At 54.0% G+C, this 230,686-nt stretch carries 181 protein-coding genes, 4 tRNA genes and 2 pseudogenes (2 of these 187 only partly in view); 102 read left to right on the forward strand and 85 right to left on the reverse strand.

All coding sequences use genetic code 11. The features are described 5' to 3' along the window. Both HWX74_RS02275 and HWX74_RS02280 read left to right on the forward strand, forming a co-directional pair. A protein-coding gene (locus HWX74_RS02275; protein WP_176011996.1) for a hypothetical protein crosses the window boundary here: on the forward strand, positions 1–506 show its 3' portion. The gene continues 409 nt to the left of window position 1, outside the view; the window shows 506 of its 915 coding nt (coding positions 410–915); its start codon lies off the left edge, out of view; the stop codon is at positions 504–506. A 233-nt stretch (positions 507–739) separates the two neighbouring features. Beyond that, positions 740–1,801, forward strand: a complete 1,062-nt coding sequence (locus HWX74_RS02280; RefSeq protein WP_176011997.1) for a hypothetical protein — start codon at positions 740–742, stop codon at positions 1,799–1,801. Between the two features lie 1,039 nt (positions 1,802–2,840). Here HWX74_RS02280 and HWX74_RS02285 read toward each other — a convergent pair. The 3 genes from HWX74_RS02285 to nadB all read right to left on the reverse strand — a co-directional run bounded on the left by HWX74_RS02285 (position 2,841) and on the right by nadB (position 7,524). Continuing rightward, complete coding sequence (locus HWX74_RS02285) at positions 2,841–4,532, reverse strand: AarF/ABC1/UbiB kinase family protein (protein ID WP_176011998.1); 1,692 nt, start codon at positions 4,530–4,532, stop codon at positions 2,841–2,843. A 66-nt stretch (positions 4,533–4,598) separates the two neighbouring features. Then, positions 4,599–5,873, reverse strand: a complete 1,275-nt coding sequence (locus HWX74_RS02290; RefSeq protein ID WP_176011999.1) for a CCA tRNA nucleotidyltransferase — start codon at positions 5,871–5,873, stop codon at positions 4,599–4,601. Next, on the reverse strand, positions 5,866–7,524 hold the full coding sequence (gene nadB, locus HWX74_RS02295; RefSeq protein WP_176012000.1) for an L-aspartate oxidase: 1,659 nt from the start codon (positions 7,522–7,524) through the stop codon (positions 5,866–5,868). Before nadB ends, HWX74_RS02290 begins: the two co-directional genes overlap by 8 nt. A 140-nt stretch (positions 7,525–7,664) precedes the next feature. Here nadB and lnt point away from each other — a divergent pair, with 140 nt between their 5' ends. The 4 genes from lnt to HWX74_RS02315 are packed head-to-tail and all read left to right on the forward strand — an operon-like array spanning position 7,665 to position 11,425. Further along, complete coding sequence (gene lnt / locus HWX74_RS02300) at positions 7,665–9,425, forward strand: apolipoprotein N-acyltransferase (protein ID WP_176012001.1); 1,761 nt, start codon at positions 7,665–7,667, stop codon at positions 9,423–9,425. Next, complete coding sequence (locus tag HWX74_RS02305; protein ID WP_176012002.1) at positions 9,418–9,918, forward strand: HIT domain-containing protein; 501 nt, start codon at positions 9,418–9,420, stop codon at positions 9,916–9,918. Before lnt ends, HWX74_RS02305 begins: the two co-directional genes overlap by 8 nt. Beyond that, positions 9,915–10,796, forward strand: a complete 882-nt coding sequence (locus tag HWX74_RS02310; protein WP_176012003.1) for a DUF89 domain-containing protein — start codon at positions 9,915–9,917, stop codon at positions 10,794–10,796. The genes HWX74_RS02305 and HWX74_RS02310 overlap by 4 nt, the downstream gene beginning before the upstream one ends. Beyond that, positions 10,793–11,425 carry an HAD family hydrolase gene (locus HWX74_RS02315; RefSeq protein ID WP_176012004.1) on the forward strand — a complete coding sequence of 211 codons (633 nt, stop codon included), beginning with the start codon at positions 10,793–10,795 and terminating at the stop codon, positions 11,423–11,425. The genes HWX74_RS02310 and HWX74_RS02315 overlap by 4 nt, the downstream gene beginning before the upstream one ends. Positions 11,426–11,439: 14 nt before the next feature. Here HWX74_RS02315 and HWX74_RS02320 read toward each other — a convergent pair whose 3' ends face one another. Continuing rightward, positions 11,440–13,383, reverse strand: a complete 1,944-nt coding sequence (locus HWX74_RS02320; RefSeq protein WP_176012005.1) for a DUF2961 domain-containing protein — start codon at positions 13,381–13,383, stop codon at positions 11,440–11,442. Between the two features lie 141 nt (positions 13,384–13,524). On the opposite strand from HWX74_RS02320, the gene HWX74_RS02325 reads away from it, so the two are divergent. Further along, positions 13,525–14,418 carry a helix-turn-helix domain-containing protein gene (locus tag HWX74_RS02325; protein WP_176012006.1) on the forward strand — a complete coding sequence of 298 codons (894 nt, stop codon included), beginning with the start codon at positions 13,525–13,527 and terminating at the stop codon, positions 14,416–14,418. A 179-nt stretch (positions 14,419–14,597) separates the two neighbouring features. Here HWX74_RS02325 and HWX74_RS02330 read toward each other — a convergent pair whose 3' ends face one another. After that, positions 14,598–15,602 carry a phosphodiester glycosidase family protein gene (locus HWX74_RS02330; RefSeq protein WP_176012007.1) on the reverse strand — a complete coding sequence of 335 codons (1,005 nt, stop codon included), beginning with the start codon at positions 15,600–15,602 and terminating at the stop codon, positions 14,598–14,600. A 351-nt stretch (positions 15,603–15,953) separates the two neighbouring features. Between HWX74_RS02330 and HWX74_RS02335 the strand changes: the two genes are divergently transcribed. Beyond that, complete coding sequence (locus tag HWX74_RS02335; protein WP_176012008.1) at positions 15,954–16,823, forward strand: glycoside hydrolase family 43 protein; 870 nt, start codon at positions 15,954–15,956, stop codon at positions 16,821–16,823. A 3-nt stretch (positions 16,824–16,826) separates the two neighbouring features. Here HWX74_RS02335 and HWX74_RS02340 read toward each other — a convergent pair whose 3' ends face one another. Next, on the reverse strand, positions 16,827–17,747 hold the full coding sequence (locus HWX74_RS02340) for an AraC family transcriptional regulator (protein ID WP_176012009.1): 921 nt from the start codon (positions 17,745–17,747) through the stop codon (positions 16,827–16,829). A gap of 138 nt (positions 17,748–17,885) precedes the next feature. Beyond that, entirely contained in the window at positions 17,886–18,209 is a 324-nt protein-coding gene (locus HWX74_RS02345) for a hypothetical protein (RefSeq protein ID WP_176012010.1), read from the reverse strand. A 357-nt stretch (positions 18,210–18,566) separates the two neighbouring features. Here HWX74_RS02345 and HWX74_RS20410 point away from each other — a divergent pair, with 357 nt between their 5' ends. After that, positions 18,567–19,235, forward strand: coding sequence for a type II secretion system protein (locus HWX74_RS20410; RefSeq protein ID WP_176012011.1), 669 nt, complete (start codon positions 18,567–18,569; stop codon positions 19,233–19,235). A 43-nt stretch (positions 19,236–19,278) separates the two neighbouring features. Beyond that, positions 19,279–20,832 carry a glycosyl hydrolase family 28-related protein gene (locus HWX74_RS02355; RefSeq protein ID WP_176012012.1) on the forward strand — a complete coding sequence of 518 codons (1,554 nt, stop codon included), beginning with the start codon at positions 19,279–19,281 and terminating at the stop codon, positions 20,830–20,832. 129 nt (positions 20,833–20,961) lie between these two features. Here the strand turns inward: HWX74_RS02355 and HWX74_RS02360 are convergent, their stop codons facing one another. From HWX74_RS02360 to HWX74_RS02370, 3 genes are read right to left on the reverse strand one after another with little or no spacing between them, the layout of a single operon-like run. Further along, positions 20,962–21,420, reverse strand: coding sequence for a hypothetical protein (locus HWX74_RS02360; protein ID WP_176012013.1), 459 nt, complete (start codon positions 21,418–21,420; stop codon positions 20,962–20,964). Further along, positions 21,417–22,247, reverse strand: coding sequence for a 16S rRNA (adenine(1518)-N(6)/adenine(1519)-N(6))-dimethyltransferase RsmA (gene rsmA / locus HWX74_RS02365; protein WP_176012014.1), 831 nt, complete (start codon positions 22,245–22,247; stop codon positions 21,417–21,419). The genes HWX74_RS02360 and rsmA overlap by 4 nt, the downstream gene beginning before the upstream one ends. A 4-nt stretch (positions 22,248–22,251) precedes the next feature. Beyond that, positions 22,252–23,283 (reverse strand): bifunctional heptose 7-phosphate kinase/heptose 1-phosphate adenyltransferase, encoded by a 1,032-nt coding sequence (locus HWX74_RS02370; protein ID WP_176012015.1) that lies wholly within the window; start codon positions 23,281–23,283, stop codon positions 22,252–22,254. 113 nt (positions 23,284–23,396) lie between these two features. Here HWX74_RS02370 and HWX74_RS02375 point away from each other — a divergent pair, with 113 nt between their 5' ends. Next, positions 23,397–24,308 carry an aromatic acid exporter family protein gene (locus tag HWX74_RS02375; RefSeq protein WP_176012016.1) on the forward strand — a complete coding sequence of 304 codons (912 nt, stop codon included), beginning with the start codon at positions 23,397–23,399 and terminating at the stop codon, positions 24,306–24,308. Positions 24,309–24,317: 9 nt separating this feature from the next. Here the strand turns inward: HWX74_RS02375 and HWX74_RS02380 are convergent, their stop codons facing one another. Beyond that, a complete protein-coding gene (locus tag HWX74_RS02380; RefSeq protein WP_176012017.1) occupies positions 24,318–24,785 on the reverse strand; it encodes a DUF177 domain-containing protein in 468 nt (155 codons plus the stop codon). After that, entirely contained in the window at positions 24,782–25,270 is a 489-nt protein-coding gene (coaD, locus tag HWX74_RS02385; RefSeq protein ID WP_176012018.1) for a pantetheine-phosphate adenylyltransferase, read from the reverse strand. Before coaD ends, HWX74_RS02380 begins: the two co-directional genes overlap by 4 nt. Positions 25,271–25,497: 227 nt before the next feature. Between coaD and ribF the strand changes: the two genes are divergently transcribed. The 6 genes from ribF to HWX74_RS19945 all read left to right on the forward strand — a co-directional run bounded on the left by ribF (position 25,498) and on the right by HWX74_RS19945 (position 34,371). Then, the gene (ribF, locus tag HWX74_RS02390) at positions 25,498–26,484 is read left to right on the forward strand and encodes a riboflavin biosynthesis protein RibF (RefSeq protein WP_176012019.1); all 987 of its coding nucleotides are present in this window, start codon (positions 25,498–25,500) and stop codon (positions 26,482–26,484) included. A 210-nt stretch (positions 26,485–26,694) separates the two neighbouring features. Continuing rightward, on the forward strand, positions 26,695–27,693 hold the full coding sequence (locus tag HWX74_RS02395) for a MerR family transcriptional regulator (RefSeq protein ID WP_176012020.1): 999 nt from the start codon (positions 26,695–26,697) through the stop codon (positions 27,691–27,693). 218 nt (positions 27,694–27,911) lie between these two features. Beyond that, complete coding sequence (locus HWX74_RS02400; RefSeq protein ID WP_176012021.1) at positions 27,912–29,555, forward strand: type IV pilus twitching motility protein PilT; 1,644 nt, start codon at positions 27,912–27,914, stop codon at positions 29,553–29,555. 4 nt (positions 29,556–29,559) lie between these two features. Then, positions 29,560–30,618: a type IV pilus twitching motility protein PilT gene (locus tag HWX74_RS02405; protein WP_176012022.1), complete on the forward strand. Its 1,059-nt coding sequence runs from the start codon at positions 29,560–29,562 to the stop codon at positions 30,616–30,618. Positions 30,619–30,779: 161 nt separating this feature from the next. Continuing rightward, the gene (locus HWX74_RS02410) at positions 30,780–31,967 is read left to right on the forward strand and encodes a pyridoxal-dependent decarboxylase (RefSeq protein WP_176012023.1); all 1,188 of its coding nucleotides are present in this window, start codon (positions 30,780–30,782) and stop codon (positions 31,965–31,967) included. A 103-nt stretch (positions 31,968–32,070) separates the two neighbouring features. Continuing rightward, entirely contained in the window at positions 32,071–34,371 is a 2,301-nt protein-coding gene (locus HWX74_RS19945) for a DUF4091 domain-containing protein (RefSeq protein ID WP_217704824.1), read from the forward strand. A 27-nt stretch (positions 34,372–34,398) separates the two neighbouring features. Here the strand turns inward: HWX74_RS19945 and HWX74_RS02420 are convergent, their stop codons facing one another. Further along, positions 34,399–35,238, reverse strand: a complete 840-nt coding sequence (locus tag HWX74_RS02420; protein WP_176012024.1) for a helix-turn-helix transcriptional regulator — start codon at positions 35,236–35,238, stop codon at positions 34,399–34,401. 183 nt (positions 35,239–35,421) lie between these two features. On the opposite strand from HWX74_RS02420, the gene HWX74_RS02425 reads away from it, so the two are divergent. The 4 genes from HWX74_RS02425 to HWX74_RS02440 are packed head-to-tail and all read left to right on the forward strand — an operon-like array spanning position 35,422 to position 42,929. Then, positions 35,422–37,710, forward strand: a complete 2,289-nt coding sequence (locus HWX74_RS02425; protein WP_176012025.1) for a hypothetical protein — start codon at positions 35,422–35,424, stop codon at positions 37,708–37,710. After that, the gene (locus HWX74_RS02430; RefSeq protein WP_176012026.1) at positions 37,707–39,953 is read left to right on the forward strand and encodes an alpha-L-rhamnosidase C-terminal domain-containing protein; all 2,247 of its coding nucleotides are present in this window, start codon (positions 37,707–37,709) and stop codon (positions 39,951–39,953) included. Before HWX74_RS02425 ends, HWX74_RS02430 begins: the two co-directional genes overlap by 4 nt. A 2-nt stretch (positions 39,954–39,955) precedes the next feature. Next, complete coding sequence (locus HWX74_RS02435) at positions 39,956–42,145, forward strand: glycoside hydrolase N-terminal domain-containing protein (protein WP_176012027.1); 2,190 nt, start codon at positions 39,956–39,958, stop codon at positions 42,143–42,145. A 58-nt stretch (positions 42,146–42,203) separates the two neighbouring features. After that, positions 42,204–42,929, forward strand: coding sequence for a type II secretion system protein (locus HWX74_RS02440; RefSeq protein ID WP_176012028.1), 726 nt, complete (start codon positions 42,204–42,206; stop codon positions 42,927–42,929). A gap of 235 nt (positions 42,930–43,164) precedes the next feature. On the opposite strand, the gene HWX74_RS02445 is transcribed toward HWX74_RS02440, so the two are convergent. From HWX74_RS02445 to HWX74_RS02475, 7 genes are all read right to left on the reverse strand, one after another. Beyond that, the gene (locus tag HWX74_RS02445; protein WP_176012029.1) at positions 43,165–44,319 is read right to left on the reverse strand and encodes a C45 family peptidase; all 1,155 of its coding nucleotides are present in this window, start codon (positions 44,317–44,319) and stop codon (positions 43,165–43,167) included. Positions 44,320–44,323: 4 nt separating this feature from the next. Beyond that, complete coding sequence (locus HWX74_RS02450; RefSeq protein ID WP_176012030.1) at positions 44,324–46,027, reverse strand: S9 family peptidase; 1,704 nt, start codon at positions 46,025–46,027, stop codon at positions 44,324–44,326. A 160-nt stretch (positions 46,028–46,187) separates the two neighbouring features. Further along, positions 46,188–46,469, reverse strand: a complete 282-nt coding sequence (locus tag HWX74_RS02455) for a hypothetical protein (RefSeq protein ID WP_176012031.1) — start codon at positions 46,467–46,469, stop codon at positions 46,188–46,190. Positions 46,470–46,697: 228 nt separating this feature from the next. Beyond that, entirely contained in the window at positions 46,698–48,044 is a 1,347-nt protein-coding gene (gene ltrA, locus HWX74_RS02460; protein ID WP_217704802.1) for a group II intron reverse transcriptase/maturase, read from the reverse strand. A gap of 540 nt (positions 48,045–48,584) precedes the next feature. Then, positions 48,585–51,194: a bifunctional acetaldehyde-CoA/alcohol dehydrogenase gene (gene adhE / locus HWX74_RS02465; protein WP_176012032.1), complete on the reverse strand. Its 2,610-nt coding sequence runs from the start codon at positions 51,192–51,194 to the stop codon at positions 48,585–48,587. A gap of 280 nt (positions 51,195–51,474) precedes the next feature. Next, on the reverse strand, positions 51,475–54,573 hold the full coding sequence (locus HWX74_RS02470) for a hypothetical protein (RefSeq protein ID WP_176012033.1): 3,099 nt from the start codon (positions 54,571–54,573) through the stop codon (positions 51,475–51,477). 4 nt (positions 54,574–54,577) lie between these two features. Beyond that, positions 54,578–55,240 (reverse strand): type II secretion system protein, encoded by a 663-nt coding sequence (locus HWX74_RS02475; protein WP_176012034.1) that lies wholly within the window; start codon positions 55,238–55,240, stop codon positions 54,578–54,580. A 168-nt stretch (positions 55,241–55,408) separates the two neighbouring features. Between HWX74_RS02475 and HWX74_RS02480 the strand changes: the two genes are divergently transcribed. Next, positions 55,409–56,689, forward strand: a complete 1,281-nt coding sequence (locus tag HWX74_RS02480; RefSeq protein ID WP_176012035.1) for a transposase — start codon at positions 55,409–55,411, stop codon at positions 56,687–56,689. Positions 56,690–56,971: 282 nt separating this feature from the next. On the opposite strand, the gene HWX74_RS02485 is transcribed toward HWX74_RS02480, so the two are convergent. After that, positions 56,972–58,045: a LacI family DNA-binding transcriptional regulator gene (locus HWX74_RS02485; RefSeq protein ID WP_217704825.1), complete on the reverse strand. Its 1,074-nt coding sequence runs from the start codon at positions 58,043–58,045 to the stop codon at positions 56,972–56,974. 332 nt (positions 58,046–58,377) lie between these two features. Then, positions 58,378–59,193 carry an AraC family transcriptional regulator gene (locus HWX74_RS02490; protein ID WP_176012037.1) on the reverse strand — a complete coding sequence of 272 codons (816 nt, stop codon included), beginning with the start codon at positions 59,191–59,193 and terminating at the stop codon, positions 58,378–58,380. Between the two features lie 211 nt (positions 59,194–59,404). Between HWX74_RS02490 and HWX74_RS02495 the strand changes: the two genes are divergently transcribed. Both HWX74_RS02495 and HWX74_RS02500 read left to right on the forward strand, forming a co-directional pair. Next, entirely contained in the window at positions 59,405–61,453 is a 2,049-nt protein-coding gene (locus HWX74_RS02495; RefSeq protein ID WP_176012038.1) for a pyruvate formate lyase family protein, read from the forward strand. 164 nt (positions 61,454–61,617) lie between these two features. Then, positions 61,618–62,511, forward strand: a complete 894-nt coding sequence (locus HWX74_RS02500; protein ID WP_176012039.1) for an AraC family transcriptional regulator — start codon at positions 61,618–61,620, stop codon at positions 62,509–62,511. A 302-nt stretch (positions 62,512–62,813) separates the two neighbouring features. Here HWX74_RS02500 and rny read toward each other — a convergent pair whose 3' ends face one another. Genes rny through HWX74_RS02515 form a run of 3 tightly spaced genes read right to left on the reverse strand, consistent with a single transcriptional unit; the run spans position 62,814 to position 66,317 of the window. Continuing rightward, the gene (rny, locus tag HWX74_RS02505) at positions 62,814–64,373 is read right to left on the reverse strand and encodes a ribonuclease Y (protein WP_176012040.1); all 1,560 of its coding nucleotides are present in this window, start codon (positions 64,371–64,373) and stop codon (positions 62,814–62,816) included. Next, positions 64,373–64,975 carry a 5-formyltetrahydrofolate cyclo-ligase gene (locus tag HWX74_RS02510; protein WP_176012041.1) on the reverse strand — a complete coding sequence of 201 codons (603 nt, stop codon included), beginning with the start codon at positions 64,973–64,975 and terminating at the stop codon, positions 64,373–64,375. The genes rny and HWX74_RS02510 overlap by 1 nt, the downstream gene beginning before the upstream one ends. Then, positions 64,965–66,317 carry a replication-associated recombination protein A gene (locus HWX74_RS02515; RefSeq protein WP_217704826.1) on the reverse strand — a complete coding sequence of 451 codons (1,353 nt, stop codon included), beginning with the start codon at positions 66,315–66,317 and terminating at the stop codon, positions 64,965–64,967. Before HWX74_RS02515 ends, HWX74_RS02510 begins: the two co-directional genes overlap by 11 nt. Positions 66,318–66,831: 514 nt before the next feature. Here HWX74_RS02515 and HWX74_RS02520 point away from each other — a divergent pair. After that, positions 66,832–67,278 carry a hypothetical protein gene (locus HWX74_RS02520; protein ID WP_176012042.1) on the forward strand — a complete coding sequence of 149 codons (447 nt, stop codon included), beginning with the start codon at positions 66,832–66,834 and terminating at the stop codon, positions 67,276–67,278. A 1-nt stretch (position 67,279) separates the two neighbouring features. After that, positions 67,280–67,498: a hypothetical protein gene (locus tag HWX74_RS02525; RefSeq protein WP_176012043.1), complete on the forward strand. Its 219-nt coding sequence runs from the start codon at positions 67,280–67,282 to the stop codon at positions 67,496–67,498. A 584-nt stretch (positions 67,499–68,082) separates the two neighbouring features. On the opposite strand, the gene HWX74_RS02530 is transcribed toward HWX74_RS02525, so the two are convergent. Continuing rightward, positions 68,083–69,204: a radical SAM protein gene (locus HWX74_RS02530; RefSeq protein WP_176012044.1), complete on the reverse strand. Its 1,122-nt coding sequence runs from the start codon at positions 69,202–69,204 to the stop codon at positions 68,083–68,085. A 149-nt stretch (positions 69,205–69,353) separates the two neighbouring features. On the opposite strand from HWX74_RS02530, the gene aqpZ reads away from it, so the two are divergent. Continuing rightward, positions 69,354–70,046: an aquaporin Z gene (aqpZ, locus tag HWX74_RS02535; RefSeq protein WP_176012045.1), complete on the forward strand. Its 693-nt coding sequence runs from the start codon at positions 69,354–69,356 to the stop codon at positions 70,044–70,046. Positions 70,047–70,183: 137 nt separating this feature from the next. Here aqpZ and ltrA (HWX74_RS02540) read toward each other — a convergent pair whose 3' ends face one another. Continuing rightward, entirely contained in the window at positions 70,184–71,530 is a 1,347-nt protein-coding gene (gene ltrA / locus HWX74_RS02540; RefSeq protein ID WP_217704802.1) for a group II intron reverse transcriptase/maturase, read from the reverse strand. A 755-nt stretch (positions 71,531–72,285) separates the two neighbouring features. Further along, positions 72,286–72,711: a nucleoside 2-deoxyribosyltransferase gene (locus HWX74_RS02545; protein ID WP_176012046.1), complete on the reverse strand. Its 426-nt coding sequence runs from the start codon at positions 72,709–72,711 to the stop codon at positions 72,286–72,288. 184 nt (positions 72,712–72,895) lie between these two features. Between HWX74_RS02545 and arnA the strand changes: the two genes are divergently transcribed. The 7 genes from arnA to HWX74_RS02580 all read left to right on the forward strand — a co-directional run bounded on the left by arnA (position 72,896) and on the right by HWX74_RS02580 (position 83,299). Continuing rightward, on the forward strand, positions 72,896–74,893 hold the full coding sequence (gene arnA, locus HWX74_RS02550; RefSeq protein WP_176012047.1) for a bifunctional UDP-4-amino-4-deoxy-L-arabinose formyltransferase/UDP-glucuronic acid oxidase ArnA: 1,998 nt from the start codon (positions 72,896–72,898) through the stop codon (positions 74,891–74,893). A gap of 23 nt (positions 74,894–74,916) precedes the next feature. Continuing rightward, positions 74,917–76,581, forward strand: a complete 1,665-nt coding sequence (locus tag HWX74_RS02555) for a glycosyltransferase family 39 protein (RefSeq protein WP_176012048.1) — start codon at positions 74,917–74,919, stop codon at positions 76,579–76,581. Continuing rightward, entirely contained in the window at positions 76,578–77,462 is an 885-nt protein-coding gene (locus HWX74_RS02560; protein WP_176012049.1) for a 4-deoxy-4-formamido-L-arabinose-phosphoundecaprenol deformylase, read from the forward strand. The genes HWX74_RS02555 and HWX74_RS02560 overlap by 4 nt, the downstream gene beginning before the upstream one ends. A gap of 117 nt (positions 77,463–77,579) precedes the next feature. Next, positions 77,580–78,710: a LacI family DNA-binding transcriptional regulator gene (locus HWX74_RS02565; protein ID WP_176012050.1), complete on the forward strand. Its 1,131-nt coding sequence runs from the start codon at positions 77,580–77,582 to the stop codon at positions 78,708–78,710. 218 nt (positions 78,711–78,928) lie between these two features. Then, a complete protein-coding gene (locus HWX74_RS02570; RefSeq protein ID WP_217704827.1) occupies positions 78,929–79,669 on the forward strand; it encodes a type II secretion system protein in 741 nt (246 codons plus the stop codon). 73 nt (positions 79,670–79,742) lie between these two features. Continuing rightward, positions 79,743–82,037, forward strand: coding sequence for a family 20 glycosylhydrolase (locus tag HWX74_RS02575; protein WP_176012052.1), 2,295 nt, complete (start codon positions 79,743–79,745; stop codon positions 82,035–82,037). A 158-nt stretch (positions 82,038–82,195) separates the two neighbouring features. Further along, complete coding sequence (locus tag HWX74_RS02580; RefSeq protein WP_176012053.1) at positions 82,196–83,299, forward strand: metallophosphoesterase; 1,104 nt, start codon at positions 82,196–82,198, stop codon at positions 83,297–83,299. Positions 83,300–83,301: 2 nt separating this feature from the next. Here the strand turns inward: HWX74_RS02580 and HWX74_RS02585 are convergent, their stop codons facing one another. Then, positions 83,302–84,132, reverse strand: coding sequence for a metallophosphoesterase (locus HWX74_RS02585; protein ID WP_176012054.1), 831 nt, complete (start codon positions 84,130–84,132; stop codon positions 83,302–83,304). A gap of 247 nt (positions 84,133–84,379) precedes the next feature. On the opposite strand from HWX74_RS02585, the gene HWX74_RS02590 reads away from it, so the two are divergent. Next, positions 84,380–85,321, forward strand: coding sequence for a DUF4434 domain-containing protein (locus HWX74_RS02590; RefSeq protein ID WP_176012055.1), 942 nt, complete (start codon positions 84,380–84,382; stop codon positions 85,319–85,321). Positions 85,322–85,572: 251 nt separating this feature from the next. Here the strand turns inward: HWX74_RS02590 and HWX74_RS02595 are convergent, their stop codons facing one another. Beyond that, positions 85,573–85,884 (reverse strand): hypothetical protein, encoded by a 312-nt coding sequence (locus HWX74_RS02595; protein WP_176012056.1) that lies wholly within the window; start codon positions 85,882–85,884, stop codon positions 85,573–85,575. A 138-nt stretch (positions 85,885–86,022) separates the two neighbouring features. On the opposite strand from HWX74_RS02595, the gene HWX74_RS02600 reads away from it, so the two are divergent. Then, positions 86,023–86,277, forward strand: a complete 255-nt coding sequence (locus HWX74_RS02600) for a DUF4160 domain-containing protein (protein WP_176012057.1) — start codon at positions 86,023–86,025, stop codon at positions 86,275–86,277. 17 nt (positions 86,278–86,294) lie between these two features. After that, positions 86,295–86,681, forward strand: a complete 387-nt coding sequence (locus HWX74_RS02605) for a DUF2442 domain-containing protein (RefSeq protein ID WP_176012058.1) — start codon at positions 86,295–86,297, stop codon at positions 86,679–86,681. 258 nt (positions 86,682–86,939) lie between these two features. Here the strand turns inward: HWX74_RS02605 and HWX74_RS02610 are convergent, their stop codons facing one another. After that, a complete protein-coding gene (locus HWX74_RS02610; protein ID WP_176012059.1) occupies positions 86,940–87,224 on the reverse strand; it encodes a hypothetical protein in 285 nt (94 codons plus the stop codon). 114 nt (positions 87,225–87,338) lie between these two features. Here HWX74_RS02610 and HWX74_RS02615 point away from each other — a divergent pair, with 114 nt between their 5' ends. Further along, on the forward strand, positions 87,339–88,523 hold the full coding sequence (locus HWX74_RS02615) for a helix-turn-helix domain-containing protein (protein ID WP_176012060.1): 1,185 nt from the start codon (positions 87,339–87,341) through the stop codon (positions 88,521–88,523). Positions 88,524–88,532: 9 nt separating this feature from the next. Here the strand turns inward: HWX74_RS02615 and HWX74_RS02620 are convergent, their stop codons facing one another. After that, on the reverse strand, positions 88,533–90,896 hold the full coding sequence (locus tag HWX74_RS02620) for a DUF4091 domain-containing protein (protein WP_176012061.1): 2,364 nt from the start codon (positions 90,894–90,896) through the stop codon (positions 88,533–88,535). 69 nt (positions 90,897–90,965) lie between these two features. Continuing rightward, positions 90,966–91,655, reverse strand: coding sequence for a type II secretion system protein (locus HWX74_RS02625; RefSeq protein ID WP_176012062.1), 690 nt, complete (start codon positions 91,653–91,655; stop codon positions 90,966–90,968). Positions 91,656–92,012: 357 nt separating this feature from the next. Here HWX74_RS02625 and HWX74_RS02630 point away from each other — a divergent pair, with 357 nt between their 5' ends. Then, positions 92,013–92,423, forward strand: coding sequence for a protease inhibitor I42 family protein (locus tag HWX74_RS02630; RefSeq protein WP_176012063.1), 411 nt, complete (start codon positions 92,013–92,015; stop codon positions 92,421–92,423). Positions 92,424–92,496: 73 nt separating this feature from the next. Here HWX74_RS02630 and HWX74_RS02635 read toward each other — a convergent pair whose 3' ends face one another. From HWX74_RS02635 to HWX74_RS02650, 4 genes are all read right to left on the reverse strand, one after another. Further along, on the reverse strand, positions 92,497–93,066 hold the full coding sequence (locus tag HWX74_RS02635; protein ID WP_176012064.1) for a GNAT family N-acetyltransferase: 570 nt from the start codon (positions 93,064–93,066) through the stop codon (positions 92,497–92,499). 37 nt (positions 93,067–93,103) lie between these two features. Continuing rightward, positions 93,104–93,934, reverse strand: coding sequence for a zinc transporter ZupT (zupT, locus tag HWX74_RS02640; RefSeq protein ID WP_176012065.1), 831 nt, complete (start codon positions 93,932–93,934; stop codon positions 93,104–93,106). Positions 93,935–94,105: 171 nt separating this feature from the next. After that, a complete protein-coding gene (gene feoB / locus HWX74_RS02645) occupies positions 94,106–96,256 on the reverse strand; it encodes a ferrous iron transport protein B (protein WP_176012066.1) in 2,151 nt (716 codons plus the stop codon). A gap of 79 nt (positions 96,257–96,335) precedes the next feature. Further along, positions 96,336–97,025 carry a metal-dependent transcriptional regulator gene (locus tag HWX74_RS02650; protein ID WP_176012067.1) on the reverse strand — a complete coding sequence of 230 codons (690 nt, stop codon included), beginning with the start codon at positions 97,023–97,025 and terminating at the stop codon, positions 96,336–96,338. Between the two features lie 624 nt (positions 97,026–97,649). On the opposite strand from HWX74_RS02650, the gene HWX74_RS02655 reads away from it, so the two are divergent. The 20 genes from HWX74_RS02655 to HWX74_RS02750 all read left to right on the forward strand — a co-directional run bounded on the left by HWX74_RS02655 (position 97,650) and on the right by HWX74_RS02750 (position 122,294). Then, a complete protein-coding gene (locus tag HWX74_RS02655) occupies positions 97,650–98,348 on the forward strand; it encodes a FadR/GntR family transcriptional regulator (RefSeq protein WP_176012068.1) in 699 nt (232 codons plus the stop codon). Between the two features lie 157 nt (positions 98,349–98,505). Beyond that, a complete protein-coding gene (locus HWX74_RS02660) occupies positions 98,506–99,972 on the forward strand; it encodes an MATE family efflux transporter (RefSeq protein WP_176012069.1) in 1,467 nt (488 codons plus the stop codon). Positions 99,973–100,997: 1,025 nt separating this feature from the next. Further along, positions 100,998–101,369: a hypothetical protein gene (locus tag HWX74_RS02665; RefSeq protein WP_176011557.1), complete on the forward strand. Its 372-nt coding sequence runs from the start codon at positions 100,998–101,000 to the stop codon at positions 101,367–101,369. Between the two features lie 104 nt (positions 101,370–101,473). Then, on the forward strand, positions 101,474–102,031 hold the full coding sequence (locus HWX74_RS02670; protein ID WP_176012070.1) for a transcription termination/antitermination NusG family protein: 558 nt from the start codon (positions 101,474–101,476) through the stop codon (positions 102,029–102,031). 60 nt (positions 102,032–102,091) lie between these two features. Further along, complete coding sequence (locus HWX74_RS02675) at positions 102,092–103,045, forward strand: NAD(P)-dependent oxidoreductase (protein ID WP_176012071.1); 954 nt, start codon at positions 102,092–102,094, stop codon at positions 103,043–103,045. 612 nt (positions 103,046–103,657) lie between these two features. Beyond that, positions 103,658–104,866 carry a UDP-N-acetyl-D-mannosamine dehydrogenase gene (wecC, locus tag HWX74_RS02680; RefSeq protein ID WP_176012072.1) on the forward strand — a complete coding sequence of 403 codons (1,209 nt, stop codon included), beginning with the start codon at positions 103,658–103,660 and terminating at the stop codon, positions 104,864–104,866. Between the two features lies 1 nt (position 104,867). Continuing rightward, entirely contained in the window at positions 104,868–106,025 is a 1,158-nt protein-coding gene (gene wecB / locus HWX74_RS02685) for a non-hydrolyzing UDP-N-acetylglucosamine 2-epimerase (protein WP_176012073.1), read from the forward strand. A 9-nt stretch (positions 106,026–106,034) separates the two neighbouring features. Next, complete coding sequence (locus tag HWX74_RS02690; protein WP_176012074.1) at positions 106,035–107,408, forward strand: oligosaccharide flippase family protein; 1,374 nt, start codon at positions 106,035–106,037, stop codon at positions 107,406–107,408. Continuing rightward, entirely contained in the window at positions 107,401–108,603 is a 1,203-nt protein-coding gene (locus HWX74_RS02695; protein ID WP_176012075.1) for an O-antigen ligase, read from the forward strand. Before HWX74_RS02690 ends, HWX74_RS02695 begins: the two co-directional genes overlap by 8 nt. Before the next feature lie 17 nt (positions 108,604–108,620). Continuing rightward, positions 108,621–109,739: a hypothetical protein gene (locus HWX74_RS02700; protein ID WP_176012076.1), complete on the forward strand. Its 1,119-nt coding sequence runs from the start codon at positions 108,621–108,623 to the stop codon at positions 109,737–109,739. Between the two features lie 170 nt (positions 109,740–109,909). Continuing rightward, complete coding sequence (locus tag HWX74_RS02705; RefSeq protein WP_176012077.1) at positions 109,910–110,971, forward strand: Coenzyme F420 hydrogenase/dehydrogenase, beta subunit C-terminal domain; 1,062 nt, start codon at positions 109,910–109,912, stop codon at positions 110,969–110,971. A gap of 6 nt (positions 110,972–110,977) precedes the next feature. Next, positions 110,978–112,366 (forward strand): polysaccharide pyruvyl transferase family protein, encoded by a 1,389-nt coding sequence (locus HWX74_RS02710; protein ID WP_176012078.1) that lies wholly within the window; start codon positions 110,978–110,980, stop codon positions 112,364–112,366. Continuing rightward, positions 112,347–113,522 (forward strand): glycosyltransferase, encoded by a 1,176-nt coding sequence (locus HWX74_RS02715; protein WP_176012079.1) that lies wholly within the window; start codon positions 112,347–112,349, stop codon positions 113,520–113,522. Before HWX74_RS02710 ends, HWX74_RS02715 begins: the two co-directional genes overlap by 20 nt. Continuing rightward, positions 113,519–114,037 carry an acyltransferase gene (locus HWX74_RS20600; protein ID WP_176012080.1) on the forward strand — a complete coding sequence of 173 codons (519 nt, stop codon included), beginning with the start codon at positions 113,519–113,521 and terminating at the stop codon, positions 114,035–114,037. The genes HWX74_RS02715 and HWX74_RS20600 overlap by 4 nt, the downstream gene beginning before the upstream one ends. Positions 114,038–114,063: 26 nt before the next feature. Next, entirely contained in the window at positions 114,064–116,214 is a 2,151-nt protein-coding gene (locus HWX74_RS02725) for a bi-domain-containing oxidoreductase (RefSeq protein ID WP_176012081.1), read from the forward strand. A 458-nt stretch (positions 116,215–116,672) separates the two neighbouring features. Next, positions 116,673–117,968 (forward strand): heparinase II/III family protein, encoded by a 1,296-nt coding sequence (locus tag HWX74_RS02730; protein ID WP_217704828.1) that lies wholly within the window; start codon positions 116,673–116,675, stop codon positions 117,966–117,968. Next, positions 117,965–119,191 (forward strand): glycosyltransferase family 4 protein, encoded by a 1,227-nt coding sequence (locus HWX74_RS02735; RefSeq protein ID WP_176012083.1) that lies wholly within the window; start codon positions 117,965–117,967, stop codon positions 119,189–119,191. Before HWX74_RS02730 ends, HWX74_RS02735 begins: the two co-directional genes overlap by 4 nt. A gap of 19 nt (positions 119,192–119,210) precedes the next feature. After that, the gene (locus tag HWX74_RS02740) at positions 119,211–120,026 is read left to right on the forward strand and encodes a glycosyltransferase family 39 protein (RefSeq protein ID WP_176012084.1); all 816 of its coding nucleotides are present in this window, start codon (positions 119,211–119,213) and stop codon (positions 120,024–120,026) included. Between the two features lie 2 nt (positions 120,027–120,028). Next, entirely contained in the window at positions 120,029–121,330 is a 1,302-nt protein-coding gene (locus HWX74_RS02745; RefSeq protein ID WP_176012085.1) for a hypothetical protein, read from the forward strand. A 64-nt stretch (positions 121,331–121,394) separates the two neighbouring features. Next, a complete protein-coding gene (locus tag HWX74_RS02750) occupies positions 121,395–122,294 on the forward strand; it encodes a hypothetical protein (protein ID WP_176012086.1) in 900 nt (299 codons plus the stop codon). 881 nt (positions 122,295–123,175) lie between these two features. Here the strand turns inward: HWX74_RS02750 and HWX74_RS02755 are convergent. After that, positions 123,176–124,513 (reverse strand): hypothetical protein, encoded by a 1,338-nt coding sequence (locus HWX74_RS02755; protein WP_176012087.1) that lies wholly within the window; start codon positions 124,511–124,513, stop codon positions 123,176–123,178. A gap of 460 nt (positions 124,514–124,973) precedes the next feature. Between HWX74_RS02755 and HWX74_RS20605 the strand changes: the two are divergent. Next, a pseudogene (locus tag HWX74_RS20605) lies at positions 124,974–125,207 on the forward strand (DUF4372 domain-containing protein); the annotation flags it as partial. A 66-nt stretch (positions 125,208–125,273) separates the two neighbouring features. Here the strand turns inward: HWX74_RS20605 and HWX74_RS02765 are convergent. From HWX74_RS02765 to aroB, 5 genes are all read right to left on the reverse strand, one after another. Beyond that, the gene (locus HWX74_RS02765; protein WP_176012089.1) at positions 125,274–126,209 is read right to left on the reverse strand and encodes a DUF6528 family protein; all 936 of its coding nucleotides are present in this window, start codon (positions 126,207–126,209) and stop codon (positions 125,274–125,276) included. A 75-nt stretch (positions 126,210–126,284) separates the two neighbouring features. Then, a complete protein-coding gene (locus HWX74_RS02770) occupies positions 126,285–128,459 on the reverse strand; it encodes a sodium:solute symporter (RefSeq protein WP_176012090.1) in 2,175 nt (724 codons plus the stop codon). A 224-nt stretch (positions 128,460–128,683) separates the two neighbouring features. After that, positions 128,684–130,858 carry a sodium:solute symporter gene (locus tag HWX74_RS02775; RefSeq protein ID WP_176012091.1) on the reverse strand — a complete coding sequence of 725 codons (2,175 nt, stop codon included), beginning with the start codon at positions 130,856–130,858 and terminating at the stop codon, positions 128,684–128,686. Positions 130,859–130,901: 43 nt separating this feature from the next. Further along, entirely contained in the window at positions 130,902–132,020 is a 1,119-nt protein-coding gene (gene dprA / locus HWX74_RS02780) for a DNA-processing protein DprA (RefSeq protein ID WP_176012092.1), read from the reverse strand. Positions 132,021–132,033: 13 nt separating this feature from the next. After that, positions 132,034–133,122, reverse strand: a complete 1,089-nt coding sequence (gene aroB, locus HWX74_RS02785; RefSeq protein WP_176012093.1) for a 3-dehydroquinate synthase — start codon at positions 133,120–133,122, stop codon at positions 132,034–132,036. A gap of 232 nt (positions 133,123–133,354) precedes the next feature. Here aroB and HWX74_RS02790 point away from each other — a divergent pair, with 232 nt between their 5' ends. Then, positions 133,355–134,689, forward strand: a complete 1,335-nt coding sequence (locus HWX74_RS02790) for a glycine--tRNA ligase (protein WP_176012094.1) — start codon at positions 133,355–133,357, stop codon at positions 134,687–134,689. A gap of 218 nt (positions 134,690–134,907) precedes the next feature. On the opposite strand, the gene HWX74_RS02795 is transcribed toward HWX74_RS02790, so the two are convergent. Continuing rightward, positions 134,908–135,087, reverse strand: a complete 180-nt coding sequence (locus tag HWX74_RS02795) for a hypothetical protein (protein ID WP_176012095.1) — start codon at positions 135,085–135,087, stop codon at positions 134,908–134,910. 393 nt (positions 135,088–135,480) lie between these two features. On the opposite strand from HWX74_RS02795, the gene HWX74_RS02800 reads away from it, so the two are divergent. From HWX74_RS02800 to HWX74_RS02835, 8 genes are all read left to right on the forward strand, one after another. Then, positions 135,481–135,780: a hypothetical protein gene (locus tag HWX74_RS02800; RefSeq protein WP_176012096.1), complete on the forward strand. Its 300-nt coding sequence runs from the start codon at positions 135,481–135,483 to the stop codon at positions 135,778–135,780. A gap of 349 nt (positions 135,781–136,129) precedes the next feature. Further along, positions 136,130–137,146 (forward strand): IS110 family transposase, encoded by a 1,017-nt coding sequence (locus tag HWX74_RS02805; protein WP_176014518.1) that lies wholly within the window; start codon positions 136,130–136,132, stop codon positions 137,144–137,146. 553 nt (positions 137,147–137,699) lie between these two features. Continuing rightward, complete coding sequence (locus HWX74_RS02810) at positions 137,700–138,068, forward strand: hypothetical protein (RefSeq protein ID WP_176012097.1); 369 nt, start codon at positions 137,700–137,702, stop codon at positions 138,066–138,068. A gap of 15 nt (positions 138,069–138,083) precedes the next feature. Beyond that, entirely contained in the window at positions 138,084–138,956 is an 873-nt protein-coding gene (locus tag HWX74_RS02815) for a HEAT repeat domain-containing protein (RefSeq protein WP_176012098.1), read from the forward strand. Between the two features lie 115 nt (positions 138,957–139,071). Continuing rightward, positions 139,072–139,239, forward strand: coding sequence for a hypothetical protein (locus HWX74_RS02820; protein ID WP_176012099.1), 168 nt, complete (start codon positions 139,072–139,074; stop codon positions 139,237–139,239). A gap of 640 nt (positions 139,240–139,879) precedes the next feature. Beyond that, complete coding sequence (locus HWX74_RS02825) at positions 139,880–141,202, forward strand: IS1380 family transposase (RefSeq protein WP_176012100.1); 1,323 nt, start codon at positions 139,880–139,882, stop codon at positions 141,200–141,202. A 1,311-nt stretch (positions 141,203–142,513) separates the two neighbouring features. Beyond that, positions 142,514–143,158 (forward strand): helix-turn-helix domain-containing protein, encoded by a 645-nt coding sequence (locus HWX74_RS02830; RefSeq protein ID WP_176012101.1) that lies wholly within the window; start codon positions 142,514–142,516, stop codon positions 143,156–143,158. 38 nt (positions 143,159–143,196) lie between these two features. Continuing rightward, complete coding sequence (locus HWX74_RS02835; RefSeq protein WP_176012102.1) at positions 143,197–143,526, forward strand: hypothetical protein; 330 nt, start codon at positions 143,197–143,199, stop codon at positions 143,524–143,526. Between the two features lie 142 nt (positions 143,527–143,668). On the opposite strand, the gene HWX74_RS02840 is transcribed toward HWX74_RS02835, so the two are convergent. Both HWX74_RS02840 and HWX74_RS02845 read right to left on the reverse strand, forming a co-directional pair. Next, the gene (locus HWX74_RS02840; RefSeq protein ID WP_176012103.1) at positions 143,669–144,991 is read right to left on the reverse strand and encodes an IS1380 family transposase; all 1,323 of its coding nucleotides are present in this window, start codon (positions 144,989–144,991) and stop codon (positions 143,669–143,671) included. Positions 144,992–145,477: 486 nt separating this feature from the next. Beyond that, positions 145,478–146,050 (reverse strand): hypothetical protein, encoded by a 573-nt coding sequence (locus HWX74_RS02845; protein WP_176012104.1) that lies wholly within the window; start codon positions 146,048–146,050, stop codon positions 145,478–145,480. Between HWX74_RS02845 and HWX74_RS02850 the strand changes: the two genes are divergently transcribed. Next, positions 146,024–146,365, forward strand: coding sequence for a hypothetical protein (locus tag HWX74_RS02850; RefSeq protein ID WP_176012105.1), 342 nt, complete (start codon positions 146,024–146,026; stop codon positions 146,363–146,365). The two genes, HWX74_RS02845 and HWX74_RS02850, sit on opposite strands and share 27 nt — an antisense overlap. A 43-nt stretch (positions 146,366–146,408) precedes the next feature. On the opposite strand, the gene HWX74_RS02855 is transcribed toward HWX74_RS02850, so the two are convergent. Together HWX74_RS02855 and ilvB are read right to left on the reverse strand one after the other, a co-directional pair. Continuing rightward, the gene (locus tag HWX74_RS02855) at positions 146,409–147,068 is read right to left on the reverse strand and encodes a type II secretion system protein (RefSeq protein WP_176012106.1); all 660 of its coding nucleotides are present in this window, start codon (positions 147,066–147,068) and stop codon (positions 146,409–146,411) included. 546 nt (positions 147,069–147,614) lie between these two features. Then, entirely contained in the window at positions 147,615–149,327 is a 1,713-nt protein-coding gene (ilvB, locus tag HWX74_RS02860) for a biosynthetic-type acetolactate synthase large subunit (RefSeq protein WP_176012107.1), read from the reverse strand. 490 nt (positions 149,328–149,817) lie between these two features. Between ilvB and HWX74_RS20610 the strand changes: the two genes are divergently transcribed. Genes HWX74_RS20610 through HWX74_RS02880 form a run of 4 tightly spaced genes read left to right on the forward strand, consistent with a single transcriptional unit; the run spans position 149,818 to position 152,840 of the window. Further along, positions 149,818–150,420 carry a sugar O-acetyltransferase gene (locus tag HWX74_RS20610; protein WP_176014523.1) on the forward strand — a complete coding sequence of 201 codons (603 nt, stop codon included), beginning with the start codon at positions 149,818–149,820 and terminating at the stop codon, positions 150,418–150,420. Between the two features lie 32 nt (positions 150,421–150,452). Then, the gene (gene thpR, locus HWX74_RS02870; RefSeq protein ID WP_176012108.1) at positions 150,453–151,025 is read left to right on the forward strand and encodes an RNA 2',3'-cyclic phosphodiesterase; all 573 of its coding nucleotides are present in this window, start codon (positions 150,453–150,455) and stop codon (positions 151,023–151,025) included. A gap of 37 nt (positions 151,026–151,062) precedes the next feature. Further along, a complete protein-coding gene (locus tag HWX74_RS02875) occupies positions 151,063–151,641 on the forward strand; it encodes a flavodoxin family protein (protein ID WP_176012109.1) in 579 nt (192 codons plus the stop codon). After that, entirely contained in the window at positions 151,638–152,840 is a 1,203-nt protein-coding gene (locus HWX74_RS02880) for a GNAT family N-acetyltransferase (protein WP_176012110.1), read from the forward strand. Before HWX74_RS02875 ends, HWX74_RS02880 begins: the two co-directional genes overlap by 4 nt. Before the next feature lie 52 nt (positions 152,841–152,892). Here HWX74_RS02880 and HWX74_RS02885 read toward each other — a convergent pair whose 3' ends face one another. Together HWX74_RS02885 and HWX74_RS02890 are read right to left on the reverse strand one after the other, a co-directional pair. Beyond that, positions 152,893–153,246 carry a hypothetical protein gene (locus tag HWX74_RS02885; RefSeq protein WP_176012111.1) on the reverse strand — a complete coding sequence of 118 codons (354 nt, stop codon included), beginning with the start codon at positions 153,244–153,246 and terminating at the stop codon, positions 152,893–152,895. A 378-nt stretch (positions 153,247–153,624) separates the two neighbouring features. Then, positions 153,625–154,635: a LacI family DNA-binding transcriptional regulator gene (locus HWX74_RS02890; protein ID WP_176012112.1), complete on the reverse strand. Its 1,011-nt coding sequence runs from the start codon at positions 154,633–154,635 to the stop codon at positions 153,625–153,627. A 357-nt stretch (positions 154,636–154,992) separates the two neighbouring features. Here HWX74_RS02890 and HWX74_RS02895 point away from each other — a divergent pair, with 357 nt between their 5' ends. Then, positions 154,993–155,754, forward strand: a complete 762-nt coding sequence (locus HWX74_RS02895) for a type II secretion system protein (protein WP_176012113.1) — start codon at positions 154,993–154,995, stop codon at positions 155,752–155,754. A 61-nt stretch (positions 155,755–155,815) separates the two neighbouring features. Here HWX74_RS02895 and HWX74_RS02900 read toward each other — a convergent pair whose 3' ends face one another. The 8 genes from HWX74_RS02900 to HWX74_RS02935 form a co-directional block, all read right to left on the reverse strand. Next, positions 155,816–157,897: a hypothetical protein gene (locus HWX74_RS02900; RefSeq protein ID WP_176012114.1), complete on the reverse strand. Its 2,082-nt coding sequence runs from the start codon at positions 157,895–157,897 to the stop codon at positions 155,816–155,818. Positions 157,898–157,919: 22 nt separating this feature from the next. Then, positions 157,920–160,130 carry a hypothetical protein gene (locus HWX74_RS02905; protein WP_176012115.1) on the reverse strand — a complete coding sequence of 737 codons (2,211 nt, stop codon included), beginning with the start codon at positions 160,128–160,130 and terminating at the stop codon, positions 157,920–157,922. Between the two features lie 7 nt (positions 160,131–160,137). After that, positions 160,138–162,231, reverse strand: a complete 2,094-nt coding sequence (locus tag HWX74_RS02910) for a hypothetical protein (protein ID WP_176012116.1) — start codon at positions 162,229–162,231, stop codon at positions 160,138–160,140. A 42-nt stretch (positions 162,232–162,273) separates the two neighbouring features. Continuing rightward, entirely contained in the window at positions 162,274–165,471 is a 3,198-nt protein-coding gene (locus HWX74_RS02915) for a hypothetical protein (protein ID WP_176012117.1), read from the reverse strand. A gap of 50 nt (positions 165,472–165,521) precedes the next feature. Beyond that, positions 165,522–169,346 (reverse strand): hypothetical protein, encoded by a 3,825-nt coding sequence (locus tag HWX74_RS02920; RefSeq protein WP_176012118.1) that lies wholly within the window; start codon positions 169,344–169,346, stop codon positions 165,522–165,524. A gap of 60 nt (positions 169,347–169,406) precedes the next feature. After that, the gene (locus tag HWX74_RS02925; protein WP_176012119.1) at positions 169,407–170,132 is read right to left on the reverse strand and encodes a type II secretion system protein; all 726 of its coding nucleotides are present in this window, start codon (positions 170,130–170,132) and stop codon (positions 169,407–169,409) included. Between the two features lie 566 nt (positions 170,133–170,698). Next, entirely contained in the window at positions 170,699–170,974 is a 276-nt protein-coding gene (locus tag HWX74_RS20140; protein ID WP_254872295.1) for a hypothetical protein, read from the reverse strand. 209 nt (positions 170,975–171,183) lie between these two features. Beyond that, positions 171,184–172,092, reverse strand: a complete 909-nt coding sequence (locus HWX74_RS02935; protein WP_176012121.1) for a helix-turn-helix domain-containing protein — start codon at positions 172,090–172,092, stop codon at positions 171,184–171,186. Between the two features lie 153 nt (positions 172,093–172,245). Between HWX74_RS02935 and HWX74_RS02940 the strand changes: the two genes are divergently transcribed. The 5 genes from HWX74_RS02940 to HWX74_RS02960 all read left to right on the forward strand — a co-directional run bounded on the left by HWX74_RS02940 (position 172,246) and on the right by HWX74_RS02960 (position 178,952). Beyond that, entirely contained in the window at positions 172,246–173,367 is a 1,122-nt protein-coding gene (locus HWX74_RS02940; RefSeq protein WP_176012122.1) for a TIM barrel protein, read from the forward strand. Continuing rightward, on the forward strand, positions 173,364–174,878 hold the full coding sequence (locus HWX74_RS02945) for a xylulokinase (RefSeq protein WP_176012123.1): 1,515 nt from the start codon (positions 173,364–173,366) through the stop codon (positions 174,876–174,878). The genes HWX74_RS02940 and HWX74_RS02945 overlap by 4 nt, the downstream gene beginning before the upstream one ends. Positions 174,879–175,157: 279 nt before the next feature. Continuing rightward, a complete protein-coding gene (locus HWX74_RS02950; protein WP_176012124.1) occupies positions 175,158–176,675 on the forward strand; it encodes a hypothetical protein in 1,518 nt (505 codons plus the stop codon). 416 nt (positions 176,676–177,091) lie between these two features. Next, positions 177,092–177,169 (forward strand) — tRNA-Pro (locus HWX74_RS02955). A gap of 361 nt (positions 177,170–177,530) precedes the next feature. Next, a complete protein-coding gene (locus HWX74_RS02960) occupies positions 177,531–178,952 on the forward strand; it encodes a DNA primase family protein (RefSeq protein ID WP_176012125.1) in 1,422 nt (473 codons plus the stop codon). Positions 178,953–179,394: 442 nt separating this feature from the next. Here HWX74_RS02960 and HWX74_RS20615 read toward each other — a convergent pair. The 4 genes and pseudogenes from HWX74_RS20615 to HWX74_RS02980 all read right to left on the reverse strand — a co-directional run bounded on the left by HWX74_RS20615 (position 179,395) and on the right by HWX74_RS02980 (position 182,685). After that, positions 179,395–180,398: pseudogene (locus HWX74_RS20615) on the reverse strand (Fic family protein). A 42-nt stretch (positions 180,399–180,440) separates the two neighbouring features. Continuing rightward, positions 180,441–181,616, reverse strand: coding sequence for a type II toxin-antitoxin system HipA family toxin (locus tag HWX74_RS02970; RefSeq protein WP_176012126.1), 1,176 nt, complete (start codon positions 181,614–181,616; stop codon positions 180,441–180,443). After that, entirely contained in the window at positions 181,613–181,942 is a 330-nt protein-coding gene (locus tag HWX74_RS02975; RefSeq protein WP_176012127.1) for a helix-turn-helix domain-containing protein, read from the reverse strand. The genes HWX74_RS02970 and HWX74_RS02975 overlap by 4 nt, the downstream gene beginning before the upstream one ends. Before the next feature lie 92 nt (positions 181,943–182,034). Continuing rightward, positions 182,035–182,685, reverse strand: coding sequence for an inovirus-type Gp2 protein (locus HWX74_RS02980; protein ID WP_176012128.1), 651 nt, complete (start codon positions 182,683–182,685; stop codon positions 182,035–182,037). 260 nt (positions 182,686–182,945) lie between these two features. On the opposite strand from HWX74_RS02980, the gene HWX74_RS02985 reads away from it, so the two are divergent. Beyond that, the gene (locus HWX74_RS02985; RefSeq protein ID WP_176012129.1) at positions 182,946–184,124 is read left to right on the forward strand and encodes a hypothetical protein; all 1,179 of its coding nucleotides are present in this window, start codon (positions 182,946–182,948) and stop codon (positions 184,122–184,124) included. A 47-nt stretch (positions 184,125–184,171) separates the two neighbouring features. On the opposite strand, the gene HWX74_RS02990 is transcribed toward HWX74_RS02985, so the two are convergent. The 12 genes from HWX74_RS02990 to HWX74_RS03045 form a co-directional block, all read right to left on the reverse strand. Continuing rightward, complete coding sequence (locus HWX74_RS02990; protein WP_176012130.1) at positions 184,172–184,324, reverse strand: hypothetical protein; 153 nt, start codon at positions 184,322–184,324, stop codon at positions 184,172–184,174. Between the two features lie 110 nt (positions 184,325–184,434). Further along, positions 184,435–185,160: a DUF932 domain-containing protein gene (locus HWX74_RS02995; RefSeq protein ID WP_176012131.1), complete on the reverse strand. Its 726-nt coding sequence runs from the start codon at positions 185,158–185,160 to the stop codon at positions 184,435–184,437. 3 nt (positions 185,161–185,163) lie between these two features. After that, positions 185,164–185,967: a PD-(D/E)XK nuclease family protein gene (locus HWX74_RS03000; protein WP_176012132.1), complete on the reverse strand. Its 804-nt coding sequence runs from the start codon at positions 185,965–185,967 to the stop codon at positions 185,164–185,166. Beyond that, complete coding sequence (locus HWX74_RS03005; RefSeq protein ID WP_176012133.1) at positions 185,967–186,398, reverse strand: hypothetical protein; 432 nt, start codon at positions 186,396–186,398, stop codon at positions 185,967–185,969. Before HWX74_RS03005 ends, HWX74_RS03000 begins: the two co-directional genes overlap by 1 nt. A gap of 80 nt (positions 186,399–186,478) precedes the next feature. Further along, positions 186,479–187,753 carry a hypothetical protein gene (locus HWX74_RS03010; protein ID WP_176012134.1) on the reverse strand — a complete coding sequence of 425 codons (1,275 nt, stop codon included), beginning with the start codon at positions 187,751–187,753 and terminating at the stop codon, positions 186,479–186,481. 99 nt (positions 187,754–187,852) lie between these two features. Further along, positions 187,853–189,199: a group II intron reverse transcriptase/maturase gene (ltrA, locus tag HWX74_RS03015; protein WP_217704832.1), complete on the reverse strand. Its 1,347-nt coding sequence runs from the start codon at positions 189,197–189,199 to the stop codon at positions 187,853–187,855. Positions 189,200–189,786: 587 nt separating this feature from the next. Then, the gene (locus HWX74_RS03020; protein WP_176012136.1) at positions 189,787–190,695 is read right to left on the reverse strand and encodes a hypothetical protein; all 909 of its coding nucleotides are present in this window, start codon (positions 190,693–190,695) and stop codon (positions 189,787–189,789) included. A 42-nt stretch (positions 190,696–190,737) separates the two neighbouring features. Then, entirely contained in the window at positions 190,738–193,338 is a 2,601-nt protein-coding gene (locus HWX74_RS03025) for a DEAD/DEAH box helicase (protein WP_176012137.1), read from the reverse strand. A gap of 12 nt (positions 193,339–193,350) precedes the next feature. Then, positions 193,351–195,285 (reverse strand): site-specific DNA-methyltransferase, encoded by a 1,935-nt coding sequence (locus tag HWX74_RS03030; protein ID WP_176012138.1) that lies wholly within the window; start codon positions 195,283–195,285, stop codon positions 193,351–193,353. Further along, positions 195,286–196,182 carry a GIY-YIG nuclease family protein gene (locus HWX74_RS03035; RefSeq protein WP_176012139.1) on the reverse strand — a complete coding sequence of 299 codons (897 nt, stop codon included), beginning with the start codon at positions 196,180–196,182 and terminating at the stop codon, positions 195,286–195,288. A gap of 35 nt (positions 196,183–196,217) precedes the next feature. Beyond that, on the reverse strand, positions 196,218–197,267 hold the full coding sequence (locus HWX74_RS03040) for a virulence RhuM family protein (protein WP_176012140.1): 1,050 nt from the start codon (positions 197,265–197,267) through the stop codon (positions 196,218–196,220). Next, positions 197,264–197,485, reverse strand: coding sequence for a DNA-binding transcriptional regulator (locus HWX74_RS03045; RefSeq protein WP_217704833.1), 222 nt, complete (start codon positions 197,483–197,485; stop codon positions 197,264–197,266). Before HWX74_RS03045 ends, HWX74_RS03040 begins: the two co-directional genes overlap by 4 nt. A 208-nt stretch (positions 197,486–197,693) precedes the next feature. Here HWX74_RS03045 and HWX74_RS03050 point away from each other — a divergent pair, with 208 nt between their 5' ends. The 14 genes from HWX74_RS03050 (at position 197,694) to HWX74_RS03115 (ending at position 211,704) form a co-directional block, all read left to right on the forward strand. Continuing rightward, positions 197,694–198,311, forward strand: a complete 618-nt coding sequence (locus HWX74_RS03050; RefSeq protein ID WP_176012141.1) for an RNA polymerase sigma factor — start codon at positions 197,694–197,696, stop codon at positions 198,309–198,311. After that, on the forward strand, positions 198,301–199,896 hold the full coding sequence (locus HWX74_RS03055; RefSeq protein WP_176012142.1) for a serine/threonine-protein kinase: 1,596 nt from the start codon (positions 198,301–198,303) through the stop codon (positions 199,894–199,896). Before HWX74_RS03050 ends, HWX74_RS03055 begins: the two co-directional genes overlap by 11 nt. Before the next feature lie 511 nt (positions 199,897–200,407). Then, complete coding sequence (locus HWX74_RS03060) at positions 200,408–200,599, forward strand: hypothetical protein (protein WP_176012143.1); 192 nt, start codon at positions 200,408–200,410, stop codon at positions 200,597–200,599. A gap of 84 nt (positions 200,600–200,683) precedes the next feature. Continuing rightward, positions 200,684–202,006, forward strand: a complete 1,323-nt coding sequence (locus HWX74_RS03065; protein WP_176012144.1) for an IS1380 family transposase — start codon at positions 200,684–200,686, stop codon at positions 202,004–202,006. A 338-nt stretch (positions 202,007–202,344) separates the two neighbouring features. Beyond that, the gene (locus tag HWX74_RS03070) at positions 202,345–202,536 is read left to right on the forward strand and encodes a hypothetical protein (protein WP_176012145.1); all 192 of its coding nucleotides are present in this window, start codon (positions 202,345–202,347) and stop codon (positions 202,534–202,536) included. A gap of 435 nt (positions 202,537–202,971) precedes the next feature. After that, a complete protein-coding gene (locus tag HWX74_RS03075; RefSeq protein ID WP_176012146.1) occupies positions 202,972–203,493 on the forward strand; it encodes a hypothetical protein in 522 nt (173 codons plus the stop codon). A gap of 13 nt (positions 203,494–203,506) precedes the next feature. Continuing rightward, entirely contained in the window at positions 203,507–204,643 is a 1,137-nt protein-coding gene (gene htpX, locus HWX74_RS03080; RefSeq protein WP_176012147.1) for a protease HtpX, read from the forward strand. A gap of 33 nt (positions 204,644–204,676) precedes the next feature. Further along, positions 204,677–205,120 carry a hypothetical protein gene (locus tag HWX74_RS03085; protein WP_176012148.1) on the forward strand — a complete coding sequence of 148 codons (444 nt, stop codon included), beginning with the start codon at positions 204,677–204,679 and terminating at the stop codon, positions 205,118–205,120. A 474-nt stretch (positions 205,121–205,594) separates the two neighbouring features. Continuing rightward, on the forward strand, positions 205,595–206,020 hold the full coding sequence (locus tag HWX74_RS03090) for a hypothetical protein (protein WP_176012149.1): 426 nt from the start codon (positions 205,595–205,597) through the stop codon (positions 206,018–206,020). Between the two features lie 327 nt (positions 206,021–206,347). Beyond that, positions 206,348–207,154: a hypothetical protein gene (locus tag HWX74_RS03095; protein ID WP_176012150.1), complete on the forward strand. Its 807-nt coding sequence runs from the start codon at positions 206,348–206,350 to the stop codon at positions 207,152–207,154. 177 nt (positions 207,155–207,331) lie between these two features. Further along, on the forward strand, positions 207,332–207,712 hold the full coding sequence (locus HWX74_RS03100) for a helix-turn-helix domain-containing protein (RefSeq protein ID WP_176012151.1): 381 nt from the start codon (positions 207,332–207,334) through the stop codon (positions 207,710–207,712). Continuing rightward, positions 207,693–208,304, forward strand: coding sequence for a hypothetical protein (locus HWX74_RS03105; RefSeq protein WP_176012152.1), 612 nt, complete (start codon positions 207,693–207,695; stop codon positions 208,302–208,304). Before HWX74_RS03100 ends, HWX74_RS03105 begins: the two co-directional genes overlap by 20 nt. Then, entirely contained in the window at positions 208,298–210,091 is a 1,794-nt protein-coding gene (locus HWX74_RS03110; RefSeq protein WP_176012153.1) for a hypothetical protein, read from the forward strand. Before HWX74_RS03105 ends, HWX74_RS03110 begins: the two co-directional genes overlap by 7 nt. 455 nt (positions 210,092–210,546) lie before the next feature. Next, a complete protein-coding gene (locus tag HWX74_RS03115) occupies positions 210,547–211,704 on the forward strand; it encodes an ATP-binding protein (RefSeq protein ID WP_176012154.1) in 1,158 nt (385 codons plus the stop codon). Here HWX74_RS03115 and HWX74_RS03120 read toward each other — a convergent pair whose 3' ends face one another. Further along, on the reverse strand, positions 211,705–213,036 hold the full coding sequence (locus HWX74_RS03120) for a tyrosine-type recombinase/integrase (RefSeq protein ID WP_176012155.1): 1,332 nt from the start codon (positions 213,034–213,036) through the stop codon (positions 211,705–211,707). It lies immediately after the preceding gene. A gap of 293 nt (positions 213,037–213,329) precedes the next feature. Further along, a protein-coding gene (locus HWX74_RS03125; protein ID WP_176012156.1) for an IS630 family transposase occupies positions 213,330–214,459 on the reverse strand; the annotation gives its coding sequence in 2 pieces (ribosomal slippage) (positions 213,330–214,021 and positions 214,021–214,459; 1,131 coding nt in all). Between the two features lie 90 nt (positions 214,460–214,549). Between HWX74_RS03125 and HWX74_RS03130 the strand changes: the two genes are divergently transcribed. Beyond that, on the forward strand, positions 214,550–214,876 hold the full coding sequence (locus HWX74_RS03130; protein WP_303048118.1) for a transposase: 327 nt from the start codon (positions 214,550–214,552) through the stop codon (positions 214,874–214,876). A gap of 575 nt (positions 214,877–215,451) precedes the next feature. Here the strand turns inward: HWX74_RS03130 and HWX74_RS03135 are convergent. Together HWX74_RS03135 and HWX74_RS03140 are read right to left on the reverse strand one after the other, a co-directional pair. Continuing rightward, positions 215,452–215,964 carry an STAS domain-containing protein gene (locus HWX74_RS03135; RefSeq protein WP_176012158.1) on the reverse strand — a complete coding sequence of 171 codons (513 nt, stop codon included), beginning with the start codon at positions 215,962–215,964 and terminating at the stop codon, positions 215,452–215,454. Positions 215,965–215,992: 28 nt separating this feature from the next. After that, the gene (locus HWX74_RS03140) at positions 215,993–217,768 is read right to left on the reverse strand and encodes an alanine--tRNA ligase (protein ID WP_176012159.1); all 1,776 of its coding nucleotides are present in this window, start codon (positions 217,766–217,768) and stop codon (positions 215,993–215,995) included. 223 nt (positions 217,769–217,991) lie between these two features. On the opposite strand from HWX74_RS03140, the gene HWX74_RS03145 reads away from it, so the two are divergent. From HWX74_RS03145 to HWX74_RS03170, 6 genes are all read left to right on the forward strand, one after another. Continuing rightward, positions 217,992–218,264 carry a hypothetical protein gene (locus HWX74_RS03145; RefSeq protein WP_176012160.1) on the forward strand — a complete coding sequence of 91 codons (273 nt, stop codon included), beginning with the start codon at positions 217,992–217,994 and terminating at the stop codon, positions 218,262–218,264. Between the two features lie 70 nt (positions 218,265–218,334). Then, complete coding sequence (locus tag HWX74_RS03150) at positions 218,335–219,792, forward strand: metallophosphoesterase (protein ID WP_176012161.1); 1,458 nt, start codon at positions 218,335–218,337, stop codon at positions 219,790–219,792. Between the two features lie 464 nt (positions 219,793–220,256). After that, the gene (locus HWX74_RS03155) at positions 220,257–221,252 is read left to right on the forward strand and encodes a LacI family DNA-binding transcriptional regulator (protein WP_176012162.1); all 996 of its coding nucleotides are present in this window, start codon (positions 220,257–220,259) and stop codon (positions 221,250–221,252) included. Positions 221,253–221,347: 95 nt separating this feature from the next. Beyond that, the gene (locus HWX74_RS03160) at positions 221,348–222,079 is read left to right on the forward strand and encodes a prepilin-type N-terminal cleavage/methylation domain-containing protein (protein WP_176012163.1); all 732 of its coding nucleotides are present in this window, start codon (positions 221,348–221,350) and stop codon (positions 222,077–222,079) included. Positions 222,080–222,171: 92 nt separating this feature from the next. After that, complete coding sequence (locus HWX74_RS03165) at positions 222,172–225,108, forward strand: LamG-like jellyroll fold domain-containing protein (protein WP_176012164.1); 2,937 nt, start codon at positions 222,172–222,174, stop codon at positions 225,106–225,108. A gap of 262 nt (positions 225,109–225,370) precedes the next feature. Beyond that, the gene (locus HWX74_RS03170; RefSeq protein WP_176012165.1) at positions 225,371–226,357 is read left to right on the forward strand and encodes a Gfo/Idh/MocA family protein; all 987 of its coding nucleotides are present in this window, start codon (positions 225,371–225,373) and stop codon (positions 226,355–226,357) included. A 298-nt stretch (positions 226,358–226,655) separates the two neighbouring features. On the opposite strand, the gene HWX74_RS03175 is transcribed toward HWX74_RS03170, so the two are convergent. From HWX74_RS03175 to HWX74_RS03205, 7 genes are all read right to left on the reverse strand, one after another. Then, the gene (locus HWX74_RS03175) at positions 226,656–227,564 is read right to left on the reverse strand and encodes a 5'-3' exonuclease H3TH domain-containing protein (RefSeq protein WP_176012166.1); all 909 of its coding nucleotides are present in this window, start codon (positions 227,562–227,564) and stop codon (positions 226,656–226,658) included. A 220-nt stretch (positions 227,565–227,784) separates the two neighbouring features. Then, on the reverse strand, positions 227,785–228,300 hold the full coding sequence (gene lptE / locus HWX74_RS03180) for an LPS assembly lipoprotein LptE (RefSeq protein WP_176012167.1): 516 nt from the start codon (positions 228,298–228,300) through the stop codon (positions 227,785–227,787). After that, entirely contained in the window at positions 228,297–229,409 is a 1,113-nt protein-coding gene (gene bamD / locus HWX74_RS03185; protein ID WP_176012168.1) for an outer membrane protein assembly factor BamD, read from the reverse strand. Before bamD ends, lptE begins: the two co-directional genes overlap by 4 nt. 140 nt (positions 229,410–229,549) lie before the next feature. Continuing rightward, positions 229,550–229,625: transfer RNA gene (locus HWX74_RS03190), tRNA-Gly, on the reverse strand. A 20-nt stretch (positions 229,626–229,645) separates the two neighbouring features. Then, positions 229,646–229,721, reverse strand: a tRNA-Gly gene (locus HWX74_RS03195). A 19-nt stretch (positions 229,722–229,740) separates the two neighbouring features. Further along, a tRNA-Gly gene (locus HWX74_RS03200) sits at positions 229,741–229,816 on the reverse strand. A gap of 75 nt (positions 229,817–229,891) precedes the next feature. Continuing rightward, positions 229,892–230,686: the 3' portion of a sigma-54 dependent transcriptional regulator gene (locus tag HWX74_RS03205; protein ID WP_176012169.1), read on the reverse strand. It continues 717 nt past the right edge of the window; only the last 795 of its 1,512 coding nucleotides appear in the window; its start codon lies off the right edge, out of view — the gene reads right to left on this strand; its stop codon occupies positions 229,892–229,894.

The raw sequence follows: 230,686 nt of genomic DNA on the forward strand, positions 1-230,686 counted from the left end.
TAAGCAGCAGTAAATTTTACCAAAAAGCGTGTTGGGAAGTCACTGTTAAAATTCCCAGTGAGCCAAAATTATTTCAGGAAATATCCGGTTTGAGCGATGATTTATTCAGGCAGTATGGCAAAATGATGATGAAGGGTTGGGCGGTGACGCGGATTATAAAATTTGACAAGGAAACTTTGCTGATCCGCTCCAGGGAACACCGAAACTCCAGTAACAAAAAAATATTTTCATTCGAATTCACCAAACTTGATACTGCTACGCCGCTGAGCGAGAAAGATTTCGAGGTAACCGGGGTATCCACTGCGGATGAATTGAACAATCCCAGAGATTTTATTTCCTTGGTGGAAAAAGAACGTCTCGCAATGGCCAACCGCTTTTCCATCAAAAGATGGTTTTCCAACCTCGCTCATGGAATCCGGATAAATTATGTTTCACCAGCACTGGCAGTATTGGGAATCGGGCTTTTATTGCTGGCATACCGGCTGCGTTTGCGCGGCAAAGTGTAATCATGTTGTACCAGTACGCGGAAAATCCACGATTGCAACTTTGGTTCTCTTCTCCGAATGTGTGTGCCGTATTTCTGTCTGTAACAGCGGTATTGCTGACCGGTCTGTTCCTCCAACTGCATGAAAATAAAAAATACTTTTGGCGAGTGACGGCCTGGGGATTCGTTCCTCTGATTTTATTTCACTTCATTTGCCTGGCCGTAACCTATTCACGGGGCGGGTATGTCGCCGTCATGACCGCTTTGACTGTTGCGGCCGGGTTGGGAAAACGCCGGATCGCCTGGCTGTTTCCGGTATTATTTGTTACTGTGCTATTGCTTACCGACCACGGTCCGGCTCGCGCCGGATCGATAGGAAATCCGGCGGATCATTCGATTCGCAACCGTTTATGGCTCTGGGATGGCGGGTGCGGCGTCATCTTTGAGCATTGGCTTGGCGGAACGGGACCGGTTCCCAACCCGGGAATTCAGTATACAACTTTTTATCAACCGCTTTCGCTGGATGAAACCTACGGCTCTTTGATCGGAGACGGCTTGACCATCGCCGCATCGTATGGCATTGTGGTTTTCTTCGTTATCGTCGTTGTCATCACGGCGCTTTTCCGGCAGGGATATCGCATCTGGAAACAGCAGAGGCAAATCTGGCTGCCATATTTGCTTGCGGCGTTGTTCGCTTACATCGTCGGTTCGCTCTTTTCCACCTGTTACCGTTTTCCGGAGATATTCTGGCTGCCGATATCGCTGGCGGCGATCCTGCTCGGGAAGATTTCAGCGGCCAAACTGCCATGGCGAAAATATGATTTTATTGTTCCGCTGCTGTTTGCGATCTTTGTCGCCGGTGGAATTATGGTCCGGGGCGCGGTAAAATTTTATTCCAGGCCTTATATGATCACTCAGGTCGATTCCGGCTGGCGGACGGTACCGCGCGGAGAAGCAAAGGGCAATATATATTTTGTCATGCCGGCTGACCGGGAAGTCATCCGCAAATATTTGCGGCCATTTTCCGAAAACGGCTGGAACGCACAGGCGGTTTGTTATTCCCCGGAACCAGCAATGGCAGCGTGTCCGACATTGTCGCCGATTTCCGGAGAAAAATCATTGAATGTTCTGGCTGTTTCCGGAGAAAAAAGCAAACAGTGGGCTGAAGAGATTATCAGTCATTGGCATGAAAACGGCATGGAAACGGTTCTGACAATCGCGACGGAGAACGATGAATTTCCAACTGCGGAAGAACTTTTCACAATGATTCGGCATCGGAATTGTACGACGGCGGGCAATAAAGGATCTCTATTTTGAGGAGAACGTTTTTTCTGAACCGGAGCGTATTTACACGATTGCATCGATGGTCATAATGAACAGAAGTCCCCTGCGAATATGTTAAGTACCATAACGCGTGAATATTTTTTCGTTTCCATATAGTCCCTCCTCCTGTGAAATGCCGTTTTTTCGGAATTTTGCGGCTCCGGCCCGGATTATTCGTCCGAAACTCTTACGCGCAACGAGTGTCCGCACCTGAATGCAAACCAACAACAAATTAGCAACTGTTGCCGGCGGCTCCAGTCGGCTGAAAACGTGAAGCTGTAGAGTCGGATAATTTTAACCGCAACTGATAATTCCGATAAAAATTTCATTCCGCCATTGACTTATTAAAAAATCCATTCTATACTATGAATAGTAAATGAAATGATGAGGCGATATCCCAGACCAAGTAAATTTTATTTTCTAAAAATCGAATCGGTTTCGGAAGTCCATACGGTGGGCTTTCAGGAAGGTTATCGATAGAAAACTTCGCAATTTTTTTGGAAAAAAACCTGACTGAAAGACTCGCCCGCATGTCAAAAAGATTTATGGGCGTTTTTCTTTCATATTTTTCCGAGGCAAGCGAAGTGCCTTATTGATATATGATTGAGAAGCGCTCACTTTTTTTATCCCTGTTTCGCCTATCAGTCACCTTCTTTTACCTATTACGAGTGTCGCAGTAGGTGTTCCCTTCTCTCTTGCTTCCGCCTCGGTAGAAGCAAAGTTTCCTTGCGGCATTCCCGTATGAAGTGAAGTTTTCTCCTCTCTCTCGGGAAAAGGCAACGTTTCCCAACTTCATATAATTCCTCTTCCTCCTCCTGCGGGATGCCGCCCTTTTCCGTCATTACAAAACTCTCCCGCAATATTCCTCTTGCCGCTCTCCCGGACCGGAATGCCGCTTATCAGGTCCGCACCAGCGGTCAAACCACAAACCATGAAACAACGAGGCGCCTCTGAAGGTTTCCGGAATGAAAACAATTCGGATACGATCGAAATTCCCGGCTACCGCTTCGCGATTCCGGCAGCCGGCACCGGCTCACTTCGACGAACGATCCCGGTGCATCGATTTGAACACCAGGATGAAACCGAGAACCCCGGACAACAGAAAACCGGCCAGACCGATGATCGGCACGCCGTGCCAGCGCGGCGGCAGCCTCGACAGGACGATCAGCGAAGAACCGACGATCAACGAGGCCAGCACGATGGCGAAGGACAGCCGGTTGCTGAAGGAATTCATCGCGTCGATCAGCGGATTCAGCCCGCTGTGTTCCATGCGGACCTTCAATTTGCCTTCGGAAGTCTGTTTCAACACCTCCCCGACCGTGCCGGGCAGTTCAATCGCCGCCTGCGCCATGTCATCCCAGGAATCGAGAAATTTCATCAGATAACGCCGCGGATCGAATTGCCGCAGTTTCTGCCGCCGCATGAACGGCTTGAGCAGTTCGATGATCTGCAAGTCCGGATCGAAGCTCTTTGCCAGCGACTCGATGGTGATCACCGCTTTGATCATGATATAAAGATTGGGGCGCAACGCCAGGTGATGCGCATTCATCACGTGCATCAATTCCTCCAGCACCCGGGCCAGACTCAACTTCTCCATCGACAGATAGATATTGGCCTCGACCAGGTCGGCGACATCCCGTTCCAGTTTGATCATATCCGGCTGGCTGTTGCCGACCGTCAGGGTCAGAACCGCCCTGGCCAGCGATTCGTAATCCTGATTGAGGATGAAGCCGATCGCCCGGATGAAACAGTAGCGTTCATGCTCGGAGACCCGCCCCATCATACCGAAATCGATGAAGCCGATCACATTGCCCGGCAGGATGAAAATATTGCCGGGATGCGGGTCGGCATGAAAAAAGCCATAGGTGAAAATCTGCTCGAAAATGGCCATCGCCCCGTTGTGGGCCAGCAGTTTGAGGTCGAACTCCCGGCGGCGGGCCTGATCCTTCATCAGGTCGGTGGCCGGAACGCCGAGCAGCCGCTCCATCGTCAGCACCCGGTGCGTCGACAGATGGTCGTAAATGACCGGCACATAAACGCCGGGCTGCTTGCTCATCTCCTGCGCGAAACGCTTGGCGTGGGCGGATTCCACCAGATAATCCAATTCCAGGCGCAGGACATGGGAAAATTCCTCGATGATCTCCTGCGGCCGCATCAGGGCGATTTCCGGACTGATCCGTTCCAGGTGTTCCGCCAGGCTGCGCATGATCGTCAGATCGATGTCGATTTTGCGGGTGATGCCGGGGCGCTGAACTTTGACCACCACCAGTTTGCCGTCCGGCAATTTAGCCCGGTGCACCTGGCCGATCGACGCCGCCGCAAACGGTTCCGGCTCGAACTCCGCAAAGAGCTGCTCTATTTCGCAGTCGAACTCTTTTTCGATGATCAACCGGACCCGCTCGTAAGCGAAACCGGGCACATTCTCCTGCAGCTTGCTCAGTTCCCGGATGTATTCCTCCGGCACCAGATCCGGACGGGTGGACAGAATTTGTCCGAGCTTGATAAAAGTCGGCCCCAGCGCTTCCAGCAGCAACCGGACCCGGACCGGACGGGTCTCGCTGCGCTGGATTTGCGCCTGTTCGCGCGGATTGTTGCGGCGGCCGAATTTCAACTGCGCCTGAAGATCGCCGAAGCCGAATCGCACCAGCGCATCCAGAATCTCCAGATAACGCTTGAAACTGGCATAACGCCGGTCGATGCCGGCAAATTTTCTGAACAACGACATAACCATACTCTCCTCATTCCTTCATGCAATATAATCCGTCATGAGGTGAGATGCAACGCCGGAATCTCACTCTTCCGCCGATTCCGGCTGAACGGCCGGCGCCGGCTCCGCTCCGGCCGATGCGGGCTTTTTCTTCCGGCGGCGGCGCCGGGTTTTGCCGTTCCCGGCGGTCACGCCGCTGTCGGCCATCAAGGAACGTTCCAAATCCGGCAAATGCCAGGAAACCTCATTCTGGATCAGCATCATCTCCCTGGCATGGCCGTAACCGCGCTGCTGGGCGACCGTCTGCCATTTGCCGGACCGTAGCGCCGGCTGGGCAAGCAGAATCCGGCAGGTCGAAAAAGTCACCCGTTTGACCAGCGCATGCGGCACGAAGGCCTGATTCAGCAGGCTGCCGATGATCGCCGGCGCTCCCGGTTTCGATTCCCACAGTTTGCCGCAACCCGCTTCGCCCAACCGCGATTCGACAAAAGGAAGCACCAGGGTCGCCATCGCGATCGAAATACTGTTGCGATAACAGCCGCGTTCCACCCGCAGATTGCGCTCCTGCAGCAGCCGCATCGCATACTGCATCTCCACCGTATCCCACCGGGCGGCAAAAAACGGCAGAAAATATTTGAGAAAACCGTATCGGCGGAACACGGTCAGAATCCGGTCGCTGTAAGTGGAGCGCATGATCTTCTCCAGCTCCAGCGCCAAGCGCGACTGGGCGGCATGCTGAATCAGCGGCAGCGAGGCCACCAATGCCGCTTCGGTCTGTTTTTCCAGCGAAAAACCGTACTGCCCGACCAGTTTCAACGCCCGCAGCATCCGGACCGGATCTTCTTCGAACCGCAACTTCGGGTCGCCGATGGCGCGCACCACGCCATTTTCCATATCCTGAATTCCCAGGCCGGTATGATCGAGCAACTGCCGGCCGTTCGGGTCCAGAAACAGCGCGTTGACCGAAAAATCCCGGCGCCAGGCATCCTCTTCGGCCGTCCCGAACTGATTGTCGTCCAGAATCATATTTTCCGGCAGCTCTTCCCGGCGCCGCCGCAGCTTCGGCGGCAGATGGGTACCGTCCGGCGCCTGCCGGAACGTGCTGATCTCGATGATCTCCTTGCCGCAGGACAGGTGCACCAATTTGAACCGCTTGCCGATGATCCGGGCGGAACGGCGGCCGAACACGGCGCGCACCTCCTCCGGCGTCGCCGCGGTCGAAACATCGTAATCCTTCGGCGTCCGCCCCAGCAGCAAATCGCGGATGGCGCCGCCGACGACATAGGTTTCATAGCCGGCCGCCTGCAGCCTGGCGACGATTTCGCAAATGTGCGGAGCAACGACCAACCGATTAATCATAATAACGAAAACTCCGTTGCAGCACCGTATCCACCCCGTCCAAGTCCGGGTCGAGAAACGGATAATCGGCATTGTAATGCAGGCCGCGGCTCTCTTTGCGGCTCAGCGCCGAATCGATGATCAGCTCCGCCACCGTCGCGATGTTGCGCAGTTCCAGCAAGTCCGGCGTGACGTAGAAGTCCCAGTAATATTTCTCGATCTCCTTGCGGATCATCTTGATGCGCGCCTTGGCCCGTTCCAGCCGCTTGGTCGTCCGGAAAATGCCGACGTAGTCCCACATGAACCGGCGGATCTCCTCCCAGTTGTGGGCGATGACCACCTGCTCGTCCGAATCGGTCGCGTTGCCGCAACTCCAGACCGGCACCTGCAGCGCCTGCGGTTCCCGCTTCAACGACGGCAGCGCCCGCTGAATGTGGGCGGCAACGAATTTCGAAACCACCAATCCCTCCAGCAGGCTGTTGCTCGCCAGCCGGTTGGCGCCGTGCAAACCGGTACAGGCGCATTCACCGACGGCGTACAGACCGTGAATCCCGGTATAGCCGTTGACATCGGTCTCGACGCCGCCGCAAACGAAATGGGCGGCCGGCACCACCGGAATCAGATCTTTGGACATATTGATGCCGGATTCGAGGCATTTTTCAAAGATATTCGGAAAACGCAGCTTCAATTTCTCCTCCGGCACATGCCGGATATCGAGATAGACGCACTCTTCGCCGCGGCGCTTCATCTCGTTGTCGATCGCCCGGGCGACGACGTCGCGCGGCGCCAGGCTCTTCATCGGATGGTATTTCTGCATGAATTCGACATAACGGCCGTCGGTGTCCCGCACTTTGAGCACCGCGCCCTCGCCGCGCACCGCTTCACTGATCAGGAAAGAACGCATCTGCGGGTTGTAGAGGATAGTCGGATGGAACTGGATGAATTCCATATTGACGATCTTCGCGCCGGCCCGATAGCCCATCGCAATGCCGCTGCCGCAGGCGACATCCGGGTTGCAGGTGTACAGATAAACCTTGCCGGCGCCGCCGCAGGCCAGCGTCGTCGTGTTGGAACGGAAGGTTTTGACCGTATTGCCCCTGACATCCAGCACATAGGCGCCGAAACAGTGATTGTCGCCCGGAATGCCGATCCGCTGCGAAACGATCAAATCGATGGCGATATGATATTCGAAAAAGGTGATGTTGGCATGCTGGCGGCAAGTCCGAATCAACGTCTCTTCCAACTCCGCGCCGGTGATGTCGCCGGCATGCAGAATCCGCCGCTTGTGGTGGCCGCCCTCGCGGCCGAGGTGATATTCGCCGGGCTCTTCGGTCATGCCCAGTTCACCGCGGGTGGTGAAATGAATGCCGTCTTCAATCAGCTCCCGAATCGCCGCCGGCCCCGCCTCGACAATTTGGCGCACGACCGCTTCCTTGCACAGCCGCGCGCCGGCAATCAGCGTATCCTGGACATGCTCGTCGAACGTATCCTGGATATCGGTGACGCAAGCGATGCCGCCCTGCGCATATTTGGTGTTCCCCTCATCTACGGTGCGTTTGGACAAGACGGCCACCTGATACCCGGCGTTGGCCAAATGCAACGCCGCCGACAGTCCGGCCACGCCGCTGCCGATTACCAGATGGTCAAATTCCAGACATTCCGAATTATTCATTTTTAACCATTCATACTAAGTTGATTGCCATTTTTGATTTTACATTGCGTAAAACAGGGTTAAATTAACACAAAACAGTGCACAATGCAATGAATAAACTTGATTTTCCGGCCGATATTGCCGGTTTTTCCGGAGAAACAATGGAAACTGACCCCGTAGTGGCAACGCCGGGAAACGCCGGCGTTCCGAATGAAAAATACCTGTTGTCCAAGCGTCGATTTTTCGGTTATCTGCTGCTGATGTTCGGTTCCGGCTGGCTGATGAGCACCGCGCTGCCGCCGTTGAACTGGCATGCCGTCGCCTTCGTCGCGCTGATCCTGCCCGGCTATCTGCTGCTCGGACGCGCCAAGCTGCCGGCGCTGGCCGGCGGCTTCTGCTACGGGCTGGGCTGGGCGTTTCCCTCGTTCTACTGGCTGCGGGAAATCAATCCGGTGCTGCCGTACCTGATGGCGCCGGTTCTCGGGCTGTATCTGGCGGTGTGGGCGCTCGGCTTCGCCGTGCTCCACCGCTGGCTGCTGATCCCGCTCGACATCCAACTGGCCGGCGCGGAAGCGGTCAGGAAATTCGCCCGCAACCAGCCGTGGCGCGAACTCTTTTTCACCGTGGCGGTCAGCGCGCTGTACTGCATCATCGAGCATTTGCGCTCCGGGCCGCTGCCGTGGAACTATTTGTCCGCCACCCAATGGCAAAATCTGTCGCTGATCCAGATCTGTTCGGTCACCGGCACCTATGGCGTCACCTTTCTAATCGTCTTCCTGAACATCTCCATCGCGCTGGCTGTCCGCAACGGCCTGCGCCTGTACGGTTCCGGCCGCTATCCGCGCCCGTGGCCGTTCCTGACCGCGCTGGTGCTGCTGATGCTCGCGCTGCTTTTCGGCGTCGCGCTCGACCGCAGCCGGGCGGCCCGGGACGGCGCTACCGCCACGGTGCGGCTCGGCCTGCTCCAGGGCGACATCTCCCAGCGCCGTTCCGCCTCCGATGCCGAAGCGCAGGAAGCGCTCGACGTCTATATGGAGCTCTCCCGCAAAGTGGCGCCGTTGCGGCCGGATCTGCTGATCTGGCCGGAAACCGCCGTGCCGTTTCCGCTGATGGCCGCCCACCCGCTGTGTGAAAGCTACCGGGCGCGCGTGGCGCAACTGATTCTGGATTATCGGGTACCGATGCTGCTCGGCAGCGTCGACTATCGGCCACGGCCGGATAGCGGCGAAATCGAGGTGTACAACACGGCGCTGCTGCTGGACACCGCGCCCGAAATCGTCGACCGTTACGATAAAATCAATCCGGTGCCGTTCGGCGAATATGTCCCGTTCCGGCGCTGGCTGCCCGACTGGGCGATCCGGCTCATCGACATGAATCGCGACCTGACCGCCGGCACCGATTTTTCGCCGCTGGCTCTGCCGCAGCGGGAGGAGATCAAACTCGGCATGAGCATCTGTTACGAAGACGTTTTCCCCTATATCGCCCGCCGGGAAGCGGAACTCGGCGCCAATCTGCTGCTGGTCATCACCAATGACGCCTGGTATCCGACCAGTTCCGAACCGGAGCAGCACCTGGCCAACGCCGTGTTCCGGGCCGTCGAGACCGGGCTGCCGATGGCGCGCTGCGGCAACAATTCCGCCAGCTGCATCATTCTGCCGAACGGCAAAATCAGCGACGGCTTGTTCAGCGATGCGGCGGGCGAGGCCGATCCGGTGCGACGGGGCCGCGCCTGCGGGGTGCTCAGCGTCGAAGTGCCGCTGAATCCGCCGCCGACCTTTTACACCCGGTTCGGACCGTGGTTCATCGGCGGCTGCTATCTGCTGGCCGGTGCGGCGTTTGCGGTCTGTTTCGGCCTCTTTCTCGCCAGAAAAAAAGCTCTGCTCAAACCTTTTACCCCGGAGGAGTCCAGTTCCCATGACTGAAAACCGTCCATTGTGGGCGCCGTGGCGCATCGCGTTCATCCGCGGCCCGAAGGAAAACCGTTGTTTTCTCTGCGACAACCGTCACCCCAATCCGGCATCGCCGGAAGAGGAATTGATCGTCCACCGCGGTCAGACCGCCTTCGCCATCCTGAACCGTTATCCGTACAATTCCGGCCACCTGCTGGTCGCGCCTTACCGCCATGTCGGCGATATCGCCGAACTGGAAAAAGCGGAACGTTACGAACTGATGGACCTCTGCGTCGAGGCCAAGACTGTCCTGCAGGAGCTGTTGAAACCGGAAGCGTTCAACGTCGGCTTCAACCTCGGCAAAGCGGCCGGCGCCGGCGTCGCCGACCATCTGCATCTGCACATCGTGCCGCGCTGGAACGGCGACACCAATTTCATGCCGGTGCTGGCCGACACCCGCTGCATTCCCGAAGCGCTGACCGCGACGGCGGAGCTGGTCCGGCAGCATTGGAGCCAACGCCCATGAAGCTGAAAGTCGGCTGTTTGTCCTGCGTCCTCTGCCATGCGGTCCGGCTGACGGAACACCCGTCGTTTCAGCCCCGGGAGCGGGAGCGTTATGCGGAAGCGATCCTGAAGGAAGCGGCCAAGTTGGACTGGAACGCCACGCCGCCGGAATACGCCGGACGGCTGCACAAAGCCCTGCACCGGATTTCCGGCACCGCCGATCTGTTCCGCACCGAAAAGGATCATTCGACTCAACTGGCGTTGCGCCTGCTGCCGCATTGCCGGGAGTTGATCAACGCGCTGCCGCCGGCAGCGCAATTCGGCGCCATCGTCAAACTGGTCATCGGCGGCAACATCATCGACTACGGCGCCGACGCCAATTTTTCGCTGGACACCGTTCAGGCGGCGATGGCCGCGGTGCCGCATATGCCGCTGGAGCAAACGGCGATCGACGAACTGGAAGCGGCGATGAGCGCGGCGCATACCGTCTTCTACCTGCTGGACAACTGCGGCGAAGCGGTTTTCGACCAACTGCTGATCGAGCGGTTCGCCGATAAAATCACCCTCGGCGTGCGCGGCGGGCCGATCCTGAACGACATCACTCCGCGCGAGCTGGCCGATTCCGGGTTGGGCGCCTATCCGTTCGTCGATACCGGCGACGCCATTCCCGGCGTCTCGCTCACCGATTCCGCTCCGGCTTTTCTGGCGGCGATGTGCGCCGCCGATCTGGTTGTCGCCAAAGGACAGGGCAACTTCGAATCACTCGGCGAATACGACCGGCCGATCTTTTACCTGCTGCGGATCAAATGTCCGGTGATCGCCGCCGAGACGGGGGTGCCGTTCGGATCGCTCTGCCTGAAACACCGCAACCTTCCAACCGGCAGGGAAACCGCCTCATGATCAAAGGCATTTTATTCGACTTCGACGGGACCATCGCCGACACGCTCAGACTGTGCATCGCCGGGTTCCGGCAAGCGATCGAACCGCTGGCCGGACGGACGGTTTCCGATCAGGAAATCATTGCGACCTTCGGCCCCAGCGAAGAAGGAACGATCCGGCAGTTGGCGCCGCACGCCTGCGAGCGCGGCATCGCCGCTTATTTGAAAGCCTACCGGGAGCTGCACGGCCTGTGCCCGGCCCCGTTTCCCGGCATCGTCGAGCTGCTGCACGAGTTGCGGCTGCGGGGGATACTGACGGCGCTGGTCACCGGCAAAGGAGCGTCCAGCTGCCGGATTTCGCTGGAATACTACGGCATTGCCGATTGTTTCGACCGCATTCAGACCGGCAGTCCCGCCGGGCCGGTCAAGCCGCAGTGCATCCGGGCGGTTCTGGCCGAATTGGCCTTGACTCCGCAGGAAGCGCTTTACGTCGGCGACTCCGCCAGCGACATTCAGGCCGCCCGGGAAGTCGGCGTCGAAACCCTGGCCGCCGCCTGGGCAACCACCGCCGACATTCAGGAATTGCAGCGCCAGCAGCCGCTGGCCTTGTTTTCGACCGTCGCCGGGCTGCGGAATTATCTGCTGGCGTAAAATTGCGCCGATCGCTAAAGCAGTGAAAACACGCGGTATTCCAGCTCGTTCCAACTCCGGCCGGCACCGCGGTCGACCGGACGGACGGTAATTTTCAGTTGCGCCTTGCCGGCCGTATAAGCGGCCGGCACGACGAATTCATCCTCCAGCAACCGGCAGAACGGATTGCGGTCGGCAAAATACCAGAGGCGTTCCTTCACCTTCACCCCGTCCACATAAATTTCCGCCGCCTGCCGGCCGGTTCGCTGGTCGGACACCCGGCGCAGGATCACGCCGCGGTTGCCCGGCAGAACCCGGACGCAGAACTCGCTCCGCTCAAAATTTCCGAACCCCCGAAAAGTAAACGGCACATCCCAGGCATCCCCTTCGAAGGAAGAAGTGACCTCCAATGTTTCGGCGCTGTCGGCAACGCGATAGGCATGGCTGCCGTCGCCGGGCACAAAACCGTCGGTTTCGACCATATCCGGTTCGTGTTCCCCGTAATAGAGCAATGCGCCGGAATGGGTACTGACTGTTGTATTGGCGCCGTAGCGGTCCTCGATGCCGAACCGCAGTTTGGTATGAAAACAGTAAGCATCCGGAAAGGTCAGGCGAACCATGTTCCAGCGGTCATTGCCGGTGCCGTCGTAAGCGGTGACCGGATTCTGCTGCGGCGGCGCGACGAATCCCCAGCCGTAACAGACATAACTTTCGGAGCCGTCGCTTTCGATCTGCGGGGTCCGGAAATCGTCGAAATAGACCCGGACATCGCCTTCGCAGAATCCGTCGCCGGGACAGGTGACCACCGCCGCCGCCAGATGGCCGGAACCGCGGACGACGGCGATGACCGAATCGTCGCCCAGCACCTGAGTCTGCGCCGGATAATATGCCGATGCCCTGAAATGCATCGCCTGTTCGGCCGGATAGGAGAATACCGCCGGCGGCACGATCTTCACTTCAGCCTCAAAAGCAACCGCCATCTCGGCGGTATTGACCAGATCCAGCCGGGCATATTGCCAGAACGGCATCGGGAACCGGTTGTAGAATCTGCCGTCAACCGTCGAGCCCAGCAAAGGCAGTTCGATATCGTGATATCCCAGTTCGTTGCCGAAAAATGCCCCGAACGGCAAATCAACCGCCGGCTCCGGCTCGTTCTCCCAATAAAGCCGCACCCGCAGCGAATGACGCATTGCCGGAGTCAGGCCGGGAATGCGGAACGCGATGGCGGCAATCGCTCCCGGCCCGGCCTGTTCGAGAATGGTCTGCCGGGCATGGCCGGGTACTTCGCCGGCGGCCGTAACCGTTTCGCAATCTCCGTCGCGCCAGGGCCCGGCCGATCGCCGCCAGGCCTCCAGGACCGCCTCGCATTTCCCGCTACCGCGAAAGGTGGCCACCCCAGCGGCATCCGGATAGCTTTGATACATGACATGTCCCCAGCCACCGCCGCCGGCCGCTTTGTCATTGCCTTCCAGCTTGACTGAAGAAGTGATCCGGCAGGAGCGGGCAAACGCCATCGGGACAAAAGAACGGACCACCCAGATCGGTCCCCGGCCGCCGTCTTCCGGACCGACAAAAACATCGGCCAACGGCGGCACAAAAGGAAATTTTTTGCCGAATTCAGATTGCCTGATGACGAAAGCCGGTTCCTTTTCGCCGTCGAAATAAAAGCGGAACACCGGTTCCGGACTGGTCGGATAACGGTGCTGGACAAAATTATACAAACAGCCGGGACCGTCAACATCGAAAATCACCCACTCGCCGTTCTCATCCTGGTAAAGATGCCAGTCCCAGTCGGCGTTGCCGCCGCGTTTGTCGATGCTGCCCTCATAATGCGTCCGCACTCCCGGCGTCCGGCGGAACGGCAGATACCGGCAGTCGATCAGCGATTGTTCGCCCCGATAGTTTTCCGGCGCCGTTTCGGCGGCGACCGCCAGCGGCATCGCCGCCGCTGCGAATAAAAATTTACCGAACAGATTCATGGTTTCCTCCCGTCAACCGCTTTGCTTTTTGTAATTCCGTAGTAATAGTATAGCGTAAACAACGATTTTACGGTATGGGATATCGTACTGTATTTTTGTACTTTTATACTGTTCTTATAAAAAACAGAAAGAATTCCCCCGATGGAACCGATGCTGAACCTGCCGGATTTACTGCTGAAGTCACTGCACTGGGAATATGACGCCGGAGCCGCGTTCCAACCGGTCTGCCATCCGGAACTGCCCGAACGGCTTTTCCCCTTCCTGGTCATCGTCTGCCCGCTCAGCGGCAACTATTTCTGCCGCCTTTCCGACGGCCGGCGGCTGAAAATCGCCCCGGGCGAAGCGCTGCTGGTCCCCAGAGGCATTCCGCACACCGTGGCAATGCCGGAACCCGGCATCCTGCATTTCGCCCATATTCAATTCAATCTCTTCCACGGGTGCGATCTGCTGCAATTTTTTCAGGTGCCGTTTCACGTCGGCGGAGAAGCCGCCGGGCAACTGGGGCGGCTGATCGAAACGCTGCATCGCAATCTGGCCGTCCCGGCCGCCGCCGCCGGCTGGTTCAGCCGGGCCGCCCGCGGCTGGCAGCTGGCGGCCGAACTGCTGCTGCAATTGCTGGCAATTTCGCCGCCGCAGCCGCAACTTGAGAACCGGCTGCGGGAATTGTCGGAACTGGATGGGGTGCTGCGTTATATCCAGGCCAATCTATGCCGGGCGATCTCCCGCCGGGAACTGGCGCGCCTGGCCTCGCTGTCCGAAACCAGATTCCACTACGTATTCAAAAATGCCACCGGCCTGGCACCGATGGCATACGTCAGACAAATCAGGATGAAACGCGCCCAGGAACTGCTGATCCGCAGCGACCGGCCGATCGGCGAGATCGCCCCGCTGGCTGGATATCCGGATCTTTTCCACTTCTGCAAAAGCTTCAAAAAATCATTCGGAATCACGCCCAACGCCTATCGTCTCGCCTGCCGCCGGCAACTGAACGCGCTCGGCAGCCGGTCTGCTTCCGTTTTCACTTCCGAAGTATAAAACGCGGTCCGCGCCGCCCGCCGGGCCAATCCGCGCCGGAGGCGGAAAGGGCCGTTCGTTCCAAGTCATACCCGGACCTGATTCAACCGGAAGCGGCGGCATTCCGGTACTTTCAAGAGGATTGCTTCGCCCGTTGACACCGGCGGGCGATTGCTGAAAAACCTCGCATCTGGCGACCGTTACTTCGTCTCCTCCGCCACCACGGTCGCCTCCACCGTCATCGCCGGCTCTTCGGCATAATAAATGCCGACGTTGTTGCCGACCGGACGTTCCCAGCCGCCTTCCTGATGGTTCAGCACTTTGCTGGAATCGGTTTCGGCATCGTAGACCGCCAGCGTCGTCGAACCGCCGCCGTCCATATTGATCGCATCCTCGGCGCCGAAAAATTTCATCAGCAGCGCGCCCTCTCCGGTATTGATCCCCTCGCTGTAACCCTTCTGGCGTCCGTCGACCGTCATCAGATAAAGTTTGCTCTTATCCCCGGAAAGTCCGAAAATCGTCCGGGGATGGTAACTGTCGTCGCCATACACCTCGCCATCTTTCAGGATAATGCCGAAGCCGGAAACCGCCATCTGGATGTCCGACAAATCATCGCCGGGCGCCACCAGCCGGATATCGACCGAGCGGTCCTTGTTGACGATGAAGGACGGAAACGAACCGTTGGTTTCGCAGACCACCACGCCGTCGGAAACGGCCAGTCCCATCGTGTCGGCGTAACGGTGATTGAACGGCGACTCCCACGGTGTCCACGGCGCGGCGTTGATCGCCAGCACGACCGGAATCCCATAGCCGCCCTGCTCCGGCGCCTGCCGTGCCTGGGCGATGTATTTCCGCGTCGTCTGCCGCCGGGTCCGGATGGTCTTCGACGGAAAATCCGGCATCGGCTTGCCCCAGTCCTCGTCGCGCGGCGTGGTGTGGAACCGGAAATCCGGGTTGGTCAGATCAATCTCGACGGCATTGACTTTCAACGGCCGCGGTCCGGTGAACGTCAGTGCGGCGTGACGGATGCCGGGATAAATTTCTTCGGCGGTACTCCAATCGAAGGAGCCTTCGAACGGCGCAGCGGAAACCGCCGCCGTCAACGCCATGCAGCCGACCGCCAGCCATACGGCGACCGGCAACCTCAAACTACCCAACCATGCTTTCAACCATTTCATTTTCTGTCTGCTTCCCATTGTTTTCATTCCTGTTTCTCCGCCCCGTCCCCGGGGATCGCCGATAACAGATAACATGAATGCGCCGGGCGTTTTTTTCAAGCTGCCAATTTCCGTAACCGACGGAAAAAAGTGACAAAAAAATCATCATTGCAACCGGATTTCATCATTTCAAACGGGAAAAATTGTCTTGATGCTTCTATATTTACTCATCTGCCCCCGGCAGTGCAAAACCATTTTACCGTGAAAGGAACCGATCCGATGTTAAAACCCACCGGTCCGATTTCGGCAGGCGTGCTTGCCGTCCTCGTGGCACTGCTTGCCGGCTGCGCCTGCCCGCCCGAATCTCCACAACCGGAACCCAGAAGGAATTTATCAGCAATGTCGACTTCAACAACCGGGGAACTGCGTATCCGCGATCCCTTTCTCCTGTTCGTGCCGGATGAAAATTGTTATTATCTGTTCGGGACCAATGACGTCAAACAGCACGACCCGAAATGCAAAGTCGGCTTCGACTGCTACCGCAGCAGCGACCTGACTCACTGGAACGGTCCGGCGCCGGCCTTCCGGCCGGATGCGGATTTCTGGGCGACGCAGGACTACTGGGCGCCGGAAGTGTATCCTTATCGCGGAAAATATTATATGTTCGCCACCTTCAAGTCTCCCGAACGCCGCCGGGGAACGCAAGTGCTGATCGCCGATTGGCCGGAAGGACCGTACCGCCCCTGGAGCGACGGACCGGTGACGCCGGCGGACTGGGAATGTCTGGACGGCACGCTGTATCGGGCGAAAGACGGCACGCCCTGGATCGTCTTCTGCCACGAATGGCTGCAAATCACCGACGGCGCCATCTGCGCCATGCCGCTGACCGACGACCTGCGCAGCGCGGCGGGCGAACCAATTACGCTGTTCCACGCTTCGGAGGCTCCGTGGGCCCGGGCCCAGCAAAATCAGGTTTTCGTCACCGACGGCCCGTTTCTCATCGAAGCCGACGGCAGACTTTTCATGCTCTGGTCCAGTTTCGGCGACGAAGGCTATGCGATGGGCATCGCCGAATCCGCCGACGGTTCGATCACCGGGCCGTGGCGGCAGCATGCCGAACCGCTCTATGCCGGAAATGGCGGTCACGGCATGATTTTCCGGACGGCGGACGGCTCCCGGCAGGTGGCGATTCATTCGCCGAATACACCGCCGCAGGAACGGCTGCTGATCTTTCCGCTGCCGCTCGATAAATTGACCGGTCAACCGTGACGGTCATTTCCGCGGCGCCGAATCGGCAGAACTGCCGCCGGACGCCGGCGGCGTTCTTTCCCTGCAATACATGCTCGGCGCAAAGCCGAAATAATGCTTGAAGGCAAAACTGAACGCATAAATGGAACTGTATCCGCAGAGCGCCGCCGCTTCGGCGACCGAATGCCGGCGGTCACGGAGCAAACCGCAGGCGTAATTCAAACGCAGATAGCGCAGATATTCGGCCAACGGCATCCCGGCTTCCCGTTTGACCGCCCGGCGCAGCGTGCTGACCGAGGTGCCGATGGCGGCGGCCAGTTCCTCGTTGCTCAACAGATACTTCTGCTGTTGAAAGATACACTCGTGCACCCGGTCCAGCATAAACGCCTTATGGGATTCCGGCGCCGAACCGGCCGTGACGTTCCGATACAGCGACGGCGCCTGGCCGAGCCGGACCAGAAACAATCCCAGCCGCAACCGGAATTCATCCCGCTGCAGCCGCAAGTCGGCCGGAGCCGGGCCGGAGGCGCCTGCCAACTGCAGAAACAACCGGCTCAGTTCGGCACACTGCTCCTGCAACGGCTCCGCAAATTCCCGGCAATCGTTGCGCAATCCCTCCAGTCCACAATTGTCCGGCAGCGCAAAGGTGATGATGGTCCATTGGATTGCATCGGAATGAATCCGGAATTCATGGTTCTGGAACGGAAAAACCAGCAGGGCGCTCCCGCCGCCGAATTCACATTGCCGGCCGTCGATGACGACATCCGCTTCTCCGGCATGGCTCAGCAGCAGCAGAAAACGATGATGCCGCCACATGCGGCACTCTTCCGGCGCAAAATGCTCCCGGGTCCACAACAGGATATTGTCCGGCACCGGCAGCATCGGTTCATTCAATCCGATATAACAATTTTCCGGCCAGCGGACCGGTAAGAAATAACCGCCCATCATTTCCTCCCTTGCCGGTAAGGTCTTCGACCGCGACTGGCTGCGTCACACATTTCCGGCAAGCGCATTACTAAAAAACCGCGCCCCGGCATTCGTTACAACGACTGAAACAGCATATAAGTCAGGGCGCCCGGCGCATTATAAAGCAAGCGCAACGGCGCCGCGGGCAAAACACAAACTGACCGCCAGCCCTCCGGCGGCGCCCAGCAAACCGACCGCCAGACCGCCCAGACAAACCAGTCCGCATCCCAATCCACCCAACGACACGACGCCCAAAGCAAGACCGCCGATCGCAATCACGCCACGGCAGATTCCACCGATCGCAATCACGCCGACGGCCAGATCGCCGATCGCAATAACCCCTCTCGCTTCGCCGCGGCGTTGGTTCCGTTCCGGGCACGGAACCAACGCAATGTCATAAAAAGGCATTCCCCATACCCGCCGACTCGACGTTTTTCGCATGATCCACCTCTCATATACGATTGTTGGCGTACCGGCCAGAGACAGGCTGAATGCCTCTTCCGGTTGATCCGGCCAAACGCTTCCAGAGGAAGCGCCAGTTCATAACACTAATCTCGAAATACCGCTTTGTCCATCCGGCAGCAACTTTTTTCCCGGTAAAAAGCAGATATTAGCGAAAATCATCCGCCTTGAAGCCAGCGGCGACGGAATGATCAATTATATTAAACTATTTGCTATTTTTATTATTCTTGTACTGTTGACTTTTTTCCACTTTTGCCCTATACTTTATGATATGAGAACCTTGGTTCATTCTCAAAATTTTGATTGCACAAAACAACTTTATCAGGAGTCATCAAAATGCAGAAGCTATCCGGGAAATTCACATTGATCGAACTGCTGGTCGTGATCGCAATTATCGCCATTCTTGCCAGCATGCTGCTGCCGGCCTTATCCAAGGCGAAGCAGAAGGCCATCAACATCAAATGCCTGGGCAATCTCAAACAACTGGGGCTGGCCAGCATCATGTACGCCGGCGACAACAATGAATATTTTCCACAGGCCACCTGGAGTTACTACTCCAATCAATGGGATTTGTCGCGGAATACCGTGGATTACGCCGGCGGCAGCAAAGAAGTGTTCTATTGTCCGGTCTCGATGAACCATGCCTTGAACGACTGGGCCAAATCCGTCGTCGGCAGCGACCTGTCTCCGGCCAATGTATTCGATAAGACCGGTTTCATCGGCTACTACTATTTCGGCCTCAAATATGACGCCAGTCTGTTCGGTTCCCAGCGCAACCAGCCGGGTCTGCTCTCCACCGCCGACCAAACGCTCTGGGGGGAATTGAAGTGGTGGGGTCATGAACCCGACAATGTGCTGTTCACCGACTGCTTTCCGGGCAGCGGCGAAAGTACGGTTCAAATGCATAACGGCGGTCATCCGGCCCATTCCTCCGGCACCAACATCGTCTGCAGCGACGGCAGCGGCCGGATGATTCCGGTTCTGATCAACAATCCGGCCTATTGATCAGTTTCCAGATTAAAAAATCATATTCAGAAATTCATTCGACATGAAATACTTTTGCACTCTCTTCGGCATACTTGCCGGCCTTTGTCTGGCCGCCGGCGATTTTGCGGCATTCCTGGAATCTGCCAGCCCGGCAACGGTCATCGTCATCGACCAGCCGATGGAAGTGGCCGCCGCCGTCACCATTCCAGCCGGCGTAACCGTCAATTTTCAAAATAACGGCAAACTCATTCGCCAGGCGGAAGGGGCCCTGCTCGTCCGGGGAGCGATCCAGGCGCCGCCGGGCCGGATTTTCGAAAACTTCGACGACGGACAGGTCAATTTCAGCGAATCCTCCCAGCTGGAAGTCTATCCGCAATGGTGGGGAGCCCGCGGCGACGGCCGGCACGACGACTCCGCGGCGCTGCAGGCCGCCATCCGGTCGGGAACCAGACGCGTTGCCGTCCCGCCGGGACGCTACCTGGTCACCCGCACCCTGAACGGCACTGATTTGAACAGCCCGCCGCTGACCATTTCCGGCGCCGGCAACGGGCTGAACAGCAACTGCAAACTGCTGGCCCAGACCGGCGGCGTCCTGCTCGACGTCACCGGCTCACCGAATATCACCATCGAATCCCTGACCATCCAGGGCGACGGACCGACCGCGTCGACCACCGGCATCCTGTTCGCCCGCAGCGAGAACAATAAATTCGTCGAATTCAGCCAGCTCCGCGACCTGACCATTCAACTGCCTCCCCTTCCGGAAGCCAACCACGGCGTCGGCACCATCGGAATCTACCTCATCGCCACCGAATTATGGCGGGCAAACAATATCGTCGTCATCGCCGACAACGCCGTCGTCATGACCGCCACCGACCTCTACAACATTCAATCGGCCGCTACGAAATTCTTCACGGAATACACGTCGACTTCACAGATCGCCATCGACGGCGCCTCCTCGTTGATCGGCCGCCACGGTCCGGCGCTGACGGTGGCCAACCTGGCCGGCTTGAGCGTCAATGACGTCTATTTCAACCGCTGGGACGGCGATGAAAACTCCTATCCCTTTGCAGTCAAAGTGATCGGCATGGTTCACCGTTTCAATCTGACCGGGCACCTGGAAGGCTACCGCCGACTGCTCAACGTTCAGGGCATCGTTGAAGATATGAACCTGCACTTCACGGCCTGGCGGGTGAATGCCGCCGATTTGTCCTGGATCGAGCTGAACGGCACCACCGGGAACGTCGCCGCCATCCGCAACAGCCGGATCACCGCCAAAAGTTACAATTCGGCCGATGACCGGCCGCATCCGCTGATCAGCAGCCGCGGCGACCACATCGGCGGCCTGTCCGACTGCGAAATTCAGCTCTACCGCCACCAGTCTCTCGAAGTCGACGGCGGCCGGATCACCGGCAATGTCATCAAAGCCGATTTCGCAGCTCCGAACCTGAAGCTGACGCCGTCGGAAGGGCTCCTGTCCTATCAATTGTTCGATACCCGGGGCATCACTTTCGCCGGACCGGTATTCACCACCTCAACCGCCGCCGCCTCTCCGGCCGGCAGCCAGCCGGCCGCGGCCAAAACACCGGATCTGTTTGGCGGGACGCCAAGCCAATGAACGCCATACCTGCGGGCGGCTGTTTTGGAGGTTCTCCCCCGGTTTTCCGCGACCATGCAGCAAGCCGGAGACGGAAAAAATGCCCCAAAGCCTTATCCGGCTTCAGGGGCACTCCGACGCTTCTCCAACTCAACGCCCGGCGGCCGATTCATTGTCGATGACGATCCGGTCGCTCCAGACCAGCGAACCATCCGCCGTTTTGATCAGATTCATCACCCAGACCAGCGAGCCGTCGGCATTTTCGAAACTGGAGAATAACTCGTAATCCGCCGCCTTCTCCGCCCACGGCATCGCCAGCGCCGCCGTCCGGGCGACGCTCTCCAGCACTCTGAGCGCTTCCGCCTGGGCCGGATCGCTGTAAATGGTGACGCCGGCCGGCAGCGCGATTTTTTCGCCCCGCGCGGTGTTCATCAGACAATAGGTGCTCAACCCGGCGATCAACTGTTCGCGGGCGCCGCGCAGGTTTTTGGCGGCCGCCGGCGATATTTCAACAATCTGTCCGACCGGCGCCGGACCGTCCGGAATACAGGTGCAGCCGGTCAACACCAACAACGGGACGACCGGCAGTACGACTTTACACAACTTCATTTTCTCACCTCGCTCAACTGCGCCGCCAACGCGGCAAACGTTTCGACCGGCAACGCCTCCGGACGCACTTCCGGTTTCAAACCGAGCACCTGAAAAGCCGCCTTGACCTGTTCAGACGGAAAATTGCCGCACAATACTTTTTGCAATTGCTTGCGGCGCTGCGCAAAAGCGGTCCGGGCGACCGCGCCGAGCCGGCGGCGCAACGCCAGGTCCGGCAACGCCTTTTTCCGCTCGAAGCAGACCAGCGCCGAATCAACGCCCGGCGGCGGATAAAACACCCGGGGCGACACAATCCGCAACATCTTCACATCATACAGCAACTGGGTCCGGACACTCAACGCGCCGTAATTTTTCGTCCCGGCCGGCGCCGCCAGCCGCTGTCCCATCTCCTTCTGCAGCATGAATATCATCAGTTCCGGCGGCCGTTCCAAATCCAGCAGCCGGGTGATGAAAACACTGCTGATCGCATAAGGCAGATTGGCGATCGCCCGGAATTCCCGTTCCGGCGGCAATATCCGCCGCAAATCGACCCGGCAGGCATCCCCCTCAATCAGGTGGAAATTCGGTGCCGCCAAGCCGGTCCGCAGAAACTCACAGATGCGGTGGTCGAATTCAATCGAATAAAGTTCGACCCCGGCGGCCAGCAGTTTCGCCGTCAAGGCGCCGAATCCCGGCCCGACTTCCAGCACCACTTCGCCGGGCGGCGGCGCGGCGGTACGGACGATATAATCCAGCAGATTGCCATCCAGCAGAAAATTCTGTCCCAGCACTTTGCCCGGGTGCATGCCGCAGCGCGCCAGACAGTCCATCAACTCCTGTTTATTCATACACTCAACCGCCCAGCGCCGTTTCGATGCTGTCGATCACCTCCTGCGCCGTCACCGTCACCGTCCCCAGCTTGCCGACGACGATGCCGGCCGCATGGTTGGCAATCGCCGCCGCTTCGACCGCCGCGCCGCCGGCAGCCAGCGCCAGCGTACAGGCGGCGATCACCGTGTCGCCGGCGCCGGAAACATCGTAGACTTCCCGCGCCCGGGTCGGAATCAACGCATAATCATCCCCGTCCATGAAAAGCGCCATCCCCTGGGCCGCCAGCGAAATCAGCAGGTATTTCACCTGCCAGCAACCGCGCAGCCTGCGGGCGACGTCGCGCAATTCGACGTCTTCCGCCGGCGGCGGCAGCCGGGCCGGCAAATTCATCCCGGCCATCGCATATGCTTCATTGCGGTTCGGCTTCATGATCGTCAGGCCGTGCAGACACATCGGATTGCGCGGATTCGGGTCCAGCGTCACCATGACGCCGTAACAATTGGCCAGGTCGACGATCTCCTGGGCCATCGCTTCGGAAAACAGCCCCTTGGCGTAATCCTCGATGACGACCGCATCCAGCGCTTCGGTCTGCAACAACCGGCGCAGGCGTTCGACCAGCGCCCGGCGGATCGGCTCGCTCACCGGCGCCAACTCCTCGTAATCGATGCGCAACAGTTGCTGCGAGCCGGCCATCACCCGCTGCTTCTGGGTCGTCGGCCGCTCCGGGTCGACCATGACGCCGGAGGCATCGATGCCGTACTCCTGCAGCAGTTTGCCCAGTTCCCGGCCACTGTAATCGTCGCCGACCACCCCGAGCGCGAATACCGTGCCGCCCAGCGTCACCACGTTGCGCATCACGTTGGCGGCGCCGCCCAGGCACTGGCTGCGGCGGCCGACCTGGACGACCGGGACCGGCGCTTCCGGCGAAATCCGGTCCACCTTGCCCCAGACGTAGACATCCAGCATCAGATCGCCGATCACGGCGACTTTCCGACCGGAAAAACGTCGAATGATCTCGATCAACTCGTTTTTTTCTTCTATTTCGATCAGCATATTCAAGAAATCCGTTTCTTTGCTTCTTTCGTCCCATAATATACCTGACCCGGCGGAATCTACAAGTTGCATTTATTGTCAAAGCGCGCTATATTCCGGAAGAGGAGAATGTTATGAAGGAAATCACCTGGGCGGGTCTGCGGCGCCGGCTGCCGGGCCTGCGAATCATCAAAACCGGCATCGCGGTGACATTGTGTCTGCTGTTCTACCGGCTAATCGGTCTGGAAATGTCCTTTTACGCACTGGTGGCAATCGTCATCTCAATGGACAAGACCATTTTTCTCTCGTTCACCGCCGGCAAAAACCGGCTGATCGGCACGGCAATCGGCGCCGCGCTCGGCATGGGTTTCAGCCTGCTGCTGCCGGATAACGCCTGGAGCAGCGGACTCGGCATCATCCTGCTGATCTATCTGTTGAATCAATTCAAACTGAACGCGGCCATCGTCATCGCCAGCGTCGTCTTTCTGGCCATCATGATCGCCTTCGGCAGCGCCGACCACCCGATCAATTACAGTTTGCTGCGCCTGATGGACACCAGCGTCGGCGTCTTCATCGCCTGGCTGGTCAACATCCTGTGCGTCCCCTACAACAATCTGCCGGCAGTCAAGGAAAAATTGACCGGCATCCGCGAGCTGTTCAACGCCGCGCTGGACGATTTCACGTTACACACCCGCCAATTGAAATCGCACGAAATTTCCGACGCCATCGCCGCCTTGGAAGAAGAACTGGAAATCTATCAGCACCAGTTCACCTGGCGCCCCAAACCGCTCTCCGCAGAAACCGTCGGACAATTGAAAACGCTGCTGGTCGAAGCTCACGCCGAACTGGTCGTCCTCAATCACCTGGAAATCCGGCAGCCGCTGACCGCCGACCGGCAGCCGCAGCGCAGTCCGCTCGGGTTTCAACTGGAAATCCCCTCAAGCGAACCGGCGGAGCTCGCCTGGCTGAACACCCACCATCGACGCTATTTTGAAGCGCTTCACTGCGAGCTGGAGACCATTTACCGTCACATCATGAATCTATAAGGGAAGCAATTACAGCGACAATCCGTCCAACGCACTCCACGGCGACGCTTCAGCACCGCCCTCGGGCCGGCAGCCGCAGGCAACTTCATTCAAATTGACCCCGCATTTCGGACACAAACCGTGACAATCGTCCCGGCAGAGCAGATTGATCGGCAATTCGATCAGCATTTCATTGCGGACGTCCTCGGTGATATCCAGCTCCGCGGCGTCGCCCGGAGTCAGAAACAGACAGACATCATCATTGACGACTTCACACTCGACAGCCTCGAGGCAGCGGCCGCATTCCCCCCGCAGCCGGGTCGAAACGATGCCCGATACCAGCACGCCGCCGGTGATCAGTTTGGCCTGAAGCTCATAATGCAGCGGCGCGACCGCCTGATAGATCGATTCCGGCCCCAAATCCAGGATCGCCGCCGGTTCTTCGCCGACCAGTTCGACGTTCTGATGTTCCAGCAGTCCGATGGAAAGCTTGATCACAATTCACCTCCCGCCAATTTGGCCGCCAGCGCGTTCGCCACCACCGGCGGCAGATACTGGGTGTAATCCCCGTTCAAATACGCCACTTCCTTGACCAGCCGCGAACTGACGAAGGAGTTGTTGGCCGTCGGCATCATGAAAATCGTCTCACAACTCGGCTCCAGGCTGCGGTTCATCAACGCCATCTGCAGTTCATATTCGAAATCCGAAAAAGCGCGCAAACCGCGCAGGACCGCTTTGGCCTGATAACATTTCAGCGCTTCGACCATCAGTCCGTGCCAGGCAACCGCCTTGACATTGGGCAGATGCTGGCAGGTTTCCTCGATAATCCGAACCCGTTCCTCGATGGTGAACATCGCATTTTTCTCGTGATTGATCGCCACGACGACGATCAACTGGTCAAACAGCTTGCTCGCCCGCTCGATCAAATCCAGATGGCCGTTGGTCAATGGATCAAAAGTACCGGGATACAGAACCGTCCGCATTGTTCCTCCTGAGCGACAAGGCTCGTCGTTTTATCGTCATTTTGCCGTCATCCCCGCCGCCCGGCCAGCCGAATTTCAGCAAAAATCCGGTTCAAATCCCCGAATAACGGCCGATGACGGTTGAAAAAATCCGTTTTTAATATACTTTGTGATAATGGTGATTGCAAAGATGTTTTCCGGCAATCCCGCATAAAAAATACCATCGGAGCAAATCATCCGGAAACTTTATGACAGCAAAGCAAGTTGAAGAAATGACCGGTCAGCGCCGGGCGCTGCTGGTCGTCAATCATGTCTGTGATCTGCGGTCCGCCCATTACCGGCGGATCGCCCTGGCAATCGGCGTTTTCGACGGCGTTCACCGCGGTCATCAGAAACTGCTGCAAACCCTGGCGGAACTGGCGGCCGCCACCGGCGCCAAACCGGTGGCGCTGACCTTTCATCCCCATCCGCGCGCCCTGCTGAAACCGCAGGAAAAACCGCTGCTGCTGCTGCCGCTGGCCAATCGCGTCGAACTGCTGCACCAATACGGCGCGCAGGCGGTGGTGGTTAAAAAATTCGACCAGGAACTGGCGACGTTGTCGCCGCAGGCATTTCTCGACGCGTTGCTGAGCATTCCGGAATTGGAGATTGCCGGCATCTGCGTCGGCAGCGCCTGGCGGTTCGGACACGGCGGCGGCGGCGACTGCCGGTTGCTGGCCGGCTACGCCGCGGAACGCCGATTCCGCCTCGAACCAGTGCCGGAGCTGGCCATTGACGGCGAAATCGTCAGTTCCAGCAACATCCGGCGCGCCGTGGCGGCCGGGCGGTTCTCGGCCGCCGCCGCAATGCTCGGCCGGCCCTTTTCGCTTTACGGCAAAGTCGAGCACGGCCACCGTCTCGCCGGCACGGCACTCGACCATCCGACCGCCAACCTGGCCGTCACCGACACCATTTTGCCGCCGGACGGGGTTTACGCCGCCCGGGTCAACCTGGAAGAAGGCTGTTTTCCGGCTGCGGTCAACATCGGAGTGGCGCCGACCTTCCGTTATACCGCCAGCCCGCGCCGGGTGGAAGTTCATGTGCTGGATTTCCACGGCAACCTCTACGATGCGTCGCTGCAGGTGGAGCTGCTGCAATATCTGCGGGAGGAGCGCTGCTTCATCTCGCCGGAGGAGTTGAAGAAACAGATCGGATCGGATATCAAGGCAATTCGCCGGACAATCGAAATTCGTTGACTTCGGGTGGAAAATCATGAAAAACCCCGAAAATTTCACTGTAAAATCAAAGGAACAGGTCTTTCCGAAGCGCGGAAATGCAGCGTCAGCCGCACGCCGCGCCGGGAACGGAAACCGCGAAGAGTCCCCGCCGCTTGGGGCGGCACGTTCGAAATTCCGGGGCCGCAGGCCGGGGAAGACCGCGTTTCAAGGAAAACTGAGGAGACCAATATGACCGAAGAAAAACAAGTGTACAGCGTCGCCGAGCTGGTCGACGCCGTCGGAGTGCCGCGGACCACGATCAACGACTGGCTGGCGCGCTACGCCAAATACATCGATTTTGAAACCCGCGGCAAGCGCAAGGTCTATTTCCCGAGTTCGGTCGCCGTCCTGCGGGAAATCAGCGGGCTGCGCAACGCCGGCAAATCCAGCTTTGAGATCGAAGACGAACTGATGCGCAACCATCCGTTGCGTCCCGATCCGGTCGATCATCCTGACGTGCCGCCGCCGGAAGCCGGAGCCGAATCCCAGGCGCTGGTCCGCCAGGTGCCGGCCGAAGAAATCGCCAAAATTTTCAACCACGAAATTCAAAGCCTGAGCTCCCGGCTGGAAAATTACGACCAGTTGAACAATCACTTGCGGACCGGCCTGCGGCGGATTTATCTGCCGATGATCGTCGGTTTCCTGGTGCTGTTCGCGGTCGGTTTGCTGGCCATCGTCGTCAGCATCGCCGTCATCCAGAATTACAATGCCAAACAGACGGAGGCCGGCCGGGCGGCCGGCGCGGCACTGAACGCCCGACTGGAGGCCGCCGCCGAGTCGCTCTCCTCGGCCAACCGCGGCGACACCGACCGTATCCTGGCCGCCCAGGCGGAAAAATTCGACGCGCTGATGCAGCAGTTGAGTGCCGAGCGCCTCAACTCGGCGAACAATCTGGACAAGCTGCGCGGTGAATTTCTCGAAGAGCGCAGGCAGTTCGCTGCTGAAATGGAAAAAGTACGCCAAAGTCTGCTGGCCCAGAAACAATCGGAACTGCAGACATTGCGCGCCGATTTCGAACGCCAGCTTCAGGAGCGCGACCAGCGGTTGAAACAACTGCAGGAAAAGCTGGCCCAGACGGAGGACGCTCTTTCGCAACTGCGCAACCGGCCGCTCGAACCGGCCGGCGAACCGGACGGACCGGCCGCTGAGGCCGCGCCTCCGGCAACCCCTGCTCCGATCGACAATTGACCCGCTTCCAACCGGTGCCGGTCCGGAACAGTTGTTCGGACCGGCACCGGTGACATTTTTTCTAATTTTCCCGCCTTCCAACTGCCTTTTCGGCGAAATTTTGCTACAAATAAATATTTTCCTGAATTTTTTTAAGACAGGGGGTTGACAAGCCACCCCCGAATACGTTATACTTAATGGTAGCAGGGGAACTTTACCGAACAGGAAGGGATAACGCAATGAATCTGGAAGTTCAGTGGTTTATCGCCGTGTTGGTCCGGAATGAGGTGATCAGTCAAGAGGAGGCGCTGGAGCTCTGGGAGGAGCTGGGCGGGGAATCGGTGCAGATCGAGGATTATGCCCAGGCGATTCTGGGCATGGCAACCGATGAACCGATGTCCGAAACCGAAATCCAGGCCATCATCGATCAGATGCAGCAATATGTCGACGAGGCGTTGGACAACGCCGAACTCGGCACAGCGCCGGAGCTGTTCGCTCCGCCTGATACCGGCGTCCCGTTCCCGCCGCCGCGCAATCCGGCCGGACCGGCAGAGCCGGTGCCGAAGGCCGAAGAAATTCCGCCGCCGGAAGAATCCGCCTCCCTCGGCGCTTTCGGAGAACGCATCACCCCGGAGGAATTGTTCGGTTCGGTGTTGCCGTCGGAACCGGCGGAAAAAGAGGAAGCCTTTCCCGAACCGGACGGCCATTTGAACTTGGACACGTTGCCGAAGCTCGATAAAATCGCCAATTTGAGCGATGAGGCGCTGCAGCAGTTGATGATGCAACTGCTGCAGGAATTGCGCTCCCAGGGCGCCAGCGACTTGCACCTGGTCGCCGGGGCGGTTCCTTTCGTTCGCCATTGCCTGAAATTGTATACCATCGGCAACCGGCCGCTGGCACCCGAGGACGCCTACCGGCTGAATACCGTGCTGTTGAACGAAGAGCAACTGGCAAAATTCCAGCGGCAGCAGGATTTGCTGACCGCCACCGACATGGGACACAGCCGGTTCCGTACCAGTTTGTTGATGCACAAAGACGGCATCGCCGGCAGCTACCGCCTGCTGCCGGCGACCATTCATCCGCTGATCGAGCTCGGTTTCCTGCCGCCGGACATCAAAGTCATCGAAAAGCTGCTGGACTTCCCGAACGGCCTGATTCTGGTCACCGGACCCTCCGGCGGCGGCAAAACCACGACGCTGGCGTCGCTGGTCGACATCATCAACCACAAGCGTTTCGACCATATCGTCGCCATCAAGGACCCGATCGAAATCCTTCACGAATCGGTCAATTGCAACATCACCCAGCGGGAAATCGGCCGCCATACCGCCGATTACCATACCGCGCTGCGGGCGGCACTGCGGGAAGACCCGGACATCATCGCCTGCGGCGAGCTGCACGACCTGGAGACGATCGAAAACGCCGTCACCGCGGCGGAAACCGGCCACCTGGTCATCGGCACGCTGCACACCAGCGATGCGGCCAATACGCTGAACCGGATTCTCGATGTCTTTCCGCCGCTCCAGCAACCGCAGGTCCGGGCGATGGCGGCCGGCAGTTTGCGCGGCATCATCTGCCAGCGGCTGCTGCCGGCGCTGGACGGCACCCTGACGGTCTGCTATGAAATTCTGATCAACACGATGGCGATCAGCAATCTGATCGCCGAAGGCAAGACGCACCAGTTGAAGGCGGCGATGCAGACCGGCAGCAAAAGCGGCATGCGCTCCTTCGACCAATGCCTGATCGACAAATTCAAAGCCGGGCATATTTCATCGGAGGTGGCGTTCGACCACATGAGAGACCCGGAAGCGATCGAGATTCTCAAGCAGGAAGTCGCCATAAGGGAAGCGAAAAAACTGATGGCCAACCGCAAGAAAACGAGGTAACGTCATGCGCAATATCGATTCATATTTGCATACCCTGCTGGAACGCAAAGGTTCCGATTTGCACTTCGCCGCCGACCAGCCGATCCGAATCCGGCTCAACGGCCGGCTCGAAGCGATCGATGAAACCAGTTATTCGCCGGACGATGTTGAAGAAGCGATGCAGGCCATCTGTCCGCCGGATCGCTGGGAACATTTCAAACAGACCCATGACCTGGATTTCGCCTACGAAATTCCGGAGGTCGCCCGGTTCCGGACCAATTTCTTCGTCAACACCAACGGCCCCGGCGCGGTGCTGCGCCATATTCCAAGCCGGGTGACGACGCTGAAGGAGCTCGGCATGCCCAAAGTGATGACCGATCTGTGCCATATCAGAAGCGGACTGATCCTGATCACCGGGCCGACCGGCAGCGGCAAATCGACGACGCTGGCGGCGATGATCGATTATATCAACTCCAACTATTACAAGCATATCATCACCATCGAGGAGCCGATCGAGTTCGTCCATGCCAACAAGCGTTCTTTCATCGTCCACCGGGAAGTCGGCGTCCATTCGCCGTCCTTCTCGCAGGCGCTGTTGAGCGCCATGCGTTCCGACCCGGACATCGTGCTGATCGGCGAAATGCGCGACCTGGACACCATCCGGACCGGATTGAGCTGCGCCGGCATGGGCATGCTGGTCTTCGCCACTCTGCACACCAACAACGCGCCGAAAACCATCGACCGGATCATCGATGCCTTTCCCGCCGACGAGCAGGCCCAGATCCGGACGATGCTGGCGGAAAGCCTGCGCGGCATCGCTTCGCAGATCCTCTGCCGCCGCAAAGCCGGCGGCCGGGTGGCGGCGCATGAAATCCTGCTGTGGAACGAAGGGTTGCCCAATTGCATCCGGGAAGGACAGATTTCCAATATCCGGACCATCATCGAATCGCACAAATCGGAAGGGATGTGCTCGATGGACGGTTCGCTGCGGGAACTGATGCTCGCCGGAGTCATTTCCGCCGAGGAGGCGTACATGAAGGCGTCCGACAAGAAATTGTTCCAGCAGTACGTTTCTTTCATTTAGTACCGTCGGATAGCACAATAAAAAAAACTGAAACACCCCCGAAGTCGGACAAGCTAATGATTTGACAAAAGCGAAACTGTAAACTATAGTAGAACCATTGTTTTCCGCCGGAGCTTTCCCGGCGGTTTCTTTTTTGTCTGATTACTTTTTGAGGGCCGCCAATGAAAACCATCTCTCTGCCGTCCCGGCCGGACACGGCGACGCTGGCGCATCTGACCGACTGCGCCAGGGCGCTGGTCGACCGCCAGTTCCACCAAATGGGCTATCCGTTCGACCAGGAGGTCAATCTGCGGGATTATTACCGCTGGCTGGCGGAAACCGGGCTGGCCGATGTCACGCTGATCAACGTCGGCGATCCGTACAAAACCGAGTGGGATATGCTCAATACCGACGAATTCGAACGCCGGGTCATCGATTTTCTGGCCGATTCGTTCGGCTTCAACGGCAGCCACTGGGGATTCGTCACCAACGGCGGCACCGACGGCAATATGCACGGCATCTACTTCGGCCGCAAGGCGCTGGCCGCCCGTTCGCCGCTGCCGCCGATTCTCTATGTCTCGGAAGAGGCGCATTATTCGGTCAAAAAACTCGGAGATGTGCAGAATATCGAAACCAGGATTATCGCCGCGCAGCCGGCCGGACCGATGGATATCGCCGATTTCCGCCGGCAACTGGAACCGGGACGGCCGGCACTGGTCGCCATCGCCATCGGCGGCACGTTCAAGGGCGCCATCGACGATCAAGCCGGCATCGCCGCGGTACTGGCGGAAATCCGGCCGCCGGCGGTCTACCGCCACCTGGATGTCGCGTTGTTCGGCGGTTATCTGCCGTGGCTGGAGGACGCGGAAGCGCGGCGGATTCTGCAGGCCGAAGTTCAGCATTTTGATTCCCTGGCGGTTTCCGGTCACAAATTCCTGGCCATGAATGAACCGGCCGGCGCATTTCTCTGCCGGAAAGCTGTTCTCGACGACCTGAACGCCATCGAGGTGCCCTATCTCAACGGTGCCATTCCGACCATCAGTTGTTCGCGCAGCGGCTTCGACCCGCTGAAACTTTACTGGCGGGTGATGACCACCGGAGCCGAAGGATTCCGGGCGCAGGCCGCCCACATTCTGGCGATGACCCGGCTGCTGCAGCGGAAGCTGGCCGACCATCAGGTGCCGAACTGGGTCAATCCGTGGTCCAACACCGTCTGCTTCCGGCGGCCGGCGCCGGAAATCGTCCACCGTTACTGCATGGCCTGCAACGACTGCCGTCATTTCGGGCCGCTGGCGCATGTCGTCGTCATGCAGTATTTCACGCCGGAACTGGTCGAACAGCTGGCCGGAGATATTGCCGCGCATCAATGAACGAATCCATTCTCCGGCCGATTGAAATTTGCATGACGCCCCAAACGGGGGTATTTTATGACAAGGAAAACCAAATTATCAGCTTTATCGAGGGACGCCGATTATGAAATTTCTGTTCAACTTCCTCTTCGTCTGCTGCCTCTGTCAATTGGCAGCGGCAGCCCCGTTCCGCCTGATGTTGCCGCTGCCGGCGGAAAAAGCGGCCGGCCAGTTCTCCCTGCCGGCCGCCGAGCTGTCGCAAAACGACTGGCAGGATTATGATTTCCTGGTCGCTACCGTCGACAATCCGGCCGACCATCCGGTCGAACTGGCCATCCGGCTGACGCTGCAAAACGGGGAACGCACGTCACTGGACCAAGAAAATTTCCTGCTCCAGCCCGGAGAAAACCAATGCCGCCTGGCGTTCAATGACACGATACGCCTGCTGCCGGTCGCCGAAGTGACGTTTTCGGTGCTCCCGCCCTCGCAGGACGCGGTGAAATTGACGGCGTTGCAACTGGAAACACTGGATTTGGAAGAAAAACGCCAGCAATTGAACCGGGAACTGGAGGAGCTGCAAATCCCGCCGGGCGGCATGCGCCTGCCGGCCGAAACCAATGAGCAGCGCAGCGAATATGCCGCGCAACTCAACGACCTGCGCCGGATTGCCGCCAATGCCGTCAATGTCGATGAACTGCTGACGGCGTTGCGCAAAGCGCGTCATTTCAATGCCGACCGGGAAGTGGCCGAACTGGGTATTATCTGCGAGCAGTACACCGTTCAGGAAGCCATCGATCTCGGGCTGGCCGGCGAACTCACCAACCGCTGGTTCGATCCGATCGACCGGATTTACCGCGACCGGCCGCTGCCGCCCCAATCCGCCACCGGCCGTTGTATCGAAGCGGCCCGGAACGAAACGGAAGCCAAGCAAGTGGCCATCTATGCCGTCAAGGATTTGAACAATCTCACCTTCCGGCTGAGCGGCGATCTGAAAAGCATCAGCAATGACGTACTGCCGGCGACCGCAGTCAAAATTTATCCGGTCGGTTATCTCCGTTCCGACTGGACCGATTATTATGCGCCCGGTCACGGCTGGACGCCGGATCCGCTGCTCGAAGGCCTGGAAAGCTTCCAGCTGCCGCGCCAGACCTGGCAGCCGTTCTGGCTCGAAGTCACCATTCCCGCCGATCAGGCGCCGGGCATGTATTCCGGTTCGCTGCAAATCCGGGCCGATGAACTCGGTTCGGTGCAAACCGTCCCCTTCCAGGTGAAAGTCTGGAATTTCAAGCTGCCGCAGCAAAATTCGCTGCCGACCGCCGTCGGCCGCCGTTACGATACGCCGGCTTTTCTGGCGCTGGCCGGCAACGGCCAGCCGCCGACCGGGCAACTGGCCGAAGAGTGGCGGCAATACCTCACCGGCGAGCGCGATGACGGCGCGTTGAGCGACGACTGCCGGAAACTGGCGGAAATCATGAAGCGATGCGAAGCCGAGTTTCTCGCCTGCCGGCTGCCCGACAGCCGGATTTTCAATCCGGACGTCATCGCCGAAACCGTCCTGACAGCCGGCAGTGACGACCTCTGCCTGTTTACCGTCACGGCGGAAACCGATCTCGATGTCCGGATCGCCCAATTGCGCCAGTTGGTTCCCGCTCTCGACCAGGACGACCGTTATAACCGGACCTACGTGTTTCTCGACCGTTCGGCGCCGCCGGACAGCGCGGCCAAACTGAAAGCGGCTTTCCCCAAATTGCGGCTGATGAGCCAAACCGCCGTCAACCATCCGGCGCCGCCGGAAGTGGAGCTGAGCGTCACCCCGCTGCAGGATTTTCTCCGGCTGTCTTCGCCAATCCAGGCCGAAAACACCGACTCCACCTGGTACAGCGTCGCCCGCCGGCCGCTGCCGCCGGGTGCCAACTGGCTGCTGGAAACGCCGCCGGCCGGTACCCGGCTGTTGACCGGCCTGCTCGCCGTCAAACTCAAAGCCGGCGGCTTCTTCCACCGACCGCTGCTGCAGTGGGGAAATATGGTCAATGACCAGTTCGTCCCCTGGCGTCAGCCGATCTCCGGCGGCCCGGAAATTCCGCCGGAGCAATTCGGAACCACCGAATTCAGCGCCGACGGCTTTCTGCTCTATCCGGGCGTCAACGGTCCGTTGCCGTCGATCCGCCTGAAACTGGTCCGCGACGGGCTGGAGGATTATGAATACCTGCAACTGCTGTACGCGGTGCTGCGTCAGGCCCGGGAAGGCAAAATCCGGCTGACCAAAGCCCAGATCGCCCAGTTGGAAAGTCTGGGCGCCATCAACGATTCGCTGGTCAAAGACGCCACCGATTACGATCGGACCGGCAAACAACTGATGCAACTGCGCAGTGACATCGGCGACCTGCTCAACGAAATCGGTAGCAACCCCAAAATACAGTGGTAATTTCACTTCTGGGTCGCATCGTCTTATTCAGCACGCGTTTCCATGGGGACAACACGCTTTTTCATGCCGGAATTGGCTGGGCGATACCCCAACGTGTTGCCGGAACAACTTGGAAAAATGGAACTGGTCCGGATATCCGACCTTGCGCGCCACTTCACTCACCGGCAGATCGGTACGCTGCAAATACCGTTTGGCCAGCTCCAGGCGCCGTACAATCAGATATTGAATCGGCGACATGCCGAAATGAGCGCGAAAACATCGGCTGAAATAATTCGGCGCCTGATGAATCACGGCAGCAATACGCGGAAGCGACAGTTCCGGATTCATGAGATTCGCCTCAATGAAAGCACGGGCTTCCAGCAAAGGCGACGGCACCCGCACCCCGCCTCCGTCGCCTTTGTTCTGAATGCGCCGCAATTCGAGAAAAAGGCCGCGCAGCCATAATCGGATAATGTCATCGTCGCTCTCCCGGTATGCCGTACACTCCTCGTAAAGGTTCCAGAAATAGCGCAGCGCGGTATCTTCATACAAGAAACGATACGGGGTATTCACCTGGATACCGCCGGCGGCAATCTCCCGGGCTACCTCTTCCTCCTGTGCAAAGATCCAGGAACCGCGCCACATTGAACGAGTCAACCCATGATAATAGACCTCATGCGCATTATCCCACAAAATGCAGCAATATGCCGGAATCTCGCTGACATTCCCATCCACCCATAACCGAACCGGCTCCTGATTGAAAATCAGATAATATTTTACATCGGCGAAAAGATGCGGCACCACCCGTTCCCGGTTGCCGTGGCTCCCGTGAATGACAATACTGGTGATAACGCTCCGGCTGAAGTCCAATTTCATGGAATTCATCATTTACCGCCTTTCTTTCCTCATTCGTTTGCAACGATAACACGATATATTTCCCGTGTCAAGAAAATATGATCGCCAACGGGCCTGTTTTTTATAGAAAGTAAGAAAAGTACATGATAATTCCCAGAAAATCCATTGCCTTTTTGTTGGGTTTTCGCTATACTAAAATAAAAAGAAGGAAATCATATGAATAAAAAGATTCTCATTTGTCTATTATCTATCCTGTTGAGTGTGTGCTGTATCGCCACTCCTGCGCCGACTGCGGCCATTCTCCTCAACGACACGCCCGGCGCCATGGATACCGAGGCGGACTTGCTGAACGGCTTGGGACGGATTGACAAATACCGCATAAGCGAACTGGAACGCTTGAACCGTCAGTTGAACGAATATGACATCGTGATTTTCACCAGTTGTGCCAATTACTCGGCCGATCGCAGTTTCGACGAATGCGGCGATGTCTGGCGTGATTATGTCGCCAACGGCGGAACGATATTGGTGATGGATGCCAATTACGCGTCCACCACCGATCGGATTGCGGCGCCGTTTGAGGATTCGCCGCGCTCTTTTGTTTGGGCGCCATGTCAGATCTCCAGCGAAAGTTACAGCGACGGCCGCATTGCCGAAGGCAGTGAAATCCGGTTGGGAGAACCCATGTCATTGGAAAAATATTTTCTCAAGATGAGAGCGTGGCAACACTTTCCGGACGCTCCCGACGGCTGGGAGCCGCTGATCGTCTGCAAACATGGTCAGCCGTTGATGCTGGAACGCCGGTATGGGCAGGGCAGCCTGATCATCACCACTTATTACGGACTCTATTCCATCGTCGGCAAAGAATTTATCCGGGATCTGGTCGGGAATGTGCTCTTTCACCGCAGGTGGGAACGTGAAAAACTGGAAATGACCGCCAATCGGCTGTCTTTTGAGGCAGATGGCGTTCACTGGCAGGGAATGCTTCACGCCGGCGCGGCCGATACGCCGAAACTCACGGCGCGGCTGCTGGACGAGTCCGGAGCGGAACTTGGACGGAATGAACTGAAGTTCAATGCAGACGGCGAGGCGGAATACCGGATTGAAGTTCCTGATCCAGACCGGGCGGTAACCACCGTGATCGAATCGGAATCGGCCGGTTTTCCGGTTTACTCGCGGTTGTGGCCGGCGCCGGATCGCCGGGTGCACTGGCACCTGCCGGCCCGTTTGCAGCCCGGGCAACTGAGCCGGGTGCGTATCCAGTTGAATAATTTGCCGGACCGCGCCTGTGACGATGCCGCCGTCCTGATATCCGGTATTGCGTTTCCGGCCACCGTGGGAGAGGACGGGTTGCTGCGCTGTAATCTCAGCGGGCTTGAGCCCGGCGACCATCAGGCGGCGATTTGGCTGGACGGCAAAGAAACCGAGCCGCAAACCTTTACGGTCACTGCACCGGAAATGTATTTAAACATCGATGAAAACGGCTGGCTTTCCCGTAACGGTGAAGCGTTTTTCCCGATCGGCTTATATCATGTATCCCGCGCTTCCGGCGTGACGGCGGAAAACCGGATGAAATGCCTGGATTTTGCCGCCGAGAACGGCTACAATCTAATCTTGATGGCTACCATCGGCGACGAGGAGGATGACCGGTTCATGGCGGAAGCCGCCCGCCGCGGCATCGCCATTTACTGCGATGTAAGATCACTGGATATCATCAAGGCCAAGCGCGGCGACTGGTCCGCGGTCGTCAGTTGGGTACATGAACTGGATGAACCGGAACATTGGGGGTACAGCCGGGAAAATGTCCTTCAACGCGCCCGGAATATCTATCGGCTCGATCCCCAGGGCGTGCTCTTTTCCTCCATGGAAACGGCCTCAACCATTGTATCCTATTCCGGGGTGACGGATATGATGGCGACCCACGGCTACCCGATTCCGTTCAATCCGCTCCGGCTGGTTTATGACAAAATGGCTCTTCTGACTGCAATGGCGGAAAAATACATGTTCGTTCCGATCGGCACCATCCAATCTTTCGGCTATCCGCGGCCGGAAGACGCCGCCGGCGGCTATCCCGGGCTGCCCACACCGCAACAGATCCGCAATATGGTCTGGCAGGCGCTTTTGGCGAATGTGCACGGCATTCAATTTTATACCTATGCCGATGGCGCATTTCTGCTTGACGACTATCCGGAATTGTACGAATGCATGCGGCATATTCCGGAGGAAATACAACTTGCGGCGCCGTTTTTGCGCCACGGGGAATTCACCCGCCTGGAAACCGGCGATCGGGAAATCGAAGGCGGTATCTGGCAGTTGAACGACCGGAAATTGATTGCGGTTGTCAATCTCTCCGATATATCCCGCAGTTTGAACTTGAATTTCGAAACGGCAAACGCCGTTCCTCTTTTCGGCAGCCGGGCAGTTACAGCGGACGCCGCCATCACGCTGGCGCCTCACGAAGTGATCATCTGGAGCCGCAACCATCCGTCCGAACCGGAAAGACCATGACGACCATGACCCGCAACTCTTTCAAACGTGAAATTCCGGTATTCCCAGCCAAAGCCCGTTGGATCTGGCTGCCGGAGCAGGAGTTTCCCAACGCTCAGGCAACGCCGGTATCATATTATACCGATCATCACGGTTTCGCCTTCGGCAGCGCCGTATTCCGGCAGAAGGTCACGCTGCCGGAGCGGCTGGACGACTGTCGGCTGCTGGTCACCGGAGACAGCAAATACCGGCTCTTTGTCAATGGCGAAATCGTCTGCGACGGCCCGCCGGAAATCGGCGGCGACTGGAACAATCAGGAAGTGCCCGACTGGTTCTTTTATGAAAGTTACAAGGTCGCGGCTCCTTTCCGGAGCGGCGTCAACGAAGTGGTTGCGGAAGTGATGCTGCAGGGCGATTCCCAGTGTGATTACTCCACCGGACACGGCGGTTTCCGGCTGGCATTGCTTGAGGGCGACCGCCTTCTCCTGGGAACCGATGAAAATTGGGAATGCCGCTTTGATACCGGCCGCCGCCCGGAGCGGATTTACTTTCCCGAGCGTGAACCGGTGACGTGGACCCGGGCGCAATGCCTGGCGGCAGCCGTCTCGCAACGCTGGAAACTGCGGTACTATCCGTTGCCGCCGCTGGCGGTACAGGAAGTGTTCCCGGATCAACTGAACATCCGGTTCGGCGGCGAACGCATCAGCGGAACCGAAGATTTCCTCGGCCGGCGCGGACCTCTGGTGCTTCGACACGGCTCGCCGGTCACTTTCGCGTTGCATTTTCCGACCGAAGTGGCCGGATGTGCGGAATTTGAAATGGAAAGCGCCCCGGGGGCGCGGTTGACCGTCCGCTATCAGGAGGTCGAGGGATTTCCGCATGAATACGATGAATACTGTACCAACGGCGGACGCGTCAAATTCCGCTTTCACAGTGTGGAAGCCGTCCTCTGGCTGGAAGTCTCGGTGGTGTTTGCCAGCTTCGGTTACGAGGGGTACGACGACGTGCGGCTCTACAAGCTCAGCATGATGTCGCAGGGATTTCCGCTTGGAGAAGCCGCTCCATTCCACAGTGCCGATTCGAGCTTCTCCGCCATTCGGAAGTGTTGTGAAAATACCCTGCGCATGTGCATGCAGCGTCTGCACTGGGATTCGCCGGTTCACAAAGAAGGGCTCGGCTGTCTGGCCGATTACCGGATTAACGCCTTGCAGAGCTATTATCTCTTTGGCGAATCCCGGCTGATGCGGCTTGACCTGATCCGAATTGCGTTATTGTTGTGCCAGAAACAGCATCTGCTGTTCCATACCACCTACAATGCTTTGTTTCCGGTGATGATCTGCGAATATATTCTCTACTCGGGGGATCATACAATTCTGGAGGAACCGGAGATTCCGCAGGCGGTCGCTCTTGTATTTGCCGGGCTGCACCAGCTGGAGGACGGTGACGGGATGCTGACCCGGGCGGACAATTATATGTTTCTGGACTGGCGCGCCATCGGGGATTGCAATTATCACCATCCCGACCGGAGCAACGGCGCGGCGAGTCTGACGGCATTTTTTGCACTGGGGCTGCAGGCCGGCGTTCGATTGGCCGAATGGCAGGGCACTCAGGACCGTGCCGAACAACTTCGCCGGGCATACAACCGGATACAAGAGAATTTTCATCGGCATTATTTTGACGCCGGGCGCCGGCGTTACCGGAACGGTCCGGATACCGACAACGCGATTCCGCAGACCGGAATCCTTGCCATTCTGGCCGGGCTGGCACCGCAGGAGATTGCGGCGGAGATTATCGACGACCTGTGCGACAAGACGCTCCAGCGTCAGGTTCAGCCGTATTTCTGCCATTATCTGTTTGACGCGCTCGCCGCAGTTGACGCCTATGACCGGCGCGGTTCCGAGGTCTTGCATTTGTGGGATGAACTGGTCGCGGAACACCCGGAAAGTCTGAAAGAATGCTGGGATTGCGGCGACTACTCGCATAGTTGGAGCGGTACTCCGGCGATCCAATTCGGCAAGCGGATTCTAGGAGTGATTCCCGAAGCTCCCGGTTTTGCCGCGTGCCGGATTGCGCCGAAGCCGTGCGGCCTGCCGCACGCCGCCGGCAGCGTGCCGACGCCGCATGGCGAAATCGGGATCGAATGGACCCGGACGGCCGAATGTTTTCAGATTCGAATCCAGCACCCGAGGGCAGTTAAAATTCACTTTTGCCCGCCGGATGGTTATCCCCTTGAAAACTGTATCCTGAAAGAAAAAAGCGATTGAACATGAATGTGAAAAAGTGGAAAATAACCGCACCGATTACGCGCTGGGACGAAGCCGTCCCGGTGGGGAACGGCCTGATTGGCGGCCTGTTGTGGGGTGACGGACGGAAAATGAAACTGTCGTTGGACCGCTGCGACTTATGGGATGAGCGCACCAATGGCGTCTATGAGCATCCGGACTGGTCATATCGGGCGTTGCAGGAAATTGTTGCCACCGGGGATGAAGCGCGGCTGGCCTTGCAGGATGAATTGTATGAACGCATTACGGCCACCAAATTGCCGGTCGGGCGTATTGAAATCGATTTTTCGGTACCGGAAGCGCTGCAAACGTTCGAATTGGATATGGAGCATGCCATCGCCTGGGGCGCCGATGCGACGGGAGCCCGCCGCATCGAATGTTTCGCCGCCGCCGATCAGAGCGGCATTTATTTAAAGCTCGCCGCGCCGCAGGCGGCAACGCTGCGCATCGTGCCGCCGGATTATGATTCGACCAAGACGCTGGACGATCAGCAATTTGTAAAAAGTCCGGCTGGACTGGGCTATCCGGCCGGACAGTTGAAAACAACCGGGCGATTGATGTATTATGTGCAGCAATGTGGTGACGGCGGTTTGCATTATGTGATTCTGGTCAGGAAAATTGCCGGAGACGTCTGGTTTATTTCGGTGGAACGGGTTGATTCCGCCTCCGAGCCGGCGGCATTGATCACCCGTTTTAATGACGATGGTTTTACGGCAGCCGACTGGGAGAGCGCCTTGTCGCTTCATACGCAATGGTGGCGCAACTTCTGGAATCATTCGGGAATTTCTTTGGACGACGATCCGGAAATGGAGCGATTTTATCATTTGAATCGCTATCTCTTCGGTTCGGTTTCCCGGCAAAATACGCCGCCCGCTTCATTACAGGGGTTGTGGACCGCCGATGAAGGGACGCTGCCGCCGTGGAGGGGAGATTATCATCATGATTTGAATACGCAGTTGACTTATTGCGGTTATCTGACCTGCGGGGATTTTTCCTGCGGCGAAAGTTTCTTCAACCATTTGAGCAGTCAGTTGGAAATTCACCGTGAATTTACCCGGAGGTATTATGACTCCCCCGGCATCGGCCTGGCGGGAACCTGCACGCTGGGCGGCCAGGCGTTGGGCGGCTGGCCCCAGTACAGCATGTCGCCGACCAACAGCGCATGGCTGGCCATCATGTTTGTGCAGCATGTCCGGTATGCGGGTGACGAGGAATTTCTGCGTCACAAGGCGTGGCCGTTTGCGCATGGGGTCGGCGAGTTCATCGAGCACCTGCTGTACGAGGACGACAACGGCAGGTATCGCCTGCCGTTGTCAACCTCTCCGGAGATTCATGACAATCGCCTGGAGGCCTTTCTGGGCGGTTTCTCGAATTACGATCTGGCCTTGATCCGCAAATTGTTCCTGGAATTGATCTACCTGGCGGAACAACTGGACGATCAGGCGGAAAAAAATCGCTGGCAAGCCCATCTTGCCAAACTGCCGGATTTCGCTGTTGATCCGGAAAAAGGACTCATGCTTTGTCCCAATGAAAATTTGATGGAATCACATCGGCATCACTCGCACTTGCTGGCGATCTGGCCATTGCGATTGTTGAACATGACCGATGATGGGGAAGTAATCACGGCATCATTGCGGCATCTGGACCGTTTGGGCAGCGGTTATTGGGTGGGGTTCAGCTATCCCTGGGCCGCGGCAATGGCTGCGTACTGCGGCCGGGGAGAGCGGGCCCTGAAATTTCTGCAGCATTTCTGTGACGGCTTTCTCAGCCGCAACGGTTTCCATCTCAATGGCGACTTCAAGGATTTGGGCTACAGTTGGGTGAAATATCGTCCATTTACGTTGGAAACAAATTTTTTAGCGCAGCAGGTGATACAGGAAATGCTGTTGCAGACCCATGCTGGAACCATTCGGATCTTTCCGGCGGTTCCAAATAGCTGGCGAACCGTGTCGTTTGTCAACTGGCGCGGCGAGGGCGGAGTGAAAATAAGCGCTTCGCTGGCCGACCATCGGATTACGGCAGTGCGGATTGCGGCGACCAAGCCGGTTTCGCTGCAAATTGTCAATCCGTGCCGGAATATTGAACTGTTGTCTTGTTCGCATCCCCATTGTGATCCATCTCAAAATATCTGGTCGGTACACCTGAAGGAAGGAGAAGAATTTATGTGTGTATGATCAGGCTAATAATTTTCCTGTCAGTAAAAAATCAATTAACCCATCGGGAGTAAAAAAAATGAAAAAAAAGAATTTTACACTCATTGAACTTCTGGTCGTGATTGCGATCATCGCCATTCTTGCTTCAATGCTGTTGCCGGCATTAGGCAAAGCCAAAGCGGCGGCCCAGGGTGCCAAATGTACCGGCAATCACAAACAATTCGCTCTCGCTTTTGCGATGTACGCCAATGACAACGACGATTCTGTGTTGCATGCATTCTGGGATGTGGACAACAAAGATTGCTGGTACAGCCAGGTGTGGCCTTATATCCAAAGTATCGAAGTTTATGATTGCCCATCGTCTTCTCTGGATGTAAACACCTATAACAATAACAACATCCATGTGGTCGCAACCGATCCTCACAAGGAGTGGCATTTTCCACATGCAATCGGTTACAATGTAAAACTCGGCGGGAATTCAGAGGGCGGTCATTGGACCTCTCCGAAAGCGATTACGAAAACAACTGCCATGAATGCTCCCGCTCCGTTATTTGCCGATGTCTGGAACTTTCAGAACCTGTTGGCTCACACGATGACCCAGGACAATTTGGCCAAAGCCGTCCGCGACAACGACGCGCTGGGTCTGTTCGACTGGCGTCACCGCGGCCGCGGCAATATCGCGTTCTCCGATGGACACGTGGAAATGATGTCCGGCAAACAGGTCTGGAGTACGGTCGAAAGCATGGACGCTCCCAGCAGAGGCTATGCCTGGGATAACGCCAATTACTGGATGAGCGGACAGTAAGAACAACAATTCCCTGTCTGTCTATCGGCGCTTTTCCCCAGGAAAAAACATTTGGGAAACGGACGGGAGCCGGCAACGAACGGTCCCTGTTATCAACCGGACCGGGTTGACGATACCATGCGATCCCGGCGACCGATACAGTCGGCAACCCTCCGGCTCAACCTGAAAACCAGCACGGGGCGATATGAACGCCCTGTACTGGTTTTTTCGACCAAACGGCTTACGCCGCAAGCGATTATTCGGGATTCCCGGCAGGAAGCTGCCGGTACCATTCCACCAGTTCAGCCAGGTTGATCCGGCTGTAAGGTTCGTCACAGGCCAGCGACGACGGCCCGGCGTCCGCCCAACTCAAATCCAGCGTTTCCGGTTCGAAGATCGCATTCTGCAAATTCGATTTCATCGCCACCGGCCGTTTGATCATTTCGATCAATGCCGGCGTATCGATTTTGCCGTAATTCGCTTTGATCCGGTCACGCAAATGGCCGAACCGCTCGCCGCCGGACAGGTAAACGACGTCTTCGAACGCTTCCGGCAGCAGCGGGTGCGCTTCACCCGGCCTCAGGATCTGCGGTTCTTCTCCGGCTTTGGCCGCCACGCCGGCCAGATCGCCGGTACGGTCCGAAAGGACGTAGTAATATTCACAGGTATGCGGCACTTCCTTCATCAACTTCAATGCCTCCTCGACCGTGCCGCACTCCTCCATGATCCGGCGCATCAGGAAATTCATCGGCAGCCCGTCCCAGTCGCCCTCGCCGCGGCCGCCGAGTTCACCGATCGCCAGACCCGACGCGTTCATCGCCGTCACCGTGCCGATGAAACCGGCGTAACCGACATTGCACCAGGCCCGTCTGCCTTCCGGCAGGCAGACGGTCAACACCGCAAAATCCTGCAAACCGATGTCCCGCATATAATCCAGCACCCGCGCCTGCCGCACTCGGCCGCCGGCCGACGCTTTGCCGCGCACCGCGATGCCGCTGCAGTGAAACATCTCCGGAAAAAGATTGATCTGACGGCCCGCTTCCGGCCGTATCCCGGCCGCCCGGCTCATCGCATCACATTCCGTCATGAAACGTTCCGGCAGAAACGGCGCCGTCCGGCTTTCCACTTCAGCAATCCGGTCGAAAAACCAGTCGTCTTTGAAATAAAGATAACCGGCCGCCGTCAGCAGAATCCGTTGATACATGCCGTGAATTTCCGGCGCCAGCAAGCTGCCCTGCGCCTCGCCCATCTCCGCCGGCGAGCCGGCCACGAACAACACCCGTTTCCCACCCGGCAATTCCCCGAGCAGTCCGTGGTCCGCCCGCCGCAATATCTTCAAATCCGGCGCGCCGAACGCCGTCAACACCGCCGCCAGCAGCCAGCCGGCCAACCAATATTTTATCCGTTTCATTTTTTCACCTTCCCTGCCGGATGGCAAAATTCAACACTGCCGCCATCGCCCCGGCCAACTGCCGGGCATCCACCGCCCATACCGCCGCATCGGCCGGCGGTGCGAAATCGGCGGCAACCGCCGCCGCATCGGTCGCCCATTCCACGATGTCCGCCTCCAACTGCCATTTGCCGCCGTCGACCGTCAACCGCCGCGGCGTCCGGCCGTCGGCGGCCAATTGCAGCAACGCCTGCCCGTTCCGGACCGCGATGCGAAGGGTCGGCGAACCGGCCTCTTCTTCCAGCCAACTCAGTTGAACCTGTTTGTCCAGCAAACCGCTGGAACCGCTCAAGGCGGCCAGACCGAGCGCCCCGGCCGCCAACTGCCGATATTGCCGCCAGCGCGGGTCAAGCGCCGTGCTGAGCATCGGCTCCGCCGCCAAATTCAGCGTGCCGGCGTACACCTTGCCGGACGCCGAACATATCCACGGATAATCGCCGTAGCCGCACCGTAATTCATTCACTTTCAACGGCAAATCCTCGCCGCTTAAGGCCAGTTGAAATTGTTCCCCGCTGCCACGCGTCAATGACAGCCTCCCGGTCACCGGCGGCGCGTCGCCGGAACGGCAGACGAAGTCGGCCGTCAATTTCAGGCAGCGCCCGGCGTCCGGCTGCCAGCGGCACATCGCCGCCAGCTCCTCCAACACCCGGCCGATGGCGGTACCCTCCTGCCGTTCCGGACCGCCCTGACGGTGGCGGGGCACCGTTTCATCGCGAAAAAACGTCACCAGCGAATCCAGCATGTCCGGCAGCGCGGCGATCGCCGTATAATGGCCGAGTCCCGGCAGAAATTCGATATCTTCCTCCGTCAAGCCCATCGAGGCCGCCAGCGCCAGTGTGGATTCTTTCGGAATCACCTCATCGGCTTCGGCATTGAGCAGCCAAACCATTCCCTTTGCCGCCTTGCCGCGCAAATTCGCCCCGTAAGTCACCGGGTCGACCGCGCGGAACACCGCCTCCAACTGTTGGCGCGCCTCCGTTCCGGCCCGTTCCAGCGCCTCCCGCATCGGATTGATTTCCGGCGTGTCGTGCTGAATCAAATGGGGGAAATCGCCGCCGGCCAACAGAAAGGCGGCCTTGTAAAAACGGTCATCCTGGCCGGCCACCGTCGCCCCCATGATGCCGCCCAGACTGGTGCCCATGATATTGAGGCGTTCCGGATTGACCTCCGGACGCGTGAGCAATACATCGACCGTCCGCCGGATTTCCGGCGGAATCGCCTGAAAGGCTTCCGCCAGATAGCGCGCCCCATCCGGTCCGGCCAGCAAAGCGCGGTGGCCGCCGGCCGGCACCCGTTCGCCGAACATCGGCATGATCGGCATCACCGCCGGAATGCCGTGCGAAGCGAAATTGGCGGCGAAAATCCTGGTCAGTTCGCCACTGCCGCCAAGAATGTGCAGGCAGACCACACCGGGCCGCGGCGCCTCGCCTTCCCGCCAGTCATTCGGACAATAATAATAGGCGGCGACTTCCGCGGCCTCCGGCCATCCCGGCGGCCGCGGCGACGGAAAACGCCAGCGGTACACCCGGTAATCCGGCGCACTCTCCAGCAATTCACTCCGGAATTCGAACGACTGCCGGTCGAAGCCTTCCGCCACCCTGCCGCTCTCGTCCGCCCACAATATGCCGCCGGCCAAGATTCCCAGCAACCCAACAACAATCCACTTCATATTCGACTCCCGGTTTGCGGCTCTGCCGATTGATCGGCAACATCGCCCCGCCCGCGCTATCGCCAGGTGGGGGGAAGCATTGCCCTTTTATCAAAGTTACACTTGTAACTTTAAAAATGCAACCCCTCCTCCGGGATTTTTCTCACAAAAAAATTGCGGTTCAACTCCGCACGGCCAACTGTCCGTACAGACGGTTCAGATAGTTGATGTGATATTGCCAATGAACGCAAACGGTGGAAAAAAAGGCATCCAACTGACGTTTGAACTCTTCGGCATTGTCCGCCTGCAGCAGGCGCTCGTGAATTTCATTGAGCATCGACACTTCGGTGCCGATTTCCGTCAGGTGGAAGGCCAGATTGCCGGCTTCCCCGTCACAGCCGATCAATTGTTCCAATTGTTTCAAATAGGCATCGCGTTCGGCACACCAACTCATCATGTCCATTGCCGGACCTCCTCTGTTTTGCATTCCGGATCAGATTGGATATCGCCATTGTCCCTTTAAAAAAGTATAGGACATTTTTAACGATTTGACAAGTGCCTTAAAACTTTTTTTACAAGATTTTTCCATTTTTTCCACCGCCGGCCGATCCATCGATCGAGTAGGAGCCCGGTCATTAGTTGGCCGGGCGTCCTCTCACACCACCGTACGTGCCGTTCGGCATACGGCGGTTCAGCAGCTTGAGTGCAACGCTTTGTACCGAAGTAGGATATCGTCATACCCTATTTCGGCAATGCGTTGAGACGGCAATACACGATGTAAAATCCAACTACGGGCAATATGCCAGTAGCCTTTCCTCGTATTCGCCCATTCCCACGCTTTTCCCTCGGAAATACCCAACGATTGCAGTCGCGTAAATCGTGTCCGTACTCGTTTCCACTGTTTCCAAACATACGTCCGAATTTTCCGTTGAATCCATTCATTCATGTTTTGCATAAACATCTTCATGTCCGCAATCGCATAGTATCCGAGCCATCCGACGGTATATTGCCGAAGTTTGTACAGCATATATTCCACCGAATTTCCCTGATTCCTTCGGGTCAGCTCGCGAACCTTGGCTTTGAAGCGGTCTATAGACTTCTCGTGTATTCGAATTCCGGCCTGTCCTTTCGTCGTACTTCGCAGTGCGAAGCCGAGAAACTTCAGCTTCAGCGGACTTCCCGCTTTACTTTTGGATTCGTTTACTTTGAGTTTCAATTTCGCTTCAAGAAACCGTCTGCTGCTCGCAAGTACGCGTTCGGCGGCGCGTTGACTTCTGACGTAGATGTTGACATCGTCCGCATATCGTACGAACTTGTGTCCACGGCGTTCCAATTCCCGGTCGAAAGCGGTCAGGTAGATGTTGCTCAGCAATGGCGAAAGATTGCCGCCCTGTGGACTGCCTTCTTCCGTTCGCGTCACCACGCCATTGATCATGACTCCGCTCTTCAAGTAGCGTTTAATCAGGCACAAAACTCGTTGATCAGAGATTTTGGCCCGCAACATTTCCATCAACAGCTCATGGTTCATGGTGTCGAAATACTTGCTCAAGTCAAGATCGACAACCCGCCGATAGCCTTGATTGTAGTATTTCCGTGCTTGCCGGATGGCCTGATGAGCGCTACGCCCCGGTCGGAAACCGTAGCTGTTTTCTGAAAATTCCTCCTCGAATATCGGGCAGAGGACCTGCGATATTGCCTGTTGAATCATCCGATCCATGCCCGTTGGAACACCAAGCATCCGTATCCCCCCGTCCGGTTTCGGGATTTCAACCCGGCGCACCGGTTGCGGGCGATACGTTTCGGTTCGGAGATTTTCAAGGAAACTTTCCTTGTGTTCGCACAGATACGCCAACAGGTCGTCAACGGTCATTCCGTCCACGCCCGGCGCTCCGCCGTTTCTCTTGACTTGCTTGTACGCACGGTTGAGGTTGTTACGCTCAAGGATGCGTTCAAACAAATCAGCACCGTCTTTCGCTTCAGTTTCCCGCGTAAGCATGCTCCGCACTCCCGGATTCTCTTCGGCTTCCAGCCTATCCATCCCCGGGCAGTTCCGTTTCCGGATTTTCTGCTCTCTACACATGCTGCACCTTTCACTTGCGAAAGATCGACTACTGTTCGGCCCTTCCCGTAAAAAAAAACACGGTACTATGGCCTCTGCTGACTTCTCAACGTTCAGCCGCACATCACTGTACGGGTTGAAATTACCATGCATTCACGGCTTCATTCATACCGTTGAGATCTCCCCGGATAAGAGCGATAACTTTCATCCCAGGCGCCTGGTACATCTACACCACAAGGTTCGGGCAGTATTGGACTTCGCTTTGTTGTGCAAGCTCGTCCGCCTTGCAAATGCCTTATATGTACTTTCTGTTCGTCAGGCCGGGAATTTGCCGCCGACTTCCTTCAGATTCCACCTCGCGGTGGACACCCTTGCCTTAAGCTAACAGTTCCTACTGCCAAGTCTGTAACGGACTTTCACCGTCAAGTTATCACCCATGCCGGGCGTACACAAAAAGGCCGGGGAGAACACCTTGCGGTGTCCTCCCCGGCAACCAGAGAAGGGAGAAGAACAGGGAAATTATTTTCCGTAGTAACTCTTCAAATAGAGTTCCTTCAGTTCGCTGATCAACGGATAACGCGGATTCGCGCCGGTGCACTGGTCGTCGAAGGCCATTTCGGACATCGTATCGACCTGGGCGAGGAAATCGCGCTCGCTGATGCCGTATTCCTGAATGGAGCTCGGCACATTGAGGTGCTTCTTGAGTTTTTCGATCTCGGCGATGAGGTTCTCGACACTCTGCTCCTCCGTCTTGCCGCCGATGCCGAGGAAGGTGGCCAGATCGGCGTAACGCGACAGCGCTTCCGGGCATTTGTACTGCGAAAAAGTACCCTGCTTGGTCGGCTTGTTCGTCGCGTTGAAGCGGATGACGTTGGAAATCAGCAGCGCGTTGGCCATGCCGTGCGGAATGTGGAACGCCGCACCGAGCTTGTGCGCCATCGAGTGGCAGATGCCGAGGAAGGCGTTGGCGAACGCCATACCGGCAATCGTCGCGGCATGGTGGACTTTTTCCCGCGCCTTGGCATCGTTCGGGCCGTTGTCGTAAGCCTGCGGCAGATATTTGAAGATCAGCCGGACCGCTTCGCGGGACAACGCGTTGGTGTACTCGCTGGCCAGGATCGAGACGCGCGCTTCCAGCGCATGGACCAGCACGTCGATACCGCTGGCCGCCGTCAGTTTCTGCGGCATGTTCATCACCAGCTTGGTGTCGATGATCGCGATGGACGGCGTGAACTCGTAGTCGGCCAGCGCATATTTCGTACCGGTCTTTTCATCGGTGATGATCGCGAACGGCGTCACTTCCGAACCGGTGCCGGAGGTGGTCGGAATGGTCACCATGATCGCTTTGTTGCCCAGCTTCGGGAAGTCGTAGACGCGCTTGCGAATGTCCATGAAACGCATCGCGATATCGCTGAAGTTGACGTCCGGGTGCTCGTACAGCAGCCACATGATCTTGGCGGCGTCCATCGGCGAGCCGCCGCCGAAAGCGATGATGACGTCCGGACGGAACGCGTTCATGCTGGCGACGCCCTTGTAGGCGGAACTCAAGGTCGGGTCCGGCTCGACATCGGCGAACACGTCATATTTGATGCCGATCTCCTCGAGCTGGTCCAGGGTATCCTGCAGCAGCCCGTTGTTGTAAAGATAGCGGTCGGTGACGATGAAAGCGCGTTTTTTGCCCTGCAGATCGCGCAGACCTTCGTTCAGGCAGCCGTATTTGAAATAAATTTTCGGCGGAACGCGGAACCACAACATGTTTTCTCTCCTCTGCGCGATGGTTTTGATATTCAACAGATGCTTCGGCGCCACGTTCTGACTGACCGAGTTGCCGCCCCAACTGCCGCATCCCAGCGTCAGCGACGGGTCGATCTTGAAGTTGAAGATATCGCCGATCGCGCCCTGGCTGGCCGGCATGTTGACCAAAGTACGGCCGGTTTTCATCCGTTTGCCGAATTCGTCGATTCTGGCGTCGTTGCGCGAATCGGTGTAGAGCACGCTGGTGTGGCCCATGCCGCCGAATTCCAGCAGATGCTGCGCCCGTTCCAGCGCCGCTTCGAAATCTTTGGCGCGATAGAGCGCCAGCACCGGCGACAATTTTTCGCAGGAGAACGGATATTCCGGGCCGACGCCGTCGGTTTCACCGATCAGCACTTTGGCCTCGACCGGCACTTTGACGCCCGCCATTTCGGCGATTTTGAAAGCGGACTGGCCGACGATCTTGGCATTCAGCTTGCCGTCGACGACGATCGTCTTGCCGACCTTGGCCGCCTCGGTCTTGTTCAACAGATAGGCGCCGCGGCGGATGAACTCCGCTTTCACCGCATCGTAAATCGAATCGACGGCGATCACCGACTGCTCGGACGCGCAGATCATGCCGTTGTCGAACGTCTTGCTCTGCAGCACCGAACTGACCGCCATCAGGATATCGCAGGTTTCATCCATGATGACCGGCGTATTGCCGGCGCCGACGCCGAGCGCCGGGATACCCGAAGAGTAAGCCGCTTTCACCATCCCCGGACCGCCGGTCGCCAGAATCAGGCTGATGTCCTTGTGGCTCATCAGATGCTGCGACAGCGAAATGGTCGGATTTTCCACCCAGCCGATGATATTGGCCGGCGCGCCCGCCTTGACCGCCGCATCCAGAATGATGCGCGCCGCCTCGATCGTGCTCTTCTTGGCCCGCGGGTGCGGGGAAAAGATGATGCCGTTGCGGGTTTTCAACGCCAGCAGCGATTTGAAGATCGCCGTCGAAGTCGGGTTGGTGGTCGGCACGATACCGGCGATCAGGCCGAACGGTTCGGCTTCCTTGATGATGCCGAACGCTTCGTCGCGCTCGATAATGCCGCAAGTCTTGGTATGTTTGTATTTATTGTAGACCGATTCCGACGCGAAGTGGTTTTTGATCACTTTATCTTCGATAACGCCCATACCGGTTTCGGCCACCGCCATCTTCGCCAGCGGGATACGGGCACTGTTGGCCGCCAACGCCGCCGCCCGGAAAATTTCGTCCACCTGTTCCTGCGAATAAGTCGCATAAATCGCCTGAGCCGCCTTCACCGTCTCGATAATCTTGTCGAGTTCAGCCAACTGCTGCGCTTCTTCCGCAACTTTTTTTTCTTTTTCTTCCATGATGACGTTCTCCTTGTCTTATCTGGTTGAAGGAACATTGTGATCAGAATAAAAATATATAGATATTTTTTTATCGAATCAACTTGACTTAAAGATACTATAAAATCAAAAAAAAGCAAATCCAATTCGATAAAAAAATATCTATTTTATCCGGCACACTACAAAAAAAACAACCAATAACTTTAAAACAAACAACTTATCATTATATACAAGTTGCTTTTATAAAAAGCAATCCCGCCCCGGGTAATTCCGGGGCGGGCGATTCCGCCGGCGGCCTCCTTCAATAAGGTCCGGGAAGCACTGAAACTTCCGTCTCCGCCACGCCGGGAAATTCCCCCAGCCGCAGACGCAGCCGGTACGTTCCGGGCTCCAGGGCGTCCGTGGCGACCTCGATCCGGTTCCGGCCCGCAGTCGCGCCAACAAGTTCAAGGCGGTGCGACCGGCCGCCGGCACGGTTCGTCAGCTCCAGCGTCAGCGGCGTTTCCTCCAGCGACCGGTTGCCGGCGCGGCAGACCACTCCCAGCACCAGCGGCATACCGCGCATCACCTCGGGATGCGCCGTTTCCAGGGTCACGGCGGACGCACCGCCGAACCACAGCGGGATCGAGGCCCGTTCCCGGCCGTCCTCTTCCAGGCGCAGCCGCCAGCGGCCCGCCGCGGCGCCGGGTCCAACCGGCAGGGTAACCACCGTTCCTTCACCGGCCGGGACGGTCTCCTGCAGCACCGGTTGATTCGCCGCATCCCGGATTTCCAACTGCAAGACGCCGCTCCGCGGCCAGTTCAGTTCCATGCGGTTGAGCCCGACGCCCAGTTCGGCATTCACACCGGTGATTTTCAAGTCGCCGGACGCCGGCACACCACCGAAGAGCAACCGGCCGTCAGCCAGTTCAAAACTCGAATCGACCTGCGCCCAACTGGAAAGCTGATTCCAACTGTTGAAGTTGCGGCAGACGTTGAAACGCCATGCCGTATCGTTTGCCGGCTTTTCGGAACATTCCATCGTCGTCCAGGGAATGAAAATTTCACATCCTACGCCGCCGGAGCCGTTCAGCGGCGCCGAGACGGCGGTGCGCACCGCGTTGTCCGGCACCGCAGTCCCATTGCGGAACAGGGTCCGGGCTCCGCGCGAATTGACGATCAAATGCCATTCTGCCCCCTTCGGCGCCTGCCAGAAAAATTCAACGACGTCGTCCGACCAGATTTCCGGATCGTCATCTTCCTGCCGGGAGTTTTCCGGACCGGTATGGTTGACGCCGCAGTAAAAATACAGCCCGGCCGTATCGTAAAGCACCCGAAAAGCAGAGCCGCTGGGCGGATCCATCCGTTCAAACTCCTCCTGACTCGACGCCGCGGCCCGCATGCGCGCCTCCTGGTTCGCCGTCCAGCGGAAAGAACCGCTCCAAGCCGCCCCGTCCCAGGCGGCTTCATCGCACCGGCCGTCCAGGACCACCGGAGGCGAGGCAATTTCCAGAGCCACCATTTCCGAGCCGCTGCCTTCCCCGCCGCTTCGACCGACCCTGACCCGCCCGGTCCACTCGGGGGCCTCCGGCGGCGGCCTGTTTTCCCGCCACAACGGTGTTTCTCCGACAGCCTGTTGCACCCGGCTGACCGCCAGTACACACTTCCAGCGCATCCGATCCAGTTCGTCATCGGAGATTCCGGCAAAACTCTTCTGAAACTCCTCAGCGTTCACCGGCAGCCCCCCGAAAAGTTCCCGCCGCAACTGCGCCAGCGATTCCGCCTCCTCCGCCAATCCTGCCGCCAACGCTTTTTCCTGCCATTCATCCAGCAATTTGAAATAACCCAGGTCGTTCATGCCCTCCACGGTCCGCTCCAGTTGCAACGAACTCAAAGCGCCGTCGGCATTCACCGCCGTACCCAGCCAATACCCATACCCCGGATCCCACCAGCCGTCGGCCCATTGATGGAAAGCGCGTGCTCCCAGCCGCATCAGGTAGGCGGCGATCGGACGCGACCAGCCGCCGTTGTACAGCCAGACCTGTGCGCCGTCCCGCCGGGCCCGCGCCAGGGCCTCCTCGGTCCAATTATTGTAGGAGCGGAACGGCACTCCGTCACGCGCGCCGCGGTCGATCCCAGGATAACCATAACCCTGAGAGTTGTCGACCAGGCACACCCGATCCATGCCCACCACGTCGGCCAGCACCGGATTGAAGGTTTCATACCCCACAGTTTTGGTGTTGAAAAATCCGTTGATCTGGTGATAGCCGATCTCCTCCTCGCTCAAATAGAGCAAGGGAATCCCGCAATCGCCATACCGGGAGACAAACGCCTCCATGGTCCGACGGAAGATCTCCTTCGCCGCCGCGGGAAACTCCCGGGTTCCGGTGTCGGCCAGCGACAGGCCGTCGGGGCCCCGGACTCCGGGGGTGGCGTGATCCGGCGATTCGCCGGAAGCAGCTAATTTCAAGGCCACCGCATGACTCCACCAGCTCAGATGGCGCATATCCAGCAGCAGCGGCCCCGGCATTTCATACTGCCGCATCAGCTTGATCAGGTCGTTCAGGAATGGAATGTCCAACCGGATTTCACCGTCGACCATCTCGATGTCGGCATAAAGGTGAAAAAGGAAAGGACTGTTCAGTCCCCGGCTTTTCCAGAGCCGCACCCAGCGTTCCAGATTTTCCGGAGTCTGCCATTCCGGCGCATAATTTACGTAACAGCCCTCGCTTTCCCGATGATAATGTCCCGGCATGAAAGCGCCGAACGGCATCTCCGGCGCCGGAACCGGCCGCGCCAGCACCGCCAGTTCCACCGGGATCTCCACCGAGCGCTCTCCCGCCGCCAGCGAAAAGACGCCGGCATAATTCCCGGCCGGAGTGTTCTCCGGGACATGAATCGTGGTCAGGATCCAGAACGTCTCCCCCAGCCGGCACTGCCACGGGCCATCGGCAACTGGAAAACAATTCCGGTCATCCCAGATTTTCCGTTCCAAAGCATAATAGACCCGTTGAAACAGAATGTTCTCCGGCGCAATCCGATTGCCGGCGCCATCGGCCAGCGCCCCGGCTTTCACTTCAACAGTTCCGCCTTCGTCCAGGAGCCGGACGGCAAGCCAGAAGCGGCGGAATTCGCCGGGAGCCAGAAAAGCGCGCAGTGAACGGCGTCTTTCCATGCCGCTCCAGGCCCGGCCCGGCTGGGGATCAACACCAATGCCGTCCCAGGTCCAGACCAATCCGGCAGCCGCCTCCGCCCCGCCCGGCTCCGGATCCTCCGTGCCGACGGGCGGAGCACTCTCCGCCAAGGCCGGCGGCCGTACCGAAAGCACCCGGTAATACTCCGGAATATCCGCCGCAGCGCCCCGGCCCAACAGGATCAGCCCCAATGCCGCCCCGATTCCGATCAACCATTTTCCCGACATCGCTTCACCACACATTGTCGCCGATCAAAGGGTAGAGCCAGGTCGATCGCCAGCCGAACGGCATCCGCGGATCCAGGGATTTGGGATCGCTCTGCAGACTTTCCACATGGCCATCCACGCACAAGCCGTTCAGGCGGTTGTTATGGCGCAGATTGAACACATCCGGAGCCGTGCTCCCGGCGTGGATAATCGCAATGCCCGCGGTATCGGCGAGATAGATTTTCCCGCTGGGCACATTGATCCGTGAAAGGGCGATTCCGCCCAGGGCATCGTCGACATTCCGGTACCCGGAGATATCCTGATTGATCCCGTAACTCATCCCGGCCAGATTGGGATCGCCGGAAAAGGCCGGACAATGGGTGAGTCCGCGCTTGCCGGCATCCGAACTCCAACTGCTTGCCGGACCGTATTCTTCCAGAAAAGTCGGCCACCAGTAATCGCCGCCACCGCCCTTGATCCGATCATTGGCCGGCGGTCCGAAGTCCGCGTTGTCATCGGCATAGAGCAGCAGCACCACACCGAGCTGCTTCAGATTGCCGATGCATTTGACCGCCTGAGCCTTGGCTTTGGCTTTGCCGAGAGCCGGCAACAGCATGCTGGCAAGAATAGCTATAATAGCAATTACGACCAGCAATTCAATCAATGTAAACATTTTCATCCGTTTCATCTTTGACTCCTTACTTTGTTTTGTCATTTGTGCATTCTGCGAAATACATTAAATTATTTATTTTTAACTATTTACAATGCATTGAAATTTGAAAAATCCTCCAACTGAAATTATATTGTAATCTTCTAGCAATCAAAATCATAACTCCAGAAGGAGGAATAAAAACCAATGCAACTATCTTTATTCTGCGATTATCGCGGGTACGCCAACTCCAAATACGAGAGCCTGTTTCTTGCGCTGGAAGAATCTCATGCTAGTGTCGCTAAGAAGAAAGGTCCTGGTCGTATCGGCTATGGAGATTTGGCTTACCTCAAAGCATACGTTTACAAGCACGCGGAGGAAATCAAAAGCATTCCGGAGCTCTTGCGCAATCTGCAACGGAATCCGGTGATCTGCGAAATGATCGGTTTCCAGTATGATTCGCTGCCGGACTCGTCCCGTTTTTATACATTCCTGAGCAAGACAAAAAATTCCGAAATCCAGGCGATTCATCATGCGGCGGTTCAGTCGCTGATCGGCGGCGGCGTGGTTTCGCTTGACGTCCTGATCGTCGATTCCAAACCGGTCATGGCCAATACCAAGCACAACAATCCCAAAAATCCGAGTCGCTCATTGGATAAAGAGGATAAAATCCCCCGCAATCCCAAAGCGACTCTCGGCTATTATTCTTACTTGAAACAGCCATTCGGCACGGGCAAGCAATTCAGCTTTTTCTGGGGCTTCCGGACGCACGTATTGGTCTCCGAAGAAGGCGTTCCGCTGGTCGAAATCACCAAGCCGAACAACATCGCCGACGAACAGATTGCGCACTCGCTCTTACGCAAACTCAAACGGGTCTACGGACAGAAGAAAGGCCGAGTTTTTATCGCCGATTCCGCCTATGACCACCGCCAATTCTACGACTTTATCAAGGACGAAATCAAAGGCCAAGCATGCATCCCAATCAATCCGCGCAACCAGCAAGCGGCCAAACTTCTCGGCGAAAAAGGCTGTCCCATCTGTCCCGGCGGACTCGAAATGAAATATTCATGCATCACCAAGAGCGAAGGCCGCACCCGCAAGAAATTCCGCTGTCCGATCATCGCCGGAACGCGCCCGGAAAAAGCCGAATTACCTGGCCAATGCCCTTGCAATCATCAACGATTCTGTACCGGCAGCCGCTATGGCTGTACCGCTTACATCGACGTTACCGATGATGCACGCGCCCAGGTCCCGCGCCAAAGCGCATGGTACAAAGAGACTTATACCAAACGTACCGGCGTCGAACGCTATTTCTCGCGCCTCGGCTCGCGCGAGGTCGAACAGACCACGCATTTCAATTACCGAGCCATCCGCAACCAGATGAGCATTGCACATCTGACGCTCGCGCTCACCGCCGTCGCCGCCGCATTCATTCTCGAACAGCCGGACAAAATCCGCTGTTACAAATCGTTTGCTGACGCCGCATAGCTTCGCGATAATCTCAAATTTTTCAATCAACCCCGGCGAATTCACATCCGCCTTAATTCTTCACGCCTTTTTTCAGCGATTTTTTACCCAATTCTGCACCAACTCGTACTGTTTGCTTGTTTTCAAAGCTTTTGCCGGTGGCTCAAACTGCTTCCTGTTCACTTTTCCTCTATTTCGCAGAACTCATTGTTTTGTCATTTCGGTCCGGATCACCATCGTTCGATTCCACATACATTCGCCGGTAATAGGCGTCCACTCCCCTTCTCCTTTCTGGATTGTCATTCATCGCTTCCACCGTTCATCGCGCAGTTCCGCCGGCGGGTTCCCGCCGGCGGACTCCCGCCAGACCAGCCGGGGCCGCACTTCCGGAGCCGGCTCCTGCCACACCGCCGCCTCCTCTTCCGGATCGATCATCCGGCAGATCAGTTCGACCGCAGTCCGCCCCTGCGCCGCCTGGTCGTCATCGATCGAGGCCAGGGCCGGATTCAGGATTTCGCAGAAACGGTCATTGCCGTGACCGATCACCGCAACCTCGTCCGGAATACGGATTCCGCGCGCCTGGAATTCCCGGATTACGAAACCGGCATACTCGTCGCACATGGTAATCACCGCATCGCAGTTCCAATCCAGCAGCTCCCGTTCGAAACAGGCGCCAACCGCCTGTTGGATATCCACCATGGTGATGTCGGAGAGCGGCACCGCGAAGATCCGCCCGTTAACCTCCATGCGGCCGCCCAGCGCCTCCAGCGACCGCACGAAACCTTCACGTCGGCCGTCCAGCGACAGATACCCGGCCGGATCGATCAGCAGAGCAATGCGCCGCCGCCCCGAATTCCACAGAAAATCCAGCGCCAGCCGGGCCCTTTCGGCATAGGCGCCATCCACGTAAACCGCCTTCTCCAGCCGGGGCCGGCCGACGAAGACCAGCCGGGGCTGGCGGGCGAAGAAACTGTAGAGCGCGTCGCTGGCATCGAGATAATCGTGCGAAATGCAGATCACGCCATCCGCACCGTACTGGCGGAAACTCTGATAGCCCGCAATCACGTTCGACACCTTGTCGTGCTCCTCGGCCACCATGATGCGGTAGCCGCGCGCATCGGCGCAACGTTCAATCGCCGCCAGCATCCGCGCCAGCCCGCCCACCGACTCCGAATCGATCAGGACCCCGATCAGCTTGCTGGTGCCGACCCGGAGATTGCGGGCCGACAGATTGGGCCGGTAATGCAGCCGTTCCGCCACAGCAAGAATGTCTTTGGCCGTCGCGGCGCCGACCCGGGTATTGCTGCCGCCCGACTGGTTCAGCACCTTCGCCACCGTCACCACCGACACGCCGCACTCCGCTGCGATGTCGCTCAAACGCACTTCTCCGCTCCGTCTCGCCATAATTCAGTTTGATTTCTATTGATTTATCGTTAAGTTTAATTACATTATAGCATATCCGATAAAAAAAGTCAATACCCGATCCCCAAAAAAATTATTATTGTCCAGAATTTAGTGAAAGACACTTGCAGTTTCCGGCTGCCGATTACGACATTGCCGGTGATGTTCAGCCGCTTGCGGCACCAGCCCTGACCTGCCTCCCATAGTCAACCGAACCGGCGAAGCGGCAGCCGGGACGGCCTGACAGCGAACCCGGAAAGACTTGCACACGGCATCCCCGCTGAGACTCACGGCTGCTTTGGGATTTATCAGGCGGGAAAAATCCGCCGGTACTCCATCGGCGTACAGCCGAAATAGCGATGGAACACCCGGCTGAAATGAAACTGATTGGCAAAGCCGCAACGGTCAGCCACCTCGGCAATCCGGCAATCCGGTTCCCGCGCCAGCAACTGCGCCGCCGCCTGCATTCTGACTTTGGCGACATATTGCAGCGGCGACAATTTGAGCCGGGCGGTGAATTCCCGGTAAAACGCCGCCCGCGACTTGCCGGACAACGCATACAGCCGCTCAAGCTCCACTGCTTCGAAACGATGCCGATAAATGTACTGCAGCACCTGCAGCAGCCAGCCCGGCAATTGCGGCGCCGCCGGCTGCCGCCGCCCCAGCCGAAGAATCCGTCCGATCACCTCGTAACCGAGCGCCAGTTGCGCAACCGTCGTTTCCTCGGTCGCTTCCCGCTTCTGCAGCGCCTCCAGCCGGCTGCCCAGCGCGCCGATCTCGTCGGCCTCCGGACGCGGCACCCGCAGCGGCAGCCAGTAGCAGCTCAGTGGATCGAGCACATCGAAATTGGTCAATTTGAAATGGACATACCGCACCCGCATGATCCCGCCGGATGGATTGACGTGATGGATAATCCGCAACGGCCGGTCCGGCCCGGTGAGAAACGCTTCTCCTTCCGCCAGATCGGCGTATTCCTCCCCGGCCGACAATTCATAGCGCCCGACCGTCGCCTGGGCGAAAATATAGTAAGGGACGGTCTTGCAACTGACATCCCCCTCCTTCGGGGTCTGGAAGGAATCGCTCTGCAAAAAATCCATTTTCCATTGTACGTACGAAGACACCATCTGCTGCTCCCGGCTTTTCCGAAACATAGCAGTGAAAAACGGCTTTACAAATTTTTGAGACGCCCGGATATATTTTTTGGTATTGTGGATATGCCGAAAATGATATTTTAAGCTATTCTATATGGAAGAAAAAAATCAATCGGTTGACCGCTCCTTTCGACAGAACGGCAACCCGGCAACAACAATCACTGACTATTCGGAGGGTCCGATTATGCTGAAACAACTCAATCCGCTCGGCGATACCACGCCGATCCGTCTGTCCGAAGCGACCCGGACATTGGCCAAGCAATATCTCGGCGGCGACTTCAAAGCGACGGTCCGCACCATTCCGCTGCCGAAACCGCCGGACGATCTCGATGTCAACCTCGCTTATGCCAGACACCTGATGGATATCGTCGAGCAGGCGCCGCTGGAGTTGCTTCCGGCCGAACGGCTGGTCGGCGCCGCCCGTTACAGCGAAGCGCCGCAACACGGCACGCCGGGAGCCCCCTGGCCTTCGGTCAGCCATGTCACCATCGACTTTCAGCATGCCGTCCGGGTCGGGCTGCGCGGGCTGGAAGCGGACATCGACGCCGCCCGGCAGGCCCGGCCGGAACCGGTCAATTTCTATCGTTCGCTGCAGCTCTGCATCGCGGCCATGCGGCGCTGGGTCGCCCGCTATGTCGAAGCGCTCACCGCCAACCTGGCCGACAGTGAATTCTATCCGGCCATTCTCGAAGCCTTGAAGCATGTCCCGGAACATCCGCCGCGCAATTTTTTCGAGGCGGTTCAGTCCTTGTGGCTGTTCTGGGAATTTCAGCGCCTGGCCGGCAACTGGTCCGGACTCGGACGGGTCGATGAACTGCTCGGTCCTTACCTGGGCGACACGCCGCCGGAGGAAGCCCGGGAAATCCTGGCGCATTTCTGGATCAAAGGCACCGAATGGTGCGGCCTTTACGGCTTTTCCGGCGGCGATGCCCAGGTTTACCAGAACGTCATCCTCGGCGGCGTCGACGCCGACGGCAACGATCTCACCAACGAAGTCACTTATCTGATCCTCGACATTGTCGAAGAACTGCATATCAGCGATTTTCCGATCGCCGTCCGGGTCGGCAAACATTCGCCGGACCGGCTGATCCGCCGGATTGCCGAAGTACAGTCGCGCGGCGGCGGCATCGTCTCGATTTACAACGAAGACGTCATTCTGCCGGCGTTGCAGAAATTCGGCTATCCGCCGGAAGAGGCGCGCCGTTTCACCAACGACGGCTGCTGGGAAGTGTTGATTCCCGGCCAGACTGCTTTCAGCTACATTCCGTTCGATGCGCTGCAATGTCTGCAGCAGGCGCTGTTCGCTCCGGTCGAATACGGCAGTTTCGACGCCTTGTATCAGAATTACCTGCGGGAACTGGCGGCCAAAATCGAAGAAACCAATCGCGGCATGCCGGACGCCTATCTGCAGCCTGAATTTCCAACGCCCCTGCTGTCGCTGTTGATGCCGAGTTGTATCGCGTCGGGCCGGTCCTACAGCATGCGCGGCGCCCGCTACAACGTCATCGCCATCCATGCCGGCGGCCTGCCGGACGTCGCCAACAGTCTGCTGGCCATCCGCAAGCTGGTCTACGAGGATCGGAAGCTGTCGCTTGCCGAACTGCGGGAATTGCTGCGGAAGGACTTCGACGACGCCGAAGCCTTCCGGCAGCAACTGTTGCATGAACTGCCGTTTTACGGCAACGACGAGCCGGCCGGCGATGCCATGCTGGTCCAGGTCGTCGAGGACTACGTCAAAACCGCCGCTCCCAGCCGGGAAGTCAGCGGCATCCTCCGGCCGGTCGGCATCAGCACCTTCGGTCGGGAAGTGGCCTATGCGCCGGAGCGCCGGGCGACCGCATTCGGCAAACACGCCCACGAATACCTCGCGTCCAACCTGGCGCCGACGCCGGGCACCGACCGCAACGGTCCGGGCGCGGTCGTTCAATCCTTCTGCAAAGTGGATTTCACCGCGATTCCGAACGGCTGCCCGCTGGATCTGCGCTTCGACGCCAAGCTGCTGAACACACCGGACGGCATCGACATGCTCTGCGGACTGCTGAAAAGCTTCATCAGCCTCGGCGGTGACTATCTGCAAATCGATTCCGTCAGCCGGGAAATGCTGATCGAAGCGCGCGACAATCCGGAGCGTTATCCCAACCTGGCAGTGCGCATCTCCGGCTGGTCGGCCCGTTTCGCCACCCTGACCCGCGACTGGCAGGACATGATCATCAACCGGACCACCCAGCCATAAAGATTTCAGGGCGGGAACAGACCGGCAGTCCGGACGGCAACAGCCGTTCCGGGCTGCCGTTTTGCAACAATGTCGCAGCCAAGCCAATTTCACAGTGGCAAAACTTCCCCGGCGGTGTTATAGTTTGCCAGAACGAACGGCCCCGAACCCCGGACTGGATTACGATGGAGCAAAAACGCAACGCGATTGAAAAAAATCCGGAATTTCCCTGGGAAAATTTTTCCCGCAACACCCGTGCCGGCCTCGATACCGATCCCTTTTACGACTCCGGCATGAATATCCTCTATGCCAATTCCGGCCGCCGGACGATCAATCCCAAACATGAGCTGCGTTACTTTGAATTTTACTCTCTGACCCACCTGTACGAAGGCGAAGGCATCTTCGAAGTTCCCGGCCAGGCGCCGGCAAAAGTCAAGGCCGGCCAGGGAATCCTGATCTGTCCGGGTTTCGTCCATTACTACGGACAGGTCGATGCGCGCGGCTTTGTCGAGGACAACGTCTGTTTCGCCGGGCCGGTCGCCGACATCTTTCGCCAGAAAGGTTTTATTCACAACGGTCTCGTCGATATCGGCGAATACCGCACCCTGCTGCCGATTTGTCAGCTCATCGCCCGCGGCGGCAGCTTCGCCCGCATGAAGGCCGGCATCATGCTGCAGCAATTGCTGTTGGATTTTTATGAAAAAAGCGCCAATTTCGGCCACATCACCGCCAGCCGCACCGCGATCGAGGAATTGCTGCTGGCGATCTCCGTCAACCCGATGCGCTGGTGGACGGTCAACGAAATGGCCGAATACTGCAACCTCGATCTGCAGAAATTCCGCCGGACCTTCATCCGGACTACCGGCATTCACCCGAAAAAATACCTCGACAGCTTCAAAATGTCGCTGGCCAAAAGCTGGCTGCAGAAAACCGACTGGCCGCTCGACAAAATCAGCCATTGCCTCGGCTACCAGGACCGCTATCACTTCAGCCGCCGTTTCAAGCAACTGATCGGCATCGCGCCGGAATTTTTCCGGCGGCAGCAACTGTCGATGTCGGAAAAGCCGGATTTCAATTGAACGAGTCACGTCATGCCATCGATCGCGGTCAATCGGCCCGTCGTGATCATCCTGCGCTCCGGCGGCAGGCAGGGCAACGGATTCTTTACCATCTTCAGCCGCAAATTGCTGAATAACGTCCAGTTCCGGCGCCGGCAAACAATCCATTCACTTCCGCAACCGATAACCGGTTCTCCGGCGATTCTGCAAGTCAATTTGCCCGGTCAGTCGAAAATTTTTTCCCGAAAATCAATGTGAACGACAAAAAAATATCGGTGAAAACCTCACTCGAGGCTTTCACCGACCAGCCGGCCGCCGCCGGGTTATTTCGCGTATTCGACCGAACGGGTCTCGCGAATGATCGTCACTTTGATCTGACCGGGATAATTCATCTCTTTTTCGATGCGCTGGCAAATGTCCTTGGCCAGCATCTGCGCTTCGCCTTCGCTGATCTTCTCCGGCGTCACCACGACCCGGACTTCACGGCCGGCCTGCAGCGCGAAACAGGATTCGACGCCGGCGAAATCGTGAGCGATGCTCTCCAACTGTTCCAGCCGCTTCAAATACAGCTCGGTAGTTTCACTGCGGGCGCCGGGCCGCGACGCGCTCAACGTGTCGCAGGCGTTGATCAGGACGTCGTACAAGCTGACCGGCTCCACTTCGCCGTGATGCGCCGCCACCGCCTGGATGACATCCTTGGCTTCGTTGTGCTTGCGCAAAATATCCGCCCCGATCTGGGCATGCGAACCTTCCACTTCATGGTCGACCGCCTTGCCGATATCGTGGAAGAGGCCGATGCGTTTGGCCTTCTGCTCATCCAACCCCAGCTCCGCGGCGATAATTCCCATGAAATAGGCGGTTTCCAGCGAATGCTGCAGCACATTCTGCGAAAAGCTGTAACGGAATTTCAAACGTCCCAGCAGCTTGATCACCTGCGGCGAAACCCCCTGGATTCCGGTTTCCAGCACCGCCGATTCGCCGGCCGAATAAACATCGTCCTCGACTTCCTTGGCGATCTTCTTGGCCAGTTCCTCGATGCGGGTCGGATGAATCCGGCCGTCGCCGATCAACCGCTCCATCAACTGCCGCGCCACTTCCTTGCGAACCGGGTCGAAGCAGGAGATCACCACCGCCTCCGGCGTGTCGTCGATCAGAATATTGACGCCGGTAGCCGCTTCCAGGGCCCGGATATTGCGGCCTTCCCGGCCGATGATCCGCCCCTTCATCTCATCGTTCGGCAACGGGATCGTCGCCGTCGTCCGTTCGTAGGTGCAGTCCGACGCATAACGCTGGATCGCGTAGGTCAGGATCCGGCGCGACTCCTTCTCGGCCTTCTGCTTGGCTTCTTCCAGCAGGTCGCGCACCAGCAGCCCGGATTCGTTCTTCACTTCATTTTTCAGCTTTTCCAGCAGCATCTGCCGGGCGGTTTCCCGATCGAGCTGGGCGACCCGCTCCAACTCGTCGATCTGCTTGGAAATACTCTGCTGCAATTCGTTTTCGCGGTTGTTCAACCGTTCCCGCAGCAGTTCGATCTCCTTTTCCTGCCGTTCGAGATTCTTCAACTTGCCGTCGAGCGAATCGTTTTTGCGCTCCAGCGCCTCCTCGCGCTGCGACAGCCGTTTTTCAACGTTCTGCTGCTCGCGGCGACGCTCTTTGAGTTCGTGCTCGCACTCCTCGCGCAATTTCAAAATTTCGCTTTTGGCGGTCACCTTCGCTTCCCGCTGGATATGCTCGGCCTCTTTGCTGGCCTCTTCCCTCATCTTGTTGATCAGAACTTCTGCGGAACTCTTCCGCGCTTTCTGCACAGCGGCGTTGATCACCCATCCGACCACGCCGCCGCCGAGGACACCCAGTCCGATGTACCAATACCAATTCAAATCCATCACACCAACTCCTGTTCTTGTCTAACCCGCTCAGTCGCCGCTTCCGTGACGATGACATCCAATCGCCGGTCATGTTCCGCCGCCGGTACGGTCGCCACTTCGCGGTCACCGAAAAAAACTCCGATCACCGGCCCGCGGGCCCCGGCCAACAGCCGATCATAAAAACCTTTGCCGCGCCCCAGCCGTCTTCCGGCCCGGTCGAACGCCATTCCCGGCACCAGCCAGGTCAGATGTCCATCGCACCACGTCTGCGCCGCCGCCGGCAACTCCGGCCGCGGTTCCTGTAGCTTATATTTTCCAATACTCAAATCTTTTTCCAAATCTTCCACCGGCACCATTTCATAGCTCCCGTCGCCGGCCCGGTAACGGGGCAGCCAGACCAGCCGGCCGGCCGACAGCCACTGCCGGAACCACGGCCGCAAATCCGGTTCCGTCGCATCGGACAGAAAACCGGCAATCGCCACCGCTTGCCGCACTTCCGGCAAAGCCGACAGCCGCTCGGCAATTGCGGCACTGGCGGCCGCGCCATCCGCCGGCCCCGGCCAGGCACGGCACTGCCGGCGCAGCAACCGTTTTCTTTCGACAATCGAATCAATTGCCATGTTCATCCGCTCCGGCCGCCGCCCGGCAGGCCTTGAAATAAGCCAGCCGTTCCTTGATTTTCGCTTCATAACCATTGCCGGTCGGACAATAATACTCCCTGGGCACGCCGAGGTAATCCTGGACCACGTAGCCGCCGAAATCGTGCGGATAGCGGTATTCTTCGCCGCCCGCCTCCTCACGGCCGGCGGCGGAATGCGGATCGCGCAAATGCCGCGGAACCGGTTGAATCCGCTGCTGTTCAACATCTTTTCCGGCGGCATCCAGCGCCAGGCAGGAGGCATTGCTTTTCGGCGCGGTCGCGCAGAAGGTCACCGCCTGCGCCAGAATCAACCGCGCCTCCGGCAAACCGATCATGTCGACCGCCTGCATCGCGCTCACCGCCAGCGGCAGCGCCCGCGGATCGGCGTTGCCGATGTCCTCCGAGGCAAAAATGACAATCCGCCGGGCGATGAAACGGATATCTTCGCCGGCGTGGAGCATTTTGGCCAGATAATAGACCGCCGCATCCGGATCGCTGCCGCGCATGCTCTTGATGAACGCGCTGGCGGTGTCGTAATGCTCGTCGGTACTGTAATTGATGAACTTGCGTTGAATGGATTCTTCAACGGCCGCCAGTGAAACATGCTTGATCTGATCGGCCAGTCCCGGCGGGGTGGTCATCACCGCCAATTCCAACGCATTGAGCGCCCGGCGGCCGTCGCCTTCACAGACTTTCGCCAGCCAGTCGCGCGCTTCCGCCGCCAATTCCACCTTTTCCCCACCGTATCCCAGCGGACTGCGCAATGCCCGGTCGATCAGAGCCTTGATCTCCTCCTCGCTCAACGGCTTCAATTGAAAACACATCGAACGGGACAACAGCGCGCCGACCACATAGAATTGCGGATTGTGCGTCGTCGCGCCGACCAGCCGGATGTTGCCATTTTCAACGTCCGGCAGCAACGAATCCTGCTGCGCCTTGTTGAAGCGATGGATTTCGTCGATGAACAACACCGTTTTCCGGCCGGCAAGCTGCCGGCGCTGTACGGCGTGGCCAATCTCACGGCGGATATCCGCCACCGAGGAGGTGACGCCGGAAAGGCGGATGAATTCCGCATCGGTGGCCGCCGCGATGACTTCGGCCAGACTGGTCTTGCCGACGCCCGGCGGCCCGGAAAGAATGATGGAAGTGAATCGGTCTGCATCGATCGCCCGCCGCAACAGTTTGCCGGGCGAAAGCAGATGACGCTGACCGACGTAGTCTTCCAGCGTCAACGGCCGCAACCGCGCCGCCAGAGGCGGTGGTTCCGTCCGGGGCATGGCCTCGGCGGCGCCGGAATCCATTTGCAAATTCAACTGTTCCATCTTCTCTTTCAAGACTTTGAAGCGGAAAGCGTTGAATTTTCGTCTATCAAGGCAGGCTCTTTATGACATCGTCCGGCGTGCGGCCCATTTTTCGCCGGCGGCCGACAGAACAACCGCCCGGCAAGTGAATGGTTCATTCCCTCAAGACACCTCACTCCGGTTTATCGAGAATTCCCGACCCGGTTTCGCATAACCCGGACGGAATGGAATCACTAAGTCACATCGATCACATCTTGAAAAACGTCAAACTTTTCGTCAAAGCCGTCGTTTCACTCGAATATTATAAAAAACGCCTTCGGTCCTACCCAGACCCGGCGGTACTGTTGATAAATATAACCACTTTGAACAACAAATAAAGCGACAAACAACGAAAAAAACATATTTTTTTGCGCCACGTCCGGCAACAGAACAACCAAGTTGCTCGTCATCATTACATTAAATCAAAGCCTGTTGACATTTTTTCCACCCGTGAAAACCCTGTTATCCATCCTCACCGGAACAGAAAGGAACCGCCATGAATGCTTTTATCCCGTCAAGACAATCCCTGCAATTGTCCGGGCAGAACCATGCCGTCCGGCCGCTGTGTTTCGGCGCTTATCTCTTCTTCAGCCAACTGCTGGAAGAAGCGGCAGCCGTCTCCGCCGACTTGACCGAACCGAAGCGGCGTCCCGAACGGCTGGCCGCCGTTCAGCAGCGGCTGCTGGCGCTGTTGAACCGTCATCTGTCGCCGCCGGTTGAAACGCTCGACAGCGCCGCCTGCATCGAACTGCTGAACCGCCTGGCCGGCATTCCGGTTTCCGGCGCCGCGGCTGCGACACCGGCCGGCCGGTCTTTCGATCCGGAACGTTTCCTCATCGAACTGCTGCGCTGTTATCCGGGTTATACCGTCCGGACCCTGCTGGCCGAGCCGGCGGCGGCCGTCTTCGCCCTGTACCGCCATCGCCAATGCCGGGAGCGATGACATGAATACGGCCAATTACCATTCGATCGAAATCGCCGCCGGCCGCAACCGCCAATTTCAGCACCAACTGCTGCAGCAGGCCGGTCTCCGGCTCCCGGCGCCGGCAAACATCGAAGAAACCGAACTGGCGGACTTGCGGCAACAGTTGGCGGAGCTGCAGCAGACTGTCGAACTTTTGACGCGACAGCTCGAAACGCAGAATGAACCGGTCGGCCTGTAAAAGACCGACCAGACCGGATAACGCCGAAAGAAGACATTCCGCATGACGATTCGGCCAATACCGTTTGCCGGCGACCCAACCGTCATACGGAATGCGGGTCGGAACGATGGCGGCCGGACCTCCCGGCCGACACCATTCGAGAGAGATGGGAAATTCTTTTATTCAGAAACAGAAACGCCGATGAGGATGCCGTCAAAAAAAAAAGTGGACTGTTTTCCCTCATATTCCTCTCCATGGCAATCGCAAGCCAACATCGGAAATAAGAAAGAAAACGCCCACATCATCTTGTCATGGTGCAGGCGTAACTTTCAGTCGATACATCCGATGTAAAAAATTGCGATTTTTTGGGAGAGGATGCCTTTCTGAAAGTCCCGCTGAACTTCAGTAAAACAGATACAATTGTAAAAATTAGTTTACTTACCGGCTGTCATTTTCCCTCAATGCTGGTGGTGTAACAGTAAATTTTTCTTAAATTAAAGCAAATATGATCGAATGTCAATTCATTTTTTCCATATAATTGCATTTTTTTCAGTAACAAAATCATTACCGGAGTTTCAGCCGCATCTTTCCGGCCCCGGAAATCCTCAACTGCAGACGGCGAAACCAGCCGCATGTTTCAGCTGCGCCCCCCTGATGCCGGCGGCTTCCAGCGACGAAATCCGCCCCTGCCGGCGCAAGGCGACGATCCGGTCGACGGTCACCGGTCCAAAGCCGGGCACCCGCAGCAGCATCTCCCGGTCGGCCCGGTTGACATCCAACGGAAAAAGATGCCGGTGCCGCTCCGCCCAGGCCCGTTTCGGATCGACGCTCAAGTCGAAATTGCCGCGCTCGTCGAACTGCAACTCCGAGGCGTCGAAGCCGTAACGCCGCAGCAGAAAATCGGCCTGATACAGCCGATGCTCCCGGACGAACCGGTCATCCGCGCCCAGTTCGAAATGTTCGCCCGGCAAATTGCGCCGCCCCAGACCGGGCTGATAGGCGGAAAAATAGATGCGCTGCAATTTCAGCCGGTTGTACAGGCCGTCCATATAACGGACGATCTCCCGGTCGCATTCACCGGCGGCGCCGACGACGAACTGCGTCGTCACCGTCACCCGGGCCCCGGGCGTACCGCGGCTGGTCAGGCGGCTCATCAATTTCAATTTGTCGATGATATCGGTCTGGTAATCCTTGTATTGCGACAAGGCGGCAAAATGGTGGGCGCCCGGCGTCTCGATATTCAGCGACACCGCGCTGGCCACTTTGACCGCCCGCTCGACGGCCGCGTCACTGGCCCCCGGAATGACTTTCAGATGAATATAACCGTGGTAATGATATTTATAACGCAGAATTTCCGCCACCGCCAGCAACCGCGCCATCGTCGCGTCGGGCGAACCAACGATGCCGGAACTGATGAAAATACCGATCAGGAACCGTTTCCGCAGGATTTCGATGAAGGCGGCGGCGGTCTCCTCCGGCGTCAGCGAGCAGCGCCGCACGTTGCCCTCCAGGCGCAAGGGACAATAACCGCAATCGCTGGTGCAGCAATTCGACAGCAGCGTTTTCAGCATGATACCGTGCCCGCCGGAGGCCAGCGGCACCGGATACAGCCATTTGCCGTCGAGCCCGCGCCGGCGGCGGTCCTGCGAGCCGGTCCCGCAGGCGCAGGCCAGATCGTACTGCGAGTCGGCAGCCAGGATATCCAATTTTTCAAATGTCGACGGCATGAATTTCGGCGCTCCGGTTTTCTGTCTGCAAACAATACCCGGCAACGCTATTTTTTTCAATACCCGCAGTCTTGAAAAGAGCCTAAAAAACAGTAAGGTAATTATTCCCAGCAATTCTTAATCAACTCAATCTGACTCGGGAGGGACAAATGGTTTCGATCCAAAAGAAAATGGCCGCTGAATTTTTCGGCACGTTCTGGCTGGTGTTCGGCGGTTGCGGCAGCGCGGTGCTGGCCGGCAATTATATCAACAATACCGGCGTGGCGTTCGCCTTCGGCCTGACGGTGCTGACGATGGCCTTCGCGCTCGGCCATATTTCCGGCTGCCACCTGAATCCGGCAGTCAGCCTCGGCCTGCTGACCGCCGGGCGGTTCGACCGCCGGGAACTCGGTCCGTACATTCTATCCCAGGTTCTCGGCGCCGCCGCCGGCAGCCTGGCCATCTACCTGATCGCCAGCGGCATCGACAGCTTCAGCCTCGCCGCCAGCGGCTTTGCCTGCAACGGTTACGGCGAACATTCGCCGGGCCGCTACAATTTCCTGGCCTGTGCGGTCTCGGAAATTGTCCTGACCTTTTTCTTTCTGCTGGTCATCATCGGCGCGACCGACAAACGGGCGCCGAAAGGCCTGGCGCCGGTGGCAATCGGCCTGGCGCTGGCGCTGTGCCACCTGATCGGCATCCAGGTGACCAATTTATCGGTCAACCCGGCCCGCAGCACCGGCCCGGCGATTTTCCACGGCGGCTGGGCAATGGCGCAATTGTGGTTTTTCTGGGTCATGCCGGCCATCGGCGCCGTACTGGCCGGCCTGGTTTACCGCGGATTATTCGAAGAGAAACGCTGAAAACGCGGCCGTTTCCGTCGATGCCCCCGGCCGGAAGTCAGCGGCGCTGGCCGGAAACCCGATCGAGTAGGAGCCCGGTCATTAGTTGGCCGGGCGTCCTCTCACACCACCGTACGTGCCGTTCGGCATACGGCGGTTCAGCAGCTTGAGTGCAACGCTTTGTACCGAAGTAGGATATCGTCATACCCTATTTCGGCAATGCGTTGAGACGGCAATACACGATGTAAAATCCAACTACGGGCAATATGCCAGTAGCCTTTCCTCGTATTCGCCCATTCCCACGCTTTTCCCTCGGAAATACCCAACGATTGCAGTCGCGTAAATCGTGTCCGTACTCGTTTCCACTGTTTCCAAACATACGTCCGAATTTTCCGTTGAATCCATTCATTCATGTTTTGCATAAACATCTTCATGTCCGCAATCGCATAGTATCCGAGCCATCCGACGGTATATTGCCGAAGTTTGTACAGCATATATTCCACCGAATTTCCCTGATTCCTTCGGGTCAGCTCGCGAACCTTGGCTTTGAAGCGGTCTATAGACTTCTCGTGTATTCGAATTCCGGCCTGTCCTTTCGTCGTACTTCGCAGTGCGAAGCCGAGAAACTTCAGCTTCAGCGGACTTCCCGCTTTACTTTTGGATTCGTTTACTTTGAGTTTCAATTTCGCTTCAAGAAACCGTCTGCTGCTCGCAAGTACGCGTTCGGCGGCGCGTTGACTTCTGACGTAGATGTTGACATCGTCCGCATATCGTACGAACTTGTGTCCACGGCGTTCCAATTCCCGGTCGAAAGCGGTCAGGTAGATGTTGCTCAGCAATGGCGAAAGATTGCCGCCCTGTGGACTGCCTTCTTCCGTTCGCGTCACCACGCCATTGATCATGACTCCGCTCTTCAAGTAGCGTTTAATCAGGCACAAAACTCGTTGATCAGAGATTTTGGCCCGCAACATTTCCATCAACAGCTCATGGTTCATGGTGTCGAAATACTTGCTCAAGTCAAGATCGACAACCCGCCGATAGCCTTGATTGTAGTATTTCCGTGCTTGCCGGATGGCCTGATGAGCGCTACGCCCCGGTCGGAAACCGTAGCTGTTTTCTGAAAATTCCTCCTCGAATATCGGGCAGAGGACCTGCGATATTGCCTGTTGAATCATCCGATCCATGCCCGTTGGAACACCAAGCATCCGTATCCCCCCGTCCGGTTTCGGGATTTCAACCCGGCGCACCGGTTGCGGGCGATACGTTTCGGTTCGGAGATTTTCAAGGAAACTTTCCTTGTGTTCGCACAGATACGCCAACAGGTCGTCAACGGTCATTCCGTCCACGCCCGGCGCTCCGCCGTTTCTCTTGACTTGCTTGTACGCACGGTTGAGGTTGTTACGCTCAAGGATGCGTTCAAACAAATCAGCACCGTCTTTCGCTTCAGTTTCCCGCGTAAGCATGCTCCGCACTCCCGGATTCTCTTCGGCTTCCAGCCTATCCATCCCCGGGCAGTTCCGTTTCCGGATTTTCTGCTCTCTACACATGCTGCACCTTTCACTTGCGAAAGATCGACTACTGTTCGGCCCTTCCCGTAAAAAAAAACACGGTACTATGGCCTCTGCTGACTTCTCAACGTTCAGCCGCACATCACTGTACGGGTTGAAATTACCATGCATTCACGGCTTCATTCATACCGTTGAGATCTCCCCGGATAAGAGCGATAACTTTCATCCCAGGCGCCTGGTACATCTACACCACAAGGTTCGGGCAGTATTGGACTTCGCTTTGTTGTGCAAGCTCGTCCGCCTTGCAAATGCCTTATATGTACTTTCTGTTCGTCAGGCCGGGAATTTGCCGCCGACTTCCTTCAGATTCCACCTCGCGGTGGACACCCTTGCCTTAAGCTAACAGTTCCTACTGCCAAGTCTGTAACGGACTTTCACCGTCAAGTTATCACCCATGCCGGGCGTACATAAAAAAACCGCCGGAGTGCCTTGAACGGCGCTTCGGCGGTTTTCCGCGTCCGGAAATCGGGAGTTATTTCTTCCTGCCGAAGATTTTTTCCCAATTTTCACGATACTTCGCTTCATCACCCGGACGGCGTTTGCTTCCTTTGCCAGCCATGATCCAAACTCCTTGAGGTTGATGGTTGATCGATGCTTTTATTTTTCAAAGCTTATACTATAGCGAATTTTCCCCGAAAAGCAACCCGGCTCCGCTGAAAAATCCGGATTTTTTCACGGCGGCGCCTCCGGAATCATTCCCCAAGCTCTTCCGGCGGGAAATGGGTCCGGATATAGGCGACCGCCTGTTCCAGCGAACCGAGAATCTTCGTACAGTAACGGACCATCCACGGACTGCATTCCTGAAACGAAAACGGCGAAAAGGCGATGACAAACTTGCCGAGGTGATGCGAGGCGTAAAACACCTCCATGCTCGTCCCGATGCTCGGTTTGTTGTAATTGACCAGGATGATGTCGGCCGCCCGGACATCCTGCAAATCGAATTCGACGATTTCGTTGGCGCTGTCCACCTCGCGGTCGACGAACATGCGGCGCATCGGGTCCAACAATTTATAGGCTTCCCCCAACTGCGTTTTGGCAGCCGCCCGCCAGGCGCGGGCCTGTCCGGCATGTTCATCCATGATCGGACCGGACAAATAGACGACAAGACGTTGTTTCATTTCAACTCCGGATTGCAGATAACTCAAATTTGGCCAATACTAATACACCGCCAACCGCCGAATTTCCCGCCGGCATCAATCTTTTTATCGAAGAAACCGGAAAGCCGGTTCGCAAAAAACGGTTTGCCGGGTTATCTTATGGCGATGATTTTTCTAATTGCAACGCTGATCAGGAGGTCAAGCCATGAAATGTGTGGTGTTCGCTTATCATAATATCGGCCGGACTGGCATCGAACAGTTGCTGGCCAACGGATACGAAATTGCCGCGGTATTTACCCATAAGGACAATCCCGACGAAACCATCTGGTTCGGTTCGGTCGCCGAGCTGGCCAGCAGTCACAACATCCCGGTTTTCGCGCCGGAGGATGTCAACCATCCGGTCTGGGTCGAACGGATCAGGGCGATGAAGCCGGATATCATCTTTTCGTTCTATTACCGCAATATGCTGTCGACCGATATCCTGGATCTGCCGCCGAAAGGGGCGTTGAACCTGCACGGGTCATTGCTGCCGAAATACCGCGGCCGGGTGCCGCTGAACTGGGCAATCATTAACGGCGAAAGCACCAGCGGCGTCACGCTGCACTACATGACCGCCAAGCCGGACGCCGGCGACATCATCGGCCAGGAGGCGTTCGCCATCACCGAGGACGACACCGCCCGGACCGTATTCGACAAAGCGGTGGCCGCCGCCGGCCAGTTGCTCGGCCGGGTACTGCCGCAGGTCAAGTCCGGCAATATCCAGCGCAAAATCCAGCAGGAGAGCGAAGCCACCTATTTCGGCGGCCGCAAGCCGGAGGACGGCCAGATCGACTGGTTCAAATCGGCCCGGGAAGTGCGCAACCTGGTGCGCGCGGTGACCAGGCCGTATCCGGGCGCCTTCTCCTTCATGGGCGACCGCAAATGTTTCTTCTGGGCGGTCTCCGAAACGACCGCCGACGGCATTTTCGCCCCGGGCACCGTCATCTCCGCCAATCCGCTGGTCATCGCCTGCGGTTCCGGCGCCGTCCGGGTCGACGCCGCCCAGCTCGAAAACGGCATCTACACCACCGGTGAACAATTCGCCGCCGACGCCCGCATCGTCAAGAACATGACATTCGGCGCCAACGCCCGCCTGGCCCAGCAGGCCGCCCGCAAGAAAAGCGTGCTGATCCTCGGCGTCAACGGCTTCATCGGCAGCCACCTGAGCGAACGCCTGCTGGCCAGCGGCAAATACGAAGTTTACGGCATGGATTTGCGCTCCAACTACATCGAGCACCTGATGGGCCTGCCGAATTTCAACTTCCGCGAAGGGGACATCGCCATTCACCGCGAATGGATCGAATATCACATCCGCAAATGCGACATCATCCTGCCGCTGGTCGCGATCGCCACGCCGATCGAATACACCCGCAATCCGCTGCGGGTGTTCGAACTGGACTTCGAGGAAAATCTGCGGGTGGTGCGTTACTGCGTCAAATACAACAAGCGCATCCTCTTCCCGTCGACCTCAGAGGTCTACGGCATGTGCGAGGACGCCTATTTCGATGAAGACAATTCCAAGCTGGTCACCGGCCCGATCCGGATGCAGCGCTGGATCTACTCCTGCAGCAAGCAACTGCTCGACCGGGTCATCTGGGCTTACGGGGTCCGGAACAATCTGAAATTCACGCTGTTCCGGCCGTTCAACTGGATCGGACCGCGCCTGGACAGCCTGACCTCGGCGCGGATCGGCAGTTCGCGGGCGATCACTCAGATGATCTTGAACCTGGTGCAGGGCTCTCCGATTCAGTTGATCGACGGCGGCGAACAGAAACGCTGTTTCGTCGACATCTCCGAAAGCATCGAGGCGCTGTACCGGATCATCGAAAATGACAAAGGCTGCTGCGACGGCCAGATCATCAACATCGGCAATCCGGACAACGAAGCGAGCGTCAAGGTGATGGCGGAAATGCTGGTCGAAAAATTCGAAAAACATCCGCTGCGCGACAAATTCCCGCCGTTCGCCGGCTATCTCGTCGTCGAAAGCGGCGCCTTCTACGGCAAAGGCTACCAGGACGTTCAGCACCGCTGCCCGAGCATCAAAAACGCCAAGCGGCTGTTGCACTGGACACCGTCGGTTTCGCTGGAGCAATCCATCGAAACCACGTTGGACTTCTTCCTGCAGGAAGCGGTCAAATCCGGTGAATTCGGCATCCTGGATTGAGCCGGTCCATTCGGCCTGAATCAATGCCAACCAAACGAATTGCCGAACTTGCCGGCTCCTTGCGCGCCGGCCGGTGCTTCTGGCTGCTGTTCGGGTTGTCGCTGCTGATTTTTCTCGGCGGCCTGGGCAGCCGGGAGATCTGGTCGGGCGACGAAACCCGGGTCGCCGGCATTTCCGCCGAAATGGCGTTGGACAACAATTATGTGCTGCCGCGCCTGAACGGCCAGCCGTTCCTGGAATATCCGCCGCTCTACTACTGGTGCGTTTCAGGCTGTTTCCGCCTGTTCGGCTTCACCGATTTCGCCTCCCAGCTGCCGTCGGCGCTGGCGGCAGTCGGCGGCGTCCTGGTCGTCTTCGCCCTGACCCGCCGGCTGGGATACGGCAACCTGGCCGCGCTGTTGAGCGGCCTGATCCTGGCCACCAGCGCGCAATATTTCGGCAACGGTCGCATCTGCATGGTCGATATGCTGCTGGCATTTTTCGTCATCCTGGCCATCTGGGCCTTCCGGGAATGGATCGACAGCCGCGGCAACCGGAAACCGGCCTGGCTGCTGCTGACGGCAGCGGCGCTGGCCGGCGGCATCATGACCAAAGGACTGGTCGGGCTGGCGCTGCCGCTGGCGGCGATCGGCAGTTATATGGTGTTGGAAAATAGCTTGATCAGCCGCCGGTTGCGCTGGAAGTGGTATGCCGGCATGTTGCTGGCCTGCCTGCTCGCGCTGCTGCCGGCCGCGGCCTGGCTGGCCATGCTGCACGACACCGCCGGCGGCAGTGCGGTGCACACGGTATTCTGGACCAACAATTTCGGCCGTTTTTCCGGCAGCCAGGGCGACCATGTCGTTCCGTTCTATTATTATCTGGAAAAATTGCCGACCCTGTTTCTGCCGTGGCTGGTGCTGCTGCCGTTCGCCGGCTATGACGCCATCCGGCAATTGTGGCGCCGCCGCGATGAAAAATTACTCTATCTGTTCTGTTACCTGTTGATTCCCTATCTGCTGCTGACACTGTCTTCCAGCAAGCGCCAGGTCTACCTGCTGCCGCTGTATGCCGGGCTGGCAGTTCTGGTCGGACGCTGGCTGGCTCTGGCGCTGACCGGGGAATTCGCCTGGACCCGCCGGAAATGGTTCGAACGCACTCTTTTCTGGGCGTTTTGCGGCCTGGCCGCCGGCTTCATCGTCGCCGGCATCGGACTGGCGCTCTGGGGAAACTGTTTCAGCTTCCCGCTGCTTTCCGCGCTGGCAGGTTTTGGCGCGCTCCGGCTGATCAAGCGTCATTTGAAGCCGGCATTCGGTTGCTTCCTGGTCGCACTGGCGGCATTTTTTTCGTCGATCGACCCGGCCATCCAGAGTCCGCAGGATCAGCGCGAATCGCTGCGCCAACTGTTCCAATCCTGTTTGAAAGGCATGGCGCAAGGCGAACAAGTTTACCTTTACCAACCGGCGGAACGGATTTCCGGCGCGGCGATGTTTTACCTGAACCGTGAAATTCCGGTCATCCGCGAGGACCGAACACGCTGGCCGCAGAGCGGTACCATCCTGCTGATCGTCCGCTGCAAAGGGAAAACCCTGCCGGCGGGGTTGCTCGCCAGCGCTGCGGAACAGGTTTTTGCCGACCATTATTATGTCTTTCGGACTCCGGCGGGCGACTTGGAACATTTAATCACGCAACTCAAGGAGCTGGGCGTATGAAACTGATCGGGCTGCGCATCGATGTGGATACTTACCGCGGCACCAAACGCGGCACGCCGGAATTGTGCCGCATTCTGGCCAAACATGGCATCAAGGGGACCTTTTATTTCTCGGTCGGACCGGACAATATGGGACGGCACCTGTGGCGGCTGCTGAAGCCGGCCTTCCTTTGGAAAATGCTGCGCACCAATGCCGCCGGTCTGTACGGACCGGAAATCGTCCTGATGGGGACCGCCTGGCCGGGGCCGCAGATCGGCAAACGGCTCGGCGCCGTGATCAAGGCGACAGCCGACGCCGGCCATGAAATCGGACTGCATGCCTACGACCACCACAAAGCGCAGGCCAAAATCGACCGGATGACGCCGGAAGAGATGCACAATGAGTTGCAAAAAGGGGTCGACATCCTGACCGCCATTCTCGGCGAACCGCCGGTCACCAGCGCAGTGCCGGGCTGGCGCTGCAACGACGCGCTGCTGCTGGAAAAGGCCGCATTCCCCTTCCGGTTCAACAGCGACTGCCGCGGCAGTACGCTGTTCATGCCAATCGTCGACGGCCGGCGCCTCCCCCAGCCGCAGGTGCCGGTGACCTTGCCGACTTACGACGAAATTCTCGGCCGCAACGGCGTTACCGACGACAATTACAACACCCATATGCTCAGCCTGCTGCAGGAAGAGCACCCCAACGTGCTGACCATCCATGCCGAGGCGGAAGGCGGCAAATGCGCCGCGATGTTCGATCAGTTTCTGACCCGCGCCGGAGAACAGGGCTGGGAGTTCAAAACGCTCGGCGAACTGGTGGCCGGACAGCCGCAGTGGCCGGATGGCGCCATCGAACCGCGCCCCTTCCCCGGCCGGGAAGGCTGGCTGGCCTGCCAGAAATAGCCGGCGGGACAAAATTCCAAAATTCAAATGACCGGCTGTTGCTTTTCGCCGGACGGGTGATTATATTGCACGGTTGTAATTATACGTTTCATGAAAAGGCGCCAGAATTTGTCACTTATGTCACAAGCCAGTAAAAAACCGGCAACGCTCAAGGATATCGCGCTGTTGGCAAAATGCTCCACAGCGGCGGTTTCCACGGTTTTAAACAACTCCAAAAGCACCACCATCGTCAGCGATGCGGTAAAGCAGCGCGTCATGGAGATCGCCACCGAGCTGAATTACCGGCCCAACTACGCCAGCCGGAGTTTGAAAAGCCATCGTTCCAGGACGATCGGGCTGTATATTCAAAACGGGCCGTGGCACAATTTGAGTAATTTTTACGAGATGTCGATTTTCCGCGGCGTCGAAAAAGCGATCGGCGATTTCGGTTACGATCTGCTGCTCATCAATGTCAACTCCAACATCATGCCGGAAAAATGCGCCGCCAAGCTGCTGGAAAACCGTATCGACGGCGTCGTCATTCTGCATGCGGATCCGGACAGCGCCGCCTGGATTGACGAACTGCTGGCCATCAGCCACAACGTTGTCGCCATCGACTACAACCGCCGGAAGGCCAACCTGGACGCGATGATGTTCGACAATTACGCCGGCGTAGAAATCGCCCTGCGTTATCTGGCCGGGCTGGGGCACCGGCGGATCGGCTTCATCGGCCACGGCGTCGACACGCCGCATCTCGACGTAGTGGAGCGGGAAACGGCTTTCCGGCAACTGACCGGCCAACTCGGTTTGGACAATGACGACGCGCTGCTGTGCAGCGGCGACAAATTCGCGACGAAGCTGTCGCTCGAACAGCAATACTGCCAGGCGGAAGGCGAGTACGGCATCCGTTATTTTCATCGGCTGCCCCAGCCTCCGACCGCAATCCTGGCCTGGAACGGCCTGTCGGCGGTTTCCGCCGTGCTGACTTGCGCCAAACTCAACTGGCGCGTCCCGGACGAGATCAGCATCCTCGGCATCGACAACAGCGATTACTGCTATTTTTGTTCTCCGGCGCTGTCAGTCGTCGACCACCGGCTGGAGGATATGGGTTATCAGGGAGTGGTCACATTGATCAACCGGCTGGAAAATAACGTCACCGAAACCACCCACCGGATTTTCGCGCCAGTCATCATCGAGCGGGAGTCCACCGCTCCGCACCAATATCTAACCAGTTCTTCAAAAACGGATTATATATTTCAAATCCAATAATTTTCCACCTGAATCCAATTTTCCTAACATAATTCTATTCTTTCCATAACCGAAAAATCATCGAAATTTTCAAGGAAGGGTATTGCTTTTTTTTCATTTTTGTGATATAATTTGAATAGTTCAGAATTAAACGTTTAATTTTCATAAAGCGAAAGGTCTTTTTTCCATCTCTCTTATACTTCTCCCAAATAGAAAACCAAACCCAAGGAGCAATGAGAATGAAAACGAAGAAGATTTTTACACTGATAGAACTGCTGGTCGTGATCGCGATTATCGCCATCCTCGCCAGCATGCTGCTGCCGGCGCTCGGCAAGGCCAAAGCCGCCGCCTTGAGCGTGAAATGCAAGTCCAACTGCAAACAGCTCGGCCTGTCGTTCGCCATGTACACGCTCGACGAGGACGACTGGTTCCTGGCGGCCAGCGTTCAGGACCCGACCGACAATCAATGGGTCTACTGGCCGACGTTCCTGAATGAACACTATTCGGCTCCGGGAGAAATTTTCATCTGTCCGGCCGCCTCCGGCAGTTCGTGGAATGACGATGAAACCTCACTGCAGAACAACGTTTCGCTCGGAATGAACTTCAATACGATGGGCGCCTGGGTAGGCCATTGGCAGGCGACGCCGAAGAAAGTCAGCACAATCCAGCAGGTCGCGTCCAAAATCGGCGCCAATCCGGTCGTCGTCGCCGACAGCTTCCCGAAATCGGCCGGCGAAGCGCAGGAAGGCATTTACGTCAGTCACTATGCGCCGTACAACATGGTCGAAGGCTATGAGGTCTCCTATCAATACGCCTGGCGGGATAGCCACGGCAACAGGGTCAATGCGCTGCTGCTGGACGGCAGTGTCCGCGACTATACCCGGGCGCAGGCCTGTGAAGCGGCCAACAACAGCGATCTGGTCAATCCCTGGCAATGGGATTCCGGGACGACCTGGTGGGACACCAATACCCAGCTCTGAATATTTCAGTCTCCTCCCTGCCGGACAAGCCGGCAGGGAACAACCGCATTTGCCAGAAAGTTGAATTTTTTTTATGATACTGAAAACCTTTGCCGTTTTTTTCCTTCTGTGGACGCTGCTGCCGTTGCCGGGCAACGACGACGCGATCCGGTTCGGCATTCTGCCGCGTCCCAGGCAATTGACGGTGGAAGCCGCCGCGCCGGTCACGTTCGGTCCGGCATTCCGGCTGCAACTGCCGCCGGAAGCGCCATATGAATCATGGCTGCGGACCGAATTGATTTCTTCGCTCGGCTGGCACGAGAGTGACGCGCCGGAAGCCTGCCTCATTCAAATCCGGGAAGCGGACGATGCCGCGCCGGAACAATACACGCTGCAGCTCGATTCTTCCGGCATCACGCTGACGCTCGGTTCTCCCCGGGCCGGTTTTCCCGCCGTCGGGCGGTTGTTGAGCCTGCTCGACACCGGCTGCCTGCAAATCAACCCGGACCGTTCGCTGACCGGCCCCGCCCTGACGCTGGCCGACCGGCCCGATTTCGCCATCCGGGGCATGCACCTGCAACTGGCGTTCGAACACGCCGACGGTCTGGCGGCGGAACTCAAACACGTCAAACGTTATCTGGACGTCATGGCCCGGACCGGCTTCAATCTGGTGGTACTCGACCTCGGCGGCCGTTACCCGTTTACCAGCCTGCCGTCGGCAACCCAGTATACCCCCTGGAGCCGGGAGGCGATCCGGGAAATCGTCGCTTATGCGCGTTTGCGCGGCATCACACCGGTTCCGGGCATCAATACCATCAGCCACGTCGAACGCGCGCCGCAAGTCCTGATCTTCAAGGATCAAGCGGGCTATAACCTCGGCATGGATGTCACCGATCCGAATTTTCTGCCGCTCTACCGGCAACTGCTGGACGAACTCGGCGAACTCTTCGAACAACCGCCTTACCTGGTCATCGGAGCCGATGAATGCCGCGAGGCGCTGGATATGCTGGCTGAACGGAGCGGCAAAAGCCCGGACCGGCTGTTCGCCGACACGGTCAATGCCGTCGGCGATTATCTGCTGTCCAAGCAAATTACGCCAATCTTCTGGCACGATATGTTGTTCGTACTGCCCGGCGAACTGCAGCCGGACGGCACCCGGCTCCATGCCGCCGATTTGATCAACGAAAAATTCATCGTCGACTTCTGGAATTATGATTACCATCCCTTTTACGAAGGACTTGAACGGCTGAAAGACAAACCGAACCTCTGGGTTTCACCCTGGCTCGAAATCGGTGCCACCCAAAAACTGCTGCAGCAGGCATACCGGCAGGGCGTCAACGCCGTTCTGGGCACCACCTGGGCCTGGCCGACCGAAATCGGCGCCGCGCTGTTCCACACGGCGGCACTGTCCTGGAATCGCCACGCCCGGCTTGATTTCGACACGACCGGTGTTTTTCTGAATCTTCTGTTGCGGCGGCAGGATTTGACGCCGCCGGGCCATATGACACCGCTGACCGCCTCGGGCGGCGCACCGGCCGGGAGCGGCGTCGATTTGCCCGCCGGCAGTTTTCGCCACGGCGGCCGGCAATTCGATTGCACCGGCCCGTTGACGTTTTCCCGGCCGCTGCCGGCCTACCGGCCGCTCCGGCTCGACGAAGTTGTTTCGCAATTGGAACGGAACCGGAATCTGGAAATCCTGCTTCGCAACCCGCGGCGGGCCGGAGAAGGAATACCGGTCGACAAAGTCAATGCCCCGCGCGGCCACCTGGAAACCATTCTCTATACGCCGGAACACGGCAAGAGCACCGGCACCAATCTCTACGGGGATGACTGGATTGTCTCCGGCGGCAGGGTGGTCAAGCGAACCCACAACGAAGCGAATGCGGCAATTCCCGCGGACGGCTGCGTGGTTTCCGCCCATTACTGGCAAGGGGCGGACTGGCGTTTCTTCTACTTGAGCGATTGTTTCAATCCCGATTCCCCGTTCGAACTGGTCGGCGCGCTGCCGGCAACCGAACCGGCCGAACCGATCCGCGTCGCCATCCCTCCGGAAGCCGACGGCGTCAGTTTCCTGCTCGCGGCGGCCTTCATGCGGGCCACCGGCCCGGGTCCCCTGGCGACCGTGGAACTTCATTTTGCCGACGGCAGGCAGGAACAGCTTGCGCTGGACAGCCTTCTTTTCCGCCAAAGCACTCCCGCCCCGCCCGGCAATTTCGAATTGTACATGGCGACCGACTGTTTCGCGCCGACGGCCAAGCGGAGCCGGCTGGTCATCCTGGAATACGACCGGCAGGGCGGCCCGATGCCGCAGGAAATCATTTTCCGTCCGGAACCGGAGGCGCTGAAACAGGGACTGACCCTCGTCGGCAGCACCGCCTGGCAACGCTGAGTTTCGCCACCCGACTGGTCCGGCAGACATCATTGCCGGACCTTTTTTTGTTAGAAAACGATTGAGAATCCGGCCGGAACGGCAACGGCGGTTGCATGATTCGCCGCCGGAAGATACATTTTTCCGCAGATCGAAAAAAACAACTCGGGAGCAGAAAAATGATGTTCAAAAACCTGACGGCTTCGCTGCTGGTCTTCGCCGGCGCGGCAATCGCCTCCAACGCTTTCGGCGCGGCGGAAGCACCGGCCGCCGCCTATCGGCCGCCGCAATTGAGCGAACCGGACAACTGGACGATGGTGGTGATTCCAGACACCCAGAATTACGTCAAAAACAGCCGCAACCAGGGAATCCTCGACCTGATGCTGACCTGGACGGCGGAGAACGCCGAACCGCTTCGCATCCAGCAGGTTCTGGTCGTCGGCGACCTGGTCGACCAGAACCGCGATCCCAATCACTACCCTGGCCGGAACAATCAAAACGGCGACGAACAATGGCAGGCGTTTTCGACGTTGCTGCAGCGTTTGGACGGCAAGCTGCCTTACATTCTCTGCACCGGCAACCACGATTACGGCGACAAGGACGCCATCGACCGGCAGACCCAATTCCCCACTTACTTCACGCCCGACCGCAACCCGGCCTGGCGCGGCATTCTGCAGGCGTGCGGGCCGGACAGCATGGGAGACGAAACGCTGGCCAACGCCTGTTATGAATTCACGACGCCGGCCGGCCAAAAACTGCTGGTCGTCTCGGTCGCCTTTTCGCCGACCGACGCGGAACTCGCCTGGGCGAAAGCGCAGCTCGACCGGCCGGAATACCGCGACCATTTCGCCATCATTCTGACCCACGCCTATCTCGGCTCCGACGGCAAACGCCTCACCGGGCGCGGTTATCCGGTGGACAAGGACGGCAATGTCGGCGAAGACATCTGGAACAAACTGGTCAAAGTGACGCCGAATATCCGGCTGGTGATCTGCGGCCATATCTCCTCGCCGGACGACTGGGACGGCTGCACGGCTTATTCCACCGACCGCAACGACGCCGGCCGGACCGTCGGCCAGCTGCTCTTCGACCCCCAGGCGCTGGGCGGCGGCTGGCACGGCAACGGCGGCGACGGCTGGCTGCGGCTGCTCGAATTCTCTCCGGATCTGAAAACCATCAAGGTACGGACCTTTTCACCGCTGTTCGCCGCCAGCCCGGCCACCCGCCAACTGGCCTGGCAGCAGGAACCGTTCAACGAATTCGAAATCCGCTTCGAAGATTGAATTCAACGGTCCGCCTGGTCCGCCCGGCGGATCGTCAATTCGACGATCTCCGGCGGACAGCGGAACCGCAACTGGGCGATGCTCTGGCCGAGGCCGTTCGAAACCAGCAGCGTCCGGCCTTTTTCGACGATCAGGCCGCTGGCATAGCGCTGGCCGTACTCCGACGGCACCACCAGCCGCCCCAGCCACGGCAGATTCACCTGCCCTCCGTGCGTATGGCCGGCGATGACCAGTTTGGTTTCGGGCGGCAGCTCCGGAAAGACATCCGGATGGTGCGACAGGACGATGCCCGGTTCCGCCGGTCGGTACTCCTCCGGCAACCTGCCGGGATCGAACTGCCGGGTCTCCCGGTCCGGCAGGCCGACCAACTGGACTTTACCGGCCGGCAGCTGCAACCAACACCACTCATTTTCCAGCACCCGGATCCGGTTGTCTTCCAGCGCCCGGCGGATTCGCGGCCCGTCCTGCCACCAGTCATGGTTGCCCAGTACGGCAAAAATTCCACCCGGCGCCGTCAACTTGCCGAGCGCTTCGGCGATCGCTTCCGGCGTGGCGGTATCCTTCCAATGGCGTCCCCGGACATAATCGCCCAGCAGAAAAATGACATCCGGCTTCAGAGCATTGCTTTCAGCGACGATACGGCGCAAACGGTCCAAATCTTCCGGGCGGACATGCAAGTCGGCCAGCACAACCGCCCGTATTCCGTCGAGCGCCGCCGGCCACTGTTCCAACTGCACTTCATAACGGGTGACGACCAGCCGGTTCGGCTCCACCCGGCCAATCCAGACCAGAAAACCGGCGATCACCGCCGCCGCGGTCAAACCTCCGACCATGCGGCGATGAAAGCTTCCGGTTCGTTTATCGACGCTTGCGCCGTCCCGCGCTCCAGCGGCCATTTTCAAGCTCCGTCTCCCTCATTCTGCCGGTTCTTTGACATTTTTTTATCGTATTGAATATATTTCATCTTTGTCCGCTTTACAAATCCGACCGCTTCTCTATATTATCATTGTTTAAATGACAAAAACGTTTTAGGACATCACAACCGGACTTCACGCAATCACGACAGGAAAGGAAATCGCGATGAAAATCAACGGCAGCTGGTTTGAATTTCAACATGGCGGCGGCTGGGAAGCGAAATACTGGAATCCGCAGTTTATGCAATTTTCGGCGGAACAGTGGAAGACGTTGATCAAAGACATTGCCGGAATCGGCATGGAATATCTGGTATTGATGTCCAGTGCACTGGGCGGCAAGACCTTCTACGAAAGCGAATACGCCGAGGAGTATCCGATCGCCTGCCGCAATCTGCTGCCGCTTTTGCTGGAAACCGCCGAAAAGCTGGATTTGAAGGTTTTCGTCGCCAACGATTTCTTCGGCGACTGGAGCAATCCGGTCGCCATGATGACCGACTCGAACATCCGGGAAGCACGCGACCGGCGGAGTGCCGAAATCGTCGAACGGTTCGGGCATTACCGGAGCTTTTACGGCTGGTACTGGCCGAACGAAGCGGCGATTCATCCCTATTACGAGGAATTCTTCATCGATTATGTCAACCACAACTCGGCGCTGGCGCATCAATTGACGCCGGGCAAGAAGACGCTGATCGCCCCGTACGGCACCTTCCGGGCCAAAACCGATGACGCCTTTATCGACCAACTGGAACGCCTCGACATCGACTATATCGCCTACCAGGATGAAATCGGCGTCCGAAAATCCAACCTCGACTGGACGCCGTATTACTTCGAAGCACTCCGCCGGGCGCACGACAAAGCCGGACGGAGCAAACTCTGGGCCGATGTCGAAGTATTCCATTTCGAAGGCGAAGTTTACAAAACTGCTCTGCTGCCGGCGCCGTTCGAGCGCGTCAAAGCTCAAATCGACGGCATCAGCCAGTTCGTCGACCGTATTCTGATTTACCAGTCCCCCGGCCTGATGAGCCGCCCGGGTTCCATCGCATCGACCGGCACCGCCTCGGAGCAACTCTACACCGCCTATGCGGAACACTTGAAGCGGCAGGGCTGAACCGCGCCTCCGCCCGGCCAATCCCGGAACCGGCAATGCTTTCGGTTCCGGGGAATTTTTCTGCCGGCATTGCCCGGCCGGCAGGATCCCCAACGATTTCCGCAGCAGGCGGCTTGATTCCGGACGCCGGCCCTGCTATGATATGCGGTCGGGAGCATGACAGACTTTCGCCGGAGAACGACTATGAAAAGAAAGCAGATTCTATTTTTCCAGCGCCGCGTCCATCCCGAGCTGGAACGCGCCGTTTCGAATTACGCCAATGCCAAAATCTCTGTTGCTTCGGCACCCCGTTTGATTGCCCGGTTCCGCGCTTTCAAGGCTCCTTCCATTTGGAGCTCGGCATTATAGGCTTTCAGCGCCGCTTGTCTGGCCTGGTTATTGGCCAGTTCCAGTTTTGCCGCCGCCTGGTCAATCTGAAAATCTTTCAACGTCAGTTCACCGCGTTCTTTGAGTCGGCGGTTCATTTCCTCATATGCCTGTTTGCGAAATTTCAATTCATTTGCGGCGGCCTTCTCGGCAGGACTGGGTTCGAATGTTTTCCGTTTTGGCCAATCGCTTTCCATATAAAGTTACTTGCTAAGATAGAATATAATACGCGGAAACCATAGCCGCCAAATAACAAAAAAATAGCGACCGGCTCTTGAGATAACCTAAATTTGGTTTATATTATTACTGTAATAAAAAAACAGGAGTTGAAAGCAATGCCGGTAATTTGTCGGTTCTATGGCATTTTGATCAAGATGTACTTCCGGGCCGGAGAACATAACCCGCCACATTTTCATGCAATTTATGGAGACCGGTCCGGAATGTTTGACCTTGATACTTTGGATATGATCGAGGGTGACTTGCCGCAAAAGGCATTGGCGATGGTTCAGGAGTGGGGCAAAGATCACCGGGCCGAACTGCTGGAAATCTGGAATACGCAGAAATTCCGCGAGATTGCACCGCTGGAATAAACAAGAGGGCATGACAAATGGCATTTCACAAATTGACTGCCGTAAAGGCGTTGCCGGGCTGGTTGCTGCTGGCGGATTTTGCCGATGGCAGGCAGACGGCCTATAACGTCGGAGCATTGTTCGATGTGCAGCCGGAATTTCAGGACTTGCGCAATATTCCCGGCCTGTTTGAACAAGTGAAGGTCGATGTCGGCGGGCATGGCGTGAGTTGGAATGATGCAATCGACCTGGACGCCGAAGAATTGTATTGCAACGGTCTGGAGACCCGGCCGACGACGGAAACAAGCCGGGGGCAATGCTGTCCGGCGTGCGGCCAGATGATTCGGCGCAAAAGTTCCCGGCAGACCGCCGCCAGCCGGGTCAACGGCCGCAAAGGCGGCCGGCCGAAAAAAGTAACGGCATGATGGAGCGATGAAAAAGAATTCCGGGAAATTGACCGGTTATCTGGCGTTCGATCCGGATGAAACCGGATTGTGCCGATGATCAATTCGACTTTGGAATTCAGGCGTTCCAATGCCTAATTGCTCTGCTGCCTGGCGCAATTGCGCGCCATTTCGGCTATATACGATGGCAGGAACTTGATGCCGCCGCTGCCGGTAAAACGGACCGACAAGCGGGAAAGGTAAAAACAGGCGTCTTTGAAAACAAGGCGCCTGTCCTGTTCAATCTGGTCCCATTCCCAGCTGAATGTCTGTAAATACCTGTCCATCCTTTTCGAGCAGCAGTTCGATCTGCTGTTCGTTCATTCCCTCGACGCACCGGGAGAACAGGAGCCGCCGGATACGCAATTCGGCATCGTCCGGCCGGTTGTGGCTGATATCCGACATTTGCAACGCGATATCGTCGCCGAATGCCGAAATCGTCACGTTCTGTTTTTCGCCCAGGACCGAAATTGCCACTTCTTTTTTCGGGAGTTCCAGCGCGGCCAATTTGCTCAAATCAAGCATAATCTAATTTCCTAACAAACCTCAAAATTTTCATCGCAGGCGGCTTGATTCCGGACGTCGGCCCTGCTATGATATGCGGTCGGGAGCATGACAGACTTTCGCCGGAGAACGACTATGAAAAGAAAGCAGATCCTATTTTTCCAGCGCCGCGTCCATCCCGAGCTGGAACGCGCCGTTTCGAATTACGCCAATGCCAAAGAGTGGATATTGGACATCTACCACTATGACTTTCCCCGCGGCTGGTTCGGAGACGGGGTGATCGCCGATTATCCCGACCGCGAGGATTTGGACTCTCTGGGAAACGACAATACCCTGCCGGTCGTCACCCGTTCGGTACATCAAGGCCCCAATATTGTCAATGTCGGCGGCGCGAGCGACGTTCTGGCCCGGCAGGTTTTCGATTACTTCCGGGTGCGCGGCTACCGCCACTTCGCAATGGTGGAATATCAATGCTGGCCGGTGCTGCCGGGCCTCCGTTCCATCGAAGCGGAACTGGCAGACCTGCTGGCTCTCCGGGGCCAAGTGCTGCACCTATTGTACTGGAACGGCGAAAGCGGCAATTTGAGTCCCGGCAATTTCCGTTTCGGGGTACAGCGGATCCGGCAGTTTCTCCGCGGTTTGCCCAGACCCTGCGCACTGTTCGTCCCGAATATTTTCGAGCTGCCGATCGTCTCCCGGGCGCTGGCGGAGGAGAACTGCCGGATCCCGGCCGAAATCGCGCTGTTGAGCAACAACGACGAACCGGTGCTGACTTTGCAAACCCATCCGCCGACTTCAGCTTTGAGCGGCGAACTCTATGAGATCGGCAATCTGATGGCCAAAGCGCTCGATATCCGGCTCCACGGCCGGCAAGTGCGCACCCCGCTGCTCTATCCGCAGTCGAAAAGCATCGTCACCCGCGGCAGCACCGACATGCTGGCGATGCAGGACGAATCCCTGAAAAAGGCGATCCAGTACATTTTTTCCCATCGCGGCGTCATGGCCAACGTCGATGCGGTGGCGGCAGCGGCGGATATTTCGGTTTCCCAGTTGAAACTGCTGATGCGCCGGGAGCTGCAGACCTCCCCCGGCCGCCTGCTCCAGACGGTCCGGCTGGAATACGCCCATCGGCTACTGGCCAATCCGACGCTGACGCTGGAAGCGGTGGCCTCCCGCTGCGGTTACGCCGACGCGGCGGCGATGGGCAAAGCGTTTCGAAAACACTACGGCCACTCTCCCGGCTATTACCGCATTCGCGGCAATACGCCGGGAAAAGCCAGTTCATTGCGCTGGCAGGAGCTGGCGGCCACCGGCCAATAAGCCCGCCTTCTAAAATTCGGCCGCCTGCAGCGCTTCCGCCAGTCGTTGCCGCACTTCCCGCAACAACCGCGGATCACGGCTGAAACGGGTCTTTTCCGGCGATACGGTCCGGCAGAGCCGCAAAGCGGCTTCACGGCCGAAACGGGTTTCATACAGTTTCAGGTATTCGTAATCCTCCATACTGTCCCGCATATTTTCCAGCCGGATCGTACCCAGCGGACCGTCAACGCCGTAAACCAGCAGCCGGCCATCGCCGTGAATATTGTCCTGCGCGCCCCCTTTCGACATGGTCGTGAAACTCCAGTCCAGATAGGAGCCGCAGTGATCCGGGTCCAGCGGCCGGCGCGACTGCTTGAAGCAGCCCTCCTGCCAGTAAGCGTTCCAGCTCCAGTACAGAAAGCCGTCCATCCCCTGCTCATAACACTGCCAGGCGAACAGGCGGCTTTCGATCAACGGGAACTCCATGCGGAAATTCACATACGGATACCAGGGCAACAGGCAGATATACCCCCAGACCTGCAAACCGGGATCGGCCGCCCGGACCGCCGCCGCTTTTTCGGCGTCATATTCGGGAAACAGCACACAAATCCAATCCAGGTTCATCGCCCGGATCGCCGCCGCTTCCAGCGGCACCACCGAAACCATGGTGGTCGACAGCGTCGGAATGCCCGGGAAGCGTTCCCGCAAGATGCCGAAAACCGTCCGGACCGTGTCACGATGGGCGGCCTGGAACTCGTCGCAGCCATAGAAAAAAGCTTTGCGGCGCCAATCGGGATGACGGTCCACCTCCGCCATCTGTCCGGCCAGGGCGTCGACTTTTTTCCGCAACGCATCCGGCCGAATTTCGCGCCCGAAATCGACGCCGAAGTTATACAGCCGTATCCGGTCGGCGTAAGCGGCAAACGCCTCCAGGTCCGGCAACGCCGAATTGTAGATGCGCTGCGGCGGAAAACGATGAAGCAACAGGAAATCCCAGTAACGCCGCCGTATTTCCGGGAAACGCTCTTCGCCGTAAACCTGACGCAAATCTTCTTCATCCAGATCGATCGCCACCGGCAGGGAGGCCATTTCCGGCAGCACGAAATCCCACACCGTAATCCGCAACGGGAACTCCAGGATCCCTTCCGGATGCTGCCGCGACCGCAACCGGACCAAACCGCGATAGACTCCCGGCCGGGTATCGGCCGCCGCGGTGACGGTAAACCAAATTGGCGTCACCGCAGTGTCGGTTACCTCCACCGGTCCGCCGGGCAGCAACACTTCCGGCGTCCAGCCGGGCGCCTGCGGCGGCTGGGCCGGGTGCTGCGTCACATTTTCCAGCCGCACCCATCCCTGCCGGTAAACGGCAATCGCGTCCGACGGAAAAACCGTATCCGGCCGGCCATCCAGCCGCGGCGGGACAATTTCCACGTCATATTCGCCGAAGCCGTCCGCATTCAGCGCTTTCAATGCCAATTGGAAACTCTCCGCTTCCCGCCGGGCCAACGTCACGGCAACGCCGTCCTCCGGCTGTCGCCCCGATTCCGGCAGCGCATCCGGCATCAGCCGCGTCATCGAATCGGCGCTCCAGGCGGCGATCGCCCGCGGCGGCCGCTTTGCGGCAGCCAGCCGGATTTCCGTCCCGACCCGGCCGCCGCCATACGGATCTGCCGCCGTCAACTGCACGACCAAATCGCCGGCGGGGATATTCTCATCGCGGCAGACCGGATAAGCGTCCGTTCCCTCCGCCTTCGCAACCTGGACTCCGGCGGCGTCAACCACCGTCAGCGACCAATCGGCCGGTGAATTCAGCCGGCCGAACGCCGTCAAGCCGCGATCACCATACAAGCCGTTGACGGCATGAAACGCCTCCACCGCCAACTCGAATTCCTGATTTTCCGCCGTCAACGCGATGTTGTCAAACCAGACCCGGCCGGCAGCCCGGCTGTAGAAATAGATCCGGACCGCCTTGACCGGCCGCGTTCCGGCCGCCACCGTCAGGGTCTGCCGTCCCCAAAGGCCGGTGTCGGATAGCGCAAACGTATTGGACCAGTCACGCATTCCGTTGACGTAAAGCAGCTCGATATTGACCTCCGGCGCCCCGTCGCGGATCTCTTCGCTGCGCACATCAAACTGCAGCGTAAACGGGCCGCGCCGCGGTTCTTCAAAGTTGACAACCTGACTGAAACCGCAGGCATCCTCCCAGACCAGACCGGCCGGATGGTCACGTTCCAGCAACGCACAGCTTCCCCGGCCATCTTCTTCAACCAACCGATAACCGTGATAATACGGCTGCCATCCTTTTTCACCTTCTTCAAAGCCGGAATTGTCCACCATGCCGCCAACGGCAACCGCCCCGATGAACAATCCCACCATCCAAAGCCGGAATTTCATCACCCGTTCCTTCCGTTCCTTGCTCGATTCCCAATGTGAACATTCATGAAGTATAGTGCTTCCTCCCGATTATTCAAACCACCATTTTTCGTCTTCGCCGCCGCGGAAAATTTCCTTGTCGTTGTGCAACTGATCCCACTTGTAATATTTGGCGCTGCCGTCCAGATGCAGATAGTTGCCGCCGGTATTGTGCCGTTTGGCGAAACCGGTCGCCGTCCCGTACCAGCTCGACCAGTGGCTGTCCCACGGCATGAACGTCAGGGTTCCGGCATCGTTGCCCAAATCATGCGAATCGCCGGCGCTGATCACCGTGGTGCTGGCGACATTTTCAATCGGCCGGCCGTCGGAATACTGCAAGCTCAGCGCATAGGACAGATAACCGTTGTGCGCCGTCGCGCCGTTCCAGCTCATCGCCGGGCAGAGCAGATAGGCCGGCATGGTGTTGTCCCAGTAATGAATGTTGGCGGCGGCGTCGCTGTAACGCGGTCCGTCCATCGTATAAGGCGCGATGAAAGTCGGCCAGTAGGTGGCGGTATCCGGATCATACCCCAGAGGAGTCGGCGCCATCCGGCTGTTGTTGTCGTTCCGGTACATGATCATTCCCAGCCCGATCGTCTTGACGTTGTTCAAGCATTTGATGCTCTGCGCCGACGCCTTCGCCTTGCCCAGAGCCGGCAGCAGCATGCTGGCAAGAATGGCGATAATCGCGATAACGACCAGCAATTCAATCAATGTAAAATTTTTGATCCCTTGCTTCATTTTTCCAACCCTTTCTATGTTTTTGTTTGCGGGACAATCGTCTCATCGTGATAAAACCCGGACCGCCCGGAGCTAATTTTAAATCAGCTCAATCAATAGTATACTGATTTTCCGCTCAAAAATCAATATCCATAAAGACATTGTTAAGGTTAATTCGGACAAAGCGCCTCAATCCGGCACAGCCGGAGAGACAACGCCGCCCCCTTCCCCGCCGGGCCGCTTCCGTCGAAAAAAATACCGGCAACGTTTCCTTGCACTTTGGCCGCAGGAGGTCTACAGTAAGGAAGACAGCAATTTCCAATCCGGCGCCGCCAGGGAGGCCGCGCCCAACCGTTCACCGTTTCAGGAGCTTGATTTATGAGAACTTTTTCCGCTTTTACCGTTTTGTCCGGTTTGCTGCTGCTCGGCGCCGGCTGTGCGTCGTGGTCTGATGACGTTCAATCCCCGGTGCCGGTGGTCATCTCACCGGATCAGCAAAACCCGATTCTGCATCTGCGCGTCGGCCAGACAATTGCTCTGGAACTGGAGGAGAATCCGACCACCGGTTACCGTTGGACCGGCGAAATCATTCCGGCGGATGTCGCAGAACTGACGCAGGACGAATATAAAGTGCCGGATTCCCCCCTGATGGGCGCCCCCGGCAAACGGGAATACAAACTGAAAGCGTTGAAAGCCGGCAAAGCGACCTGGCAATTGCGCTACGTCCGCAGTTGGGAACCGGACACTCCGGCCGAACAGTTGAAGATTTCCCTGGACGTTCAGGAATAACCTCCCCCGGAAAACTTGCCGTCTTGGATCGGCGGCAAGTTTTTTTCCCGCGAAACGGCATCACCGGCGTTGTTCACTGATATTTCCGAATCAGCGCGTCCAGTTTTTCAGCGGGAATCCGTTCGACCGGCAGAACCGGCTCCGGCTCCGGCCGGCAGGGCGCAATCGCTTTTTCAAACCAGGCGACATCATGCCAGGCTCCGCATTTATAACCGGTGCGGCGATAGATCCCGATCCGCCGGAATCCCAGCGCCAGATGAAGTTTCTCCCGGGCAGGATTCGGCACGGTACCCCCGCCATAAACGGTCTTGATTCCCTGCCGTTTCAAAATTTCCATTAAGACGGCGTACAGCTTCCTGCCCAACCCCCGCGAAGTGAAAGCACGGTCGAGGTAAATCGACAGTTCGGCGTTCCATTGATAGGCGGCGCGTTCCATCTGTCGGTGCGCATACGCATAGCCGATAATCCGGCCGTTTTCCCCGGCGACCAGACAGGGGTAAATCCCGGAGATGCTCGCGAACCGCGCCGTGAACTCCCGCTCGGACGGCAACACCGTTTCAAACGTGATCGGCGTATCGATATATTGAGCGTATATCCGCAATAACGCGGCACTGTCGCCCTTCGTCGTCAATCGGATTTCCACATCAAACTCCTCCCGCCGCAACCGATGCTCGACTTCGTCAGTGTAAAAATTCCAAACCGGCGCCGATAAAAAGCATGCCGCTCAACACCCCGGCCAGCGCGATGTGATGTTTGCCGTAAGTTTCCGCCATCGGCAGCAGTTCGTCGAAGGCGATATAAACCATGACGCCGGCCACCAGCGCGAACATGACCGCCAGCACCGTCGGGGTCAGGATCGGCAGCAACAGCAGAAAACCGATCAAAGCGCCGACCGGCTCCGCCAACCCGGACAGCAGCGAATACCAGAAGGCCTTTTTTTTGTTGCCGGTGGCATAAACCAGCGGCACGGCGATCGCGATCCCTTCCGGGATATTGTGCAAAGCAATCGCGATGGCGATCGGCACGCCGACCTCCATGCCGGACAAGCCGGCGGCAAAAGTCGCCAATCCCCCCGGGAAGTTGTGCAAACCGATCGCCAGGGCAAACATGATTCCGGCCCGGCCGAGCCGCGCCCGTTCCTCCGGGCTCGCATAAACGGCGTGGTTGAATTCCGATTGCGAACGGACGTGGTGCGGATTTTCCACTTCCGGCACCAATTTGTCGATCACGGCAGTCGCCAGCAAACCGAAGGCAAAACCACCGAGCGCCAGCAATCCGCCCCGGGTGAGACCGTAAACATCCTGCAGCCCCACCCTCGCCTGATTCAGCAATTCCACCAGCGAAATATAAACCATCACCCCGCCGGAAAACCCCAGCGACGCCGACAGGAATTTGCCGGAATCCTGTTCCCGGTGGCTGAAAAATGCCACCGCTCCGCCGATTCCGGTCGCCAGACCGGCGAATAAAGTCAAGCCCATCACCAGCAGAAACTGCTCGAATGTCACCGTCATAACAAATTCTCCTCGCCTTGACCGCCGCCCCTCCGGGGGCGCGCTCCCTTTAATAGATCGACCCTTGCCGGGAATTGCAAATCGGCCGCTTAAAAATTCCGCAGTTTTATCATCCGCCGGCAACAAAAACGCCCCGGATATTCCGGAGCGTGAAAGGCCAACCGGCGTTCGTCAACCGATCAGATGCGTTCCGAGCTCGAAAAACGAACCCGCCTGGTAGACGATTAACGTCAGCAGATAAGCCATCAGCGTCAGTCCGCACACCTGCAGCAGTGTCAGCGTCCAGGAGTTGGTCTCCCGCCGCACCACCGCCACCGTGGCGATGCAGGGCATCGACACCAGACAGAACAGCATGATGCAGAATCCCTGCAGCGGTGTATAATTTTCCTGCAGATGCGTCCGCAGCGGCAGCGATGCTTCGTTCGCCTCGCCCACCGAGTAGAGAATGCCCAACTGCGACACGAACAGCTCTTTGGCGGCAAAGGCGCCGATCAATGCCGAACTGACCCGCCAGTCGAAACCGAGCGGATGCATGACCACCTCCAGCCCCTTGCCGATCCGGCCGGCCAACGAATAAGCGAGAATTTCGGATTGCCGCTCCGCCCGCAAGGTTTGAATCTGGTCCTGCTGCTCCTCTTCCGGCAATTGGCGCTGTTCCACCGCGGCAATTGCCGCGTCGTAATCGCGGTCGAAAGTTTTCTTCTCCGGAAAAGTGTTGATGACGTAAAGCAACACCGAGGCGGTCAGAATCAGCGTCCCGGCCTTGCGCAGATACATCACCGTCCGCTCCCACATGTGGATCAGCAGACTTTTCATCGTCGGCATCCGGTACGGCGGCAGCTCCATGACGAACACTTCATCCTCGCCCCGGAACAGCGTCGATTTCAACAGCACCGCGCAGCCCAGCGCCAGCGCGATGCCAATCAGATAGATGACCCACATGATCATCGCCTGGAAGTTTTCCGGGAAGAAGGCCGGAATAATCAACGCGTAAATCGGCAGGCGGGCGCCGCAGCTCATCAGCGGCAGAATCAGAATCGTCGTCAGCCGGTCGCGTTCCGATTCGATCGTCCGCGTCGCCATCACCGCCGGCACCGAACAGCCGAACCCCAGCAGCATCGGAATAAAACTCTTGCCATGCAGCCCGAACTTGTGCATGAAACCGTCCATGACGAAGGCGGCACGCGCCATATAGCCGGTTCCTTCCAGAAAAGCGATCGCCAGAAAAAGCAGCAGAATATTCGGCAGGAACGACAGCACACTGCCGACTCCGCCGATAATCCCCTCGATGACCAGTGATTTGACGAACGGCAGAAAAGTCGCCGGCCAGTATTCGGAGAGGAAATCGGCCAACCCGCTGAAAAAGAAATCCAGCAATTGCATCAGCGGTTCGCCGCAGGTAAAGGTAAAGGCAAAGACCAGCAACATCATGATCAGGAAGATCGGCACCCCCAGATAGCGGTTGGTCGCCACTTTGTCGATGTTGTCGGAAATCTGCCGCCGCTGCTCGTTGTTGATATGGATCGCTTCCCGGCAGGCGCCGGCGATCATGCCGTAACGGCAGTCGGCCATAAAGGTTTCGTGGTTGATGCCGTGCCTGGCGGTCAGCTTCTCCCGCCGGGACGCCGCCTCCTCCAATACCGGTGCGAACTCCGGCATCCGGCCGACATCCTCGTCATTTTCCAGCAATTTGATGGCAAAATAGCGGGCCGGAATGTGGTTGAACTGCGGCAGTTGCAGCGCTTCAACCGCCCGGGTCAGCGCTTCGATTGCCGCATCGGTGGTCTCGCCGTAATGCAGCCGCACCGGCAGCGGTTTCGGCTCCGTCTCCAGAATTTCCTGCGCCGTTTCCTTCAGTTTGTCGATGCCCTCGCCGTCGGATCCCACCGTCTCGACAATCTTCGCGCCGAAATAACGTTCCAACTTGGCATAATCGAACTCCAGGCCGCGGTTCCGGGCGTCGTCGACCATATTGAACACCAGCAGCATCGGAATATTCAGCTCCGCCAACTGGGTGGTCAGATACAGATTGCGCTGCGGATTGCCGGCGTCAATGATGTTGAAAATCAGGTCGATTTTGGTTTCCAGCAGTTCCCTGAACGCCACCTGCTCTTCCGGCGACGAACTGGACAGACCATAAATCCCCGGCAGATCGATCAATTCGACATCCAGATTGCCGATCCGGCAGCGGCCGCTCTTGCGCTCCACCGTGACGCCCGGGTAGTTGCCGACATGCTGGCGCGTACCGGTCAACAGATTGAAAACGGTCGTCTTGCCGCAATTCGGATTGCCGGCCAAGGCGATGCGATAAACTGGTTTCATAACGGCTTTTCAAATCCTTAGATTAGGTTCGACTAAATTTATCTTCAAAAAATAATCGCATCCCCGGCAGGGACGCGATTCACTGCTCGGTCAACCGCACCCAGATATGCGCCGCTTCCTTGCTGCGCAACGACAGGCTGCTGCCCATCACCCGCACCCGGAGCAAATCGCCGAAGGGAGCCCGCCCTTCCATCTGCAGCAACGTACCGCTGACCAAACCCAGATCGGCAAATTTTTTCACGCCGCGCAAATTCTCCGCAACCCGCACGACGACCGCCTGGCGGCCCTCCGGCAATTGATCCAGCGAAATAAGCTTTTCCGCCGAATCGGCACAGAGTTGCGGCATCGTCTGCTCCAGATACTGCCGCAGTTCGGCGCAATCCGGGCGGTCCCCGATCGCTTCGACCAAAGCGACGAAACGGGACATGACCTTCTCACTGACGACATGTTCGATCTTGCAGGCGGTGTCGTTGGCCTCTTCCGGCTCCAGCTTCAATATTTCACTGAAAAAACGCTTGAGCGCCGCGTGACGATGCCGGATCACCGCAGCGGTTTCCGCCCCGAGCGCCGTCAATACCACCGGCGCGTGGGATTGATAGCGGATCAGGCCACGGGCCGAAAGCCCCTGCAACGCATTGGTCACCGACGGCATCTTCACCCTGAGACGATCGGCGATGTCCTTGGTATGCGCATGACCGTTGGCGGCGATGATTTCGGAGATCGCCTCCAGATAATCTTCCATGCTGCTTGAAATATCGATCTTTTCCATCAATAGGCAACTTTCCATTTTTCAGATTGTATAATATATCCAGTGATTGTTCAAATGCAATCCGGCTTCTATTAGGGAGCGCTAACTTTCTTTCAAAAAAGTATGGTCCAACATTGTCGTCGCGTTCTCCAGTTCGTCTCCTATCGTTAAATTAATATTACTAATTATCGAGAAAATCCCATAATTCCCAGACAAAAATCCCTAAAAAGACAAAATTTATCATATTTTATTCACTATACAGGTTGACTTTTAAAACAAACTGTGCTATACTAAAAACATGGGGACGATGGAGAGCAGGATGTTTGATGCAGCCGCTCAACCCGAAATGATCGAACCGGCCGGCTGAGGAGCGGCCAATCGGTCAGCAGAAGACCGTTCCGCCGGCAATTGAGGAGTATTCCGGCGGAATTGGTGGTTCAAACTTCGCAAAGAGGAGGCGCAAGTTTGAACGGGTCGGTTCGCCCGCCGGAAGAGGAGCGGCGGGCGAATTGCGGTGCAGCCGGCAAGAGGAGACCGGCTGCGCCAGCCGACCGGTCGGGCCGGAAGAGGAGCCGTCCCGGCCGGGAGGTGCCACCAAAAATTCGGGTTGAGAGGCTGCTGCTTTTTGGGAATAGGATTTAAATAATGACTTACGATCCGAATGCACTGATTGCCGGCGATATGACGTTGACCGGCCAGGTGGTCAACCGCCTGTTGGATTATATCAAAACGCACAACCTTGGAGTCGGCGACGAATTGCCGACCGAAGCCAGACTGGTGGAAATGTGGCAGGTTTCCCGGGTGGCGTTGCGGGAAGCGTTCTGTTATTTGAAAGCGCTCGGGTTGGTCACCTCCCGGCGCGGCAGCGGCATCCGGGTCGCGGCACCCGATCTGGTCAACGTATTGGAGCGCCTGCTTCGTCATTTGACCCGCCCCGGCACCGCCGAACTGAACGAACTGTTCGAATTGCGGCGGATCCTGGAACTGGGGTGCGTCGGCGATGCGGTGGAAAAAGCCAACGGAGCCCAACTCGACGCCATCGAACAGAACTGTTCGGCGTTCGAACAGCTTATCTGTGCCGAACCGCTGGATTTCGACCGCATTGATGAGGCGGAAATCCGTTTTCATGCCGCGTTGATGGCGCCGGCCAATTGCCGGATGCTCAAAGTCATCGCCGCCGCCCTGGGGGAATTCTTCCGGCAACGGCATATTCTCGACGACGGCGCTTATGAACGCCAGCGGCTGGAAAAGATCAGCCGGGAACACCGCCTGATCGCGTCGGCCTATCAAATGCATTCGCCGGAATCGGCCTATTTCGCGCTGCGCCGTCATCTGAACTATTGACGCGTCGGCCGGCATTCCGCCGATTTCTCAATAAAGCGCGAAAAAATCGTCCCGCCGATTTGACAATGCCGGTCGGCATGCTAGAGTACAGCCTTTACAGTTCTTCGTTGCCTGTCGAGCTTGATTCGTTCTATCAATTACTTGGAAAATCAGAAAAATGTTCTCCCCCAAGACCCTCAAGGGGTATGTCAGTCGTCGTCATTTTCTGGAACCCGGCGGTTATCTGGAACTCTGGCGGGTCGCCTATCCGCTGATCATCATGAGCGCCAGCCTGACGGTCATGCAATTCGTCGACCGCATGTTTCTGGCCTGGCATTCGCCGGAAGATGTCGCGGCGGCCTTGCCGTCGGGCATCTTATATTTCACGCTGTTCAGTTTCTTCTCGGTGACGATCGGTTTCACTTCGGCGGTAGTCGCCCAATTGTACGGCGCCAAGGAGTATGTCTCCTGCGTCCGGGCCGCCTGGTCGGGATTTTACGTCGCCTTGGCGGCCGGCTTGTGGATCGCCCTCGTCAATCCGCTCATCGGCAACTTCTTCATGGAGCACAGTATTCAGATCGATCCGGACATCATCGAACGGCAGAAGGAGTACTTCCGGGGGTTGCGGTTCAGCGGCGTATTCGTCTGTCTGAGCGCACCGCTGTTCGCCTTCTTTTCCGGACGCGGGAAAACATTGCCGATCGCGGTAATCAACGTCGCCAGTTGCATGGTCAACGTGCTGCTCGATTACATGTTCATCTTCGGCAAATTCGGCGCGCCGGCCTGGGGTATCTACGGCGCCGGCATTGCGACGACATTGTGTACGCTGTTCACCTTTCTGTGCGCGGTCGTCATCTTCTGCACCGTCGATCAGCAAACCTTCCCGACCCTGAGCTGCAAGAAACTGCATTGGGCTTACGTCCGGCGGCTGTTTGAATTCGGCACCCCGGCCGGAATGCAGGTATTCTTTGACGTCGGCGCCTTCACGCTGGTGGTCATGCTGATCGGCCGGCTTCCGGCCGACGCCCAGAGCGCCACGACGATCGCTTTGACCATCAACAACATGTGTTTTGTTCCGCTGCTCGGCATGTCCGATGCCACGGCGATTGTCGTCGGCCAGTATATCGGCCGCAACCGCAAAGAGGTATCGCGGCGGACGACCTACCGCGCTTTCCGCATGGCGACCTTGTACATGATCTGCGGCGGCATCATCTATCTGTCCATTCCGCATCTGCTGGCCGGAGTGTTCGCACCGGACACCCCCAGCGAAAAAGTGAATTTCGATACGGTGGTGCACTATTGCCGGCTGATTCTCGCCTGTGCGGCATTTTACAACTTTTTCGATGCGATGAAATACATTTTCATGAGCGCATTGCGCGGCGCCGGCGATACCAAAGTCGTTTTCCTGATCAGCTTCTGCGGCGCCTGGGGCATCATGGTGCCGGGCATCCTGATCCTGATCCTGTGGCTGAACGCCTCCGTGCTGACCGTCTGGCTGTTCCTGACCTTCTACATCATGCTGGAGGCCAGTTTCATCTGCTGGCGGTTCCGTTCCGGCAAGTGGCGGAATATCGAACTGGTCAAAAGCGAACGGCTGGTGCTTGAAACTCCGGTCGAAGAATATGTCCCGAACCGGACGATCTGATCCCTTTTAAACAGATCAAAAAAAATAACAATATAATCGCTCCGGGCCGGACGCGGTCCAGCGGGCGGAACCAATTTCAGAAAGCGCCGGACATTCCCGGCGCTTTCCTCAAGCCCACCGGGCACTTGGCGAACGTCACCGGTGGCGGTACGACAAGATTTCAGCGATGAGCTAAACTCGAGATGCCATCGTCGGGAGTATCATTGCTCCGGAATTGTCGCCTTGAAATAACTGGCAGGATAAGTACTTAAATCTCAATCCGGAGCCATGCGAGACAAATCAAGCCATATTGCCCCAAAGCAGCGCTTTGGCTTCGAAAGAAAAAAACCGTCCGGCAACCGAATTTTTACAAGAAAAGCATACAAACGGCTGAACAAAGCGGCCGGGATCCCAGTCTAAGGCAATAGAATCTCCTCTCTTTCCCCTCTTCTGGGCCTTCTCCGATTCGGAGAAGGCCCTCTTGCTTTTATACTTTCTGAAATGAATCCGCTATCAGCAGACAATGACATTTCCGACTACGGCATCTCGAGTTCAGCTCATCGCTGAAATCTTGTCGTACCGCCGGTGACGCTCGACAATCACCCGGTATTGAAGTTAGCGCCGGTGTTCCGGAGACTCTCCATCCGTAGCCTGATCCGCGGAGTATTGAAAGCATGGCGCAGGCTGGTGAAGTCCAATAAGCTCTCATCTCCTTTCTTCTGGTGTCCCAGCCGACGCAATAATTTGCCGAAGTAAAGGCGCCGCTTGCAGCAGCAACGATCTGGCGAGTCCGCGATAGTGGTTCAGATAGCTCTTGAGAATTTTCTGCTGCGCCTCCGGACCTGACAGTAGAACTGGTTCTATTCTCTTGTAAATCAAATTGTTCAATATTTCGTCCCGGCAGACCACGCAAGAACCGTTTCTTATGGTCTTGAAATTACTGCTTTATTTATTAGTAAATAAAATTCGGATTGCCATCTTGACAATCATTCAAGCGGCAGTATATTAAATTTGATTTTTAGTAATTGAATCTGGATAAAGTGAGAATGACAAGGCAAACCCAAACAGCAGATATAATTTTTACCGCAGGGCTGTTTTCGTTTTGGCATGTTTCGCAATTCAGGTCTTTCGGGAAGCTTGATAATGTAATTATCAAGCTCTCATTCTTGCAAGCAAGCAAGCAAGCAAGCAAGCAAGCAAGCAAGCAAGCAAGCAAGCAAGCGCAGATTTCGTGCCAGTTTTCTTGTCACGATTTTCTTTGCTCTTTTCAGCGGAACTCCGCTGTGCCCGGCAGGGCATTGTCGTTCTCTGATTTTAATAAAAACAAATATTACCACTATTGTGTCGCAGGAGAAGTTTTTGCCTCTTCTGCGACACTTTATTTTTATACATTGGAACAGTTGCAAACTTCAGCATAACTGCTGAGGAGTGCGGCTGTTTTTTTTGTCTGGTTGACGGTGCTTTTGCTGGGTAAATCCCTAAAAAGCATCGCTTCGCGCTGCCCGGATGCAGGAATTCAGTTATGAGTAATGCAGGACACAATGGTGATGAGATACTGGCAATGCTCTGTCCGTATGAGAATACGCGGTGGATGTATTTCGTCTCCAGACCGCGCTGCGAAAAAAGACTTTACGAAGGGCTTCGAGAACAGGGAATCCCCGCTTATCTTCCGCTATTTGTCAAAACGACGGAATATTCCCATCGGGTTTACAAGCGCCAGGTTCCGATGTTTCCGGGCTATGTTTTTGCTTCCACGCGTTCGCAGGGATTTGATATTCAAAGAATCAACTCTGCATTGCTGAAAGTGAAATTTCTTCCTGAACCGCTGGCGGATATCTTACTCAATGAACTTCGGCTCGTGCGGAAATTTGAAATTCTGGCGCAAGACCACAAACTGGCGGTCAAGCCGGAGATCGTAAAAGATACACCCGTATTGATTCGACGCGGCGCTTTCAAAGGCGATTACGCTATTGTGGAAAAACGCAAAAATACAGAAACCATAATTGTCAATATTCAATCGGTGCAAATGTCGCTGCACATTGAATTGCCTGTCGATTGGTGCGAAGTTGCCGGCAACTGATCGCATTGCGTCAACCATTAGCCGGCTGACACTGAAACGATTATTCGGGAAAGTTTATCCATGAGCAGAAAGTTTGAAATAAAAAAACTCGGTATGGTATTCGAAATGCCTGATAAGAGTAATAAAATTCTTGTCATCGGCTCAGACACCTATCTGGGGGCGCACTTTACGAAGTATTGGCTTGCAGCCGGCTACGAAGTATATGGATGTGGTCGTGCGACTAAGCTTGATGAAAGCTTATCCCGGGCAAAATATTTTACAGGGGATTACTCAACATGGCACTTCCCCATCTGCAACTATGATTGGATTTTACTCTGTCTGGATCCTCGTGACGGCCTGGACCTTCATTTGAAGATACTGGAATCGTTGTGCGATCATTTGGTAAACCAGGGGCTAAAATCCCATCTCTGCTATCCGTCCTCCTTTGCAGTTTGCGAGGGAAATTCCCAAAGACCGCTTGAGGAAAAAGCTTCCTTGACTCCCCACTCTGAATTGGAAATGACGATCGCGGCGGCGGAATTGTATCTGAGGATGCGTTCGTGCCGGGCGGATGGGAAATTATTGACCTATATTCTGCGGATGGGAGAGATTTACGGCGATGAATTCGGCTTTGATGATGCTCCCGGGCTGTTCAATTTCTACTTGCGAAATGCTGTTCGCGGCGATGAACTTCCCATGTATGGGTTAGGGTTGAAACGCAGAACTTTTACCCATATTGCCGACGCATGCAACTTTGCGATTCAATATATGAAACTTGATTTTCCTCCGAATACAATGAATGTTCCCGGTGAAAATATGAGAATCGTTGACTTCTTGATGGCGATTGCCTGTCATTATGAGGTTGAGACTCCTCTGGCAAGCCCTGATGAAAACAATGTCTATTGCAATCGTTTCGCGGGAAACCAGGTTCTCTCCAGAAAACTTGCGACCTCTTTGATCAATTACGAATTAAAGTATGAATTTAAAGCGTGGCTGTCACAACAACCTCGTCCGCCGGCGGTTGCCCTGGGGTAAAAATGATTCTACCGCCTCCAAAATATCCGTATTTCAAGCATCGCGCAGGACTTTCGGGACAGGTTGTCGCTAGATTGGATGATATAACAACAAAAAGCGGGAAAATCGCACCGAACTGTCAGGTGTGAACCGTGATATCAATGGCAGTAAGTAGAAGCTGATTGGTGAACTGCGTTTCATGAAGTCGGGGGAATGGGGGAATGTGCGCGTTCCCCCTGTTGGTTTTAAGTTGTCCGAGACCACCAATCCACTGGTATTACATGACGAAAACAATTATGACTGTATTCAAGCGGTACTGTCATGCAAATCCCCTCAGCCATATACACAGGAACGAATACACGAAAGCAATCTCTCGTACGGCAACAGTTCGTTTATGTCGCAAGAACCGGAAATGCCGTCACAATCCAATTGACCATAACCGGCTTGGATTCTGTATGGTCGCTGCTGGCAATTGAAATTTGATGAAGAAATATCGGATCACCGGCTTTGACGTGAAGCCGGGTGAAGCCTGAAAAGGCGCAGCGAAGCTTGGAATATAGAATGGATGCTTCCATCGGTCAAGCGATGCGCTTTTTGAATAGAAAATTACAGTTTTAAAAAGGGGAAAACAAGATGAAAGCCTGTTTCATGGGCTTGGGTTACATCGGTTTGCCGACAGCGATCATCGCGGCGAAACACGGTGTGGACGTAATTGGAGTGGATATCAATCCGCAAGTGGTGGAATTGACCAACCAGGGCATCATTCATATTGTCGAGCCCGGTTTGCAGGAATTGTGCCGGGAAGTGGTGAAAGCCGGGAAGCTGAAAGCAGCGACGGCGCCGGAAATCAGTGATGCCTATTTCATCGTGGTGCCGACGCCATTCAAGGGCAACCATGAACCGGATATATCCTATGTCGAAAACGCCACCCGCATGGTGCTGCCGCTGCTGAAAGCAGGCGATTTGTTCGTCATCGAATCGACTTCTCCGGTCGGGACGACCGACAAGATGCGCAACCTGATTTTTTCGGAACGTCCGGAGTTGGAGGCTCGAATCCATATCGCCTATTGTCCGGAACGGGTCCTGCCCGGCAACGTCATCTATGAGCTGGTGCACAACGACCGGGTGATCGGCGGCGTCAATCCGGAATCGACCGAAAAGGCGATTGAATTTTATGCGCAATTCGTCCAGGGCAAACTGCACCGGACCAATGCCAAAACTGCCGAAATGTGCAAATTGACGGAAAACTCCTCGCGCGATGTGCAAATCGCCTTCGCCAATGAATTGTCGCTGATCTGCGATAAGGCCGGCATCAACGTCTGGGAATTGATCGAACTGGCCAACAAACATCCGCGCGTCAATATTCTGCAGCCCGGTTGCGGCGTCGGCGGTCACTGTATTGCGGTCGATCCCTATTTTCTGACGGCGGAATTTCCGATTGAGTCGCAACTGATCGCCAAGGCACGGGAGTTGAACAATTACAAGGCATTCTGGTGCGCCGAAAAAGTTCACAATGAAATGTTGAAATTCGAATTGAAATACGACCGTCCGCCGGTGGTGGCGATGATGGGGCTGGCCTTTAAGCCGAACATCGACGATTTGCGGGAAGCCCCGGCCAAATATATCACCACCAAAGTGATGCAGGGCTGCAATAACGCGGAGCTGTTGATCGTCGAACCGAACGTGGCTGAACATAAGGTGTTCAAATTAACCGACTACCGTGAAGCATTCGAACGGGCGGATATCGTCGTCTACCTGGTGGCGCACAACGAATTCAAGAGCCTGCCGCCCACCGCGGAAGACAAAGTAATTTTGGATTTCTGCGGAGTGTTCAAAAAATAAGATGAAAAAGGTGATGCTGGTCTTCGGAACGCGCCCCGAAGCGATCAAAATGGCGCCGCTGGTCAAAGCTTTTCAGGAAAGGCCGAAACAATTTGAAACGGTCGTCTGTGTCACCGGCCAGCACCGCGAGATGCTGGATCAGGTGTTGCATCTGTTCGAAATCACGCCGGATTATGATTTGAACATCATGAAATCCGGCCAGGATCTGTACGATGTCACCAGCCGGGTGCTGCTCGGAATGCGCGAGGTGCTGTTACAGGCCAAACCGGATGTGGTGCTGGTGCACGGCGATACGACGACTTCGACGGCGGCGGCTCTGGCGGCGTTTTACCAGCGGATTCCGGTGGGACATGTGGAAGCCGGTTTGCGGACCCACAACATCTACAGTCCATGGCCGGAAGAGATGAATCGTCAGTTGACCGGGCGGATCGCCGGCTATCACTTTGCGCCGACGCCGCTGAGCAAGCAGAATCTGCTGGCCGAAGGCGTAACGGATGAAAAGATTTTCGTCACCGGCAATACGGTGATCGACGCGCTGCATTGGGTGACGAACAAGTTGAATCAATCGAAAGAGATGCAGACCGGCTTGTCAGGGGTGTTGCGGCAGGCCGGTTATGACGTCAACCGGCTGACGGCCGGCAAACGGCTGGTACTGATCACCGGTCACCGGCGTGAGAATTTCGGCAATGGCTTCATCGTGATGTGTTCGGCAATCAAACTGTTGAATCAACTGTACCCGGAGGTCGATTTCGTCTATCCGATGCACCTGAATCCAAATGTGCGCCAGCCGATTCATGAAGTATTCGGCAAGGAGCCGCCGGCAAATATGTTCTTCATCGAGCCGCTGGATTATCTGCCGTTCGTCTACCTGATGGAAAAAAGTTTTCTGGTACTGACCGATTCCGGCGGCATTCAGGAAGAAGCGCCGGGCCTGGGCAAACCGGTTCTGGTAATGCGCGACACCACCGAGCGTCCGGAAGCATTGGAAGCCGGGACGGTGAAGCTGGTCGGCACCGATTTCGATAAAATCGTCAGTGAAGTATCGCGTCTTCTGAATGAGCCGGATTACTACCGAAGCATGAGCCAGGCCGTCAATCCCTACGGCGACGGCTTGGCTTGCGGAAGAATTGCTGAAATTTTGAGTAACAAAACCGAGTAAAAATTATTCATGTCTTTTCAATCAATAGATTGGCTTGCCTTTTTACCTGGACCGTGTCAAAAGATAATTGGACGGATTCACGCATCAAATTACGGAAAAAGAATTTCTGTAGGCGCGTTCTGGTCATTTTCCGGCTCGGCAATTCAGCGTTTGCTATTACTGGTGTCAAGTATCTTCTGCGCCCAAATCCTTGGAAAAAATGCCTATGGCGAACTTGGCATGATTCGTTCCACGATTAACATGTTCGTCGTTCTCGGTGCTATGGGGTTGGGCATGACTGCCGCAAAATACATTTCCGAATATCGCGACAAACGCAAAGATCGGGCGGCGGTTATTTATCTGTTGACCAATTTATTTGGAGGCTCGACGGGCCTTATTGCAACGTCTGCGGTCATTCTTTTGGCTCCGGCGATTGCCGACATGATGAATGCGCCCGAGTTAATCGGCGGCATTCGATGGGGCGGAGTTCTCCTGCTGTTCAGCATCATAAATGGAATCCAAACCGGCACACTGTCCGGTTTCGAAGACTTTAAAGCGATCGCGATCAATTCGGTATGGGCTGGCATTTCAGAGTTCATTTGCATTTTAATTGGAGCTTATTATTGGGGTGTCATTGGTGCAATCTTGGGATACGGGATCGGTTTTCTGGTATTGACTGTTACGAATTCCCTGGCAATCAAACAAAATTTAAAAAAGAATGCGATTATCCCGGATATTCATCAGTTGAAAGCAGAGGATTTTAACGTTATCTGGAAATTCAGTATTCCGGCGATGCTTTCCAGTTTGATGGTGATTCCGGTATTCTGGTATGTCAAAACTCTGTTGGTACAGCAGGACGGTTTTGGTGCCTTGGCAATTTTTGATGCTGCCGATCAATGGAAGATGATTATTCTTTTTATTCCGGGAGCGGTAGCCAGAATTGTTCTGCCGATCTTATCGAACATTCACGGTGGTGGAGAACATCGGACTTATATCAAGGTTTTATTGCTGAATATTGCAATCAATGCTGCAATCACTCTGTTTATGACATTATTGGTGATCATCGGGGGCAAATATATCATGTTGCTCTATGGAAAAGGTTTCAATGAAACTACGCCATTGGTCCTGTTGGCTGTTTCAACGCTGTTTACTTCCATTGCGACAGTCGTTGGGGCTGCAATTGCCAGCCGGGCAAAAATGTGGATTGGATTAGGGTTCAATTTATTTTGGGGAATTATGACGGTTGCTTTTTCCTACTATTTTCTGCGTCAAGGCTATGGAGCCTCCGGCCTAGCTGGCGCAATTCTGTTAAGTTATATCATACATGCATCATTGCAAGCGACTTATTTATTCTGTGCATTGCGTCAATTGCCCAAAAATCGATTTTATAATTTATATGTGTAACAGTTTATTAATATTATCATTAGCCTTAGCTCCTGTTTTATGGTTTGGGAGTTTTGGTAAAATTATCATTGTTAAATATTTATTGATTTCATTGATTGGCTTAATAAATATAAGATATATTTTTAACAAAAAAAATACAGTTAATAATATTATATTTATTGTATTTTTCTTGTTATTTATATTATTAATGCTGCGTCAATATGGAAATGATCTTAATAGCTATGTACATTTGATTATTTCATTACTTATATCTTATCTTTTTTTTCTGATTGGATTTTGTAAAAATATTTCTATTAATAGCATAAAATCAATCTATTATATAGTATTTCTTTTATGTTCAATTATTATTTGTAATGCCTTATTTGATATTCCAAGCTGGAGGATTCCCAATGATTTATACTTTGATATCTATGAACAGCAGGCTTATTCCCCTCCTTTGTATGTTACTGGCTTTGGTATAGGAAGAACTGGCTGGTCTACCGGCCTAAGTCAATTCATTGGCCTCTCTTTAATATTCTTTAATAAACCGCCTAGTGGAATTAAGGGTTACATAAAGGTTATAATTCTTGTTTCTCCTATTGTCATAGTTCAATTGCTAAGTGGAGGGAGAGGGGGCATTGTAGCATCGTGGATTGCTATTCTTTTTATATTATTTATAAATTCAAAAAATGGGCTAAAATCTATTATTATTTCTCTTGTAATTACATGTATCCTAGGGTATATTATCTGGGATAATCAATCTTTTTTTAGACTTGATAATTCAGATATATCATCAAACCGCTTAGAGCAATATCAAATATTTTTAACATATTTTCAATTAGATAATATTTTATTGGGATTAGGAGTTAATGCATATCAAAACATGGGTTTTGTATACAATTTCCACAATACATGGGTTCGATTATTGTTTGAAACTGGTCTTTGGGGTATGGGGTATAGTTTTATTATTTTTCTTATTATTTATAAAGCTTTTATAAATAATAAATCTCTATATGATAAACGCTTTTTCTTTATATTTCCATGCCTAATAGCTGGCTTTATTTCTTCTTTATTTGAACCTACGCCAATTTTTACAGGATTGACGTGGCAATTTTGGTGGTTTTGCGCTGGATTAGCAATGCGATATAGTTATAACGATATTTTTAATTTAAAACAAAAAGAATATATGCTTAGCAAATTGAATAATAAAGATTAAAATATCGGAGCAATTATATGAAAATCGCCTTAATATTAAAAGATGATTTGTGTAAACAGCCTCCTACTCTCTCTGTATGTTATCATCTGTTAACATTGGGAGTTGAGTTGACAATCATTGTTCGAAATTCTAATCACTCTGTCCATAATGATTTAGAAAAAAAAGGTGCAAAAATTTATTTCTTCAATGATCAATCCTATTTGGGTAAATTACCTAAAATTGGCAATCTGTGGCGTTGGAAGCTTTTTAGGAATGAAGTAAAACAAATATTGAGTCAATTACAATTCGATTATTTGTGGATTGCAACCGCAGATGCAGGATTAGCTTTAGGCAGTATTATATTTAAGTATAATTATATTATCCATATCCAGGAGTTATATGACCAATTTCCCAGATATCGTCATGCTTTGAAACCGTTACTCCTGGCTGCTAAAAAAGTTTTTGTTCCAGAAGAAACTCGAGCTCATATTTTCCGGGCCTGGTATCGATTGAAGGAAACGCCAGTTGTTTTGCCCAATAAGCCTTATTATCATCCACGTCAAAAAGGATTGCCAATTAGTAATATTCAGGCAGCAAAAGCATTTGCGAAAATTCCAACCCAATCGAAAATTGTATTTTATCAGGGAGGAATCAGTAACCGCCGCGATTTGAAACCAATTGCTACAGCAATCAAAGAATTGGGAGCCCCTTGGGCTTTAGCTGTACAATGTCCTATTGTTGATAATGAGTATTATCGTGATTTTTTTGAAAATTATGAATTTTACCATATTCCTTATGTTCCGGCCCCTCTGCATCTTGAGATTACTTCTAATATCGATTTTGGTTTGGTGACTTATAGTCATGTATCTTTGAACAATGAATTTTGCGCGCCTAATAAGATTTGGGAATATTCCGGATTTGGCCTGCCAATCATTGCCAATGATGTCTGGGGCTTAAAAAATACTGTTGAACGATTTCATGCTGGTTTGTCTTTAAATTTGGACCAGTCATCTATTGATGAATTAAAGGAAGCATTAATTCATCTGGATGAAAATCAAGCTATTTATGCAAGCAATGCAACAAAACTGTACGAATCTATCAATAATGGTGATATCCTGAAACGAAATATTGAAGATTTAGAAGCAACATTAGGGTAAATATGTATTCATTTCAAGATGTTGTCAAATCACATTGCTGTATGTCATGTGGCTTGTGCTTCGGAAACGCACGGGAAATATCACGGCAAAGGGGGCTTTATATCCCAAAGGAGATATCTGATAATAGAAATTTTATATGTTGTCCGGGAAAAGGATACGATATTGTGCGATTGGGTGCGTCGCGGGAAACATCAATTCAACATCCTGATTTAGGATGCTTTGATTCCTTGGGTGCTGTTTGCGCCAAGGATTCGGATATTTTGAAGAGAGCGTCTTCGGGTGGAGCGATGACTTGCCTGGCCTGGTATTTATTGTGTTCGAATCAAGTGGATGGTGTTGTCACTACAAAGCTGGAAATTCGAAATGGCTGTATTACGCCGGTGACTTTTGTTGCAAAAACGAAAAGTGAATTATGTGTTGCGCAGGGATCAAAATATATGCCAGTTCCGGCATTGCATAATTTAGATAATTTATTGGAAGAAGGCAAACAGTACTTGTTCATTGGAACGCCTTGTCAGATTGCAGGAATTCGAATGCTACAAGAAAATAAAAACTGCTGGGCAAACCGTATTCGATTTACCGTAGGTAATTTTTGTGGAGGATTTAGAGACTTGCGCGAACTGAGTTCAATTCTCAATCAACTGGATATCTCTTCCAAGGATATCAGTGATTTTAGTTACCGAGGAGATGGACAACCTGGTTATATGACAATTCATTTGAGAAGTGGCCGGCAAGTTCGTCTGGGGTATCCTGGATATGCCAAAATGACTGGTTACCCTGTAATAAGACGCTGCAAGCTTTGCGTTGATGCAACGGCTGAATTAGCAGATTTTTCATGTGGCGATGCATGGTTACCGCGCTTTCTGGAAAACCACGAATCTCGTTCGATTGTAATAACTAGATCTTCTGAGGCGACTAAGATTGTAAAAAAGATGACTGATGAAAAATTTTGGGATTTTGAATCGCTTACTGCTGCGGAAGTAATCGAATCTCAGCGAACGAATATTTTTTCAAAAAAACGACGACAAAACGCAAGAAGAAAATTATTTTCTTGTCTACTGCAAAATTTGCCTGCCTTTGATGGGGGTTTTGATCAGGGACCGTCTAATATATACTTAGAGCTGAAAGTGTTATTGTCTCATTTGTTCTTTTATTACCTTCAAATATTTCATTTGTATCAACCGGTTTCAAGATGGCTGAAACGCAATAAGACTAGAATAGAGTGGAAATGACGGAAGATGAAAAAGAGTATTAATATTTTTGTACCGGAATGGGTGCCGCTGGCCAACAAGGGAGAAGAAGCCATTGTGCTTGGAATGGCAGATGTGCTTTTTCCGGAGCAGAAAGTCACCATACATTTATTAGATATGAAAGCAGATCACGTCTACGAAAAAGATGGTATTATCGTTTATCCTGGGAGATGGTTTTACGCTGATTGGCGATCTCGGGAGTTCGGATTTGGATTGTCATGGGAACGTTTTTATTCTTCCTGTTGTTCACTATTGCGTAATGTCTTAAATCGTATAACCCCCAATTGGGTTAATAAGCCGCAATATCCATTGAAAGCCATTGAGAAATCGTTAGTCAGGTTTCACCAGGGCGAAAAAGCCTCTTCTTCCAAGGAACATGCTCTTTATCAAATTTTTCAATGTGATTATATTATTGGTGGGCATAATGGCGGCTTGAATGAATATGTCTGTCATACGTTAAGTTTACTGAAAAAATATGGTCATCATTTTGGAATCTTTGGCAGTTCATTGAAACCTAAATTAAAAGAAGGGCCTGTTTGTAAAATTTTTCGGGATACACTGTCTCTGGCAGATTTTATTTATGTTCGTAATCCCATTGCTAAAAAATGGGCTGAGCATTATATGCCAGAGATACCTGTAAATTTATGCCCAGATCCAGCTTTTGGAATGTATCCCAATGATTCAATTACTGTTGATGAAATCCTCAGAGAAAATAAACTCGATAATTTTATCAATACCAAACTGATTGCAATGACAGTCTGCGAACCTGCTCCCATCGCTAGAAATTGTTTTTCAATTTATTCTAGCCCAAATAGAAAGCTAAAGGAACATCGTTTGCTACTAGGGCAATTAGTGAAGCACATTTTGGAAACCACTGACGCAAATATTTTATTTTTACCACATGCAATAGGACCAGAAAAAGCATTGGATGATCGATTTGTCGCATCTGAAATATTGAAAACAATTTCTTTTGATTCCTCAAGAGTCGCTGTGTTGCGTGCAGATTTGAATGGACGAATTTTGAAACAGTTGATTGGTTATTCTAGTTTATTAGTTGCTGAACGTATTCATTCAATTATAGGCAGTGTAAAAGTAAATACTCCATTTTTTAGTATTGGAGTAAAAGCAGATTCCAGAATTATCGGAATTGTAAAAGATATGTTGAAAGCTGAAGAAAATATTTATTATTTGGAGAATCCAGATATCCAATCTTTAATTGACAAGTTTGATGAGCTTTGGCAGAATTTGCCTGCAATTCGGGAAAAGCAGACGATCATTAATGAGGAAATTTTAGCTTGGTTAACAAAAGCTGCAGATGAGATTCGCCAAATTATTGATACCCGTATAAGATCTGTTGATGAAAAATATTCTTTATAATTTCTTACCGATTGGCGGCGGAGGGGGATTGCAAAATGCATTGAGTTTTTTGCAAAATCTTCCTGACCCACAATCTTCAACCATATTGGTAAGAAAGAATTCATCTCTGGAGGTATTAGGAAATTCAATCGGGACGAAAGTATTGAAGGCTCCGAATACTCCGTTAAAGCGAATTATCTTTGAGATAAATGCAAAAAAATTAGCACAAGAATATTCAATTATATTTTCTATATTCGGAACGCCATTTCTCAATAGTCACCCATATTTTTTAAATATCAATGGTTTTGCGGTTTCTAACTTGCTTTATCCAGAAATTGATTTTTGGAAATTCTGTTCCCGTAGTGAACGAATCAAGCATGAAATAATTGATTTCTATCGCCGCAAGATGTATCGTCAAGCTGATTTTTGGATTTTTGAAACTGATATTCTCCGGCAAAGAGCAGTAGATTTATTCCAGTTTCCAGAGGCACATACTGCTGTTGTAAAAATGGCGCCAAGTTCTCTGGTCAGCCCTCAGAAAATCGAATTGGAGTTATGTGCAGAGTTTGAAAAAAAAATTGGGACAGGAAAATTCCGTTTTTTATTTCTGAATGGAGCCAATCCCAATAAAAGGATTCATTTATTACCTAGCTTAGCAAAAACACTATATAATCAAGGAGTTACGGATTTTATCTTTATTACGACTTTACCATTGCAACATAGTTATACTTTAGCTGTCAAACGACATTTTTACGATATTAACATGCAAAATCATTGGTGCAATATTGGACCGGTTGCTCAAAGTCACGTGGCTTCGTTAATTGCCTGCAGTGATGTCATGTGTACATTTAGCGTTCTGGAGAGTTTCAGTAATAATTTTGTAGAAGCCTGGAAGATGAGCAAACCGCTGATTGTCACAAACAGTGATTGGGCAAAAGCCAGTTGTAAAGGCAGTGCTCTTTATCTGGATCCAGAACAGACAGATGCGGCCGCGGAAATATTGAAAATGGTTTACAATCAACCCGGTCTACGTCAAAGGATGATTTTGGCCGGAGAGAAAATTCTCAAAGAATATCCGACCTCAATGGCAAAAAATCAATATTATCTAGAAGCAATTAAAAAAGCCTGTGAATTGGGAAAACTCTCTCAAGCTGAACGTAAGAAAATTACTCTATGAAATATAGCTTGACCGTCTGCTGGGAAACATTGATGCAATGCATTTTCTTACTGCCTCGTTTCCGGCTTTGCAATTCCTTTAAAAGTCATTTTCTCCGGATACATGGGGCGAAAATTGGTCGTCGTGTAGTTTTTTATCCTGGGGTTTTTATTACGATGGGCCGGGGAGCTAGATTAGAAATTGGAGATGAGGTAGATCTTGCTTTGGGCGTATTGATAACAGCCAAAGGTGGAGTAAAAATCGGTAATCGGGTTTTGATTGGATATCGAACTCAAATTCTTTCTGCTAACCACAAAATTCCTATTTGTCCAGAACGTATTTTTGATGCTGGGCATATTTGTAAATCTGTTGAAATTGCCGATGATGTCTGGATTGGTGCCAATGCAATGATTCTCCCCGGTGTTAAAATTGGTGAAGGTGCGGTTATTGCCGCAGGAGCGGTGGTAACGAAAAATGTTCCAGCTTATGCAATTGTCGGTGGAGTTCCAGCTAAGATTTTGAAAATGAGAAATTAATTTAATTTAGGAATAGTTGACGAGAAATGAAACAAATCATTCAATCCTTTAAAACAGGGGAACTTTGGTTGGCAGAAGTCCCTGTCCCGCTTTGTAAAAAAAATGGTGTTCTGATGCAGAACCAGATTTCGTTCGTTTCGGCTGGAACGGAGCGAATGCTGGTCGATTTTGCTCAGAAAAATATTATCGGCAAAGCATTGCAAATGCCGGATCAGGTAAAAAAAGTCCTTCGCAAGATGAAAACGGAGGGAATTTTCAATACTTGGGAGAAAGTCAAAACCAAACTGGATCAACCCATTCCCCTGGGTTACTCCTGTGCTGGAATTGTTCTGGAAGTCGGCAGCCGGGTCCCCGGCTTGCAGGCCGGCGACCGGGTTGCCTGCGGCGGCGCCGGGTTTGCCAATCATGCCGAATTCAATTATGTACCCCGCAATCTGGTCGTGAAAATTCCGGATTCTGTTTCTTTTGAGGACGCGTCCTGCGCTACGGTAGGAAGTATTGCACTGCAGGGAGTCCGGCAATGCGATTTGAAGCTGGGAGAATCGGCGTGCGTCATCGGTTTGGGATTACTCGGCATCTTGGCCGTCCAAATGTTGAAAGCTGCCGGCTGTAAAGTGATCGGATTCGATCCCAATCCGCAACGTTGTACCCTGGCGGTGAGCTGCGGAGCGGATTTGGCTGTTCATGCCAATCTGGCTGATGCCGCCTTGGAATTTTCCGATGGCTATGGCGTTGATGCAGTTTTGATCACAGCCGCAACCAAGTCGGACGAACCGGTGACCGTGGCGGGTGAAATCTGCCGCCAGAAAGGCAAAGTTGTGGTTACTGGTCTGGTGGGAATGGATATTCCACGCGACCAATATTACAAAAAGGAACTGGATTTCAAATTGAGTCTTTCCTATGGTCCCGGGCGTTACGATCCGGTTTATGAAGACAACGGTATCGATTATCCTTATGGGCTGGTTCGCTGGACAGAGCAGCGCAATATGAAAGCATTTCTGGATCTGGTTGCCATGGGGAAATTAGCACCCGGCAAATTAATCACCCACCGTTTTTTGTTTGACGAAGCCTTGCAGGCTTACGATCTTTTGCTGGGAAAGGTAACGGAACCTTATCTCGGAATTGTTTTACGATATTCCGAAGTCATTGATCGGCAGCCGGCAGCTACCATTCAGTGCAATTCACCAAAGACAACCGCGCCCGAAGCGCCGGTGATCGGTTTTATCGGTTGCGGCAATTTCACCAAAGGTGTTTTGTTGCCGGCCCTGAAAAAATGTGATGCGGTTCGCTGGCGCGGACTTTGTACCGCCAGTGGGATGAACTGTGGTGAAACCGCCCAAAAAGAAGGGTTTGAAATTGCCACCACCGATGTCGATGCCATTCTGAAGGATGAGCAGATCAATACGGTTTTTATAACCACCCGGCATGATACCCATGCGGAATATGTCTGCCGCGCCTTGCAGGCGGGAAAGCATGTCTTTGTCGAAAAACCTTTGGCCATTCATCCGGAAGAATTGACTGAGATTCAAACCGCCTGCGCGAATCATCCCGGCAGAGTGATGGTCGGTTTCAACCGTCGTTTCAGCCCCCATGCCGTGTTATTGAAAAAGTACTTTGCCGATCGTACGTCTCCAATGCTGATTTCTTATCGGGTCAATGCCGGAATTGTTCCAAAAGATAGCTGGCTGCAGGATCCGGATACCGGCGGCGGTCGTTTGATTGGCGAAGGGTGCCATTTTATCGATTTCTGCACTTTTCTGATCGGTAAAAAGGTTACAGCGGTGCAAGCGATGTGTTTTGGCACAGCCAATGCGGCAATTACGGCGGAAGACAATATCTCCTGCAATTTACTTTATGAAGATGGATCGGTTGCCAATCTTATTTATGTTGCGGAAGGCAGTGGAGAATTGGCGAAAGAACGCTGTGAAATTCATGCGGATTCTTCCAGCGCGATTATGGACAATTTCTGCCTGACAACCTGCAGCGGCAAGTTGGGGGAGCGGCGATTGAAAACATCGCAACAAAAAGGATTTGTGGAGGAATTAACACATTTTCTTGAGGCAATTCGCCACGACGGTCCGGCCCCTATCCCGCTGCAGGAGTTATTCAATACGACCGAAGCTGCTTTCGCGATTCTCCGCTCTCTGCGCTCCGGCACCAACATTGTTCTTTCGTAACCGATGAAGTCCACCGAAATGACTCATTGGGATATTCGCCTAATCGCTGCCGTAATCATTTTCCATTTCGGCTAAAAGTCCCGCCGAATTCTCTTTGATTCGGAAACTATTTTTTTTGATTCGTTATGCTGAAAAAGTACTTCTTGTATTTTCATACTTGCCGTCATTTGAAAACGCGTCAGATTCTGTGGCGTATTTATTTGAAATTGCATAAAATTCATTGGCGTAAGCAAGCGGCGCCGCCTTCGTGTATTCCGCTTGGACATTGGGTTCCTCCAATTGCTGTCGGACGAATTTTAGCCGGGGAAAATGAGTTTACTTTTCTGCATGAAACCCATCGTTGTCAAATGCCGGCCGATTGGAACCATCCGGAAAGATCGAAATTATATCTTTACAATCTGCACTATTTTGATTGGCTACGACAGCCGGATTTGCCGCCAGCAACCAAAAATCTCTGGATGGAGCGCTGGACTGAGGAAAATCCTCCAATTGCCGGTAACGGTTGGGAACCTTATCCGATTTCTTTGCGGGTGGTCAATTGGATCAAATGGGGACTTCAAGAACCATTATCCGAAAAAATTTTGGATTCGCTGGCGCTGCAACTGAGAATTCTTGAACAGCAGATCGAATATCATTTGCTGGCTAACCATTTGTTGGCCAATGCGAAAGCTTTGATTTTCGGCGGTTTGTTTTTTGCCTCGCCGGAAGGCGGGCGCTGGTATGAACTCGGGATCGACATTTATCGTCAGGAACTGCCCGAACAAATTCTACGGGACGGCGGCCATATCGAACGTTCGCCGATGTATCATGCGATCATTTTGGAAGATATCCTGGATATCATCAATTTATTTTATGCAATGAAAGGAAAATCCAGACAATTGCCGTTGGATTTTGACCGGATTGCTTGTCGAATGTTGCATTGGCTTCAAGTAATGACGATGCCGGACGGCGACATCACCTTTTTCAACGATGCCGCTTTCGGCATTGCACCCCGTTTGGAATCTTTGATTGCGTATGCCAACCGATTGGGATTGAATTACCATTGCTCGGAGCTTCCGGCGGTCTGCCAACTGGCCGATTCCGGTTATTGCCGGGTTGCTTGCGGACCGTGGCTGCTCTGGACCGATACTGCGCCGCTTGGCCCGGATTATCAGCCGGGACATGCCCATGCCGATCTGTTATCGTTCGAATTGTGTTACCGGAATAAACGTTTGCTGGTAAATTCTGGAACCAGTTGCTATACAGGACCTGATCGGCAGTTGGAGCGTGCAACCTCCGCTCATAATACCCTGACTTTGGCCGGACAGAATTCTGCCGAAGTCTGGAAAGACCACCGGGTGGCCAGACGTGGCAAAATTGTTGACTGCTCCATCGCGTCGCAAATTTTGACTGCCACGCATGATGGCTTTCTGCGGCAGTTCGGTTGTTTGCACCGCCGTTGTTGGCGATGGACCCCGGAAGCCATCTTCATCGAAGACCGGGTCAGCGGGGCGGCTCAACTCCCGGTAGAACTTTATTTTCATTGGCATCCGGATTGGCAAGTGGAAACTCATGGGAACTCAGCAGTTGTTTTGCGGCATGTAGACGGAACGCGTTGCCAAATACAGTTTGAGAAACCGCCGCGCCGGCTGGAGGTGCGGAAAAGTTTTTATCGTTGCGGCTTTGGCCGGCGTATCCCCAATGTCACCATTGTGGCAGAACAGGATAAAGATAGTATGGAGTTGCAAATCGTTACAAGGATTCTGGCATTATGAGAATTTTATTTTTTTCTCACTATTACGCACCGGAAGGCAATGCACCGGCTTCCCGTGTTACGGCGTTGACGCGTCGTTGGGCAGAGCAGGGTCATGAAGTTACCGTCATTACCTGCGCGCCCAATGTCCCGTCCGGCAAGGTTTACAGCGGTTATAAAAATAAATTATATCAAACGGAATTCATCGATCAAGTGCGGGTAATCCGGGTATGGACTTACATTGCGCCGAACCGGGGGATTGTCAGAAGGATATCCAATTATCTCAGTTATATGTTCAGTGCATTATTTGTTGCATTGTTTTTGTCACGTCCCGATGTCACGATTGCCACCAGTCCGCAGTTCTTCTGCGGGTGGGCTGGGGTGCTTTTTCAGTTTTTCAAAGGGGGAATTTTTATTTTGGAGGTTCGTGACATCTGGCCGGAATCGATCAGTGCGGTGGAGGCAAAGATGCCGAATTGGTTGCTGAAGCCAATTATCCTGATGGAACGAATTATGTATCGCCGAGCTGACCATATCGTTACGGTTGGCAGTGGTTATTTGGAGAAATTGGTGGAACGGCAGGTAGCCAGGGAAAAGGTTGCTGTTGTCATGAATGGAGTGGATAGTGATATTTTTCGTCCGAGTGAATGTAATAAGGCATTTCTGGAATCTTGGGGATTGAAAGATAAGTTCGTTTGCAGTTATATCGGAACGATTGGTATGGCATGTGGTTTGGAAGTGGTTTTGGCGGCGGCAGCGCGTTTGAAGGAAATGCAACGCTCCGACATCGCGTTTTTGCTGGTGGGGGATGGTGCGGTGCGGGAAAAGTTGGAGGCCGAAGCACGGAAACGTCAACTGGACAATGTAGTGTTTGCCGGTCTGCGGCCCAAAAAGGAAATGCCGGAATTCATCGCTGCCAGCGATGTCAACTTGGTACATTTGCGTAAGACAGAACTGTTCACGACTGTAATGCCTTCCAAAATTTTTGAATGCGCAGGAATGCAGCGTCCTTTGATCATTGGGGTCCAGGGGTTTGCGGAAAAATTCGTTACGGAGGCTCAAGCCGGAATTGCCATTGCTCCCGGCAACGCCTCTGCGCTTGCAACTGCCGTTGGTTATTTGGCGGATCATCCGGAAGAATGTAAACGGTTGGGAGAAAATGCATATCGGAATATTGCGCTGCATTATGACCGTAAGCAGCTGGCGGATACTTATCTTGAGCTTTTGAGCCAGTGGGCACACTGAGAAGCAGAATCAAACTCAAATGGCTTTGCAAATATCAAAACAGCTTCCCGGATTTTTTCAACGAATCGGCGTTGATTGGGTCATTGGCAACCGTACTGCCACAATCCTATTGTTGGGAATTGTGATATTGGGAGTTGGACTCCGTATGATTCGCTTACAGCAGGTCCATCTGCTGGAACGCGATGAGATCGTTTACCTGGAAATGGCTGAAAAATGGGCCGCGGAAGGAATTGATGCCGTTTACCTGGATACAGAATATACGATTCCGCCTGTTTTGTTGTTTGGGATGAAAATTTTGATTGGGTGGGGAGTGCCAGGTATTGTTGCAGGGAAATTATGCGGCATGGTAACTGGAGGGATTTTTATAATTCCATTTTTTTTCATCGGCAAATTACTGTTTGGTAAAAATTCTGCCGGGTTGCTTTTGTCTCTGCTGGCGGCAGTTCAGCCTTATGCCGTCCGTATGGCACCTTTGATGGAGCGGGATGGTATAAATGTTACCTGGTACGCTTTTTTCTTCTGGACTGCTTTATACGCCATCCAAAAAAATAAGTGTTGGAGTTGGGGATTGGCGGGAGGATTTGCGGCTTTGGCAATATTTACTCGTCATGAATCCTGGGAATTGATTTTGCTTACATTGCTTTATTGGATGGTTGCCGGCATATTGCACTTATTCTCCTGGAAACATAATTTGAAAAGTTTCTGCTGCTTTTGGGGAGGGCTGGGGCTGATGGTAATGATCTGTCATTGGAGCATGAAGATTCCAGATTATTATTATCAGGATAATTATATAAGAAAATTTGAAATCTTTTTATTGGCTCAAAAGAAACGCTGAAGATGATGTTTGAGCTGATGCAATCATTGGACAATATCCTCTTTTTACCGTTCACTTGTCTCATGCTGTCAGGTTGCATCTTCCTGATTGTTAATCATGGGAGATTGGCCGGCAGTCGAAAAATCGGTATTTTCTTTTTGAGTGCGATTGTTCTGATGATTGGCTGGCGTTGCTGTGTCGAATTGGTTTCAGGACGATATTTTTCAGCTTTAATTGTGCCGGCAATTTGTCTGAGTGGCTATGCTTTGCTTCTGTTTTCCTCCCAAGCGATTCGGCGGGGAATTTTGAGGTGTCTGGTATTGATTATCGTAATCCTTTGTATAGGAAAGGCATTAAATCCACCCTACTATAAAGAATATCTGTTGGAAATAGGTGAAGTTATTCGGCAGGATGTCAAAAATGAGAAATTTTTTGTCCCGCGGATTTATATTAACTTTCCGGAGGCGGAACGCGTTGGTTATTATTCCGGCTTGAAAATTTATAATTTTCAGGACCAGATTTCTGCTCCGATAGAATTCACCAGACGATTCGAAAAATTGATGGAAAATTTTCCATTTTACGACGCTTACTATTTTGTACTGAGGGAAAAAAAGATTGATCCGCTGATGGCGGATATCGAGAAGTATTGTACTGACAGAGAACTAAAAATTTCTGAAATCTATACGGAAAAATCGGAAAAATATACTGTAAAAATCATTCGAATTTCCCATGCAGAAGAATTTTACGGAGAGGCGATCAGTAATGCTGCTGCAATGGAGTTGGCCGAAGTTTCCTGTCAGAAACTTACCAATGGAAATTTTCGTCGATGGCAGCCGGTTGCATGGAATAATTGGCCATGGAATAAGTTGGCGGAAAAATTCGAGACTCTTCAATTCCATCAACAGGATGTTTTGTTTTTTCCGATGGGATGGCAGCCGAATCCTGCCCATGTACCCATTCCTCCACGAGTTGGATTCCAGTTTCGGGAAGTTCAAGAAGAAGGTCCGCATACGGCTCTGTCGATACATGCTGAAGGTGGAATCGTGATCAACAGCATACATTCTGTTCCGGTTCAAAATTATCAGGGAATACTGATTGCGAAGGGAAATGAAGGGAGCGTTTGCAAACTGTATGCTTATTGTGCGGAAAATAGTAAATTTTTGCAGACAATACAAGTAGCGACTTGTATCTTTCAGGATACCGGGATACGGTTTTTCTCCTTTCAGATTGATCCGGCAGCGTTGCCGGAGGAAACGACAAAATTCCGGTTGGCTATCGGCATTGAAAATGGAGATATTGATATTTATAAAATTGACCTGTTTTAGAACTAGGTTCTTTATGTTTTTTTTGAATGTTTACAACTTCAACATCTAGCCAGGGAGGTAAAAAATGGAAAAATTGAGTTACTTTATTTTGTTGTGCGGCTTAGTGACTGCCGGAGGATGTCTGTCACCAGCACAAGAAGAGGAAAATTATCTGGAGAATTTTAACGTCGTTACCATCAAGGAAGATACCGAAAAGGAGAGGATTGAAATCAAAACTCCAACGGACTGGCAGAATTGGAACCCGAAAACCGGAATTTATAGGGAAACTGATGCCGACTTTGAAGTAGAAGGCAAGTCGGTAAGTCTTTATGGAAAAGATTTATTGAAGATAGATCCCGCCAAAACAATTTGTATTTCCGCTAATTTCAAAAATTTATCTTCACAAGCCGATGCAAACGTTTACCTTGGCTTTCGCCTCTATGATCAGGATAAAAAAGAAATTCGAGACTGGAATGTCTGTGTAATTCCGGATAGCGATACTGTCTTAAGCCGGAAATGCAGCCCTGAGTCCACGACTATCTACGTCAGGGATGCTTCTCGCTGGCCGGAACAAAGTAAAGTTCATCTTGCTTTCTTTACAGCAACAGACTATAGCGATTTGCCCAATGCCAATATCAAACATTCGGCAGGGCAAATAATTCAGTCAATTACTAAACTTACAGACCATAATTATGCAGTGGAATTTGCAAATCCGGTCGGTTTTGCCGGAGATGCAGCGACTCCCGTCCGTCTGCATAAACAGGGGGGCGCTTATATGTATGCCGGAGGAAGTAAATTACTGAAATCGCAGGAAAGTATTTCTTTATCTGGTTGTGTAAAGGGACAGGTCGAAAAAGACATGCCTCAAAATGCCTGGTGTCCTGGTGCTGCATATGCTCGGGTGATCGTATTGGTACGTAGCAATTCCGAGGATTGCAAAATTCAATTTGATTCTATAAAAGTAGAAGAGGTCGATTCCAAGTAGAGGCGCCGGATAAGGTCATCGAAATTTATTGCCAATACGGATGGTTTTGATAATCTGGAATTTCATAAATCTACCCTTAAATAATGGCGTAACCTGGCGATAGGCTCCGATCAACTTATCCGATTTCACCCAAATTATCTCCCCCTTCTCGAAAAGTTACTGTCCTAAAAAATGAATTCCATTTAAAAATTCTCCGACCCCGGCGGTTTGGAGAACGATTGATCCAGCTATCGCCACAAGCCGGGAGGGGGCAAGAAATCCCGCTATAGCAACCGACTTTATTTTTCAGTCATCGCTTATGTGCTCCCAAACCGGGATTATTCAGTTCGACAACATCACCTCGCAAGCCGTGCATAACAATGGTTGCGCGCTGGATTCGTTCAGAAACTCTGGGTACGCAGGTCTGACGGAATATGATGAAATGGAGGAAATCGCCTGGGAATGACAGTCCGCAACGGTATGGTCCAAGTACCGCCTGTCCTGAAGGCGGTCGGCCCCAATCCTACGGCCAGGAAACAATGGAAGCAAAAGGAAGTTGTCGCCCGTCGCAACCGAAGCCGACCGGCACGATAGCGCAGTTTTGACGAACTTCTTCGGAATCGCGTCGTTCCCCCGGAGCCCGGACACGTCGAATCCATTGGGAAAACCCTGTCCGGATACTGAATACGTTGGTAAACGTAACTTACGGTGTCACATGGAATGCTCCCGCAACAGCCGGCCATGTGGAGTTGAAGAAGAATTCCTGTCAGATACGAGAAAACGTACATGGCAACCGGGGCTGGCCATATCTGACGGCCGCTATGATCATCATGAATAAAGTCATGAGGATTTATCCGGTACAATGATACTTTATTCGTTGATAACCTCTAAAGAATACCTGGCTATTCCATTGTCGTTGTTTCCGCCGCAACTTCGGCGAAAAATTTTCCCCATTCGGCCTGAGTGCCGTATTTTTTCATCAGACCGGTTAATAATTCGTGATTGCCGTGATCATACAAGATTTTTACTTTCCAGGCATTTTTCTCCGTTGGATGCTTCATGACAAAATCGAGCAATAATTTTCCCTTCTCGGTCGGCTGATAAACACCAGAACCCGCATCAAATTCATACCCTACCACCACAAACGCCGTCATCATGCCAACAAGATAAGCTTCCCGCTCTTCGGCATATTCAGAGCTCTCTAGGCGACGTTCTATTTCTCCTACAACCATTGGCAAGCGGTCTTTAAAAGGGGTGCCGAAATCACCTTTTACCGTATTGTTCAAAAGATTTATTATCGAATATTGCAATGGTCTTACCCTAGGAGAAGGTGGTCCCCAAAAATAAAAATCTTCGCCATTGGAATAATCTGTCAATAAATAAACAAACAAATCTCGTAATGTCACTTCACAGAACTTTTTCCTGATCATTAGATCTTCGATTATATAAACTTCCAGAGCCTCCGGAATACAAAAAGAAACTGTTCCATAATTAGATGGAGCAACAGTTTTATCATTTTCACCCAATAAGTAATGCTGAAATTCTCTGGGATAATTAGAAAAAAATAAAGAACGTTCAAAAAAACTGATAAAACTACAATCATTTTTAAGTAAAACTGGACGTATTTTATTCCACTCCTGCCACCATAATTGGGAATCTTTTGATTTCAGTGCTCTTTCTCCAACAAATTCCTCTGAAGGCATGAACCCCCTCTTCGCCAGCCCTAAATTATTAAAAAACAAATATAAATAGAAAGAATACTCCTTTTGATCATAATAATAACGCCAAGCAAGATAACGCTCTCCTGCCGAATGGGGATCATAAAAAATATTCCATCTCATAGGAAGTCGAAAATTTTCAAGTTCTTCAAATTCTTCAGCATTATATTTCATCAACTCCTCTTTACAACCTTCCGAATAACGCCAATCCAGATATTGTTTCAATAACGGATGATCAAAAATGACTGAATAAAAACGAAACTGATATCCCCCATACGGCAGATTTTTCCCATCACCAAAGAGAAAAGAACGGCGTTTCTCTCCCTTGGGTATCTCAATATCAATAATCCTCAAATGATAATCAATTTCTTTCCCTAAATTCAGAAGAACTTCAGCAAACTCCTCTCGTTGCTTTAAATAATACTGATCCTCCTGTAGTTGATCAACGGAACTGGATATCCCCAATACCTGAGCGCCTCCACACACGCATATTAATACTACTGCGAAACACTTCCAAATCATAATAACAGCGTTCCTTTACCAGTTTTAATCTCCACAAATTCTTTATTCGGACTACAAAGAAACAAGTCCCGGCCTATCCCTCAATACTAATAACATATCTGTGGATCCGAAACCAAATAAATCATAGTTTTTAATTTCATTTTTAGGCGCAGCAGCTGCATGTATTAACTTTCGGAGTAATGTCATATGCAAGGATATCTGTTAAATATGCAGGAAAATCTAACACAACAAACCGTTCACGTTGAATCACACCTGTCCTAACAAACTTTTAAAGGAGTAACAAGAGGAGCCAACTTGTCCGTAACAGTATCATTACGGTCACCTAAAAACCACAGGAGACTCCCTAATAAAGAATACATCAACCTGCCTGTTCCGTCAAGTATTGGATTTGATTCCGAAGCGAGAATTTGAAAAAACAATCATGAAGCACAATGAAGACAAATGAAAACAAACCTTCGACAGGTGGGTACATTTTTTGTCGCTGATCTTCTGTCAACTGGTACAAGCCAGCAGTTTGCGGGAGACCAGCGACGGGCTGAAAACCTGTGCCGGGAAGCTCAACCATCTTGGAGTTGAGGCAGTCCCGGCCAATCCAATCGTTCGCATGCCTATCAACATTGCGATCCGGAAATCTTCAAGGCGCTTTTTTCGTGTTGCTGAAGCTGGGAGCAAGATTCAGCTCGTTTCAGGATGACAGATGCAGCATGATTTTCCGCCATCGGGTGCGGTCATGTTTTTATCTTTTTTGATCTATTCAAGATCACTGCTCAAAAGAATCCGGCTCCCACCAGCGCGCTTTGTAAAACCGCGCACCGGGCAACAGGCCGACCGACTCGCCGGAATCAAGCAGCGTTACCCGGTCGGTCCACCACTCTTCCCTCGGCAACGTCACGATGATTCTGCCATCCGCCGCCCGGCTGATGCTTTTCACATCAGGCTGCTGCCGGAATAAAGTGATCGACCCGGTTTCCGGATCGAAAACCGACACTTTGTCATGATCGGTAATGTAGAGCCGATCCTCGCCCAGCACCGGCCAGAGGTCATGCCCATAGACCACTCCGCCAGGCAGCGGATAACTCACTTCCGCCGTCAGTTGCGGATTCCCCTTGTCGAAATTATAACGGAATCCGGTCAACGCTTCCCGGCCAAGTGCCCAGAGCATTTGACGGCGGCGGTCCCAGACGACGCCGTGCGCGTCGGGATAATCAATCTTGAGCGTCCTGCCTTCGCCATCGGCAAAACTGTCCACCACGAAAATACAGAGGAAATTGCCGGTACTGGAAGCGCTGACGATGTTGCCGTCCGGCAGCAGGGCCGCCGAATGCGTATTGCCGCCGGCATACCCGTAAAATCGCGTCCCGCCGTCGGCCAGATCCACCAGCGCCACCCCGCCGCCGGAGGCCGCCACCAACAGTTGTGTGCCGCCGGAAACCGGCTTGCATTCACTGACGGCATGGAACCATTGGCGGTGCTCCGGTTTGATTTCCGGTGCTGCCAACGGTTCCCATTGCCACAAAACCGCCGCGTCACAGTCCCAATCCTGCTGCGGATCAAGCAGGAGAATCCGGGTCGTCCGCTGCTCCGCGGCGACAATCGCCCCCTGATAGGGCACCGAATCCTCCAATGCCGCACATCCTCCGAGTACCGCCGGCAGCACTGCCCACAGCATCCGCCGTTGCCAACCATTTCTCCACATAAGTCAACCTTTCCTTCCGGCCGTTGCCACCAAGCGAAGCCCCGGATTTTTATCGGCCGGGGCCCTCGCTCATTTTCAATCGGTGATGTCCTGATGCTCGCGGACCGTGCCGTCGTCGAGGTCGTTGTTGATCGACGGATTGGCTTCCCGCGCCAGCTTCATCTCCTTGAGTTTCCTGAACAGGCGGTACAAATCGCGGGAACTGCCCCAGCTGAACCAGACGGTAGTCACCGCGCCGACCACCAGGTTCATCGGCAGCGTGTAGTAGCACCACCAGTTGAACCACCCTTCCTCGCCCCACTGCCAGAAAGTCGTGTTGCAGATCAACTGGAAGAGGAACAGCAGGAAACCCCAGCCGGTCCACAACAGCACCGACCAGGCCAGAATGCGGTCGCCGCGGGTATATTCCGAGGTGATGCCGAGCAGGCTTTTCCATTCGAAAATTTTCTCCTTTTCGGCTTCGACCACTTCCTTGTCGGCATTTTCAGCCACGAAATGTTCGAGATTGTATTTGCCGCGATGCAGCATTTTGTCAAGGTTGAACGGCCGCTTGCAGGTCAGCAGCGACAGGATGATATAGCTGCTCAGGCAGATCAGAATCATCAGGAAGTAAATTTCGGTGCTGGTGACCGGGAATTTGATCGGGAATTTGTCCGGTCCGACTTCCCAACTGACGATCGGCAGCGCGTTGCCGATGCTTTCCAGCGACGAACGCAACCCTTCAAGCATACCCGGCGCATTTTCAAACAGGAACGGATAAATCGGATCTTCCCAGTAGGTTTGCAGCAGGAAGCCGCCGCAGCCGAGCACGCAGGAAAGAATCATCGCCGCATAAGCGCCGTAAACGGTGCCGCGTTTCCAGTAAAGACCGCCGATGATGCAGGCGCCGGCGCCGCCGAGGAAAATCGAACCGGTCATATTGAAGAACTGAATGATATAATCGACCTGTCCGAAGAAGAAACTGAACGTCCAGGCGAAAACAGCGATAAAAAAGATACCGCCTCGCAGCACCCATAACTGGGCGGTTGGACTGATCGGCGCATCATCGCCGACAATCACACTTCGAATCGGCAGGATGACGTCCTGGACCAGAATCGTGCCCCAGCTGTGCATATAGGTCGTGTCGGTACTGATCAGCAGGAAAAGCATCAGCGCCATGAAGAGACCGGTGATGCCGATCGGCAGGATGCTGCGCAGCGCCACCGGCACCAGCATCTGGTTGCGGATCGTCTCAGTGGTCGCCTGGCTGTCGAAATTGATCCGGTCAACCAGTTCGGTCTGGACGGCGTCGGCTTTCTCTTTGTATTTCGGATGGTGCATGAACGTATAAGCGCCGATCACCAGCAGCATCACCATCAGCGTCGTGAAACCGCCGCGCCACATGCCGAGCACGCCGGCCATCTTCTGTTCGTGCGGATTGGCCGCCGAACAGTAATAGCCCTGGTTGCCGAGCCAGGCGTTGCGGCCATAAACCGCCCCGAAAAGGCCGATCATCACATAGAGGATATTGAAAGAAGTCAATTTCCCGACGTTGAACGGATTGAAGAAACTCATCCCATCCGGCCGGTCCATCACCGCTTCTTTAATGTCGGAAATCGAAAAAAAGTAGAGGATGGTGATAACGACAATCGCGTAAATGACGTAACTGAACAACCCCTGGACGCAGTCGGTGACCATCGTCGTCAACTGGCCGCCCAGCAACACGATGATCAAGGCAAACGAAAGGAAACCGGCCATCAGCAGGCCGAACACCGGCCAGTTCATGCCGAAAAATTGGACATAATCCGGCAATTGGCAGTAGTACATCAGGAAACGGCCGCCGACCGCCGGAAACAGCGCATAATTCAGCAAACCGGACAGGAAGGCCAGAAAACCGGCCAGAATCCGGAAGCCGCGCGAATAGCGCATTTCAAAGAACTGGGCCATCGTCAACGCCCGCGTTTCCCGGTAGCGGTAAATGACGAACCCGGTCAAGGTCAGGAACAGGCCGAGAATCACGGCAAACTGCCCCCAGAAATCCAGCGCATAACCGGATTTATAGTTGTATTCGAAAAGTGCGACAACCGAAATCAACCCCATGCCGGCGGTACCGTCGGCGACGCTGAGCAGATAACGTCCCGCCACCCGCCCGGCGGCCAGAAAATCGGAAACGTTATTGACGTACTGCTGGGCTTTCAAGCCGATGATTACTACGACGATCAACGGGATGCCGACCATCATCCAGTCGATCCAGGTCATTGTCGCATGCACTTTTCACACCTTCCTTTCTCAATGATATTGATAATTCAATTACTTCAAAATATAGCCAAACTTACCTAATGTAAGAATTCGACCGCCAAATGCAAATCGCCAAAGCCAGATTTTCGTAAGAAAATTGGAAAAAACCGTGTAAACAACAGCAATCGATTTCCAGTCCGGCGACCGGAAATCGATTGCAGAGAAAAAGGCAGCTTCAGAGCGAAAGAGCGCACCGCTTAATCGGTGATATCCTGATGCTCGCGGACCGTGCCGTCGTCGAAATCGTCATTGATCGACGGATTGGCCTCCCGCGCCAGCTTCATCTCCTTGAGCTTCCTGAACAGGCGGTACAAATCGCGGGAACTGCCCCAGCTGAACCAGACGGTAGTCACCACGCCGACCACCAGATTCATCGGCAGCGTGTAGTAGCACCACCAGTTGAACCACCCTTCCTCGCCCCACTGCCAGAAGGTCGTGTTGCAGATCAACTGGAAGAGGAACAGCAGGAAGCCCCAACTAGTCCACAACAGCACCGACCAGGCCAGAATGCGGTCGCCGCGGGTGTATTCCGAAGTGATGCCAAGCAGGCTTTTCCATTCGAAAATTTTCTCCTTTTCGGCTTCGACCACTTCCTGATCGGCATTTTTGGCGACAAAGTGTTCGAGATTGTATTTGCCGCGATGCAGCATTTTGTCGAGGTTGAACGGCCGCTTGCAGGTCAGCAGCGACAGGATGATGTAGCTGCCCAGACAGATCAGAATCATCAGGAAATACATTTCGGTGCTGGTGATCGGGAATTTCATCGCGAACTTATCCGCCGATGTTTCCCAACTGACGATCGGCAGGACATTGCCGACCGTCTCCAGCGACGAGCGCAACCCCTCAAGCATACCCGGCGCATTCTCAAACAGGAACGGATAGATCGGCTCTTCCCAGTAAGTCTGCAGCAGGAAGCAGCCGCAACCCAGTACGCAGGAAAGAATCATCGCCGCATAAGCGCCGTAAACGGTGCCGCGTTTCCAGTAAAGACCGCCGATGATGCAGGCGCCGGCGCCGCCGAGGAAAATCGAACCGGTCATCGTAAAAAACATCAGAATATAATCGACCTGCCCGAAAAAGTAACTGAATGTCCAGGCGAAAGCGGCGATGAAAAAGATGCCGCCGCGCAGGATCCAGATCTGGGCAGTTGGACTGATCGGCGCATCATCGCCGACAATCACACTTCGAATCGGCAGGATGACGTCCTGAACCAGAATCGTGCCCCAGCTGTGCATATAGGTCGTGTCGGTACTGATCAGCAGGAAAAGCATCAGCGCCATGAAGAGACCGGTGATGCCGATCGGCAGGATGCTGCGCAGCGCCACCGGCACCAGCATCTGGTTGCGGATCGTCTCGGTGGTCGCCTCACTGTCGAAATTGATCCGGTCGACCAGTTCGGCCTGGACTGCGTCGGCTTTCTCTTTGTAGTTCGGATGGTGCATGAACGTATAGGCGCCGATCACCAGCAGCATGATCATCAAGGTCGTAAAACCGCCGCGCCAGGTGCCGAGCACGCCGGCCATCTTCTGTTCGTGCGGGTTGGAAGCCGAACAATAGTACGCCTGGCTGCCGAGCCAGGCGTTACGGCCATAGATGCCCCCAAAGATGCCGATCAAAATATAAAGGATGTTGAACGAGGTCAATTTCCCGACATTGAACGGATTGAAAAAGCTCATCCCCTCCGGCCGGCTCATCACCGCTTCCTTGATTTCGGTCAGCGAGAAGAAGTAGAGGATGGTGATGACGACAATCGCGTAAATGAAATAACTGAACAACCCCTGGACGCAGTCGGTGACCATCGTCGTCAACTGGCCGCCCAGCAACACGATGATCAAGGCAAACGAAAGGAAGCCGGCCATCAGCAGGCCGAACACCGACCAGTTCATGCCGAAAAATTGGACATAATCCGGCAACTGGCAGTAGTACATCAGGAAACGGCCGCCGACCGCCGGAAACAGCGCGTAATTCAGCAAACCGGACAGGAAGGCCAGGAAACCGGCCAGAATCCGGAAGCCGCGCGAATAGCGCATTTCAAAGAACTGGGCCATCGTCATGGCCCGCGTCTCCCGGTAGCGGTAAATGACGAACCCGGTCAAGGTCAGAAACAACGTGACGATGGCGCCGAACTGTCCCCAGAAATCCAGCGCATAACCGGATTTGTAATTGTATTCGAAAAGTGCGACAACTGAAATCAACCCCATGCCGGCGGTACCGTCGGCGACGCTGAGCAGATAACGTCCCGCCACCCGCCCGGCGGCCAGAAAATCGGAAACGTTATTGACGTACTGCTGGGCCTTCAAGCCGATGATTATTACAACGATCAACGGGATGCCGACCATCATCCAGTCAATCCAGGTCATTGTCGCATGCACTTTTCACACCTCCTTGTTTTTCAACTACTCTTGTTTGCTATTTTCAATTCGATTTTCTTATAGAATAATAGCGGCCCGGCAGTTGCACGACCAGGCCACTCATTTCCAATTCGATCAGCAACGGCAGCAACAGAGCCGAATCCAACTCGCAACCGATCACCAGTTGATCGAAATTGGACGTCCCGCTGTCCCGCAAAAAAGTGAGAATTTTCTGTTTTTTGCCGTCCGGACTGCCAGCCGGAAACGGCGAAGCGCCGGCGGACGGCGACGGCTGGTCAAACAGGTCCGGCTGGAGATTCAAATCCTCCAGGATATCGGTGAAGTGATCGAGCAGTCTGGCCCCCTCTTTGATCAACCGGTGGCACCCCAGCGCCTGCGGATTGTCGATATGGCCCGGCACCGCGAAGAGCGGTTTGCCCTGTTCATTGGCGATCCGGGCGGTGATCAGAGCGCCGGAATCCAACCCGGCCTCGACGACCAGCACCGCCCGACTCAAACCGGAAACAATCCGATTGCGCCGCGGGAAAGACTGGCGGCTGACCGGAAACAGCATCGGAAATTCACTGATGACCGCACCGCCGTTTTCGACGATCCGCCGGGCCAGCGGGACGTGTTCCTGCGGATGGACGCGGGCCAGGCCGCCGCCGAGCACGGCGACGGTGATGCCGCCGGCCTCCAGCGTCCGCAAATGCGCCGCGGCATCGACCCCGAACGCCAAGCCGCTGACCACCAGCCAGCCGGCCTGGACGGCTTGCTCGGCCAGCGCCTGAGTGCATTGCCGGCCGTAAGCGGACATCCGGCGGGAACCGACGATCGCCACCGCCCGGTCCCAATCCGGCGGCAACGAACCGCGGACATAGAGGCACAGCGGCGGATCATGGATGCCGCGCAGCAGTTCCGGGTAATCGTCATCGAACAACGTCGTGATACGGACGCCGGCCTGTTCGGCCAACGCCAATTCATCGGCCAGATTGATTTTCTGAACATGGCCGGCGATGTTGTCGGCCAGCGTGGCGCCGATGCCGCGCAATTTTTCCAGCGATTGGCGCGATTGCGCCAGGGCGGCGGCCGGGGAGCCGAAAGCCTCGACCAGCAATTGGTAACGGGCGTAACCGATGCCGGGAATCATATTCAGAACAATACAGCCGTCACGATCCGTCACTTTCCTTCCCCTCTCAAGACAACACTTTTAAAATTGTTTCGGCGGGAACTTCATCGCAAATCTCGGCCGAGCCGATCGCCGATGGCAAAATCAATTTCAAGCGTCCGGAAATATTTTTCTTGTCGCCGAGCATCGCCTGATAAATCGCCGGCGCCGTCAAGCCGGCCGGCAATTCGGTCGGCAGCCCCAGGCGGCGCAGCAGCCGACGCTGCTTTTCCACCGCTTCCGTCGGCAGCATACCCAACGCCGCCGCCAGCCGGGCCGCCAGGTCCATGCCGATCGCCACCGCCTCGCCATGACTGACCCGGAATCCGGTCTCCTTCTCGATGGCATGCCCGAACGTATGGCCGTAATTGAGCAGCGCCCGCCGGCCCTTCTCCCGTTCGTCCGCCACCACCACCGCGCCTTTCAATTCGCAGCAGCGGCGAATCAACGGCAGAAAAGCCGCCTCGTCGGCCGCCAGCAGCGCATCGGCCCGGTCGGCAATGTAATCGAATAAAACCGGATCGAACAGCACGGCGGTTTTCACCACTTCAGCCAGCCCGGCACGAATCTCCCGCCCGGGCAAACTTTTCAGAAACGCCGGGTCGATCAACACCAGCCTAGGCTGGTGAAAAGCGCCGATCAAGTTCTTGCCTTCCGGCAAATCGGCACCAGTTTTGCCGCCGACGCTGGAATCGACCATCGCCAGCAACGTCGTCGGAACTTGAATAAAATCGATCCCGCGCATGTAAACGGCGGCGGCAAAACCGGTCAGGTCGCCGGCAACCCCGCCTCCCAGCGCGAGCAGCAGCGAAGCGCGATCCAGCCGGCGGCGCGCCGCCTCCCGGCAGATCAGTTCGACCGCGGCAAAGGTTTTGTGCGCCTCGCCCGGCTCCAACCGGCAGACCGGCACCGCATCACGGCGGTTGGCGCCCAGGAAACGCTGCAGCGCCGCCAGCGGACCGGCGGCGGCAACATTGCGGTCGGTGACGACCAAAAGCGAGGCGGATTGTTCGACGGTCTGCCGCCAGGCGGCGATGGCGGGAACGGCGTCCAAAGGCCCGATTACGATCGAATAGGCGCGCTCGCCCAGACCGATGACAAGAGAGTGTTCATTCATCCCGTTGATATCCCCAGTATTTGCCGGCAACTAAAAGACCTGAAGTACAATTACAAACCGGATCAACATATTACCGAATCGGAAATTGTGCAAATGATTTTCGGGAAAAACCGATAAAAAACTGTGCTTTTCCGGTCGGAAAATTAGCAAAAATGCCGTTGGCGGGGTAAAATATTCCTTTCCTTGATAAATTACGGTAATTTCACGACATAAAAACAGGATGCAGAAAAAAATGAGCGAAGAATGCAAGAACCAGGAACGGATGGATAAGATCGTCAGTTTGTGCAAGCGGCGCGGTTTTATTTTTCCCAGTTCGGAAATTTACGGCGGGATCAACGGCTTCTGGGATTACGGCCCCTACGGATCCCGGATGAAACGGGCGATCGAAGCGTTGTGGTGGCACGAGATGGTCGAAACCCGCGACAACGTCGAAGGACTGGATTCGACGATCATCTGTCACCCGCAGGTCTGGAAAGCCTCCGGCCATCTCGATCAGTTCAGCGACCTGATGACCGACTGCAAGCACTGCAAGATGCGGCACCGCGTCGACCAGATGCCGGATCCGACGACCTGCCCGAACTGCGGCTCGCAAGACTTGACCGAACCGCGGGAATTCAATCTGATGATGAAAACCTACGTCGGACCGGTGTTCGACGACGAACATGTCGCCTATCTGCGGGCGGAAACCTGCCAGCCGATTTTCGTCGACTTCCAGCAGGTGCGCATCGCGACCCGCCAGAAACTGCCGTTCGGCATCGCCCAGATCGGCAAAGCGTTCCGCAACGAAATCAATCCGCGCAACTTCACGTTCCGCTCGCGGGAATTCACCCAGATGGAGATGGAATTCTTCTGCGACGGCGAACAGGGCATGGAATGGTTCGAATACTGGAAGGAGCAGCGCATCAAGTATTACCGGGAAAAATTACAGTTCAAGGATGACTTTTTCCGGATTTACGTGCATGAAAAACTGGCGCATTACGCCAAGGCGGCGATCGACATCGAAGTCAAGTTCCCGTTCGGCTGGGGCGAACTCGAAGGCGTGCACCATCGCGGCACCTGGGATTTGTCGCGCCACTCGGAGTATTCCGGCCAGGATTTGCAGTATGTCGATCACGACAACAACCGAAAAATCATGCCGACGGTCATCGAGACCTCGGTGGGGCTGGACCGGACGCTGCTGGCGATCCTGAGCAACGCCTACGACGAGGATTCCGCCGCGACGAAAAAAGAAGGCATGGACGAGGATATCCGCGTCGTGCTCCACCTGCCGCCGCTGGTGGCGCCGGTTCAACTGGCGGTGCTGCCGCAATCGAAAAAACTCAGCGAGAATGCCGAGAAGCTTTACCGGGACCTCAACCGTCATTTCCGCTGCGAATACGATGTCACCGGCAGCATCGGCAAGCGCTATCGGCGTCAGGACGAGATCGGTACGCCGTTCTGCCTGACCTTCGATTTCGATTCGCTCAATGACAACGCGGTGACGATCCGCGACCGTGACACCATGCTGCAGGACCGCATCAATATCACCCGGCTGCGCGACTACCTCGAGGAAAAAATCGGTTTGTAACGATTGTTCCATTCTCCCGCTGCGATGGCGTTTTCCGCCATCGCAGTTTTTTATTGCTTCCGCGTAAAAAAACACCGGCGGTGCCAGTATGATGCCGAACGGCTTCCACCAGAATGCGGCATGAAACTTTCACCTTGAGATCGTTATTTCTCCCTATTTCTTGCAAAGCCCTCTTCCCCCGTTGTTGTTCAGTAAATCGGAAACAGCTCTCAAAGCGACTATTCCACAGTGATGACTTCCACTGCGCTCCACTGCAGCAGCTCCTGACCTGGACAAGCACTTGAAAAGCGACATAAATTTTTCTGGTATTCCGTCGAACAATGGCGCCGATATGCATCAGGTATAAGCGGATGCCGCCGCAAGCAGTCCCGGCAGATTTCGTTCCGATCAACAGTCATGCCCGAAACCGTTCCATGCGAATATATACCAGACTTGAGAACAGAAACCGGAACCGGTTTGCCGTAAAATCGTGACAACTCGTCCGATCAGCAAAGAAATTGAGTGCAGCTCCTTGATCCGTTTTCCCATCTCTCCGGATTGTGTTTGTCAAATTATGCAGAATTGAAAAATCATGGATTATTTAATAAAATTACCATTAAAAAAAATTCCACCTTTCCACCACACGTAATCGCCTGGCGGGAGTCGTCAACAAACCGTTATTGATGTCCCGGAAGCCCAATCATTCATTTATAATTCTCAATTCGCCTTGCAAAAAGGGCAAACAGTGGTATCTATACGAAAGAACTGAATTGTACATATTCAAAACCGGATTGAAAGGAAACCATCCCGGCTTGAATATTGGAACGGTCAATCTGTACATCCATGGTTACGACCAATACAGCCGCTTGCATAAAGTGACTACCACGGCCGGTGCTTTCAATTATACTTTTGTATCAAAAAGCCGTCCCTTCATCCATAAGTCATCCGGTAATTATAGCTTCATTGATGATCCGGCCGGCAGCCGCAAGTCGGCCGGTCCGGCTGGAACCAACTGGACCTATATCACCAACAATCTCAACCAATATTCGGCATTGAACAAAGCCGGAACTGTTCAGAACCCGACCTATGACAAGGATATGGAAAGCTATTGAACAGGCAAATGCAGCAAGGCCGGGAATTACGGGATTTATTTAGAAAATGTTGCAGTGTATATTAAAAGGAGATGGTATGATAAATAACTGACGTTCGCGGAATCAGCTTTCTGCGTGTAATTTATGGCGATTAACTTACACGTTTGGAAGCGGACAGGTTGCAGACTGAATGTTTCAATGAGGCGCATCAGAAACGATGACGACCCCGGAAAGGAGATTAGTCAGATCTGTAAACCAGAGCGCCACCGTAGAGAGCGACTGATTAATCGACTACTCTGTATGGGAGGATGGTGAGGCCGTGACAGCAGTTCCGCTTCGATTCGTGAAAAACGAATGGAGGCAGAGAATGATGACAAGTTTTGTTGGAGTGGATTTGCACCGGAACAATTTTACTTATTGCATCCGGGTAAATGGGGAAGAACGGAAAATCGGCAAGTGTGAGATTACCGAACTGAAGGGCTTTGCCGCAATGCTCGGTCCGAACACGGCGATGGCGGTGGAGGCGACCGGAAATACGTTCATGTTTTGCAGCTCGCTGAAAGCTCATGTCGGGCGACTGGTGGTGGTGAATCCATCACAGTTCAAAGTCATCAGCATGTCCACCAAAAAGACGGACAAACATGACGCAAAAGTGTTGGCGGAGTTCCTGGAAAAGGATATGCTTCCGGAGGTAAGAGTGAAAGACGATTTGCAGGCGAAAATTTCAAGTCTGACGCAGACCAGGGAAAAACTGGTTCAGTTGCGTACCGTATTGAAAAACAAAGTCAACAATCTGTTAGCAGCTAACTTCATCGTGCTGAAACGGGAAGAACTGTCCACGGAGAAAGGGCTTTTGAAAGCATTGAGTTATCACTTCGACCCGATCACCGACACGGAAATGCTGGTGGTTGTCGAACAGATTCGCAGTCTGAACAAAAGCATTGAAAAACTGGATAAGGCGATTGAGGATCACGGCAGCAAGATGGACGGCTTCGACAACCTGAAATCCATCAAGGGAATCGGCTCGAAAGGTGCGGCGATCCTGTTGGCAACCATCGGCAATATCGCTGATTTCCGATCGGCAAAGCAGTTGGCCGCTTATATCGGAATCGTCCCCAGAGTGAGCAATTCAAATGACACGGTTTGCCACGGAAGAATCACGAAGAGCGGCAGCAAGATCGCCAGAACCGCTTTGGTGCAATGCGCTTTGATCGCCAAACGCTACAGCCCGTATCTCAATGCCTTTCATGAATCGGTAAAAAGTCGGCGGGGAGGTGCGAAAGCCAATATCGCCTTGGCTCGCAAATTCCTCGATATCGTGTATAGAACATTAAAAAACAATTGGATGTTTGAGAATTTTACTCAATTCAAGCTCGTAAAAAATTGAGTTTTTCTCGACATCGAAGTGGAAATTTATCATGGGAGTATGATATGCGCAACTTTATTATATACATATTCTTTGATTATATCATTCTCATTGGCTTAATAGTTGCGGTTTCATTATTGGTGTGCCATTCTGTAAATAATGGGTTGGAACTTAAGGTAATTGCGGCAACAACCCTATTTATTACGCCAGGGTGGATATTGTTGAGCTGTTGTAATAAAATGACATTTTTTAAAAATTATATGGGTTATCATCCTATTTCTATCAAACAAATAAAGAAAAAAATTGATAAAAATAAAGAATATTTCCAATTCTCTTACGTTTTTATTTGGGGGATCCATATATTATTAACCATTATTTTAGGGTGCATAACTGTTATTTTTGTTTTTTTATATTTCCAACTAGTCTCCCAATATATACAGTTGGCGCAATCTTAATGACATTAATATACTTTTATCGTATTATTTATTTTTATTATGTGTATGGTTATAAATTTCATAAATCATTGGGAAATAAATTTACTGTAAATAATTTTGTCTCTAAGAGCACAAAAGCATTGCGTCAATGTGATATTGTTCTCTCACAAGAAATTGGCAAATATTATTTTTCACAAAAATTAGATTATAAAAATGGTTATCGCTGGTTTTTCTTAACGTGGTTTTCTGCCAAAACACCAATTCCTGATGAATTACAACAATATATAGATTCACGGGATAAAGCATTGATAAGTTTATTTCGACCTGATCCCAATGCGGAAGATCCTTTGGAAAAAGCTCTTTTTCCGTTGTGGGCATATATTTACTGGACGCTTATCGGTAACGACGATGACGTAAGAGAAAAATATTATCAGGAAGCCGCAAAAATCGGATTTGATGATACGCAATGGCAATTATTTTGCCCGAAACAGATATCTGCAACAGCATAAATAAAGGGTGGAAAAATGAAACGCGTTTTATGGTTTCCCATGGGATTATGTCTATTATTGTGTGATATTGCTCATGCAGATAAATTACCTGAATCTAAGACTGATCTTCCCATAATAACAATTACTTCTTTACCTGAAAATGTCAAGCTTATCGTCGGAATGACCGACGATAAGGCTTACCTGCCTCGCGTTCAAGCCATACATGCACTGGGTAGAAATCTGCCGCAGGACCAGATTGATGCTTTCTATAATTTTCTCTTTCAAAAGCTTGAAGATCAGGAACTGCCGGATCTGGAGTTCAACGGCTTGAAAAATGAATTGACCTGGGCATTGATCTGGCAGGAGAGAGTTCCCAAAGAGCTAGCCAAACATCTCGATACCATGTTCCGGGATAAATCCTATGATGTGACTTGGCGGGATTACTGCGTCCAATTTTTCGGCAAGTATTATCGTTACGTCGGAGAAGCCGACCGCAAAATCCTGAAAGCCGGGCTGGAAGAAGCCTTGAACGAATGGCAGAACCGGATCGCCGGAACTGCCGGTTATATGCTCTGGCAGATGTCCGACTATCCCGGATTCGACAAGCAGGCGATCATGGACAGGATTGTCGAAGTATTGAATCAGCCGGATTGTTCCAATGCTTCCAAATTACCCTTGCTGCAAGCCTGCGGAGAAGCCGGAGACAAACGCGCCTTGCCGCAGGCCCGGGAGCTGATGAAAACCAGCAAAGACATTATGCTCCGAGCGTCAGCCATCGCCGCCGTCGGTTATTTGGGCGACGCCACGGACATTCCCTGTCTCGAAAACCTGAGTAAGCAAACCGATCCCCGCGTACAAAAACCGGCCCAAGCCGCTTTAGAGAAAATCAATCTCAGAAGTAAAGAATGACTGTCTTGAATCTCAGAACTGTCAATCTGTATACCTATACCGGTACGGCCGCTGGAATATCGACAATTATTACAATGAAAATAGAAGTAGCAAACAAGTAATATGAAGGCAGTAAATGAAAAAATTTGGTTTTACGGAAATCGTGATTATTAACACTTTCGTTTTTGCAGCGATAGTAGGGACTATTATTCTTTCAGTTACAACGATGTCCATGATGCATGATATCATAAAAGGTAAAGAACAAATATTAAATAATTATAATCAAAATGAAAATGCAATATAAATAACTCCGCAATACGTTTTGTATGAATCAAAGTCATTAGTTGAAGCAATTTTTTATTCATCAATCTTTTATTTATGTATATTTATTTTATCAATAGTATCGCTTATAATTAATGTAATTACGATTTATAATCAGAGAAAAATAATTCATAACTTTAATAAAAATAATTTATCAAGATAAATGAATAATAATAACAACAAATGCAGTTATATACTCAATAGACAAACCTGTTTGTTTTTATAAAAGATATGTGAGCTTGTCATGATGGACAAATATGATGCCAATCCGATAGCAGAAGCCGCTCTATTCGAGCGGCGCAAACAAGTATCATTTATATCGAAGTAGTAAAGGTTGTAATTATGCAAAAATCGATTCTCTTGCCGGAGAGTATCCCGAGAAGCTCATACAAAGGTATTCATGGAGAAAAAACTCTTGCAAAATGATGACGAAAAGCAGTAGTTGCGATACAATTTTTCAAACCGTTGCTTCGGGATATCGTGTCATCGCATTACGCGCTGGTAAAGCTTGCGGATGCAGTAGCCTGAATATTGCGTAAATTTTCAAAAACAAAGAGGCAGATTCTCGACTAACGTATTATATTGTAATATCTTACATCACAATATAACGCCGAGGTCTGCCAATGACAAAATGTAATGTTTCGATTCCGGTCTTTCAAGGTCCGAAAAGCAGAAAAATTGAATTCAATTTCGCCGGTGGAGATATCAGCAGTGACGGCGGGTTGCTTTTTGTGAAAGAATTCGACCGCAAACTCGGTTTGACCCGGCGCGCCGGTAACCTGCTGGATTCTTTTGATATTCGACAGCCCGGAAAAGTTGAGCATTCCTATCTGAGCATGCTTCGTCAACGAGTTTTTGGTTTGGTTGCCGGCCATGAAGATCTCAATGACCATCATGAATTGCGAACTGATCCGCTGATTCAAACTGTTGTCGGTCGTGATCGTCAACTCGCCACTCCAAGCACTTTATGTCGATTCGAAAATGGAATCGATCGTCGTGCTTGCGTAGATTTGAGCCGATTGTTTGTCGAATTCTTTATCGAAAGTTTTTCCACGCCGCCTCGAGAATTGATTCTTGATTTCGATGCTACCGATGACCTCACTTACGGGATGCAGGAAAATCGCTTTTTTCATGGCTATTATGACCACTATTGCTTTTTGCCGTTGTATGTTTTCTGCGGGGATCAATTGCTTGTGGCTTATTTGCGTCCATCAAAAATTGATGCGGCCAAGCATGCCTGGGCGATTCTCTCGCTACTGGTAAAGCGCTTTCGGCAGAAATGGCCGAAGGTTAAGATTATTTTCCGGGGAGACAGTGGCTTTTGTCGGCAGAAAATGCTGAACTGGTGTGATAAAAATGAGGTCAAATATATTGTCGGATTGGCGAAAAATCCACGTTTGCTGGAATTATCAAAAGATCTTCAAGTGAAAGCGGAAGCACTTTACAACGAAACACATGAAAAAGCAAAACTGTTTACTCAGTTCGAATATGCGGCAGGAACTTGGAAATACCCGCGCCGGGTGATTGCCAAAGCGGAATTCAACTCCCCCGGACCGAATAATCGTTTTATCGTCACCAATCTTGATGATGATGGACAATATCTTTATGAAAAAGTCTATTGCGCCCGAGGTGAGATGGAAAACAGGATCAAGGAACAGCAGCTGGATCTTTTCGCTGATCGGACGAGCTGCCATGACTTTGCGGCAAATCAATTCCGGCTTCTGCTTTCAAGTTTGGCTTATATTCTCATGGAACGGTTTCGGGCATTGTTGTTGACAGGAACTCAATTTGCCGAGGCTACCTGCGGCAGCATTCGCTTATACCTGGTGAAAATCGGTGCCATTATTCGGCGGAATACCAGAAAAATTTATGTTGCTCTTTCAAGTGCTTGTCCAAATCAGGAACTCCTCCGCTTGATCGCTGCGAAAATCATCGCTTGGGAATAAAACCTTGGAGAGCTGTCCCCGGCTCGCCGAACAACAACGGGGGAAAGGGGGAATATGCTCAATTTGCAAAAAAACGACAATATCCGACTCTGAAAATAAAAACTTCCGAATCTTCTGAACATTTCTCGACGATTCGAAAGTTTCATGCAATATTCAGGGTAGACTGGAAAAGTTCTGAGGACGGTTTGCAGAATAAGTTTTTATCCTGATAACGGCCGCCCTTTCTGTCCGGTTCGATTGATGACTGAGTTGCCAATCGGGAAAATACGGCTTGAAAAGATTTTTCCTTCTCACATCGGGCTTTTGCATAGCCGGCTACCCAGAACTCATCTGAAACGTCCTATGAATTGGTTGCCATCCCCGCCTCTCCCGCCGCCATTCCGCCGATGCGTTAATTTTTCCAATGCCGCCGGATTGCTGCTCCGCTGATGCGACATTCATGAACTGCAGATTGAAATCCGAAGCCAGCCGGCCTTTCCATCCTCCGGTAACTTGTTCCTATTCCAATTGATAATCATCCGCCGCCAGATTCAGGTGAAACTCTCTCCCCTGGCTCCTGGTTACTTTGATTTTCATCATTGCAGATACAAAAAGTTCCCGGCCTGATTGCTCAGACCGGGAACAGCCCCCAAAGGATGGTGTAAGCTTTGGAACCGATCATGCCGGCCACTCACCGCATGACCAATTGACTTTATTTTTTATCGAGGGTTGTCAATGTTCCTGCCGCCGCGACCATACCGATGAATTTCACCTGCGATTTCCACCGGATCCATTCCGGAAGCTGGCGACGCCTCGAAAAAATCGTCTTTCATGAATTTTTTCTCCTCTTTGTACGCCCTTTCTCCCGGCCTATCATCCGTCCTCCGCCGGTGGTGTTTTTTCACATCAACCGGTCGAAGGTCTTCAATCGCTTTCCACCTCGCGATTGTCGAACAACAATTGATTCAGGTCCTACTGACCAGTAAAGCGCTTTACTCCATAATGATAAAGTATAGCAAAAAAATGAAAAAAAGTCAACCCTTCGGCAGGAAAGTTATCGTTTTTTTCGACATTTTTTAATGGGGGTCAATTGAAAAAGTAAACGCACCGCAGAAAATAGACAGGTTGCATTTAGTTTGTCGCAAAGAAGGAGGTCGCATTCAGTTTGACAAATAGTATAAGTTGTGTTTAATCTGCCGGAAAAGAGTTTTACAGATAATGATCCTTTTGATATTGTCAAAAAGGCCATGCATCCCCCCTCCCCCGGGGAGGGGGAGCGTTTAGTTTGACAAATGCGATGGCGCAACAAGCAGAATCAGGAGGAAAAAGAAAGTGGCGCATCTAACAGAATCGGATCGTCTGAAGATTGAAGCCTGGCTTCACCGGCGACGATCTCTTCAACAGATTGCCCGGCAATTGGGCAAGTCGCGAACAACAATTTCCCGCGAAGTGTTGAAGCACCGTCAAGCGAGTGAAAAAGGAGCGTCAGGGCGTATATCGAATCGCTGCATTCACCGCCTGAATTGTGATGTTTGGCACTTGTGCAGCGGCAGAAGGTGCCGGCGAAGATGCAGTGCCTGCAGGATCTGCAATCATGTTTGTCCCGGGTTTCACGAGGAGATTTGTCCGAAATTATCCCAGCCGCCTTATGTCTGCAACGGCTGTCCGGATGAATTCAAGTGCGTATTGAGGAAGCAATACTACCTTGCGTCTTCGCACGAATATCGTCAGTTACTGATTGAGTCAAGGAACGGCGCCAATCTCACCGAGGCCGAGCGAGCTGCGCTAAGCAATATCATTCATGACGGTACGCAAAACGGACAGTCTGTCCATCATATCGTGGTTTCCAACCCGGATCGTTTCACCGTTTACGAAAAAACGGTGTACCGCTATATCAACGCGGGAATCATCCGGACCAAGCGGGGGAGATATGCCGAGATCATGCAGTATGAAACCGCGCAAGCGAAAGCCGATTGAACACAAGGTCGATACCAGATGCAGGATAGACAGAACATATGACGACTTCAAAAAGTACAATGAAGAGCACCCGGATTCTCCGGTTGTGGAAATGGACAGCGTGCCAGGCAAAGTCCTGCTTACGATTCAACCTTCGCAAAATGATCCCCAAAGGGAGAGATTTGGAACACTTCAGGCAAGAAGACATCAATACAGTGGTGTCGCATATCAATAGCCTTGCCAGGAGGAGCCTCAACGACGTATCGGCAACCATACTCTTCAAAAAGCTTTACGGAAAGGAGATTTTGGTCAAGCTGGGCATTGAACACATCTGTGAAAAGACGATTCATTTATTGCCCGATTTGATCGCTAACCTGAATGTTGCATGAAACTTTCGAATCGTCGAGAAATGTTCAGAAGATTCGGAAGTTTTTATTTTCAGAGTCGGATATTGTCGTTTTTTTGCAAATTGAGCATATTCCCCCTTTCCCCCGTTGTTGTTCGGCGAGCCGGGGACAGCTCTCCAAGGTTTTATTCCCAAGCGATGATTTTCGCAGCGATCAAGCGGAGGAGTTCCTGATTTGGACAAGCACTTGAAAGAGCAACATAAATTTTTCTGGTATTCCGCCGAATAATGGCACCGATTTTCACCAGGTATAAGCGAATGCTGCCGCAGGTAGCCTCGGCAAATTGAGTTCCTGTCAACAACAATGCCCGAAACCGTTCCATGAGAATATAAGCCAAACTTGAAAGCAGAAGCCGGAATTGATTTGCCGCAAAGTCATGGCAGCTCGTCCGATCAGCGAAAAGATCCAGCTGCTGTTCCTTGATCCTGTTTTCCATCTCACCTCGGGCGCAATAGACTTTTTCATAAAGATATTGTCCATCATCATCAAGATTGGTGACGATAAAACGATTATTCGGTCCGGGGGAGTTGAATTCCGCTTTGGCAATCACCCGGCGCGGGTATTTCCAAGTTCCTGCCGCATATTCGAACTGAGTAAACAGTTTTGCTTTTTCATGTGTTTCGTTGTAAAGTGCTTCCGCTTTCACTTGAAGATCTTTTGATAATTCCAGCAAACGTGGATTTTTCGCCAATCCGACAATATATTTGACCTCATTTTTATCACACCAGTTCAGCATTTTCTGCCGACAAAAGCCACTGTCTCCCCGGAAAATAATCTTAACCTTCGGCCATTTCTGCCGAAAGCGCTTTACCAGTAGCGAGAGAATCGCCCAAGCATGCTTGGCCGCATCAATTTTTGATGGACGCAAATAAGCCACAAGCAATTGATCCCCGCAGAAAACATACAACGGCAAAAAGCAATAGTGGTCATAATAGCCATGAAAAAAGCGATTTTCCTGCATCCCGTAAGTGAGGTCATCGGTAGCATCGAAATCAAGAATCAATTCTCGAGGCGGCGTGGAAAAACTTTCGATAAAGAATTCGACAAACAATCGGCTCAAATCTACGCAAGCACGACGATCGATTCCATTTTCGAATCGACATAAAGTGCTTGGAGTGGCGAGTTGACGATCACGACCGACAACAGTTTGAATCAGCGGATCAGTTCGCAATTCATGATGGTCATTGAGATCTTCATGGCCGGCAACCAAACCAAAAACTCGTTGACGAAGCATGCTCAGATAGGAATGCTCAACTTTTCCGGGCTGTCGAATATCAAAAGAATCCAGCAGGTTACCGGCGCGCCGGGTCAAACCGGGTTTGCGGTCGAATTCTTTCACAAAAAGCAACCCGCCGTCACTGCTGATATCTCCACCGGCGAAATTGAATTCAATTTTTCTGCTTTTCGGACCTTGAAAGACCGGAATCGAAACATTACATTTTGTCATTGGCAGACCTCGGCGTTATATTGTGATGTAAGATATTACAATATAATACGTTAGTCGAGAATCTGCCTCTTTGTTTTTGAAAATTTACGCAATATTCAGGCTAAATAGTCCTTTCCTGCTTAAGGAAGGTTTGTCAAATTCATAGTGTGCGTTTACAATGTCCGAAAAATAGCCTGAACGTAACACCACGGAGGATTGTTGTCTTTTTTGTCAGGAAAAACGCACAAAAAGTAAACTTTCCTGTTGCAGCAAGAGAGAAATTCTATGTCTTTTTACCGCTTTGGCTAACTGAATGCACAAATTTTTGAGGGTGGGGCTGTTAATTTGACAAACGTGCGTTTACTTTTTCAAGTGGCCATTTTTTATGGCGGCTCTTCTATCACCAGGCAAACGGCAAGGGGAAACTCCGCTTCACTTCCACCCTGTTTCCAATTCCCGCCGATTCCGGCGGCTGAAAATTTGACCGACCTAAAAAAAGCAAAATTGTTATTCATCAATAAGCTCTTCTGTCAAATCGACTTCGACCAATTTCGCCCGGCAGTTTTTTCCCTTGACGTAATCAAACAACTCCGCCACCAAAATTTTGGTCGGCTCCAGCACGATAAACCCGCAGGCGGCATCCACTTTATAATATTTGACCGGGGTGAACGCTTGGTCGGTAACCACGAACTTCCCATAAAATGCGATCATGTAGCCGTCGGCGAAACGTTTCATCGTCTGCGCTCCGCCGTAAATATTCCCGCGGACTTTGATCGGATACGTCTTCAGGAAATTGAACTCTTTGTCATAAGTGCAAATAGAGCGGAATTCACTTTTGTCATAAAAAAGATCGCAAATCCCGATCGCGAATCCACCGTCTCCGGTGGTCGCAATCGCATCCCGTCCGCGCGACTCGCGATGGGGAATCTTTTCGATAAAAGACAAATCATCGGCGTCATATACATAAGTCTGCGACGAATCCGCTCCCCGGTTCCAATCCGATATTTTGGCAACCGAGATATAAACTTTACCGTCTTTCACCGTAAGCGCGCCATGATGGTCATCAACATGCTTTGTCACGATGACTTGGCCGCCGGCATCCGTCTTCACCAGCGTATCGGTAAAGCTCCAGTAAAAAAACTCCCGACGGTCATCGCAGGCGACATCCTGCAAATGCAGAGGATAAGTTCCCTCGCAAATAATTTCCTCAGCCCCGCAGCCAACACCGGCCGCCATCACAAGAAAAAACAACAGCAACTTTTTCACGGCAACTCCCGCCTCCTGTATCACCTGGCAGCAATCAATATCCGGCAAGCGGCGGTCTGGAAGACGCCCCGCAAGGCCGCCACCGGCTTTTCCGGCGCCGGAAACCGCACCGGGCAGAGAAGCCTTTGATCTTTCTGCCCGGCGCGCCAGTCAACTCTCCGCTTTGCTTCGATTACAGAGTTTCCAGGCAATAACGCCCGACGTATCCCCAGTCGCCCGAGTATTTGTCGCGGTCGGCATGGCCGTCGAGGAACAGCATCCCCTGCTGCCGGTCGTGCCGGACGTCGACATCCTCGAACCAGCCCTGGGCCTGCTCGGCGCTATAGACCTGAAAATACCACAGCTTGCCCTCCATCAGATAACAGATTTCCGACGGGCCGTAACCATTGTCCGGCGGGCTCGACATCTTGCGCCCGCCCGCCCGGGCGCTGAGCGCGTAACCTGCATATTCCGGCGCGCCGTAACCGCCGCCGACCGTGTTCAATTTCCAATCCTTGATATAAGCCTTGCTCGGATTCTCCTTCCAGCCCCACATATTGTCGCCGGCCGCCGTCGGGCATTGCATCAGCTCCTCGCTCGCACCGTATTCCCGGCAGAGATAGGCGGCCCACATATCGAGATATTCGCCGACCGCCTGGGTCTGGATCAGATTGTCGTTATTGTCGTCACTGTAAAGTATAGACGACAAACCGATCTGTTTCAGGTTCGACAGGCATTTGACCGCCATCGCTTTGCCCTTCGCCTTTCCCAGGGCCGGCAACAGCATCGAAGCAAGAATTGCGATAATGGCAATCACTACCAGCAATTCTATAAGCGTGAATCTCTTTTTCATCTTGACTCTCCTTTTTCGGGGGTTATTGGGAATTTTACTGAAACGCTTTAGCTCATGAATTAATTATAGCAAAAGAAAAGAAAAAAAGCAATAGGTCCCATTAAAAAAATCATTAAATTTTTATCATATCCATGTCGCGGACGAATTTTCCGGCCTGTTGGCGGGGTCATCCAGACCCCACCGTTTTTCAATCATACGGTAAAATTTAAAACAATCATCTTTCAGCCGGCGACTCCGCCGTTTCGGCCGGCGGCAAATCCACCATTTCATTTCTGTGAGTTTTTTTCATTTTTCTCCCTCCCTTTTCATTTCTGTATCAGCATTCTAAACCGGAGGACAATTCCATAAAGCGTTTTACTGGCGTCACCATTTACATTACCGCCGAAAAAACGGAAAACAACGGGCCTAATCAAAAGCTAATTGAATTTCCCCGGCGCAGCTCCGAACCTCGAACCGTCCCGGAAACCGCGCTGCTCCGGAGATCATTTCCTCCCGGACCGAAATCGACGACCGGAAAAATTGGCCTGCCGCCGGTCCGGTGATTCTTCATCCGGTTATCATCTCCCGGTACGATTTGCCGCCGGGAATCATCGGCAGCACATGATCCTGATAAACCGTATGGCAATCCAGCAGAAACGGTCCCGGAGACGCCAGCATTTCATCCAGCGCCGCCTCAAGTTCGGCCGGATGATAAACATCCCGGGCCGGAATGCCGTAAGCGTTGGCGATGCCGGCAAATTTGGGAAAGGAAGCTTCAGCTTTCGTCCGCAAATCGGTATTGCCCCGCTTTCCCTGATAAAACAGATCCTCGATCTGCGCCACCATGCCGAGATGCCGGTTGTTCAGGATGATCATCTTCACGCCGATCTCCTCCGCCGCGATGGTGCCCAGTTCCTGGATGTTCATCTGAAAGGAGCCGTCGCCGTCGATGTTGATCACCAGCTCCTCCGGCAGGGCCAGCTTCGCGCCCACTGCGGCAGGCAATCCGAAGCCCATCGAGCCGAGCCCCCCGGAGGTTAGCAACTGGCGCGGACGGGTATATTGAAAATACTGCGCCGCCCACATCTGGTGCTGGCCGACGCCGGGAACGATGATCGCCCTGCCGCCGGTCCGGCGGTACAGCGCGTCGATGACCTGCTGCGCCTTCAACCGCCCCGGCTCCGGCCGATAGGCGAACGGATGCATCTTTTTCCACCGCCGGACCATCTCCAGCCACTCCGGATGCGGCACCGGTTCCGGCGTCCGGTTCAAGGCGGTCAGAACCGCTTTGAGATCCGCCACGATACCGAGATCAACCGGAACGTTTTTGTTGATTTCCGAAGCATCGACATCGATGTGAACGATCCGGGCGCCGGCGGCAAAAGTTTTCGCATCCCCGGTGGAACGGTCGGCGAAACGGGCACCGAACACCAGCAGCAGATCGCACTCGTTGACGGCATAGTTGGCGCAATAGCTTCCATGCATGCCGAAAAATTTCAATGACAGAGGATGTGTTTCCGGAAACGCGCCGATTCCCATCAGCGAAGTTGCGACCGGAATCCCGTACCCCTCCGCGAACCGGCGCAACTCTTCCGCCGCCCCGGCGGCGATGACGCCGCCGCCGGCATAAATGCACGGACGCCGGGCCCGGGCGATCGCCCGCTTGACGGCGGCGATCTCTTCGGGACGGACCGCCTGCCGGGCGTTTTCCCGTCCGGGCGGCATTCCAGGGTCGAAATGAAATTCCGCAACGGCTTTCTGAACATTTTTGGGAATGTCGATCCAGACCGGCCCGGGCCGGCCGCTGCCGGCCAACGCGAACGCCGCGACGATCGTCGCGCCGATTTCAGCCGGGTCGAGCACCAGATAACTGTGCTTGACGATCGGCCGGGACATGCCGATGATATCGGTCTCCTGGAAGGCGTTCTTGCCGATCAAGCCGGCTTCCACCTGGCCGGTGATGATCACCACCGGCACGGAATCCATCCAGGCATCGGCGATGCCGGTCAGCAGATTGGTCGCGCCAGGTCCGCTGGTCGCCATGCAGACGCCGATTTTTCCCGTCGCCCTGGCATAACCGCCGGCGGCGAACGCGCCGCCCTGTTCATGGCGCGGCAAAACAACCCGGATGGCAGAATCGGCCAGCGCCTGGTGAAATTCGACGGCCGAGCCGCCGGGATAGGCGAAACAGAGTTCGACGCCGAGCCGCTCCAACGTTTTGACGGCAATCTGCGCCCCGCTCAACAATTGCACAGGGTCTTTGGATAATAGCTTTTTCATAGACGAATCATTTCTTTTCAAGTCGTTCTTTTTCCATTGCTTCGACGAAAGATTCCGTTTCCTTCCAACCGACGGTACGGCAACGGCGTAACCCTGGAAAAAGCGGGAAGGAAATTCCCGGTGGAAGCGGTAGCGTTAAAAAACTACGCGAAGACCGACCCCGTCCGCATTACCGGGAAGTGGATGCGGACGGGCAACTAACTACGACCACGACGGCCGTCAAAAAGCTGTCGAAAGAAATATCCATAACTGCCGAATAGTATAATCCGCCGTTTCCGGTTTGTCAAATCGAATTTATCGGCCGGCAACGGCAAAACCGTCTGGCAATTCGGTAAAATATGGATATCTTATGGCAAAGCAACGCAAGGACGGCAGACGGCTGCAATCAACGCGAATTGCCCAGCTGCCGGGCCGGCCGCGATCCTTACGGCGCCCGGACCGCCCGTCTGCAACTGATTCAAAAACCGAAAGCGAAAGGTCAACCATGAGCATGACGACCAGAGAACGCATGAAAAGCGGAGAACTCTATTTCTGTACCGATGAAGAAATCGCCCGCGAACAATTGCAATGTCTCGACAAACTTTACGATTTCAACCGGACGCGTCCTTCGGAGCTGGAGCGGCGGACGGCATTGTTGAAGGAGCTGCTGGCCGAAGTCGGTGAAAATTGTTATATCGAACCGCCGCTTCACGCCAACTGGGGCTGCAACACCCATTTCGGCAACAACGTCTATGCCAATTTCAACCTGACGCTGGTTGACGACACCGATATTTTCATCGGCGACAGCGTCATGATCGGCCCGAATGTAACCATCGCCACTGCCGGTCACCCGGTGGAGCCGGAACTCCGGCGGAAAGTCGCCCAATTCAATATCCCGGTCCATATCGGCAGCAACGTCTGGATCGGTGCCGGCGCGGTCATCCTGCCCGGCGTTCATATCGGCGACAATGCCGTCATCGGCGCCGGCAGCATCGTCACCAGGGACATTCCGGCCAATGTCGTCGCCGTCGGCAATCCCTGCCGGATCCTGCGGGCAATCAATGAGCGCGACCGGGAATATTATTTCAAAGACCGGAAAATCGACCTGCAATAGTCCGAAGCGGACCGGAAAGCGACCAAACCTCCATGTTTCGAACCGCCCAAGGCCGGAAACGGTTATTTTTTGCGCTGGAACTGCCGGACACCTTGAAGCAGGCGCTGCTCGCCCGGCCGCTTCCGTTGCAGCGCGGCCAAGCGGTTCCGGCCGGGCACCTGCACCTGACAATCCGGTTTCTGGGCGATGTCGATCCGGCCAATGAGCAAAAACTGCTGGAATTCTGCCGGCAGTTCCGGTTGGCTTCCTCCATTCCGTTGCTCCCTGACAAGTTCGACTGCTTTCCGACGCGAAGCAGGGCGCGAAGCTTCCACCTCCGTCTGAAGCCGGTACCGGAATTGCTGGAACTCCGCGACTGCTTGAACGGCGATTGGGACCGGTTGTCCAGCAACGGAGAAGGCCGGCCTTTCCGGCCGCATATCACGCTCTGTCGGATGCGCCGGGTTCCGACCGCGGAAGAATTCCGGCAATTGGACGACTGGGCGGCAAAGCAACGGCTGCCGGCGGCGCCGGCGACCGTTTTGACACTTTTTCACAGCTTTTTCCGGGATAACCGGCTGGTGCATGCGCCGCTGGCCACGGTCAAAACCCGAGGGACGGACTGAACATGACGGAATTCAAAAAGAACGGGAATTTGTTCAAATGAAAGTAATCGGCCTCAACGGCAGCGCCCGGAAAGACGGCAACACCGCCATCATCCTGCGGACCGTGCTGGCGGAAATCGAACGGCACGGCATCGCCACCGAACTGATTCAACTGGCGGACCGGGAGATCGCTCCGTGCCGGGGCTGTTTCGCCTGCCGCGGCAAACGAAACTGTCTTTTTGGCAATGATGCATTTCAGACGGTTTTTCAGGCCATCTGCGCCGCGGACGGCATTCTGCTGGGTTCACCGGTCTATTCCGCCGATGTTTCCGCCAGGCTGAAAGCGTTTCTGGAGCGCGCCGGCGTCGTCGCGGCCGTCAATCCCGGCTTGCTGAAGCGTAAAGTCGGCGCGGCGGTTTCGGCGGTGAGACGCGGCGGCGGCCTGGCGGCAGTGGACACGATGAATCATTTTTTCCTGAACAAAGAGATGATCGTCGCCGGTTCGACCTATTGGAACATGGTTTACGGCAAAAATACCGGCGATGTCCGCGACGATGCCGAAGGGATTGAAAACATGCGCAACCTCGGCGAAAACATCGCCTGGCTGCTGCGAAACCTGCCGGAGGACCGCCGATGATCGCGCTGGAAACCGGACGCCTGAAAATCATTCCGCTGGAACTGCCGCAATTGAAACTACTGCTGGCCGGCACGCCGGTTTTGGAAAAAGCGCTCGGGCTGGCCGCCTCGGCCCAGGAACTGGACGAACCGGCCCGGGCGGCGATGGCTTCCCTGGCGAAATCGGCGGCTCGAGCTCCGGCTTCTTATCCCTGGATGACCAATTGGCAGATCATTCTAAAAGAACGCAATATCGCTGTCGGCAGCGCCTGTTTCATGGCGGTGCCGGACGATGCCGGAATCGTGGAAATCGGTTACGGCATCCATCCCATTTTTCAGCGCCGCGGCTACATGACCGAAGCGCTGGAAGCGCTCTGCGGCTGGGCGCTCCGGCAGCCCGGTGTCGGCGCCGTCGCGGCGGAAAGCGAGCCGGCCAACACGGCTTCCCGCCGGGTCCTGAAGAAATGCGGTTTCCTGCCTTGCAGCGATACCCGCTCGCTGCGGGTCGCCCCGCAGAAAATCCACGCCGGCACCGTAAAAGCAGTCATGAAAGCCGCCGGCTCACCAGTCCAGGCGGCGGCGCTTCAGCGTTTTTTCAAAACCGGCCAAGGCCAATACGGCGAAGGCGACCGTTTCCTCGGCCTCCGCACCCCGCAAACCCGCCGGATCGCCGGAATTTTCCGGCAGCTTCCGCTGTCGCAAATTACGGTTCTGCTGGCCAACCCTTTTCATGAGATCCGGTTGTGTGCGCTGCTGATCCTCGTCGACCAGTATCATCGGAGCGACGAAACGCGTCGGGAACGGATTCTGGAGCTGTATCTCGACCAGAGCGCCACGGCCATCAACAACTGGGATCTGGTGGATTTGAGCGCGCCGGGAATTGTCGGAATTCATGCGTTGGCGCACGGCAACGGCGTGATCGAATCCCTGGCCGACGATCCGCTTTTATGGCGGCAGCGGATCGCGGTGGTGGCAACCCAGACCCTGATCCGGCACGGAGAATTTGACGAAACGCTCCGGCTGGCCGAACGTTTTCTGACCCATCGGCACGACTTGATGCACAAAGCGTGCGGCTGGATGCTGCGGGAAATCGGGAAGCGAAACCGGGACGTTCTCAGCGGTTTTCTGCAAAGACACCGGACCGCCATGCCGCGCACCATGCTGCGTTACGCCATCGAGCATTACCCGGAAGCGCAACGCCGGGCTTTCCTGCAGCGCTGAAACAAAAAAAACGCCGGGGCAAAGCCACCGGCGTCAAACAACACTGGCAAATTCAGGAACGTTTCCATTTCTTTCGCAAGCCGAAAAATCCCGCTCCGGCGCCGCCGAGCAACACGGTGGCCACCACCCCCGGCAACGGTTGACCGGCCGGTCCGGTATATTCGCCAGGCCTCAACTGGATGCGGAAATTACCGTTCAACGACTTTTCATCGCCCAGGGCATCCAGGCTATACTGCGCATTGCTGTGCTGCGTCAGTGTAAACAACGTCGTATAATCATTATCCTTGCCGATGAAAAAACCGATCTCTTCTCCGGCCGCAAAGTTGCCGAAGTCGAATTTCTTGCCTTTGGCGGCATCGACCTCGAAAACGCCATAGCGGGTATACCCCCTTGCCGTCCTTGACATAATAACCGAAACTGTCGAGACTTTTAAAGAAATCGTTGTTGGTCACATGAATCATCAACGACATATTTTCATTGAAAACGATTCCGTCCGAATTGACATCGTACTGATAAACGGCGAATCCGGACAAAGCCAGACAACTCAGCAGCAATGTGATTATGATTTTCTTCATTTTTTTTGAAAGCAAAACCAAAACGATTCATCTTTTTCAAGACGTTCCTCTGCACTTACAATATCCCTCTTTTTGAAAAAGACAAATTATTTATTGGTTTGTAAGCAGTTATTATGATTTTTTTTGCAAAAAAAATTCTTTTTCGCCTCAAACGGGCCTTGCAACCATTCGGTTTCCAACCATCACCCAAACCATCAGGCTCCGGCAAATTATCCCCGGCAGGTCTGGCGCCAGATCAGGGAAGATTTGATTTCGATCTGGGTATAATGGTCGGAATGATTGTCCGCAGCAATCAATTCGGCCAGCCGGTCGATGGCGGCCCGCACCACGGCATCCAAATGGAGTTCGACGCTGGTCAGCGGCGGGGTAAGCACTTCACCGATTTCCAGATTGTCGAAGCCGGCCACGCTGATCTGCTGCGGAATCGCCACACCCGATTTCAACAGTTCAAGCACGCCGCCGGAAGCGATCAAGTCGTTGGCAAAAACGATCGCATCCGGCCGCTCCGGCAGAGCCAGCAGTTGTTTGACCGCCTCCGCTCCGGCAACCATCGTATTCTTGACATTTTCCAGCCAATAGGATTCCGGCACGCGCAAGCCCGCAAAAGCCAGGACCTCCTCCATGACCTGGAACCGCCGGTTGAGCATCGGGAAGGTCCGGTTGGTCACCACAAAAGCAAATCTCCGGTGGCCCGCGGCAATCAGCCGCCGGATCAATTCGACGCCGCCCGGCTGGGGATTGGAAATGACGCAATCGCAACAAAGCCGCTGGGTAAAATCCTCGATCGCCACCACTGGCAAACCGTGCCGATGGATTTGCTCGACGAACTGCGGCGGCGGATAGGAAGCCAGCAGAACGCCGTCGACCCGGCGTTCCCGCAGCAGCTCCGGCAGGGCCTGGTGCGCCGGATCGACGAAATTGACAAAAAGAAACCGGCCGGTTTTCGAAGCATACCGTTCGGCGGCATAGATCAAACCGCGCTGGAACTGATCGTCGACCGAAAGCTCCTGATCCGGGAAAATCATCGCCAGGCAATTGGAGCGTTTGTTATAATAAGGAGTCGGGCGATAACCGATGCTTTCGGCATAGGCGATAATCTCCTGTGCCTTTTTACGGCCGACGCCCGGTTGACCGCTGAGCGCCCGCGACACGGTGCTGGCGGTCGTATGCAGTTGCCGGGCGATGGTGGTGATACTGACACCCGAATGATCCCGGTTCATAATCCTCCTGTCGACTTTCCATCATATAATTATGATAAAAAAACGCAATATTTGCGTTATTTTCGTATAGTATAGCGAATTTTCCCGGCAAAGTCAATAGCGATTGCCCGCTCATCGTCGTTTTTCCCGCCATTTTTTTCATCACAACGATATCCTTCGTTATTTCAAACAGTTTCAATCAAACAAAACGGTTTTTAAAAAAAAATTTCCACTTTTTTGATCCGGCCTATTGACATGTTACGCAAATTTTGCTATAATTACTGTTGAAGAAGTTAAAGAGAAAATTTTTAAAGAGATAACGCAATATTTGCGTAGTCATAAAAGCAATTTTAACGATGAAAAAGAAAGGGTTGACATGTGAAAAAAAGTTTTACATTGATTGAATTGCTCGTAGTAATAGCAATCATAGCCATTCTAGCCAGCATGCTGCTGCCGGCGCTCGGCAAAGCCAAGCAAGCCGCCCAAGTCATCAAATGCGCCGGCAACATGAAACAGCAGTCGCTCGGCGTCCTCATGTACTCGAATGATTCCGACGACTACGCACCGATGTACAAAGCCAACTGGACCGAAACGACTGCCAATTTCTTCCAAAGCCGTTTCTGGTATGCCAAGCTGGTCGACGATTACGGCGTCACTCCGGAATTGTTCCAATGCCCGAGCAACCCCTGGAAAGATTACGGCGACTCCGGCAACGCCGATTATCTGCCGCAATTCGGCTGGAAGATCAATGTAGAGGATTGGGGCGGCAATCAGTGGGAATGCAACTATACGCTGAACGGCGTCGGCATTTACACGATGCCGTTTCCTTACGCCTCCCGGGGACTTGGCGGCAAACTGTCCCGCTGCGATATGGCGTCACAGACGGTGATGATCCTGGAAGGCCCTTACCCGAGCTGCGTCGACGGGGTTTCCGTCTGGAACGACGGCTGTTCCCGCTTCGCCAAAGGCAACCCCTACACCCGCGACCACGGCGGAGCGGCGGCGGTCTTTGCGGTGATGGACGGACATGTCGTCAAAACGAAATACTCGGCCGGGCCGATCGATCTCTATCTCGTGCCGATGTCATCGCTGCTCGGCGAAGGCGGCTGGCTGTTCGGTTCGTTTTTCTATCCGGAATGAGCGTTTTCCAAGATACTCCTTCAACGCTCCGGAGCTCGGGCCGGAGCGAATCATTCATGCGTCAATGCGTTGTTTCGTTTCCGGCAAAACGCAGCACCAGCGGCAATCGGAAATCGACCGGACCGGCAAAATCGATTCGCCAGCCGCCCGGCAGCGGCGAGACAGTCAGGCGGTCGTCGCCGGTCCAAATCCCGGCTTCGGTCAGCCGTTCAGGGCGGGGCATTCCGGCTTCCGGCGGCGCGGCAAGCGTGAAACGGCACCGGGTCCAGCCGTCCAGGTTGAAGTTGAAACAACCCAGCACGGTGAAGTTTCCGGCAGTTTTGCGCCACGCCAATGCGTAAGCGCCATCGCCTTGAAACAAAATATCCGGACACCGGTCCCCGTAAAGAAATTTCACCACATGGTGCAATTGATCGCGCCGAAACGGATGGCAATAGGAGACGCCGAAGGCACTCTGATAATCCAGCGCGTGAGTGACGACCCGGCCGCCACGGCTGTTGACGAAAGCGACCATCGCCGGCATCACCCGGACGGTGTCCGGATCGACGAAATCGGCTACGCTCCGGGCGCCGGGCCGCGGTTTCAACCGGCAGAATCTGCCGTCGCTCCACAGGGTCGGCAGCGTCACCGTCAAATATTTGCGCGCGCCGCCGCCGAACTCCGGATCATGAATTTCTTCCGCCGCCACCGGGCCGGACAAATCCCGCCGGTGACACGGCGCGGCGACTTCGGCCAGGCCGATTTCAGGACCGAATCCGCGCTCAACCAGAATCCGCGCCGCCGGACCGTCCAGGAACAGTCCTTTCGCCAGCAGGCCGATCAGCGCATCATCGTCCAGCGCCCGGGCCGTCTCGCCGGACAATGCCGAGACTTCCGAGGCCGTAAAGGTCGTCGCGATGCCGTGCGACTCCAGCGCCTGCATCAAATTGTAACCGTCTTCACACAAGTCGCCGTAACCGGCGCCAGCCGCAAGCCGCTTGAACTTCGACGCCGCCGGTTCGTGAAACAGCCGGACGCCGTGGAACGCTCCGGTCGGCAGGGTCGCCCGGCTCAAAGCGGTCAAAAACGGTTTTCGTTCGGCCAGCATCCAGCCGAATTCTGCTTCATCGGCCATCGGAGTGCCGACGTGGTCAAAGAGATTCAGCGTAACGCCGTCCGCGCCATATGCAAACGACAGCGCAATTTCCAGAAAAGAGAAAGCGACGCTCTTGGAAAATCGGGTGAACGGCACATTTTCCACTTCGGTCAATTCGACCGTTTCCGGCGGCAGCACATGCCGGGTCAGTTTGATCGAATCCTGCGAATAATAGAGACCGCGCAAAGATTCTTCATTATAATTGGACATCGGCGGACGGCTGTAAAGAGGACGTCCGTCAGCCAGCGCCGCCGCAAATCGCCGCCAGTCGCGCCCTTCCAGACAATGCAGCCGCGGCCCCGACGACATCAAACCGAGACTGGTTGCCGGGCTGACCTCATGGACGGTCCGGGCTAGAAAACCGGCTGTTTCGATCATGATATCGCATTGCATATCCAGATATTCGGCCCGCCAGGGATGCGGTTCGCCGGGCTGCAGAATCGCCGCGACCAATTCCCCGCGCGTCACCGGCCGACCGATTCGTTTGCCGAATTCGGCCAGATGGCGGTCGCAGAAACAGCCGTAACGGACCGGCTCATGGTTAAAGGTCCGGATGTCATCCTCGACCCAGAGCACCTGCGGCTCGGTCGCCGCATACAGACGCCAGAGTGCGGCAATGTGCCGCCGCCACGCTTCCGACAGAAAACAGGCGCAATGTCTGGCCCGGATGCCGTCGTGACCGACCACCGGTTCCAGACCGGGCAAACGTTCCAGGTCATTGCGGCCGCGGTCGCATTGTCCGGCGGTGACCCAGGGGTTCAGTGAATAAACAATATTCCGCCTGGTCAACTCCTCCCGGACTTTCAGCAATCTGGGCTGATAAGCACGAGCCCATTCCAGTGACGGATGACCATGAAAAAATTCCTCGACGTCAAGTTTGACGATCACTTCATCGATCCCGAAACGGACTGCCGATTCGACCAGATCTTCGAGCAGTTCGTCGAAACGCCACGGCACCAGCGTCCGCCGCAAAGCATACCAGGCATGGGAATAACAACCGGTACTCATAACCTCAAAACCTTCCTTTCAATCACCAACTGATTTCGACCTGACGGCGTTCTCCCGGCGCCAGTTGCAGGGACCGCCATGAATCCGGACCGATTTTCACTTCTGCCGGCAAAACGGTGTCTCCGGAAAGTTGCAGTGTTACTTGCGCAGCATCTGCCGATTCTTCAATCGCAATCTGCAAATTCCGGTTTTTCCCGACCGGAACCACTCCGGAACATGAACCCGCGCCGCAAGCCGGCATGATCCGGACAGTTTGCCATCCCGGTTTTCCCGGCGTAACGCCCAGCATACCGCGCACCATCGCAATCAACGGAGTAGCACTGGCGGCATGGCAGAGGCTGCGCGGCGCACAGTCAGCCGGCACTTCCGGGAACGTAGAACAATTACACTCCATCAGCTTTTCCCAGCGGGCAAATGCTTTTCTCATCAAATCGCCGCGCCCCAATCGCCGCCATACTTCAAATGTATATTGTGCTGTGAAAAATGAAGTTTCTGTGATCGGCACCACAGTAATTCGCTCCGCCAGCGCCATAGCCTCCGGACCCGTAACCGCTCCGGCCAGAATTGCCAACGCGTTGGTATACTGACTATACCATTCCCGTTCCGGAGTATCACGGTACAAAAGCCTGTCCGGCGACCAGGCTGCCCGGTTCACCGCATCACACACCCTGCGGGCCTGCGAGGCATATGTTTCTGCCGCCGCCCCCCCTCCCAGTGCAGCATTCATTTCCGCTGTTTGTTCCAGCGCCAATGCATAATGCAATGCCAACAGTACTTCCGGAACATTTTCCCCCCGTGCGCTGCTGCCGTCGATCCATTCCGGACGCCAATCGGAGAACATCCAGTATCCTGCCGGATTCAGCAAGCCGTCTGCCCGTTGCAAATCAGCGAAATAATCCAGCACCCGGTCAATATTACGCCGCCATTGGCACACCAGTTCCAAATCTCCGGTATACTGCCAATCATCATAAATCATCGCAATCCATTGCAGCCCGTAGCTCGGAATAATTTGAAAATATTTGGTGGGGTAGCGTGACTGCACCATGCCGTTCGCCTGCTGCGAATTACCGAAAGACTCAATACCGCGCCTGGTCAACCTGGCATCACCGCACAACAGATGGCTGATTTCCATCTGAATCCGGCTATCCATAACATACTGGTTCTGCTCATAAAAAGGGCAATCCTCATAATGTTCATGCGCACAGCAGCGATGAGTTCGCCAACCGGCTTCCCAGATTTTTTCCAACACTTCTTCGCCGTGGAACTCTGCCCGCAGCTCAAATGGATACGCACTGAAGCTGTAAGAAAAAGAATATTCCACTTCTGCCGTCAATTCGCTGAATTCCAGTTCAATATACTGTCCCGCCCGATACCAGTGCGGTTCAAATTCCCACTCTCCGGCCGGGAAAATCACCTTATCGCCATAACCGCGAGTTCCGACAGTACCGTCCACCAGAGCTTCCGCATACGCAATCCGAAGTTTTCCTGCGCCGCCGCGCCACATCAAATGCGGATAACCAGTCTGGTAAACTGCAAAACGAAACCGCACTACGCCTCCCGGAGGAGAAATCTTACCGTTGACTTCGCCTGATTCCGGTACCACCGGACTCCGTTCCGCCGGCGGCAAGCCGGACGGCTCCAGCAGCCAGGGAGTATCCGGATCTATTATTTTATTCAATTCGCCATAATGGTAAACCCGTCCCAGGACAGCCGGGCTTTGCCATTGCCCGCTAGTTTGCGTAAAGTCCCATTTTTCCATCAGGGCTGCCGGCGTTACCCAGGAGCAGTCCCAGGCATCTTTCCACTGCAGGCCACTTTTTATGTTATTGACACGGCAAAGCCATTCTCCGGCAGTGGACAGATCCACCGTTCCAGCTTGTCCGGAAGCCAGAAAACCACCGCCGGCATGCATTTCTCCCCAGCCACCGTCGGCGTCACGCGGAGCGGTCGGCTCCACATATACTTCCACTTCCAGGCGATGTTTTCCGGCTGTCAGCCAGCAACGATACTCCTCGTAACTGTAATGGAGAACATCTCCGCGCGTCGGCCCGACACCGAGAAAATGACCATCCAGCGTCGCCCGGTAACGATTGTCGGCAGACAGTGCCAGAACCAGTTCCCCATCGGAAGCCATATCCCACTCCCGCTTGAAATCCACCACTCCCGGAGTTCCCGGCTGACGGTCCGGCAGCCAGATCCAGCGGTCACCCGGACGAAATTGAAAACATTTCATTGCCATGTTATCCTTTCTGACCCGATATCATACTGCTATCCAGAACCGCCAATTGATGCGCTTTGAATGTTTGGTTTCGCCATTGAACCGGGAAACCGGCCACCTCCGACAGCACCAGCCGGCGGCCGCCATCCCAATCGAGTATCACCAGGTTGTCCGGCAGGTCGTCGAACAGGGCGGTTTCAATTCCCCGGTATTCGCCCGACGACTGGGCCAACTGGTACTCCCGGGCCAGCCGGAAACATTCCCCTTCCGACGGAAGTGAAGGCCAGAAGAGTTGCTGAAATTCCCGAAAGCCGTTTTCATGCATTTTCACCGTCGGCGTCACCGGGAACCACGGAGCCCAGCGCTTGACCGGGCTGCGCAGCACGATATTTTCCAGTCCGCCGTCGCGCAGCGCCCAGCCCGGCGTCGCCAGATGGAAGACCGCAAACGCCGGACCTCCCACCCATTCGAAAGCCGGAAAGGAGTTGCCCTGCAGCAAGGTCGCTTCATAACTGCCGCGCCATCGCCAGCCCAGCGGCTGGCCGGCCTTGACCTCCCCGACCGGAGCGCCCAAGTCATAACGCAGAGCAATTTCGGTGGAATTGCCGAGCAGGTTCGGCCGGAAACACACCCGCATGCCCGGCCAATCCGACTGAAAAGACAGTTCCAGATAATATTCCAAGGCGCTGAAACCCGGCCATTTGTCGAGGAAGCGTTGCCGGCTGCTCCAGTGCAACTCGATCCGGCAACTGTTCCCGTCGCCGGTAAACGCCGTTACAACCGCTTCCGACTGCGGCACGACAAACCGGCGGCCGGAGTATTCCTCGGTCCATAAGGTGCCGTGTTCTTCGCGCAGCACCACCTGCGGGATGGCCACCGGCCGGCCTTGATAGCTCAATTGCGGCAAATTTGATTCTTCAGGCCAGGCGATCTGCCAATCGCCGCATTGTACGACGCCGCATTTCGCCAATACGGCGGTCGGCACGCCACCTAGCGGCGGCAGCCGCCGCCGCCACGGCACCGCCAGCGGCAAACCGGCCAAAGCGGCATCCGCCTCGGCGGCGCGCCCCGCCAGCCAATCGGCGTTCGAATCGATATGGCACCCGCAGAGCGCGTCGTGAAACTGCAGATAGAACAGCGCTTCCCAGGCCCGGGCCGGAATCCGCCCGTTCGCTCCGGCGCACCGGCTGCCGAACAACCGGCTTTCGATAACTTTCGGCTGACGTTTGCTGCGGCTGCGCGACACGTAACAGCCGGTGAACAGGCGGGAAAAGTCCTCCTCCGGCATCCGGTATTCCGGAGTTTTCTCCCAGTAACCGGCCGGCAAAGCGTCGTAATAATCGTTATAGGAGGAAAAGCGGAATTCCAGGTCGGAAAATTCGGCGGCGATCTCCCGGACCAGCGTCGGCAGTTGCGGCAGCACCAACTGCTCTTCGCCGCAGAAGACGAACAGCGAGTCAGGTTTGGCGCTTTTCGCGCCGGCCTGCCGCAGCGCCTGCCGGATAACGTCGCAACGTTTCCGGACCGTGTAGTCCGGCACGTCCGGATTTTGTGAACATCCCCAGCCCCATAAGCTGAAATCCGCTCCCGGGCTGATGGCCCGGACTGTCGTACCGTCGGCGCCGGTCAACCGGAAATCGCCGTTGACGTCCGCCCGGTTGGGCCGGGGCATCCGGGACGCTTTGAAATATTCGTAATAATGGGCGATCACCGCCGGCAGCATGTCCGGAATGCCGAAAGCATCCTCCATCGCCCCGCCCCGCACCCGGTAACCGAATTCCCGCCGCCAGAAATTCATGCCGGATTCGATATTGCACAGCCAGGCGGCGGCGGAACTCATATTCAAGTCCGGAATACTCTCCGGGCCGCCGGTAATTTCCAGCCGGCCGGCCTGCAGCAGCGCTCCAACCCGCCCGCTGACCTCCGGATGCTCTTCCAGAAAGAGCCGGAACGGAAGTGTCTGGTTGAAATTATAGGTCATTTCCGGATGTCGTTCCAGCAACCGCAAGACCAGAAAATAAATTTTAGTCCGGCGTTCGACATACCATTTGACCGGCCGCCGCCAGACCAGGTCGAAATGCTGGTTGCAAACCAGATGAATTACCTTTTTGCTCATAACACTGCCCTCTTCCAGTTTGTTTGATTCGTAATGGTTCATTTATCGAAGCGACGAACCGGCAGTCCGCAACTCGCAAATTTCGCCGGGCGCCAGGGAAACCGGCTGCCGGCTGCCGTCGAGGTTGTTCTGAATCGCGCCGTCGATCCGCTTCGCGGTCGGATTGTGCAGCAACGCCCGGATCCGGCCGGATTCGCAGCCGGTTACTTCGATGATTAAATCCTTATTGTCCGCCGCCGAAAGCGGCGCGCCCAGAAAATAGCGGCCGGCTTTTTCCAGTCCCAGGTACATGCTGCCATCCAACACGCCGCCCGGATACCAGTCACCGGTTTCCAGATTCAACGCCCCGCAACTGACATTGTCCGGCAACCCGTCGACCCGAACCGGCAACAGCCGGTTCGGCAGTTTTTCCGGATCGGGAAAGGTCGCGACCGCGCCGCAATCCGCCGCCGCCAGTGCAACCCAGTAGGGTTCTTTCAACAAAGTTCCCCGTTCCAGGCGGTCGGGCGCATAGGCCGGGACGCCGTTTTCTTCGTCCAGGCCCCACAGTCCGGTCAAATCATCGAATAGCTCAACCTGGTCGCCGCCGCCGGCCTGGGTGACGATCCATTCCAGTTTCCAGCTCCGGCCGCGCGGAATCCGGCTGCCGCCGGGCAGCTCGATTCCCACTGTAATCGCCGGAGCCTGCTGCGCTTTCAAACGGGCAGTCACCCTGGAGCCGCTCAACAAATGAACGCCCAGTAGTCCGTACGGGTCCGGCGTAAAAGTCGCAAAGGAACCTCTGCCGAGGGACGCCGACACCTCCCCGGTTGCCGGAAACGACCGGACCGCGCCGTCGGCGCCGCGGACCCGGATCCGGGTAAAATCCTTACCGACGCCTTTGTAGCACAACTTCAGCAGCGTCAAAGCCAGTTCGCCTTCCGGCAGGTCTTTGACATTCAAATCGGCCAGCGCGGTCAGCGTGGTACTGCCCCGGATGATAATGTAACCGAACGGCTCGTAATCGTAACGGAAAATCACCAGCCTGGTTTTCGCGTCGATCAGCCGCAAATCCCGATATTCGCGGCCGTATTCCGAATCGACCGTCCGCATTCGCGGAAAAGATTCGTCCACGACGGCGACATCCCGGGTGGCCAGTTTCTGACACCGGTCCGGTTCGACGGCGCCTTCCGGCAGCTGCCGGGCTTTCAGATGAGGGTAGGTCGACAGCGTTTCCAGCCCGGCGACGATCTGGCCGGTTTCATAGCCTTGCGGATGATAGCGGTAACTGGGTGCCGGATGATAAAACCGCAGATAATTGCCCCAGCCGTACGCCAGAGTCACCAGACCGCCGAAGCTGTAACGCCGTCCGTCGTAAAGAATTTCACCGGCCGGGTCCGGTTGGACCGGATTGTGATAATCGTTCATGCGGTCCGAACCGACATGGTTCCAGTAATTGAGGTTACGGGTCGGCAGAGCGTAACTGTACAACCGGCCGCCGTTTTCGGCGACCGCCTTGAGCCAGAAGGGACCATCCGAAGCCATCACCACCGGTATTGTTGCAGCGAACGCCGTTTCGGCCGGATGAAATCTGCGGATGCAGCGGGAACCGCTGTAGAGCTCCACTTGCGTCAGTTTGACCGGCGCGGCCAGGGAAATCCGCAATTCCAGTTGTTCGGCCGGTTCCCACAGGATGTAATTTTCCCACGGGTCGAACATCAGCTTCCGGCAGGAAAAATGTTCCAGTTCAATTCCGCCGGAACTGATGAAACCCGGCATCAAATCATTGGCGAAAGTACGGCGCAGTTCTGCCAGGCTGGGCGCCAGCAAATAAGAGGAAAATCCATTGGTAGCGCTGCGCTCCAGTTGCGCCGGCGTCCAGATTTCATCCATCACCACCGGCAACAGGCTCATGCCGGCCTGGGATTGCAGTTTTTCAAAGTAGTCGAAGGCGAATTCCCGTTCTTCTCCACCGACTTTCGTCACCGCGGCCAGCGCATTGAAGCCGCCCAACTCCCAGGGCCGGCCGGCATTGTGGTGCGGATCGCCGAACACGTAGATGCCGCGGCAATCGGCGGAAGGCGTTTCCAACATCGTGAAAATGAATTCCGGATGACGGGTTTGCGGCGGCCAAACGGCGATATTGCCGGCGTAGCCGCGGTTGCCGCCGGGATCCCTCCAGGCGACGCCGGGCATGACGACCAAATCCCGGCCGGTCGCCGCGTCGCACTCGTTTACCAGTTGCTGCCAGGAATCTGCATCGTCGACGATATCGGCAAAGACGAGAAAATCCAGCTTCAATTCCCTGGCTTTGCGGGCATACTCCGCCACCGGGCAACTTCCGCCGGAGTGGTTGCTGCGCAAGCCGAAAACACCCCGGAACGGCTGCTGATGATCCAATTTTTCCGAACGGCGGATTTGATAGCCGCCTTTTGTTTCGATCGGGGCAAACGTCTCCGTCTGCGCCGGATCACGCGGCGAGTTGGCGCCGAGATAGCGCAGCGCATTTTCCAGGACCCGCCAGGTGTCGCCGTTGTTCAACAATTGTCCGTTGTCGTAAAAAAGATGATCGCCGTCGTTGAAATAATGACTGGAATGGGCGCTGAATACCAGACCTCTCCCCCGGCCGGCGTCCCGCACCGCCATAAACGGCGGAGCCGGTTCGGCGCTCCCGGCCCCGCGTACCGACCGGTCGCCGCGCACCAATACCGTCCAGTGTTCATCCACTGCCAGGCCGTTGACCATATGGCTGAGCCAGAAACTTTTCGATCCGGCGGTAATTGGATGGTCGCCATTCAGATTGGTGGAGCGGAACGAATAATAACAATTCGGATCCTGTAGTTGAAAACGATGAATATTGTCCTCATTGCTTTCGATGAACCGTTCCAGCCAGACCCGGGCGCCCCACGGCCGTAGCAGCAGATTCAAATCCGGCTCGAAATCCTCGGTATAACGTCCCTGGGTGAAAAAGAGGAACAAACCGCCGCCGCATTCGACGAAGTCGCGCAATTCGGCGATATGTCCATTGAGTGTAAGGGCGGCGTCTTCCTGGGTGTTGATATTTTCCTGAACCCCTTCGAAAACCACCACCACGGTATCGAACTTGCCAAGCAGTTCGGCATTCAGATCGGAAAAATACCGCTCAATTACCCGGATGCCGCCGGCCTCCAGTTTCTGACGCACCGCCGGCGCCACCAAATGCCGCAACCCGGCGCCTTCATATCCGACGAACAACACCTGTTCCGCCATGGTGAAATTCATAAGCCCTCCCGATACTGCCAATAAGACCATGATAATTTTATGCTTTACACTCACTTTCCCTCTCCCCCGTTGCCGTTTTCAATCAACCGGACGAAACGACTTTCACCCGGAGCCAGCGCAAACGGCAATTCCGCCGCCGGCAAAACCGGAAACGCCGGATTGGTCCAAAGCGTTCCGGCCAGCGGTGTGGCCTCCGGGTTGTGAATCCGGGCCCGCACCGCACCATCGACCACTCCGACCCATTCGATGACCAGCGTACCGCGATCGGCCAGCAGCGGATGCCCGGCGATAATGATATTCTGTCTCGAACAATCGGCGGTACCGTAGAGGATGCCGCCGTCAATCGCCGCGCGCTCCAATTCGCCGCCGCTCAAAATCAGACCGCTCCAGTTGTCGCGCAGGTTTTCGACCCGGAAAGCGATCGGATCGACACCGCCGGCCGGCGCCATTTCCCAAGTCGCTGCCCCGTTTTCCGCGGCGAAGTCCAGCACGTAATCCGCCCGTTCCAGCTGGCCGCGCAAAACCGCTTTCACCAATTCGCCGCGCTTGGTGTAAGCCACGCGCAAGGCTTCGAGCGCGGCTTCGTCCGCCAACGGCTGGGGGGTCAGCAGCAGCAGCAACCGGGAGACGATGGTCTCCCCCTTCGGCCAGTGCCGCGACGTTAAAAGCATGGCAAGCGACTCATGATGTTCGCCGACCCGGACACATCCCGCCTCATATTGCCGGCCGTCGAGCGGAAAAATGCCGATGGAAGCCAGCTGGTTCGGCCAGATCCACATACCGCCGTCCGAACACAACAGCCGCCGCTGCGGTTTCTGAAGCTCCATTTCGGAAAATTTCACGGTTTCCAGGCCGTCCGGCGTCTTCAGCGTATAACGCCAATCGACCGGCAGTTCCGGCAACATTTCAAAGCCCAGCAATTGAAGCTCTTCCCACGTCTCCGGCGGCAGCTCCTGTTCTGCTGTCACCGCATTTTCCGCCAGAATCGCCGTGGCGCCGCCGGCCGGATTCGGGCGGAACGCCGTCAATTTCACCGACGACGACAGCAGGGAGCCGGGCCGCCGGTAATCGTAACGGACGACATAATGGTGGGCCGACGCCGATTCAATGCGCATCTCCGCTTCAATATGGCTTTCCCGGCCTCCGGGCACCCGCAGTATCGCCGCCGGATGGAGAAAACGGCCGATCTGCATGAAAATCGCCTCGACAATGCGCGGGATCAAATTGGACGCGGCCCGCATCGGCCCCCAGTAGCCGGTGTTCTCGCCGGTATGCCAATAGGAGTGCGCCTGATAGATATCCCGGCCGTCCAATTTGAATTCCCCGGGCGAACGGGTAACGCTGCCGATCGAATTCTGGTTGTCGGCGCACATCTGATTGCGGAACTCTTCGGCAATGACTTCAAAACTGCCGGTCATCGCTTCGGTGCCGTCCGCCGCCCGGATCTGCCAGGCCAACGCGCCCTGTTCGACAATCCGGACCGGCTCGCAGACGGCAAAACGCCGGCATTCCGGATAGAAATGGCGAATCTCCCGGCCGTTCAAGGTCAGGATCGCCTCGCTGATGTCGCCGTCGTATTCCACGTCCAGAATCGCGTACAGCCAGGCGGCGTCCCGAAAGGACATCGAAGACCCCGGCAGGCACCGGGGGCCGAAATCGGAATGAAACAATACCCACCGAAAGCGGGGGCCGGAGCTGATCGCCGCATGCCCCAATTGCCCGAAAGAATCCGGCGGGAACTGCATATTTCCCGGCCAGACCAGCGTTTTCCACCCAAACCGGGCGGCCTGGCGGACTTCTTCGGCGGAACGGTAAATGCCGCCGACCCGGGGCCGCGGGCCGTAACCGGCCGCGGTCAAATCCCGGAACAATTTCCTGGAATCTTCCACAATCCGGCCATTCTCGTCCAGCGTCAGAACCGAAAATCCCTTCCAGAAGCGTTGGAAAAATGGCGAAACCGGATTGCTGCCGGGCTGCGCCAGTTCGGCGGCGATGCAGCCGCCGCGCGCGTAAGCGCCGCCGAAGTATTTCCAGAACAGTTCATAGGGCAATCCCAGCTCTTCCGCAATCGGCAATCGGCCGACCGGTCCGTAAAAACGGGCGCGGATGAAACGATCCGAAGCGGTCTTCAATTCAAAGCCGGGAAACACTTTCAGATCGGGACCGGAAACCGCCCGGCATTCTTCTTCCAGCCGCTGCCACTCTTCCGCGGTCAGTTCGCCCCAATCATCGGAATAGACCAGAAAATCCAATCCACTTTCCCGTGCCGACCGCGCCATGGCCGCCACCGAATCCAGCCCATCAGTGTAGGCGGAATGCAGGCCGATCAAACCGGTTCTCATCCGCCGGGGCGATTCGATTGCCGGCAGGCACTCCCCTTCCGGCGGACAATGGCTCCGGGCGGCAACCGCTTCCGGCGAAGTCAAAAATTTCCCCTGGCCGGCGATGAACAATTCCGCCAGTTCGGTAAAACAGCCGACCGTATCGCTGTTGAATTCCAATTCCAGCGTTCCATTTACCACCGCTTCCGGCGGCAAATCCAGCCAGACCAGCCGCGGTCCCGCCGCCCGGCCGAAATCCGGCAGCGGCCATTCTCCCAGCGATACAACCTGGTCATCCCGGACGATCCCGACCTTCAACTTGCCAGCTTGACCGGCATCAAGTTTCCACAGCGCCATTCCCAGCCGCAGCGCAACGGCGGGCAACCGGTCGAACCGGTAACGAAACGGTGCTTCCGCCGTCCGGCGCGAATGGAAGGCGGTTGGATGGAAGGCGGACAATTCCGGGCGCGCCCGGACCACTCCGCCGCGATGGCCATACCCCCGTTCGGCTGAGTAAGGCAGATCGAAAATCGAACCGGCATCGATACAGTGGATAACGCTGTAATCGTCCACCGCCAAATCATCCAGCACCAATTGATACCATTGCGGCAATTTCGACAGAACCGGCAAGTTACCGGTCGCTTCCGCCGCGGGAAGTTCAGGCACCGCCGGCCGTAGCGGCAACTGCCGGCAATTGGCAGCCAGATATTGGAACAATTGGTCCATCAACCGCAAACCGTTGCCTTTTTCCAGCACCATTCCCTCGCTGACCGCCCAGTGATAGGCGTCGTAGAAGAAATAGCGCGACGAAGTGCTGAATATTGCCAGCTTGCCGGCCCCGACCGGACGAATGGCCAGCAGCGGCGGCGCTTCCTTCCACCAGCCCGGCTCCGGCGTCCCGCACAACAGTTTTTCCGCCGATGTCGTGAAGGCCGCCGGTTCGCCGCGCACCGCCACCCCCCAATCGTCGGAACCCCGCATCGTATAAGTTTGAATCGTATGCCACGAGCTGTCCAGCGGCAATATCAGCGCATTGATGCCGGCGGTGACGGGGTGGCCCTGGGCCAGGTTGCCGGTCGTAAGAAGGCGGTAGGGCAACCCCCGCCAGTCGATAAAGGTGTGAGCCGGATCATAGGGAATTTCGTTGCCCAGTGCCGCGCCGTACGGTTCCAGAAACGGTTGAAGCTGTGTATGAAATTCACCCCCGGTGTAATAACTCGGTTCGGCAATCACCAATACCGCACCGCCGCGCCGCATATAACGGTCCAACGCCGCAGCCAACCCGGGACCGATGGCCCGGCTGCCGGGATAGAGCTGCGGAATCATGCCGACGATCACGGCGTACTGTTCCAAAGTTTCCGGCTTCACCCGCTGATAGTAATCGAAAAACAGCTCGTAACCGGCCGCCCGGTATCTTTCCACCGCTTTTTGATCCAGACCGTCCAAACCCTGATTGGCACAGTCGCTGCCGGCCAAGCACAAGACCGGCAGCGACTCGCCGCCAAACCCGGCAGACATCGTCAATAACAGAATCAATGCTATTATTATTTTCATCGTCTTTTCTTTCTCCCATCGTCCGGCCGTTCAAGCAGCCGGACACCGGGCGGATTCGCTCTAGGGATTGCCGGTTACGCCCTTGAAACTCCACCATTCACGGCCGTCGTTCCATTTGTTGATTAAGGCGGTGAAGCTGCGATAGTCGGCATGGCCGTCGACCCAGGCCAGGTTCTTACCGTTGCTGTGACGCGTCGCCGTCAGAATATAATCCTGCCCGCTGCCGCCATCGTCCAGCCGAATGCTTTCCTCCGGGAAATAAAGCCATTGCCGGGATCCCCAGACACAGAGCGGCGATCCCAGCGCATTGTCGCCCATCATGATGGTGGAGGCCGGGTCCGGCACCGAGGTCATTTTGCAACTGATCGTCTCCGGCAACCCGGGGTCGATGAAACCATTCCAATGCATGATATACAGATTCAACCCGTAACTGATATCCTCCTTCAATCCGCGGGAAACCGTAGTCGGGCAAAACATCACGTCGGCGATTTTTTCCATTTCGTACATTGACGTCATTTCCTGACCGCCGATGTATGGATTCAGCAGATTATGCCAATACAGCCATGCGTCTCCCTTGGCGTTATGCTGTTGCCCGATCGGCAGGTAATCCGCGTTATCACCGGCATACATCACGGTCCCCAACCCGAGTTGTTTGACATTGCCGAGGCATTTGATTTTCTGCGCCTGCGCTTTCGCTTTGCCCAACGCCGGCAGCAACATGCTAGCAAGAATGGCAATAATAGCAATCACTACCAACAATTCAATCAATGTAAATCTTTTTTTCATTCCGGTTCCCTTTCTTTTTACTGGTTCGATAATTTCCCTCCAAATTGATTATTCGTTTGCAAATAATAAACGGAGGATTGAGTTTGCTGTCGAATTTCCCGCCGATTTGACGATGACAATCGTCATCTTTTTTATTTTTTAACTGAGTATAAACACTACAAAGTTAATTATAGCAAAAAATTCCGCTAAAGTCAATCCCTCTGTCAATGATTTTCCAAAAATATATTGAGGGTCAATTGAAAAAGTAAACGCACCGCAGAAAATAGACAGCTTGCATTTAGTTAGTCGCAAGGAAGGAGGCCGCATTCAGTTTGACAAATAGAATAAGTTGTGTTTAATCTGCCGGAAAAGAGTTTTACAGATAATGATCCTTTTGGTATTGTCAAAAAGGCTATACATTCCCCCCTCCCCCGGGGAGGGGGGAGCGTTTAGTTTGACAAATGCGATGGCGAAACAAGCAGAATCGGCTCGTCTGAAGATTGAAGCCTGGCTTCACTAGGGACGATCTCTTCAACAGATTGCCCGGCAGTTGGGCAAGTCGCGAACAACAATTTCCCGCGAAGTTTTCAGGAAAAATACGCACGAGAATCTTTTACTGCAATCCCTATTCTTCCCGGCAAAAGGGGAAAATAATCATCACAACCTTCGCAAAATGATCCCCCAAAGGGAGAGATTTGGAACACTTCACGCAAGAAGACATCAATACAGTGGTATCGCATATCAATAGCCTTGCCAGGAGGAGCCTCAACGACGTATCGGCAACCATACTCTTCAAAAAGCTTTACGGAAAGAAGGTTTTGGACAAGCTGGGCATTGAACACATCTGTGAAAAGGCGACTCATTTATTGCCCGACTTGATCGCTAAATAGTCCTTTCCTGCTTAAGGAAGGTTTGTCAAATTCATGGTGTGCGTTTACAATGTCCGAAAAATAGCCTGAACGTAACACCTTTGGCTAACTGAATGCACAAATTTTTGAGGGTGGGGACAGTTAATTTGACAAACGTGCGTTTACTTTTTCAATTGACCAAAATATTTCTTTTCTTTCTTTTTCTACCTTTTTTTGATTTCCGCCGGGGTCGCCCGATAAGCACGCGGCGAGACCCGGTAAAACGCTTTGAATTTTTTCGAAAAATAATTGGCGTCGTTGAATCCGCAACGCAGTGCCACTTCCGAGATGCTCAACCATTCCGATTCCAGCAGCCGGGCGGCATGCTGGAGCCGCAACCGGATCAGATAACCGATCGGGGAACAACCGGTCGCCGCTTTGAACAACCGCAACAGATTGTTCGGCGAGGTGGCCGCCAGCCGGGCGATGCGTTCCAGCGTCCATTCGGCGGTAAAATCTTCTTCCAGCCGGCTGATCACCTTCCCCAGCCGCAGCAGGGCATTGGCATTGCCGGTCTGCAACGAGGAATATTGCCGGGAAAACAAAATAATCAATTCCAGCAGTCCGCTGAAGGCGGCTGCTTCAAAGCCGTCGCGCTGTGCCTCCAATTCCAGCTTCAACGCCTCGATTCGCGCCGCCACCGCTGCCAGCAATTGCGGCTCCAGGTGCAGACGGTACCGGAAAATACGCCGGGAACGCAAGCGCGGTTCCAATTGAAACAGCACATTGTAACCGGGCAGCCGACGCAGGAAGGCAGACGGCAGCGGCAGGAGCGACGCGTCGAATTGGACATTCAACAGCGCCAATGTGCCGCGTTCGCGAAAAGCGTGTTCTGAAAATCCCTGCAGCACGAAGACATCGCCGGCCGCTACCGGATATTCGATTTCATTGATGACCTGGACACCGCGGCCGGCAGCGACGACGACCAGTTCGGTGAAATCATGATAGTGCATGGTGCCGGTCAGATCGAAGGCATGTTGGGAATACGGCCGGCCGTCCACCGTCTGCACCGCAATCGGACACCGGGGAAACTGAAAATAATTTTTTCCGAATGCTTGAACGCTTTTTTTCATTGTGGTGATATCATACCTGTTTTTGGTGATTTAATCAAGGTTATTTGCCGTAAAATCGCTATAATTAATAGAAAAGCAGCGGTCAGCGCCGGATTTCGGCCGGGTAAAAATGTCCGCTTCATCATTGATGATTTTGTTCAGAAAGGAATTGTCATGGACTTCAATCGAGCTTGCGTCACCCGCCGTTCAATGCCGTTCTGGTGCGTCAACAACCCGCTCGGCGACCCGTTCGGCGGCCCGGTCCTCGACCGGCTGGACTCTCCGGCCGTCGCCGAGTTGCTCGCCTGGGCCGGCAACGAAGGTTACATTGAAGCCACCAGTTACCATGACGACGATCTGGTGCCGTGGAATCCGGACCAGCCGGAAGACGACCTCGATCCCGGCAGTCCGGTTTACCGGCGGTTGCGCCAAATCAAAGTCATCCTTGACGGAGCTGGCTTAACGGTACACGCCTCCATCTGCAACCTGCACGGACACAAATTGTTCCGCAACGGCGGCCTGTGCAATCCGGATCCCGCCATCCGGCAACTGGCCCGGCAAAAAGTGGAACGCACGCTGCGCATCGGCTCCCTGCTGGGAGCGGACTACTACGTTTACTGGGTGGCCCGCGACGGCTTCGAAGTGCCGGTCAGCACCGATTGGAAACATGTTTACGACTGGCTGGCCGAAGGGCTCAACCACGTGACCGACTACATCGACCAACAGCAGTTGACCAATTATCTCGGCGCCACGATCGAACCCAAGCCCAACGAACCGCGCGGCCAGATGTTTCTGCCGACCAGCGGCCACGCGGCCGGTTTCATTCTCGGCAAACTGAACAAGCCGGATTTCTGGGGCGTCAACCCGGAATTGCTGCAGCATGAAAGCATGTGCCTCCTGAACGCAGTGATGACCGTCGGTTATCTCTGCAGCCTGAACAAGCTGAAATTCCTGCATTTCGGTAGCCAGATCAAGGCGCAGTTCGACAACGATTTTCCGCCATTGACCGGTCCGGAAGGCTTGAAAGAGACCGTCTTCCTGTTCTACGCGCTCAACCGGATCGGCTGGCGAGGCGTCGTCGAATATGATTGTCACATGCTGCGCAGCGAAGGCAATCTGGACGACCCGGTCGGCTGCCGGAAACAATTCATCCTCGATTGCACGATGGCGCTGTCCATGGCGCTGCAACTGGCCGACCGCATCCGGACACCGTCGGACACCCGGTCGCAAACCGCAGCGGACCTGGCCGGCATTCGTGAATTGTGCAACCTGGCCGAAGTGGAGCTCAGGCGATGAAACTCTTTCTGGGGTTCGATGTCGGCACGCAGGGAATCAAGGCCGAACTGATCGATCCGGAGCGCGGAGAAATCGTCGGAAGCGGCGCCGTTCAATTCGGACTCGACTTGCCGGACTATCACTCGCCGGACGGGCACCTGCCGTCCGGCGATCCCCTGGTGCGCCGGGCCGACCCGCGCATGTGGCTGGACGGAATGCGGCTGCTGTTGCGGCGCCTGGCAGCGGCCGGCTGGCCGCTGGCCGAGGTCGCCGGGCTTTCCGGAGCGGCCCAACAGCACGGTTCGGTTTATCTGGCCTCCCGGCAGCCGCTGCAATTCAGCCGCGCCGAAGCACCGATCTGGCTGGACCGCTCGACCTCGGCGGAATGCCGGGAACTGGAGGAACGTTTCGGCAAGCGCCTTCAGCAAGTCACCGGCAGCCCGGCCATCGAACGTTTCACCGGGCCGCAGATCCGGCATTTCGCCCATACCGCCCCGGTAGCCTATGCGCAGACAACCCGCATCCACCTGGTCAGTTCTTTTTTATGCAGTTGGCTCTGCGGCGGCGACGCCCCGGTCGACTACGGCGATGGCGCCGGCATGAACCTGTTGAATCTGGCGACCGGAAATTGGGATGAAGCGATCACCGCCTTCACCGCCCCCGGCCTGCTGCCGAAATTGCCGGCGATCGTCCCGTCGACGACGACGGTCGGGACGCTGGCCTCCGAATTCCATACTTTCGGTTTGACGCCGGGAATTCCGGTCGTCGTCTGGAGCGGCGACAATCCATCCAGCCTGATCGGCGTCGGCGGCAGCACTCCCGGCTGTGGCGTCGTCAGTTTGGGAACCAGCGACACGCTGTTCGCCGCCATGCCGGAATTTCGAACTGATCCCGACGGTTATGGCCACATTTTCGGCAATCCGGCCGGCGGCTTCATGAGCCTGATCTGTTTTGCCAACGGTTCGCTGGCACGCGAACGGCTTCGGGAGCAATGTGGCGTCGACCGGCAATTCTTCGACGAAGGATTTCAGCAACTGAGTCCGCCGGGCAATGACGGCAAATTGCTGCTGCCATATTTCGAACCGGAAAATACGCCGCTGGTGCTGTCCGGCGGCGTCCAGGCCAATTTCGACCGGCACTCCGCCTCCCGGGCGGTTCTCATCCGGGCACTGCAGGAAGCGCAGGCGCTACGGATGAAACGGTATTCCGACTGGCTGCCGGAACCGTTTTCGCGCCTCCGCGTCACCGGCGGCGCGTCCCGCAGCCGCGGGTTCCGTCAAATCATCGCCGACGTGTTTCAAGTGCCGGTGGAATCCATTCAGGTTCCCGACTCGGCGGCGCTCGGCGCGGCACTCCGGGCCGCCAACGCCGTGGCCGGTATCCCGTTTCCCGAACTGTACGGTCGATTCTGCCGCCCGGTCGAAACCGTGCTGCCGCGCCGGGAATATGCGGAACTTTATCGCGCCATGTTGAAAAATTTTGCCGACTTCGAACGGCAGTACAGCGAAAAAATTTCCGGTTCATTCGCGTAATTTGCCGCCCGTTGAATACAACCGTATCCGGCGGGCGGCTCAACGGCAGCCGACGCAGGAAAAATTCATTGGAACGCGACAAAGTGCCATTCCAAACTTGTAAACGGCGAACAATGGCATATGGTAGTCGCGAAATAGATTCGCACGCTATTTTCAACCGAAAAATCATCCGGTCAAACGGCCAAGCCGGAGGATCCGAGAAAACAGCTGCTCTTGAATCAGCGGGAAAGGGATCCGCCTCGGGCTTGTGCTTAACCGACTAACTGGGAAAAAAACATCATGAATTTCATTCCGGAAACACCGGGTTCCACTCCTAACTACTGGTGCACCTGGACATCGCAGAACTGGACTGTGGAGGAACGGCGGCAGGCCGCCCCACTGTTCAATGGCGACCAGGGAGCTTACACCGCCCGCGACAGCATCTATGAGGAACGCTTTTTCGGATCGAACGGCTGGGCGGAATTTTATGAACCGGTCCGCAGCGACCTTTACACGGTCCTCGACGACGGCTGGGACGTTCCGTTCGGTGTCCATCCCGACAAGAATCTCGCGAGCTTCGGCGCGGTTGAGCCGGACCGGGAACGTTTTCACTCCTGCCGCGGCAGCGCGGCCGAACGGCTGGCCATGCTGAATACGCTTTTCAGGCAGCGCGGCTGGCGGGGCGCCGGGCTCTGGATCGCCGCGCATGCAGCGGGAGAAGACAATTCCCGCCGTTTTTCCGAAGAAGAACTTCGGCAATACTGGCAAACCCGTTTGGAATGGTGCGCCGCATCCGGAATCAATTACTGGAAGGTCGATTGGGGCGTGCACAGCCACGATCTGGAATTCCGGCGCATGCAGACGGGACTCGGCCGCCGCTTCGCCCCGGCACTGAACATCGAGCACTGTATCCCGATGGGGCCGCTGAACGGGCTGTCCTTTACGGATTGCGCGGCGGAAGGCAGTGGAAGGTTTGCCGACGGCGGCCAGATTCCGGCACTGCTCCGGGAACTGCTGTCCTTCAGCGCAATCACCCGGGTCTACGATACTGTCGTACCGCTGGCGCAAGCGACGACCCTGGACCGGACGGCCTTCTGCCTTGCCTGCCGGCCGGTCGGCCTGCTGAATCTGGAAGATGAAGTTTATATGGCCGCGGCCCTCGGCTGCACATTCGGGGCAATGCGGGCACCGGACTGGACCAATCTCAGTTGCGACAGAGTCGTCAACTGCCGGAAGCGGGGCATTGAAGTCGTACGGGCCGCCAATTGGCAGCGGCTCGCTCCCGCCTTTCCCGGAACGGAACCGGCCATCTCCAATACGGTGCTGTATGACGAATGGTTCTATGAACCGGAAACCATCTGGGACGGCAGATGCTGGGGAAAAACGATCCGCCAAGGGGCTCCCGCCGCGGTCGCCCGCAATACGGCGCTGCCAACGGCCAGCGGCCCCGAACTGCCCTATCTTGCCGCTTCGCGTCACCCCGGCGGCGCCTATGCGATCGCGGTTCTCCCACGGACCGGGACGGCGCAGGGATTTCACGGAACGGACTGCGATGTTTTTGCCGATCCCGGAGATTGGGTGGAAAATATAGGCCTTTTCGGCAACTTCCGCAATTTCGCCATTCGTACGGGAGTCCGGCCCAAACAGATCTGGTTACAAGATCTCGCCGTCCGAGACAACGCTCAGGATGTCACAGAACGGATTCATTTTCAGGACGGCGTCCTGTCTTTGTCCGGCAGTTTGGTTCGGGAATGTTCCCTTCAGAATACTCCTTCTGAAGCACAACCCGGCCTTCTGCTGCATTTGTCCATAGTTTAAGCACCGGTTTCCGCTGCCGTGGCTTCATTCCGGTATCAGCCCATTTGCCAGAGCCGGCAAATCAGGCAATGGCATGATAAATGGAAGATTAACAATGCAGTTCCGGAAATCATTGATATAATAACATTCTGTGGGTCATTAGACAAAAAACAAAACCAGTTTTACCGACAGAAGTCGATGCTGTATTGGGATGCAAAGATGCAGGAACAACGTCGAAGCGCAGATGCGGTATGACGCGCACGGTTGAAAAAGTCGTAACTTTTTGTAACGCATCGCAATGAATCGTAATTTGAGCCGCCAAGTGCCCCGGAAAGGATACCGGAATGGTCATGCATCGATAAAAAATCGTCTTTTGCCGTTCGTAAAACTTGTAAATTGAGCGTGCGATGTTAAGTTATAAAAACAGAAAAAATCATCGGGCTATAGCGCAGCTTGGCTAGCGCGTTTGACTGGGGGTCAAAAGGTCGAGAGTTCAAATCTCTCTAGCCCGACCATTTTTTTGCCAAAATTCCGGGAATCTGAGCTCAAACTCAGGTTCCCGGAATTTTTTGCCCACTGTTGCCGATTCTCTCCCAAAGCTGCCGATTTGAGGTGAGAATGCCACATTTCTGCCACATTTCTGCCACATTTTTCCGACCTGGTTTCTTGTCCCCGCTCTTCTATAAAAAAAATCGAAATTTCTTTTTCATCCGATTCCCGCTGAAACGGCTTGAAACGGAAAGAGCGAAAGAAAAATTCCGGTTGTTTCTCTTTTTTGCTGTCCTATTCGGCTGCTTGGCGGCTGAAATCCGCATGGCTGGCGCAACTTCGGACTTCCATTATATTTGGTATTGAACCCAAATCGAAGGAGGTCGCATGATTACGGAAGAAACCAGAAGCAAGATCGAAAGCCGGTACGGGGCATTGCTGACACGGAACGGCAAGAGACACCGCATCAACCCGCAGGGCATGGCCGCTCTGTACGGCGAAATCAGTAATTGCGTTTATAGCCCGACGGAAAGCGCGTTCTGCCTTTACGATCCGGAATCCGGGTTATGGAAAGCGCAAGGCCGGGAGGAAATGCTCTGCCGGCTCGGGCTTTTCCTGCATGAATGCGCAAAAATTTGGAACATCCCCGAAATAGAAGAGCAGCGCACTCCGTCAGTGTTGTCGGGGATCTTAAAATTCCTGATCGGGATAAGAAGCGATCCCGATTTTTTCAAGCAGTCCGCAGAGCTCTTCATCCACTGCGCGAATGGCGTAGTGGAGCTGGCGGAAACGGGGGATTGGGTTTTGAAACCCTTTTCGCCCATGTATCGCAGCCGCAACCGTTGTGAAATTCACTATTCCCCCGGAGCTTGCTGTCCCCGCTTTCTGAATGAACTGCTGCATCCTTTGCTTCAGGATGACGATATGGAGTTGATCCAGCAATATGTCGGGCAATGCCTGACCGGCCGGAATATTACGCAATCCATCCTGATGCTGACCGGTTCCGGAGGCAGCGGCAAAGGCACGCTCGCCAATATCGTAGAACTGCTGATCGGCGAAGGGAATTACACTCAAATCCGTCCTGAGCAAATTACCAGCCGCTTTGAGAGCAGTTTCTTCCGGCATAAAACACTGCTGACCGGCAAGGAGTCAAACCGCTCCTTTTTTACTGCTCAAGGGATGCAAGTCCTGAAATCGCTGGTGGGGGATGATAAGCTGCGGGCGGAACTCAAGAATTCCAATCAGCATGAGATGATTACCGGCGTATACAACATTTTCATCGTGGGCAATACCGTTCCGGTTCTGGAATTGGAAAGCAAAGACGAAGCGTCAGCATGGCGGCGGCGGTTGCGCTGGGTGAAATGTAAAAACGCCAAGCCAGCCAAGCCGATTCCGTCGTTTGACCAAAAGTTGATTGCCGAAGAAGGGCCGGGAATTTTAAACTGGGCGTTGGAGGGTGCAAAGAAAGTGGTACAATCCGGCAGCAGCAACCTGTTGAGCGGACCTTCTCAGCAAACGCGGCTGGATTACCTTTTTCACGCTTCACAGCCTTTGGATTTCTTTCTCGCCACCACTGTTGAAAAAAGACCAGGAACAACGATTACCGGCGACGACCTTTTCAGGGCCTTCATGGAGTTTGCCGTGGCAATGGAATGGCCGGTGTGGAGCCAGCGGGAGTTTCAGAAGAAGATTCCGGACGCCATGCTTCGGCATTTCGGATCTCCACTGCGCCGTGACGTTCCCCGTCGTCGAGCGGATGGCAAAACCACCAATCGTTCCGGATATTTTCACGTCGCATTCAAGCACTGAGGAGAATATATCTGTATGTTCTGTATGTTCCGTATGAAAATGAATCGTTTTTCGTAATCCGGATGACAGGAAGAGCTTTACAACATTATGTAACCTATCAGGAGAAGGGTAGACCAAAGAATCGAAGGTGTCGTTCGGCATGGATTCAATGTTTCTCAGGGAGTCCCCCAGAAACATGGCCGGTGCGAAAATGAAGCCGGCTTTGGAGATGTTCACGGTACGGATCTGACCGGCAAAGTCGTAGAGCCCGCCGAAGAGACAGGCGTGGAGCTGCTGCAATCCTTTCACCGTACCGACTTCGATGTTGTCGATGAAAGAACTTTCAAACAGGGCATACGCTTTCAGCTTGCCTTAGCCGTCGATGATTTCGTCGCTATAAGTGAACCACTCGATAAAACGGTTCGCCTTACTGAACGGAAATACCTTTGCTAAAGCAGATCGTTCAATCATGAAGACCGAAATCCTTTCCGTTCTCTTTCCTGTAGTATCCACCGTTGCGGGGAGCACCGCGAAACTCGATCATATTCTCCTCTTTGAGGCGCTTCAGATGGCGTTCCACAGACCGTTCAGAGATGGAGAGTTCCGCAGCGATGGCGTTTGCCCGTAAACCGGGGTTCTGTTGGATGAACTCAAATACATCCTGCTGGTTTACTCCGCCAGTTACTCCGCCAGTTACTCCGCCAGTCAGCGGCATCTGATGCAGTTTGAGGGCTTGAAGCAACTCATGGAGCATGAAGTCAATAAAGATTCCGGAGTTGCCGCTTTCGGTGCTGGCATTGATCGCCTGATAATACCGCTGTTGGTTATCATGTACCATGGTTTCAACCGGCAGGTGCTGGAACACCGGATTCAGCCGGGTAAGGATCAAAGACTGCCAGAGCCGCCCCATACGTCCATTGCCGTCGGCGAAGGGGTGAATGAATTCAAATTCATAGTGGAAAACACAACTGCGGATCAGCAGATGATCCTCGGCATGTTTCAGCCAGTCGAAAAGGTCGGCGATCAGTCCCGGAACCCGTTCTGCGGGCGGAGCGATATGGACAGCCTGCTTTCCGGCAAATACACCGACTCCGCCATGGCGGAATTTTCCTGCCTATCGACCAAAGCCGACATCATGACGCCATGAGCTTTCAGCAGGTCACTGACCGAGAACGGATCAAGCTGCGGAAAAAGATCGTAAGTGGCGATGGCATTTCTGACCTCCTGAATTTCCCGGAGGGGAGCAACGACTTTTTTCCCGTCCAGAATATCGGTGACCTGATTCTCGGAAAGCGTATTCCCTTCGATTGCCAGCGACGATTGGATCGTTTTGATTTTATTCGCTTTACGCAGCTTCAGAGCATCATGCTGTTCCAAACGAATAGCGTAACGTTCAATGAGCGCGGAAATCTCCGCAATCATCGAGATCGCTTTGGCCGATATCGTAAACGGAGGCTTGCAAGTCATGGCTATCTACCTATCTGGGGGATTTTATGTAATAACAGATCATCAGCCCGTAATTCCATATTTTTTCTTTAATTGCGATAATAATCCTAAAGCCACATTCACTTCGTTGATCATTACTTTCATGCGATTGTCGCTGAGTCCGACGGTTCGGGCGGCAGCGATCAGGTCAGCGTCGGTGATGTCGGTTCCTTTGCCGTTGACCATAGCGGTCTGTTCGCCGTTGATTCCGGCGGAGGGCGTCAGGTCATAGGCGGGCGCAAGTTTCCATTCGTTATCCCGCGTCAGGATAAATGAAAAATTCTTACTGTGATCATCGCGGTTTCCGGCCTTCACATTGAAGATCATCAGGCGGGCCAGTTTTTCGACTTCCCGTTCGTCTTTTGTCAATACCAGCGTCAGCTTCAGCAGGTTTTCGTAATCCAGGCAACTGTACCGATGAGAAGCATGAAGCAGGCCGCAGGCGGTATGCACGTGAGCCTTCTCCATGCCGATCCGGTCGAAGCGTTGAACCCCGAAGTAACCGGGCCCCTTGGCAGAGGCGAACAAATGCGTTGGCGGCATTTCGATTCCCGCTTGTCTGGCCGCCTGCGAATACAGATATTCGATGACGCCGTCCTGCGGACCGTCTTGCGCTTCTGTGAATTTGATCAGCCAGGGCGAATATCCTTCCGGCAGTGACGCGCCGCCGTGGATGATCTTCTTTTTGTCATCGGATACCCATGCCACGATTTTGGGACGGGCTCCTCCGGAGGAACCATTGAGCTGCAAAAGTTCATCCAGTACTGCGGAATCGTCACCGGCCAGAATCTGGCTGATTTCTCCGGATAAGGAATCCAGTTCGATATCGCCGGGGGAAATGATGTGCTCGTCCGCCGGTTCATATTCCAATGCCCCCATCGGAGAACGCCCGATCAGGGAAAGCCGGGTCAAGGGCGTGATTTGAGCATAAGAAAGCCCACGTTGGCGCAGTTTACGATCCAGCAGCAAGCAGCCCCAGCCGTCCGGCAAGCTGTCGTTGAAAACTCCGAAGAGACCGTCGAAGGTGCGCTTGCCATCTTCCTGCACACCGGGTTTCAGCGGCAGCATGAACGGCGAAAGCGGAATGCCGGAGGCGATAAATTCCGGGGCGTATTCAAAAAAGATGCGGCCGCGCTCTTCCTGAAGCACCCCGACAAAGCGACGATCTCCATAAGCATTCAAATACACATGCAGTTTCATTTACGCCGTCCTCTCTGTCGTACGACAGGTGTTGCCGGGACCTCGAAAAGTGATTTGGGTACTTCCTGCGGACACAGTAAGGCGTTGAACTCTTCCAGTCGCCCCAATACCAAAGCAATCCGCAACAGGTAATTCAACTGAATTTCTCCCGTATGTTCAAATCGTTTCAACGTTCCAATGCTGATTCCCGCTCGGGAAGCAACTCCGCTTTGAGTGAGATTCTGTGCCAATCGAAGCGTTTTAGCCCGTTGCCCTAATTCACGCAGGAGTTCGGCCGGTGTCTTGAGTGCCGCATGTAATTCAAAGTTGCTATTGGTAATAGTCATTTTTATATCTTTTATTTTTATTTATCCCATATAAAAGATATCATTGAATCTATTATTTTCAAGCTTTGCTTGCAGAATAACCCACTTTATCTTCAGTCCTTTTCTTTTGGAATCCGGGAGGAAAAAATCTCTCGTACCCCTTTCGGATTACTGCTTTTCTGGTTTACTTTGGCAAGATAAGAAGCTCTTCGAAAAGCCTCTTTCTGTTTTTCATCGAATCGCGGATCATCTCTGCGGAGCATAATTCCATTCTCATGCGGACTGCCTTGACGATCATGAGTACAGTCATCAATCAATCCATGACCGGCTCTCTGATTACCCGGCTGGACCTCGTATTCCAAGCCCAATGCCTTGTTCCATAACCGTTCTGCAGTATTGATGTGTTTTGTGATATTTTGCGTTTTGTTGCCATCCAGCAAGAGCACTCCGTGGTAATGCTGGTGTTTCTCCCGTGACTGTTCCCTGACAAGTACATATTGAGGCCTGTATCCTTCTCTCTTCAAGGTTTTCATGAAGGTAGCCTGAAACTCCCTGACTTTCTTATTGTCGGTATGGTTATACTCCTCTTGAGGGAATCTGATATCATATCTCATACAGAATGTTTTTGCTTTACTCTTCTTTGCATAATCGAATTGGTCTTTTAATTCTTTCAGAATCTTGGTATCACATCCATAGTGCTTCCCATGATTGGTCATAATGGGAAACTCTTCATAATTAGATTCTTCTGTGATTATTCTTTTCATTCTCTCTTTTCTTTCTTCTATTTCTCTATTGGGATTAAAATCTGTTTTTCGCTTTTAAGGTATTACCTAATAACCTGTTTCTGTTAACTGTCTTAAAGTTATTTTTTTAGACATTACCGGGCCAATTGAGGCTTTTGCGTACCGCAAGTTTGTCTGAATTAGAGACTGTCATATTATAGTAGAACTGTATGTGATTTTTTACCGAACCGATGGTCTACGTTGTTCACCATATTTTGTAATTAACCGCAAGGAGAAAAGAGATGACCGAAGAAGAATTGATTCAATTACTCGTGCTGGAAAACGCTTCCGAATTATCGAAAGTGCTGGAGGAGCCCCGGTATTGGGGGGCAGACATGGAACAGCGTCGACAGGCGCGCGGAAACCGTATTCTTGAGATATTACGGCAAACAGCTTTTCCCGACAGCTTCAGGCGGGACGTGCAACTTCTGCTTCTGATGGCTGAACCGGAATTGGTTTCTGATGACGAACTGACCGCCGGCTTCACAACTACGAATTGGCTTGATCTTCTGCTGGTTCATCCTGAACTTGCCGAACACTGTGATTGTCGGCAGAGCTTCGATCATTGGGAGCGGGCAGAACTGTTATCCCGGCATCCGCAACTGTTCCGGTATTGGCCGCCAGACTCTTACAGCGGGGGTGAAATCGTCCGACTGCTCGGCAAATCCCCGGAATGGATCGAATGTTTTGAATCGGTTCTGCATCGGCTTACCGGAAACCACTGGCGGCGTTTGCTGAACAAACAGCCTGACTTGTGGACGTACTGCCGGAAACACGGTAAGCTGGACCATAAAATGCAACGGCTCCTGCTTGAACAGAATATCGGATTCGAGTCGGAATGCGACTGTTGGAATGAATTCAACGCAGCGGATTGGAGCGAATTACTGTCCCGCTATCCGCACTTGCGTTCCCGGTGTGAAACAAAAAATTGGAGTTCCCGCAACTGGGCGACCGTGTCGGCAAAGGTTCCGACGCTTATTTCGGAGTGTCCTTGCCTTGTTCATTTCACCGAAAATGAATGGGCATTGATTCTGGTGCGGCAACCCCAATTTGCGGAACAATGTGACAGGTGGGAGCTTTTTTCTGAACACAACTGGCAAATGTTGCTGCTGAATCAGCCGCAGTTACTCGACCGTTGCCCGTATCCGTTGACGCCGCCGCTTCAGGCCGCTCTGATTGCGAGCGGTTCAGAAGTTCCCGCCGCCATCGATTGGAAGGCGTTCGGTCCCGTTGAATGGTGGATGGTCTTGCGGAAGCGCCCGGAGTTGATTGAGCACTGTTTCTGTTGGGATGCTCTTCCGGAAGATGTCCGCATCAACCTGATACTGAAGCAACCCGCGTTGAAAGAACGCTTCGGCGATTCCGATGATGTCCCGGAAATCTGGAAACGATGTCTGAACATCCGGCATCCAGAGCGATAAAAAAATAAACCGCCCGGAAGGTTTTGCTTCATACGGGCGGTACATGGTCATTGACCGCGAAGCTGCCGGAACAGCTTGATTGCGGCAATCATCGCGGCGGCTCCGGCGGCAAAGCCGATGCCGAGCGCGTCGATGATTTCGTTACGCCAGTCCGGGCGCGGGAAACATCCATGTTTTTTATTCTTATTCTGTTTTTCCATAACGGATTCCTCGGTTCAAAAACCGGCAGGTATTACGCTGCCGGGGTGCGTGATACTCTGCCGGGTGCACCATGTTCCGGCAGAGGGCGTGCCTCCTCGGATGAGGAGCATTATTTCCACAAAGTCGGCGGCTGGCCGTCGAGACCAAAGAGGCGGGTCAGTCCGCGATAACAGATGTCAGCACGGGCTGGGCTGTACTTCTTGGCGTTCTCGGTGAACGCATTCAGAAGCGCCCAGCGGGTCGGTTCGGCGAACTCCTCATGACGTGGTTCTTTGAACTCCCGGAAGATCGGCAGAATGTCCGAGGAGTTGACGGCACCGGCTTCCGCCGCCTTGACGATGGCGGCACGGGCGGCATCTTCCCGAACATACTGAATCTTCAAGTCTTCGGCCACGGTTTCGAGCGTCAGGAAATCATCTTCGAGTGCGTCGATGGCTTCCACGACCAGACCGTTCAGCTCAATCCGTGAGGTATGCCGTCGCTTCAGAACCGTACTGCCACCGAACATGAGATTCGCGCAGACCTGTACGTTCAATCCGGCGGCCAAGCCAACCGCAATCGTGCGGTCATGACTGTTACGGATACCGATGCAACGTGACCACTCCGTGCTTGAACTCCGGTTGATTCGGATCACACCGAACATCCGCTGACCGTCACGGGCCAGACCGTATTGCTCGTCGAGAATCTGCCAGTTGTGCGCCCTGACCACATCGGTTACTGCGTCGATCACCTCACTGTGCGGCACCGGCTTCCAGCTCGCAGTCGCCGCAGGCGTCGGAACCAGTGCAATCTCGTCACGCCCGACGAACTTGCCTTCACTCATCATCAGTCCCATGATTTACCTCCATTTCTTTAGATGCCACGTCCTGCAACGGTCCCGATACGGACACTCGCCGCAGGCGAATGATGTTTCATTCGGCAGGAACACGCCTTTGTTGATCGCGTACTGCGCCCGGTTCGCCAGCGCCTCGAAGCGCCGGAAGTCGTGAAAGCCGCGACTGGTGTAGTGCGATTCACAACCCGGATTCTTGGTCTTGGTGATGACATCGAACCGAAAGAGCGGAGCCGTGCCGTTCTGTTTCTCATAGGCGTAACTGAACACGGTAGCTTGAAGATCGCGGTCGGCTTTTCCGGCAGGCCAGCGACTGGCCGAGGTTTTCCAGTCCACGATACAGGCATCCCGTCCGTCCTGAACAATCAGATCGTACTCACCGATCAGGGGCTTGTCCAGTTCGGGAACGTCACCCTTGAACGCCTGCGCGACACCCTTGATCGTGTAGTAATCCGACCAGTTCGCCAGCGCCGCATCCAGCATCTTCGCAGCAAGATCGATCACCGTGTCGAAGTTCTCGCCCTCCTTGTAGACCAGGTTCGGAGTAGCGTCGGCTTCGATCTTGAACGCCTCTTCAAACCGGTCAACGATTTCATCGCGGGTCAGCGAGCTGCCCATCATGCACTCCCACGCCTGAGCGGTCAAGGCCGCATGAAACGCCTTGCCGAATGGGAAGCAGACCGAAGTACGTTCAACTTCGGCCTGATCCACGTACCGGTACATGAATTGCGCCTGACAGATGTTGAGGTACGTATTCAGCGCCGAATACGACCAGTGCGGTTCCTGTCGCAGTTCGTCTATCGTCGCCATTACGCCGCCCTCCATTCGTCGATCTGATCCGAACACTGCTGCCGGGTCAGATGTTGGATGTCCGGCACCTGAAACCGCGCCGCGATCTGCTGCGGAGTGATGCCGCGCTGCCGGGCAAGGTCGAGCAGATACGAGAGCTGTTTCGGGCTTGCCGGAGCCTCGTTGGAACGGGCACGTGACCTACCCCCTTGCGGGTTGCCTTTCGGCCCATGATATGCGGTATTATTCCCGCTATTCCCTTGCTTATTTCCGTGTAATTCAGCTTCGACCGAATTACGCACCAGATCGAACGTTTCGTGAATACGGGCCTGTAATTGATCCGGGCTTAACCCGTCCGGCAGCTCGACTTCCACCGAAGCATGATAGGACTGCGAAGAGTATTCCTCTCCTGCCGGAACCTTCTTCGAATACGATGCGTTGAGTTTCAACATAATCATTCCTCCATAAAAGACGGATAGCCGGGAGCCTCGCAGCCCCCGGCTATCCGTCCGTTTGTATTTGTGTTGTTTCGTTAGATGGCCATCCTGATTCGTTCGATGGCGCGTTTCGCCTGAACGAACTCGCGTTCGCGCTGCTTCTGCTGAAGCACAGCCTCCTTGACCTTGCGGGCCAGAAGCGCCGATTCGTCGAGCAGCGTTTTGAGTTTGCCACGCAGTTCCTCGATGGAGTGATTGAGTTCCTCCATCGGATTCACCGGCTCGGCAGTCTCCTCGGCTGCGGTTTCGGTGGATTCGATGCGTTTGATGTTTTCCATTTTGCTTGTCTCCTTTTCGGGTTGATGTTTGGGTAATATGTGAATCGGCATCGCGAGATACCGGCCGCTGCCGCCCTCGGCGATGACCGGAATCCTGCCGTCCGAATGTGCCCGGAATTTCGTGTAGCCCTGCTGAAGCATCCGCAGCAGGATATACTTGTTGAGCGCCAGCACAGCACGGGGCTGAGCACCGATCACCGTCGCCTCCAACCGCAACTCCATATCCGGGAAGTTATTCGGAATCACGGTGACGCCGCCCGGAACCACGTTCAGCTCGATCGCGTGAAACGGCGGACAGTCGGGAACCGCTTTCAGAAACGTGATGATCTGTTCTGGCTCGTGAATCTCGATCTGATAATCCAGCGTTTTGTCGACGGGAATCACCTGTTTCCAAGCGGGAAAGTTACCCGGCAACGCTTTGCCCTGCCACTGGAAACCGCCGATCACGATGCGGAACAGCCGCTCGTTCCGGCAGCGCCAGATGTGCAGTGTACCCGCTTCCTCCGGTTTGGCGGTCAGCAATGCCAGCGGAAACGGCAGCGTCATATCCTCCGGGATTTTCAGCGGACATGGCAGGTTGAGCAGCTCTTTACCGTTCGTCGTCGTAATTCCATCGCGGGAGAGATTAATCCCCCGCAACGCGAGCCGCGCTTCACGCAGATTCACCACCGGGGCCGCCAACGCCAACAGCTTGCCGAAGTCCGGCGGCAGTTCGACCGTCACCGCGTCATCCGGGACGGCCTCCGTTTCCGGCCAGTCAAGTCGTTTGCCGGTCACTTCGACCTCGCCGCCGCGCGTGGAACGAATCAGCTCACGCAGCGCCTTATATTCGACCGCAAAATCCTCCATCTCCCCGGCATCGCCGATTACTTCGACCGTGACGGATTCCACACCGTCGGTCGCAGTCAGCCAGACCTGTTCCCCGACGCCGAAGAACCGTACCGACCGCTGAACCTCCACCGGAGAAGTCTGCGACACCACCTTGCCGAGCACCTTCAACGCTTCCAGCAACACACTCTTCTTGATCTTCATTTTCGTACCTCCATGAGTTTAAAATCGAGTAGGAGCCCGGTCATTAGTTGGCCGGGCGTCCTCTCACACCACCGTACGTGCCGTTCGGCATACGGCGGTTCAGCAGCTTGAGTGCAACGCTTTGTACCGAAGTAGGATATCGTCATACCCTATTTCGGCAATGCGTTGAGACGGCAATACACGATGTAAAATCCAACTACGGGCAATATGCCAGTAGCCTTTCCTCGTATTCGCCCATTCCCACGCTTTTCCCTCGGAAATACCCAACGATTGCAGTCGCGTAAATCGTGTCCGTACTCGTTTCCACTGTTTCCAAACATACGTCCGAATTTTCCGTTGAATCCATTCATTCATGTTTTGCATAAACATCTTCATGTCCGCAATCGCATAGTATCCGAGCCATCCGACGGTATATTGCCGAAGTTTGTACAGCATATATTCCACCGAATTTCCCTGATTCCTTCGGGTCAGCTCGCGAACCTTGGCTTTGAAGCGGTCTATAGACTTCTCGTGTATTCGAATTCCGGCCTGTCCTTTCGTCGTACTTCGCAGTGCGAAGCCGAGAAACTTCAGCTTCAGCGGACTTCCCGCTTTACTTTTGGATTCGTTTACTTTGAGTTTCAATTTCGCTTCAAGAAACCGTCTGCTGCTCGCAAGTACGTGTTCGGCGGCGCGTTGACTTCTGACGTAGATGTTGACATCGTCCGCATATCGTACGAACTTGTGTCCACGGCGTTCCAATTCCCGGTCGAAAGCGGTCAGGTAGATGTTGCTCAGCAATGGCGAAAGATTGCCGCCCTGTGGACTGCCTTCTTCCGTTCGCGTCACCACGCCATTGATCATGACTCCGCTCTTCAAGTAGCGTTTAATCAGGCACAAAACTCGTTGATCAGAGATTTTGGCCCGCAACATTTCCATCAACAGCTCATGGTTCATGGTGTCGAAATACTTGCTCAAGTCAAGATCGACAACCCGCCGATAGCCTTGATTGTAGTATTTCCGTGCTTGCCGGATGGCCTGATGAGCGCTACGCCCCGGTCGGAAACCGTAGCTGTTTTCTGAAAATTCCTCCTCGAATATCGGGCAGAGGACCTGCGATATTGCCTGTTGAATCATCCGATCCATGCCCGTTGGAACACCAAGCATCCGTATCCCCCCGTCCGGTTTCGGGATTTCAACCCGGCGCACCGGTTGCGGGCGATACGTTTCGGTTCGGAGATTTTCAAGGAAACTTTCCTTGTGTTCGCACAGATACGCCAACAGGTCGTCAACGGTCATTCCGTCCACGCCCGGCGCTCCGCCGTTTCTCTTGACTTGCTTGTACGCACGGTTGAGGTTGTTACGCTCAAGGATGCGTTCAAACAAATCAGCACCGTCTTTCGCTTCAGTTTCCCGCGTAAGCATGCTCCGCACTCCCGGATTCTCTTCGGCTTCCAGCCTATCCATCCCCGGGCAGTTCCGTTTCCGGATTTTCTGCTCTCTACACATGCTGCACCTTTCACTTGCGAAAGATCGACTACTGTTCGGCCCTTCCCGTAAAAAAAAAAACACGGTACTATGGCCTCTGCTGACTTCTCAACGTTCAGCCGCACATCACTGTACGGGTTGAAATTACCATGCATTCACGGCTTCATTCATACCGTTGAGATCTCCCCGGATAAGAGCGATAACTTTCATCCCAGGCGCCTGGTACATCTACACCACAAGGTTCGGGCAGTATTGGACTTCGCTTTGTTGTGCAAGCTCGTCCGCCTTGCAAATGCCTTATATGTACTTTCTGTTCGTCAGGCCGGGAATTTGCCGCCGACTTCCTTCAGATTCCACCTCGCGGTGGACACCCTTGCCTTAAGCTAACAGTTCCTACTGCCAAGTCTGTAACGGACTTTCACCGTCAAGTTATCACCCATGCCGGGCGTACACACAACATCCCCGACGATCATTTGATCATCGGAGATGTTACACGAACAGCTTTTGCTATATCATAAAGGTAATATATATCTGACTATTTTTGAACCACACAATGTTTCGACGTGTTAAATGCCAGGTAAGTTTGGCTCTAGGAGTAAAACGCGTGGAGTATAGTGCAAAATTTCTTTTATATTTCTTCGTTTTATCACAAAAGTATTCAGGACAGTATCAAATTTTTTTATCGTTTCCATGCGGCATTGAATTTTATCACCTTGTCTAAATGCGACAGCGCCAGAACTTATTCTAGCAATAAAAGATTCATCTTCTATTTTGGCAGAAAACTGCAATCCATTCCCATCAATGAAAGACCAATTTTTATGGGGATTATCAAGATTAACGGTTGCAATGGTCAGCAAAAGTTCCTGTTCCTCAAATTGTTCTGATTGATCTTTTGGTACTTTTTTATATGGGATCAGATTCTTAAACTCATCTCTTGGCACAGATAATATAGGATGACGTTCTCCATCAAGGATCGTTACACCTGAAAGTTTTTTATTTTGCAAAAGGCTTTCTCCATCGCCGATGAGAGTTGAGTTAGAGATGGTATATTGATTAACTACGCAATTGTTGAATGTAGCTTGTTGGCCCAATTGATTTTCAACAATTGTTTGATTTTCAGTTGGAATCGTTTTCTTTGGAGGTGATCCCTTTAAGAAACGATAAAGTTCATAAAGCGATTTTAAATGCTCCCACAAGGTACTAATGTATGCAATACTTATTCCCGCCGTCTGCACAGTAGAAATGATTGCTCCAATCTCCACACATCCACTTTGGACTGTGCAAACACTGACCTTAGCACCATCTAAATGTTCATATTTAGTTAATCCTATAATAGAAGAATTGAATGCCAGTAATGTATTGGCCATCAAAGTTGCATCAAGACAATGCTCGGTTGTCTCGAATTTTAAAATGACAGCGTTCTCGTCGACAATCGCTGGCAATAACTCTATTTGCTGACCATTATCATTACTCATTTATTTTCCTCCGTAAAGAATAATCGCATTGGATTGATCGTGCTACAGCTCCCGCATCATTCTACTGAAATCATCGAACTTGTACGCTCCGTCCATATCCAACGGAAACTGGTCGAAGACCATCAAGTATCTGAACTGCTGGCCAGAGGCGTTGGCCCAGGATTTTCCCAGGCGGACTTTGGCCGCGCTGTCATCGTTCCTGAGCTGCTCCCCTTTGGATTCGATCAGAAGAATGCGTCCGTTTCGGGTACAGACGATGAAATCGGGATAATGATTGAGAAATCCATTGATTCCAAAACCGGAACGTTCGAGATTTCGGTGCCACCAGATGATATTGGGCAAGGACGAAAACAAATCCGCGACGCGGGTTTCAAGGCTGTTCATCGATCCTTCCGATGAATAAAGCGATCCGGCAATTCCCGGAGATGTCTGCAATGGAGAGATTTGAGTCGGGAATGTCCATGACGGCTTCACGACAATCTTGTCGAGATTCAACCATTCGAAGAAGTTTCTCTCCCGATGCTCTTCAAGCAGTTGGTCGATCTTTTCTCTAATTTTACGCGCATAGAGAGTATAATCCGTTTCAAGCGCCGTCAGCTGGTCGGAACTCAAATTATCGATGATCCGGTCGACATAACCTTTCAATTCAACGCTCTCGACTTCATCGTATCTGCTCAGCAATTGAAGAATGGCACCTTTGCAGTGGCGCACACGGGATTCTGGCGGCTGACTGTTCAAATACTCCTGGAATCTGCGTCGTTCGGCATCGTCAAGAACCTTGCGCTGGACTTGCTGTTCGCGGCCCTGGCCGGTTATGTCAACCGCATAAGCATCGATTTGCAATTGAGCAAAGTCAATTTCGGAATCTTTATTCTTCAGTGTGAATCCTTTGGTCAAATGTTTCTTATCCAACAAACAGCTATCTTCTGCGGAAAACAGGCTCGGCGGCTGCTTCAGATGGAATTGCGGAATTTGCATGGCCCTTGCCTGTTCCGCAAACTCCGGCCGCATTGCGTAATGTTTCATCCTGTTCCTCACCTCCATCGGTACGCTTTGATTCTCGGTAGCGGCGATTGCCGCGGTATATTCTTCTCCCTGTGCCAGTGCGGTTGCGGCAATCGGGTCGTCCGCCGGAGTTGTTTCCGGAGCTGCCACTGCAAGTCTCTTCCTCAATGCCTCCGGGTCGAAACCGCTGTCGGCCGCTTCTTCGTCAGGCAACGAGAGTTTACCTTGTTCCGGCATGTCCGGCTGCCGTGCGGGTGCAGTCGGCAGCGTTTCGACTTCCCGGCACTCCCATTTCCCGAATCCCGCCTTGTTCAACCCATCCACCACCTTGTTGACCGTGTCGCTGAAGTGACTGGAGGAGGTGAATACATAAGCGTAGTTCAGCAGCGGATTGCCACATTGACGGGTGTGAGGCTGGCGGAGAATGCGCCCGACAATCTGCTCCACATCGACAACTGACGTTTTGTTGGCAATGGTCGCGAGAATATAGGCGAATGGGCAGTCCCATCCCTCTTTCAGCGCATTCACCGTGATGATGTAACGGATTTCCGTAGATTCAGAGAGAAGGTCAACATTCTTGAGCTCATCTTTTTCTGCCGTCTTGATGGCAATCTGACTGGCGGGAATACCGGCCAGTAGCAGGCCCTCTTTGATCTTCTCAAATGTCGTGCTGTCTTCGGAGTTGCGGGGCTGCGCCTGAAACAGGACAATCGGCCGGATATATCGCCCGGTCGCCGCCCGCTCGTTTATCGCCGTTGCTTCCAGCCGATTACGGAAAGTAATCGCGTCGTAAAGGACGTCTTCCTTGCCGGGACGGTTGTAGACGATTACCGGGAGTTTTACCATGCTCTCGGCCTTGAGTTCTGCCGCGTCGACAAATGAGATGATGTTGCTGTTCGATTTCGGCGTCGCGGTGAGGTCGAGAACGAACTTCGGATTAAAATTCCGAAGCATTTCAATGCTCAGGTCACTGATGGCATGGTGGCTTTCATCCACAATCACGACCGGATTGAGCTGGTTAACGATTTGAATGAGCGAGGTCTCGTCCGCTCCGTCGATGGGATGATCCGGGGGACCGAACACTCGAACGAACTGCGCGAGATTGCCGTTCTCCTGAAACCCCTTGCGTCCTTCTTTGGTTTTGGAGCGGAAAGAGTCGTAACTCAGAATCAGAATACTCAACTGCTCCTGAACCGCGACGGGATTGAAATTCTGCCCGGCAAGCAGTTGACTTTTGGCATAAACCTCCACCCGGTTGCTGAAATCAACGTTGATTTTATGCCGGTATCCGTGATCGGGATTCGAGAGATTCTTGACGGTCTGCTGCAGAATGGCATCGGAAGGGACCAGCCAGACCACAACTTTCGTCCGGGTGAAAGGGAATGCGTCAAACACGGGGCGAAGCGCATTACAGGCGAGAAAGGTCTTGCCGCCGCCGGTGGGGACTTTGAAGCAGACGTGGGGAACTTCGCCAAGAAGATTCGTGTAAGGTTTCATTCCGTCGAGGCCGTTTACGGGAACACCCTGATTCTCCCAATGTTTTCGATAGGCTTCGGCGACGATCGGCGTACTGCGAAAAGCGTCGAGAAAGCGATTGAGATCATCCATCACTTTCCGTTGATAGTTTTTCAGTTCCATCGTAATATCCCCTTACAGTTTCGCGATATCGCGCGGAATTTTTTTGAAGGCAATCCCGAACCGCTTCAGCTCGTCGCCGGAGAGGGCGTTCAGGTCGGCGTAAATCACATAACCGGACACTCGGTTGCGGATCGAACTCAGAAACTCGTGATCCAGAGTTGTTACCCGTTCTCTTTCGTAATGAAAATAATAAGCGGTTTCCGCATCCGTTCCAAGATACGCGGCATTGTCTTTGTTCGCCGGTTCCGCAAAGGGCTTCTTCGTTTCCATAAACCAGATGTATTCCCGGATTTTGTCGATACCGACGCTTTCATTCAGATTCCCGCCGTCGACCAGCAGCGGTTCGCCCAGCTCATAAAAGCTGAAGCTGCCGCCAAGACCATCCATGCGTTCCGTATAAACCTTCGTACCGATTACCTTCAATGCATTATCTTTGATCGTCGGTTTGCTGATTTTATCATACTGGTCACGGGCGGAGTCCGCTACCGTCTGAGCTTCCGTCAACAGGTTTGCACCATCCCTCAAATTAGATGCAGTCAATTGCCTGCTGAAAATTTCTGTTTCCTGTTTCCCCTTGAAATCATAGCCGGAAATGACTCGCTTCACTCGCTCCGCCGTTATCGCTTCCGCGTAGTCTTCCATCTCGACAAGAATAAAGCGCCGTCGCCCTCCATCCTTCCTGTTTCGGCTCAACACCGCATGGGCGGTGGTTCCGGTTCCCGCAAAGGAATCCAGAATGATCGAATCCGGAGCAGAACCGATCTCCAGAATCCGTTCAATCAATCGTGATGGCTTGGGGGTTTCAAATGGTGACTTACCGCCAAAAATAGCCTTTTGTTCTTTCGTTGCCTCATCAGTATGACCGGCTTCCGTATATGGCCATAAATTTGTAACGATACGCCCATCCATTTCATCAAGGTAGCGCTTATAGGCAATTCCACCAAGGCCTTTACTGGTGAAATAAAGACGAGGCCAACATCCTTGCTTATATCGCTCCTGAGATTGATTCTTGACCTCCGAGATAGGGTATTTCAATACAAGCGCGTCAATTGTTGCGGGAACTTTTTCTGGCGAACTCCCGCAAATTTGAACTCTTCTTTCAAAATCATCGAGCGGCTTAAGCTCATATTCCGCCCACTGATTCATGATCGTCAACATCTGAGGTTGCCCCAAACACCAATGACGCCCATTGGGAGGATAAAGCATTTCCCCTGTCAATGGATGTTGAATTGCGTAGACCATCCCTGTGTGAGTTGAGGCTCCTGCCGCACTCGCATCACCTGCTTTCCACGCTCTAGGATCACCATCGGGAGATATATAGCGAGCATCCATGGCCTCGGTACGAGACAATTTACGCGGATTCCATCCGGGCGCTTTGCCGTATACGAGAATCCAGTCTGTTTCGCTGGGAATGCCCTTGGAATCATTACGAGGCGAGTAGGTGCGCTGCCAGGCGATATTTGAAACGAAACAACCGCTTCCGAAAATCTCATCGCACATCTGCTTCAAGTTCAATTGTTCGTTGTTGTCTATGCTGATGAAAATTACGCCGTTGGGAGACAGAAGGCGTTGAAGCAGTTTCAGGCGCGGATACATCATGCAGAGCCATTTGTCATGACGAGTCAAATCTTCGCCTTCTTTTCCGACGACGTCTCCAAGCCATTTCCTGATCCTGGGGTCATTGACATTGTCGTTGTAGACCCACTTTTCAGTGCCGGTGTTGTATGGAGGATCGATATAAATGCAATCAACCTTCCCCTCGAACCTGGGTAAAAGAGCTTTCAAGGCTTCGAGATTGTCGCCTTTGATGATCATGTTTTCGCTGCCGTTGTCCTCGGCGTGCTGCCCGGTTTCATCATAGCTGTATTTGCGCTCCAGCACCCGGAACGGCACATCCAAGTGATGGTTGATGACCTTATCTTTTCCAATCCATTCCAAAGTTGGCATTTAGTTCCGCTCCTCTTTCTCGCTCTGGCGGATACATTCATTGAGCGTTTTTCCTGACGCATTGCGCCACCATTCCCAGCCATTCATGTTGCGGCCATAAACTAAAGTTGAAGCCCCGGAAGGAGATGAGAATTTATAGTCCTGAGTAAAGACGAGTTTTTCCCCCTGCTGTTTCAGCACTCCGGTTTGCAGCAGCTTTTCCCTCATATTAACCAGCGTAGAGTTTTTCTTGCCTGCCTCTGAAAGCTCCGGCGCACAAACAGAACCGGCAAGGACGTAGAAACCGTCATCACGGGCCACAAGTTGAGCATCCACATCCCCTTTGATACTTTTGCAGTAGAAATGCTCTTCTTTCGCAACCTCTTCCGTATGAATCTTGTTGAAAATTCCCCCATATCCGAGGACTTCGGTAAGGGCGACAATCTGATTGTAGTAATCAGCAAAATCGGAACGCTTGGCAGGTTCTACCTGCGGTTCTTCTTTGCAACCTTTATTCCCGTTGTCAAGCTGAAAATTCCCTGCCTCTGTCGCCTTTTGGATCAACAACCACTCCAAGTATTCGATCTCGGTGGAGGAAAGACTGTTGTCTTTGGTGACAAAATAAAGAACGTTTTTCCAATAGTCCTTCTTGCCACCTTTGTTATGCTCCTTGATTCGCAACGCCATTCGCTTCGTTTTTCCGACATAGACTTTAGAAGCGCCATGCTCATCTTCCCCGATAATCAAATAAACAGCCTGAAACTTCGCTTCCGGACAGCGATCCAACAATTCCTGTTTATCACGGGGGACTACCAGAACACGCATTAATTGTGTCGTAAATTCCGCTCTGCGAAACCCTTCCGGCGTACCTTCGAGCAATTCGATCTTGATCGTTTTGATTTTGAGGTTATCTATCATTCCAAAGTATTCTCCCGAATTTACCGGTCATGTACTCATTTCTCGCCTTTTTTCGGCAATCGCTTCATAATGTCTTCTAAAGCGTGTTCAAGTTGCTGCTCTCCCTCGGCTTCCTTTATGGCACGACGGCTGGCGGCAAATAATTCATATTCACGATGGGCATGTTCGTTGGCCGCTGTCCGGCTGACGCTTCCGTGATTCTGCAGGACCGGGCGTTCGTTGAAACGCAGAAAATCATCCAGCTTTTGCGTCCAGTCTTTCAGGAAAATCTGTTTGCGCCGCTTCGCCTGATCTTCGGCAAAGTCCAGCCACATTGAAACGATCCGGTTCAAAGCGTCGATCTCATCTTCTTTCAGGTAGTTCTTGCCGACTGTGGTATCCGCTTTGCGAACTTCACTTCGCGGATGATTCGTCAGCCCCATGTGCGGCAACAGGTGGTTGGCGCGTTCCATAATCAATTCCGCCGAAGTATGGCCGGTTGCCGCTACATGCAATTTATCCTGAATGAACGTAAAAAACTGCGTCGTCTCTTTGAAGCCGATCCGGTAATCCGCCGCCATGCTGAAAATTTCCCGTACCCGCAGGTACATCCGGCGCTCCGATGCCCGGATGTCCCGTATCCGTTCCAACAGCTCATCGAAATAGTCAGGCGCCTCATTATCGCCCACTGCCGGGTTCTTCAGCCGTTCGTCATCCATCGTGAAGCCTTTCACGATGTATTCGCGCAACCGTTGCGTCGCCCAGATCCGGAATTGCGTCCCACGTATCGAGTTCACCCGGTAACCGACTGAAATAATGGCATCAAGGTTGTAATAGTCGATATCACGATTGACCTGACGGTTCCCTTCCATTTGAACTGTTGCAAATTTTGCAACAGTTGCCGGTTTTACCAGTTCGCCGGTTGCGAAAATGTTTTTCAAGTGACGGCTGATTCCAGACTTATCAATCCCGAACAGCAACGCCATCTGGTCGATGCTCAGCCAGACGCTTTCATTGACCAGACGGACATTCAACTTGGCCGTACCGTCAGGGGCTTGATAAAGCAATATCTCGCCGTTGGGAGGAATCGGGGATTTTTTTCTCATGAATTCCATCCCTCAACTGCACGGCGATTGCCTTCTGCTTGAACGGTCAACGTCAGAATGCCTTTCTGAGCCAGTCGGGAAGGCTTGGCTTTTCCGTTTTCCCAGCGGTTGACGGTGGAAAAGCTGACACCGAGTTCCCGGGCCAAGTCTTCCTGCGACCAGCCGTGCTGCCGGCGCAGGGCTTTTAATTGCTCAACGATATTTTCCATGGAAGGCATCTCAAAATCTCCCGAGACTCATTCTCTGCATCAATATAGCATCCGCTATGTTGTTTGCAAAATGCTTTCCGGAAATTTTCGAATGAGAAATTGAACCAATGGACTGTTTGATGAGGTAATGGTAATATCTTTTATTTGCAAAAGTACCTTCAACGATGTCTATTAAAAGATATTACCATTGAAAAATGTTGACGGTCAAAAAAATAAAATGCGATACCCGACCACCTCGAAAACGTTACTGGACAAATTGCAGAATGGAGATGCCGTTTCCTGGACGGAATTTTTTGACCGTTATCGCGGAATCATTGCATCTTTGGGTAGCCTCAAGGGGCTGACGCCGGAGGAATGCGATGATCTGGTACAAGAAGTGATGCTCTGCTTTTTTAAAAATTCCAAAACGTTTGTTTTCAGTCCTCAGATTGCCCGGTTCCGTACCTACTTCGGTAAGATCATTCAAGCGCGGATTTTCGATCTGCTGCGCCGGCGTTATCGCTCGAACCGTCTGGTTTCGGAATCGGAGTTGGATGGCAAGGAGCCGGCGACACCGGATTTTCTGCTGAACGAGGCGCTGCTTTGCGAGTGGCGGAAATTGTTGCTGGAGGATGCGCTTGCGCTTCTCCGGGAACGTGTTGCCCCTGAGACGTATCTTGCTTTCGATCTCCATATGCGGCAAGCCCTGCCGGTTGAAGAGGTCGCGCGGACACTCTCGGTCAACCGGCAGTTCGTTTATACCGCCAAGACCCGCTGCCTCAAAATCCTGAAACAGATCGTTGCCGACTGGAACCGGCAGGATCCGGAACTGGAGCTGGATTCCAATGTCCTGTGAAATCGGAACTCAACTCGGGCCGTACCGTCTGACGGCGGAATGCGGCAGCGGCGCTTACGGCCGGGTTTTCGTCGCGGAAAATACCCTGACCGGTCAGCGGGTCGCATTAAAGGTCATTTCCGGGAGCGGCAGGCGACTGGAGCGGGAATTGCAGGGGCTGATTCGTTACCGCAGCTGCAATCACCCGAATCTGCTGACCGTGCATCATATCGACCGCCTCGATGATGGAAGCATCTATTACACGATGGATTTGGCCGACAATCTGGCGGATTCGCCGGATGAGTATCTGCCTGACACTCTCGCCAAACACTTGGAGCAGCGCGGACCGCTTTCGGCGGAATGCGTTCGGAAACTGGCCGAAGAGCTGCTTGCCGGGCTGGAGGCACTTCACCGGCTTGGTCTCGTTCACCGGGACGTCAAGCCGGACAACATTCTGTGGACCGGGGGCCGGGCTGTATTGAGCGACATCGGTCTGGTCACCGAAGCGGCTGCGGTCAGCTTTGCCGGAACGCCCGGCTTTCTCTCGCCGGAACTGAGTGCGGGAAAGCGCAATGCGACTCCGCGGGATGACTTTTACGCTCTCGGAAAAACGCTTTACTGTGCGCTGACCGGGGACGCGGTCGGTAGCTATCCGTCGTTTCCGAAGGAGATTCTTTCCCGTACGTCGCGTCTATTGGTCGGAGCGATTCTTTGGGCTTGCAGTACTCCGGGTTTTGAATCGGCGGCGGAATTTCGAATGGCATTGGCAAAAACTTCAGCGATGCATCGGAAGCATAAATATCTCTTGGTGTTAGTCATTATACTGCTGATAATTGGAATTGGCGTGGGGGGAATCGTTTTGCAGCAGCAGAGAAAAATTACCACGCCGGTTCAATTACCCCCTTCTGCTACCCCCAAGCCATCGGTGTCGATAAAGCCGCGTCCGGCATCTAAACCGGATTCTCCGGAACCGCCACCGGGTATCAGGCGGAGAATTGTAAAAATTTCTGATATACCAGTACTCACTGAGCGTTGGCCTTGGGGATGGGGAGAAAAGTTTAAACTGAAAATTCCCACATTCTTTGAAGAGAAAGATAAGTTTTTTGCTCATTCGATTTTTGATTATCCCCTTGATTCCTCTGCTGAAATGTTTACGTTACTTGACCCTGCTTGGGATTGGCAGACTCGAATATACAAGCCTAATGTTACAGTTTCGAGGGCTGGAAAAATTCGTTACGGTTATGGTACAACATCAACTCCATCTGCATATCCCGCGTTGGAGAAAACCAGGAAGTTATATCGGGAATATTACCATCCGGAGTATTCGCATTCCTTGAAAATGGATTTCTCTCCGACTTTGACTGTGTGGAATAATCGGCGTAAAATGCTCGGTCAATCTCCGGAAGAATTTCATGAAGACCATATGCGGCTTCCAAAGTGTCAATTGATTTTTCTTGAAATCAATATTCATATGGCTGTTACCGCAATGTTACTGGACCCACCGGAAAAATGGGATGCGCTTGCGGAACGTTTTCGTTGGCTGTGTGAACGGCGTCAGGAGTTGATCACTTACTATAATGCCAGAAGGAATTGGGTGTCCGAATAAAATATTTGGAAAAAATCAATTCTGCGTGTCAGATCTCCATATGTCCTGCGAATAATAGGATGTCGTTACACTCACTTCCGAGGCACGTCAATGCCGAAAGTCGTGTGAACAGAAAGTATTTGGTTTGCAAAAATGAGAAAGTCATGCTATTTTTTTGATTGTGTTCATTTTAACTCAATCGAAAGGATGATTCCGGAAATTAACTAGAACTCATAAAAATTGAATACGTACCGTTAAGCAGGCTTTCACCTCGGAAAACGCCAAATCTCTAAAGTGAAAAAGTCGGTTGCTTAACAGGGACGCTCCATGTGGGCGTTCTCTGTTTGCATGACTTTTTCAGGCATTGGCGTGCCTCCGAGGTGAGTGTAACACAGAGGACGCTCTTTTTTTGCTATCATCTTAGAGAGGAATTGAATTTATGAGTAATCTGATTTATTGCGAAATGAAGGAATGTCATTAACCATTATGCGGTGAATAAGTACCGCGTTTTTTAACAAGGAAAGGTAAAAAAATGGAAGAACAAATTCAAAAAACACAGCAGGAACCATCGCGTCCGACAACCATTTATGAAAAAATTCTGGCTTCTGTGATCCTGTTGCTTGGCTGTGCAATCTTACTCGGGGTACTCTTCCTTTGCTTCTGGATGCCGAACGCGCCGGAAGCTGCGCAGGGGAAGTTTTCCGCTAGCCTGAATATTGCGTAAATTTTCAAAAACAAAGAGGCAGATTCTCGACTAACGTATTATATTGTAATATCTTACATCACAATATAACGCCGAGGTCTGCCAATGACAAAATGTAATGTTTCGATTCCGGTCTTTCAAGGTCCGAAAAGCAGAAAAATTGAATTCAATTTCGCCGGTGGAGATATCAGCAGTGACGGCGGGTTGCTTTTTGTGAAAGAATTCGACCGCAAACTCGGTTTGACCCGGCGCGCCGGTAACCTGCTGGATTCTTTTGATATTCGACAGCCCGGAAAAGTTGAGCATTCCTATCTGAGCATGCTTCGTCAACGAGTTTTTGGTTTGGTTGCCGGCCATGAAGATCTCAATGACCATCATGAATTGCGAACTGATCCGCTGATTCAAACTGTTGTCGGTCGTGATCGTCAACTCGCCACTCCAAGCACTTTATGTCGATTCGAAAATGGAATCGATCGTCGTGCTTGCGTAGATTTGAGCCGATTGTTTGTCGAATTCTTTATCGAAAGTTTTGCCACGCCGCCTCGAGAATTGATTCTTGATTTCGATGCTACCGATGACCTCACTTACGGGATGCAGGAAAATCGCTTTTTTCATGGCTATTATGACCACTATTGCTTTTTGCCGTTGTATGTTTTCTGCGGGGATCAATTGCTTGTGGCTTATTTGCGTCCATCAAAAATTGATGCGGCCAAGCATGCTTGGGCGATTCTCTCGCTACTGGTAAAGCGCTTTCGGCAGAAATGGCCGAAGGTTAAGATTATTTTCCGGGGAGACAGTGGCTTTTGTCGGCAGAAAATGCTGAACTGGTGTGATAAAAATGAGGTCAAATATATTGTCGGATTGGCGAAAAATCCACGTTTGCTGGAATTATCAAAAGATCTTCAAGTGAAAGCGGAAGCACTTTACAACGAAACACATGAAAAAGCAAAACTGTTTACTCAGTTCGAATATGCGGCAGGAACTTGGAAATACCCGCGCCGGGTGATTGCCAAAGCGGAATTCAACTCCCCCGGACCGAATAATCGTTTTATCGTCACCAATCTTGATGATGATGGACAATATCTTTATGAAAAAGTCTATTGCGCCCGAGGTGAGATGGAAAACAGGATCAAGGAACAGCAGCTGGATCTTTTCGCTGATCGGACGAGCTGCCATGACTTTGCGGCAAATCAATTCCGGCTTCTGCTTTCAAGTTTGGCTTATATTCTCATGGAACGGTTTCGGGCATTGTTGTTGACAGGAACTCAATTTGCCGAGGCTACCTGCGGCAGCATTCGCTTATACCTGGTGAAAATCGGTGCCATTATTCGGCGGAATACCAGAAAAATTTATGTTGCTCTTTCAAGTGCTTGTCCAAATCAGGAACTCCTCCGCTTGATCGCTGCGAAAATCATCGCTTGGGAATAAAACCTTGGAGAGCTGTCCCCGGCTCGCCGAACAACAACGGGGGAAAGGGGGAATATGCTCAATTTGCAAAAAAACGACAATATCCGACTCTGAAAATAAAAACTTCCGAATCTTCTGAACATTTCTCGACGATTCGAAAGTTTCATGCAACATTCAGGCTAGGCATGCCATGTATGGCGTCCTTCTGGGGCTCGGAGCTCTTGGACTGGGTGGTTACGCATGGAAAAATCCTGCATATTGGGACAGGTCTTTCGGGAAATTCTTGAAAGTTCTGATTCCGTTATTGATCATTCTATTTATTTTCGTAATTTGCGTAAACAGATAAGGTATTTGTAAAAATGATGATTAAAGCGATTCTCTGGGGTGTAGTCGGATTCGTTGTGGTTACTTTGTTAATTTGGGGTCTTATTGTGAGCGGCTGGCCCAGTCTTGTTGGTGGCGCAATTTTTGGTGTATTGGCATTCATTTCATCCAAGAAAAATAATGGAGCGCCTCCCAGTTGGCTTTGGCGAACCAAAAAACAAAAATAGTAGACGAAACCAGATTACAACACGGAGGAAATGTATGTCGAACGAAACAAAAAAGTGTCCGTTTTGTGCGGAAGAGATCAATGCAGAGGCTATAAAATGCAGATTTTGCGGGGAGATGCTCACACTGAATGAAAGGGATGATTCTGCACATGACACTGAGAAAAACAAAGGAGATGGTATGATAAATAACTGACGTTCGCGGAATCAGCTTTCTGCGTGTAATTTATGGCGATTAACTTACACGTTTGGAAGCGGACAGGTTGCAGACTGAATGTTTCAATGAGGCGCATCAGAAACGATGACGACCCCGGAAAGGAGATTAGTCAGATCTGTAAACCAGAGCGCCACCGTAGAGAGCGACTGATTAATCGACTACTCTGTATGGGAGGATGGTGAGGCCGTGACAGCAGTTCCGCTTCGATTCGTGAAAAACGAATGGGAGGAGATTATGCAGAGGAAACGGGGAAAAAAGTCAAAGACGTCGCTGGAAAGGCAATGAATAAAGCCGATGAGCTGTATAACAGGCTTCCTCTTGACGATATTAATGAAAAGCTGAAAAAGCTTCCGATGAAAATTGATGTCAGGTCCCGGACTTTCAAAGTGATACTTTCCGGAATCATTGTGCTCATGCTTGGAATTGCCTCATGGTGTTTCTTTTCCGAATCGTCTGTCGACGGTATGGTTAAAGAGTTGGTCGTCGAAGTTCTGGAGAAAAATCGTTATAAACTCCAGCAGCAGCGCAGCCAGCGCAACCCATTTCATCGCACGGATCTTACGAATGCGACATATCGTTGTTCCAAGATAACCAATGTGGAATCCATCGGTAAAAACCAGTATTCAGCCAAGGCTATGATAACCGCAAACGAAGAGACCGGAACCGTGGACATCATGTATGAGAAGATTGATGATATCGTGCAGGTTTATGTGGATTTGGATTCCATAACGTGGATTAAATAAAGCTTTTCGGCAAATGAAGCAATGTCAATTCTGTAAGGAAAATATTCAGGATACGGCACAGAAGTGCCGTTACTGCAAAAGCTGGCAATCAGAAAGCATGTCCGCTGCTGCAATGGATGGCAAGACCTGCATCCGATGCGGACGGACGATCCTGCCTGCGGCGCAGAAGTGCCGATATTGCGGTATGTGGCAGGAGAAGTCGGTAGGGTCAGTGGATGTCAGTCTTCCGGTTCTTGATCGTATCGGACACGTCCGGCGAGTTCGGATCGGCGGCGGTTTCGGAAAATCTATGGGCCTTTTTATGCTGGCTAACTGCGGCGTTATGGTTGTACTGACGATTGTTTTCGGTATGGTTGGTTCCAAGGGCGGAATCGGAATGTTCTTTCTGCTCTGCGGGTTCGGTTTTGCATTACCCGTAATCGCTTTGTTGTTCTCCAAAGCCTTGGCAATACGGAGCTATGATATCAAGATCCTCAACACTGAGAAGCCGGAAAATGCAAAGGAACGTTATTTGCTGGCCTTGGTTGCCGCTTTGGCAGAGAAAATTGATCTGCCTGCAGTTCCGGAAGTCGGAATATATCCGGCAGAAGAGATGAACGCATTTGCAACCGGATCTTCGAAGAGTGATGCCCTGATTGCTTTCAGTCGAGGCTTGCTGGAACAAATGGACGAGGAAAGTCTTGCCGGAGTCGCAGCGCATGAAATCGCACATATTGCCAACGGGGACATGTTGACCATGACACTTCTGACCGGTCTGGTCAACATCGGAGTCATGATCATCGACTTTGCCATGCGGCAGATGGATTGGTACGATGAGTTGCGGGAGAAGTCAAAAATATTGGCATTCGTGATGCATGTCGTTCTCGTCAATTTATTGTTTTTCGTCGGAAATCTGCTGATGTTGTGGTTTTCGCGTCACCGGGAATTCGAAGCGGATGCCACTGCCGCTTCGCTGGTTGGCGCGTCTTCGATGGAGGAAGCTTTACAGCGACTTATGACAGATAAGTACAGCGGTACTTCGACAGAAGCCGGTGAACCGATTGCAGCAATGATGATTTCCATGCCTCCGACATGGTGTGATCTCTTTTCCACACATCCATCGCTGGAGCGCCGTATATTGCGTCTGTCAGGCAGCTCACAATTGGAATAGAAAATCAGATAGAAGGAACAGGTGTTTTGGATTATGGCGGAAATATTTATTGCAAAACGTTGTCGGATAGAACCGGAGATTGACCCCAAACAATTGTTCAATGATATTAAATGCCTGAGCACGAAATACTTTTGGCCATGCAACGTCATAACTAGTTTTCCGTTCGTTCTGATAAAAGGTCTGAGGCCGGCCGTCATTGGCGGCTGTTATATGAGAATCGAGATATCATTCGAGGTAAAAGAAGGATTATTGAAGTGGGAGGCCCGTGGAAATACCTCTTTTCGTAGCATAGGATGCTTCACCTGGTGTGTGCTGGGATTGCTCTCCTTTACTCTGATCCCGGGCTTGTTTGTGTACCTTCTGGTCGGCTGGCTGATTTTATATTTCTTATACAAAGATTCGGCTCGGCCGGATCTTGAGTTTATCTGGGCGGAGATCGAATCAAAATATGCCGTAGTTGTTCCATTTGAAAATTGAACGTATAGTTTGCATGCCAAACTTATGATTCGAAACGTTTATTGATTGTTTAAGACTGTTTCACCTGATAAGACCGGCAGATACATTCCATTTTCTCAAAAAGTATGCTGCTGTTGTAATCGTCTAGTCTATCAATAATCCATTGCGGTATTTTTCTCCACCATAAAGGAGATTTTCAAGAAAGTCGGCATCACATTTACGCGAAAAGCGCAGGAAAAGGCAATCCCATTCGGAATTGGAGTTCTGGTTGGCGCGAGAGCCAATTACGTACTTTCTTTGCTATATAGGGAAGCAGGCGATCAAATGGTTTCAACTTGATCGTGAAGATAATCATAACGTTTTCAGGGATATGGGAGGCGCGGAGATAAATTCTTAAACATAAAAATGGGGGGCGCAAAGCCCCCACGGTAAAGAGGAGGAATAGATCATGGCTGTCTATATTTCGAGCGATATTGTTGAAGACGGCGTTTCCGTGTGGAGCGGCAATCTCATGATTGTTTTAACATCCTGAAGCACGGCATCAACCTGGAAAAGATCGAAACCCTTACGGCTTCGCAATTGAGTTTCCAAATCGACGGTATCGTCAAGGGAGGCTACCAATATCAGATCGTCGCTGTGGATGCGGCGGGCAATCAAAGCAAGGCCAAGTCGGGCAAAGCCACGATCAGGACCGGACTCCCGATGGCGACTATGAGCCTTGAATTTCCCGACGCTATCCCGAGCCTGGACTTCGACGCCGGAGTGTCGTCCGAAAACGCCAACGCCGGGTTGCGTTACGATGACCCGCTGGCATTCTGTTCGGATCTGCAAACGGAAAACGAACTCCGCCTGACCGCGTCCGACCTTTTCGCCTTCGATAACGAAAAGAAATCGTCACTCCTGTTGGCCGTCGCCCTTTAACGCTCTCCCCCCGGTTATCTTGTTTCGGATAACCGGTGGGGACTTCCAATAAAAACCAGAATGTAGATCCGCTGTCAACGGATTATTCCATCCGAGCGGTAAGCCACGCGGTATTATGCTCGCCCTTAGACGGTTAATAAGCGAAATGAAGCATAAAACCGAATTTCTATGCTATTTTTATTGCTTTATTGCATAAGTCATGATCTTGTTACCACAGAAATGCAATCTTTCTTCCAAGGTTTTCAACAATTTCTTTGATTTTTGACCGCAAAGAAAGTATTATATCAGTAAGAAAAATTAATTTCCCCTGTAACAATAAGAAGATTGATGGTAACAATGGATGCTTTTTCATCCGACACAGATCAGGAGACCTTATTCGGTCAGACGGAAGCGAGCTTGCGCGAGTATTCAAAGCAAATGCAGGAAATTGAAGAGCATTTGCCGCTCGATTATGTTAGTGCTCCCAAATACGAATCTTGCCTATCTCAAATAGAAATTTTGATTCGCGAAAATCCCCAATTGCAAAATCGTACAGTTTTGAATTGTTTGCAGCTTTTTGACAGGAAATTTCCTGGGCAGTGGAAACGCATGGATATTATTTTGCGACTTCTAAGGCAAGGTGTAGAAATGAAGGCTGAAAGACTTGCGCTTGAAGTTCTTGGCATGATAGTAGACAGCGTTGATGTCATCGAGAAAAAAAACGTTGAGGAGGCCAGTAAAACCAGGCGTCAAATAGGCCTTGAAAATCGTATTAATATGCTCAAATATTATGATCCGATTCGTAAACACGACCAAAAGAAAAGCGATCGTATCCATGTATTCCGAAAGCAATTCGATTTATACTGGAACGATCATAGTGCAGCTATTCAGCAACGCTCCCAGAAAAAGCAAAAAGGGGAAAGAAAAGAGCCGCAACAAGATGCTTCTTCAAACGAATTCAGCATTCGGCCGAAAGAACGACCATGCAAACGTTATCCCGCTTATTTCGCCAATTTTCGAACCGGTTTTTATCGATGGGAAAAAAAATACGAAAAAGATACTGACGCTCGTCAGGCTCAAGAGCGATTTCAAGAGTTTATTTATAAATTAAAATCAATGGCGCCGGAGGAACCAGAGGCGCCAAATCATTCATAATTCGTTTTATCTCCTTATCAACAAGCAGTATACGCGCAATATACAAGTAGCATATCGCAGATAAACATATTAAACTAATTACAAATAAGCAAGTTGCGCTTGACGTCTCCATGTTTCTTTGGTATAATATCCTCCAACGCACCCAATGCGGGGCAAAACATTTACAAGGAGGATTAAATGGAAAAATCGAGATGGGAGGCCATCCCCAAACCAATTCGCAACATGGCCGTTGATGTGTTCAAAATGGCCGACATCGATTTTGAACGGGAGTGCATCATATCTGACAAGGCAGAGTCCCAAGAACTCACGCCGTTGCGATGGATGACTCGTGCGGAGGCGGCCCGTTATGCTCGGGTTAGTACTGACACCATCGATAACTGGTGTACGGCGAAGTATATTAAGCGCTCCAAACTGGCAGCCGGAAGACCCGGCACTGTCCTGATTGATCAGGACAGCCTCGAACAATTCCTCCGCAGCAAGATTGATAACCGTTCCAAGCGTATCCGTAAGGAGGCGCCTTCGGTGAAGGGAGGTTATCGTGTCAAGCATCACGACTGAATTCCCGGTCATTTCCGAAGAAAATATCACGACTGATCTCCTTCCGGCAGTTCAGTTTTGCGCCGGGATGCTGAACATTCCTGTGACTGCGGTTGGAATTCTTGAGATTGTTGCCAATCCGGTAAGCGTCTTCATGGATTCCCGTGCCGCAACTGTCCGCTACATTACGGAGCGGTTGTATCATATCCGAACCTCGCATCAGAGCCGTTTCCGATTGGATGCATATACGCTGATGCAAGAAACAAGCCGGTTGGACTGGTGCCATGAAAACAGTTTTTTTTATGAATCGGTTTTGGAACAGGAATGCCGTTACTTGGTTCCGGTTCCGCTTTCGGAAATGAACGCCTTCCAAGATTTGCTTGCCCCCTTGATCTTTTGGAAAAGTTGGGGATTCCAGTTTCGTCATACCGCATCTTTGGGAGTAGCGTTGCTCCTTGCAACTCTTGCGCGCCTGGCAATGATAGACACGCGACTGCGCAAACACATTTTTTCCCTGATGCAAATAATATCTGAAACTTCGGCATGGCAACTCGGGCCGGTATTGTATTGTAGGATTCATGAGATCATCCGCTTGGAGGGAAAAGAATGCTAGCCCCAATTGAGCCTAAATTCCCAACGGCATTTGCCGGTCTGAGCCTCCTGCCGGACTTATATCAGACGCCGAGCAGCATTATTCAGGCTTCTCGAGTCGACCAAGCGCTTTGCGATGAAGCGGAACATGGACGCATTCATGGAAGTGGAGTTGCCACGGCCGGATGCTGGATGCTCTCGGACGGACGGGTTCGAATTCACCTGAACAGAGGTTTTCAATTAGCCGCCGGACCACAAATCGGTGGACACTTGTTTGACTTTTTTTCCGGCGGACAACCATTGATTGAAGGAAATACTCTTTTGGGGGATATAAGGCCGCTCAATGGCGATATTGGCGGTGCTTTGTTTCTATACTTATGGGCTTCTGCCGGCGCGGACACTTGGAATAAGCACGATATGTTTGGCTTAATTCCGGCCGAATATACGCAAGCCGCGACTCTTGGGGCTCAATGGAAGCTAAGCGGAGATTGGGGGGACCGTAACCGGCTCTCCCGGGAATCAAATTGGCACGAAGACGTTTCCCTGTTGACGACCAACGGAGACAGCCGCGGATCGTGGTATCGGGTGGATGACGCAGCCGGAAAACCTCAATATGCCGTTGAAATCCTCTCGTTCGGATCATGCCGTTATTTGTTGCCGTTCCGCTATCTTAAACGCGCCGGATTTACGGGCCCGCGCCGAGTCTTTTTTCCGCCAGAGGAAAATATCGCAATTTGGTATCTGCGACCTCCGCGTGAGGGTATCTCAAACATTATTCTTACTGCGAGTCCTAATCTGATGTTATTGAATGCAAATATGTCAACCGACGCCTTGATAGGTTGCCTGCCCGGTGGCATATCGTCCATCTCCAAAACAGATACTACGACACTGAAGGGAAAAAGGTGCTGGATTCCCGTTTCCTCCGAGAATAATAAGCAGGAGGTGGAATTTGCGGTCAAGCTCTCTGCCAGATTGTGCCAAGAATATATGACCCCTCATATTGCGGTTCTCGGCGAAGATGGCCCGAAAGAGGCACCATTGGAAATACTTGTGAAATTGGCCGAAAAGCATAAGATCGCCGTCCCTCGAGAACTGCAAAGCGAATTTTTGGGGGACTTGACTCAAGCGGTTGCCAATTATATTCCAACCCCGATCGTCGGCGGTATGCTGAATACTGGAGAGCTCATGCTGGTCCAGGAGCGAGAACTTCCGCCGTTTTTGATGGCTGCCCATATCGCTAAACAGTTAAACGCCGGCGAGAATGTTTTCGGCTCCTTTTGGCCGGTTGCCGCGAAGTTAAGGACACTGACCATAATTGATCAAGCACAACTCAGCTTTGCGGCACGCTATCGGCCTGCCGGCTCTGTCATAAATTGTGACTTCCTTAATCGGCCGGAGGGCGAGAGGATGAAAGCATTTCGGACTTTACTGGCAGACGCTCAGGTCGTGATTATTGCCGCGTCGGAGTTGATTTGTGACCACCCCGCAGCTTGCCTTGAAGTGATTTATGCTTGCCTTGGTAAGCAAATCCCGGTTATCATTCTCGCAGACGCCGACCTGCCCAAATTTCAACGTATGATCATGAAGAAGATCATTGCGTCACGTATTGCCGGTAAAAAAAGCAACCTGGCGATTGCGTTGGCTGACGATGAGGCGGCTTCCTCTATTGAGGTGGAGTTCAATGCGGAAGGCGCGTTGCTGACGGCTCGGCTGCTGTCAGAGGAAGAACGGGAGCAGATTGTCCCCGGGAAGACTGTGGCGTCTCATCCGCCCGATATTCAGAAATTGCTCTCGGCGATGCAACATTGAAACCGTGAGTGTATAAAAAAACAGATTGGCTACTGTAATATAGCTTATTCAGACAATGAAAAATCTTTTCCAGAACCAGTATTGCCTGCCTAATCGGGCCCAAACCTATATCCGGGCCCAGGATAGTATGACAATACCTTAACTCATTCACGGATTCCCAAGAAATAAACTTGACATTGTGCGCCGTTTCGATAAAAGCAAGTTCTCTTCAGTGATTTGATGAAATCGGCTATCGCATTCAATTGTTCGGGCGGTAGCTTTTTGGTCTCCCGAATCAGCTCCGCTTCGGATGTTCCGATGGCCGCATTTCAGAAGCACCGATAAAGTTCGGCAGCCTGGCAAGATATTTCTTCTGGAATAAACTGGAATGGAATTTATTTATGCAGTTTTTTGATTCTACTTGAAATCTGCATATCGAGTGATATATTGAGTGATGTCGAAAAGGAGACCGCATAATGATTAAACGAAAAATACAGCAAGAACTGGCAAAACTGGCTCAGGAGTACAAGGTTGTCACGATTACGGGGCCTCGTCAATCCGGAAAAACCACGCTTGCCCGCATGCAGTTTCCTGATTACAACTATGTCAATTTAGAGGAACCGGAAACCCGGCAGTTGGCGGAACGCGATGCCAAAGAATTTCTGAAGCGTTATTCCACTCCGATCATCATTGACGAAATCCAGCGGCTTCCGATGCTTTTGAGCTATATCCAGGTCGAATGCGATAAAAGCAGCGCCAAGGGGCAATATATCCTTACCGGCAGTCATCAGCCGGCCCTGAAAGCGGAGGTCGCCCAGTCTTTGGCTGGACGCACCGCTATCTTGCAATTGCTGCCGCTTTCCATTGAGGAATTGACGGAAGCCGGAATTCAGCTGGATCGGGATGAATATTTGTTCAAGGGGTTTATGCCGCAGCTTTACGAAGAGAATATAGACATTACACGTTTTTACCGCAACTACTATATGACTTATGTAGAGCGCGATGCCCGGCAACTGGTCAACATCCGCAATTTTTCCTCATTTGAAATCTTCATCAAGCTGCTGGCCGGGCGTGTCGGGCAGTTGGTCAACTTGAACAGCCTGGCCGGCGATGTCGGCGTGTCTTCGTCCACGCTGGGAGAATGGCTGTCCATCCTGGAGGCAAGCTACATTGTATTCCGTTTGCTGCCCTATTTTGAGAACTTCGGCAAACGTTTGATCAAGACACCGAAACTTTACTTCACGGAGGTTGGCCTGGCCGCCTATTTGTTGGATCTGGAAAATCCCGGCATGGTTACCCGCGATCCTCTGATGGGGAATCTCTTTGAGAACATGGTCATCGTCGAAGCCTTGAAAGCCCGATACAATGCTGGCAAGGATGCCGGACTCTATTTCTTCCGGGATTCCAACGGGCTGGAGATCGACCTGCTGCAATCGGCGAACCGCAAACTCTATCCGATGGAAATTAAAGCCGCTCGAACCTATAATTCCGATTTTGCGGTCAACATCAGGAAGTTTGAAAAACTCAATGACAAGACCGCAGGCGGCAGTGTCATTTACTCCGGGGATAACGTGCAGAAAATCGGTGATATACAACTGTTGAACTTTATGGACACCGCAGGCATCGTCCATTGATTATGCATCAAGCTTTTCTACAAAATCGACTACTTTTATCAGTTGTTCATGGGACATATGTTGAATCTTCCGGATCAATTCGGTACGAATTTGATTTTCGGATGATTCGATGTTTTTGACTTCGGTGTAACCGATGAAGTCAGGCATTTTGGCGAGATACTTCTCTTTGGCTTCGCGGTCGGCATGGGCCTGATAGTGCTTGGTCATTTCCGGGCTCATATGACCGAGGATCGATTGCACCACCGGCAGCGGAATCTGATAGCATCCGGCGAGGTAGGCAAAGGTATGACGCAGCGAATGCACGTCTTTTACGCTGGAAGCCCTTGAACGGTTCCGGGCGGTACGGGTAGTCTGAATTCCCAATCCTTCCAGAAAACTTTTGACCCGATAGGAAATTCCACTCGGATTGTTCTGATACATTGCCGCATGTTCGGGAAGAACGTATTCTCCAGCCGCAGAAATGGATTTCTGTTCATTGAGAAAACTTGCCAGAGGCGGCAGAATCGGAATTTCCAAAGCCGCTCCGGTTTTGCGCCGTTTCCGGACGATCCAGCGTTCATCCCGGATATCATTCCATCGCAGGGTACAGATATCGCCCTCGGAAAGCCCTGTGCAAATGCCGATGACAAACAACGGACGGACAAACGGATCAAGATTATCTCCAATCAATTTCAACTCGGCCGGGGTGAACGCATCACGGCTCTCCGAATCATTATCCATCATGTCGAATTCAAAAGGATTATAAAGAATCCCTGCTTCTTCCTGCAATTTGGCAAAGACTGATTTCAAGGTTTTGTGAAAAGCATTAATGGTACGTCCGGAAAGCCGGCTTTGTGCATCGTAGCTGTGAACTACGGTTTTTCCCTGATAAGCCCGTTGATAAGTAATTTTGCGCAGATAACGGCCGTTTTCCCGTAACTGACGAATGTAAGCCTCCGCATGGGTTCGGCTGACGCCATCAAGCTGTTCGACTGCAGGATAGGTTTCATGCATGAAAGCGACGAAATCATTCCACTGACTTTGGTTGATCTGCTGCTGTTGAACGCTCGGTTGTTTACGGCGAGGCTTGGCAAGATACAGTTCAAATGCGGCATCCAGTGTGATCTTATCACCGCCGGTCAATTCCCGCTTGAAGTTTTCGACGAGTGCCCCGACGCTCTTTTGCTCAGAAAGAACTTTGACTTTTTCCTTGAGTCTCTTTTCATAGAGAAGAGCGGCAGGCTTGGTGGTACAGCCCTCGCAGACACCACGATAACGTTTGCCGTTCTGCGAAAAATCGTAATGATATTCACCGGTCTCACCGCTGCTGGTTTTGCGTTTTGCCACACTCATAAAAACACCTTTCGGATTGCTTCCCTTTAATGCCTAATGTAGCATATCTCCGTCAGGGTGTCAATGACTGGATGTCACATTTCTGCCGCATTTTAATAAAAATACAGCATTTTTGAGCTTGAGAACATTTGACTGGGGGTCAAAAGGTCGAGAGTTCAAATCTCTCTAGCCCGACCATTTCTTTATCAACAAGTTAGAGTATATTAGTCAATATAAAATTTGATATCATCATCTAACTTTCTCTTAAGCTGGAACTTTCTGGTCTTTTTTGTTTTCAAGAGGCTAGTGTCCAGTCAAATTTGAAAAGATGGATATAGTCGATGCAACTTTACTCGTGCATCCGTTGTTGAAAACTGCCAATTGATGGTTTTTGTTTTCTGGTTTCGCTCTTTCTCCCATGTATTCACCATGCTTCTCATTTCTTCTATGGAGGCGATTCTCTTTTTCAGACATTGTGCCGATACTACATTGAGTTCAATTTCCGCCATATTGAGCCACGAACCATGTTTTGGCGTGTAAACAAGCTCGAATTTATCCATTAAAGCCTTGGCTTTTTCTGGTGGAAACGTTTCGTACCATGATGCCGGTTTATGTGTGTTGAGGTTATCTTCAATTAAAATAATCTTCTCTGCATTCGGATAGGCCAAAGCTATTTTCTCAGTAAATATCGCCCAATCCTTTGCTGTTTTTGTCTGTGTCACATCTGCCATTCTCCACCCGCGCAACGGTTCGCTTGCCAACAAGACATTACATGTTCCCATGCGGCGATACTCATAGTCCACTCGTTTAGACTGCCCTGGACGCATAGGCTGTATTTCTCGCACTTCCTCAAGCAACTGGCGAGGCATCTCATCATAACAAACGACTGGGAATTTTTCGTCATAAGGCCGCTTGTAAATATCAAGCACTCGTTCCATATCTGCAACAAATGCCGCATTTTTCTGCGGCGGAATTACCCATTGCTCTTTTTGCCAAGGCTTGAGTTCGTTTTTTTAAGAACCTGCCGCACTGTTTCATGCGATACAGATTCAACATATTCCAGCTCCACCATTTTATCAGCAAGCAAGCGCAAGCTCCACTGCGAGTGTCCCGCTGGCGGTTCTCCGCAACTCAAGGCTATCAAATGTGCTTCAAAATCACCGTCTGTATGCTTGGTACGTCCTCCGCCATGCGGCAGATTGAACACTCCTCCCATTCCGTTTTCAAAGAAACGCTTACGAACTCGATGAACACGCAATTTACCGACCTTCAAGAAACCTCCGACAATTTCATCGGATTGTTTCTTGCCCTCGGATTCATCACAATTCAGCAGTATCAAGGCATCCAATACCTGCCGGGCATTGCGCTTTCCGCTCGACACCATCTGATTCAGTTCCTGCTTTTCATCGTTCGTTAAACAAAACCGATATTTTGCATCTGCCATATCCAACCTCCATTGTTAAATCCATTGGAGATTAAGATAACACATAATTTTATCTTTTCAAATTTGACTGGACACTAGGTTCAATACTGCATAAATTGTTCCAGAGCAAAGAGGCAGAATCTCGATTTCGGTCGTGACCGGCCACTCACCACCCCGAGCCCTTTGTATCGATTCGAAAACGGAATGGGACGTCAGGCCTGCCTCGAATTGAGCCGGTTATTTGTCGAATTCTTCATAAAGAGCTTTCTTGTGCCGCCTCGTGAATTGGTTCTTGATTTCGATGCCACTGACGATCTCACCCTGCGGGATGCAGGAAATATGATCACCATTGTTTTTCTTCCGTTGTATGTTTTCTGCGGGGATCCATTGCTCACGGCTTGCCTGCGGCCATCCAAAACAGGTAGAAACAGCTTATAATAAGACACATGAAAAAAAATTGAAGCTGTTCACGGAATTCCGATATGCGGCAGGAACCTGGAAATATCCCCGCCGGGTAGTTGCCAGAGTGAAACTCAACAGAGACAAACCACTTCCGGCTTCTGCTTTCAAGTTTGACCTATATTCTCATGGAACGGTTTCGGACATTGCTGTTGACAGGAACTCTATTTGCCGAGGCAACCGGCGACTCGGAAATAAAAACGTTCGGATCGCTACGGCATTTCTCGACGATTCGAACGTTTCATGCAACATTCAGGCTGGAGAAATCCGTAAGGATATTGAACCAAAGGAGTTCAATGATAATACACGCGGCTGAAACGTTATTATCTTCCGCGATCGGCGCAACCATGCCGGCAGAAACCGCCGGCATTCTCGCGTTGCGGTCCGGGACGTCCGGAAAAACCTTCAAGAAAGCCGCATCCCGCTGATGGGCGTGGCTGGAACATCTGGGCCTGCCGCCGTGATGCAGCCGATTCGCTCAGGCAGGAAGCAAAGAAGCTCTCCGCCGGGCAACCCGCCCGGATACCCGGCCTCCCCCGCTCGGAGGCGGATTCTCACTTTATATCATTTTTCTTCTGCTGGCGCAACCGTTCGAGATCCTCTTCGGCATACTCGACCACCTTCTCAAATTTCGGCAAGTTGTCCAGATCAATGTTGATCAAGGTCTTATGCGCATCAACGACCGTCTCCGCCGTCCCGATCCTGTCCGGCTGTCCGGTATTGGCCCTGGCCCAGTTGGCCGGTTCCGCCGGTGTCGTTTCGGTGAACTTGAACAGCTTTTCGACGCCGAGCCCTTTCAACAAATTCCGGTTGAAGGTGCCGGCGTTGGTAATTTCAACCGTCAAACCGTTGTTGCGGGTCTTGAGGCCGATCATCGAAAGGATGCCCATAAAGGTGCTGTCCATGCCGACACACTCCTGAAGGTCAATGATAATCCCTCTGGTCGCCGCGGTAATTTTCTTGGCAAATTCCCGCAACGGCACACCGCACTCGAAATTGGCACGGCCGTTCACTTTGATCGTATAGACCTCGTCGCTCTGTGCGATCAGCAGTTCCGCTTTTTGCATTGCCTTCCTCGCTTCCGGTTAATGGTTGCTATTTTACCAGCACCGCCTTGATCCGGCGGACACCGCGGCTGGAGCTCTCTTCCTTCAAAATCTTGAATTGCCCGAGATCGGCAGTATTCTGCGCATGCGGTCCGCCGCAAATTTCACAACTGACGTCGCCGATGGAGTAAACCTTGACCCGTTCGCCGTAACGTTCGCCGAACAATCCCATCGCCCCCTTCCGCTGGGCGGCCTCCAGCTCCATCTCTTCACAGACCACCGGGATCGCCCGCCTGATCGCATCGTTGACCAACGCTTCCGCCGCCTTGAGCTCCTCGGGCGTCATCTTCGCTTCATGAGAAAAATCGAACCGCAGCCGTTCGGCAGTAATGTTCGAACCGCGCTGCTCGACATGCGTACCCAGCACTTTCCGCAAAGCCGCCTGCAGCAAATGAGTGGCGGTGTGCAGCAATGCCGTCGCTTCGGAATTGTCGGCCAGGCCGCCCTTGAACTTCTGCTCGGCCCCTTTGCGCGACAATTCCTGATGTTTCTCGAACGCCGCCGTAAAACCGGCGCCATCGACTTCGAAACCGCGTTCCTTGGCCATTTCAACGGTGAGTTCCAGCGGGAACCCGTAGGTTTCGTACAGATAAAAAGCATTCTTGCCGCTGATGATCTTCTTCTGGACATGCTCCGGCACGCGGGAGATCAGTTTCTCAAATTCACGGGTGCCTTTTTCCAGCGTCAGGGCGAATTGCTTTTCCTCCTTGGCCAACTCCTCGAGGATGACGGCGCGCTGGGCGGTCAGCTCCGGATAAACGTCGCCGAATTCGGCGATGACCACACCGGCCAGCCGGGCGGTAAATTCGCCGGCGATATCCAGTTTGCGGCCCTCCCGGATGGCGCGGCGGATCAACCGGCGCAGCACATAAGCCTGGTCGACGTTGCCGGGGGTGATGCCGTCGGCCAGGATGAACACCGCCGCCCGCAGATGATCGGCGATAATCCGCTCGGAACTGCAACGCCGCGCCGGCGCCGGCTGCCGGCGGATCGTATCCAACTCAGCGAAAATCGGCGTGAAGAGTTCGGTTTCATAACAACTTTTCTTGCCCTGCAGCACAGCGGTTACCCGCTCCAGCCCCATGCCGGTGTCGACGTTGCGCTGCGCCAGCGGCAGAAAAGTGCCGTCCGGCTGCTTGTCGTACTGCATGAATACGTCGTTCCAGATTTCCACCCACAACTTGTCGGACGGATCGAACACTTCCGGCGCCGGCTGGTCGCCGGTCCAGTAAAACATTTCGGTATCCGGGCCGCACGGTCCGGTCTGGCCGGCCGGCCCCCACCAGTTGTCCTTCTTGGGCAGCCTGGCGATGCGCACTTCCGGCACGCCGAGACTGCGCCACAATTCGAACGCTTCGGCATCGAACGGCGCGTCGTCGTCGCCGGCAAAGACGGTGAAAGCGAGCCGCTCCAGCGGAATGTTCAACCACTCTTTGCCGGTGAGAAATTCAAAGCTGAAATGAATCGCTTCATTTTTGAAATAATCGCCGAGCGACCAGTTGCCGAGCATTTCGAAAAAAGTCAGGTGCACCGCGTCGCCGACTTCGTCGATATCGCCGGTGCGGATACATTTCTGGAAGTCGACCAGCCGGATGCCGGCCGGATGCCGGGCGCCCTGCAGATACGGCACCAGCGGATGCATGCCGGCAGTGGTAAACAGACAGGTCGGATCGTTCTCCGGAATCAGCGACGCGCTCTTGATTTCCTTATGACCCTTGCTGACGAAAAATTCAATATATTTTCTTCTTAAATCTTTTGCTTTCATAATCGCTAACCGTGAATTCCACCTTTAGAAACAGTTTATCCCGGAAAAGGATAATTTGCCACCGTTCCATGCTTTTTGCAAATTTGCGACGCTTATTTTCCCGGAAAAGCTGCCGGAAACGACTTGCAAAATTTGCCCAATTGCATTATTGTTACTCCATATGAAGAGGAGGATCGGGGGCAAATGAGTTGTCACGGCCTCAGAAAATCAGCAAGGAGAAATCATGAAAGCGTTGTTATTGACGGTATTGGCCGCCGGAAGTATGCTGCTGTTTGCCGCCGGGTGCTGTTCGAGCGGATGCGGAAATTCGTCCGGTCGCTGCGCGGCCGCATCAAACTGCCCGAGTTCGCAGGCCTGCGCGGCCAAGCAGAATTGCCCGGCCGATCAGCAATGTTCGAAAACCCGGAAGTGTACGGAGTGCAAGCCCGGTAAAATGTGCGACGCCTGCAAAGCCAAAGTGCAGGATTGTCCGAAAACCGGTGAAGCTGCCAAGTAAAGGACCGGTCAAAACTTGATGGGCTGCAGGATTTGCAGCCCGTTTTTATTTTACGGAAGGAGTCGAAAGCGTGAGTGTGCGATTCGCGGTGATCAGCGATCTTCATTTTTCCCGTTCGCCCTCGGAACTGCCGGCCAGGCGCGGAGAGTTTGCCGCGTTGCTGCTGCGGCGGGCAGTCGAATACCTGAATCTGCGGACCGACATCGACTTGCTCTGCCTGGCCGGCGATTTGCTGGACAATCCGGCCGATGTCGAATTGCTGGCGGAATTGAAAGCCGTTCTGGACCATGCCCGGCTGCCGCTACTGGTGATTCCGGGCAATCACGACCCGGAACCGGAACTCTTTTATCAAACCATGCCGCGGGCCGATTATTTCGATGCCGGCGCCAGGGCGCGCTTCATTCCGTTCGTCGATCCGGAATTGCCGGGCTGCCATGCCCGGCGGCTGCCGGCGGAATTGGCCCGGGCGGAACGCTTGAGCGCTGAATTCGCCGGGCCCAAAATTTTTCTGCAGCACGTGCCGCTGTACCCGCCGGGCCGGGCCGACAACCGTTACGGCTACGCCAATGCCGACGAAATCGTCGGCCCGATGCGGCGGCTCGGCGTGGCGGCAAGCATTTCCGGCCACCAGCACGAAGGCTGCCGGACACTGCCGGACGAAGGCGTTTCTTTCTGTTGCCTGCCGGCGCTCTGCGAAGCGCCGTTCGCGTTCAGGATTTATACGTTGTCCGATGCCGGCCGGCTGGATGAGGAAACAATCGCTCTGCAATTGCCGGCCGGCCGCCGCTGGAGTGATTTCCATACCCATTCCCCGTTCGCCTACTGCAACGAGAACATCGATTACCATCTCGAACGACAGTTGATGGACCTGTTGCACCTGGACCGGGTGGCCGTCACCGAACACTCCAGCCACTTGTTTTATCCGCGGGAAGAGTATCTGAAGCGGCAGTGGTTCGAGCACGGCATGCCGCCGCCGGGCCCGGCCGACCGGTCCGGCGATTACCTGACCTATCTCGACCGGATTACCGCCGCCGATTCGCGTTTCCGGCGCGGGACGGAGCTGGATATCGCCGGCGACGGCAGTTTCCTGATCAACCGCGCATTGCAGCGGGGCACCGAACTGCGGCTTGGCGCCGTTCATGCGCTGCCGGACGCGGCGGCGCCGGATGCGCCCGCCCACTTCCTGAAACTGGCGGAGCGGCTGATCGCCGCCGGCGGCATCCAGGTGCTGGCCCACCCGTTCCGGGTCTTTTCCTGGAACGGCGTCGGGCGGAAACCGGCGGAGCTGTTCGCGCCGCTGGTCAAATTGCTGAAGGAACACCAGGTGGCGGCGGAAGTAAATTTTCACTGCAACCGGCCCGATCCGGACTTCACCCGGCAATGCATCGACGCCGGGGTCAAAATTTCGCTCGGCAGCGACACGCACAATCTTTACGAACTCGGCTTTTTCAACCCGCACCTCGATTTCCTCCGCGCCATCGGCTACGACGGCGATTGGGACGATATCCTGTTCGATCCCGGCAATTAAACGGCGAACGGGAAGGAGGTAAAATCCGGCCGCATCAAGTCATGGGCGTAACCCCCGAAAACAAAAGAGCCTTCTCCCAGGGGAAGGAGAAGGCCAGGCAAAAGAGGGAAAAGATAGGAGATTTACATTGCTATAGACTGGCGACGGCGGGGTTTGTTCCACTACTTTGCACTTTTGCGGCGTTTTTTATCATAATTTAGTGCCAGGCGTCGGTTTTTTGCCAATAGTCCGCCGGCCGCACGGTGATTTTCAACCGTTTCCGGAGGCTTCCCGCGATTTCGGCAATCGGTGCGATCGGGCCTCGGCATGAGTCTAAAAAACCTGCATGCGGCGTTATTCGCCTCCCTTCCCAAGCGACCCGGCCGATGAAAATGAAAAAATTATTCGGCAGGGTATTGACAAAATCACTTTTTTTTGCTATACTATTTATAAACAGGCGTAGGTACGCCTTAAAGGAAACAAAGATGTCACCCAAAGTCGTAACCACCAAAATGATTGCCGAAGAGGTCGGGGTTTGTCAGCAGATCGTTTCGGCGGTCCTGAACGGCAACCACAAGCGGGTTTCGCAACGGACGCGGGAAAAAATTCTGGCCACGGCCAAAGCGATGAATTACCGCTCGAATCAGGTGGCGAAAATGCTGCGTTCGGGCCGCAGCAAATTCATCGGCGTTTTATTTGCCTCGCTGCTGGACCGCTATTTTGCCGAAATGCTGCATTTTCTGGAGCGCGAACTGGCGACCCGCGGTTACATCGCCCTGTTGAGCAACTGGGAAACCGTCGAAGAATTCGATCGGGTGCTGGACAAAGTGATCGGTTACGGGGTAGAAGGAATCATCACCAGTCACGACAACATCGCCAAGATTCCGCCGGGCCTGCCGACGGTCATTTACGATTACCGCCTCGCTGACCGCGACAGCGTCGAAGTCGACAACCGCGAATCGTTCCGGGAACTGTTTCATTATCTTTACGGGCTGGGGCACCGGGATTTCGGCTTCATCGGCGCCCGCGAGAACAATGTCCGCTACTGGAGCTTCCGCGATTGTCTCCAGGAGCACGGTTTGCCAATCAGGCCGGAATGGATTTTCGAGTGCGGCGGCTACTATCAGGAAGGCGGCCGGGCCGCCGGACATTTTCTGGCCGGCGGATCGCTGCCGACGGCGATCATGAGCACCAACGATGCCGCCGCCATCGGCGCTATGGCGGAATTCCGGCGGGCCGGACTCAAAGTCCCGGAGGAACTGTCGCTGACCGGCGTCGACAACATTCTGGAATCGGCCCATGTTTGTCCGTCGATCACGACGATCGACCTGCGGATCGAAGAGTCGGCTGCCGCCCTGGTGGAAAACCTGATCGGCCGGCTGGAAATGCCGGAAAGCGCATACAAGCATACCGTGACCAGAGGAAAACTGGTTCAACGCGAGTCATGCGCGGCACCGAAAAACCGGACGGGAAATGAATGAGCGGGACCGGCAGTGCCGGGCGCCGTTGAAAATGGCAAATATTTTTACTGAATTTGAAACCTTCACCATAAACCGAAAGCAAAAGGAGCTGAAAAATGAAAAGACAGAAATTCACATTGATTGAACTGCTGGTCGTTATTGCGATCATCGCCATTCTTGCCAGTATGCTGCTGCCGGCGCTCGCCAAAGCCAAAGGCAAGGCGCAGGAGATCAGTTGCCGCAGCAACATGAAGCAGCTTGGTATCGTTTTCGTCATGTACACGATGGATAACGAAGATTATACTCCGGCCGCCGTGCCATTCCGCAATAACGCGCAGGTGACCTGGCAGGTGCAGTGGCATGAGGATTACGGGATCGACGGCAATGTGTTCCTGTGTCCGGGCGGCAACGGCGAATATGACAAAGATGGCGCCTGGCAAGTCAACGCCGACCTCGGAATCAATTACTATGTAGTCGGTTACAATTTCCACCAAGGCAACCTTCTTCCGGTCAAGATGACTACCCTGCTCAACCTTCTCAACGGTTCAACACCAGTCATCATCACCGATACCGTGTCCCGCAAGGATGTTTCTAACAATCCCGATAATGTCTGGGGCTATATGTTCGATGCCAGCGCCATAACGACGAGCAATGACAACGGCTTGTACAACCCGGTCGACGGCGTCCAGGCTTACGCGCCGGTTTATCCGCGTCATTCAAATGCCACCAATGTTCTGCTCTACGACGGCAGCGCCACCAGCCTGACCCGCGCCGCCTGCCGGGCCGAAGTGGTCAAATATTTTCGTCCGTATCACGACTATGGTAACGGCTGGATCTACGCGGAATAGTGGAACTCCGTTTCTCTCTCGGCGGCAAACCGCGGCGACCGGGTGCCGCGGCCTTGTCGCCGGACGACAAATCTGATGCCAGGAAAACAATTATGATCTCCATACGAAAACTTTTATCCTTTGCCGGTTTGCTGTTCCTGTCCCTGAATGCGGTAACCGGACTCGATTACCACCGGGATTTGCAATACTCTTATTACGAACCGCCGCCGCGGGAACGGGCCGGCGGCAAAACTTATTTTTATGCGCAGTGGGAGCCCTATGATCTGTTCCACAATTACATGGGTTACTGGATCGACCGGCCGCTGCTGACCAACGTGGCCTGGCGCGACCTGTACGAGCCGAACCGCCAGGAGACCAATTATCTGGGAGAAGTCGAAATTCTGAAACGCTATGAAATCGACGGCTTCGCTTCACTGGACTATCTCGACGCTTACCAGCAGAAACTGGAATGGGAGCAGAAGCACCAACTGGGCCTGACTCACCTGCTGGTCCTGCCGACTTATCTCTATCCCGACAATTACGAATCGCTGCGCGAATATGTCCGGTCGGCGGTAAAGGCGCCGCAGTCGCCGCGCATCAACGGCAAGGTGGTCATTTTTCATTATAGCGAAACGGAATGGGAGCCGGAAGTATTGAAAGAAATGATCGACCGGTTGAAACAGGAACCCGACATCGGCGACAGCTTTCTATTGTTCGGCGACATGCCGTTTCTCGAATTCCACGGCAAATTTGCCGAATACGCCGCGATGGGCCAGGCGCCGGCCGAGGATTTTCTGGAGCGTTACCGCCGGGCGGTCCGCGCCAAGCTCGACGCCACCGACGGGCTGGCGCTCTATATCCGGGATATCGGCACCCTGCCCCATGAGAAAATCTGGGCGGCCACCGTACTGCCCTGGTACCGGCAATATATGCTGCCGATCATCCTCGAAGAGTTGGAAAAACCGGAATATAAAGGCAAACTGCTCGGCGCCTACCTTCGCCACGGCTACATCAACCACCTGTCCGGCAACAACGTCGCCGAACACGGCACCCGCCAGCTCCGGCTCCATTTCGACGAAGCGCTGCGGGCCAATCCCGATTTTCTGATTTTTTTCGAGTGGAACGAAGCCAATGAGAACACCAGCATCCAGCCGACGGTGGCCAACAGTTTCACCCACGCCAGGCTGATCCGCTATTATGCCAACCGGCTGAACGGCAAGGAACTCACCCCGATGCCGGGCGACGATACTTCGATCCCGAACCTGGTTCTCTCCAGCCGCCAGCGGGCGCGGCTCGGCGAACTGATCCATTACGAAATTTTGAATATCCCGGACGGCGCGCCCGCAGCGACGCTGCAGGTACAACTGATCCTGAAGGATATCGACGGCAGGGTACTGCAGGAATTTCCGCCGGAAGCGTTTGAAACCGATAAACTGATGGCGGTCAGTTACCGGGTGGCCACCGAGGAGCTGGCCGATCAGTTCGCCGTGGTGCCGGAGCTGAAAGTCACCGATGCCGACGGCAACAGTCACCTTTACGACAGCTTCGATTATACGGAATTGTGCGGCACCGCCAACTGGCGTTACAAGGAAACCCACCAGCCGCTGCGCGACCTCTTCGTGCCGCAGTCATCCAAATTGTCGGTCCGACGCAATCCGGACGGCACCTATACGATCGACGCTGCCCTCGCCGCATCGGAAAAGCTGAAAGCGGTGGAGGTCATGAACTGCCATGAGGAAGCCGCCGCGGCCGATCCGAGCGATGAATTCGATTCGGAAAAGTATGCGGTCATCCTCGGCGCCTTCACGGCGATGGGACTGCCGGATACGCCGCGGCCGATCGGCGTTTTCTCAATGTCGCATGCCGGCAACTGGGCGGTGCGTTCCGACGGACTCATCCACGGCGTCTGTCTCCCGTATGATGAAACGCCGGAGGGCGGCATGAAAATGTTTACGATTTTCCTCAACATGCGTTCCACGTTCGTCCTCAAGGTGCCCCGGCAGCACGTCGAGGAAGCCGTGCTCGAAATGGACTACCCGGACGGGATCGGCAAGCACCAATTCCGCATCCGCGACATTCTGGCACAGGGGAAATTGGCCAAGCTGCTCACCCGCAATATCCGCCTCGACCTGGAACGCCTCGACCGGCTGGCCGACTACCCGCTCCTGGAACAGCCGGAAGGGCGCATCCATACGGTGATGCATTCGCCGAATCATTTTCCGATCTTCCAGTTGCGGGCCATCACCGACAGCGGCAAAATCTACCGTTCCAAACCCACAATGCCGTTCCGGCCGGACGCGAACGGCAAGACGGAAACCCTGCCGGTCTTTTCCGAATACCGCGGCAAAGTCGTGCCCATTGCAATCCGTTCGGTGCGGATTCCCGAGTTGAATTATCAATTCCTCCCCGCTTGCGGCGCGATGCTGCCCAGCGGATATGAGCCCTTTTATGACGCGCAACTGGGCGGCGGCTTCACCTATCTCGAACCGATGTGGCGCGGGCCGCTTCCATTCCTGCCGCAGGATTACCAGTCGTTTGCGCCAGGCTGGCAGGAAGAGGACGGCGTCCCGTACCTGTCGTTCGACGGCGTTTCCAACTACGTCAACCTGCCGCGCGAAGCGCTGCCGAGCGGCGCCGCCACGCTGGAATTCGAAATCCGGACGCCGGGCGGCCGGGAACAGGTGCTGTTCCGCTGTTTCGCCCACGATTTCGCCGGCAATCTGCAACTGGTGATGAGCGAAGACGACGAACTGATCGCCTCTTACGCCCAGGGCACCGGCGACCGGCAATTCCAAACCGGGCTGAAAATTCCGCGCGACCGTTGGACGAAAATCAAAGTCGATTACGATTATCGGACGCTCACTTTCTCCGTCGGCGACGAGACCAGGAGTTATCCTTTCTTCAGCCGCGGCTACGTGCCGAAACCGGCCGCCTTCGGCGGGACCAATGTGCCGAAAGGACCGGTCGGCGAAAACACGAAATATTTCAAAGGAGATTTGCGCAAACTCTACATCCGGCACAACAGTGCCCGGGCGTCGCAAACAAACTGATCTTATTTCCCGATACGCCATGTGCAGGTCTTTTTTGCCTCCCCAGCCCGTGCCGCCCCCAACGCGGTCCGGCCGGCAAACACCGCCGACTCATATCGCCTGGGGGCGAAACCGGTTCCCACAAGCGCCGTGATTGCCCAAGATGATTTTTCCGGGAAATTCCCGATAAATCAGACCGCGCGGATTGATTTTTTCCGACGAATCAATATTCTAAAGGCAAAAGAGCAATGCCGGGACAGTGAAACCGGCGGAAAGGATGAAAATGATCCGTTTTGCGACAATCGGCACCAATTTCGTGACGACATGGTTTCTGGAAGCGGCCGGGCAATGTGAAGAGCTGCAGTATGCGGCGGTTTATTCCAGAACGGCGGAAAAAACGCGGCAATTCGCCGAACAATATGGCGCGGCGAAACAATATACCGATTTGAACGCCCTGGCCGCCGACCAGGATATCGATGCCGTTTATATCGCCAGCCCCAATGCTTTGCACTGCGAACAAGCCAAACTGATGCTCGGCAGCGGCAAACACGTGCTGTGCGAAAAACCGGTCGCCTCGAATCTGCCGGAGCTGCGGCAAATGCTGCAGACGGCCGCCGCACACGGCGTCGTGCTGCTGGAAGCGATGCGTTCCGCTTTCGATCCGGGTCTGGCGGCGATCCGTGACAACCTGCCGAAACTCGGCCGGATCCGGAATGTCTGTTTTCAATATTGCCAGTATTCGTCCCGCTATGACAAATTCAAAGCCGGCATCGTCGAAAACGCTTTCAACCCGCTCTATTCCAACGGCGCGCTGATGGATATCGGCGTCTACTGCGTTCACCCGCTGGTGCAACTGTTCGGCCGCCCCCGGAAACTGCAGGCCGAAGCGGTGATTCTGGACAATGGCGTCGACGGGGCCGGAACCATCCTGGCCGGATACGACGGCATGCTGGCGGAGCTGGTGTACTCGAAAATCGCCAACAGCCGGCTGCCGAGTCAGATTCAGGGGGAAAATGGCTGCATGATCATTCGGGAAATCGCCAGTCCCGACGAGGTGACGATCCTTTACAACGATCAGACCGAAGAAAAGATCGTCGCGCGCGCCAGGCAGTCGAATATGATCTATGAAGTCCGCGAATGGCTTCGGCTGATCCGGGCCGGCGCCGACGCAACCCCCTACAACGGCAATTCACTGCTGGCGCTGGAAGTGATGGACCAAGCCCGGCAGCAGATGGGAATCCGCTTCCCGGCCGACCGGGAGTCGGCGTAGCAACCGGCGGCGGAAAAGCCCCCACAAAAAAAAGTGCCTTCTCCCGGGGGAGGGAGAAGGCCAGGCAAAAGAAAGGAAAAAGATAGGAGATTTACATAGTGCTATAGACTGCCGGCTGATGTGTTTGTTCCATTCTTTTTTCTTTTTTTTGCAAAAATTTTCAAAATTTCCGATTTTTTTCAAAAAAAAGTGCCTTCTCCCGGGGGAGGAGAAGGCCAGACAAAAGAAAGGAAAAAGAGATTTACACGATTTATAGACTGCAAACCGGCCGGATTGTTCCCGCATTATCCCAAAAAAATCAAATATTTCCAAACAAATCATCAGTTTCTTTGGCCGGAACGGCCGAATCCGGAATTTCCCGGAGCAGTGACTTCAGTTCCATCTCAACGGCGATTTGCCGGATGGCCGGCCAAACCGGCTCCCGGCGCCGGATCGCTTCCGCCAACGGCGGCAACTGCGTCGGCCATTCGGTCCGCAATTGAATCAAACGGATATTTCTGGCCAGCAATTCACGGCTGTTCAGCAATTTTTCCCGCAACCTGACATTAGCGACCAAATCCGGCCGGTCCCAAAACCGTGACAGCGATCCGACCTCCCGCAACAACGTCGCCGCGGTTTTCGGCCCGACGCCGGCGACGCCCGGAATATTGTCCGAAGAGTCGCCCAGCAGCGCGAGATATTCGACGATCTGCTCCGGTTTGACGCCGAATTTCGTCTCCACTTCGGCCACACCGCGCCGTTCGAAGCCGCGGTTCAGCCGGTCCGGCACCAACATGCAGACCCGGCTGGAAACCAGTTGGGAAAGATCTTTGTCCGAACTGATGATTTCCACTTCATAATCCGGAACGGCCTGCAACGCCATGGCGCCGACCAGATCGTCGGCTTCATAATTTTCCACTTCATACAGCGGCCAGCCGAACGCTTCGGCCAGTTGCCGCAGCCAGGGAAGCTGACTTCGCAACTCTTCCGGCATCGGCGGACGGTTGGCTTTGTAATCCGGCGCCAGCTCCAGCCGGAACGCCGGCTTGCCGCAATCGAACAGCATGGCGCCGCTCTCGGAAGGATGTTCCTGCTGCAATTGCAGCAGCAGCCGGGCAAAGGCGAAAATCGCGTTGGTCGGCTGCTGCCTGGAATTGCTCAACGCCCGGATGGCGTAAAAACAACGGAAGATCTGGGAATAAGCGTCGATCAGAATCAGTTTTTTCATACGGCAACCCTGAGATAAGATGAAGAAGAGTTAGGGTTTAGCCTCTTGAGCATTTTAGAGGAGTAATTATGAAGAGGAGAAAATTGCGTATAGGTGCTCAACAGACATAAACCCTAATTCTAAGGACAATATAGCATACTATTTTGAAAAAAGATATAGCACAAAACATTTTTTTTGCATTTTTTTTCAAAAAGCTCGAAAAAACAGCGCAAAAACATTGTTACCATGCTTCCGTCGTATAGGAAACGATCGTCTGCGCCGCATTGCGCGCCGCCTGCAGAATCGCCCTTCTCCGGTTGGTCTGCATATCGGCCTGGACCTGGAAATCGGTATTGCCGGAGACTTTACGCGTCGAAACCAGCGGTTCCGCCTGGCCGGGAATGATCACCGAAAATTCACTGTCGACGATGACGTTCCACTCCTTGGGCCGATAGGTCAACTCATTGTCATAGGAATCGCCGCTTACTTCGGTAAACGCCACATTGATGACCCGGGCGTATAGAATGCAGTCGGCTTCTTCCAGCGAAACCACCTTCAACGAACCGTCCAGCATGAACTGTTCACTCAGAAGCTGGCGCATCTCCGCCGAAACATTGTAGGCGACGGTATTGTTCTCCACCGGCGCGATGGCGATGGTGTGAATTTGCGGGTGCATGATCGAACCGACGTGATAACAGCCGTTCAACCACAACATGACCGCCAGCAGCGGCAAGGCCAGTAGAAAACGTTTCATCATTTGTTGGTATCCTCCGCCGGCTCCGTCACTGCCGCTTCGGCGGCCGGTCCGGAATTATTTTGAAGATTCAAATCATAGATCGGCAGCAGAAAACGGCCGTCGCTGTTTTCCGGCACCAGCAGCAGTTCGTGCGGTTCCGCCGGAATCGGATAGGCGGCAAACTCGTCCAGCCGCTCCGCCTGGTCTTTGACGACCGTTTCCGGCACGTAAGACCGGTCGATTTCGGTCAGCAACTCCTCGGAGGAATCCGCCGCCGCACTGTCCGGCAACTCCTTGAGAATCTGATTGAGATAACGCTCGGCCACCGCGTCACGCCCCATCCGGTGATAAAATTCGGCAATTTCCTTCAGTCGCTGCGCCTCGGCATCGCGGATTTTCAGGATCAGCTTGGCAACGCCGGGATTTTCCGTCGCCTCCGGATAACGCTTCTGAAATTCGCGCAGCACCTCCTGCGCTTCCGCGCTGTAACGGCCGTCGCCGTCGCCGGACAGCGCCAGTTCGTACAGAACCGTGCCGAGCCGCAGGTAGGCATATTTGCGCTCCGGCGCCTCCGGGTAACGCTTCAAAATCTGCCGGAGCATCTCCGCCGCTTCATTCAATTTGCGGCCCTCGATCAGACGAACCGCCAACCGCAACTGGGTCTCCGGCCCCTGCGGCGTATAGGGCGCCCGCTCCAGCGCTTTCGTGTAAACTTCCTCGGTTTTGTCGCTGTCGGACAGCCACGGAATAAAGCGCAGCGAATAAAACGCCGGATCGCGGTGTCCTTCATAAAAAGCGTCGCCGATCTGGTACTCCCGATCGACCAGTGCGGCATAGTCGCACTGCGCCGCATAGGAGTCCAGCATTTTTTCGATATTTTCGAATTCTTTATAATACATGCCGGCCTGGCGATAGGCTTCGATCGCTTTGCTGACGGCGTTGGCTTTCAGCGGGACCGAATCGGCCAGCAGCTCGGCAGCCAGGAAATCATCGGCGGCCCCGGTATAGTCCTTCGCTTCGAGCGATTGCAGGCCTTCGGCATATTTTTCATTGGCATCCTTGTCGTCGGCGTATAACGCGCCGTTCAGCAGCAGCAATCCCAGCAAGGCGCCTCGGGTCAATCTATTCATGGTTCTTTCCGGTTGTCAATCGTTTTCCGGTTTTCACTGCACACGGCATCCGGATCAATACTTTAACCCCATGTTTGACAAATTCCAAATCCTCCGGCGTGAAATCACTGAATTTCCAGAAGCCTGTCGGCAGAAAAAAGTGGAGCGAGTGAACGGAATCGAACCGTCGACAATCACGTTGGCAACGTGATGCTCTACCGACTGAGCTACACTCGCAACCAAAGAGCACAAAAAAATGGAGCGAGTGAACGGAATCGAACCGTCGACAATCACGTTGGCAACGTGATGCTCTACCGACTGAGCTACACTCGCAACCAAAGAACACAAAAAGTGGAGCGAGTGAACGGAATCGAACCGTCGACAATCACGTTGGCAACGTGATGCTCTACCGACTGAGCTACACTCGCTTGTGTTTTGGTGATATAAAACATAATTCAAACTTGACGAAATGCAAATCGACGCCGGAAAAAAAAGAGTTTTTTTCAGGCGCGCGCCGAAACGTCGAGCAGCCGTTTGACGGTACGGCGATCCAGTTGCATGATCGCGGCGACCCGCTGGCAATTGCCGGTGCGCCGGTAAAGCAGCGCCGCATACCGGGCCAGCAGTTGCTCGGCGGAGAGATTGCACGTTTCAAGCAGCCGCTCCGATTGTCCGCCTTCCGCCGTCGCCATCCCGGCCGGCGTGTAAGAGCCGCGGATCAGCAGATTGCGGATGCACTGCTCCAACTCGCGGACATTGCCCGGCCAGGGATAATCGAAACCGAGATGCGCGACGATCCAGTCGACCGCCGGCGCGGTAAAACGTTCGGCTTCAAGCGGTCCGAGCAAACGCTTGGAAAGGATGCTGACGAAATTTTCCAATTCGCCGCGGCGACGGCCGATCATCTGGCGCAGCGGCGGCGTGACGATGACGTCGGCGCAAAGCCGGTAGTACAGATCGGCCCGAAAGCGCCGTTCGGCGATGGCGGCGGCGAGATCCCGGTTGGTCGCCGCGATGATTTTGCCCGGAAAGTGGCGGTCTTCGTTCTCGCCGAGCCGCTGGAAGCGGCGGTTCTGCAGCAGGCGAAGCAGCTTCACTTGAATTTCCTCATCGATCTCGCCGATTTCATCGAGAAAAACACTGTCGTACGGCGTGCAGATCTCCAGGCGGCCGAGCCGGTCGCTGTAAGCGCCGGTGAACGCCCCCTTGTGGTGGCCGAACAATTCGGATTCCAGCATCGTCTTCGGCATGGCCGACAGGTGAATCGGGTGAAAACTCTGCTGAAAGTTGACCTGGAA

The sequence above is a fragment of the Victivallis sp. Marseille-Q1083 genome (assembly GCF_903645315.1).
In the GTDB taxonomy this organism is placed as follows: Bacteria; Verrucomicrobiota; Lentisphaeria; order Victivallales; family Victivallaceae; genus UMGS1518.

Coding starts and splice junctions, on each gene's coding strand:
- HWX74_RS02280 (WP_176011997.1), top strand. CDS start 740: ATGACCGCTTTGACTGTTGCGGCCGGGTTGGGAAAACGCCGGATCGCC.
- HWX74_RS02285 (WP_176011998.1), bottom strand. CDS start 4,532: ATGTCGTTGTTCAGAAAATTTGCCGGCATCGACCGGCGTTATGCCAGT.
- HWX74_RS02290 (WP_176011999.1), bottom strand. CDS start 5,873: ATGATTAATCGGTTGGTCGTTGCTCCGCACATTTGCGAAATCGTCGCC.
- nadB (WP_176012000.1), bottom strand. CDS start 7,524: ATGAATAATTCGGAATGTCTGGAATTTGACCATCTGGTAATCGGCAGC.
- lnt (WP_176012001.1), top strand. CDS start 7,665: ATGGAAACTGACCCCGTAGTGGCAACGCCGGGAAACGCCGGCGTTCCG.
- HWX74_RS02305 (WP_176012002.1), top strand. CDS start 9,418: ATGACTGAAAACCGTCCATTGTGGGCGCCGTGGCGCATCGCGTTCATC.
- HWX74_RS02310 (WP_176012003.1), top strand. CDS start 9,915: ATGAAGCTGAAAGTCGGCTGTTTGTCCTGCGTCCTCTGCCATGCGGTC.
- HWX74_RS02315 (WP_176012004.1), top strand. CDS start 10,793: ATGATCAAAGGCATTTTATTCGACTTCGACGGGACCATCGCCGACACG.
- HWX74_RS02320 (WP_176012005.1), bottom strand. CDS start 13,383: ATGAATCTGTTCGGTAAATTTTTATTCGCAGCGGCGGCGATGCCGCTG.
- HWX74_RS02325 (WP_176012006.1), top strand. CDS start 13,525: ATGGAACCGATGCTGAACCTGCCGGATTTACTGCTGAAGTCACTGCAC.
- HWX74_RS02330 (WP_176012007.1), bottom strand. CDS start 15,602: ATGAAAACAATGGGAAGCAGACAGAAAATGAAATGGTTGAAAGCATGG.
- HWX74_RS02335 (WP_176012008.1), top strand. CDS start 15,954: ATGTCGACTTCAACAACCGGGGAACTGCGTATCCGCGATCCCTTTCTC.
- HWX74_RS02340 (WP_176012009.1), bottom strand. CDS start 17,747: ATGGGCGGTTATTTCTTACCGGTCCGCTGGCCGGAAAATTGTTATATC.
- HWX74_RS02345 (WP_176012010.1), bottom strand. CDS start 18,209: ATGCGAAAAACGTCGAGTCGGCGGGTATGGGGAATGCCTTTTTATGAC.
- HWX74_RS20410 (WP_176012011.1), top strand. CDS start 18,567: ATGCAGAAGCTATCCGGGAAATTCACATTGATCGAACTGCTGGTCGTG.
- HWX74_RS02355 (WP_176012012.1), top strand. CDS start 19,279: ATGAAATACTTTTGCACTCTCTTCGGCATACTTGCCGGCCTTTGTCTG.
- HWX74_RS02360 (WP_176012013.1), bottom strand. CDS start 21,420: ATGAAGTTGTGTAAAGTCGTACTGCCGGTCGTCCCGTTGTTGGTGTTG.
- rsmA (WP_176012014.1), bottom strand. CDS start 22,247: ATGAATAAACAGGAGTTGATGGACTGTCTGGCGCGCTGCGGCATGCAC.
- HWX74_RS02370 (WP_176012015.1), bottom strand. CDS start 23,283: ATGCTGATCGAAATAGAAGAAAAAAACGAGTTGATCGAGATCATTCGA.
- HWX74_RS02375 (WP_176012016.1), top strand. CDS start 23,397: ATGAAGGAAATCACCTGGGCGGGTCTGCGGCGCCGGCTGCCGGGCCTG.
- coaD (WP_176012018.1), bottom strand. CDS start 25,270: ATGCGGACGGTTCTGTATCCCGGTACTTTTGATCCATTGACCAACGGC.
- ribF (WP_176012019.1), top strand. CDS start 25,498: ATGACAGCAAAGCAAGTTGAAGAAATGACCGGTCAGCGCCGGGCGCTG.
- HWX74_RS02395 (WP_176012020.1), top strand. CDS start 26,695: ATGACCGAAGAAAAACAAGTGTACAGCGTCGCCGAGCTGGTCGACGCC.
- HWX74_RS02400 (WP_176012021.1), top strand. CDS start 27,912: ATGAATCTGGAAGTTCAGTGGTTTATCGCCGTGTTGGTCCGGAATGAG.
- HWX74_RS02405 (WP_176012022.1), top strand. CDS start 29,560: ATGCGCAATATCGATTCATATTTGCATACCCTGCTGGAACGCAAAGGT.
- HWX74_RS02410 (WP_176012023.1), top strand. CDS start 30,780: ATGAAAACCATCTCTCTGCCGTCCCGGCCGGACACGGCGACGCTGGCG.
- HWX74_RS19945 (WP_217704824.1), top strand. CDS start 32,071: ATGAAATTTCTGTTCAACTTCCTCTTCGTCTGCTGCCTCTGTCAATTG.
- HWX74_RS02420 (WP_176012024.1), bottom strand. CDS start 35,238: ATGATGAATTCCATGAAATTGGACTTCAGCCGGAGCGTTATCACCAGT.
- HWX74_RS02425 (WP_176012025.1), top strand. CDS start 35,422: ATGAATAAAAAGATTCTCATTTGTCTATTATCTATCCTGTTGAGTGTG.
- HWX74_RS02430 (WP_176012026.1), top strand. CDS start 37,707: ATGACGACCATGACCCGCAACTCTTTCAAACGTGAAATTCCGGTATTC.
- HWX74_RS02435 (WP_176012027.1), top strand. CDS start 39,956: ATGAATGTGAAAAAGTGGAAAATAACCGCACCGATTACGCGCTGGGAC.
- HWX74_RS02440 (WP_176012028.1), top strand. CDS start 42,204: ATGAAAAAAAAGAATTTTACACTCATTGAACTTCTGGTCGTGATTGCG.
- HWX74_RS02445 (WP_176012029.1), bottom strand. CDS start 44,319: ATGAAACGGATAAAATATTGGTTGGCCGGCTGGCTGCTGGCGGCGGTG.
- HWX74_RS02450 (WP_176012030.1), bottom strand. CDS start 46,027: ATGAAGTGGATTGTTGTTGGGTTGCTGGGAATCTTGGCCGGCGGCATA.
- HWX74_RS02455 (WP_176012031.1), bottom strand. CDS start 46,469: ATGGACATGATGAGTTGGTGTGCCGAACGCGATGCCTATTTGAAACAA.
- ltrA (WP_217704802.1), bottom strand. CDS start 48,044: ATGGATAGGCTGGAAGCCGAAGAGAATCCGGGAGTGCGGAGCATGCTT.
- adhE (WP_176012032.1), bottom strand. CDS start 51,194: ATGGAAGAAAAAGAAAAAAAAGTTGCGGAAGAAGCGCAGCAGTTGGCT.
- HWX74_RS02470 (WP_176012033.1), bottom strand. CDS start 54,573: ATGTCGGGAAAATGGTTGATCGGAATCGGGGCGGCATTGGGGCTGATC.
- HWX74_RS02475 (WP_176012034.1), bottom strand. CDS start 55,240: ATGAAACGGATGAAAATGTTTACATTGATTGAATTGCTGGTCGTAATT.
- HWX74_RS02480 (WP_176012035.1), top strand. CDS start 55,409: ATGCAACTATCTTTATTCTGCGATTATCGCGGGTACGCCAACTCCAAA.
- HWX74_RS02490 (WP_176012037.1), bottom strand. CDS start 59,193: ATGGTGTCTTCGTACGTACAATGGAAAATGGATTTTTTGCAGAGCGAT.
- HWX74_RS02495 (WP_176012038.1), top strand. CDS start 59,405: ATGCTGAAACAACTCAATCCGCTCGGCGATACCACGCCGATCCGTCTG.
- HWX74_RS02500 (WP_176012039.1), top strand. CDS start 61,618: ATGGAGCAAAAACGCAACGCGATTGAAAAAAATCCGGAATTTCCCTGG.
- rny (WP_176012040.1), bottom strand. CDS start 64,373: ATGGATTTGAATTGGTATTGGTACATCGGACTGGGTGTCCTCGGCGGC.
- HWX74_RS02510 (WP_176012041.1), bottom strand. CDS start 64,975: ATGGCAATTGATTCGATTGTCGAAAGAAAACGGTTGCTGCGCCGGCAG.
- HWX74_RS02515 (WP_217704826.1), bottom strand. CDS start 66,317: ATGGAACAGTTGAATTTGCAAATGGATTCCGGCGCCGCCGAGGCCATG.
- HWX74_RS02520 (WP_176012042.1), top strand. CDS start 66,832: ATGAATGCTTTTATCCCGTCAAGACAATCCCTGCAATTGTCCGGGCAG.
- HWX74_RS02525 (WP_176012043.1), top strand. CDS start 67,280: ATGAATACGGCCAATTACCATTCGATCGAAATCGCCGCCGGCCGCAAC.
- HWX74_RS02530 (WP_176012044.1), bottom strand. CDS start 69,204: ATGCCGTCGACATTTGAAAAATTGGATATCCTGGCTGCCGACTCGCAG.
- aqpZ (WP_176012045.1), top strand. CDS start 69,354: ATGGTTTCGATCCAAAAGAAAATGGCCGCTGAATTTTTCGGCACGTTC.
- ltrA (WP_217704802.1), bottom strand. CDS start 71,530: ATGGATAGGCTGGAAGCCGAAGAGAATCCGGGAGTGCGGAGCATGCTT.
- HWX74_RS02545 (WP_176012046.1), bottom strand. CDS start 72,711: ATGAAACAACGTCTTGTCGTCTATTTGTCCGGTCCGATCATGGATGAA.
- arnA (WP_176012047.1), top strand. CDS start 72,896: ATGAAATGTGTGGTGTTCGCTTATCATAATATCGGCCGGACTGGCATC.
- HWX74_RS02555 (WP_176012048.1), top strand. CDS start 74,917: ATGCCAACCAAACGAATTGCCGAACTTGCCGGCTCCTTGCGCGCCGGC.
- HWX74_RS02560 (WP_176012049.1), top strand. CDS start 76,578: ATGAAACTGATCGGGCTGCGCATCGATGTGGATACTTACCGCGGCACC.
- HWX74_RS02565 (WP_176012050.1), top strand. CDS start 77,580: ATGTCACAAGCCAGTAAAAAACCGGCAACGCTCAAGGATATCGCGCTG.
- HWX74_RS02570 (WP_217704827.1), top strand. CDS start 78,929: ATGAAAACGAAGAAGATTTTTACACTGATAGAACTGCTGGTCGTGATC.
- HWX74_RS02575 (WP_176012052.1), top strand. CDS start 79,743: ATGATACTGAAAACCTTTGCCGTTTTTTTCCTTCTGTGGACGCTGCTG.
- HWX74_RS02580 (WP_176012053.1), top strand. CDS start 82,196: ATGATGTTCAAAAACCTGACGGCTTCGCTGCTGGTCTTCGCCGGCGCG.
- HWX74_RS02585 (WP_176012054.1), bottom strand. CDS start 84,132: ATGGTCGGAGGTTTGACCGCGGCGGCGGTGATCGCCGGTTTTCTGGTC.
- HWX74_RS02590 (WP_176012055.1), top strand. CDS start 84,380: ATGAAAATCAACGGCAGCTGGTTTGAATTTCAACATGGCGGCGGCTGG.
- HWX74_RS02595 (WP_176012056.1), bottom strand. CDS start 85,884: ATGGAAAGCGATTGGCCAAAACGGAAAACATTCGAACCCAGTCCTGCC.
- HWX74_RS02600 (WP_176012057.1), top strand. CDS start 86,023: ATGCCGGTAATTTGTCGGTTCTATGGCATTTTGATCAAGATGTACTTC.
- HWX74_RS02605 (WP_176012058.1), top strand. CDS start 86,295: ATGGCATTTCACAAATTGACTGCCGTAAAGGCGTTGCCGGGCTGGTTG.
- HWX74_RS02610 (WP_176012059.1), bottom strand. CDS start 87,224: ATGCTTGATTTGAGCAAATTGGCCGCGCTGGAACTCCCGAAAAAAGAA.
- HWX74_RS02615 (WP_176012060.1), top strand. CDS start 87,339: ATGAAAAGAAAGCAGATCCTATTTTTCCAGCGCCGCGTCCATCCCGAG.
- HWX74_RS02620 (WP_176012061.1), bottom strand. CDS start 90,896: ATGAAATTCCGGCTTTGGATGGTGGGATTGTTCATCGGGGCGGTTGCC.
- HWX74_RS02625 (WP_176012062.1), bottom strand. CDS start 91,655: ATGAAGCAAGGGATCAAAAATTTTACATTGATTGAATTGCTGGTCGTT.
- HWX74_RS02630 (WP_176012063.1), top strand. CDS start 92,013: ATGAGAACTTTTTCCGCTTTTACCGTTTTGTCCGGTTTGCTGCTGCTC.
- zupT (WP_176012065.1), bottom strand. CDS start 93,934: ATGACGGTGACATTCGAGCAGTTTCTGCTGGTGATGGGCTTGACTTTA.
- feoB (WP_176012066.1), bottom strand. CDS start 96,256: ATGAAACCAGTTTATCGCATCGCCTTGGCCGGCAATCCGAATTGCGGC.
- HWX74_RS02650 (WP_176012067.1), bottom strand. CDS start 97,025: ATGGAAAAGATCGATATTTCAAGCAGCATGGAAGATTATCTGGAGGCG.
- HWX74_RS02655 (WP_176012068.1), top strand. CDS start 97,650: ATGACTTACGATCCGAATGCACTGATTGCCGGCGATATGACGTTGACC.
- HWX74_RS02660 (WP_176012069.1), top strand. CDS start 98,506: ATGTTCTCCCCCAAGACCCTCAAGGGGTATGTCAGTCGTCGTCATTTT.
- HWX74_RS02665 (WP_176011557.1), top strand. CDS start 100,998: ATGACAAGGCAAACCCAAACAGCAGATATAATTTTTACCGCAGGGCTG.
- HWX74_RS02670 (WP_176012070.1), top strand. CDS start 101,474: ATGAGTAATGCAGGACACAATGGTGATGAGATACTGGCAATGCTCTGT.
- HWX74_RS02675 (WP_176012071.1), top strand. CDS start 102,092: ATGAGCAGAAAGTTTGAAATAAAAAAACTCGGTATGGTATTCGAAATG.
- wecC (WP_176012072.1), top strand. CDS start 103,658: ATGAAAGCCTGTTTCATGGGCTTGGGTTACATCGGTTTGCCGACAGCG.
- wecB (WP_176012073.1), top strand. CDS start 104,868: ATGAAAAAGGTGATGCTGGTCTTCGGAACGCGCCCCGAAGCGATCAAA.
- HWX74_RS02690 (WP_176012074.1), top strand. CDS start 106,035: ATGTCTTTTCAATCAATAGATTGGCTTGCCTTTTTACCTGGACCGTGT.
- HWX74_RS02695 (WP_176012075.1), top strand. CDS start 107,401: ATGTGTAACAGTTTATTAATATTATCATTAGCCTTAGCTCCTGTTTTA.
- HWX74_RS02700 (WP_176012076.1), top strand. CDS start 108,621: ATGAAAATCGCCTTAATATTAAAAGATGATTTGTGTAAACAGCCTCCT.
- HWX74_RS02710 (WP_176012078.1), top strand. CDS start 110,978: ATGAAAAAGAGTATTAATATTTTTGTACCGGAATGGGTGCCGCTGGCC.
- HWX74_RS02715 (WP_176012079.1), top strand. CDS start 112,347: ATGAAAAATATTCTTTATAATTTCTTACCGATTGGCGGCGGAGGGGGA.
- HWX74_RS20600 (WP_176012080.1), top strand. CDS start 113,519: ATGAAATATAGCTTGACCGTCTGCTGGGAAACATTGATGCAATGCATT.
- HWX74_RS02725 (WP_176012081.1), top strand. CDS start 114,064: ATGAAACAAATCATTCAATCCTTTAAAACAGGGGAACTTTGGTTGGCA.
- HWX74_RS02730 (WP_217704828.1), top strand. CDS start 116,673: ATGGAGCGCTGGACTGAGGAAAATCCTCCAATTGCCGGTAACGGTTGG.
- HWX74_RS02735 (WP_176012083.1), top strand. CDS start 117,965: ATGAGAATTTTATTTTTTTCTCACTATTACGCACCGGAAGGCAATGCA.
- HWX74_RS02740 (WP_176012084.1), top strand. CDS start 119,211: ATGGCTTTGCAAATATCAAAACAGCTTCCCGGATTTTTTCAACGAATC.
- HWX74_RS02745 (WP_176012085.1), top strand. CDS start 120,029: ATGATGTTTGAGCTGATGCAATCATTGGACAATATCCTCTTTTTACCG.
- HWX74_RS02750 (WP_176012086.1), top strand. CDS start 121,395: ATGGAAAAATTGAGTTACTTTATTTTGTTGTGCGGCTTAGTGACTGCC.
- HWX74_RS02755 (WP_176012087.1), bottom strand. CDS start 124,513: ATGATTTGGAAGTGTTTCGCAGTAGTATTAATATGCGTGTGTGGAGGC.
- HWX74_RS02765 (WP_176012089.1), bottom strand. CDS start 126,209: ATGTGGAGAAATGGTTGGCAACGGCGGATGCTGTGGGCAGTGCTGCCG.
- aroB (WP_176012093.1), bottom strand. CDS start 133,122: ATGAATGAACACTCTCTTGTCATCGGTCTGGGCGAGCGCGCCTATTCG.
- HWX74_RS02790 (WP_176012094.1), top strand. CDS start 133,355: ATGAGCGAAGAATGCAAGAACCAGGAACGGATGGATAAGATCGTCAGT.
- HWX74_RS02795 (WP_176012095.1), bottom strand. CDS start 135,087: ATGACTGTTGATCGGAACGAAATCTGCCGGGACTGCTTGCGGCGGCAT.
- HWX74_RS02805 (WP_176014518.1), top strand. CDS start 136,130: ATGACAAGTTTTGTTGGAGTGGATTTGCACCGGAACAATTTTACTTAT.
- HWX74_RS02815 (WP_176012098.1), top strand. CDS start 138,084: ATGAAACGCGTTTTATGGTTTCCCATGGGATTATGTCTATTATTGTGT.
- HWX74_RS02820 (WP_176012099.1), top strand. CDS start 139,072: ATGAAAAAATTTGGTTTTACGGAAATCGTGATTATTAACACTTTCGTT.
- HWX74_RS02825 (WP_176012100.1), top strand. CDS start 139,880: ATGACAAAATGTAATGTTTCGATTCCGGTCTTTCAAGGTCCGAAAAGC.
- HWX74_RS02835 (WP_176012102.1), top strand. CDS start 143,197: ATGACGACTTCAAAAAGTACAATGAAGAGCACCCGGATTCTCCGGTTG.
- HWX74_RS02840 (WP_176012103.1), bottom strand. CDS start 144,991: ATGACAAAATGTAATGTTTCGATTCCGGTCTTTCAAGGTCCGAAAAGC.
- HWX74_RS02850 (WP_176012105.1), top strand. CDS start 146,024: ATGATGGTCATCAACATGCTTTGTCACGATGACTTGGCCGCCGGCATC.
- HWX74_RS02855 (WP_176012106.1), bottom strand. CDS start 147,068: ATGAAAAAGAGATTCACGCTTATAGAATTGCTGGTAGTGATTGCCATT.
- ilvB (WP_176012107.1), bottom strand. CDS start 149,327: ATGAAAAAGCTATTATCCAAAGACCCTGTGCAATTGTTGAGCGGGGCG.
- HWX74_RS20610 (WP_176014523.1), top strand. CDS start 149,818: ATGACGACCAGAGAACGCATGAAAAGCGGAGAACTCTATTTCTGTACC.
- thpR (WP_176012108.1), top strand. CDS start 150,453: ATGTTTCGAACCGCCCAAGGCCGGAAACGGTTATTTTTTGCGCTGGAA.
- HWX74_RS02875 (WP_176012109.1), top strand. CDS start 151,063: ATGAAAGTAATCGGCCTCAACGGCAGCGCCCGGAAAGACGGCAACACC.
- HWX74_RS02880 (WP_176012110.1), top strand. CDS start 151,638: ATGATCGCGCTGGAAACCGGACGCCTGAAAATCATTCCGCTGGAACTG.
- HWX74_RS02885 (WP_176012111.1), bottom strand. CDS start 153,246: ATGTCAAGGACGGCAAGGGGGTATACCCGCTATGGCGTTTTCGAGGTC.
- HWX74_RS02890 (WP_176012112.1), bottom strand. CDS start 154,635: ATGAACCGGGATCATTCGGGTGTCAGTATCACCACCATCGCCCGGCAA.
- HWX74_RS02900 (WP_176012114.1), bottom strand. CDS start 157,897: ATGAGTACCGGTTGTTATTCCCATGCCTGGTATGCTTTGCGGCGGACG.
- HWX74_RS02905 (WP_176012115.1), bottom strand. CDS start 160,130: ATGAAATGTTTTCAATTTCGTCCGGGTGACCGCTGGATCTGGCTGCCG.
- HWX74_RS02910 (WP_176012116.1), bottom strand. CDS start 162,231: ATGAGCAAAAAGGTAATTCATCTGGTTTGCAACCAGCATTTCGACCTG.
- HWX74_RS02915 (WP_176012117.1), bottom strand. CDS start 165,471: ATGAATTTCACCATGGCGGAACAGGTGTTGTTCGTCGGATATGAAGGC.
- HWX74_RS02920 (WP_176012118.1), bottom strand. CDS start 169,346: ATGAAAATAATAATAGCATTGATTCTGTTATTGACGATGTCTGCCGGG.
- HWX74_RS02925 (WP_176012119.1), bottom strand. CDS start 170,132: ATGAAAAAAAGATTTACATTGATTGAATTGTTGGTAGTGATTGCTATT.
- HWX74_RS20140 (WP_254872295.1), bottom strand. CDS start 170,974: ATGAGTCGCCTTTTCACAGATGTGTTCAATGCCCAGCTTGTCCAAAAC.
- HWX74_RS02935 (WP_176012121.1), bottom strand. CDS start 172,092: ATGAAAAAAAGCGTTCAAGCATTCGGAAAAAATTATTTTCAGTTTCCC.
- HWX74_RS02940 (WP_176012122.1), top strand. CDS start 172,246: ATGGACTTCAATCGAGCTTGCGTCACCCGCCGTTCAATGCCGTTCTGG.
- HWX74_RS02945 (WP_176012123.1), top strand. CDS start 173,364: ATGAAACTCTTTCTGGGGTTCGATGTCGGCACGCAGGGAATCAAGGCC.
- HWX74_RS02950 (WP_176012124.1), top strand. CDS start 175,158: ATGAATTTCATTCCGGAAACACCGGGTTCCACTCCTAACTACTGGTGC.
- HWX74_RS02960 (WP_176012125.1), top strand. CDS start 177,531: ATGATTACGGAAGAAACCAGAAGCAAGATCGAAAGCCGGTACGGGGCA.
- HWX74_RS02970 (WP_176012126.1), bottom strand. CDS start 181,616: ATGAAACTGCATGTGTATTTGAATGCTTATGGAGATCGTCGCTTTGTC.
- HWX74_RS02975 (WP_176012127.1), bottom strand. CDS start 181,942: ATGACTATTACCAATAGCAACTTTGAATTACATGCGGCACTCAAGACA.
- HWX74_RS02980 (WP_176012128.1), bottom strand. CDS start 182,685: ATGAAAAGAATAATCACAGAAGAATCTAATTATGAAGAGTTTCCCATT.
- HWX74_RS02985 (WP_176012129.1), top strand. CDS start 182,946: ATGACCGAAGAAGAATTGATTCAATTACTCGTGCTGGAAAACGCTTCC.
- HWX74_RS02990 (WP_176012130.1), bottom strand. CDS start 184,324: ATGGAAAAACAGAATAAGAATAAAAAACATGGATGTTTCCCGCGCCCG.
- HWX74_RS02995 (WP_176012131.1), bottom strand. CDS start 185,160: ATGGGACTGATGATGAGTGAAGGCAAGTTCGTCGGGCGTGACGAGATT.
- HWX74_RS03000 (WP_176012132.1), bottom strand. CDS start 185,967: ATGGCGACGATAGACGAACTGCGACAGGAACCGCACTGGTCGTATTCG.
- HWX74_RS03005 (WP_176012133.1), bottom strand. CDS start 186,398: ATGTTGAAACTCAACGCATCGTATTCGAAGAAGGTTCCGGCAGGAGAG.
- HWX74_RS03010 (WP_176012134.1), bottom strand. CDS start 187,753: ATGAAGATCAAGAAGAGTGTGTTGCTGGAAGCGTTGAAGGTGCTCGGC.
- ltrA (WP_217704832.1), bottom strand. CDS start 189,199: ATGGATAGGCTGGAAGCCGAAGAGAATCCGGGAGTGCGGAGCATGCTT.
- HWX74_RS03020 (WP_176012136.1), bottom strand. CDS start 190,695: ATGAGTAATGATAATGGTCAGCAAATAGAGTTATTGCCAGCGATTGTC.
- HWX74_RS03025 (WP_176012137.1), bottom strand. CDS start 193,338: ATGGAACTGAAAAACTATCAACGGAAAGTGATGGATGATCTCAATCGC.
- HWX74_RS03030 (WP_176012138.1), bottom strand. CDS start 195,285: ATGCCAACTTTGGAATGGATTGGAAAAGATAAGGTCATCAACCATCAC.
- HWX74_RS03035 (WP_176012139.1), bottom strand. CDS start 196,182: ATGATAGATAACCTCAAAATCAAAACGATCAAGATCGAATTGCTCGAA.
- HWX74_RS03040 (WP_176012140.1), bottom strand. CDS start 197,267: ATGAGAAAAAAATCCCCGATTCCTCCCAACGGCGAGATATTGCTTTAT.
- HWX74_RS03045 (WP_217704833.1), bottom strand. CDS start 197,485: ATGCCTTCCATGGAAAATATCGTTGAGCAATTAAAAGCCCTGCGCCGG.
- HWX74_RS03050 (WP_176012141.1), top strand. CDS start 197,694: ATGCGATACCCGACCACCTCGAAAACGTTACTGGACAAATTGCAGAAT.
- HWX74_RS03055 (WP_176012142.1), top strand. CDS start 198,301: ATGTCCTGTGAAATCGGAACTCAACTCGGGCCGTACCGTCTGACGGCG.
- HWX74_RS03060 (WP_176012143.1), top strand. CDS start 200,408: ATGGAAGAACAAATTCAAAAAACACAGCAGGAACCATCGCGTCCGACA.
- HWX74_RS03065 (WP_176012144.1), top strand. CDS start 200,684: ATGACAAAATGTAATGTTTCGATTCCGGTCTTTCAAGGTCCGAAAAGC.
- HWX74_RS03070 (WP_176012145.1), top strand. CDS start 202,345: ATGATGATTAAAGCGATTCTCTGGGGTGTAGTCGGATTCGTTGTGGTT.
- HWX74_RS03075 (WP_176012146.1), top strand. CDS start 202,972: ATGGGAGGAGATTATGCAGAGGAAACGGGGAAAAAAGTCAAAGACGTC.
- htpX (WP_176012147.1), top strand. CDS start 203,507: ATGAAGCAATGTCAATTCTGTAAGGAAAATATTCAGGATACGGCACAG.
- HWX74_RS03085 (WP_176012148.1), top strand. CDS start 204,677: ATGGCGGAAATATTTATTGCAAAACGTTGTCGGATAGAACCGGAGATT.
- HWX74_RS03095 (WP_176012150.1), top strand. CDS start 206,348: ATGGTAACAATGGATGCTTTTTCATCCGACACAGATCAGGAGACCTTA.
- HWX74_RS03100 (WP_176012151.1), top strand. CDS start 207,332: ATGGAAAAATCGAGATGGGAGGCCATCCCCAAACCAATTCGCAACATG.
- HWX74_RS03110 (WP_176012153.1), top strand. CDS start 208,298: ATGCTAGCCCCAATTGAGCCTAAATTCCCAACGGCATTTGCCGGTCTG.
- HWX74_RS03115 (WP_176012154.1), top strand. CDS start 210,547: ATGATTAAACGAAAAATACAGCAAGAACTGGCAAAACTGGCTCAGGAG.
- HWX74_RS03120 (WP_176012155.1), bottom strand. CDS start 213,036: ATGAGTGTGGCAAAACGCAAAACCAGCAGCGGTGAGACCGGTGAATAT.
- HWX74_RS03135 (WP_176012158.1), bottom strand. CDS start 215,964: ATGCAAAAAGCGGAACTGCTGATCGCACAGAGCGACGAGGTCTATACG.
- HWX74_RS03140 (WP_176012159.1), bottom strand. CDS start 217,768: ATGAAAGCAAAAGATTTAAGAAGAAAATATATTGAATTTTTCGTCAGC.
- HWX74_RS03145 (WP_176012160.1), top strand. CDS start 217,992: ATGAAAGCGTTGTTATTGACGGTATTGGCCGCCGGAAGTATGCTGCTG.
- HWX74_RS03155 (WP_176012162.1), top strand. CDS start 220,257: ATGTCACCCAAAGTCGTAACCACCAAAATGATTGCCGAAGAGGTCGGG.
- HWX74_RS03160 (WP_176012163.1), top strand. CDS start 221,348: ATGAAAAGACAGAAATTCACATTGATTGAACTGCTGGTCGTTATTGCG.
- HWX74_RS03165 (WP_176012164.1), top strand. CDS start 222,172: ATGATCTCCATACGAAAACTTTTATCCTTTGCCGGTTTGCTGTTCCTG.
- HWX74_RS03170 (WP_176012165.1), top strand. CDS start 225,371: ATGATCCGTTTTGCGACAATCGGCACCAATTTCGTGACGACATGGTTT.
- HWX74_RS03175 (WP_176012166.1), bottom strand. CDS start 227,564: ATGAAAAAACTGATTCTGATCGACGCTTATTCCCAGATCTTCCGTTGT.
- lptE (WP_176012167.1), bottom strand. CDS start 228,300: ATGATGAAACGTTTTCTACTGGCCTTGCCGCTGCTGGCGGTCATGTTG.
- bamD (WP_176012168.1), bottom strand. CDS start 229,409: ATGAATAGATTGACCCGAGGCGCCTTGCTGGGATTGCTGCTGCTGAAC.